This is a genomic window from Pedobacter sp. W3I1 (assembly GCF_030816015.1).
GTDB lineage: Bacteria > Bacteroidota > Bacteroidia > Sphingobacteriales > Sphingobacteriaceae > Pedobacter.
This window is the reverse complement of record NZ_JAUSXN010000001.1, coordinates 6,227,057-6,404,843: the sequence shown is the minus strand read 5'-3', so window position 1 is coordinate 6,404,843 and position 177,787 is coordinate 6,227,057. Positions and strand designations below refer to the sequence as shown.

Annotated in this window: 145 protein-coding genes, 4 tRNA genes, 3 pseudogenes and 2 riboswitches (1 of these 154 only partly in view); of the genes and pseudogenes, 77 read left to right on the top strand and 75 right to left on the bottom strand. The window is 38.0% G+C overall.

Features of this window, described 5'->3' with window-relative positions; all coding sequences use genetic code 11:
* Positions 1 to 57: 57 nt before the first annotated feature.
* From QF042_RS26295 to QF042_RS26285, 3 genes are all read left to right on the top strand, one after another.
* Positions 58 to 1,020, top strand: a complete 963-nt coding sequence (locus QF042_RS26295) for an NAD-dependent epimerase/dehydratase family protein (protein ID WP_307533224.1) — start codon at positions 58 to 60, stop codon at positions 1,018 to 1,020.
* Positions 1,020 to 2,321, top strand: a complete 1,302-nt coding sequence (locus tag QF042_RS26290) for an HAD-IB family phosphatase (RefSeq protein ID WP_307533222.1) — start codon at positions 1,020 to 1,022, stop codon at positions 2,319 to 2,321. Before QF042_RS26295 ends, QF042_RS26290 begins: the two co-directional genes overlap by 1 nt.
* Before the next feature lie 115 nt (positions 2,322 to 2,436).
* Positions 2,437 to 3,036, top strand: a complete 600-nt coding sequence (locus QF042_RS26285; protein ID WP_307533220.1) for a hypothetical protein — start codon at positions 2,437 to 2,439, stop codon at positions 3,034 to 3,036.
* A 37-nt stretch (positions 3,037 to 3,073) separates the two neighbouring features.
* Here QF042_RS26285 and QF042_RS26280 read toward each other — a convergent pair whose 3' ends face one another.
* Positions 3,074 to 4,363, bottom strand: a complete 1,290-nt coding sequence (locus QF042_RS26280) for a voltage-gated chloride channel family protein (RefSeq protein WP_307533217.1) — start codon at positions 4,361 to 4,363, stop codon at positions 3,074 to 3,076.
* A gap of 19 nt (positions 4,364 to 4,382) precedes the next feature.
* Positions 4,383 to 4,445, bottom strand: a riboswitch (Fluoride riboswitch).
* A gap of 64 nt (positions 4,446 to 4,509) precedes the next feature.
* On the opposite strand from QF042_RS26280, the gene QF042_RS26275 reads away from it, so the two are divergent.
* Both QF042_RS26275 and QF042_RS26270 read left to right on the top strand, forming a co-directional pair.
* Positions 4,510 to 5,475: a tryptophan 2,3-dioxygenase family protein gene (locus QF042_RS26275; protein WP_307533215.1), complete on the top strand. Its 966-nt coding sequence runs from the start codon at positions 4,510 to 4,512 to the stop codon at positions 5,473 to 5,475.
* Positions 5,476 to 5,619: 144 nt separating this feature from the next.
* Positions 5,620 to 6,684, top strand: a complete 1,065-nt coding sequence (locus tag QF042_RS26270) for a branched-chain amino acid aminotransferase (RefSeq protein WP_307533213.1) — start codon at positions 5,620 to 5,622, stop codon at positions 6,682 to 6,684.
* Positions 6,685 to 6,848: 164 nt separating this feature from the next.
* Here the strand turns inward: QF042_RS26270 and QF042_RS26265 are convergent, their stop codons facing one another.
* The 5 genes from QF042_RS26265 to QF042_RS26245 all read right to left on the bottom strand — a co-directional run bounded on the left by QF042_RS26265 (position 6,849) and on the right by QF042_RS26245 (position 12,540).
* The gene (locus QF042_RS26265) at positions 6,849 to 7,313 is read right to left on the bottom strand and encodes a DUF4920 domain-containing protein (protein ID WP_307533211.1); all 465 of its coding nucleotides are present in this window, start codon (positions 7,311 to 7,313) and stop codon (positions 6,849 to 6,851) included.
* Positions 7,314 to 7,637: 324 nt separating this feature from the next.
* Positions 7,638 to 9,014, bottom strand: a complete 1,377-nt coding sequence (gene radA / locus QF042_RS26260) for a DNA repair protein RadA (RefSeq protein WP_307533209.1) — start codon at positions 9,012 to 9,014, stop codon at positions 7,638 to 7,640.
* A 503-nt stretch (positions 9,015 to 9,517) separates the two neighbouring features.
* On the bottom strand, positions 9,518 to 11,068 hold the full coding sequence (locus QF042_RS26255) for an Rne/Rng family ribonuclease (protein ID WP_029274483.1): 1,551 nt from the start codon (positions 11,066 to 11,068) through the stop codon (positions 9,518 to 9,520).
* Between the two features lie 281 nt (positions 11,069 to 11,349).
* A complete protein-coding gene (locus QF042_RS26250) occupies positions 11,350 to 12,228 on the bottom strand; it encodes a M48 family metallopeptidase (protein ID WP_307533208.1) in 879 nt (292 codons plus the stop codon).
* A gap of 9 nt (positions 12,229 to 12,237) precedes the next feature.
* A complete protein-coding gene (locus QF042_RS26245; RefSeq protein WP_025143406.1) occupies positions 12,238 to 12,540 on the bottom strand; it encodes an HU family DNA-binding protein in 303 nt (100 codons plus the stop codon).
* A 170-nt stretch (positions 12,541 to 12,710) separates the two neighbouring features.
* On the opposite strand from QF042_RS26245, the gene mutY reads away from it, so the two are divergent.
* Both mutY and QF042_RS26235 read left to right on the top strand, forming a co-directional pair.
* Entirely contained in the window at positions 12,711 to 13,772 is a 1,062-nt protein-coding gene (mutY, locus tag QF042_RS26240) for an A/G-specific adenine glycosylase (protein ID WP_307533206.1), read from the top strand.
* Between the two features lie 56 nt (positions 13,773 to 13,828).
* Positions 13,829 to 14,266, top strand: coding sequence for a single-stranded DNA-binding protein (locus QF042_RS26235; RefSeq protein WP_307533204.1), 438 nt, complete (start codon positions 13,829 to 13,831; stop codon positions 14,264 to 14,266).
* A gap of 155 nt (positions 14,267 to 14,421) precedes the next feature.
* On the opposite strand, the gene QF042_RS26230 is transcribed toward QF042_RS26235, so the two are convergent.
* Positions 14,422 to 15,861, bottom strand: a complete 1,440-nt coding sequence (locus tag QF042_RS26230) for a DUF4270 domain-containing protein (protein WP_307533202.1) — start codon at positions 15,859 to 15,861, stop codon at positions 14,422 to 14,424.
* 21 nt (positions 15,862 to 15,882) lie between these two features.
* Positions 15,883 to 16,707, bottom strand: coding sequence for a glycogen/starch synthase (locus tag QF042_RS26225; protein ID WP_307533199.1), 825 nt, complete (start codon positions 16,705 to 16,707; stop codon positions 15,883 to 15,885).
* A gap of 149 nt (positions 16,708 to 16,856) precedes the next feature.
* On the opposite strand from QF042_RS26225, the gene panC reads away from it, so the two are divergent.
* The 3 genes from panC to QF042_RS26210 all read left to right on the top strand — a co-directional run bounded on the left by panC (position 16,857) and on the right by QF042_RS26210 (position 19,206).
* The gene (gene panC, locus QF042_RS26220) at positions 16,857 to 17,702 is read left to right on the top strand and encodes a pantoate--beta-alanine ligase (protein ID WP_307533197.1); all 846 of its coding nucleotides are present in this window, start codon (positions 16,857 to 16,859) and stop codon (positions 17,700 to 17,702) included.
* Positions 17,703 to 17,870: 168 nt separating this feature from the next.
* Complete coding sequence (gene panD / locus QF042_RS26215; RefSeq protein ID WP_029274491.1) at positions 17,871 to 18,221, top strand: aspartate 1-decarboxylase; 351 nt, start codon at positions 17,871 to 17,873, stop codon at positions 18,219 to 18,221.
* A 4-nt stretch (positions 18,222 to 18,225) separates the two neighbouring features.
* Positions 18,226 to 19,206 carry a lysylphosphatidylglycerol synthase transmembrane domain-containing protein gene (locus tag QF042_RS26210; RefSeq protein ID WP_307533194.1) on the top strand — a complete coding sequence of 327 codons (981 nt, stop codon included), beginning with the start codon at positions 18,226 to 18,228 and terminating at the stop codon, positions 19,204 to 19,206.
* Between the two features lie 10 nt (positions 19,207 to 19,216).
* Here the strand turns inward: QF042_RS26210 and QF042_RS26205 are convergent, their stop codons facing one another.
* Both QF042_RS26205 and QF042_RS26200 read right to left on the bottom strand, forming a co-directional pair.
* Positions 19,217 to 21,595 carry an outer membrane beta-barrel protein gene (locus tag QF042_RS26205; protein ID WP_307533191.1) on the bottom strand — a complete coding sequence of 793 codons (2,379 nt, stop codon included), beginning with the start codon at positions 21,593 to 21,595 and terminating at the stop codon, positions 19,217 to 19,219.
* An 89-nt stretch (positions 21,596 to 21,684) separates the two neighbouring features.
* A complete protein-coding gene (locus QF042_RS26200; protein WP_307533189.1) occupies positions 21,685 to 22,779 on the bottom strand; it encodes an AraC family transcriptional regulator in 1,095 nt (364 codons plus the stop codon).
* Between the two features lie 124 nt (positions 22,780 to 22,903).
* Here QF042_RS26200 and QF042_RS26195 point away from each other — a divergent pair, with 124 nt between their 5' ends.
* The gene (locus QF042_RS26195) at positions 22,904 to 24,043 is read left to right on the top strand and encodes an acyl-CoA dehydrogenase (RefSeq protein WP_307533187.1); all 1,140 of its coding nucleotides are present in this window, start codon (positions 22,904 to 22,906) and stop codon (positions 24,041 to 24,043) included.
* Between the two features lie 60 nt (positions 24,044 to 24,103).
* Here QF042_RS26195 and QF042_RS26190 read toward each other — a convergent pair whose 3' ends face one another.
* The gene (locus QF042_RS26190; protein WP_307533185.1) at positions 24,104 to 24,448 is read right to left on the bottom strand and encodes a phage holin family protein; all 345 of its coding nucleotides are present in this window, start codon (positions 24,446 to 24,448) and stop codon (positions 24,104 to 24,106) included.
* A gap of 18 nt (positions 24,449 to 24,466) precedes the next feature.
* Here QF042_RS26190 and QF042_RS26185 point away from each other — a divergent pair, with 18 nt between their 5' ends.
* The 5 genes from QF042_RS26185 to QF042_RS26165 all read left to right on the top strand — a co-directional run bounded on the left by QF042_RS26185 (position 24,467) and on the right by QF042_RS26165 (position 31,365).
* On the top strand, positions 24,467 to 24,898 hold the full coding sequence (locus QF042_RS26185) for a hypothetical protein (RefSeq protein WP_307533183.1): 432 nt from the start codon (positions 24,467 to 24,469) through the stop codon (positions 24,896 to 24,898).
* Between the two features lie 121 nt (positions 24,899 to 25,019).
* A complete protein-coding gene (rimP, locus tag QF042_RS26180; protein ID WP_307533181.1) occupies positions 25,020 to 25,484 on the top strand; it encodes a ribosome assembly cofactor RimP in 465 nt (154 codons plus the stop codon).
* Between the two features lie 66 nt (positions 25,485 to 25,550).
* On the top strand, positions 25,551 to 26,795 hold the full coding sequence (gene nusA, locus QF042_RS26175) for a transcription termination factor NusA (RefSeq protein WP_025143392.1): 1,245 nt from the start codon (positions 25,551 to 25,553) through the stop codon (positions 26,793 to 26,795).
* Between the two features lie 62 nt (positions 26,796 to 26,857).
* Positions 26,858 to 29,962, top strand: coding sequence for a translation initiation factor IF-2 (gene infB / locus QF042_RS26170; protein WP_307533177.1), 3,105 nt, complete (start codon positions 26,858 to 26,860; stop codon positions 29,960 to 29,962).
* 170 nt (positions 29,963 to 30,132) lie between these two features.
* Positions 30,133 to 31,365, top strand: coding sequence for an ATP-binding protein (locus tag QF042_RS26165; protein WP_307533176.1), 1,233 nt, complete (start codon positions 30,133 to 30,135; stop codon positions 31,363 to 31,365).
* 144 nt (positions 31,366 to 31,509) lie between these two features.
* Here QF042_RS26165 and QF042_RS26160 read toward each other — a convergent pair whose 3' ends face one another.
* Entirely contained in the window at positions 31,510 to 31,761 is a 252-nt protein-coding gene (locus QF042_RS26160; protein WP_307533172.1) for a helix-turn-helix transcriptional regulator, read from the bottom strand.
* A gap of 186 nt (positions 31,762 to 31,947) precedes the next feature.
* Between QF042_RS26160 and QF042_RS26155 the strand changes: the two genes are divergently transcribed.
* From QF042_RS26155 to QF042_RS26130, 6 genes are all read left to right on the top strand, one after another.
* Positions 31,948 to 33,243, top strand: a complete 1,296-nt coding sequence (locus tag QF042_RS26155) for a S41 family peptidase (RefSeq protein ID WP_307533170.1) — start codon at positions 31,948 to 31,950, stop codon at positions 33,241 to 33,243.
* Between the two features lie 157 nt (positions 33,244 to 33,400).
* Entirely contained in the window at positions 33,401 to 34,834 is a 1,434-nt protein-coding gene (locus tag QF042_RS26150; protein WP_307533168.1) for an MAC/perforin domain-containing protein, read from the top strand.
* 158 nt (positions 34,835 to 34,992) lie between these two features.
* Positions 34,993 to 36,084 (top strand): acyltransferase, encoded by a 1,092-nt coding sequence (locus QF042_RS26145; protein WP_307533166.1) that lies wholly within the window; start codon positions 34,993 to 34,995, stop codon positions 36,082 to 36,084.
* A 4-nt stretch (positions 36,085 to 36,088) separates the two neighbouring features.
* Positions 36,089 to 37,066 carry a hypothetical protein gene (locus tag QF042_RS26140; protein ID WP_307533164.1) on the top strand — a complete coding sequence of 326 codons (978 nt, stop codon included), beginning with the start codon at positions 36,089 to 36,091 and terminating at the stop codon, positions 37,064 to 37,066.
* Between the two features lie 8 nt (positions 37,067 to 37,074).
* A complete protein-coding gene (locus tag QF042_RS26135; RefSeq protein WP_307533162.1) occupies positions 37,075 to 38,028 on the top strand; it encodes a glycosyltransferase family 2 protein in 954 nt (317 codons plus the stop codon).
* 4 nt (positions 38,029 to 38,032) lie between these two features.
* On the top strand, positions 38,033 to 38,902 hold the full coding sequence (locus QF042_RS26130) for a glycosyltransferase (protein WP_307533160.1): 870 nt from the start codon (positions 38,033 to 38,035) through the stop codon (positions 38,900 to 38,902).
* Here QF042_RS26130 and QF042_RS26125 read toward each other — a convergent pair.
* From QF042_RS26125 to QF042_RS26100, 6 genes are all read right to left on the bottom strand, one after another.
* The gene (locus tag QF042_RS26125) at positions 38,899 to 39,705 is read right to left on the bottom strand and encodes a DUF5672 family protein (RefSeq protein WP_307533158.1); all 807 of its coding nucleotides are present in this window, start codon (positions 39,703 to 39,705) and stop codon (positions 38,899 to 38,901) included. The genes QF042_RS26130 and QF042_RS26125 overlap by 4 nt on opposite strands.
* Before the next feature lies 1 nt (position 39,706).
* On the bottom strand, positions 39,707 to 40,531 hold the full coding sequence (locus QF042_RS26120) for a glycosyltransferase family 2 protein (RefSeq protein ID WP_307533156.1): 825 nt from the start codon (positions 40,529 to 40,531) through the stop codon (positions 39,707 to 39,709).
* 143 nt (positions 40,532 to 40,674) lie between these two features.
* The gene (locus tag QF042_RS26115) at positions 40,675 to 41,838 is read right to left on the bottom strand and encodes a glycosyltransferase family 4 protein (RefSeq protein ID WP_307533154.1); all 1,164 of its coding nucleotides are present in this window, start codon (positions 41,836 to 41,838) and stop codon (positions 40,675 to 40,677) included.
* Positions 41,839 to 41,846: 8 nt separating this feature from the next.
* A complete protein-coding gene (locus tag QF042_RS26110) occupies positions 41,847 to 43,667 on the bottom strand; it encodes an ABC transporter ATP-binding protein (RefSeq protein WP_307533151.1) in 1,821 nt (606 codons plus the stop codon).
* Between the two features lie 165 nt (positions 43,668 to 43,832).
* Positions 43,833 to 44,738, bottom strand: coding sequence for a glycosyltransferase family 1 protein (locus tag QF042_RS26105; RefSeq protein ID WP_307533149.1), 906 nt, complete (start codon positions 44,736 to 44,738; stop codon positions 43,833 to 43,835).
* A gap of 214 nt (positions 44,739 to 44,952) precedes the next feature.
* Entirely contained in the window at positions 44,953 to 45,828 is an 876-nt protein-coding gene (locus tag QF042_RS26100) for a glycosyltransferase family 2 protein (protein ID WP_307533145.1), read from the bottom strand.
* Between the two features lie 58 nt (positions 45,829 to 45,886).
* Between QF042_RS26100 and meaB the strand changes: the two genes are divergently transcribed.
* Positions 45,887 to 46,783, top strand: coding sequence for a methylmalonyl Co-A mutase-associated GTPase MeaB (gene meaB, locus QF042_RS26095; protein WP_307533143.1), 897 nt, complete (start codon positions 45,887 to 45,889; stop codon positions 46,781 to 46,783).
* A 47-nt stretch (positions 46,784 to 46,830) separates the two neighbouring features.
* On the opposite strand, the gene QF042_RS26090 is transcribed toward meaB, so the two are convergent.
* Positions 46,831 to 48,120: an aminopeptidase P family protein gene (locus QF042_RS26090; RefSeq protein ID WP_307533141.1), complete on the bottom strand. Its 1,290-nt coding sequence runs from the start codon at positions 48,118 to 48,120 to the stop codon at positions 46,831 to 46,833.
* A gap of 171 nt (positions 48,121 to 48,291) precedes the next feature.
* Here QF042_RS26090 and QF042_RS26085 point away from each other — a divergent pair, with 171 nt between their 5' ends.
* The 8 genes from QF042_RS26085 (at position 48,292) to QF042_RS26050 (ending at position 61,649) form a co-directional block, all read left to right on the top strand.
* Entirely contained in the window at positions 48,292 to 49,638 is a 1,347-nt protein-coding gene (locus tag QF042_RS26085) for an OmpA family protein (RefSeq protein WP_307533140.1), read from the top strand.
* Positions 49,639 to 49,735: 97 nt separating this feature from the next.
* Complete coding sequence (locus QF042_RS26080; protein WP_307533138.1) at positions 49,736 to 49,873, top strand: DUF6728 family protein; 138 nt, start codon at positions 49,736 to 49,738, stop codon at positions 49,871 to 49,873.
* An 11-nt stretch (positions 49,874 to 49,884) separates the two neighbouring features.
* Positions 49,885 to 50,265, top strand: a complete 381-nt coding sequence (locus tag QF042_RS26075; protein WP_307533136.1) for a RidA family protein — start codon at positions 49,885 to 49,887, stop codon at positions 50,263 to 50,265.
* A gap of 651 nt (positions 50,266 to 50,916) precedes the next feature.
* Positions 50,917 to 53,022 (top strand): ATP-dependent DNA helicase RecG, encoded by a 2,106-nt coding sequence (gene recG, locus QF042_RS26070; protein ID WP_307533134.1) that lies wholly within the window; start codon positions 50,917 to 50,919, stop codon positions 53,020 to 53,022.
* A 468-nt stretch (positions 53,023 to 53,490) separates the two neighbouring features.
* Complete coding sequence (locus QF042_RS26065; protein WP_307533132.1) at positions 53,491 to 56,763, top strand: TonB-dependent receptor; 3,273 nt, start codon at positions 53,491 to 53,493, stop codon at positions 56,761 to 56,763.
* Between the two features lie 71 nt (positions 56,764 to 56,834).
* Complete coding sequence (locus QF042_RS26060) at positions 56,835 to 58,673, top strand: RagB/SusD family nutrient uptake outer membrane protein (protein WP_307533130.1); 1,839 nt, start codon at positions 56,835 to 56,837, stop codon at positions 58,671 to 58,673.
* 179 nt (positions 58,674 to 58,852) lie between these two features.
* Entirely contained in the window at positions 58,853 to 60,139 is a 1,287-nt protein-coding gene (locus QF042_RS26055; RefSeq protein WP_307533128.1) for an MFS transporter, read from the top strand.
* Between the two features lie 1,315 nt (positions 60,140 to 61,454).
* Positions 61,455 to 61,649, top strand: coding sequence for a hypothetical protein (locus tag QF042_RS26050; RefSeq protein ID WP_307533127.1), 195 nt, complete (start codon positions 61,455 to 61,457; stop codon positions 61,647 to 61,649).
* A 116-nt stretch (positions 61,650 to 61,765) separates the two neighbouring features.
* Here the strand turns inward: QF042_RS26050 and QF042_RS26045 are convergent, their stop codons facing one another.
* From QF042_RS26045 to QF042_RS26035, 3 genes are all read right to left on the bottom strand, one after another.
* Positions 61,766 to 61,981: a PLD nuclease N-terminal domain-containing protein gene (locus QF042_RS26045; protein WP_307533125.1), complete on the bottom strand. Its 216-nt coding sequence runs from the start codon at positions 61,979 to 61,981 to the stop codon at positions 61,766 to 61,768.
* Between the two features lie 18 nt (positions 61,982 to 61,999).
* Positions 62,000 to 63,751: an ABC transporter ATP-binding protein gene (locus QF042_RS26040; protein WP_307533123.1), complete on the bottom strand. Its 1,752-nt coding sequence runs from the start codon at positions 63,749 to 63,751 to the stop codon at positions 62,000 to 62,002.
* Between the two features lie 103 nt (positions 63,752 to 63,854).
* Positions 63,855 to 67,055 carry a TonB-dependent receptor gene (locus QF042_RS26035; RefSeq protein WP_307533121.1) on the bottom strand — a complete coding sequence of 1,067 codons (3,201 nt, stop codon included), beginning with the start codon at positions 67,053 to 67,055 and terminating at the stop codon, positions 63,855 to 63,857.
* A 336-nt stretch (positions 67,056 to 67,391) separates the two neighbouring features.
* On the opposite strand from QF042_RS26035, the gene QF042_RS26030 reads away from it, so the two are divergent.
* Positions 67,392 to 68,834: a hypothetical protein gene (locus QF042_RS26030; RefSeq protein WP_307533119.1), complete on the top strand. Its 1,443-nt coding sequence runs from the start codon at positions 67,392 to 67,394 to the stop codon at positions 68,832 to 68,834.
* Between the two features lie 159 nt (positions 68,835 to 68,993).
* Here QF042_RS26030 and QF042_RS26025 read toward each other — a convergent pair whose 3' ends face one another.
* The gene (locus QF042_RS26025) at positions 68,994 to 70,304 is read right to left on the bottom strand and encodes an amidohydrolase family protein (RefSeq protein WP_307533117.1); all 1,311 of its coding nucleotides are present in this window, start codon (positions 70,302 to 70,304) and stop codon (positions 68,994 to 68,996) included.
* Positions 70,305 to 70,381: 77 nt separating this feature from the next.
* On the bottom strand, positions 70,382 to 73,402 hold the full coding sequence (locus QF042_RS26020) for an amidohydrolase family protein (protein WP_307533115.1): 3,021 nt from the start codon (positions 73,400 to 73,402) through the stop codon (positions 70,382 to 70,384).
* Positions 73,403 to 73,515: 113 nt separating this feature from the next.
* Between QF042_RS26020 and QF042_RS26015 the strand changes: the two genes are divergently transcribed.
* The 10 genes from QF042_RS26015 (at position 73,516) to QF042_RS25970 (ending at position 82,122) form a co-directional block, all read left to right on the top strand.
* Positions 73,516 to 73,959, top strand: coding sequence for a cytochrome B (locus tag QF042_RS26015; RefSeq protein ID WP_307533113.1), 444 nt, complete (start codon positions 73,516 to 73,518; stop codon positions 73,957 to 73,959).
* Between the two features lie 360 nt (positions 73,960 to 74,319).
* Positions 74,320 to 75,717 carry an anthranilate synthase component I family protein gene (locus QF042_RS26010; RefSeq protein ID WP_307533111.1) on the top strand — a complete coding sequence of 466 codons (1,398 nt, stop codon included), beginning with the start codon at positions 74,320 to 74,322 and terminating at the stop codon, positions 75,715 to 75,717.
* A 51-nt stretch (positions 75,718 to 75,768) separates the two neighbouring features.
* Positions 75,769 to 76,356: an aminodeoxychorismate/anthranilate synthase component II gene (locus QF042_RS26005; protein ID WP_307533109.1), complete on the top strand. Its 588-nt coding sequence runs from the start codon at positions 75,769 to 75,771 to the stop codon at positions 76,354 to 76,356.
* A 102-nt stretch (positions 76,357 to 76,458) separates the two neighbouring features.
* Complete coding sequence (gene trpC / locus QF042_RS26000) at positions 76,459 to 77,241, top strand: indole-3-glycerol phosphate synthase TrpC (protein WP_307533107.1); 783 nt, start codon at positions 76,459 to 76,461, stop codon at positions 77,239 to 77,241.
* A 322-nt stretch (positions 77,242 to 77,563) separates the two neighbouring features.
* Positions 77,564 to 78,754 (top strand): GTPase HflX, encoded by a 1,191-nt coding sequence (gene hflX, locus QF042_RS25995; RefSeq protein ID WP_307533105.1) that lies wholly within the window; start codon positions 77,564 to 77,566, stop codon positions 78,752 to 78,754.
* 395 nt (positions 78,755 to 79,149) lie between these two features.
* Positions 79,150 to 79,527 (top strand): 30S ribosome-binding factor RbfA, encoded by a 378-nt coding sequence (rbfA, locus tag QF042_RS25990; protein ID WP_029274533.1) that lies wholly within the window; start codon positions 79,150 to 79,152, stop codon positions 79,525 to 79,527.
* A gap of 5 nt (positions 79,528 to 79,532) precedes the next feature.
* Positions 79,533 to 80,162, top strand: coding sequence for a hemolysin III family protein (locus tag QF042_RS25985; protein WP_307533101.1), 630 nt, complete (start codon positions 79,533 to 79,535; stop codon positions 80,160 to 80,162).
* A gap of 5 nt (positions 80,163 to 80,167) precedes the next feature.
* A complete protein-coding gene (locus QF042_RS25980; RefSeq protein WP_307533099.1) occupies positions 80,168 to 80,854 on the top strand; it encodes a peptidoglycan DD-metalloendopeptidase family protein in 687 nt (228 codons plus the stop codon).
* Positions 80,855 to 81,078: 224 nt separating this feature from the next.
* On the top strand, positions 81,079 to 81,732 hold the full coding sequence (locus QF042_RS25975; RefSeq protein ID WP_307533097.1) for a TonB family protein: 654 nt from the start codon (positions 81,079 to 81,081) through the stop codon (positions 81,730 to 81,732).
* Positions 81,733 to 82,122 (top strand): hypothetical protein, encoded by a 390-nt coding sequence (locus QF042_RS25970; protein WP_307533095.1) that lies wholly within the window; start codon positions 81,733 to 81,735, stop codon positions 82,120 to 82,122.
* Here the strand turns inward: QF042_RS25970 and QF042_RS25965 are convergent.
* The gene (locus QF042_RS25965) at positions 82,111 to 82,983 is read right to left on the bottom strand and encodes a diacylglycerol kinase family protein (RefSeq protein ID WP_307533093.1); all 873 of its coding nucleotides are present in this window, start codon (positions 82,981 to 82,983) and stop codon (positions 82,111 to 82,113) included. The genes QF042_RS25970 and QF042_RS25965 overlap by 12 nt on opposite strands.
* A 59-nt stretch (positions 82,984 to 83,042) precedes the next feature.
* On the opposite strand from QF042_RS25965, the gene QF042_RS25960 reads away from it, so the two are divergent.
* Entirely contained in the window at positions 83,043 to 84,017 is a 975-nt protein-coding gene (locus tag QF042_RS25960) for an App1 family protein (RefSeq protein WP_307533092.1), read from the top strand.
* A gap of 421 nt (positions 84,018 to 84,438) precedes the next feature.
* Here QF042_RS25960 and QF042_RS25955 read toward each other — a convergent pair whose 3' ends face one another.
* Positions 84,439 to 84,807 carry a YccF domain-containing protein gene (locus QF042_RS25955; RefSeq protein ID WP_029274540.1) on the bottom strand — a complete coding sequence of 123 codons (369 nt, stop codon included), beginning with the start codon at positions 84,805 to 84,807 and terminating at the stop codon, positions 84,439 to 84,441.
* Between the two features lie 107 nt (positions 84,808 to 84,914).
* On the opposite strand from QF042_RS25955, the gene QF042_RS25950 reads away from it, so the two are divergent.
* A complete protein-coding gene (locus tag QF042_RS25950; protein WP_307533088.1) occupies positions 84,915 to 85,268 on the top strand; it encodes a hypothetical protein in 354 nt (117 codons plus the stop codon).
* Between the two features lie 164 nt (positions 85,269 to 85,432).
* Here the strand turns inward: QF042_RS25950 and QF042_RS25945 are convergent, their stop codons facing one another.
* Both QF042_RS25945 and QF042_RS25940 read right to left on the bottom strand, forming a co-directional pair.
* On the bottom strand, positions 85,433 to 86,632 hold the full coding sequence (locus QF042_RS25945; RefSeq protein WP_307533086.1) for a DUF1501 domain-containing protein: 1,200 nt from the start codon (positions 86,630 to 86,632) through the stop codon (positions 85,433 to 85,435).
* Positions 86,633 to 86,748: 116 nt separating this feature from the next.
* A complete protein-coding gene (locus QF042_RS25940; protein WP_307533084.1) occupies positions 86,749 to 88,191 on the bottom strand; it encodes a DUF1800 family protein in 1,443 nt (480 codons plus the stop codon).
* 73 nt (positions 88,192 to 88,264) lie between these two features.
* Here QF042_RS25940 and aat point away from each other — a divergent pair, with 73 nt between their 5' ends.
* A complete protein-coding gene (gene aat, locus QF042_RS25935; protein WP_307533081.1) occupies positions 88,265 to 88,897 on the top strand; it encodes a leucyl/phenylalanyl-tRNA--protein transferase in 633 nt (210 codons plus the stop codon).
* A 243-nt stretch (positions 88,898 to 89,140) separates the two neighbouring features.
* Here the strand turns inward: aat and QF042_RS25930 are convergent, their stop codons facing one another.
* From QF042_RS25930 to dapF, 9 genes are all read right to left on the bottom strand, one after another.
* Positions 89,141 to 89,689, bottom strand: coding sequence for a TMEM175 family protein (locus tag QF042_RS25930; protein ID WP_307533079.1), 549 nt, complete (start codon positions 89,687 to 89,689; stop codon positions 89,141 to 89,143).
* Positions 89,689 to 90,270 (bottom strand): hypothetical protein, encoded by a 582-nt coding sequence (locus tag QF042_RS25925; RefSeq protein ID WP_307533078.1) that lies wholly within the window; start codon positions 90,268 to 90,270, stop codon positions 89,689 to 89,691. The genes QF042_RS25930 and QF042_RS25925 overlap by 1 nt, the downstream gene beginning before the upstream one ends.
* A 115-nt stretch (positions 90,271 to 90,385) precedes the next feature.
* Positions 90,386 to 91,168: a DUF1080 domain-containing protein gene (locus tag QF042_RS25920; RefSeq protein ID WP_307533076.1), complete on the bottom strand. Its 783-nt coding sequence runs from the start codon at positions 91,166 to 91,168 to the stop codon at positions 90,386 to 90,388.
* A 65-nt stretch (positions 91,169 to 91,233) separates the two neighbouring features.
* Positions 91,234 to 91,551, bottom strand: coding sequence for a DUF2892 domain-containing protein (locus QF042_RS25915; protein ID WP_307533073.1), 318 nt, complete (start codon positions 91,549 to 91,551; stop codon positions 91,234 to 91,236).
* Positions 91,552 to 91,897: 346 nt separating this feature from the next.
* Entirely contained in the window at positions 91,898 to 94,789 is a 2,892-nt protein-coding gene (locus tag QF042_RS25910; RefSeq protein WP_307533071.1) for a DEAD/DEAH box helicase, read from the bottom strand.
* 235 nt (positions 94,790 to 95,024) lie between these two features.
* On the bottom strand, positions 95,025 to 96,425 hold the full coding sequence (locus tag QF042_RS25905) for an efflux transporter outer membrane subunit (protein ID WP_307533069.1): 1,401 nt from the start codon (positions 96,423 to 96,425) through the stop codon (positions 95,025 to 95,027).
* 10 nt (positions 96,426 to 96,435) lie between these two features.
* Positions 96,436 to 99,612, bottom strand: a complete 3,177-nt coding sequence (locus QF042_RS25900; protein WP_307533067.1) for an efflux RND transporter permease subunit — start codon at positions 99,610 to 99,612, stop codon at positions 96,436 to 96,438.
* A 48-nt stretch (positions 99,613 to 99,660) separates the two neighbouring features.
* The gene (locus QF042_RS25895) at positions 99,661 to 100,830 is read right to left on the bottom strand and encodes an efflux RND transporter periplasmic adaptor subunit (protein ID WP_307533065.1); all 1,170 of its coding nucleotides are present in this window, start codon (positions 100,828 to 100,830) and stop codon (positions 99,661 to 99,663) included.
* A gap of 803 nt (positions 100,831 to 101,633) precedes the next feature.
* Positions 101,634 to 102,416 (bottom strand): diaminopimelate epimerase, encoded by a 783-nt coding sequence (dapF, locus tag QF042_RS25890; RefSeq protein WP_307533062.1) that lies wholly within the window; start codon positions 102,414 to 102,416, stop codon positions 101,634 to 101,636.
* 316 nt (positions 102,417 to 102,732) lie between these two features.
* Between dapF and QF042_RS25885 the strand changes: the two genes are divergently transcribed.
* The gene (locus QF042_RS25885; RefSeq protein ID WP_307533060.1) at positions 102,733 to 104,283 is read left to right on the top strand and encodes a trypsin-like peptidase domain-containing protein; all 1,551 of its coding nucleotides are present in this window, start codon (positions 102,733 to 102,735) and stop codon (positions 104,281 to 104,283) included.
* Positions 104,284 to 104,339: 56 nt separating this feature from the next.
* Here the strand turns inward: QF042_RS25885 and QF042_RS25880 are convergent, their stop codons facing one another.
* On the bottom strand, positions 104,340 to 104,684 hold the full coding sequence (locus tag QF042_RS25880; RefSeq protein WP_307533058.1) for a four-helix bundle copper-binding protein: 345 nt from the start codon (positions 104,682 to 104,684) through the stop codon (positions 104,340 to 104,342).
* A 1,137-nt stretch (positions 104,685 to 105,821) separates the two neighbouring features.
* On the opposite strand from QF042_RS25880, the gene QF042_RS25875 reads away from it, so the two are divergent.
* A complete protein-coding gene (locus QF042_RS25875) occupies positions 105,822 to 106,325 on the top strand; it encodes a hypothetical protein (protein ID WP_307533056.1) in 504 nt (167 codons plus the stop codon).
* Positions 106,326 to 106,653: 328 nt separating this feature from the next.
* Positions 106,654 to 106,845: a cold-shock protein gene (locus tag QF042_RS25870; RefSeq protein WP_307533054.1), complete on the top strand. Its 192-nt coding sequence runs from the start codon at positions 106,654 to 106,656 to the stop codon at positions 106,843 to 106,845.
* Positions 106,846 to 106,933: 88 nt separating this feature from the next.
* Here the strand turns inward: QF042_RS25870 and QF042_RS25865 are convergent, their stop codons facing one another.
* Positions 106,934 to 108,055 (bottom strand): thioredoxin family protein, encoded by a 1,122-nt coding sequence (locus QF042_RS25865; protein WP_307533052.1) that lies wholly within the window; start codon positions 108,053 to 108,055, stop codon positions 106,934 to 106,936.
* 510 nt (positions 108,056 to 108,565) lie between these two features.
* On the opposite strand from QF042_RS25865, the gene QF042_RS25860 reads away from it, so the two are divergent.
* The 3 genes and pseudogenes from QF042_RS25860 to QF042_RS25850 all read left to right on the top strand — a co-directional run bounded on the left by QF042_RS25860 (position 108,566) and on the right by QF042_RS25850 (position 112,127).
* Positions 108,566 to 109,246, top strand: a complete 681-nt coding sequence (locus QF042_RS25860; protein WP_307533049.1) for a succinate dehydrogenase cytochrome b subunit — start codon at positions 108,566 to 108,568, stop codon at positions 109,244 to 109,246.
* A gap of 17 nt (positions 109,247 to 109,263) precedes the next feature.
* Positions 109,264 to 111,245 (top strand): annotated as a pseudogene (locus QF042_RS25855) (fumarate reductase/succinate dehydrogenase flavoprotein subunit).
* Positions 111,246 to 111,356: 111 nt separating this feature from the next.
* Positions 111,357 to 112,127, top strand: coding sequence for a succinate dehydrogenase/fumarate reductase iron-sulfur subunit (locus QF042_RS25850; RefSeq protein ID WP_307533047.1), 771 nt, complete (start codon positions 111,357 to 111,359; stop codon positions 112,125 to 112,127).
* 939 nt (positions 112,128 to 113,066) lie between these two features.
* Here the strand turns inward: QF042_RS25850 and QF042_RS26450 are convergent.
* The 7 genes from QF042_RS26450 to QF042_RS25820 all read right to left on the bottom strand — a co-directional run bounded on the left by QF042_RS26450 (position 113,067) and on the right by QF042_RS25820 (position 119,136).
* A complete protein-coding gene (locus QF042_RS26450) occupies positions 113,067 to 113,195 on the bottom strand; it encodes a hypothetical protein (protein WP_373459111.1) in 129 nt (42 codons plus the stop codon).
* Positions 113,196 to 113,471: 276 nt separating this feature from the next.
* Entirely contained in the window at positions 113,472 to 114,104 is a 633-nt protein-coding gene (locus tag QF042_RS25845; RefSeq protein WP_307533045.1) for a TonB-dependent receptor plug domain-containing protein, read from the bottom strand.
* A gap of 31 nt (positions 114,105 to 114,135) precedes the next feature.
* Complete coding sequence (locus tag QF042_RS25840) at positions 114,136 to 116,118, bottom strand: M56 family metallopeptidase (protein ID WP_307533043.1); 1,983 nt, start codon at positions 116,116 to 116,118, stop codon at positions 114,136 to 114,138.
* Positions 116,115 to 116,492 (bottom strand): BlaI/MecI/CopY family transcriptional regulator, encoded by a 378-nt coding sequence (locus QF042_RS25835; protein ID WP_025143307.1) that lies wholly within the window; start codon positions 116,490 to 116,492, stop codon positions 116,115 to 116,117. Before QF042_RS25835 ends, QF042_RS25840 begins: the two co-directional genes overlap by 4 nt.
* A 212-nt stretch (positions 116,493 to 116,704) precedes the next feature.
* Positions 116,705 to 117,343 carry a response regulator transcription factor gene (locus QF042_RS25830; protein WP_307533040.1) on the bottom strand — a complete coding sequence of 213 codons (639 nt, stop codon included), beginning with the start codon at positions 117,341 to 117,343 and terminating at the stop codon, positions 116,705 to 116,707.
* A 4-nt stretch (positions 117,344 to 117,347) separates the two neighbouring features.
* Complete coding sequence (locus QF042_RS25825; protein WP_307533038.1) at positions 117,348 to 118,001, bottom strand: sensor histidine kinase; 654 nt, start codon at positions 117,999 to 118,001, stop codon at positions 117,348 to 117,350.
* Between the two features lie 763 nt (positions 118,002 to 118,764).
* On the bottom strand, positions 118,765 to 119,136 hold the full coding sequence (locus QF042_RS25820) for a hypothetical protein (RefSeq protein ID WP_307533036.1): 372 nt from the start codon (positions 119,134 to 119,136) through the stop codon (positions 118,765 to 118,767).
* A 289-nt stretch (positions 119,137 to 119,425) separates the two neighbouring features.
* Here QF042_RS25820 and QF042_RS25815 point away from each other — a divergent pair, with 289 nt between their 5' ends.
* Complete coding sequence (locus tag QF042_RS25815; RefSeq protein WP_307533034.1) at positions 119,426 to 119,656, top strand: response regulator transcription factor; 231 nt, start codon at positions 119,426 to 119,428, stop codon at positions 119,654 to 119,656.
* A gap of 147 nt (positions 119,657 to 119,803) precedes the next feature.
* On the opposite strand, the gene QF042_RS25810 is transcribed toward QF042_RS25815, so the two are convergent.
* The 3 genes from QF042_RS25810 to QF042_RS25800 are packed head-to-tail and all read right to left on the bottom strand — an operon-like array spanning position 119,804 to position 121,687.
* Positions 119,804 to 120,601: an ABC transporter permease gene (locus tag QF042_RS25810; protein ID WP_307533032.1), complete on the bottom strand. Its 798-nt coding sequence runs from the start codon at positions 120,599 to 120,601 to the stop codon at positions 119,804 to 119,806.
* A 1-nt stretch (position 120,602) separates the two neighbouring features.
* Positions 120,603 to 121,511 (bottom strand): ABC transporter ATP-binding protein, encoded by a 909-nt coding sequence (locus tag QF042_RS25805; protein ID WP_307533030.1) that lies wholly within the window; start codon positions 121,509 to 121,511, stop codon positions 120,603 to 120,605.
* Positions 121,512 to 121,516: 5 nt separating this feature from the next.
* On the bottom strand, positions 121,517 to 121,687 hold the full coding sequence (locus tag QF042_RS25800) for a hypothetical protein (RefSeq protein WP_307533028.1): 171 nt from the start codon (positions 121,685 to 121,687) through the stop codon (positions 121,517 to 121,519).
* Positions 121,688 to 122,035: 348 nt separating this feature from the next.
* On the opposite strand from QF042_RS25800, the gene QF042_RS25795 reads away from it, so the two are divergent.
* The gene (locus QF042_RS25795; protein WP_307533026.1) at positions 122,036 to 123,070 is read left to right on the top strand and encodes a sensor histidine kinase; all 1,035 of its coding nucleotides are present in this window, start codon (positions 122,036 to 122,038) and stop codon (positions 123,068 to 123,070) included.
* A gap of 56 nt (positions 123,071 to 123,126) precedes the next feature.
* Positions 123,127 to 123,876, top strand: a complete 750-nt coding sequence (locus QF042_RS25790) for a LytTR family DNA-binding domain-containing protein (protein WP_131534258.1) — start codon at positions 123,127 to 123,129, stop codon at positions 123,874 to 123,876.
* Positions 123,877 to 124,101: 225 nt separating this feature from the next.
* On the opposite strand, the gene QF042_RS25785 is transcribed toward QF042_RS25790, so the two are convergent.
* The 4 genes from QF042_RS25785 to QF042_RS25770 all read right to left on the bottom strand — a co-directional run bounded on the left by QF042_RS25785 (position 124,102) and on the right by QF042_RS25770 (position 129,875).
* Positions 124,102 to 124,857 carry a 1-acyl-sn-glycerol-3-phosphate acyltransferase gene (locus QF042_RS25785; RefSeq protein WP_307533022.1) on the bottom strand — a complete coding sequence of 252 codons (756 nt, stop codon included), beginning with the start codon at positions 124,855 to 124,857 and terminating at the stop codon, positions 124,102 to 124,104.
* A 36-nt stretch (positions 124,858 to 124,893) separates the two neighbouring features.
* On the bottom strand, positions 124,894 to 125,355 hold the full coding sequence (gene tnpA / locus QF042_RS25780) for an IS200/IS605 family transposase (protein ID WP_307533020.1): 462 nt from the start codon (positions 125,353 to 125,355) through the stop codon (positions 124,894 to 124,896).
* A 1,371-nt stretch (positions 125,356 to 126,726) separates the two neighbouring features.
* The gene (locus tag QF042_RS25775; protein WP_307533018.1) at positions 126,727 to 127,281 is read right to left on the bottom strand and encodes an NUDIX hydrolase; all 555 of its coding nucleotides are present in this window, start codon (positions 127,279 to 127,281) and stop codon (positions 126,727 to 126,729) included.
* A gap of 107 nt (positions 127,282 to 127,388) precedes the next feature.
* A complete protein-coding gene (locus QF042_RS25770; RefSeq protein WP_307533016.1) occupies positions 127,389 to 129,875 on the bottom strand; it encodes a TonB-dependent receptor domain-containing protein in 2,487 nt (828 codons plus the stop codon).
* Positions 129,876 to 130,092: 217 nt separating this feature from the next.
* Between QF042_RS25770 and QF042_RS25765 the strand changes: the two genes are divergently transcribed.
* Together QF042_RS25765 and QF042_RS25760 are read left to right on the top strand one after the other, a co-directional pair.
* Positions 130,093 to 131,019, top strand: a complete 927-nt coding sequence (locus tag QF042_RS25765) for an NAD(P)-dependent oxidoreductase (protein WP_307533014.1) — start codon at positions 130,093 to 130,095, stop codon at positions 131,017 to 131,019.
* 428 nt (positions 131,020 to 131,447) lie between these two features.
* Positions 131,448 to 131,915: an OsmC family protein gene (locus tag QF042_RS25760; RefSeq protein ID WP_307533012.1), complete on the top strand. Its 468-nt coding sequence runs from the start codon at positions 131,448 to 131,450 to the stop codon at positions 131,913 to 131,915.
* A 73-nt stretch (positions 131,916 to 131,988) separates the two neighbouring features.
* Here the strand turns inward: QF042_RS25760 and QF042_RS25755 are convergent, their stop codons facing one another.
* Positions 131,989 to 133,869, bottom strand: coding sequence for a M1 family metallopeptidase (locus tag QF042_RS25755; protein WP_307533010.1), 1,881 nt, complete (start codon positions 133,867 to 133,869; stop codon positions 131,989 to 131,991).
* A gap of 337 nt (positions 133,870 to 134,206) precedes the next feature.
* Here QF042_RS25755 and greA point away from each other — a divergent pair, with 337 nt between their 5' ends.
* Positions 134,207 to 134,680, top strand: a complete 474-nt coding sequence (greA, locus tag QF042_RS25750) for a transcription elongation factor GreA (RefSeq protein ID WP_307533008.1) — start codon at positions 134,207 to 134,209, stop codon at positions 134,678 to 134,680.
* 83 nt (positions 134,681 to 134,763) lie between these two features.
* On the top strand, positions 134,764 to 135,162 hold the full coding sequence (locus QF042_RS25745; protein WP_307533006.1) for an HIT family protein: 399 nt from the start codon (positions 134,764 to 134,766) through the stop codon (positions 135,160 to 135,162).
* 56 nt (positions 135,163 to 135,218) lie between these two features.
* On the opposite strand, the gene QF042_RS25740 is transcribed toward QF042_RS25745, so the two are convergent.
* Complete coding sequence (locus QF042_RS25740) at positions 135,219 to 136,082, bottom strand: hypothetical protein (protein WP_307533004.1); 864 nt, start codon at positions 136,080 to 136,082, stop codon at positions 135,219 to 135,221.
* 174 nt (positions 136,083 to 136,256) lie between these two features.
* On the opposite strand from QF042_RS25740, the gene QF042_RS25735 reads away from it, so the two are divergent.
* Together QF042_RS25735 and QF042_RS25730 are read left to right on the top strand one after the other, a co-directional pair.
* Complete coding sequence (locus QF042_RS25735; protein ID WP_307533002.1) at positions 136,257 to 136,898, top strand: RNA polymerase sigma factor; 642 nt, start codon at positions 136,257 to 136,259, stop codon at positions 136,896 to 136,898.
* Entirely contained in the window at positions 136,895 to 138,088 is a 1,194-nt protein-coding gene (locus tag QF042_RS25730; protein WP_307533000.1) for a hypothetical protein, read from the top strand. The genes QF042_RS25735 and QF042_RS25730 overlap by 4 nt, the downstream gene beginning before the upstream one ends.
* On the opposite strand, the gene QF042_RS25725 is transcribed toward QF042_RS25730, so the two are convergent.
* The 5 genes and pseudogenes from QF042_RS25725 to QF042_RS25705 form a co-directional block, all read right to left on the bottom strand.
* The gene (locus tag QF042_RS25725) at positions 138,085 to 138,975 is read right to left on the bottom strand and encodes a pirin family protein (protein ID WP_307532998.1); all 891 of its coding nucleotides are present in this window, start codon (positions 138,973 to 138,975) and stop codon (positions 138,085 to 138,087) included. The two genes, QF042_RS25730 and QF042_RS25725, sit on opposite strands and share 4 nt — an antisense overlap.
* A gap of 761 nt (positions 138,976 to 139,736) precedes the next feature.
* Positions 139,737 to 140,838 (bottom strand): annotated as a pseudogene (locus QF042_RS25720) (NADH:flavin oxidoreductase).
* A gap of 11 nt (positions 140,839 to 140,849) precedes the next feature.
* On the bottom strand, positions 140,850 to 141,152 hold the full coding sequence (locus tag QF042_RS25715) for a helix-turn-helix transcriptional regulator (RefSeq protein WP_307532996.1): 303 nt from the start codon (positions 141,150 to 141,152) through the stop codon (positions 140,850 to 140,852).
* Between the two features lie 463 nt (positions 141,153 to 141,615).
* Positions 141,616 to 142,149, bottom strand: coding sequence for a hypothetical protein (locus QF042_RS25710; RefSeq protein WP_307532994.1), 534 nt, complete (start codon positions 142,147 to 142,149; stop codon positions 141,616 to 141,618).
* Positions 142,150 to 142,246: 97 nt separating this feature from the next.
* Entirely contained in the window at positions 142,247 to 142,645 is a 399-nt protein-coding gene (locus QF042_RS25705; protein ID WP_307532992.1) for a helix-turn-helix domain-containing protein, read from the bottom strand.
* Positions 142,646 to 142,745: 100 nt separating this feature from the next.
* Between QF042_RS25705 and QF042_RS25700 the strand changes: the two genes are divergently transcribed.
* The gene (locus tag QF042_RS25700) at positions 142,746 to 143,120 is read left to right on the top strand and encodes a DoxX family protein (protein WP_307532990.1); all 375 of its coding nucleotides are present in this window, start codon (positions 142,746 to 142,748) and stop codon (positions 143,118 to 143,120) included.
* A 108-nt stretch (positions 143,121 to 143,228) separates the two neighbouring features.
* On the top strand, positions 143,229 to 144,917 hold the full coding sequence (locus QF042_RS25695; RefSeq protein WP_307532988.1) for an arylsulfatase: 1,689 nt from the start codon (positions 143,229 to 143,231) through the stop codon (positions 144,915 to 144,917).
* A 78-nt stretch (positions 144,918 to 144,995) separates the two neighbouring features.
* On the opposite strand, the gene QF042_RS25690 is transcribed toward QF042_RS25695, so the two are convergent.
* Positions 144,996 to 145,193: a hypothetical protein gene (locus QF042_RS25690; RefSeq protein ID WP_307532986.1), complete on the bottom strand. Its 198-nt coding sequence runs from the start codon at positions 145,191 to 145,193 to the stop codon at positions 144,996 to 144,998.
* 146 nt (positions 145,194 to 145,339) lie between these two features.
* On the opposite strand from QF042_RS25690, the gene QF042_RS25685 reads away from it, so the two are divergent.
* On the top strand, positions 145,340 to 146,218 hold the full coding sequence (locus QF042_RS25685; RefSeq protein WP_307532985.1) for an oxidoreductase: 879 nt from the start codon (positions 145,340 to 145,342) through the stop codon (positions 146,216 to 146,218).
* Between the two features lie 280 nt (positions 146,219 to 146,498).
* Complete coding sequence (locus QF042_RS25680) at positions 146,499 to 147,302, top strand: AraC family transcriptional regulator (protein ID WP_307532983.1); 804 nt, start codon at positions 146,499 to 146,501, stop codon at positions 147,300 to 147,302.
* A gap of 176 nt (positions 147,303 to 147,478) precedes the next feature.
* Here the strand turns inward: QF042_RS25680 and QF042_RS25675 are convergent, their stop codons facing one another.
* The 4 genes from QF042_RS25675 to QF042_RS25660 all read right to left on the bottom strand — a co-directional run bounded on the left by QF042_RS25675 (position 147,479) and on the right by QF042_RS25660 (position 150,684).
* Positions 147,479 to 147,703, bottom strand: a complete 225-nt coding sequence (locus QF042_RS25675; RefSeq protein WP_307532981.1) for a CDGSH iron-sulfur domain-containing protein — start codon at positions 147,701 to 147,703, stop codon at positions 147,479 to 147,481.
* Positions 147,704 to 147,787: 84 nt separating this feature from the next.
* A complete protein-coding gene (locus QF042_RS25670) occupies positions 147,788 to 148,471 on the bottom strand; it encodes a GNAT family N-acetyltransferase (protein WP_307532980.1) in 684 nt (227 codons plus the stop codon).
* Positions 148,472 to 148,547: 76 nt separating this feature from the next.
* Positions 148,548 to 149,330, bottom strand: a complete 783-nt coding sequence (locus QF042_RS25665; protein ID WP_307532979.1) for an alpha/beta fold hydrolase — start codon at positions 149,328 to 149,330, stop codon at positions 148,548 to 148,550.
* Between the two features lie 100 nt (positions 149,331 to 149,430).
* The gene (locus QF042_RS25660; RefSeq protein WP_307532978.1) at positions 149,431 to 150,684 is read right to left on the bottom strand and encodes an ROK family protein; all 1,254 of its coding nucleotides are present in this window, start codon (positions 150,682 to 150,684) and stop codon (positions 149,431 to 149,433) included.
* Between the two features lie 226 nt (positions 150,685 to 150,910).
* Between QF042_RS25660 and QF042_RS25655 the strand changes: the two genes are divergently transcribed.
* The 5 genes from QF042_RS25655 (at position 150,911) to QF042_RS25635 (ending at position 162,792) form a co-directional block, all read left to right on the top strand.
* A complete protein-coding gene (locus tag QF042_RS25655) occupies positions 150,911 to 152,197 on the top strand; it encodes a Gfo/Idh/MocA family oxidoreductase (protein WP_307532977.1) in 1,287 nt (428 codons plus the stop codon).
* 21 nt (positions 152,198 to 152,218) lie between these two features.
* Positions 152,219 to 155,692, top strand: coding sequence for a DUF1080 domain-containing protein (locus QF042_RS25650; protein ID WP_307532976.1), 3,474 nt, complete (start codon positions 152,219 to 152,221; stop codon positions 155,690 to 155,692).
* A gap of 29 nt (positions 155,693 to 155,721) precedes the next feature.
* Complete coding sequence (locus QF042_RS25645; protein WP_373459110.1) at positions 155,722 to 157,176, top strand: Gfo/Idh/MocA family protein; 1,455 nt, start codon at positions 155,722 to 155,724, stop codon at positions 157,174 to 157,176.
* A 397-nt stretch (positions 157,177 to 157,573) separates the two neighbouring features.
* Complete coding sequence (locus QF042_RS25640; protein WP_307532974.1) at positions 157,574 to 158,656, top strand: Gfo/Idh/MocA family protein; 1,083 nt, start codon at positions 157,574 to 157,576, stop codon at positions 158,654 to 158,656.
* Positions 158,657 to 159,063: 407 nt separating this feature from the next.
* On the top strand, positions 159,064 to 162,792 hold the full coding sequence (locus QF042_RS25635; RefSeq protein WP_307532973.1) for a tetratricopeptide repeat protein: 3,729 nt from the start codon (positions 159,064 to 159,066) through the stop codon (positions 162,790 to 162,792).
* A gap of 385 nt (positions 162,793 to 163,177) precedes the next feature.
* Here the strand turns inward: QF042_RS25635 and QF042_RS25630 are convergent, their stop codons facing one another.
* The 6 genes from QF042_RS25630 to QF042_RS25605 all read right to left on the bottom strand — a co-directional run bounded on the left by QF042_RS25630 (position 163,178) and on the right by QF042_RS25605 (position 165,521).
* On the bottom strand, positions 163,178 to 163,921 hold the full coding sequence (locus tag QF042_RS25630; RefSeq protein ID WP_307532972.1) for an SDR family oxidoreductase: 744 nt from the start codon (positions 163,919 to 163,921) through the stop codon (positions 163,178 to 163,180).
* A 51-nt stretch (positions 163,922 to 163,972) separates the two neighbouring features.
* Entirely contained in the window at positions 163,973 to 164,863 is an 891-nt protein-coding gene (locus QF042_RS25625) for an AraC family transcriptional regulator (RefSeq protein ID WP_307532971.1), read from the bottom strand.
* Positions 164,864 to 164,996: 133 nt separating this feature from the next.
* A tRNA-Glu gene (locus QF042_RS25620) sits at positions 164,997 to 165,068 on the bottom strand.
* A gap of 70 nt (positions 165,069 to 165,138) precedes the next feature.
* Positions 165,139 to 165,214: transfer RNA gene (locus QF042_RS25615), tRNA-Met, on the bottom strand.
* Positions 165,215 to 165,303: 89 nt separating this feature from the next.
* Positions 165,304 to 165,375 (bottom strand) — tRNA-Glu (locus tag QF042_RS25610).
* A gap of 70 nt (positions 165,376 to 165,445) precedes the next feature.
* Positions 165,446 to 165,521, bottom strand: a tRNA-Met gene (locus tag QF042_RS25605).
* A 113-nt stretch (positions 165,522 to 165,634) separates the two neighbouring features.
* Between QF042_RS25605 and era the strand changes: the two are divergent.
* The 4 genes and pseudogenes from era (at position 165,635) to QF042_RS25585 (ending at position 169,305) form a co-directional block, all read left to right on the top strand.
* Positions 165,635 to 166,532, top strand: a pseudogene (gene era / locus QF042_RS25600) (GTPase Era).
* Positions 166,533 to 166,568: 36 nt separating this feature from the next.
* Positions 166,569 to 167,075 (top strand): TlpA disulfide reductase family protein, encoded by a 507-nt coding sequence (locus tag QF042_RS25595; RefSeq protein ID WP_307532970.1) that lies wholly within the window; start codon positions 166,569 to 166,571, stop codon positions 167,073 to 167,075.
* 155 nt (positions 167,076 to 167,230) lie between these two features.
* Positions 167,231 to 168,532 (top strand): ribosome biogenesis GTPase Der, encoded by a 1,302-nt coding sequence (gene der / locus QF042_RS25590; protein ID WP_307532969.1) that lies wholly within the window; start codon positions 167,231 to 167,233, stop codon positions 168,530 to 168,532.
* 263 nt (positions 168,533 to 168,795) lie between these two features.
* Positions 168,796 to 169,305: an N-acetyltransferase gene (locus QF042_RS25585; protein WP_307532968.1), complete on the top strand. Its 510-nt coding sequence runs from the start codon at positions 168,796 to 168,798 to the stop codon at positions 169,303 to 169,305.
* Positions 169,306 to 169,551: 246 nt separating this feature from the next.
* On the opposite strand, the gene blaB1PEDO is transcribed toward QF042_RS25585, so the two are convergent.
* From blaB1PEDO to QF042_RS25565, 4 genes are all read right to left on the bottom strand, one after another.
* Entirely contained in the window at positions 169,552 to 170,262 is a 711-nt protein-coding gene (gene blaB1PEDO / locus QF042_RS25580; RefSeq protein WP_307532967.1) for a PEDO-3 family subclass B1 metallo-beta-lactamase, read from the bottom strand.
* A gap of 69 nt (positions 170,263 to 170,331) precedes the next feature.
* Positions 170,332 to 170,838, bottom strand: a complete 507-nt coding sequence (locus QF042_RS25575; RefSeq protein ID WP_307532966.1) for a GNAT family N-acetyltransferase — start codon at positions 170,836 to 170,838, stop codon at positions 170,332 to 170,334.
* Between the two features lie 114 nt (positions 170,839 to 170,952).
* Complete coding sequence (locus tag QF042_RS25570) at positions 170,953 to 171,549, bottom strand: short chain dehydrogenase (RefSeq protein WP_307532965.1); 597 nt, start codon at positions 171,547 to 171,549, stop codon at positions 170,953 to 170,955.
* Between the two features lie 267 nt (positions 171,550 to 171,816).
* Positions 171,817 to 173,424 (bottom strand): S41 family peptidase, encoded by a 1,608-nt coding sequence (locus QF042_RS25565; protein WP_307532964.1) that lies wholly within the window; start codon positions 173,422 to 173,424, stop codon positions 171,817 to 171,819.
* 190 nt (positions 173,425 to 173,614) lie between these two features.
* Here QF042_RS25565 and murQ point away from each other — a divergent pair, with 190 nt between their 5' ends.
* The 4 genes from murQ to metH form a co-directional block, all read left to right on the top strand.
* On the top strand, positions 173,615 to 174,418 hold the full coding sequence (murQ, locus tag QF042_RS25560; protein WP_307532963.1) for an N-acetylmuramic acid 6-phosphate etherase: 804 nt from the start codon (positions 173,615 to 173,617) through the stop codon (positions 174,416 to 174,418).
* A 124-nt stretch (positions 174,419 to 174,542) separates the two neighbouring features.
* Positions 174,543 to 175,109, top strand: coding sequence for a hypothetical protein (locus QF042_RS25555; protein ID WP_307532962.1), 567 nt, complete (start codon positions 174,543 to 174,545; stop codon positions 175,107 to 175,109).
* A 38-nt stretch (positions 175,110 to 175,147) separates the two neighbouring features.
* Positions 175,148 to 175,903 carry a Bax inhibitor-1/YccA family protein gene (locus QF042_RS25550; protein ID WP_307532961.1) on the top strand — a complete coding sequence of 252 codons (756 nt, stop codon included), beginning with the start codon at positions 175,148 to 175,150 and terminating at the stop codon, positions 175,901 to 175,903.
* Between the two features lie 116 nt (positions 175,904 to 176,019).
* Positions 176,020 to 176,124, top strand: a riboswitch (SAM riboswitch).
* A gap of 135 nt (positions 176,125 to 176,259) precedes the next feature.
* On the top strand, positions 176,260 to 177,787 hold the beginning of the coding sequence (gene metH / locus QF042_RS25545) for a methionine synthase (protein WP_307532960.1). 2,189 nt of this gene lie beyond the right edge of the window; only the first 1,528 of its 3,717 coding nucleotides appear in the window; the start codon lies at positions 176,260 to 176,262; its stop codon lies beyond the right edge, outside the window.

The window sequence follows — 177,787 nt, the reverse complement described above, 5'->3', positions numbered from 1 at the left end:
CGGCTCAAATATCTATTTTTGAATGCGTATTTCCACATATAGCTCGAAAAAAATAAAATGATACTGGTAACCGGAGGAACTGGATTTTTAGGATCTGAATTAATTAAGCAGTTAACCGATAGGGGTATAGCTGTTCGGGCCTTGAGGCGGGAGAAATCTAAAATCCCTTCACAAATCCAGAATATCCCACTCATTGAATGGTTTGAGGCTGATATTAATGAGCCTTCTGCATTGGAAGATGCCTTTATCGGGATTACCAAAGTTTACCATTGCGCAGCTTTTGTGTCCTTCAACCCAAAAGATAAAAAGCAACTTTTTCATGTAAACATAGATGGAACCTCGAACATTGTAAATCTTTGTGCCGAAAATAATTGTCGTTTATTGCATGTAAGCTCAGTTGCTGCGTTAGGAAATGCTAAAAAGGGCAATAAAATTACTGAAAAAGACTTTTGGGAATATGATGCCAGAGCACACGCCTATGGTTTATCGAAATATGAGGGTGAGATGGAGGTTTGGCGGGGCATTACTGAAGGTTTAAACGCCATCATTGTCAACCCATCGGTAATTATTGGTAAAAATGCAGGTTTTGAGGGGAGCGGAGCAATTTTTAAACTGGTAAAAGATGGTTTTCCATTTTATACAGATGGTGCTTCGGGTTTTGTTGATGTGGAAGATGTGGCCAAAGCGATGATTCGGTTAATGGATACCGAAGTTTCGGGAGAGCGGTATATCATTTCTGCCGATGATTATCATTATAAAGATCTGTTCAGTGAAATTGCGCTGGGTTTTGGTGTTAAAGCACCAACAAAAGAAGCAAAACCGTGGATGCTAGGAATAGCCTGGAGGGCCTTAAAATTTGCATCCATATTTACGGGTAAACAGCCCTCCATCACTAAAGATGCTGCAAAAAGCAGCTTAACCTTAAGTTATTACAATAACAATAAAGTAAAAAAGGCAACAGGCATTACCTTTAAGCCAGTTGCCGACAGCATAAAAGAAATTACCCAACATTTAAAATAATGCCCAAACAGAAAGCCTATTACATCATCGATTTTGATAGTACCTTTACACAGGTAGAAGCACTTGATGAACTTGCCCGAATTTCGCTAAAGAGCCACCCAGATAAAGAGGCGATTTTCCAAAAAATTGAAGATTACACCAATTTTGCCATGGAAGGAAAACTTTCCTTCTCCGAAAGTTTAGCACAACGTGTTAAGCTTCTGGAAGCAAATGAAGATCATTTAAAACAACTCATAAAACATTTAAAAAAGAAAGTATCTACTTCTTTTTCGCGTAATGCAGAGTTTTTTAAGAAGCATGCCGATGAGGTGCTGATTGTTTCAGGCGGGTTTAAGGAATTTATTACCCCAGTAGTGAGCCAGTACCACATTAAAAAGGAAAATATTTATGCCAATACCTTTGTAACCACTGGCGATGGTAAAATTATAGATTACGATCATACCAATCCCTTAAGTGAAGAAGGTGGTAAAGTAAAATTACTTCAGCATTTAAAACTCGAAGGCGAGTTATTTGGCATAGGTGACGGTTATTCTGATTTCCAATTACGCGAAAGTGGTATCATCAATAAATTTTTTGCATTTACAGAGAATATTGCCCGTGAAAGCATTGTTTCGAAAGCAGACCATGTAACACCAAGTTTCGATGAGTTTTTGTACGTAAACGATCTGCCACGTGCCATTTCTTATCCTAAAAATAGAATCCTTTGCCTGGTAATTGGTGAGGTTGACCCCTTAACGATTTCTATCCTTAAAAATGATGGTTTATCGATCAGACATAAAACTTCTTTTGAAGATAAATACGTAAAAGATGTGGGAATTATCCTTTTAGCTGACGGCGAAAAAATAAGCAAGGAACAGTTAAAGAATGCAGCTAAGCTAAAAACTATTGGATATTTAGGTAATGCAAAAAATAAAATAGACCTTAGTTTATGTACTAAACAAGGCATTGTTGTTTTTGATGACCCGAAAAATAATCCACGTAATATCGATTTTATCCCGAAACGGGTTGCCGATTTTATGAACACCGGGGCAACTTATTTAAGTAGTAATTTTCCAAATTTGCAATTGCCAAAAATTGAGAAATCGCACCGCTTAATTCACATTCACAAAAACGTTCCGGGTATTATGGCAAAAATCAATACTGTTTTTGCTAAACACGATATCAATATTGTGAGCCAGTTTTTAATGACCAATCCTGATATTGGCTATGCCATTACCGATATCAATGCACAGTATGATAAACAGTTGTTTAAATCACTTAAAAAGATCGAGCACACGATAAAGTTTAGGGTGCTGTACTGATAAAACACAGTGCGGATCAGCTTTGACAACTTTACTAATAAAGTAGAAAGGAAGTTGTCAAAGCTATTTTAAAAGAATGCTGTTTTTTTGGTATATTGGTTTATGCGACATTCTTATGGCAAAGACCGAACATTACTATACTAAATTTGAACAAGGAAAATTCTATCATATTTATAACCGATCTATAGATAGGCAACCACTTTTTAAATCAGATGCTAATTATAGATTTTTCCTAAAAAAATTCGATCTGTACCTTTCCAATGTTTTAGACGTATATGCATATTGTTTATTAGGGAATCATTTTCATCTGCTAATCCGGGTTAAAGAAAGTTTAAAGGCTAATGACCCAATTAGTGAATTTTCAGTGCATGATATTGTAAGCAAGCAATTCAGAATATTTTTTCAATCCTATGCGCTAGCATTTAATATTCAGCATAAAAGAATTGGCACATTGTTTCAGACACCATTCAAACGTGCCGAGATAAATGATGAATTCTATTTAAGCGGACTCATTTATTATATTCATGCAAACCCCCAGAAACACAAACTCATAGCAGATTTTAGAGATTGGAAATGGAGTTCTTACAATCGGATTTTACTGGATACTGATACCAAACTAAAAAAGCAAGAAGTATTAGATTGGTTTGGTGGAAAAGCAGGGTATCTAAAATTTCACTCTGACATTCAGGATAGTATCATGTTTGATGAGCTTTGACAACCTTACAGGCCGCTTGTTGAGAAGGTTGTCAAAGCTACCTCAAAAATTGATGCCGCTTTAATAACAAATGTTTGGGTGCGCCTATCGTTTGTGACCGATAAATCCCCGTATGGCCTGAAAACAGATAAGCAGTAATGCAGGCTATGGCAATATAAATTCCAGATGATGTGCCAAATAACTCTACGCCCATAAATATACAAGCCAAAGGTGTATTCGCTGCCCCTGCAAAAACAGCCACAAAGCCCATTCCTGCCAGCAGGCCAAGAGGTAAGGGAATAAAGAAACTCAAAAAGCTACCTAGTGTAGCGCCAATAAAGAAAAGTGGGGTAACCTCACCTCCCTTAAACCCCGTACTCAAGGTAAATGCAGTCAAAAATAATTTGATGGCAAATGTATAATAAGCTTCTTGTTGTGTAAATGCTTCTGAAATAACCGGAATACCTAAACCGATGTATCGTGTATTCCCGATCAGGTAAATAGTGCCGATTAAAACTATTCCACCAATAAATGGCCGTAATGGTGGATATTTAATTTTGCTGAAAAGATTTGATAAACCATGGTTTAAGGCCGAGAAAGATCTTGCAACAAGTCCAAATAATATTCCTGCACCTAATGATAACAATAAATTGATCGAATTCATTTCCGGTATTAGGGATATGGAATAATGGGTATGACCAACACCCCAAGCCTTGCAGATATAATCGGCAATAATTGCAGTAATAAATGAAGGAAGAATGGAACTATAGGTTAAACTTCCGATAACAAAAACCTCTAATCCAAATACTGCCCCCGCCAATGGTGTTCCGAAAACAGACGCAAAACCAGCGCTAATTCCGCAAATGAGGATTACTTTTCTATCTCTGGCTTTAAGTTTAAACAGTTTAGTGAATTGGTCGGCGAAAGCGCCTCCAATTTGAACCGCCGTACCTTCTCTTCCGGCCGATCCGCCAAATAAATGGGTAATAATAGTGCCTGCAAAAATGAGTGGTGCCATAACCAATGGAATCACATTTTTAGGCGATTGCAATTCCTCAATTAAGAGGTTGTTGCCCTTTACAACGGCTGCACCCCAGTAATGGTAAGCCAGGCCAATGAGTATACCCGCGATTGGTAAAAAGGCAATAATCCAAAGGTGTTGCTCTCGGTAATGGGTTGCCCAGTTTAAAGTTTCTAAAAACAGGGCAGAGGCCGAGCCAATAATCCCACCCAATATAGCAGAGATAAACAGCCATTTTAAAGTGCTGATTAAAAGTAATCCGAAGTCGAGTTTAATAAAGTGTTTGATCGACAGAAGAAAACCTTCTGTTAGTTTTTTAACAGGCATTTGAATTCAATTTTAAATAAAAATCGTAGGAGTCATCAGCCTGTTTGGGCGGTTTTGGCGGTACTCCATCGCCATCGTTCCAAATGTATAAAATTTAGTTATTTGTTGCAAAATCTTTATCACCTTTGTGCAGCTAACTTTAAACCATGGATTTCACACCCGAAATAAAAGACAAACTACATCAGCTACAGGAAAAGTATACGGCAATGGGGCAAGATATGGCATCGTACCTGGACGGACTTTTATATGCAGATTTTTTAACCTATTGGGACTACATCCATTTGGATACTTTGCTGAGCTTGCAGAATCCTAAAACGCCGATTCCTGATGAAGAGATTTTCATCATGTACCACCAAATTACCGAACTTTATTTTAAGCTTGCACTGCACGAATGCAGGCAGATTGCGGAGCATGAAGATCTAACTGCCGACTTTTTTACTGCACGAGTAAAACGCATCAATGCTTATTTCAACGCCTTAACTACTTCTTTTGAGGTAATGGTTGATGGTATGGAGAAAGAACAGTTCCTGAAATTCCGGATGTCGTTATTGCCTGCCAGTGGATTCCAATCGGGCCAGTACCGGATGATTGAGATCTGTGCTACGGATTTTATCCGGTTAGTAGACAAATCCAAACGCGTAGAATTAAGCACTGCAACAATAGAAGAACAATTCGAATTTATTTACTGGAAATTCGGTGCAACCGAACTGGCTTCCGGTAAGCAAACTTTAACCTTAAAGCAATTTATTAAAAAGTATGCGGCTCAGTTTCTACAACTGGCAAAAGACCGTACTTTAACCAATTTCTCAGCTTTATACCATCAATTACAAGCCAATGGAGCAGATGTTTCTGCACTTGCAGAAGAATTACGTAAGCTGGATTTGTATGTAAATGTGGAATGGCCTTTATCGCATTACAAATCGGCCGTGCGTTATTTAGAGAAAGATCCCGTTGATATTGCTGCAACAGGTGGAACCAACTGGCAAAAGTATCTGCCTCCGCGTTTTCAGAAAAGAATCTTTTATCCTTTCTTATGGACCGACGAGCAAATGGAAGAATGGGGTAAAGGCTGGGTGCTTAGTGTACTTAAAACACTCAAAAACAAAGATTAATATTATAAAAAGCTATTAAAAAAGGCTGTTTTTTCTTAATTTGCGCGAAATAATTAATGACAGAATGAGTGAATTATTGAATTAGAGAATGAGCGGGTAAACACTCAATCATTCGATCATTCACTCATTCAAAATTCAAATACAATGACCGAGACATTAGATATAAAAATCACTAAAGCAAACGAAACACGTTTGACTGTTACTGATTTTTCGCAATTACCGTTCGGTAAGGTTTTTACCGATCACATGTTTACTGCCGATTACGAAGATGGCGAATGGAAAAATTTACAGATTCTTCCTTATGGTCCAATTCCGATGAGCCCGGCAATTTCTGCGCTTCATTACGGACAGGCAATTTTCGAAGGGTTAAAGGCTTATCGCCAACCAGATGGAAGGATTAGTGTGTTCCGTGCTGATAAAAACTTCGAACGTTTTAACAAATCAGCCGCCAGAATGTCGATGCCGGGTATTCCAGAAGAAATTTTTATGCAAGGTTTAGCCGCACTGATCAATGTTGATGAGAAGTGGGTGCCTGATCAAGAAGATTATGCTTTATATATCCGCCCGGTAATGTTCGCAATGGATCCTTATTTGGGCGTTAAGGCATCTGATACCTATAAATTTGCTTTGTTAACCACTCCGACTGGTCCATATTACAGTAGTGCATTAAAGGTTAAAATTGAAACTGAATTTACGCGTGCAGATGAAGGTGGTGTGGGCTTTGCCAAAACTGCTGGAAATTATGCACGTTCGTTATATCCTTTCGAACAAGCTAAAAAAGAAGGTTATGATCAATTGATCTGGACAGATTCAGTAACCCATGAGTTTATTGAAGAAGCTGGAACAGCCAACTTGCTTTTTGTCATTAATGGTAAACTGGTTACGCCATCAGTACGCAGTACCGTTTTAGATGGTGTAACGCGTGATACCATTATTAAACTGGCTAAAGATGCCGGAATAGAAGTTGAAGAACGCAGGGTTTCTGTTAAAGAAGTAATTGAAGGAATCGAAAAAGGAAGCTTAACCGAAGCTTTTGCCGCAGGAACTGCTGCTACAGTAACGCATGTAGGCGAAATGGGCTATAACGGTCAGATCTATAAATTGACCGACCCATCAACCAGACATATTTCTAATGGTATTGCTAAAAAACTGAACGATATCCGTTACGGTTTAGCACCTGATGAATTTGGTTGGAACTGGGTTTTATAATTCCGAAGAGTCATATAAATAATAAACCCCGATGCAGAATATGCATTGGGGTTTATTATTTATAGTATCGTCATGCTGAATTTATTTCAGCATCTTTCTTTGCCGCCATTAAGACCCTAAAATAAATTCAGGGTGACCAATATTGCCATATTCAATTCTGGGAATTATTTATCCAAAATCACCACGCCTTTAGCTTCGAATGCCAGTTCCTTTTTAGGATCGGTAATTTTGGCTACTTCTTCAGGAGATTTTTTCGCGTCTTCGGCATAGTGACGTAAAGTTTCAACGGAGATGGTTTGTTTCTTTGCTAAGCCATCTAAAACTACTTTTTTGCCAACAATATCCATCGGCATAAAGAAAGCATAATCTTTAAAAGTTACCCGCATTGGATCACCATTAGGCATTTCTAATGTCATCCAGCATCCCTTTTTCTTACATACATCAACCACCTTACCTTCGATTTTCATATCGACAGTTTTTTTATCCCCCATAGCAACCTCCATCTTTGCAGCTGGTTTTACATCGCCTGGTTTAACTTCTTCTCCAAATTTCTGACCAGTATATGCGGTTTGAGCAAATGAAAGTGCCGTAAATAGACAAAAACCCAAGCTTAGAATGATTTTTTTCATGATTTTATAATTATCCGGTTATGATCTAATCAAAGTTATTTAAAATTTTTCTAAATCGTGAAACAAAAAAGCCTCGTTAACATCCGTTAACGAGGAAAATCATCCCTATAATCGTGTAGATCACATTCTATGATATACAGCTGATTTTTTATAGGCAAACCAGAATCCAAAACTTTAATCTTTGTTTTGGTTATGATTAATGTTCTTGTATTCAGTGAGTTATTTTTTTTATGATAATTTTGTTAGTAATCAATGATGTTGTAGAAATGTAGAATATTATCTTCTTTGTGTGGAATGTTGTTGAATTATTTCCCCACTCTTATTTTATCCAAAAACAAGACTGAACACTTCTTCTATTTTACTTACTGCTTTAATCTCAAGATTGTATTTTTCTAAAGCAATGCCTTTTAAATTGTATTTAGAGATGTAAATGGTTTCGAAACCCAATTTATCTGCTTCAGCAATGCGATGTTCGATTCTGTTTACTGCTCTTATTTCTCCTGACAGACCTACCTCTGCAGCGAAACAATTTTTTGAAGACACAGCGATATCCTGATGCGATGATATAATGGCAATTAATACAGCCAGGTCAATGGCCGGATCTTCCACTCTAATTCCGCCGGCGATATTTAAGAAAACATCTTGTGTACTTAACCTAAAGCCACAGCGTTTTTCTAAAACAGCTAAGAGCATATTCATTCTTTTAGTATCAAAGCCTGTTGCAGAGCGTTGAGGGGTTCCATATGCTGCCGAACTCACCAAAGCCTGCGTTTCAATCAACATTGGTCTGGCGCCTTCTAAGGTTGCGGCTATGGCGATTCCGCTCAGCTCTTCGTCGCGTTGTGACAACAAAATCTCCGAAGGATTGGAAACTTCTCTTAAACCACTGCCTTGCATTTCGTAGATACCCAATTCTGCTGCCGCACCAAATCGGTTTTTGATAGATCTTAGAATGCGATAAACGTGATGCCTGTCGCCTTCAAATTGCAAAACCGTGTCAACCATATGTTCTAGTATTTTAGGCCCTGCAATGGCGCCATCTTTAGTGATGTGGCCAATAAGGAAAACAGGTACACCGGTTTCTTTTGCAAAACGCAATAGTTCGGACGTACATTCCCTTACCTGCGACACGCTGCCCGGGGTAGAATCGATATGAGCGGAGTGCAAAGTCTGGATAGAATCTACCACTAAGATTTCGGGCTCCAGAATTTCGATCTGTTTAAATATATTCTGTGTAGAAGTTTCTGTTAAAATGTAACAGTTGGATGATGGAGTTTCCTGAATCCTTTCTGCCCGCATTTTAATCTGCTGTTCGCTTTCTTCGCCAGAGATATAGAGGAGTTTTTTGCCCTTTAAATTTAAGGCCAATTGCAGCATCAGGGTCGATTTTCCAATACCGGGTTCACCACCGATGAGCACCAGCGATCCTTCTACCAATCCACCACCTAATACGCGGTCTAATTCTTTATCGCCGGTTAATATTCTGCGTTCTGTTGATGATTGTATTTCATCAACCTTGCTGGGTTTGCTTACTTTACGGCTAGCGCCATCACTTTTCCAGGTTGGAACAGAAGCAGAGCTTTTTTCTACAATTTCTTCTACAAAGGTATTCCATTGGTTACATGATGGGCATTTACCCAACCATTTTGCCGATTCGTAGCCACAGCTCTGACAGAAAAATGCACTTTTTGATTTTGCCAATTGATTAAAATTTTAGATTACGAATTTAACCTTTCAGGATTGAAAGTGTTTTTATTTTTTTGAACAATTAATCGTTTGCCGACTCGCGTTTTGTGCTAAACCCCGCAGGCTCTTAAAACTTACGCAGGCTGAAATTGCTTAGGTGGACGATTCGGTTCTAAACCCGACAGACGTGGCAGCCCCCCGATTCTTTATCGGGGCTAGAACAAATGGCGGGACTGCTGTAACCCAATAGCTTCTGTATTTGCTTTTCTAATAAAAGAGATGATTTTTAGACAATACAATTATTGTTTTTTGGAAAGCAGGTTGCTGTGTATTTCGGTTCCGAAAGCCCTGCCATTCGCTTTAATCTTTTTGAGGTCCTGTCATATATTAAGAGTTGCTACAAGCAAAAAGTATTTTCGCTGCTGTCAGGTTTAAATTACTTAGGTTAATCTTCCTTTTTTTTAAACAAAAAAGCCCGGATTTAAAAAATCCAGGCTTTCTGTTAAATGTGTTTTGAGTTATAATTTAATCTCTTCATCTTTTGCGGAGATGAAGTGAAACTCAGTTAAGTGATACGATGACTGCGCTTTAACTTTAATCCATTGGCCGTATTTAAAGAACCAGCGGCGTTGAAGATTGAAAATGCCTTTTGTAATATAAGCTTCGATATATGGGTGTACGCAAAGTGTTACACCTTTTTCATTTTGCTCTCTTAAAATATAATTAAGGTTGTTCTCAATATCATCCATTAAAACGATACTCGCTTTAATTTCTCCTGTCCCATCGCAGGCCGGGCATTTTTCTACCGTAACAATATTCATTTCCGGACGAACACGTTGTCTGGTAATTTGTACCAAACCAAATTTGCTTGGAGGCAAAATAGTGTGTTTGGCTCTATCCAATAACATCAGCTCACGCAAATAATCGAATAGCATTTTACGGTTTGTTGGTTTGTGCATATCGATAAAATCGATTACCACAATACCGCCCATATCGCGCAAGCGCAATTGACGGGCAATTTCTTTAGCCGCCTCTTTGTTTACCTGTAAAGCATTCTCTTCTTGATTTTCTTTACTGGCAGTACGGTTTCCACTGTTCACGTCTATCACGTGGAGTGCTTCAGTGTGCTCTACAACAAGGTAAGCACCACCTGGTAAGTTTACTGTTTTTCCGAAAGCATTTTTAATCTGCTTTTCTACACCGAAATGATCGAAGATAGGTTCTTTCTGTTTGTACAGTTTAACGATTTTTTCCATTTCAGGAGAAATATCGTGAACATAAGAACGGATGTCATCGTACAGCTCTGGTGTACTTACGTAAACGTTTGTAAAATCAGGGTTCAGAATATCACGGATTAACGTTGATGATCTGTCCATTTCTCCCCAAACTCTTTTTGAAGGTTCGGTAGATGGCATTTTTTTAATGAAGTTTTCCCATTTAGCAATTAAATCTAAAAGATCCTTTTGCATTTCGGCAACCCCCCTGCCTTCAGAAACGGTTCTGATAATAACCCCAAAATTTTGAGGTTTAATACTTTCGATAATCTTTTTTAAACGATTACGCTCGGTATTACTTTTAATTTTTTTTGATACAGATATGGTATTGGAGAATGGCACCAGTACCACATACCTGCCGGCAATCGAAATGTCGGAACTTAAACGTGGCCCTTTTGTAGAAATTGGCTCTTTGGCAATTTGTACAGGTAGGAGCATGTTTTTACTGAGCACATCAGAAATTTTGCCTGCCTTATTAATATCGGCTTCTAGCTTTAAATTATCTAATAATGTGCCTGTAACCGAGCCATTACGCTTGATCTTCGTTAGCTTAATTAAAGATTGCACCTGAGGGCCTAAATCAAAGTAATGCAAAAAAGCATCTTTTTCATAACCAACATCCACGAAAGCAGCATTCAGACCAGGCATAATTTTTTTAATGCGGCCTAAATAAATATCGCCTACAGCGTAGTTAATATTGATTTGTTCTTTGTGAAGCTCAACAAGTTGTTTGTCTTCAATCAACGCTATGGTAACTCCGGCAGGAGTCGAATTGATAATTAATTCTTTTACCAACAGCTACAGATTTAAGGCTTTCGCCTATTAACAAATGGATAGTAAATAAAAACAGTGATGTAGCCAAGAATATATACAATAAAAAAATCATATAAATTGTTTAAACCTCATAGTGTTTACTATGAGGTTTAACTGGCTTTTATCAAAATAAGAAACTATTTTTTCTTATGTCTGTTTTTTCTTAAACGTTTTTTACGTTTGTGGGTAGCCATTTTATGTCTCTTTCTTTTTTTACCGCTTGGCATAGTTTTAAGTTTTAAATGTTTTTATTAATCTGTTAATTAATTTTTATTCTTTAGTTCAGCCACCTTCTTATCAATGAATGAAGATAAGGTTGGGTTAGCTGCTAATTTTTTGCTTGATAGGTAAGCATTTACTGCTTCTTTATTTCTGCCTAAATTTTCTAAAGCTGTTCCTAAATAAAAATAGGCTTCAGGGGTTGGAGCAGTGGCAATTACGTTGTTAAAACGAGGAATTGCTTTATCAAACTGACCTGATTTTATCGAGAACAATCCTAAATTCATATTTGCCTTTACATTTTTAGGTTCTTTAGCAACAACTTCTAACAACATGGCAATACCTTGCATTGGTGCGCCTAAGCCGTTTACTATAGTTACACCTAAGCCTGTTTTAGCTTCAATGTTTGTAGAGTCTTTCTCTAATGCATTTTTGTAAGATACATTGGCTTTCTGCAATAAAGCAGGTTGTGCTATGCTATCTTGTGTACTTTCAAAAGCTTTTATAAATTGATTCCCGGCAGCTAACCATGATTTTGCTGATGGTTCGCCTTCGGCAACAACTTCTAAATATAAGGCAGATGGAGTAATTTGTTCAACATCATCCCATTTCTGAGCCAGTTGTTTAGCAAGTTCAATCTTTTCTGCGCCATTTGCGCCTTTGTAACTATTTTCTAAAGCTGTAATATCTGTAGCCAAATTTTTGTTGATTACGTTCTTGGCAGCAGTAGACGAAGTTTCGAGGTTTAGTACCGATGTTGTTGATGGAGAAGCTGCTCCGGCCATTGGGCCACTTGAAGGCATTTTTCCATTTTCTTCCGTTGGTTTAACCAAACCCTTAATGTCTCTTGTAAATAAGAATGCAACAAGCAATACAATCGCTCCAATAACGATGGTTTGTTTAGATCTGATGTTGCTATTCATATATAAGACTTAGGCTTCTACGTTAATTTTTTTTGAATTACTTTTCACTTTATCAACAAATACTTTTGCTGGTTTAAAGCTAGGAACGAAGTGTTCTGGGATAATTATTGCAGTGTTTTTTGAGATATTTCTCGCAGTTTTTTGCGCTCTCTTTTTAACAACAAAGCTTCCGAAGCCTCTAACGTATACATTTTCACCGCCAATCATGCTGGTTTTGATAACCTTGAAAAATGCCTCCACTGTTTCCTGTACATCAACCTTCTCAATTCCGGTTTTTGTTGATATTTCTGAAATAATATCTGCCTTAGTCATATTTTATTATTTATTATATTATTATGTTTTAATATTACTACTGTTTTGGGGTTGCAAAAGTATTGCTTTTTAATGAGATAGGGAAATAAAAGATGATTTTTTTATCACCAGACTTATCAGGCAATTGCAAGTTTTTTTTTAATCGGATAAATAGACCGTAATTTGCAGTAATGACATTTCAAAATGAACTCATCAATTGGTACTTAATAAACAAGAGAGATTTGCCCTGGAGGCACACCAATGATGCTTATACCATCTGGTTATCAGAGGTTATATTACAACAAACACGGGTGGAACAAGGACTTCCGTACTTTAACAGGTTTTTAGAAAATTTCCCTACAGTTGCTGATTTTGCCAGTGCTACCGAAGCCAAAGTTTTAAAGCTTTGGCAAGGTTTGGGTTACTACTCAAGAGGGAGGAATATGCATGCGACTGCTCAAATTGTGGTGAAAGATTACCATGGAATTTTCCCAAATCTGCATGATGAGCTTATAAAATTGAAAGGAATTGGTGAATATACCGCTGCTGCCATATCTTCATTTTCATCGGGAGAAGCACGGGCTGTGGTTGACGGGAATGTTTTTCGGGTGCTCTCCAGATTTTATGGTTTAGCCACACCAATAAATAGTCCAGCCGGCAAAAAAGAGTTTTATGCGCTAGCAAATGATTTGCTATACAAAGAAGACCCTGCCTTATATAATCAGGCTATTATGGAGTTCGGGGCCATACAATGTAAACCAAAATCGCCTAATTGCGGTATTTGCCCGCTTAACCAGAGCTGTTATGCCTTTAACCATGGCCAGGTAAATGTGCTGCCTGTTAAAATCCGCAAAGCCGAACAAAAACATCGGTATATTAATTATTTTATTTGTTTTGAAAATGAACAAGTATTAATCAGGCAGAGACAAGCTGGAGATATATGGCAGCATTTATATGATTTCCCTGGTGTGGAAACGACTGAAGTATACGAATGGAGCGATTCATTATTCATCGATCAGGTAAAATCTGTATTCGGAAATAAGGCCGATTTTACATTTATAAGCGCCAAAAAGCATACATTAACTCACCAAATAATCCATATACAATTTTTTGCATTAAAAAATTATATATTTAACTTTAGTAAACAAAAGGAACTAAATTGGGTTTCTTTAAGTAAATTAGATGAGTTACCGCAACCAAAAGTAATCCATGATTTTGTCCTGGAATATTTTTATAAGGACAAAATGGAGTAACTAACCATCTTATTCGGCGGGCATTTAGAAAACAAAACAACTAACCAAAAATATTTATGTCTGGGATTAACAAAGTTATTTTAGTAGGCCACTTAGGCAAAGACCCTGAAGTGCGACATTTAGACGGTGGCGTAACAGTAGCCAGTTTTCCATTAGCTACATCAGAAACATACAACAAAGACGGTAAGAGAGTAGAACAAACAGAGTGGCACAATATTGTGTTATGGCGTGGCTTAGCAGAAGTAGCTTCTAAATACCTGCAGAAAGGCAAACTGGTTTATATAGAGGGCAAACTAAGAACAAGATCCTTTGAAGATAAAGAAAAGGTTAAAAAATATGTAACAGAAATTGTGGCCGAAAACTTTACGATGTTGGGCAGGAAAAGTGATTTTGAGCAAAGTCCAACAACGCCAACGCACCAAAGCACTGAAGCTAAAATTGAAGATGAATTTACAATTGGCCCATCGGATGAAAACGGAGATCTTCCGTTTTAATTAAGGGTTTTGAATAAATAAAAAAAAAGCTACCTGATGAGCGGTAGCTTTTTTTATGCACTTTTATTTCTTTGATCTTAAAGTAATGATACAAAAAAACTCCTGCCAGTTTCGCTAGCAGGAGTTTCTTATGTTTTATGTTAACATTAAAATCGTTAATTAATTTTAGTGTAGTAAATATTTAGCTTTATCTTATTTGCCGTTGCGTTGCTGGCGCCTATGATCGATCTTTCAGCAGATGTAGCACTAGGTGCTCTCTGGAAATCGGTATAAGATGTAGGGGCCAGGAATGTGCCATAATCTTCTACGTTTTTATCAATTAAGCTTTGAACATAACTGGTTACAATAAAGATGTAACGTTTCTTTAACGAATCAAAATAACCACCAAAAAGTGCTGCACCACCAGAAGCGCTACTGGAGAATGTTGCATAATCAGGTATATCGGCAGCTTGTTGTGCAATGTCCCAACGATATAAAGAAAGACGTTGGGCGGCATTAAAAGGGTATGCTGGCGCACTCTCGCCAAGCTCTACAACTAGCTCTGCCTTATTAATAATCGCTTTTCCGTAAGTATTGGTAAAACTTGTCAATGCCGGGAAAGTTAGCTTGGTTTTTACACCGGCTAAACCTTGTAAATAAGTTACATTATATTGTTGAGTTGGATCTGTTGGAGTCGGAACATCAATTTGCGTTTGCACTGGTGTCCCTGAGTAATCGTGTTTAATGTTAGCTGCTACTCCCGAAATTACATTTGCAGTTTGTGCTGCATTCAAAACCATCTTTCCAACAGGGAAATTTACACTGGTTGTATCTACGCCACTTGACGAATTCGTTTTTTTCCAAACCAGCTGTAAATAAGAGTCAGTTCCCGAAAAGTTAAGGAATGCAATTCCTCCAACACCTGTAGAAGATGTTTTATTGATCTGTGCATATAAACCTTTAAACGATTCTATAAACTTAGCTTCTGTTGCTGTTCCTGCTGTACCTAGGTTTAATATGGCATTTTGTATAAATGCCTTGTTTAAAGGAATCCTGATCTGCGCAGGTACAGTTTTTAAAGTATCAGCTTTGCCTGGAACAATAACAGATATTTTCCTTTTAGTATTTGGTGCCAGTTTACCTGTAAAGTTGCCTAAAAGCGTGTTATTAATAGCCTGTACATCAGAACTTTTATAAGTCGTAACCTTATTAGCTAGCTGATAAACATCAATACTGTATTTAGAATTGATGGTATCGCCGTAAAATTTGGTTAATGTAGAGGTTGTATCAATTTTTAATACCAAAACTGCAGAATCTAATACAGGAGAAGTACCGAAGTCGTAACTTGTACTCACCGGGTAAACCGTTAATGCCAAAGCGGCCTCAGTTTTTCCAAAAACAGGATCTACCATGTATCCTAAAGGGTAGCGGTTTAATCCATTGGTATTGGCAGCGTCTTCTTTTACAAGTTGAGACTTCACCGGAGATACCACCAACGTTCCGGTAATGGCTGTAGCTGGATCAACATCTAAACCCACACCGTCAGGGTTTTTGCATGATGCAAAAAGAAAAAGACCTATCAACAGGGTTAATAAGTCTTGTTTTGTAAATTTCATATTTAAAATAATAATACCTAATTAAGCAAGTGAAACCAATTCGTCATTCGAAATTTCTTCATAAAAAGTATAGAAGTTTTCAAAATTCTCGGTTAAGTTAAAAGCTAATGTTGGCTTATTGGAATCTTTAACAAATTTTAACACAGCTGCATTTAGGTTTTCATCCGCTAAAACTACTGCATCTGAGTGTGTTATGGCGCCAATGTGCATGCTGTCGCAATCAGATGGCAAGAATGCTTTCGTATCATCGTCAGTCATATTGGCCATCACCGCTTTCTTAGAAAAATTAGCGTTTAATTTCTCCGTAAAGCCATCCTCATAAATAGAATATACTACTTTAGAATTTTTAAAAGTAGGATCGTTTTTATAAGTCGTTTTAATATAAACAGGTACTAGTGCGCTCATCCAACCATGACAGTGAACGATATCTGGCGCCCAGCCTAATTTTTTAACCGTTTCCAATGCACCTTTACAGAAGAAAACTGTACGTTCATCATTGTCATCGAAGAATTTTCCGCTTGCATCTCTAAATACTTGTTTGCGTTGGAAATATTCTTCATTGTCTAAGAAGTAAACTTGCATGCGCGCAGCTGGGATGGAGGCTACTTTAATGATTAAAGGGTTATCGTTGTCATCGATAATGATGTTCATTCCTGATAATCGGATTACTTCGTGTAAACGATTTCTTCTTTCGTTGATGTTACCAAATTTAGGCATCAAGATACGGATTTCGAATCCTTTTTCTTGCATTGCTTGTGGTAATTGGCGTGTGATTTCAGAAATTTTAGTAAGCTCGAGGAAAGGCGACATCTCGTGTGTAACAATCAGCAGCTTCGTTTTTGCCATCTCCATATTCTAAGAAAATATTAAGTTAAATAAAAGATAATGAGCTGCAAAGGTAAGCATAATAATACTATTTATCAATATAGCAAGCATTTGTTTGGTTTCGTTTAGATTAATTTACACCTTTACGGCTTTAATTTAGTTTGTCCAAATTGGAAATATTTAAAACCAAAGCAGCACTTAAGGCTTTTTTGAAACCCTTAAAAGCATCAGGTAAAAAAATAGCACTTGTGCCTACCATGGGTGCCTTGCATAATGGCCATATATCATTGATAAAACTGGCACAGCAGAATGCCGATATCATTATCTGTAGCATTTTCGTAAATCCAACGCAGTTTACTGATCCTAAAGATTTAGAGAAATACCCGCGCCCTATCGAACACGATTTGGCCATGTTAGCAGATGCCGGTTGTAACGGTGTGTTTATGCCTAATGTAGAGGAGATGTACCCTGCCGGAGCCGACGAAGCCTGGCACATTGATTTGGGCAATGCCGAATTTCTCTTGGAAGGCGAATTTAGGAAGGGTCACTATCAAGGCGTAACGCAGATTGTAAAAAAACTGTTTGATGCCGTTGAACCCGATGTGGCCATGTTCGGACAAAAAGATTTTCAGCAGGTATTAATGATTAAGAATATGCTGGCCTACTTTAAGCTACCTATCACTATTATTACTTGCCCCATTATCCGCGAAGACGATGGTTTAGCCATGAGTAGCAGGAATATTCATTTGTCAGCCAATGACCGTAAACATTCGCTCGTACTGAGTAAATCGTTGCAGTTCGTTATCGATCATTTTAATGAATATTCATTAACAGAGTTGGTCGATAAAGCAAAAGCATTCTATCAGAATATTGAAGGTGTTGAACTCGATTATTTTACCATTGCCAATGGCGATACACTGGAGCCAGCCAAATCAAAAGACGAAAATGACTTAGTTGCCCTGGTTGCTGCGAAAGTAGGGCCGACCAGGCTGATTGATAATATGATCATTAAATGATGAATAAGTTAACGTGAGTGATGAAGTCGGTTAATGGTTTATAGTCTTATGTTGATAGCCTGGGCCACTAAGCTATCAGCTATGAACTATCAACCTTTAACATTCTGCTGCTTTGCGAAACTCCAAACTGATGACTGAAAACTCCAAACTGATTACTAACTTTGCCAAATGGTTATTACAATATTAAAATCGAAAATACACCGTGTTAGGGTAACACAAGCCGAATTGAATTATGTAGGCAGTATTACGATAGATGAAGATTTGATGGATGCAGCTAACATTATCGCTAATGAAAAGGTGCAGATTGTAAATAATAATAACGGTGCACGTTTCGAAACCTACGTAATTAAAGGCGAGCGTGGAACCGGAACCATTTGTTTAAATGGTGCTACCGCCCGTTTGGCACAACTAGGCGATATTCTCATCATTATGTCTTACGGCTCATTACCGATAGAAGAAGCCAAAAAATACAATCCAATACTGGTTTTTCCTGATGATAACAACCACTTGCTAAAATAATCTTGTGACATTCGACCTCAAAACAGCGCTAAAGTATATCATCCTGTTTTTAATAGGGATGGGGGTTTTATATTTAGCTTTTAGAGGTCAGGATTTAGAAAAGATTTGGCAGGAAATTAAAACGGCCAATTACTTTTGGGTAATTACTTCTGCATTTGCTGTATGGATTGCACATGTGTTAAGGGCTTTACGCTGGCAGATGCTGTATCAGTCTATCCACTACAATGTAAGTTTCTGGAATACCTACCACGCCGTAATGATCGGTTATCTGGCTAATCTTGCATTGCCACGCTTTGGTGAAATTGGCCGCTGCTCTGTTATTCATAAAGCAGAAAAGGTACCCATGTTTGCTTCTATTGGCACCGTAATTACGGAACGGCTTTTTGATGTGCTGGTGCTTTTTCTCACCTGTGTTGCCATGGTGGTCTTTCAATACGATATCGTTTCCGATTTTTTGTACAATGTAATTTATCTTCACCTCGTTAAAAAAATAGAGGCCATTAATTATTTATGGCTGGTTGGTATTGGCGTGATTATTCTTTCACTCATTATAATCGCAGTCTATTTTCTCCGTCAAAAATTCAGTAAAAAACTCCTCCGCATTTTTGTAAACCTCCGTCAGGGCTTTGGCTCCTACAGTAAACTAAAACAAAAAGGCTTGTTCTTAACCTATACCCTGGGTATTTGGGTTTTCTACTCACTTTCCATGTATTTTGCTTTTTCTTCCATTCAAGCTACCTCCGGATTGCATTTTAATGCCGCATTTACGGCAATTGTTTTTTCTGGCTTTGCTATGGCAGCACCCGTTCAGGGTGGTATTGGTGTTTTTCATTGGATGGTTGCTCAGTCATTAGTGTTGTATGGTATATCTTTTAAAGATGGGTTAGCATATTCAACCATTATTCACTCTTCGCAGGTTTTGCTTATATTGATATTAGGCTGCCTAAGTCTCATGCTAATTTTATTTAAGAAACAAAATAGATAATCAATTTCTCTTAATTGGCTCTATTCTCCTCGTCACTTTTTTTGTTTTCCCTAACCTTGTAAGTCGAAGTTCCAAAATTAAAGGTTAAACTAAAAACCAGTCTTTGTGAACCGAAATAATGGTAGAAATCGTTATTGATAATACTTTTCTCTCTGAAAATAAGCCTTCTTTTCATGTTATCGAATACATCATAAAGCGTAAGTTTAGTATTAACCCTGTTATTTAACCAGGCTTTTTGCACACCAAAATCAATACCATAAACGGGGGCCATAATATAAAGTCCATTACCACTTTTCGACTCGTAGGTATAACTTACATCCAATATCCAATTTTTTAAAGTAAAAACCTGACTGCCATTAACCGTGTAATTATATATGGGTATTTCGTAGGTGGCTCCAAAGTAAGGTGTTAGCTCTTTAGTGTAATAACCTGTAACGTTGTTGCTCATCTGCCACCATTTGTTTACCGTTATGGGAGCGCTTATCTGTAGATTTGCAAATTTTCTGTAAGGTAGGTTTCTACCCAGAAAAATCAGTTCATTAGTCACTGGATTATATTCGGGATAACGTCCCATGGGATCCGCTTCCTTTCCTGCATTTAGCGCAATATTAAGGCTTTTTCTGCTATAAGATAAAGCGAAAAGACTAGTTGTAGAGGGCTGTAAGTAAGGATTGCCTATCCAATAATGCCGTGGACTGTAATAAAAACGAAAAGGGTTTAACATGGCAAAAGTTGGCCTTGTTAATCGTCTGGTATAACTGAAGCTGAGCTGTTCTCTTTCGTCAAAGGAGTAAGTAATGTTTAAGCTTGGAAGCCATTTTATATACTTTTTTTCTGTAACACCGCCTGTAGTAATAGAATTGGCTATAGTGTGCGTATGCTCCGCTCTTAAACTTAAGCTGTAATTAAGTTTACTCCATTGACCACTATAAGAAAGGTAGCCCGCACCAATATACTCTTGGTAACGGAAATGGTTACTCCGCTTAGGATCTAAATTAAAAACATCATTGGCTAATGTATCATATCGGAGGTCGTTCTGGGTGCTTGTATATGCAAATTTTCCTCCAAATTCTAGTTTTCCTTTGCCTATTTTTTGCGTGTAGTCTACTTGTGCAACATGGATCATTATCCTATTTCTAGAGTCTGTTTTCCAGTAATTCAACAATTGATTGTTAAGTACGTTAAGATTTTGAATATCTTCGGTTTGGCGATTATCGATTTGGGTTAAAGAGGTAATTACATGAAGTTCGCTATTCTTAAATTGAGCATCGTAATTGATGCCGCCTGAATAATTATATTGCTTAGGCAGGGCATTATTGTCGCTTTTAACAAGCGCAATGGTACGATCTAAATTAGCGGTTTGAGTAAGCAGCTGATTGCCAGATACCGCATTTCTATCTATTTGGTAGGTGCGTATAAAAGCCTCTAGATTTTGCCCTTTTTGTACTTCATAAGTTACCCTTGCCTGCGCGTTAAAGTTCTGGTTAGAGGTAATGGTTCTAGTATCAGTAGTCATGGCGTTTGTATTGGCTAAATATTGCAGGGAATAATACTTATAAAAAGTGCTGCCGCTGGTATGGCCTAACTTTAAGTCGTACACCAACCGGTTTGTTTTAAGAACCAAGGATAAATTATTATCCAATACACTGTAGTTGTTTCGCTGAAAACGAGCATTATACGTGCCTCGTAAACCTAAAGACTGATTTCTCTTCAGTTTTACATCAATAATTCCCTGATATTCTCCATCATATTTAGATGAAGGTTGATTAATCATTTCAATCGATTCGACCATATCAGGTGACAAACTGCTCAGGTAGGATATGATTTCATCATTGTTCATGTTTATGGGCTTGCCGTCAACAAATAAGGTTGGAGTTGCCCTGCTTGCCATTAATATTGTTCCATCCTGGTTAACCTGCAGGCCAGGTAGTTTCTTAAATACATCTAACAAATTAGAAGCAGATTTGAAAAATGCATTATTGGCAATGCCGATTTTAATCCGACCGTTTTGTGTGCTAAAATTTGGTACTCCTCCTGTTATGGTTACTTCTTGGAGTAGGTTAACATCTTCAGCCATTAAAATATGGCCTATATCGATTGTTTCTGAATTATTCCCACTTATCAATAACTCTTTTTGTGCTTTTTGATAACCGATTAAGGTAATGGATAAAAGGTATTTTCCCTTAGGCAGATCTCTAAATTCGAAGAAACCGGTGGTGTCGCTATTAGCATATTTAATTACTGATGGGTGATCTTTATTGGCCAAAGCCAAATTGGCTAAAGGTATAGCTTGGCTGGTCTTACGATCAATCAGTTTTCCCTTAATCACTTGCGCACTTAAAAATAGAGATGTAAATAAGAATAGGCACAATAACAATGTCGACTTCATCTTCGTGTATTTGGTTTTTATAGAATAAACCAAAACTAGAATAGATGAGCAGAGAATGGGTTTTGAATCTCAGATTTGGGCGTTCGGAATTATAAAACGAGACCAGTTTTAGTTTGATGAAGCAAAAATATTTGTTCCTTATAATGCATCGGGGTTGTTTGTTTATGCTTTTTAAAAGTAGTGTAAAAGGTAGATTTAGAATTAAAACCTACTTCATATCCAATGGCTTCAAGCTTAATGCCTTTATCGTTGGCAATCAGTTCGCAAGCTTCGTTTATCCTAAACTCGTTAATGTAAGCGGCAAAACTTTTGCCTAAATTATCATTAAGCAACTGCGAAAGCTGATGGCCAGAAATATTGATTTTTTTTGCAAGTTCGTTTAATTTAAGGTCTGGATTTTTATAAAGTTCCTCCTCCAAAATAATCTTCTGCAGTCTTTCTGTCAAAGTTATTGCCTGTTCTTTGGCAATCTTTTTATTGGCATAGCGAACCAAATCCTGGCCGTCTGAAAAAAGATTGTTGGTTTTCCTTCTGCTAATGAACAAAAAAGTATTTAGGTAAAGAACAAATGAGAAAGACAATGCTCCACTAATGCAAGGGCCATTAAAAAACGAGAAGATAGATAACTTAAATGCTGCTGGAACGATTATGTTACCAATAAAAACAGATAGCAACAGCTTCTCTGTTGTTGAAATTTTAACCCTTTTACTTAAAAATTTAGCAAAAACAGTTCTAAGCAACCAGGCAGATAATACAATATAGACTGTAAATTGTATAGAAATTATTCTTCCGATATAACTTTCCCATACATCAGGGCTGCTGTCATAAGGTGCAATGATGCTGGCAATTATAATTGCAAAAATCCAAAAGAGATAAGTCCCTTTCTGTAGGGCTTTAAGCTTTGAATCCTGTCCCAAAGCCGATTGAATAAAATAAAAAAGAGATGGGCCTGCCAATGAGCTTCCTAAAATGCCAATTTGAATATAAATACCAGGTAGGTCTGGATAGAAATAAAAAATGAAAGATTTACTGATCTTTAAACAAACCGACAAGAGCAAAAGGCCCAAAAAATAGGAGGGTGCAGACTTCGGTTTTTTGAAGAATAAAAGATATGCGCTAATGATAAAACCATTAAATACGCCTAAGGCACTAAAGAAAAATAATGTTTGTTGGCCTGGGTTCATTTAACAAAAATAATAATCTTACGTTAACACCAAGATTATCTTGCAAAATAAATTACTATGCAGCCATAGTAATTTCAATATGAAATGCTACATTTGATTAACTAACCTTTTATACATAAATGTTATGCATTTTGAATTAAGTGAAGAGCAATTAATGATCCAGCAGGCTGCCTGCGATTTTGCGCAGCAAGAATTAAAGCCTGGGGTAATCGAAAGAGACGAACATCAGAAATTTCCGGCTGAGCAGGTAAAAAAACTAGGAGAACTTGGTTTTTTGGGGATGATGGTGAGCGAAAAATATAATGGAAGCGGCCTTGACGCCATCTCTTACGTTCTCGTAATGGAAGAGCTTTCTAAAATAGATGCTTCTGCATCTGTAGTGGTTTCAGTAAATAACTCGTTGGTTTGTTATGGACTAGAAGCCTATGGCAGTGAAGCCCAAAAAGAAAAATATTTAAAGCCGCTTGCAGCTGGAGAAAAAATAGGTGCTTTTTGTTTGTCGGAGCCCGAAGCCGGATCTGATGCTACCTCGCAACGTACAACCGCAGAGGATAAAGGCGATTATTATCTGCTGAATGGTACAAAAAACTGGATCACCAACGGAAGTACCGCATCAACTTACCTGGTCATTGCACAAACCCATCCAGAGTTAAGGCATAAAGGTATAAACGCTTTTATTGTAGAGAAGGGAATGGAAGGGTTTACCGTGGGGCCAAAAGAGAATAAATTGGGCATCCGTGGCTCTGATACGCATTCATTGATGTTTAATGATGTTAAAGTGCCAAAAGAAAATAGAATTGGCGAAGATGGTTTTGGTTTCAAATTTGCCATGAAAACATTAGAAGGCGGGAGGATAGGCATTGCGGCCCAGGCTTTAGGTATAGCACAAGGCGCTTTCGAGTTAGCCACACGGTATGCTAAAGAACGTAAGTCATTCGGGAAACCAATTGCTGAACATCAGGCCATTGCTTTTAAACTGGCCGATATGGCCACGCAGATCGAAGCCGCCAGGTTATTGGTTTATAAAGCTGCCTGGTTAAAAGATCAGGGTTTACCTTACACACAGGCCGGTTCTATGGCAAAATTGTTTGCTTCTAAAGTGGCGATGGATGTAACCATTGAAGCGGTACAGGTGCATGGTGGTTATGGTTTTGTAAAAGAATACCACGTAGAACGCTTAATGCGCGATGCTAAAATCACCCAGATATATGAAGGAACTTCTGAGATTCAGAAAATGGTGATTTCGAGAGAAGTGATTCGTTAGTTTCCAGTTATCAATTTTCAGTTGGCAGTTCGGATTGAAAACCGCCAACTGAAAACTGAACTATTCTTTCTCCCCAACTACAGCGCTAAACACTGCTTTAATTAAGGCTACAACTATAGCCAGTAATGCAGCAGCAATAAAGCCCGAAGTGTTAAACGAGGGCATTATGTTATCAACCAATAAAATCATTAAAACGGTAATGATAAATGATACCAATCCAAGTGTAAGGAAATTAACCGGGAATGTTAATAGCCTTAAAATGAACCCGATGGTTGAGTTTGCAAGTGCTACCAGTACGGCAGCAATAATGGATGTTGCATAACCATCTACATGTACACCGGGCACTATTCTTGCACCGATAAAAAAGGCTAATCCCATCAAAAGGATTTCGATAATAAATCTCATAATTGTTTATTTTTGTAAATGTTTAAATGCTTTTTTAAATACCAGGCCGCAATTGCTGTTGCCCTATTTGCACTTTCATGTTCGAATGCAAACAACAGGCCAATAATTAAGTTTTCAGGGGATAGTTCATCAATAATAATTAAAAATATTGATGAGGCAAGTCTCTTACAGGTTAAAAATGCCTATAAGGCTAACGGGGATGCAATTAATATGGTTTCTGTTTTGATAAAACCGGGCGATCTGGACAGTATCCAGGATGAGCTCGAAGTGCCCGGTAAGGTTAAGATACTTGGCGATTCACTTGTATTTAATCCCGATCAGCCTTTTCTTAAGGGTAAAGAATATCTGGTTGAGAGTTACATTGGAATAAAATTTGCAACCATGGGCGATCTGATTACAGGTAATGGTAAGCAGAATTTAAAAGCACAGCGACAAATACTTAAACGGTAATAATCAGCATAATAATTAGTGCAAGTGTTTGATTTTTTCTAAAAAATTACTACATTTGCATCGTAATCGAAGAAAAGAGAAGGGGACAATGTCCCCTTTTTCTATGAAATCAGGTTAAAATATGCAGGTAGAAAAGAGAGTTGCAGCCCTCGTTGAGGAAAAAATAGCAGATCGGCCAGAACTGTTTTTGGTTGAAGTGAAAATGTTGCCAAACAATAAATTAATTATCCATGTTGATGGCGACGAAGGTATTAGCATACAGGATTGTGTGGCCATAAGCAGGCATGTTGGTTTTCATCTCGAAGAAGAAAACACAATAGAACAGGCTTATAATTTAGAAGTTTCTTCGCCGGGTGTTGGCGAGCCTTTAAAATTAATCCGTCAGTACAATAAAAATATTGGCCGTACGGTAAGCGTTAAGTTAAAAGAGGGTTTGAAAAAAGAAGGGAAACTGCTGGCGGTTACAGAAAATAATCTGCTGATTGAAGAATCGATTAAAGAAAAAGGGAAAAAGGCGGTAGCAATTGAAACAGTTGTTCCGTTTAATGATATATTAGAAACAACAGTTTTAGTAAGTTTTAAATAGTAGGATTGGCTTGTTGCATAGATAATCTGTGTAATCTTAACAATCAATTTAATCATAATTAAAAAAATGAGTACTACAACAATTAATTTGATCGACTCTTTTCAAGAGTTTAAGGATTTCAAAAATATAGATCGCCCAACGGTGATCAGTGTGCTGGAAGAAGTTTTTCGTAGCATGTTGCGTAAAAAATACGGAACAGACGAAAACTGTGATGTTATCGTGAATCCGGATAATGGGGATTTGGAGATCTGGAGAACGAGAAAAGTAATGGAAGACGGTTTTTCTGAGGATGATGATTTAGAGATCGAGCTTGCTGAAGTTTCTAAATTAGACAGTACTTTAGAAGTTGGCGATGATTATATCGAACAGATTACTTTAGAGAGCTTTGGCCGTAGAGCAATTTTAGCTGCCCGTCAAACGCTGGTATCTAAAGTATTGGAATTAGAGAAAGACGAAATCTTCAAAAAATATAAAGATAGAGTAGGCGAAATCGTAACGGGTGAAGTTTATCAGGTTTGGAAGAAAGAAACGTTGGTTTTAGATGATGAAGGTAACGAACTTTTAATGCCTAAAACGGAGCAGATCCCAGCAGATTATTTCAAAAAAGGCGATTCTGTGAGAGCAGTAATCTCTAAAGTAGAAATGATCAACGCGAACCCGAAAATTATCATTTCGAGAACAGCACCAGAATTTTTGCAACGCCTGTTCGAACAGGAAGTTCCGGAAATTTTCGATGGTTTAATTACCGTTAAGAAAATTGTTCGTGAGCCAGGAGAACGTGCTAAAGTTGCTGTTGAATCGTACGACGATCGTATCGATCCGGTTGGCGCATGTGTGGGTATGAAAGGATCACGTATTCACGGTATCGTTCGCGAGTTGAAAAACGAAAACATTGATGTGATTAATTTCACCAATAATATTTCATTATACATTACCCGTGCTTTAAGCCCGGCAAAAATCACCTCCATTAAATTGGATGATGAAACTAAACATGCATCGGTTTACTTAAAACCAGATCAGGTTTCATTAGCAATCGGACGAGGTGGACACAACATTAAACTAGCTGGTAAATTAACTGGTTATGAAATTGATGTGTATCGCGAAGCTGGAGAAGAAAGTGATGAGGATGTAGATTTAGAAGAATTCTCAGATGAGATTGATAGCTGGATCATTGATGAATTAAAGGCTATCGGTTGCGATACTGCTAAGAGTGTATTAGCACTTACAGTAGAAGATTTGGTAAAACGCACCGACCTTGAAGAGGAAACCATTAAAGAAGTGGTTCAAATTTTGAAGTCAGAATTTGAATAAGTGGTGTAATTGCCAAATAAACACTACTTTTGTATTAAATAAAAAACAATAACAGGAGCTAAATGTCAGACGACAAACCAATCATTTTAATTAAAGCTATTAAAGAACTTAATATAGGCATGGGTACAGCCGTTGAGTTTTTAAACAAAAAGGGATTCTCTGCCGAGAAAAGCCCTATGTTTAAACTTACGGGAGACATGTATAACGCCTTATTGAAAGAGTATCAGGGAGATAAGATCGTAAGAGAAGAAGCCAAACAAATAGTGATTGGTAAAATACGTCGTGACGAGCCTGAGACTGAAAAGCCAGTAGAAGCGCCGAAGAAGAATACCGATTTTGAGAAAAATGAAGAGATTTTAATTAAAAATGCTCAATCATTTACCCCTCCGGTAGAGAAACCAAAGGTTGTAGAAACACCTAAGGTAGAAACGCCAACACCAGCACCTGCGGCAGCAGTAGAGCCAGTAAAAGAAACTAAGGCAGAAGATAAGGTTGAAGAAACCGGATTGCCAGGAGTTAAAATTGTAGGAAAGATCGATTTAAACGATCTTAACTCAAAAACACGCCCGGCTAAGAAAGAAGAAACACCTGCTGCACCAGCACCTGTTGTAGAACCACCAGTGGTTAAAGCACCAGAAGCTGTAAAGCCAGTTGAACAACCTAAAGTGGAAGAAAAACCAGTTGAGGTTAAAAAGGAAGAAACTCCTGCTGCGCCAGCACCAGTTGCAGAAACACCAGTGGTTAAAGCAACTGAGCCTGTAAAGCCAGTTGAACAACCCAAAGTGGAAGAAAAACCAGCTGAAGCAAAACCGGTAAGCAACGAGCCTGAGGTAATTAAAGCACGTACCGTTAAATTAACTGGTCCGAATATTGTTGGTAAAATTGTTTTACCAACAACACCGGATAGAAGAAACGGGCCAGTAGCGTCATCTAGCGATAGTGAGGCCGCTAAACGTAAGCGTAAACGTAAAAAAACTCCAGGGGCACCGGGTCAACCAGGCCAACACGGGGGGCAAGGCCAGCAAGGACAGAATAATCCTACAGGCCAAGGACAGGGACAAGGTCAAACTGGTACACCAGGGCAACCTCGTACGCCTTATCAAGGTAACAGACCAGGTGGTGGTACGCCATACCAAGGTAACAGACCAGCTGGGCAAGGTGGAACTCCTTACCAGGGAAATAGAAATAACAACACTAACAGACCGGGTTTCCAAAATAGAAATGCTACACCAAGCGGACCTAAAGAAGAGCCTACTGAGAAAGAAATTCAAGATCAGATCAAAGCAACACTTGCCCGTTTAAGTGGTGCTGGTAAATCTGGTAAATTTGCACAACGTGCTAAATTACGTCGTCAGAAACGTGATGATGTGGCATATAATGCAGAAGAGGCAGCAAATGAGCTTGAATCGCAATCGAAAATATTAAAGGTAACAGAATTTGTTACCGCTAATGAGTTGGCGAGCATGATGGATGTACCGGTTACCAAAATTATTGGTACTTGTATGAGCCTTGGTATGTTCGTTTCCATTAACCAGCGTTTAGATGCTGAAACCTTAACTATCGTTGCTGATGAGTTTGGTTATGAAATTCAATTCGTAAAACCAGATGAGGATGAAGAAAACGTAATTGAAGAGGAAGACAAAGAAGAAGATTTAATCGAAAGAGCTCCGGTTGTTACGATTATGGGTCACGTCGATCACGGTAAAACCTCATTGCTGGATTATATCCGTAAAGCAAATGTGGTAGCTGGTGAGGCGGGTGGTATTACCCAGCACATTGGTGCATACATGGTAACTACGCCAACCGGTAAAAAAGTAACATTCTTAGATACTCCAGGTCACGAAGCCTTTACAGCGATGCGTGCCCGTGGTGCTAAGGCAGCCGATATTGCCATTATCGTAATTGCTGCGGATGATGCGGTGATGCCTCAAACAAAAGAGGCAATTAATCATGCACAAGCAGCAGGCGTACCATTGGTGTTTGCTTTCACGAAAATTGATAAACCAGGTGCCAATTCAGATAAAGTGCGAGAGCAATTATCGGTAATGAATATTTTGGTTGAAGATTGGGGTGGTAAATATCAATCACAGGAAATCTCAAGCAAAAGCGGCTTAAACGTTGATTTACTTTTAGATAAAGTATTATTAGAAGCTGAATTATTAGAACTGAAAGCGAATCCGAACAAGAGAGCTACAGGTACTGTAATTGAATCGGCTTTAGATAAAGGACGTGGTATTGTAACTACGGTATTGGTTCAGGCCGGTACATTAAGAGTTGGAGATCCAATCTTAGCGGGTAGTTACAGCGGACGTGTAAAAGCATTAACTAACGAGCGTGGTGCTAAAGTAGATTCTGCAGGTCCATCACAACCCGTACAGGTTTTGGGTATGCAAGGTGCGCCTACAGCAGGTGATAGATTTAATGCTTTAGAAAGTGAAACCGAAGCACGTGATATTGCAAACAAACGTATGCAGTTACAACGTGAGCAGGGATTACGTACACAGAAACACATTACATTGGATGAGATTGGTCGTCGTTTGGCCATCGGTAACTTTAAAGAGCTTAATATTATCGTTAAAGGTGATGTGGATGGTTCAATCGAGGCTTTAGCCGATTCATTGTTGAAACTATCAACTGAGCAGATCCAGATTAATATCATCAGTAAAGGTGTTGGTCAGATTTCAGAATCTGATGTATTGTTAGCTTCAGCTTCAGATGCGATTATTATCGGTTTCCAGGTTCGTCCATCAACAGGTGCACGTAAACTTGCGGAGGCTGAGCAGATCGATATCCGTTTATATTCTATCATTTACGATGCAATAAATGAGATTAAATCAGCAATGGAAGGTATGTTGGATCCAGAATTTGAAGAGAAAATTGTGGCTAACGTGGAGATCCGCGAAACTTTCAAAATTACTAAAGTGGGTACCATTGCAGGTTGTATGGTATTAGATGGTAAGATTACCCGTAACAGCAAGATCCGGATCGTTAGAGATGGTGTTGTAGTGTACACTGGTGAACTGGCATCGTTAAAACGCTTTAAGGATGATGTGAAAGAGGTTAATAAAGGTTACGAGTGTGGTTTAAACATTCAGAACTTTAACAACATCGAAGTTGGCGATATCGTAGAAGCTTACGAACAAGTAGAAGTAGCTAGAAAACTGTAATTATTTTAAAAATATATAATTTAAAGTGGCCTCAAAAGGGTCACTTTTTTTGTTAACGTTAATTGCTTATCTTAAAATTATCGGATAATATTGGGTTTGTATCTTAAAATTATCGGATAATATTGAATTTGTATCTTAAAAATATCGATATTTGTATTAGGTATTTTATTATGGAAAGATCAGCAGCATTAAAATCTTTAAAAGCACACTTAAATAAGCCTCAACATACTATTGTCATCGGACCAAGGCAGATCGGGAAAACCACGCTGGTAAAACAACTGGCAGAAGAGTTAAACCGAGAGCATGAATTGGTTTATTTTCTGACCTTTGAAGATCCTGCTATTTTAGAAGCTGTAAATCATCATGCTGAAAATATCTTTAATTATACATTATTACCAGCTGATGTTCCTACAGATAAAAGATTATATATTATTATTGATGAAGTTCAATACGCAAAAGATCCCAGTAACTTTTTAAAGCTTTTGTACGATAAGTACTCCCCAAAATTAAAAATTATTGCAACAGGGAGTAGTGCATTTTATATTGATAAAAGCTTTAAAGATAGTTTAGCTGGCAGGAAAAAGGTATTTGAATTTTTCCCATTGGCCTTTGATGAGTTCCTGCACTTTAAGGGTGAGGATAATTTAATTGCAGAGTGGGAACAGATGCAAAAAAGGGCTACTTATCAAGGCCTCCAGCGTAACCGTATAAGTGCGCTGTTTGATGAATATTTGGTTTATGGTGGTTATCCGGCAATAGTTTTAGCAGATACTGAACAAGAAAAGCAGGAAATGCTTAAAGAACTTGTAAACAGTTATATGAAGAAGGATGCTTTAGAAGCAGGTATTAAGGAAGAGCTTAAATTTTTTCAGCTGGCAAGATTATTGGCCGATCAAACTGGCAATCTGGTGAATAATCATGAGCTGGGAAATACTTTACAGATGGCCAGCTCTACGGTAGAAAATTATATTTATTTAATGCAAAAAACTTTTATTGTACAATTGCTTTCTCCTTTTTATGGCAATGTGCGGAAAGAATTAACCAGAATGCCGAAGATATATTTTAATGATAACGGTTTACGCAATGCATTGTTAAATAATTTTTCTAAGCTGAATGATAGGTCAGATAAAGGAGAACTATTAGAAAATTATGTGTATTGCAGACTGAGGCAGTTATACGATACTGATAACCTGCGCTTTTGGCGTACTGCCGATGGTAATGAAGTAGATTTTATCATAGAAAAACACTTAAAGCAAGGAATTGCTTACGAGGTGAAGTATAATGATATTCAGTTTAAGCCAACCAAGTATAAAAAATTTGTAGAGGCATATGCTGATTTCGATTTGCAATGCGTTTGTAAGGTAATTACAAAAGATCATTCGATTGAAGCCATTCGGTTATAGTTTTTCCCAGGGGCTTACTGGAAAAATATAAAAGAGGCTGTATCAAAAATTAAATTCGATCTGCATTGTCACGTTGAGCTTGTCGAAACGCTCAGTCAAGGCTATTTAATCTAGTCCTTCGACAGGCTCAGGATGACATCTATATTATGAGACAGCCTCCTTTTGTTGGAGAGAAATTATTTTGTTCTTTTTAAAATTCGATTGGATGATGATCTCGTGAATAGGAATTTCATATAGTTCGGCAATTTTGATCAATTGCGACATAGCAAAATCTACCTCATTATTTTCCCATTTTCTGTAAGCAACCCTGCTGATTCCCACTACATCCGCAACATATTGCTGTGTATAATTGTATTTATCCCTGTACTTTCTTAAGGTAATCCCTATATCTAACATAATGAGAAGCGTTAATGACTATGTATTTTATTATTCACAGATGTATCTATAATAAGTGAATAATGATAATAAAGGATTGTCAAAATTAGTAAATAAAAGCAGATATTTGCAATGATTTTAAATTGTTATAAAAAATAAATCAAGTTAGAGAGATCATTATATTTTAGTTAAATTAAGCTCAGAAAATTGAAATTTTATAATATTAACGGTATATCAGATTATAAATTAATAAAAAGCCTTATTTTTTTATTTATCGCATTAGCTTATTTCAGCTGTAAAAAAGATAAGCCAATCATAAATGATGAAGAGATTGTTTCTCCAACTACAGGTACAAGAACTGAATTTACGCTTGATTCTATTTTTCTCTATGCAAAACAGATTTACCTATGGAATGATGTTTTACCTGGTTATAGCAATTTTAGTCCTAGGGAAAAATACAGCAATATCAAACCAGAATTAAGTGCGTTTAAGAACGAACTTTTTGATATCTCTCAAATTAAACTAAATCCGGTAACAGGCAAACCATTTGAAATCTCAAATAATAGCGTGCCGAAATATTCTTATCTACAGATAGGAAGATCTAACAGTGGGGGAGCTCGTGCCGGAGTTAATAACGGTGAAGCTGTATTGGCCAGGCGTATCATTGAGTCAGATGATAAGATAGTTGCTTATGTAGCCTTAGGCTCATTCCCCTCCTTAATTAGTACTCAATCGAAATTAGATCGGGTTTTTAATGAAATGGCAGCTGCTAAACCTAAATATCTTATTTTAGATTTACGCTCAAATGGTGGTGGCTATGTTGAAACAGCTGAGTATGTTGCTAATCTAATTGCTCCAAGCACATTAAATGGCAAAGTAATGTATTCAGAACATTTCAATCAAACACTTCAGAGCGGTAAGGCAACAATTCTGCGTCATCAGCCGTATTTAGATGAGCAAGGAAAAACTGTAATTTATAACGAACGTTTGGCTACACTGGCCGATGTTGATTATACAGAAAACGGCAATACTTATAAATTCAATAAAAAGGGAACTTTAGAATCAATACAGGATGTGTATATTATAGTATCTGGTCAGACGGCTTCAGCGAGCGAATTATTGATTAGCTGCCTGAAACCTTATTTTAATGTCAAATTAGTCGGAGAAAGGACTTACGGAAAACCTGTCGGTTTTTTTGGAATAAATATCGATCAATACGCAGTTTATCTTAGCAGTTTTCTAATCAAAAACGCTCAAGGATGGTCCGATTACTTTAATGGTATGGAACCCGATTTAAATGCTATAGGATCTGCCAACGCAATACTAGGTGATACTGAAGAAACGTGTTTAAAATCTACACTTTCGTTAATTAGCGGTAAAATACAGCTAGTACCAAAAAAAACTGCCAGTATTTTAAAAGGAAATGCAGTTGCACAATCTTCAGTGTCTAGTACCCAGGATAATGTTGGTATGATCGAAAATAGGTTGAGGTTAAAACATTAATTGATTTTATATTTATCAAGCGACATGTATATAGGATTAACTCTTTAATTTGGTCTTTACTAATTTATTAGTAAGTAGTATTAATAATTAGATTGATAACTACACATTATCATAATTGTTTTTTCTTGTCGGTAGTTTTGTGAAAATAAAAATACTAATGAAAAACAATTACAAATTAAAAATTCTTTGCTTGCTGTGTGTCGTTACGACCTTGTTCAGCAATTGTAAAAAAAGCGACCTTAAAGAAGAAAAAGGTTTAATCAATAATCACAATGCTTTAGCGATTCACGGCGATGGGAAGTGGGATTTATTGGGATATGGCTATGATATGACTGGCGAATTATTTGCCTCATCAAATGCATCTGATGCAGCCATTATAGATGTAGATAGATTCAATACTGATTATCCTAATAGAATTAATACGCCAACAGATACCTATGGTTATTATGCTGTGTATAGTGGGGCAACAGCACTTGATTATATAAGAGATGTTAATAAAAAGGAAACATATGGTTTAACGGTTAATGCTGGAGAAAAAGAGGTAAATACATATGGTTCAGCCAATTTTTCTAAAACGAATGAAAATCAAAGTACCTATACTTACAATAGTAAATATTCTTACGCTTCTTTTGAATCCAGGGTCAGGATTAAAAGTATTACTTTTACAGGTGACGCTACCCTTGATATATTAAGAAACTATTTAACACCATTGTTTATAGCAAATCTATCTAATTATAGTGCAGATGAGTTGGTAGAAAGATATGGTACCCACGTTTTATTAGGAGTTAGCATAGGAGGACGTTTAAAATACGATTATAAAGGAGCTATTGTTAAAGAAACAACTTTTGAGCGGAAAGTACGTGCAATAAAAGCTGGCTTTTCTATTGGCGTGGATAAAATATTTGGAGTTAATATAAGTTCAGATGTTAGTAACGAAGAAAAGGTAACAATTACAAATGAAACAACTGATAAAGCATTCATAGGTACTTACTATGGTGGTACAAATTCGGGAACTTCTTTTTCAACCGATGCAGCAGGAAACACCTCTCAAAATGTAAATCTTGCTGGTTGGCAGTCAAGTATTACTGTTAATAATGCAACATTAATTGATATCACTAAATCTGTCCCTTTATATGAACTTATAACTGATCCAGTTAAGAAACAGCAAGTAAAAGAGGCGGTTGAAAAATATATTACTGATAGACAGATTAGCTTAGTCTTTGAAGCATTCCCTTTATATCGTTTTTATAATTGGACAGAGCACTATTATACCACAACTAATGGTAATTATCCTGGTTATCACTTTGAAGGAATTGAAGGTTACTTATATAAAGAAGAAGTAAATGGTACTGTTCCGTTATATAGTTTTTATAATGGCACAGATCATTATTATACAACTACTAATGGTGGTTATCTGGGCTATCAGTTTGAAGGAGTTGTAGGATATATATATATAAATCAATTCCCGGGTACAGTGCCATTGTATAGATACTATAACTATACAGATCACTATTATGCAACAGCTTCTGGCAATTATCCTGGCTATCACTATGAAGGAATTGCAGGTTATCTTTATAAAACAAAACCGTAAATTGTTTAGCCTGTGGCACTAGGCTAAAATATCTTGTGTTTTTATTATTATTATCGATACTGTAATATTTTACATACATAAATGTTAAAAGAGTCCTGAATTAATTCAGGACTCTTTTTTTTGCGGATATTTGTAAATTCAACTACCAAAGCCAATTAATGAATACTGAACTAACGCAGAAAGCAGTGCCCGAAAAAAAGAATTTTGATTTTGTTGATACGATAAGATGTATCTCTATGGTTGGAATTGTATTTGAACATGCATCAGTGTTTTATGGATTTAGTTATATCAGTAAATTGGATACTTTCGTTGAAGTTTCCGTTATGCAATTCTTTAAATTTGGAACTATCTCTTTTTTTCTAATCGGAGGATTTTTAATCAATTATAAATTTCAAGAATACACCCCTGGTCAATATATTAAAAACCGGTTTAAAAATACAATAAAGCCTTGGCTATTTTGGATTTTAGTATTTGTGTTACTTGATTTTTTAGACCGCTACGTTGCATATAGTAAAGGAAGCGATGATCGAATGGTGACGCATTTTTTTGCCTATGCTGGCGATAGAATTGTAAGTACTTTATTTTTTACAAGCTATTGGTTTATATTAAATTTTCTGATTTGTATTAGCCTGCTCCTTATTTTTAAACGTTATTTATATAACATATGGTTTGGTGTGATTTTGGGTCTTATATCTATATTTTATAGTTTAAATTTGTACCATCATTGGATAATTACACAACATTCTACTGCATTATTCGGCTTTGTTTTTTATCTCTGGTTAGGTGTTTATATGAATAGATTCTATGATCAGTTAAAGAAATGGATTGAAAAAACTTCTTTATTGAGTCTTGTTGTAGCTGTGGTTATTACCTTTCTGCTTGCTGATTGGGAAGCTGCTTATCTATTAAAATCAGGTAATCCTGATCCCTACAATACCTTGAGGATAAGTAATATAATCTACTCAATAGTTGCTTTTGTGCTAATGCTAAAGATTGGCAATATTCCTTCACTTCAGAGAAGGCTAGATCCCAGAAATACCACTTTTGGCATCTATCTTATTCACGCTGTTGTAATAGAAAGAGTTTTTCCCCTTATATTTGTTCCTTTTCATTTAGATCCAAAGAATTTTTCTGTTTGGACAAACATAGGTTATTCCATATTGAAATTTTCAATTGCATATTTCGTAACTTTATTTCTAGTTAAATTAATTTTGAAAACTAAAATGCGATGGTCTGTTGGTGGTAAATAATAACATGGATAATATAAATTTTAAAGCTACCTATGGTGTTTTTAACATTAATATGGACGCTATTGAAGTTATTGATGTAACTGAATTGGTTTTGCAAAAATTCCAAATTGGCAGTAAAATCCACATTCCAGCGAAGCAAAACTTTAATGAGGTGTTTTCTGACCCTAAATTTGGAAAAGTGAAGTTTTTACAACTCGACTATAATGGCAGGAAACATAACATTATAGAAGACAACTATGATGCGGATATCGAAATTGATCTCAAAGAGAGATCAAAAAAAATAAAGATAGTTTATTATATTTATGTTAATCGAAATTCTAACTGGCGTGGAATAATTTCAGGGCAACTATTTCAACTCAAAAGTTATGGCATTTTAGATGAAGCTGATTTATACATTCATATTACAGATACTAAGGATGATACCCTTTCCATTATCGAACTAATTAAGGACTTAGCACCAGATGCTATAATCAGTATATCAAAGGAGAATAATTTTGAATATCCTGGAATTAAATTAGTTTATGATTTGGCCCATCAAGATCCTGATAGTTATTTAATATACTTTCATTCAAAAGGAATGAGTTATAATGTTCACTCCCGTAAAAATGAAGAAATAATATTGCTTAAGCTTACATTTGAGAATTGGAGGAAAAAACTGCAAATCTTCAATAACAAAAAAATAAACAAAATCGGTTTACTACCTGCTATTGGCGACAATCGCGATTCAGAAAAACAAGGTACTAGGGGTGGGTGGATATGGTTTAATTTTTGGTATGCCCGGGCAAGTTATATTATTAATTGTGATGAACCTTTTATAACTGAGGACCGTTATTATTTCGAACATTGGCTGGGATTGCAGAACGGTAAATTAATAATCACAGACGATTGTTTCAATTTACATAAAGTAAGAAAACAATCTTATTTTACACCTAGTCAGGCTTCCTTAGAATTAGAGAATCTAACAAAAAAAACCATTCTTTAATTTTCAGTATGGAAAATCCTCTAATCTCAGTTGTGATGTGTACTTATAATGGAGAGAAGTATCTAAAAGCACAGATAGAGAGTGTTTTAGCCCAAACGTACACAAATTTCGAAATCATCATTGTAGACGATTTTTCCTCTGATAATACTGTTAATATTATTGAAGAGTACGCTAACCAATATCAATTTATTCAGTTTAGTAAAAATGAAAGGAATTTAGGATTCAATAAGAATTTTGAAAGGGCAATCGGATTAGGTACAGGAGATTTTATTGCGATCTGTGATCAAGATGATATCTGGTATAGTAATAAATTGGAAAGGTTACAGCTTGAGATTGGCAGTAAAGGAGTAATATTTTCTAATTCGAGATTAATAGATGAAAACGGTGAGCCTTTAGGACAGTTGCTATTAGAAAATCCGAAATTTGAAAAATTTGATTACAGGTCTATTTTAATAAACAATTATGTAACTGGGCATACCATCTTAGCTAAAAGAATGTTTTTGCTAAAAACATTCCCATTCCCAGAACATGGCTATTATGATTGGTGGATTGGATTTTTGTCAAGTTATTATAATGAACTTGGGTATCTTAACGAAGTTACAACGGATTACAGGGTTCATCGAAATTCAGTTGTTCATCAAGAAATTTTTTTGTCTGATTCCGATTTATCTGCCTTAGCAATAGTCGACTATAAATCGACTAAGAACCAGCTGCGTTATTTTTATAATTTTCTTAAACAAAAGGGAGAGGAATCATTTATTAATCATCTAATGGATTTGTATTTAGGTGATAAAGGTTTTTTTGATAGTGCTTTAAATTTTATTTTCTTTTTTAATCACTATAATATACTCTTCCCGTTACAAAAACGGAGGAAATTTTTGAGCAAAGGCAAATTCTTGTTTATAAGAGAATATTGGAATAACATTAATAAATGTAAACAAAAAACAGCTAGCATTAATTAGGTCTATGATATCAATAATTATAGCCTCCGTAAATAAAGATCAGCTTTCTGATATTAAGGAGAACATTGCTGCAACCATAGGAGTTGAACATGAAATTATCTGTTTCGATAATGCTGATGGAAAACGTGGATTATGCGAAATTTACAATGAAGGGGCAAAGCAGGCCAAATATCAGCTACTTTGCTATATGCACGAGGATATCAGTATTAAAACGAAAGACTGGGGTATTATTGTTGCGGATATTTTTAATGAAGACCAGAAAATAGGATTGATTGGTATAGCCGGGAATAGTTATAAAACTAAAGTCCCGTCTGGATGGTTTTGTAGCGCCGGTGAAAAAAAAATCAATTATGTTAATATTCTTCAACGCTATAAATTTAGTGAAGATAAAACAAAACACATTTCTCAAAACGTAAAAAATGAAAAGTATTCAAGCGTAGTTGTTGTAGATGGCGTTTGGTTCTGTACCAAAAAAGAAATAGTTGAAGCCAATAATTTTGATGAGGAAACATTTAAGAAGTTTCATTGTTATGATCTGGATTTTTCACTTCAGGTACATAAAACACATCGTGCGGTTGTAACTTTTCAAGTATTATTAGAACATTTCTCAGAAGGAAATTATTGTAAAACTTGGATAGAGGAAACACTAAAATTACATGAAAAATGGGCCGCTGATTTACCGATAGATGTAGAAGGGTTATCAAAAAAAGAAAGTTTCTTTGCTGAAAAACATGCATTCAAATTCTTTCTAAAGCAGATGAAAATATCTGGATATAAAAAGATAGAAATATTTAAAATATTTTGGCGAAGTAAACTAAGAAAAAACAACTTTAGTCTATTTTTAATGCTAAATAAAGAAATTTGGCGCAGTTAAATCTGATAACCTGCTTCTTTAAAGTAAGGTTCCCAAAAACGGATATTTTTATCCCATGCATGGCAACCAAAAGGCATGTTTCCTTTAATTAAAGTCATTGCCCTTTGTGGAGCTGTTTCAATGGAAAATTTCAATGCCACTTTGTAAGTAGGGATCTTTATTCTCTTCTTCTTTCGATTCACTTCTATGGTCCAAAACATGTCTTCATGATAATCGCTGCTGTTCCGGCCAACGAAGTTTTCTACGAGTTCTTTTTCTTGAATACAGATATTATAAAAAGATTTAACTTTTCTCAATGAAAAGCCTCCATTGCCGACATGATTGTATAATTGTCGCTCTATGTCAGGCCGACCTTGTTTATCAAGTAGATTATATCTTCTGTGCAGGTAGGATCTAATCTTCTCTTTAGTCTTTTTAAATAAAGTTGGGAATTCTTTTTCTCTCAACCATGGAGCACCTATATAATCATAACCTAAGCTGCACCAATATTTTAATTCATTTTTAAATACGAAAGCATCCAATTGATAGAGGAGTAGATAGGTATAATTCAAGAATTTCTCATAAAAGAGCTCCGAAAGCATTAAATCGTTGTAACTAAATACGCTCTTAAAATAAAAACTTGGGAAAGACACCTCACTATAAGAGAATCCTATCTGCATATTCGATATGTCTAAATCATCTGGTTTGAGTATTACAATATCATAATCAGACAATAACTTTCCACATTGGGTCAAAGCTATCTTTTCATAAAATGAAAGCTCGGACTTGTAAACTGGTATTACAATTACGCAAGAACTATTCATTTTAGTTTCTATTAAATTTTGGCAAAAATAAAAGTATAATATTCATAAAGCCTTTCAAAATTTTATAGGCTATTGGATACTTTTTTATATACATAAATTGTTCTGCCTTTTTAAACTTTATCTCTTTCAAATATTCATAGTCCTTAACAAATTCAGGGAAATATCTATTCAAAGAAGCATCTCTTTCTTTGTTGATTTCTGGATGATTCTTTGAATTTGCGGATATTCCGGTTCCATCATAAGTTACAATTACACAATCTAAGTGTTTATATGAAGCCTCGCGTTTACAAATGGCATAAGTGAAGAATTCCCAATCAGATACAAATTTGAGATTTTCATTATATAAAAAAATATCCTTAAACAGCTTTGCCTTAATAAAACTTGCTTGATGAGAGATATTTTGTTCATAAAAAAAAGCGAAATTTAACTTTTTAGGAAAAGTGCGAATCTCTTTTTTTATTCCATCAATTTGTAGGATATCTCCATAGTAAATATCATATTGACCATTTAATTCAGCATTCAATTTCTCTAAAATGGTATTATCAATTAAAGAATCTCCACTATTTAAAAACATTAAATAATCACCTGTTGAAATCTTAATGCCCTTATTCATTGCGTTATATATACCACTATCTGCTTCAGATACAGAATAGCTAAAAAACGAAGAATATGTAATAAGGAGATCTTTACTTCCATCCGAACTATTTCCATCAATAATGATAAACTCAAAATCTTGCCAAGTTTGGCTTACTACGCTTTGAATTGTTTTTTGTAACCCTGCCTTATTGTTGTAATTGATAGTTATAATTGATAATTTTTTACTCATACTCGATCTAGGTTATACTTTAATTATTCACAAATCGATTTCTTTAATTCATATCTCTATTAATTATCTTGAAAATAGCCTTTCCCTTACACTTCCTTACAAAAGGTTATTAAATGCCCTCAACTTTATTTTAAGTGATTTAACTACTTCAAAAATAGTTTATCAAGATTTTTATAGCAGTGTTCTCTTTCGTAATTGATGCTAAAAGCAGCCAATGCACTTTCTGCCTGTTTTTTATATTCAGATTCGTCGGTTAATAGTTTCATGATATTATTTGCAAATTCAACGGGGTCATCACTAACCAAGCAGCCATTATTGGTTTTGTTGATCAGCCCGTCAATGCCCCTGGTATTACAAACTATTGGTAAACCATAAGATAGTGCTTCTACCACTTTTATCTTGGTTCCTGTGCCTGTTAGCATGGGGCATAGTGCTATTTTGGCATTTTGGTAATAGGTTGATAAATCTTCGGCAAAGTTTATAGTAATTAGATTTGGACCTTTAATAGAAAGGTGCTCGTTAATCTGCCCAATTACACAGATCTGTATACCGGTTGGCAATAGCGGATATACATTGTTAAAAAACCAATTGGCAGCTTTTTGATTATGTATATTATCGCTCGCCACATAAATCAGATCAAACGATTTTTCTTTAACAGCATGAAAATTTTCTGGTCTATCCAGCATCATTGGCGCTAATACAACCCTGTTTTTACAGAATTGGCTAAAAACATACTGTTCTTCTACAGAAATGGCCAAAGCAATATCAAATAAAGAAATTCTTCTGATCTCTTCATTAAAAGATTGGCCGATATTCACCTTTTTTTGAAGTTGAGCGGTTATAAAATCGTGCATATCAATTACTTTCACCGATTTTTTTGTTAGCGGATTATTCTCTATAACCGACGCCCAACTGGCATAATTGATAAAAATATAATCATAGTGGTTATTTTTTAAAATTCTATTGAAAGCCCTCTTAAATCGTAAAGTAACCAGTTCGGGGAATTGTAGCGGAAAGAACCATAGTCTATTTTGATAGAAAAAATTTGGCAGCTTATAAAAAAGCAGATAGTAGAGTATATTTTTCTTAGATGGTTTTTTTTTAATTACGTAAGTATTATTTGCCAGGTCAGCTTGTTTAAAGGTCTTAATGTCTGTTTCGTTCCAGCGACCGGTGAAATATTCGCTTACAAAATCAATTTCAAAGTTTCTTGATTTAAAATAGCTTAACATACTTAAAGCCCTGGTTCTGTTACCCGCATTTTTTTTCAGCGGATTATCAGGCATAAAAAAGAGTATTCTCCTCATCTAAATATTTAGTCGTTAAAGGTCTGCATATCAATTAAACGCCTATATAATCCGTTTTTATTCATTAACTCATTGTGGCTTCCGGTTTCTACTACGCTACCTTTATCTATAACAATAATTTTATCGGCATGTTGGATCGTACTTAAACGGTGAGCAATTACAATTGAGGTCCGGTTTTTCATCAGGTTATTTAAAGCATCTTGCACTAATTTTTCTGATTCAGTATCCAGCGCAGATGTTGCCTCATCTAAAAGCATGATTGGCGGATTAGCCAATACAGCCCTTGCAATACAAACACGTTGTTTCTGTCCACCAGAGAGTTTATTCCCTCTATCTCCAACAAAAGACTGGTAGCCGTTCTCTGTATTCTCTATAAAATCATGTGCATTTGCAATTTTTGCTGCCGCAACAACTTCTTCTATGGTTGCATCTGGTTTGGCAAATGCAATGTTATTAAAAATAGTATCGTTAAATAAAAAAGACTCTTGATTAACGGTTCCCATTTGCGCCCTAATGCTTTCTACAGTTAGCGCTCTGTAATCATGTCCATCTATTTTGATCGTTCCTGATTTTGGATCATGGAAACGTGGAAGCAAATCCATCAATGTACTTTTTCCCCCACCTGATGGACCAACCAAGGCTACAGTTTTTCCTTTTTCAATGTCGAAGGTTATTGAGTTCAAGATTTGTTTTTCTCCATAACTGAATGATACATTTTGAAGGCTGATTGTACTGTTAAAACCATCTAGAACTTTTGCATCGGGTTGATTAACGAGCGATGGTTTAGTATCGATTAAGTCTAAAACACGTTCTCCAGCAGAAATTCCCGAATGTATTCCGCTAAACGAATCGGTTAAAGCTTTAATAGGCTGCATCACCTGAGAGAATGTTGCGAGGTAAACCACAAAATCTGCAGCTTCAAGATCTCCCTTTCCGCTTAAAATCAAGGTGCCACCATATAATAGGATAAATACAACAACCAAAACCCCGAGTGTTTGCGAAACTGGTGAAGCAAGCTGTTGCCTTCTTGCCATCTTTCGGTTCAAGTAAGAATAAAACTTGTTTTCGTCATCGAACTTTTGCTTCATTCTTTCTGTAGAATTAAAGGCTTTGATAATCTTTATTCCACTGAGCGATTCATCTAAAAATCCAATCATTTTTGCAAACGATTCGTGCGATTGCGTTGCCTGCTGCTTTAATCTTTTTACTATTTTGCTGATAATAAAACCAGATATTGGGATAACCAACAGTGAAAATAACGTTAATTTCAATGATATAGAGATTAAAACCCCTACAAAAAACATAAGCTGGAGCGGTTCTTTAAAGACCACTTGTAGGGTATTGGTTACGGTAAACTGAACCACCTGTACATCTGATGCTACCTTTGAAATGATATCGCCCTTGCGCTCATTGTTAAAGTAGCCTACGTGTAAATTCATTACATTATTAAAAACTGTTTTTCTTAAATTTAATAAGGTATGTACTCGTAAATCTTCCATGAAACGCTGAGAGAAATAGCGAAATAAGTTGGATAAAAATACGGTTACAATAATTACAACGCAAATAATTTGCAATGCGTGTATTTTATCGTGTGCAATTATGGCATCCATGTAATCATTAAACTTACCAAGAAAATTTAATGAGCCTGAAGCTTTATCCGGTTTAATGTCTGTAACAGTTTTGCCAAGAAACAAAGCTTGCATAAGCGGGCCAAGCAGTGTGAATAAAAAAGTATTAAAAATAATAGCGAATAATGTTGCAATGACGTAAGGTATGGCAAACTTTTCTATAGGCTTGGCAAATGATAATAAACGAAAATATGTTTTCATTATGTATTGTATATATAACGGAACTTAGGGAAGTCTTGCCGTAAAAAAATATAATAAAATTCAGGCAAATGTACGGTTTTTCATACAGATCAATAAGGTGATGGTAATCTTACATAATTACAATTACATTCTTGGTTTTAAGTGGATTGATTTTTAGCATAAAACTTATTTTTCATTGCTGTTTTCTAAACATTCATGATATAAATTCAAATACTGATTCGCTGCTCTTTCCCATGAAAATTTTTCAGCTTGGGCAATCATTTCACATGAACGATTGCGATCAGTAAAATCTTTCATCCCGTTTGTAAATACCTCCTGCATATGTTCAGGCTCAAAATGATCAAAGTAATATGCAGCATCGCCACCAACCTCAGGAAGCGAGGTGAATTTTGATAAAAAAACAGGTTTTCCAAAGTGCATGGCTTCAATTACAGGAAGACCGAAACCTTCGGCAACCGAAGGGAATAAAAAGGCCTCGCAATTTTTGTAATACCAGGCTTTATCTTCGTCAGAGATTGGCCCTGTAATATGTACCCTATCTAAACAGTTGTATTTTTCAGCTTCTTCTAAAATTCTTTGTTTATGTGGAGTTTCTCTGCCCGAAATAACAAGATGAAAGTCATTTCCTTTTAATAAAGCCGGCAGCAGGTGAAATCCTTTCTGTACCGATAATAACCCTATCGTAAATAAGAAAGGTTTCGGAGGAACGAAGCTTGGGCTGTGCTTTTCGTCTGAAATTAGTTTATCTGCACCATTATAAATCACACTAACTTTTTCTTTGGCCTCAGGGAAATAGTTAACTACGTCATTCGCAACAAACTGCGATATGCATACAATTTTATCACACCGTGATATAAGCTTGCCAAGTTTTTTTAGATAAACCTGAATTCTGTGCGGCTTGCTAAATTTTAAATGAACCTTGTTCATGTCATGAACAGTCATTATTTTTTTTGCGTTTACTTTGCTTGGTCGTAATCTGCAGGTCTGATCAGATAGATGGACAACATCAAAATCATTCCTGCCCTTAAAAAATAACCGATCTAATCTCGATAGATAAATGATATTAACCAAGCCGTTAAAAAGATATTGAGTGTGTTTAAAGAGATAAAATTTTAATTCAAATTTTCCTTTGTTTTCCTGGATCAATGCATCGCCCAATCCTTTTCCAAACGAAAAATAACCGCAATTGGCATCTTTCATCGAATCAAAAGTTACTAAGACTTTAGGCTTTTTCATTAAACAATATTATTAAATGAAGTAAATATAGATAGATTTAAATTGTAGCTTATTTTACAATTTTATAATTCCTGTATTCAAACAGCCGAATGCCTGTTAAATCTTCAATTTTTTGCAAAACGCTCCTGCGGAAATTCATTTTTGGCGTTTCTTTAGTTAAATCTTTATCAAATTTCCAGTTTGCTGTGGCAATTCTTGCCTGCATAACTTTTGGATGGGTACCTTTAAAATGAACCAAACGATCGGCATTGTGCATATCAAAGGATTCTTGTACGGGATAATTTTCTTCAATCCATTCTTCTGTTTGATAAAACTGATTAAAGTTCCGCACTTTACCTTGTAATCCTTTTGGAGGTTTAACCCAGCCATAATGATAAATATAAGCATCGATTAACTTAACCTGAAGTTTTCTGTCGTTAATTCTGAAGCCTTGTGCATCGCGGTAAGATTTTACTCCTGGTAAATTTTTTATAACCCGAACTTCTCTTCTATACCAGCGTCTGGATTCAGCCAGATAGTCATAAGAAGCATAAAAATGCTTGTATTTTAAAAGAAGTGCTTCAACATTGTTGTTGTTGAGCTCTTCTTCCATTTCTTTTCTAATCAGCGGAAGATAATCTTCATGTATGGCCTCATCACCTTGAATGTAGATCATCCAATCGGTATCTTTACTTATTTCTGCCAGAGCCTTATTGGTTTCATCGGCAAAAACTCGTCCGCCTTCTCTTATGCTTTCATCCCAAACGGTATCAATGGTTCTGATTTTAGGATCGATGCTTTTAACCATTTCAGAAGTTTCGTCTGAGGAATTTCCCAATGCAACGATAAAATCATCACACAAAGGTAATACCGAAAGTATGGCTTCTTTTGCTGGATAATCGTTTACAATTGCATTTCTTAAAAAGGTAAAACCGGTAACTTTCATTCTAGGGGCGCTTTGTAGCTGATAATTTTTGTTTATTTGTACAAAGATAGTTTTATTGATGAATACGCATCTATCCATTTTAAGCGAAGTAAGGGCGGGGAATTACAAGGTTTTGGCAAGAACATTAACCCTTGTCGAAAATAACATTACACCAGCTGATTCGATTTTAAGAGATCTGGATAGTCGGGTTAATGTTCCGGTTTTAGGGATTACTGGCCCTCCTGGTGCAGGTAAAAGTACCTTGGTAAATGCAATAGCCAGTCATTTTGTTGTGAAGGGAATGCGTATTGCGATATTGGCAATAGATCCTACATCCCCATTTAATTTTGGTTCTTTGTTGGGCGATCGTATCCGTATGGCGAGTCAGTTTAACAATCCAAATGTTTTTATCCGTTCGTTGGCTACACGTGGCGCTTTGGGTGGTATTTCGGCAAAAACTATCGAAATGGTTGATGTTTTAAAAGCAGCTAATTTTGATCTGATTATTGTCGAAACTGTCGGTGTTGGGCAATCGGAAGTAGAAATTGCAGGACTGGCTGACAAAACTGTCGTTGTTTTGGTTCCCGAATCTGGAGATGAGGTACAGAATATCAAATCTGGTTTGATGGAGATTGCCGATTGTTTCGTGATAAACAAGGCTGATAGAGAAGGGGCAGACGTTTTTGTCAATAATTTAAAGAAAATTGTTCATCAGGGCACGAGGACTATCCCAATATTAAAAACGGTGGCCGATAAAAATACAGGTATTGATGAACTATGTAGATGGATAATCAAGCCTCTTACTTCTGATCATAACAGAAAGGCTTTTCTTTTTGCAGAGAAAGCCTGGAGGCTCATTCAACACGAAAAAATGAGGGTTATAGATAAAAAAAGGCTGCTAGAAAAAGTTCAGGCAGCCTTGAAAGAAGAAGATTTTAATATTTACCGTTTAGCTGATGAGTTTAATAATGGTTAAATAAAACTGCTAACTGCTAACTGCGAATTGTCAATTGAGAACTGTAATTAACTGTTCATGATATCCTCAATTTCTTCAGCTTCTAATGGGATATCGGCCATTAGATCTACATTTCCATTTGCGGTGATCAGAATATTATTTTCTAAACGGATGCCTAAGCCTTCCTCCGGAATATAAATGCCTGGTTCAACCGTAAGGATGTTTCCGTTAGCAAATGGCGTATATCTTCCTGCAAAGTCGTGTACATCTATACCTAAGTGATGCGAATTGCCGTGCATAAAATATTTTTTGTAAGCCGGCCACGTTGCGGTCTGATTCTTCACGTCAGTTGTAGAAATAAGTCCGAGATTAATCAGTTGTTCAGTCATAATTTCGCCAACTTGTTCGTGGTAGGTATTCCATATGGTTCCTTCGCCAATTAATTTAATCGACGCTTTCATTACGTACAGTACTGCATTGTATACATCTTTTTGTCTTTTGGTGAACCGACCGTTGACAGGGATGGAGCGGCTCATATCTGCGTTGTAATTGGCATATTCTGCACCAAAATCGAAAAGGATTACGTCTCCATCTTTACATACCTGGTTATTATCGTTGTAGTGTAAGATGTTTGCGTTATGGCCGGAAGCAATAATAGGAGTGTAAGCATGGCCTGTTCCGCCTTGGCGGATAAATTCATGTATAATCTCCGCCTCAATTTCATATTCTTTAACACCAGGCTTGGTAAATTTTAATACCCTAATAAAAGCATCGCGGGTTATTGCCGACGCCTTTTTGGTCAGTTCGATTTCAACATCTGATTTAACTGCACGTAAATTACGCATAATTGGTGCCGAGCGTTCATAATGATGCAATGGATATTTCGCCCTCATTTTCTCAATGAAACGAATATCACGATAAGGAACTTCGTGGGCATACCTATCATTTTCATTTGTGTTTAAATAAATATGTTCGGCATAGTTCACAATGCTATGCAGTATGTTGTCAAAATCCTCTAACCAGTATACAGCTTGAATACCTGAAGCCGCTTTAGCTTGCTCTTTAGTATACTTGTATCCTTCCCAAACTTTAATGTAATCGTTAGTCTGTCTTAAAAACAGGACTTCTCTGTACAATGGATTAGGACAATCAGGAAATAATAATAATATTGTTTGTTCTTGATCAATTCCAGATAAATAAAATAAATCGGGATTTTGCTTAAAAACAAAGTTCTGATCACCACTTCTGGGAAATTCATCACTTGAATTAAATATAGCTAATGAATTGGTTTTTAGTTTGTTAGTAAAGTTATTTCTATTTAAAATAAATAATGACTGATTGATGGTAGGATATTTCATGAAAATGGTATTTTTATATGGGCAATGGCCAAATGTAATAAAATGATTAATTACTGTGAAGTTTGGAACGGAGTTTGTATAAAAGTTTGAAAATTTAAAATTTTGTTTAATTTTGCGATTACTAAAAAATTAATCAATTAAATTGTTTAACCCTTAAAAAAGAAAAAGATTATGAATTATTCTACTTTAAAGAAAAGTGTTGCGCTTTCTTTAGTGGCATTAACAGGAGTTGCTTCTCTTGCTGTCGCTCAGGATGCACCTGCAACAACTTCTGCTGCCAAGGTATTTGGTGGTAGAGGACAGTACAGAACTTGGTCTATCGGTGTACATGGTGGTGTTTTAATGCCAGTTGTTGCTATCGGCGGTTCAAATGACTTTAACAAATGGGATGCTAACTTAGGTTACGGTTTAAACATCCGTAAACAATTAGGTCACTCATTCGGTTTAGAATTAAACGGAACTCGTGGTAAACTTTCAGGTACTAACGAAGGTATTTCTAACCCAGCTGTAAAAGACTTCGAAACTGAATTACAATATGCTGTAGATTTACGTGGTGTTGTAAATGTAGGTTCTATCGATTTCTTACGTCGTGAGAACTCAGTAGGTTTCTTCTTAACTGCTGGTGCTGGTTATATGGCTTATGCTCCAAAAATTACTTTAGCTAATGGTTCACAAATCGACTGGAAAGGTAAAGCTACTGGTCCTGCTGATGACAAACATGATGCTAAAGATTACGTAAAAGGTTTCTACATTCCAGTTGGTGCTGGTGTTAAATTCAAAGTTTCTGAGCGTGTTAACTTTAACTTAGGTTACACTATGAACTTTGTTGATGCTGATAACTTAGACGGAGTTTATGCAAAAGGTCAAACTAAAGATAAATTCTCTTACGGTTATGCTGGTTTAGAATTCTCTTTAGGTTCTTCTGCTAAACCAAGTTTAGAGTGGACTAACCCATTAGCTACTATGTACGATGAGTTAAAAGATCCAACTTTACGTCAAGAAGTTGAAGCATTGAAAAACCGTGTTTCTGCTGTTGAAAAATCTGTTGAAGATTTGAAAAAAGATACTGATGGTGATGGTGTTGCTGATCAATTCGATAAATGCCCAGGAACTCCTGCTGGTACTGCTGTTGATGGTTCAGGTTGTCCTCTTCCAAAAGCTGCTCCAGTTGATTCAGTAGCTTCAAATGTAACTGGTTTCGAAAAAATCGGTTTCGATTTCAACTCTTCAGTTTTAAAAACTGAGTCTTACCCTACTTTAGATAAATTATCTTCAGTGTTACGTGAAAACGGTGGTAAAGTAACTGTAAACGGTTACGCTTCAAGCGAAGGTACTGCTGCATATAACTTGAAATTATCTAAAGACAGAGCTAACTCTGTTAAAACTTACTTAGTAAACTCTGGCGTTAACGCTAGTCAAGTTGCTACTAAAGGTAATGGCGAAGCTAATCCAATTGCTTCTAACGATACTGAAGAAGGTCGTATCCAAAACCGTCGTGTTGAAACTGCTAGAAACTAGTATTTCAATATAAGATTTAAAAAAGTCCTGATGAAAGTCAGGACTTTTTTTATGCCTTTTAATTTTCTGTGTTAAGCTTTTTAGCTAAGTTTGTATTATGTACTTCTTTAGAAAAAAGGATCCCAGCAGGCCAAATAATATCAATCTGAGAATTATGCATTTTATCAATGCATTGGCCATCTTAATTTTTCTTGCAGGTATCATCTACAAGCTTATTCAGTGGCTTGCTAAATAACCCCAAATTGTATGAAACAAATTATTAAAACAACTAATGCTCCAGCTCCGATTGGACCATATAGCCAGGCTGTACAAGCTGGAAACTTTTTATTCGTATCAGGCCAGGTAGCCATCAATCCTGAAAATGGAGAATTAAACATTGGTAATATTGAAGAAGAGACGCATCAGGTAATGCGTAACCTTAAAGCAGTTTTGCTTGAGGCAGGTTTAACTTTCGATAACGTAGTAAAGTCTACTATCTTTTTAAGCGATATGGGTACCTTTGCTCAGGTAAACGAAGTTTACGGACAATACTTTACTGCTGATTTTCCAGCTCGCGAAACAGTTCAGGTTTCGGTATTGCCTAAAAATGTTAATGTAGAGATTTCAGTAATTGCCATTGCAGGCTAATTTTGGCAAACAGTAAAGCAAATATTTTATAGCGGGCATTGTTCCCTACATTATCTGGGGAACAATGTCTATACCTTTGCGTAATATAAAAGGTTTTCCAACACACGAAATTTATACTACAGAATATTTGTTTCCATTATTGTTGTTTGGGCAACCATTCTTTTATTCAGAAGAGAAGCATTAAAAAATGATTGGAATTTCTAAAATCATTAAGCACCCGCAAGAAGACCAGACTATTGTTACTTACCGTGGTGGCGTCATTTCTGATTACAGGAAACTGGTTCACCTATATTTATGCTGTAAATAGTGTGAGTTTAAAGGCCGCCGCCTTTGCTTATATGGTGTGCCCGCTGTTTAACTGCACTTTGTGGTTTTATCATCTTAAAAGAGCAGCTAAAGAGGGATAAATTGTGGCACTTGTAATTGCATTTATTAGCATCTTTCTATTGGCAACGGGTTCATTACTCAAAGTAATTTGGGCTGTTATATAATCTATCTAATCCTATAGTTGCTTTTGCCGTTGCATTTTTCTACTTTAAGGAGAAAATAGATCTGCACCAACTTTTCGCCTATTTGCTTTTGCTGCTATCGATCGTTATTTTTAATGCGGCTTTGCTAAAGAGTGTTGTTTACAAGAAACAGTAAAATATTTTGTTTAATTCGGTATTAGATACACCTGTTGAGTTTTTGAAAGGCGTTGGACCAAGTCGTGCCGATGTTTTGAAAAAGGATCTCGGCCTGTTCACTTATCAGGATATGCTGGCGCACTATCCGTTCAGGTATATCGACCGTACAAAATATTTTAAGATTAACCAAATCAATCCTGACTCACAGTATATCCAGATTATCGGGCGTGTGATCAGCAAAAGGGTAATCGGCGATAAAAGAGCAAAACGTATTGTCGCGGTTTTTAAAGATGAAACCGGAATCATGGAATTGGTTTGGTTCCAGAGCTTAAAGTGGGTTGACGATCATATCACCGTTGGCACCGCTTATGTGGCCTTTGGGAAACCAAGCATCTTTAACGGAACATTCAGTATCTCACATCCGGAAATGGAACTGTATCAGCGCCAGCAGGTGGGGCGAGGTAATTTAACCTTGCAGCCGGTTTATAACTCAACAGAAAAGCTTAAAAAATTTAATCTCGATTCAAAGGGTCTTCAGCGTTTAATTGCAGGCCTGTTAGATCAGATTATCCCTCAGGTTCCAGAAAATTTACCACAATATATCATTGATAAATATCAGCTGCCAGATAAAAGATTGGCCTTACTGAATATCCATTTTCCTAAAAATCAGAAGGATTTAAGCGCTGCAGAAAGACGCCTTAAATTTGAGGAGTTATTCTTCATCCAGTTACAGCTTCTACACAATAAACACTTACGCCAGTTAAAATTTAAAGGTGTAACTTTTGAAAAGGTTGGTGAAAAAGTGAACCGCTTTTATAACGAATTTTTGCCCTTCGAATTAACTAATGCACAAAAGCGTGTAGTTAAGGAAATCAGAATTGATACACAACGAGGTGTGCAAATGAACCGGCTTGTTCAAGGCGACGTAGGGAGTGGTAAAACCGCTGTTGCATTGATGAGTATGCTTTTGGCAAATGATAACGGCTACCAGGCTTGTATGATGGCTCCTACAGAAATTTTGGCCCGTCAGCACTATGCCTCTATTACAGAACTTGTAACCAACGACCTGGTGCGCGTTGCTATTCTTACTGGAAATACCAAAAAGAAGGAGCGTACTGTTTTGCATGAGCAATTGGAGAATGGAGAAATCGATATTTTAATTGGAACGCATGCCCTGATTGAAGATAAAGTTCAGTTTAAGAATTTGGGGCTGGTTGTGATTGATGAACAGCATCGTTTTGGTGTGGAGCAACGTGCTAAACTTTGGCGGAAAAATATCATTCCACCACATATTCTCGTGATGACCGCTACACCAATTCCGCGTACTTTGGCCATGACCTTATATGGCGATCTGGATGTTTCTGTAATTGATGAATTACCTGCGGGCAGAAAACCCATAGAAACCAAACACCTTTTTGAAGGTCAGCGCCTCAGGATGTTTGGCTTTATGAAGCAGGAAATTGCCAAGGGCAGGCAGGTTTATATCGTTTATCCTCTAATTAAGGAAAGCGAGAAATTGGATCTTTTACATCTCGAAGCCGGAATTGAACAGCTGAGCTATCAGTTTCCGAGGCCCGATTACCAAATGAGTATTGTGCATGGACAAATGCCAAATGCGGATAAACAGTTCGAAATGCAACAGTTTATTGATGGTAAAAGCCAGATTATGGTCGCTACTACCGTAATTGAGGTAGGTGTAAACGTGCCCAATGCTTCGGTAATGGTAATTGAAAATGCCGAACGGTTTGGGCTTTCACAACTGCACCAATTGCGCGGTAGAGTAGGCCGTGGTGCAGAGCAGTCTTTCTGTATATTAATGAGCGGGAATAAACTGAGTAAGGAAGGTAAAATCCGGTTAGAAACCATGGTGAGAACCAATAATGGCTTCGAAATCTCTGAAATTGATTTACAGCTCCGCGGGCCAGGAGATATTACCGGCACACAACAAAGCGGCGTTTTAGATCTAAAGCTTGCAGACCTGGCTAAAGACCAGATTATTTTGTCTGAAGCACGTAATACCGTAATTGCACTTTTCGAAGATGACCCACAATTAAGTAAGCCCGAAAATGCCATACTAAAAGCATACCTGCAAAAATTGGAAAGAGGCATTTCTTTCGATAAAATAAGTTAATTCAGCAATCCTACCAGATTCTTTTCACCCAGTCAAACTCTTTCTCTCATATTTGCAATAATATCTGATGCTGTATAATTAGTGCTACTTTGTGTAATTTGTAATTGTTTTTTTACGAGTCAACCCCTCATAATTATTATTTTACCCCCTTCTTTAAATCCCTAATATTCCTATCTTGCAGTTAACCAAATATGAACTGTGTAGTCGGTAAGTCCAAAATCGGGTAGGTCGTACCCAGTGGTTTTCAGTCGCCGAAAATGGTTTTTAAGCCAATGGGTAGGGGATTTCATATGGTTAATAATAAGTTATTGATATAATTCGGAGGGGCCTTAATTTTTTTGATGGTAATGTGTGTAAGCGATTATGTCGATAACTCATATTTAAAATGATTTGTATAATGACAGTTCATATTACTTATGAGTATTAAATTATAATACAACTAATACTAAACAAAATAAATTAAAACCTATGAAAAAAAATCTATGGAAGACTTTTGCCAGAAGTAGCATGTTTCTTGCCTGCGGTAGCTGTCTCATTTTTTCACCATTTGCCGGCTCATCAGCTGAAGCAGTGTTACATGAAAAAGAGCGCCTCGATTTTTATCAGCCTCCGCTTCAGGATATTATTGTGAAGGGGCAGGTAACTGATGCCAAAGGACCGATTCCTGGAGTAAGTGTTAAATTAAAAGGTGGAGCTGCAACTGCGGTAACAGATGCTTCCGGAAAATTTAGCATCAAAGTACCCGAAGACGCAACTTTGGTGTTTACCTATGTAGGCTATGTAGATCAAGAAGTTCAGGTAAAAAACCAAACCAATATTAATGTCCGCTTATTAGAAAACAATCAAAATTTATCAGAAGTAGTGGTAGTGGGTTACGGAACCCAAAAGAAAGCAGTTGTATCTGGTGCTGTTGCTTCCGTTAAAGGTACAGAATTAGCCAAATCTTCTTCTGTAAACTTAACCAATTCATTGGCAGGACGTTTACCTGGCGTGACTGCATTGCAAGGAAGTGGTGAGCCTGGTTACGATGGTTCTACTATCCGGATCAGGGGTATAAATTCACTTGGAAATAACAACGCTTTAATCGTAATTGATGGGATTCCTAATCGTGCCGGTGGAATTGAAAGGTTAAATCCGAATGATATCGAAAGTGTATCCGTGTTAAAGGATGCATCAGCAGCTATTTATGGCTCGCAAGCTGCAAATGGAGTAATCCTCATCACTACTAAATTAGGAAAAACCGGGAAACCACAATTTTCTTACGATTTTAGTTATGGCCTACAACAGCCTACACGCATACCTAAAATGGCCAATTCTACTCAATATGCTGAGATTTTAAATGAACTGAACATTTTCGGCTCTGATCTTAATCCGAATGAATGGTCGGCAGCATGGAATAGTTTCAAAACAACGGGTACTTATTTATCTACCGGCGGTAAAACGATTAATGCAGCTTACAAACCAGATGAAATCCGGAAATTTGGCGACGGCTCAGATCCTTTAAGGTATCCCAATACTGATTGGTTTAAAACTACTTTCCAAAATTGGTCACCTCAGCAAAGACATAATGTTCAGATTAATGGAGGTAGCGAAAATGTGAAATATTTGCTTTCACTAGGCTACCTAAATCAGGATGGCTATTATAAAAATTCTGCCACAGGTTATCAGCAGTATGATATGCGTTTTAACCTGGAAGCAAAATTAAGTAAGTATATTACTACAACATTGGGGGTAAGTGCGAGAGAGGAAGATCGTAATTTTCCAACGGTTTCAGCAGGTGATATCTTTAGATTCTTAATGCGGGGAAGACCTAACGAGATAGCCATATGGCCTAACGGGTTGCCTGGTAGGGATATTGAATATGGTTATAATCCGGTGGTTTCTACTACAGACTTAACGGGAACTAATAAAGATGTTCGGGATTACTTTCAAACTACCGGTAAAGTAGAAATTAAAATTCCTGGTGTTGATGGATTAAAGGTAACCGGTACAGCTGCAATAGATAAATATTCTGGCAGGCAAAAAAACTGGCAATTGCCCTGGACACTTTACGATTGGGACAAGAAAACGTTTGCAGCAGATGGTGTAACACCAGTGCTTGCAGGTACGGTGCGCTCTCAATACACCGATCCAAGGCTTAGGGAAACCGCAGGCGGACAATTGGCCATAAACTTAACCGGAATGGTTAACTATGATAAAAAGATTAGCGATCATACTATTGGTTTAATGGCCGGTGTAACACGCGAAACAGTTAACAATGACGGTTTTACTGCGTTTAGGAGATACTTTATTTCTTCATCAGTTCAAGAGTTACTTGCAGGTGATGAAAGGGAGCAATCATTAGGCAATAATCCTGGTGATCCAAATAATTTATTTAAAAGAGCACGGTTAAGCTATTTTGGTAGGGCGGGCTATAATTATAAAGAAAAATACCTTGCCGAATTTTTGTGGCGGGTAGATGGATCTTACATTTTCCCAACAGATAGACGTTTCGGTTTCTTCCCAGGTGTATCAGTAGGGTGGAGATTATCTGAAGAACCCTTTTTTAAAGAGAATGTTAAATTCGTCAACAATTTGAAATTAAGGGCTTCATGGGGGCAAATGGGAGCTGAAGCCTATTTCGGAGATGTTTTGCAAGAATATCAATACCTCAGTTTGATGAACTTTGGTACTTATACCTTTAATGATTTGGTAACCAAAACCTTAACTGAAGGCAAAGTGCCTAATTTTGATTTCGGATGGGAAGTGGCAAATAATACCAACATTGGTTTAGACGCATCCTTTTTAAATAATAAATTGTCGTTAGAGTTCGATTACTTCTATAACAAGCGTACAAATATTCTGATTAGCAGAGGTAGCTCAGTGCCTGAAAGCTCGGGTATTACCGATCGTTTACCTCCTGTTAACTTAGGAAAGGTAAACAACAAAGGTTTCGAATTTAAATTAAGTTATAACGATCAGGTTGGCGATTTAAATTTTGGAGTGAGTGTAAACGGTGGCTATGCCAAAAATAAAATCATATTCTGGGATGAAACGCCTGGAGCCCCTGAATGGCAGCGTTCTACAGGTAGAGTAACAAGTTCATGGTTAGTTTACGATTATGATGGTGTTTTTAAAGATCAAGCGGAAATTAGTGCCAATAAATTAAATTATAGTGCGCTAACAGGTAATCTTCGCCCTGGCGACATGAAATTTAAAGACATTAACGGTGATGGTAAAATCAATGCAGACGATAAAATCCGCTTAGATAAAAACGGTACACCAACTTTTACTGGCGGGGTAAACTTTAACGTTCAGTACAAAGGATTTGACTTATCGGTACTTATTCAAGGGGCAACCGGCGGAATGCAGATTGTTGGTCTAACAGAATCGGGAGATATTGGTAACTTCCTGGAGTGGTCGTACCTGAACCGCTGGAGTATCGATAATCCAAGTTCGGTAAACCCGCGCTTATCAAATAGGGGTGCTACCTATTATACCGATAGCAATAATGCATTAAACAATACCTATTGGTTAAGGAGCAATAACTACATCAGACTTAAGAATGTAGAGCTGGGTTATACATTACCAACTACCTGGGTTGAAAAAGTTGGGTTAAATAGTGTAAGGGTTTATGCAAATGGCCTCAACCTGGCAACGCTTGATAAAATCAAGATATGGGACCCTGAATCTACCAATACAAGTGGTCAATACTATCCACAAGCCAGGGTAATTAATATGGGTATTAAAGCCACTTTTTAAGATGTATAGCTATTTATCAATTACAATGAAAAATATGAAAGCAATAATTCAAAATAAAAATCTATTATCTATTGGTTCTTATTACCTTTTTTGCATTTGGATGTAAAAAGGATTTTTTAGACGTAGAATCACCTGGCCAGGTGCCTGCCGAATCGGTATGGAAAGATCCTGCAACTGCGCAGGCATTTGTGAACGATATCTATAACGGATTGGGTAATGGCGGTTTTTCTGAACAGATGTTAGCATCAGTTTCTGACGAAGCCTTGTTTACGCACCCTACCCGTGGAATAGATCTGGTCAATAATGCTACCATTAACCCTTCAACACTCGGTTGGGTAGACGATACCTGGGCGTACAAACAAATGTATAACCGCATCCGGGCCTGTAACATTACCATTGAGAAAATAACCAGCGGTGATAATGCATTGACTAGCCAAACGCTAAAAGATCAGTTATTAGGCGAAGCCTATTTTTTACGTGCTTACTTTTATCAGCAATTATTGCGTTACTATGGAGCCATTCCGATTGTAACAAAAATTTATGTGCTCGATGATAACTATAGCGTAAAGCGAAACACCTATGAGGAGTGTGTAAACTTTATTGTAAAAGATTGCGATGAATCCAATAGATTATTAACCGGCAAAAACATGGAGAAGGGTCGTACAACTGCATTAGCAGCATTGGCATTAAAATCTAGAGTGTTAATCTATGCAGCAAGCGATTTGCATGACAGGGCTAAACTAAATGCTAAAATTAGCGGAATAACTCCTCAAAAATTAGATTTCCTGAGTTACGCGGGCGGCAATCAGGCAGATCGCTACAGGTTAGCTCAAACTGCTGCAAAAGCGGTTATTGATTTGGCTACAGGTTATAAATTAAATCTTTCTGCGCCAGCAACTTCTGACGAGGGAAGGCTAAATTATAAAAGTATCGCAATGGGCGGCGCCAGTAAAGCCCCTGGTGTTGATGCTACTGCGGCTTCAGAATTAATTTTTGCACGTTATTTTATTATTCAAAACAACATCAAACATGCACAACAGAATGGTCCAAACGGTTACCACAACTGGGCGGGCAATACGCCAATAGGCTTATTGGTTGATGATTATGAAATGTTAGATGGCACAAAGTTTAGTTGGACAAATCCAGCTCAAAAGGCCAGCCCTTACCAAAATAGGGATCCACGCTTTTACGCTACTGTTTTATATGATGGTGCTGGTTGGAAACCCCGCGATAAAGCTTCAGGTAACGTTGATCCAGCCAGTCAAATCCAAACTGGTGTATACGATTTAATGGATAACACTACGAGAATTGACTTTAAAGGTTTAGATACACGTGCAAGTTCTATCGAAAACTGGAACGGCAGCTGGACAGGTTATTACTATCATAAATTTATCGATCCAGATCCAAGTATTGTAGACGCCTCTATGTCGCAAAATGTGCCTTGGCCTTTCTTTAGGTATACCGAAGCGGTATTTAATTATATCGAAGCGAGTATTGAGCTTGGTGAACTGGGCAATGCTACAAACTGGTTAAATAAAATCCGTTTCAGGGCAGGTATGCCTGCGGTTACAGCAACAGATCAGGCTGGCCTTAGAGAAGCGTACCGTCACGAACGCCGCATAGAAATGGCTTACGAAGAACAACGTTATCATGATACCCGCAGGTGGTTAATCGCTGGTGAAACATTGGGCAGAAAGACCACTTATATTAAGGTTACCGGTAAATTTAAACCGGGCAAAACGATGTCTGCCCCTTATCATTACGACAATACCATTTACGATTATACCTATAGTCCGGTAGAGGAAAATGCGCAAGAGAACAGAAGTTGGAACGATAAACTTTATTTCAGACCATTTAGCCGAGATGAAGTAAACAAGAATAATTTGCTCGAGCAAAACCCAGGTTACTAAAAACTGCGCTTAATAACCCGATGGATGTGTACAGTCATATTCATCGGGTTTTTTATGTAATAACATTTTGAATTCTGATCTCAAATTTTACTTTTTAATAGAAAAATAAATAATCTTAAACCTTCGTCCATTCCTGTATTTAATTTTCAAAGCTTAGTTTTGCATATAAATTTTTTCCTGTGACAGATTCAGACCCCAACTCCGTTATTGCAAAACCAGATCCATTCGCAGCCCTGCGATATAAAGAATTTAGATCATTCTTGGGCATGCGGTTCTTTTTTACGCTTGCTTACCAAATGCAGGCCGTTGTTATTGGTTACCATATTTACGATTTAACTCACGATCCGTTAAAATTAGGTTTAGTTGGTTTATGTGAAGCCATTCCAGCTATTGGAATTGCATTATACGGTGGTTACATTGCCGATAAAAGCGAAAAACGTGGATTGTTAATCAAGATATTTTCAGGTGTTTGGCTGGCTTCGGTTTTAATGCTGATTATTACCAGTAAATACCTTCACCTTAAAGAAGACCTCATTGTACTCATTATGTATGGTTTGGTTTTTTGCATTGGCTTAGCCAGAGGCTTTTTTGGTCCGGCAACTTTTTCTTTAATGGCTAAAATTGTACCCAAAGAGTTGTATCCAAACTCGAGTACATGGAATAGTAGCAGCTGGCAATTGGCTACCATTATTGGCCCATTAGTTGGGGGGCTGGTAAATTGGCTATGGGGCATTACAGCAGCATATAGTGTAATTGTAGGGTTGGTTTCCATATCATTGATCTGCATATTTACTTTCAAAAAACACCCCGCCACTTACGTGCCTACACAAAATATATTCCACAGCTTAAAAGAAGGAATCCAGTTTGTTTTTAAAACCAAAATGATGGTATGGGCCATGAGTTTAGACCTGTTTTCTGTATTTTTTGGTGGAGCTGTAGCTTTGCTGCCCATGTTTGCCAAAGATGTTTTTCACTTAGGGTCATTTGGATTGGGCATGATGCGTGGTGCAGCATCTTCAGGCGCTGTAATTACCATGTTGGCCATGACCCGCTTTTCGCCAATGGGAAAACCCTGGCGCAACTTGTTAATCGCGGTAACTGGATTTGGCCTTAGCATTATTTGCTATGGTTTATCTAAAAATTTCTATTTAACATTATTCTTTTTGTTCCTGGAGGGATCATTTGATAGCGTAAGTGTAATCATCAGACAAACAATTATGCAATTACTTACTCCTGATGATATGCGGGGGCGGGTTTCGGCAGTAAACAGTATGTTTATTGGTTCATCAAACGAGATCGGTGAATTCGAGTCGGGTTTAACTGCTAAGCTCATGAACCTTGTTCCGGCGGTTGTATTTGGAGGAAGTATGACGATAGCGATAGCAGGTATTACCTGGTTTAAAACACGATCATTAACCAGGTTGAGTTTGCAGGATATTAATGAACAGACTACGAAAATTACTTAACCATTCCGTCATGCTGAATTTAGTTCAGTATCTATCATGCTATAAAAAGGGGGTTCTAAGATAGAGCTCTTTACCACCAATAAATTTCATTTATCGTAAATAATTTGGGCATGCCCCAATCCCGTGAAATACGGGAAAGGGTAGGGCTATCCGTTACAATCTTTTTTGAAGAAAAATCAAAAAAGGATTTCCACTGCTATCCCTCATGCAAAACCCATCGCAGTAAAAAAAATCGTCAGTTATACGTTTGCCCTGGCCACCTAAACCCGATGGCACGGATGCCGATAATGCATCATTGTTTTTATAAACAGCTATCGCAGGAGGAACAGCGGGACAGAACCAAACCGAAGAACTATTGGTATTGCTTTCCAAAAAAAACTATTCAGCTAAGGGCATTTTAGCTTTTTTGAGAATGAAAATGGTCCGTGAGGACACGGACCTTGGCGATAAAGAGAATTATTTTGTTTCAAATAATTTGGGCATGCCCCAATCCCGTGAAATACGGGAAAGGGTCGGGCTATGCGTTACAATCTTTTTTGAAGAAAAATCAAAAAAGGATTTCCACTGCTATCCCTCATGCAAAAACCCATAGCAGTTTAAAAAATAGGCAGTTGTATTTCTGCCCTAGCCACCTAAACCCGATGGCACGGATGCCGATAAAGCATCATTTTTCTTTTTATCGATATTATCGGCAGGAGGAACAGCGGGGCAGAATCAAACCGAAGAACTACAAACATTGCTTTCAAAAAAAATAGACTTATTCTACTAACAGAATTTATTTTTTGAGGAGGAATGGAAATGGTCCGTGAGGACACAGACCATGGCGATAAAGTTTTGTTTCAAATAATTTGGGCATGCCCCCAATCCCGTGAAATACGGGAAAGGGTAGGGCTATCCGTTACAATCTTTTTTGAAGAAAAATCAAAAAAGGATTTCCACTGCTATCCCTCATGCAAAATCCATCGCAGTAAAAAAATCGTCAGTTATACGTTTGCCCTGGCCACTTAAACCCGATGGCACGGATGCCGATAACACATCATTGTTTTTATAAACAGCTATCGGCAGGAGGAACAGCGGGACAGAACCATACCGAAGAACTACAAACATTGCTTTCTAAAAAAACAGACTTATTCTACTAACAGAATTTATTTTTTGAAGAGGAATGGAAATGGTCCGTGAGGACACAGACCATGGCGATAAAGAGAATATTTTGTTTCAAATAATTTGGGCATGCCCCAAGCTACGCAAGGGTCGGGCTATCCGTTACAATCTTTTTTGAAAAAAAATCAAAAAAGGATCTCCACTGCTATCCCTCATGCAAAACCCATCTCAATTTAAAAAATCGTTAGTTACACATTCGCTCTGGCCACCTAAACCCGATGGCACGGATGCCGATAAAGCATTATTTTTCTTTTTATCGATATTATCGGCAGGAGGAACAGCGGGACAGAACCATACCGACGAACTATTGGCATTGCTTTCCAAAAAAATAAAACGGATACAGTTATAATTATTTTAAATGGGAGTAGAAATACTTCGTAAAGATAAGAACCATGCGATAAATTTATTCTAGGCTTGATAGATCCTGAAATAAATTCAGGATGACGATACGACTGAATTCAATCATTAAAATTTCTTATTCTTGCCCCAGATTAAATAAATAATGGAACCTAAAAAGGGGGCCAGGAGGATAATGATAAACCAAAGTACTTTTACCGAGAAACCGATACTGTTGTTTCTCGATATATGGTACAATGCGGTTAATATTAAGGCCAGCCATAATATGGCTGCTATAATAATGATAATTGCGATCTGATTGCTTTCTACTTGTGCCAGTAACATAATTAAAAATATTGTTCCTTAAGCTTCAACAACTCTCTCGCCAATTTGTTGGCGCCACATGGCCTGATATAAACCGTTTTGTGCAATTAATTCTTCATGCCTTCCTTCTTCAATGATGTTGCCTTTCTCCAGAACATAAATTTTATCAGCATGTTTTATGGTAGATAAACGGTGGGCAATCAAAATGGTAATGTGATCGGTTAAATCTGATACCGAACGGATGGTTTTGGTAATTTCTTCTTCTGTAATCGAATCCAGCGAGGACGTAGCCTCATCAAAAACCAAAATATCTGGCTGACGGAGCAGTGCTCTAGCAATTGATAAACGTTGTTTCTCACCACCAGAAACCTTAACCCCACCTTCGCCAATTAATGAATCTAAACCTTTATCGGCACGGGCCAAAAGTGTTTGACAAGCAGCCTGGTTCAATACTTTATAACACTCTTCGTCAGTTGCATTAGGATTAACAAATAAAAGGTTTTCTCTTATTGTACCCGAGAATAACTGGGTGTCTTGCGTTACGAAGCCAATTTTCTCGCGTAAGGCATCAAGATCAATATCGTTGCTTGGAATGCCATTGTATAAAATCTCACCATCTTTTGCCGGATATAAACCCACCAATAGTTTCACCAGTGTGCTTTTTCCAGAACCCGATGGACCAACAAATGCAATGGTTTGCCCGTGATGGGTTTTAAACGAAATATTTTCTAAAGCATTTTTATTGGCTGTTAGGTGTTTGAAACCCACATTGCTAAAGGTTAAATCCTTAATTTTTGCTATAGAAGTTGGATTATCAGGTTTTTTATCAACCGGTGTACTTAAAATCTTTTTAAAGTTACCCAACGAAACTTCGGCCTCACGCCAGGTTAAAATCACATTGCCCAGCTCCTGGAGCGGTCCGAAAAGGAAGAATGAGTAAAAAAGGAATGAAAAATACTGTCCGGCAGTAATGGAATTATCGAAAATAAGCAATAGTAAAACCAACACCATTGTGCTGCGCACCAGGTTTACTGTAGTGCCCTGAACAAAACTCATACTGCGCACATATTTCACTTTTTTAAGTTCTAAGCCGAGAATTTTGTATGTGGTTTTATTCAGCCGGTCAATTTCCTGATCGGCCAAACCTAAACTCTTAACCAGTTCGATGTTTCTTAACGATTCGGTGGTAGAACCTGCCAAAGCAGTAGTTTCGCCAACGATAGAGCGTTGGATGGTTTTAATTTTGCGACTTAAAAACCAGCTTACGAAACTGATGATCGGGATAGCCGAAAAATAAACTAAGGTAACTTTGTAGCTTACCGAAACCGAATACACGATAACGAAAATCATTCCAATTAAACTTACAAAAAGGATACTGATAAAGGCGGTGATAAACTTCTCTGAATCTAAACGTACTTTTTGTAAAATACCCAGGGTTTCTCCACTACGTTGATCTTCGAAAACCTGGTAAGGCAGTTTTAGAGAATGTTGCAAACCATCAGCATACATTTTTGCGCCAACTTTTTGAACAATTACACTGGTGAAATAATCCTGAAAGTTTTTAGCGATACGCGAAACCATGGCTGCGCCAATAGCCAGCCCGATTAAACCAAGAGAGCCCCAAAGGTATTGGTTATAGGTTAACGAATCTTTTTTATTGATAAAACGGTCCAAAATACGACCGGTGATATATGGATCTAAAAGTGAAAAACCAATATTTATGCCTGCCAGCAATAGCGCTAAGGCCACAATCCACTTGTGGTGTTTCAGGTAGTTAAGTAATAATCCCATTAAGTTTTGCTGTTTGTTAATGCAAACATAAAAAAAGGGAACGGATAAAAATCCATTCCCCTTTTTTATGACTTTAAGCTAAGAAAGTTAGCTAAGCTAAAGGTTAAAAACCGTAACGTAAGCCAATTTGTATCTGCCAGGGGTTACCTGATGGCGTAACAATGCCGGTGTTATTTACACGGTATGTATAAGCTTTATTTGTAGGATCGAATGCGCTAACAGCATATAAAGCCTGGTTGCCCAAAGTTTCATTTACACCCCATTTTTTGTTAAGCAGGTTTGCAAAATTGAACACATCTCCGGAGAATTCAATACTATGCTTTTTATTTAATTGTAGTTGATAGCTTAATTTTAAATCAACAATACCAAAAAAGTCATTCACGCCACCATTTCGCTCTGCTATCTGACCAGAATATTTATTAATATAATCTTTTAAACTTTGGCTTGCATCTGGATTATCCAATAATGTCTGTAAGCCTGTTCGAATATTTGCAGGAATATTTTGATTGTTTCTATCGAATACAAAAGCTAAATCATTTGTAGCCACAAAATCTCCATTAATATTGCCGCCAGCCAATAAGCTATATCGTGTTCCACCAATACCAGAGTAACGAACGCCTAATCTAAAGCCATAAAAACTTGGCGAAGTTCCATAAATAACAACCTTATTACGGAATTGATTATCTGAATAAGACATTTTGCTCAAATCTCTTGGATCATCTTTAACAGGCAGAGATAAAGTAGCAGAGTTTGCCACGTTACCATTATACGATGTATTATCTTTTGTGTCGTTATAAGTATAACTTGCAGAGATTTCTCCATCTCTAAAATAATTCCAGGTTGCATCTAACACGACAGCGAATTGATTTACTTTACCTTTACTATTTAATTCTAACACACGGCCAAACTGATCAGTTAAACGACCGCCTTTCCAATCGGCAACACCATTACTTGCTGCGATGCTTATAGTTGGTACAAATACGCCACGGTTACCTTCATTAGCTAGGGTAAAGAATGGATTTGCTGCCATATTTCTGTCAACATACATGTAGTTATTACGGCCTAATGTTACGTAACCCGTAATCCCAACCTTAAATTTATCGGTAATTAATTTACTGTATGATAAGTTGGCTTTATAAACCACTGGGATTTTTGCATCTTCTGCATAAGTATTGATAGTTGGTACCTGTAAAGCACTTAATGAAGGTGTAGCAACAGTACCATTTCTATAACCTATAAAGTTTGGTGTTGGTACATTTGCGCCAAAAACATCAACTGTTGCTAAATGTTTACCATCAAAGGTTAAGTTATTAATGGTTACATAATTGTTCACATCCGAGCCGAAAATCCCTGCTCCGAAACGAACAAAGTCTGTCCGGTTTTCATTAATATCCCAATTAAATTGAATTCTTGGCTGAATTAAAAATTGTTTTAACTCATGGTCTGTTCTCACGCCAATAGCATCAAATAGTTGTTGATTAAGTGGCGATTTTGGATAAGTACTGTAATCAATACGTAAACCACCTATAAAATCTAAGCCTTTTGCTAATTTAGTCTGCATTTGGCCGTAAATAGCGGCGTTCCAAATGCCGGCTTTAACAGTTGGGTCTGCAACCAAAGGCACTTCACGATAAAATCTGTTTGGAGCAAGGTTATTAAAGTTTGTAATCGCCGGAACTTCGATCTTTTTTGTAGGATCATTTGGAAAAGCAGGATCTTGAATCTGAGAAGTTGAATATTCGAAACGGCCATTAACTTCACTACCATAAAGAGATTTTGCATTGGTATACATCACGTCAACACCAAACGTATATTTAACTTTATCCGTATTATAATAAAAATTATCTACCAATTGAAAAACATTATTGGTAAAACCTTCTTGTCCGAAACGGTGGCCACCAATTTGTATTGCAGTAGAGATACCCTTTGTACCATCAGCAAGGTCAGATTTTATATTTCCTACAATTGCTCTTGGAATGGCACCTGTTAATTCATCATTTTGCGTACTCGCCTGGAAAGTATATAAATGTTGTATTTTTAATTCGTTAGTGATTTTGCTGCTTATAGTTGAACGTAAAGTTGCCAATAAATTATTGTCAACATTTTTATCGTTACCATAACTTTCGTAGAAATTTATCGCTGTATTATCAGCTAAACCCAGCGGATTTCTATCATTGGTATAGTTATCACGAACAGTTAATAAATTTCTATCATTAATTTGCCAATCTATACGGGCAAATGCAGCATCCGAACCACGCTTTTTGTCGAAAGAACCATATTGAGGCGTATTTGCTACACCATATTTAGTACGGGCAACATCCAAAAACTGTGCTAAAGTACTATTCGTGATTCTGAAACGTGCTTCATCAGCGGGGCCGTTAACATCGGCAATAATTAATGGACGAGCATCTTTCTGATGATCTAAACCAACGAAATAATGTAATTTATCTTTAATAATTGGACCACCTAAAGTAAAACCATATTGATAAGTAGAGAAATCATTGTCACGCTTTACCCCTCTAATATCGTAACGGCTGGCTAACCAATCTGCACGGCCATAACCAAAGGCGCTTCCACTTACTGTGTTTGTACCTGACTTTGTTACAGCGGTTACTGTACCGCCTCCGGCTCTGCCTAAAGTAACATCATATTGATTGGTTACCACTTTAAACTCGCGAACAGCCTCAATAGAAATTGAATATGGTGCACCACTACGACTCGTTGTACTACCAGCTGATGTTGGGTTTTTAGCATTCATTCCATCAATGGTATAATTTGTAGAAGAACCTAACTGTCCCGAAATGTTTCCGCCACGGCTTAAAGGAGATAAATCCATTAAGTTAGAAAAATTACGCCCGTTTACAGGTAATTGGTTCATTGTTTTTGCTGAAATCTCTGTAGAAGCGCCAAAGTTTTGAACTTTGTTCCTTAAACCCGAAGCCACAACCTGTACCGCGTCTAAATCCTGCGAAGCTTCCTGCATGGCAACGTTTACCCTAACCACATCGCCAAGGTTTAACATATAACCATTTCTGGTTTGCTCGCCAAAGCCTACATAAAGGGCTTTGACCGAATAAGGGCCACCCAATGGAAGTTCTTTAAAGGTATACTCGCCTTGGGCATTGGTAGATGTTTTAGTAGTGAAACCTGTTGAATTGTTTCTGATCTGCACCGAAACCCCAGGAATAGGTTTCTTTTGTTGATCGGTGATTACACCCGAAATTGATGCCTGGGTTGTTTGTGCAAATGCCTGGTTCTGGACAAGGCAAAACAGCAGTAACATTGCAATAAGTAAATTTTTCATCATCATTTGTTTTTTTAGGGATTATGAAGCTTGCCAGAGCGTGTCATTTTTTGCTGCTCAGGCAGTTTTCATCATGATTAGTTTTCTAATTTTTATGATGGCAAAGATGTTAATGTATTGTTAAGTTGAATTGGATTTTATATTATGAAATGGTTTACAAAATTGGTCAATGTTAAGAAAATGGTATCAGTCGTATTTGGATGGTTTGTCTGTATGTTTTTCCAGATTTATCGCTGTCTCCTAATGTGTTAAATTTACGTATAAATTTTACATAAAAGTAATTTTAGTATTACGTGTAGTTAATTTTAAAACTGTCTTTTTAAGAAAAAAACAGATATGAAAAAAATTAACACTCTATTAGTTTTATTGGTACTAATTGTCTCATCTTGTAAGAAAGAACAGCAGATCCCAAAAGAAACAGCCTTGTTTTCGAGATCTAATTCCAAGTTAACCAGTTCACGTCCGTTAAATCCGGGAGATCCTAATTTGGATGCAACCTGGGACTGGACCCAGCACAGTTGGACTGCTTATTTTAACAATGCCAATGGATCGGTTGGTAGTGTTACTACTTTGAATCCTTTTATTGATGGCGCTCAAAAAGTTTATGGTAACGTTGATGTTTCAAAAGCAGATATGTATCCTGCCAATGGGTGGATGCTGGTATCGCGCGATTTTGGAACGCCAACGGAAGCCAATGCCTATCCGTTTTTATTACTTTATAATAAACATAGGGGCATTTTGAGGGTGTGTGTATTGAGAACTTACGATGTTCAATCTTCTTATCAACAAATCACCCTTGGTTATGCTACAAATACGACGTATCCAAAATTCTTTTTATACAGTAGCACAAAGCCACCTTATGCGTGGACTGTTGAATATCCGGCTAATCCGGTTAATACTCAAAGCAGTGAATACAAGCAAACTGCAGTTACTTTTGCAGGAGTGCAACAATGGATGATTGCAGATTTTGATGTCAACGGATATAGCGCAACTTTTGATGAAAATACCTCATTTAATATTGGTGTCTCAGAAGTGACACAATCTGATGTTGTTTTAAATGGAAATATACAATTAGATGGTACTGCCCAACCACAAGCAGCTGGTGGCCCTAGTGCATTAGGTATAATTAAAAACGCGGAAAGCTTTTATGCTAAAACTGCAGAAGGCGTAGCAAAGGTTTTAAAAATACCTGAAACAGATGCTGCAGGAAGGATTGCTGGAGGTGGCGCGCTATTTTTAAAGAGTATATTGGGATTAATAACAGGTTTTTCGGGAGGGGAATCGGCAGTGCCCTATAATATTAAACTGAAAGGAACAATCAACCAAACCGGATCGATTAAGTTAACATCGCCAAAAACATCTTTTAGCGTGTATTTAAAACCATTAACAGGTAGTGTGGCCTACCGTGCTGTACAAAATATACCCTGGGGAGTTTTTTATCTGGAAACTGCAAATGCGGTTGTTGAGGAGGTTACACATTACACTTGGGTGACGGATGAATATGGTTATCCAGGAGAGGTTTATGATGGCTTTAGTAGATCAGTAAAATTCAATCCAAACTTCTTTGCTAATTCGCTAGTGATTAACCCGGCGATTGCTAATGATGTAGCCAGTGTAGAAGCATGGGGCGCCAATACGGGGGTTGATTTTGTGCCAGTATCTGTATTTGACCAAGCTGAAAGGTCGATATGGGCTGCTAAAAATGAATATCCATTACAACTTGGAGTAAAAATTACATTTAATAATGGAAATATTGTTTACAAGCTTTTTTCATTTTAATTCTAACAAGGGTAGTTATAAATGTATAAAATGGATTCACCTCTTATTTATAATTCCCCAGTTACCTAAAACAAACGGCCGATAAATCAATATCGGCCGTTCTCATTTTAGGCTTTAACAATTAACCAGTTCGAATAATTAACCAGTGACCATAAAAAACTATTTTTTCTCAGTTGTATACTTATCGCTGAATTTTTTATCCAATTGTTTATGCAGATTATCCAGGTTGATATCTCTTCCCTGAATAAAAGCCTGCTCCACTTTGTTGGTGCGCATATCCAAAGCATCGCCCGCAGAAATAAAGAAGGTGGCATCTTTGCCCGTCTCAATACTGCCCGTGGTTTTATCAATACCCATTGCTTTGGCCGCATTTAAGGTAATGGTTGATAATGCCTTTTCTTTGTCTAAGCCCCAGGCGGTAACCGTACCCGCCATAAAAGGCAAGTTGCGTTGTTGCCAGTAACCATCAATACTCAACACTACATTTAAACCGGCGTTAGCCAGTACTGCGGCATTTTTGTAAGGCATATTTACGTCATCATCATTGTTGTTGGGTAAAGCATGCGGCTGTTTTACCACTAAAGTAACATTGTTTTCTTTTAAGAAATCGATAATCAGGTAGGCTTCATCAGCGCCTGTAATTACCGGAGTAATCCCGAATTTCCTGGCGAAATTAACGGCAGCAACAATGTCCTTCTGACTTTCGGCTGCGATGAACAATTTTTCGTTGCCAGCGAATACTTTCTTCATCGCTTCGAAACGGGTATTAATTACTTCTGGTTTGCCCATTTCCGAATAAGCTTTGGCTTCGGCAAAGAAAGACGTCAACTGTGCAATGGCTGCCTGTGTTCTTTCGGCTAAGCTTTCGGGCGATTGTTGTGGACGGCCAAAACCACCAAAGCCACCCCTGAAGCGTGGGGTAACCGGCCAGGTCATGTGCATGGCATCGTCGGTTTTAAGGGCTGCATCTTCCCAGTTCCATGCATCGAGCTGAACAACGGACGAACTGCCGGAAACCGTGCCGCCTTGTGGGGTTGGCTGTGCCATTAACACACCATTGCTGCGTAATGTGGCCGGAACTTTTGAGTCGGTATTGTAAGCCACGATAGAACGGATATGCGAATTAAAATCGCCAATTTCCTGAAAATCCAATGTAGCTTTTACGGCTTCAATTTCAGTTAAACCCAGATTGGTGGTTGCAGCGATAAAGCCAGGGTAAATGTGTTTGCCTGTTGCTACAATGAGCATTACATCATCCTGTGGTACCTGCCCGTTGGCGGTAACCGAGATAATTTTTCCGTTGCCAAAAAGGATGGTGCCGTTTTCGATCACTGTGCCATTACCAACATGTACAGTTGCACCCGTAATGGCGATGGTTTTGCTTTGCTTTTTAGCTGGCGAAATGTTTGCCTGTGCAAAACACATTAGGCTTGTTGCCGATAAAGCCAGGCTGAGTATATATCTTTTCATAGCGTTTTTATATTTTCAAATGCATTCAAGCTATCGTGAGCTTGTAAATCATTATAATTGGGCGGCTCACGATGGTTTTAGTGTGCATGTTCTTTCTCGGTTAATTCTGCTGAATAGTTTTCTAAAGTTTCGCAATTGTAAAGGCGTGGTGCATCACCCGTTGGGCGTTGTGTACGGCTTCCTTTGCTTTTACTTTCTAACATCTTTTGGATCAGGCGTGCTTTTTCTGCTTGTTGCGTTTTAATTACCTGTGCATCTTTATCAATATCCCAATAAGCAATACCATCTACAAAAGTTTTCTCTGCCCTGGCATAAATAGAAAGTGGATTGGCTGTCCAGATCACCACATCGGCATCTTTACCCGCTTTTAAACTGCCTACTTTATCATCAATGTGAAGCATTTTTGCCGGATTTAAGGTTACAAACTTAAAAGCATCTTCTTCAGGAACGTTACCGTATAATACCGATTTACCAGCTTCCTGGTTTAAGTGACGGGCCATTTCGGCATCGTCAGAGTTGAAAGCCGTAGTTACACCAACGTTATGCATAATTTTTCCATTGTAAGGGATGGCTTCGGCCACTTCGTTTTTATAGGCCCACCAATCGGAGAAGGTAGAACCTGCAATGCCGTGCGCTTTCATTTTATCGGCCACTTTATAGCCTTCTAAAATGTGCGTAAAGGTATTGATCTTGAATCCTAAGCTATCAGCCACATGAATTAACATATTGATTTCGCTCTGCACATAAGAGTGGCAGGTAATGAAACGTTTGTTGTTCAAAATCTCAACAATAGCATCTAATTCTAGATCTTTACGTACGCTGTTACCTTTCACTGATAAAGCTTTTTCATATTCTTTTGCACGGGTAAATTCATCCACAAAAGTTTGCTCAACACCCATACGTGTAACCGGGAAACGGGCACCTGTACCGAAATTACTTTGTTTCACGTTTTCGCCCAAAGCGAATTTAATGAAGCCATCAGCACCTGCAAATTTCAGTTCCTCTGGCGATTTGCCCCAGCGTAGTTTGATTAGTTGCGACTGACCACCGATCGGATTGGCCGACCCGTGCAGGATGTGTGAAGTGGTTACACCACCGGCCAGCTGGCGGTAAATGTTTACGTCTTCGGAGTTGAGAATGTCGGCAACGCGTACCTCGGCAGAAACCGATTGTGCACCTTCGTTAATGCCGCCTGCACCTGCAATGTGTGAGTGCTCATCAATAATGCCTGCGGTTACGTGTTTACCAGTAGCATCGATCACTTTTGCGCCGCTTGCTGAAAGGTTTTTGCCAACCGCTTTAATTTTTCCGTTTTCTAAAAGTACATCGGTATTTTGGAGGATTCCATCTTTTTCATTCGTCCAAACCGTACCATTTTTAATTAAAACTGTTTCTTGTTTTGGAAGTTCAGTGCTACCAAAGGCAGAGAAAGGATAAATCACAGGTCCCATGGCCAAAGTAGTTTTTGGCTCTTCTTTTTTAGGTGTTTCTTTTGCAGCTTCTTTATAGGTTGCCGTAAACTTGCCGGTAGTACCATCAGCCAGAGCCGATTCGCCTTTTATGGTAACCGGGTTTGCCGAAGTAATGTAACCGCTTAAACGGACATCACCTTTAGGGTTTTTCTTTAAGTTAAAATTGATACTTACCCAATCGCCGTTTCTGGTAAAAGTGGCCGTCGTTTTTAGACTATCTACACCAGTTCTTTCAATTGCAGCTATTGAACCGCCACCTGTACCTGTAATTTTTAGGATCAAAGCACCAACACCGTCTACATTTAAGTTATAAGTGCCGCGGACATCGCCCACATCCATTTTGTTTACAATGAAACGTTTGCCTTGTACCCAGTTTTCGAAAATAATATTTCCGTTTTTAAACAGGTTATCAGAGGAGATTAAGAAGTTGGCTACTTTTCCTTTTTCCAAAGAGCCTACTTTATCGCCGATGCCCAAAAGCGAAGCAGGGATTTCGGTAACTGATTGTAAGGCTTGTTTTTCAGTTAAGCCATTTTCTATGGCCGTGCGGATGTTTGCCCAAAAATCGCGACTGTTTTCCAAGCCAAATGCCGTTAGCGCAAACTTAATTCCTGCTTTTTCTAAACTTGCCGGGTTGGTTGGCGCCAGTTCCCAGCCCTTCATTTGTGATAAAGTTACATTTCTGGCCTCTGCCGGATCCTCCACATCATAAGCTTTAGGGAAAGTTAACGGAATAATTAAACTTGCACCTGTAGCCTTAACCTCATTTATTCGCTGGTATTCATCGCCGGTAGATTTAATGATGTATTTCTTGCCAAATTCTTTTCCGATTTTATCCGCACGGAGGATATTCTGCCAACCGTCTACCTCAAATAGCTGTGGCATGGCCTGTTGCTTGCTAAATTCATCGAGCGAGATGTTGTATTCGTCTTTTTGTTTGCCATACCATTGTGCATCGTAATAGGTTTGACGCAATAAAGCAATCGAACCCATTAACGAAGTAGGGTAGTCGTTTGATGAAGTTCCTTTGTTAAACGAATAATTCGCTGCGGTCTGGTCCTTTAAAAATACACTGTTATCTGCGCCTTCGTTTAAAGTTACAGCAGCAGAAACACCACGCGCTATACCATCGCGGTTAATTACGTTTACGCTACCAAAGCCTACTTTACGTAGCTCATCTGCTTTTTTACTGTCGGTAGAAAAGATGCTTTTTACATAAGTTTCTGGCCGGATTGATTCGTTCCAACCGTAAGCACCTTTTTTGGTCGATACGAAAATAGATTGGCGCTGACCTCCGAAACCACGCTGTTGTACAGGTGCTTCAGTAAGACCATAACTGCTAAAGGCATCAACTAAAGATGGATAAACAAATTTTCCTTTAAGGTCTATCACAACATAACCTTTCGGTACGGCTAAGCCAGCACCAACAGCCTGGATAGTTTGTCCTTTGATTAAAAGTGTGGCATTTGTTAGGGTTTGGTTGGCATTAACTACTATAGTTGCATTGGTAAAAGCAAACATTCCGGGTCTGGTATCAAAAGAACCGTTAACAGGAAAGGAGGTTTGCTGTGCAAACAAAAATGTAGTAGAAAATACCAGCCCAATGGCGAGTAAAATTTTCTTCATAATAAGTTTAGTGTTTAATTTGTTTAAAACTAATATAAATAAGCGTTCAATCTGTTGAATATCCTATTTTTTACAATTAATGTCTATTTTTGACTAAACATATTTGATAAAAAATGTATAATATCTTAAAATCTGCGCATTCCGGATGGCGCTACATCGTATTAATTTTATTGGTTATTGCAGTAATCAATGCTTTATCGGGCTGGTTGGGCAATAAAACTTACACAGAAGGTAACCGCAAGCTGAATGTGTTTACACTAATTAGTGCACATATTCAATTCCTGATTGGTTTGGTGCTGTTTTTCTTAAGTCCGCTAACAAAATTGCCGATGAGCGATGCCATAGGCCGTTACTTTAAGGCTGAGCATACTTCAATGATGCTTATTGCGATTATTTTAATTACCGTTGGTAATGCAAAATCGAAGAAAGTTAAAGATGCCGTTGCAAAACACCGTACCATTGCCATTTTCTTTGGCCTGGCTCTGGTTTTAATCATCGTTGCTATTTTATTGATGACGAAAAGCGTTCCGGGAAGATCGTTTTTTGGGGTATCATAATAGTAAAGCAAAGGGTTTGGCGCATGGCGAAAAGCGTAGACAATCAAGATTAATCTTGTGCTGCAATCGACTTCGGACTCCCGACTAATGACTTTGGACTAAATTTATTTTCAGAATTATTTCCATTTTTCAAAATTCTTTATATTTTTGTTGCTCATGATCAACAATATACATACATGGCTTTGGCAAAGTAATTCGAACGAATTGCGCTGGCTGCGTATGAATAAAATATAGTTTATCAACCTAAACCTTATTAAAGAACCATTAAAGCCCGGCGTAGAACCACACGCCGGGCTTTTTATTGTTAAAAAATACGAAAACAAACCTTAAGCCTTTTAGCTTACACCATTTACCTTTATCATGTATAAAATTAATACGACTTACAAAAAAATGCTTGCCGATACTACAACACCAGTGAGCATTTATTTGCGCTTACGTGATGTGTATCCAAACAGCATCCTGTTAGAAAGTTCTGATTACCACAGCAGAGAAAACTCGATGAGTTTTGTTTGTGCTGATCCTGTTGCCGGAATTATCTTAAAGGGATCGCGATTAGAGAGCTATTTCCCCGATGGCGCTGTGGAGATTACCGAAAGTAAAAACCTGATTGAAGAAATTACCGATTTTAAAGATAAGTTCAGAGAAACGGAACTGCCTGAGATCAAATTTATTTCGAGCGGTTTGTTTGGCTATTTTACCTGGAATGCAGTACAACATTTTGAAGATATAAAGTTTACTTCTGAAACACCAGAGGGTGAAGAAATTCCAGAAATGCAGTATCACCTCTATCGTTATATCATCGCCATCGATCACTTCAAAAATGAAATTACCCTTTTCAAAAATACTTTCGAAGGAGAAGAAGAGGGGGGGCTTGAAAAAATGGAATACCTGATCCAGAATAAAAATTACCCTGAATATAAGTTTCAACTTCGTGGTGAGGAAAGTTCGAACCTAACCGATCAGGGTTTTATGGATTTGGTAGAGAAACTACAAAAGCATATTTATCGCGGTGATGTTTTTCAGATTGTGCCTTCAAGAGCATTTAAGCAAGCATTTTCTGGTGATGAATTTAATGTATACCGTTGCCTGCGTTCGATAAACCCATCACCTTACCTGTTTTATTTTGATTACGGGAATTTTAAATTGTTCGGTTCTTCGCCAGAGGCACAGATTACCATCAAAAATAATTTAGCTAATATTTTTCCAATCGCAGGGACTTTTAAGCGCAGCGGAAACGACATTGAAGATGCTGAACAGGCCCGTAAATTAGAACAGGATCCTAAAGAAAGTGCAGAACATGTAATGCTGGTAGATTTGGCCAGAAATGATTTAAGCAGGCACTGTAACCGCGTTGAAGTAAAATCTTTTAAAGAAGTGCAGTACTATTCGCACCTGATCCACCTGGTGAGTAAGGTGAGCGGTCATTTGCAGGAAAACGTGAGCGCTTTTAAAGTAGTTGCCGACACCTATCCGGCAGGTACCTTAAGTGGTGCACCCAAATACAAAGCCATGCAGCTGATTGACGAAAACGAAAAGCTGGGCAGGAATTTTTATGCCGGTGCAATTGGTTTTATGGGTTTTAACGAAGATTTTAACCATGCCATTATGATCAGGACTTTTATGAGCAAGAACAACGAACTGCATTACCGTGCTGGTGCAGGCATTGTGGCCGATTCTGTTCCAGAAACTGAAATGCAAGAGGTGAACAATAAAATTGCAGCATTGCGTAAAGCGGTGCAGATGGCAGAGGGAATATAGTTGGGAATGAGGAGTTTTTAGTTTGAGTAAAATCCGTTAACAGGAAATAAAATGGAAAATATAGATAAAAAAACCGTCTTAGTAATCGATAACTACGATAGTTTTACCTACAACCTGGTGCATTTAATTAACGAAGTTGGTTATGAAGCGGAAGTTTGGAGAAATGATAAATTCGATCTGGCCGATGTGGAAAAGTATGATAAAATATTACTTTCTCCAGGGCCGGGCATCCCGGAAGAGGCTGGTTTGTTATTGGATGTAATTAGAACATATGCGCCAACAAAGAGTATTTTTGGAGTATGCTTAGGTCAACAGGCCATTGCTGAAGTTTTTGGAGGCACTTTATTGAATTTAGGCAGACCCATGCACGGAATAGCTACACCAGTAACCGTTGTGGATGGCGATGAACCTTTGTTTTGGGAATGTCCACAAACTATAAATGTTGGCCGCTACCACAGTTGGGTAGTGAGTAAAGATAATTTCCCTTCGTGTTTAAAAATTACGGCAAGAGATCATAAGAATGAGATCATGGCGTTAAGACATGAAACGTTGGATGTGCGAGGTGTACAGTTTCATCCTGAAAGTGTGCTAACGGAGTATGGGAAGCAGATGATGGAGAATTGGTTAACTACCCCTTAACTCTTATTCATCCAGTCGTCATCCTGAACTTGATTCAGGATCTTACTGGGATTAGTTAATTATTAGATGTTGAAACAAGTTCAGCATGACGGATTTATAAAAATGAACATATTAGATAAAATCGTATTACGTAAAAAGGAAGAAATCGCTGCTGCTAAAGCTTTGATCTCTGTTCAGGATTTAGAAAATTCGGTGCATTTTAAGCGGACACCTTATTCTTTTAAAGAGTTTGTGCTGGCAGCAGACCGCACAGGGATTATTGCTGAGTTTAAGCGCCGCTCACCATCAAAAGGGTTAATTAATGGTGTTGCTGATGTTGCTGAAGTAACAAGGGCTTATAACGCAGCAGGTGCATCTGCACTTTCGGTATTAACTGATGTAGATTTCTTTGGGGGTAAAACCGACGATATTCTGGCAGCAAGGGCCGCAAACAATATTCCGATCTTAAGAAAGGATTTTATGATCGATGAATATCAGATCCTGGAAGCAAAAGCCTGGGGTGCTGATATTATTCTGTTAATTGCCTCGATATTAACCCCTCAACAGATTAACAATTTCGGGAAGTTTGCAAAAGATTTAGGATTAAATGTGTTGTTAGAGGTACATAACCTGGAAGAACTGGAGCGAAGCATCTGCCCGAACCTGGATGCCATTGGGGTAAACAACAGAAACCTGGCCGATTTTACCGTAGATATCCAAACCTCGTTTGATCTGGTGAATAAAATCCCGAATGAATTTCTGAAAATCTCAGAAAGTGCGATCAGTAATCCTGAAACCATCAGGGAATTAAAAGCCGCAGGTTTTAATGGCTTTTTAATTGGTGAGAATTTTATGAAAACAGATCATCCGGGTGTTGCGATAAAGGAATTTGTAGCGCAGATATAGTACTTTGCCTTTAAACTAAGGACTTCAGCTTTCTGTTAAATAAACCTGATAAAGCGGAAAACCCACAGCGAGGTACGAGCGAGGATTTGAAGCGATAGCAGGACTTTCGTAACCGAAGTGCACAGACCCCTGTTTTCCAAAAAAAAATAATATTTTGACCACCTCAATCGCCTGAGCATATCTAAGTGTTATGGTTTTGTCGTATTGCCATAGAAGCGATGAAAATCGCTTTTCTCCAAAGGGAACTAAAAACTTTTATTGCATCTCTATGGTTTGTTAATGGATTTACACGTTGGCAAATTCGTATATTTGCCTTAATTACATGGGAAAACAAAAATTATATGATACTGCCATTGTGCAGGAGCGGGCAATTTTAGTTGGAGTGGTTACACCTGGCGAAAAAGAAGCCCAAACAAAAGAATATTTAGATGAGCTGGCCTTTTTGGTAGATACAGCAGGAGGGAAGGTAGAGAAGGTTTTTACACAGAAAATGCTAAAACCAGAGCGTGCTACTTTTGTGGGTACGGGAAAACTGGAAGAGATAAAGGCGTATGTGAAATCGGAAGAAATTGATGTGGTGGTTTTCGACGATGAGTTATCGCCGTCGCAACTGCGTAACATCGATCGTGAACTTGGAGTTAAGGTTTTGGACAGAAGTAATCTGATTCTGGATATTTTTGCCAACAGGGCCCAAACGGCACAGGCAAAAACACAGGTTGAGCTGGCACAATTGCAATATGTTCTACCACGTTTAACGGGTATGTGGACTCACTTGGAACGCCAGAAAGGTGGTATTGGGATGCGTGGTCCTGGTGAAACACAGATTGAAAGTGATAGACGGATTATTTTAAATAAAATCTCTTTGTTAAAGGAGCGTTTAAGAAATATAGACCGGCAGAATGAAACGCAGCGTAAAAACCGTGGACAGTTGATTCGGGTAGCTTTGGTGGGTTATACCAACGTGGGTAAATCGACCATCATGAATATGCTGTCGAAATCGGAAGTATTTGCAGAAAATAAATTGTTTGCAACTTTAGATACGACAGTTCGTAAAGTGGTGATCGAGAATTTGCCCTTTTTGCTTTCCGATACCGTCGGCTTTATCCGCAAGCTGCCTCACCATTTGGTAGAATGTTTTAAATCTACTTTAGATGAAGTACGTGAAGCTGATTTGTTGATCCATGTGGTTGATGTTTCGCACCCTAATTTTGAAGATCAGATCAATACGGTTAATGAAACCTTGAAAGATATTGGCGCAATTGATAAGGACATGATTTTGGTTTTTAATAAAATTGATGCTTATGTTTCGCCAGAGCTTGATGACGAAGAGGATGATGGCAAGCTTACTTTAGAAGACTTTAAGAAAAGCTGGATGAGCCATGATAAAGTGCCGGTTTTGTTTATATCCGCTACAGAAAAAGAAAACTTAGAAGAGTTTAAAACATTATTGTACGATAAGGTTAAAGCTGCTCATGTGGCGAGATACCCGTATGATAGTAATTTGTTATATTAGATTAAATTCCGTCAACATATTGGGGAAATAAGTCTTACAGCTTTTAAACGTGAGCCTCAGTTTGATTATAACAGTCCAATTTTGATGTTTCTAGGTATTTTTAACTTAGAATCGTCACCCTGAATTTATTTCAGGGTCTATTTGTAGTAGAGATGCTGAAATGAATTCAGCATGACGATCGCCTTGGAATGGTATTAATCGAGCTCAGGTTGTGAAGTTTCAAAAGTTTTTACATTTTTAGAATATTTATTATTGATATCATTTAATATTAGCAGACTAGTTATGGTCTGATAATTGATTATTTGATATTGATGATTTTAAAACCTTATCAATTTAATTTTATAGGCCAGGCATGGTCTGATAATTGATTATTGGTAATTGATAATTATAACATTATGGAAAGTAAACGTCAGCAGAAATTTGCAGGAGTATTACAAGAGGAGTTAGCACAGGTTTTTCAGCGGGAAGGTGCTGCGTTTTTGCCCAATACATTGGTAACCATTACCCGCGTTCGGGTTTCGCCGGATTTGGCAGTGGCTAAAGTTTACCTGAGCTTTTTTAATACCAATAATACCACGCTTTCTATCAATACCGTTAACGCACATTCGGGCGAAATCAGATATAAACTGGGAAGCAGAATCCGCCATCAGGTTAGGGTAGTGCCAGAGCTTACTTTCTTTGTAGATGATACCAATGAATACGTAGAACGTATGGACCATCTTTTCGATAAGATTGCTAAAGAACCCAGACAAAAGGACGAAGACAGCGAATAATCTTTGTGAGGAAGCTAAGGGAACCCGTTAATTTCTTCACTCATTTTATACCGGCATTAATTGCGATTCCGGCAGGTTATATATTGCTCCAAAAATGCAATACATCCATTGAATATACTGCAGCCTGGATTTATAGCATAGGTACTTTTATCCTATTTGGCGTAAGTGCCATGTACCATGGCTATCCGGCGACCGATTATGGTGTACGTTTCTGGCAAAAATTCGATCATTGCTGCATTTATCTGATGATAGCAGGCTCTTACACGCCAACTGCTTTGCTGGTTTTCGATGGCTGGTTAAGGTGGAGTTTATTTGCCATTGTATGGATTATTGCCATCGTTGGTTGCCTGCTTAAAATCTTTAACCGCTTAAAAAGCACGGCTATCTCATTGTCTATTTATATTTTAATGGGCTGCTTAATTGTGCCTTTGCTACAGAAAATGCTTGGCACACTACCAATTGGTGCAATTTTCTGGTTATTGTTTGGTGGCGTTTTTTACATTGCCGGAACCTATTATTATGCAAAGGATAAACAGTTGTTTAGGTGGATGCACAGTCACGAACTTTGGCACCTGTTTGTAATTGGAGGAGCCTTGTCTCATTATATTTATAACCTCGTTTATATTTTTAAGTAGATTAAATGCAAACTTTTGAGCAGCTTATTCAAACGAATGCTTCATTGATTCACAAGGTGGTTGATTTTGATGTAAATCATGACCAGCTTTTACCTTTAGATTTTACTGCAGCGAATACCGAGTTAACAGATGAAATTTTGGAAAATACCGATTTGTTTTCTGCCTGGGTAAATGAAAAATTAGCCCGTAATAATGCTCGTTATGGAATTGGCGGTTATGATGAACACCGTACCATATATTCACGAAGTGCTCATTTTGATGCCGGGGATGAAGCCCGCAGGTTACATTTAGGTGTAGATATCTGGGGGGCAGCTGGAACACCGATATACAATTTTTATGATGCCACTGTGCAAAGTTTTGCCAATAACAATAACTTTGGCGATTATGGCGCAACAATTATCTTGGCTTATGAAATAGGTGGACTTAAATTTAATGCCTTATATGGGCATTTAAGTTTGGCTTCGTTAAATGGGCTTAAGGAAGGTGAGTTTATTCCTGCCGGAGCTAAAATTGCAACGTTAGGCGCAAAAGAGGAGAACGGTTACTGGCCACCACACCTTCATTTCCAGCTGATCAAAAACATGGAAGGATTAAAAGGTGATTATCCAGGCGTTTGTAAGTTTAGCGAGCGAGAAAAATACCTGGCAAACTGCCCCGACCCGAATTTGATTTTGAAAGCTACTTTTTATTAATTTTTAACCACTGAATACGCAGAGAAAAAGCACAAGGGTACCGGAGCGGTTCTTAGTCTAGTGTCGTCACCCTGAATTCATTTCAGGGTCTTATTGCAGGAAAGATGCTGAAATAAATTCAGCACGACGGCCGGGTTAGTTTCGTGGCAAAAGAACTCCTCTTTCCTCTGCGAAAAACTTTGCGTTCTTTGCGGTTAAACCTGAATAAACCGTAAATTAGTATCATGAAAAACCTGCTTACCCTTTGTTTGCTTTTCTGCTGTTCATTGGCCATTGGTCAGGTTCAGTTTAAATCGGGTAAAAGTGGTTTTACAAATTTCTTAAGGGAAAATACGATTTATCCTCAGTTTTCGAAAGATAATTGTATCCAGGGAACAGTGAGCGTAAGTTTTAAACTCAATGGCCAGGGTAGGGTTTATTTTTCAAAAATTAGCAAAGGAATATTGTCTGACCTGGATGAAGAAGCCTTGCGATTGGTGCGTTTAAGCAGTGGTAAATGGCAGGTTCCGGCGGGTTACGATACAACAGTTTCGATTGTTGCTCCGGTTAATTTTAAACTTTCGGGCTATAATTGCGAAGGGAAATCAAGTGAAGCCATTCAAGAGGCTATCCGCAGTTATCAGACAGAAGAAGCCTTAACCAACTCGGTCATTAATTTTTATAAAAACATCAGCCAGGCAAAACCCGGACAGGAGGTTCAGATAATTGCCATTAAAAACCAGCTGGGTATTGATGATGAATATTTGGGCGACAGGATAAAAATGGCCTTAAAAAAAATAAAACAGGGCGATAAACAAGGTGCTTGTGAGGATTTTTTATTTGTTAAATATATGGGAAGTAAAAAGGCTGATGATTATTTAGCAAAGTATTGTAAGTAGATGAAGAGCACCAGCAGATTTTTTGCCTTATTGGATATCATCAGCATTCTATTGCTTGCTAAGCAGTTTTGGCAGATTTTAACACACCTGAACGAAATTCCCGATCAGATACTTTCGCAGGCCAAGGTTATTTTACTATTGCCCTTATTTGTATCGCTTTTTATTTCGGCAACGGGTTTAATCTTATTTAAGAAATTCGGCTTTATTACCTATTACATTCAGTTTCCATTCCGTTTGGTGGTATGGATATTTTCTATCGGCTTTATTACTTATCTACCAGAAGTGTTAAATCTCGGCGAACGGTGGTTTGATATTTTATTCCGTATCTGTTTTATTGCCGAATTCTTCAGATTGTATTTTACGATTAAAATTCACCGTTCATCCTTCTGATACCTTAGGTAAAACCACCGTTATGGCAGCAGGAAGAATTTTTGCTTCAACCGTATTCACCTTGCCAATGTATTCTCCATCAACCTGGAAGTGTGCTTTATGTTTCGAAGAAATCTTAACCTCAGCAGTTTGAAATACTTCTATTTTTTTAGGGTTGAAAGGTAATTTGGTGATCCATATTTTTAAGATTTCAAGGTAGGAGTAATCTTTTACCAAAACCACTTCGAAAAGTTCATCGTCTAATTTTCCATCAGGGTTTATCATTAATCCAGAGCCATACCTGGTTGCATTGGCAATGGCCACCATGGCTGCCTTAGAGGTAATGGTTTCATTTTTAAGTTTCAGCTGCACTTCCATTCTGCTATGGTTCCATAAGGCATGCCAGGTGGCTTTTGCATAACCCCACATACCACGCTGAGGCAGGGTATCAAATTTTTTAACCAGATAGGCATTAAAACCTAAATCGGATAAATGGATGCAGATCTCATCGTTAAGTTTAACCACATGAATTTTTTGTAAACGTCCTTCATCCAAAATGGCTAAAGCCAGTTCAATATCAGTTGGTATGCCTAATTCTTTCGCCATCCCATTGGCCGAGCCGGCAGGGATAATCCCGATAGGGATTTCGGTATGCAACATACATTCGGCAACCAGTTTTAAGGTTCCGTCGCCACCAACTGCTACCACGCGATCTGCTTTCGCACTTTTAATCCTCTCTTTTATCTTCTCTAAAGAACAATCTTTAGGTAATTCGAAAAGATCGATCTCTGTATTTTTAGCATCGAAATGGGTAGAAATTACTTCCTTCAAGTTAATGTCATGACTGCCTGAGCCTGGGTTGATGATGAATAATAATTTCATGGGTTACCTTTATGGTTTATATCAACAAACAACTTTTAGTAAACTCTGTTTTAATACAGATGAATAAATCTGTTAGTGTTAAAGTATATCACGGCTATGGCCACACAAACAATTTGGTTGTTTATGGCCATGTTTTTAAACGCAAGGCGAAAACACAGCAGGTATATAGTAATAATCTGTTTGTTAACATCGTACATCTTCTAAAGCTCTTTATCCTAAAACCTTATGCTTTTGTTGAGGTGCGTTTGCAATTTTTCGATCAGACTATTTACAATAAAACCGAAGGAGATGGCTTTTTTAAATTCGAATGGAAGGCCCGACACGATGTGCCTGCGGGCTGGCATTTTGTTAAAGTGGAAGCTGTTGATAAAAACGGAAAAGTTTTAAGTGCTGGAGAAGGCAGGGTATATGTGCCACACATTACGCAATATGCTTTTATTTCTGATGTGGATGATACCGTGATGATTTCTCATTCGGCAACTATTCGAAGGAGGTTGAGAGAGCTGTTTATCAAAAACCCGCATACACGTAAAACTTTTACTGATGCAGCCAGTCACTATCAGCAATTGGCCCTGTCGCATACCGAAGCAAATCGGCCCAATCCTTTTTTTTATGTAAGTAGCAGCGAATGGAACCTGTATGATTATTTGGTCGAGACTTTCAGGTATAATAAACTGCCTGATGGCGCTTTTCTTTTAAATACATTAAAACGATGGAAAGATTTAGTCAGAACAGGTAAAACAGGGCACGAAGGTAAATTATTGAGGGTAATGCGGATTTTAGACGCTTTCCCCAATCAGAAGTTTGTTTTCTTTGGCGATAATTCACAGCACGACCCTGAAATTTATTCGACAATAGTGGAGAAATATCCGGAAAACATTGAGGCAGTGTATATCCGTAATATTCGTCCTGAAAAAGAAGCAGAATCGAAGAAATTTCTCAAAAAAGTAGAGGATAAAAATGTAAAAGCTTGCTTATTTAATGAAAGTAAGGAGGCAATTGAACATTCTAAATCAATAGGTTTGATTCAATAGTTTCAAAGGGCGTCATTTCCGCGCAGGCGGGAATCTTAATGCAACTTAAAATCCTACCAGGGCATTACGATTATTCATAAGTTTTCATGTTTTCAAAGGCATTCATGAGCACTTCGTGGTTTCCAATCAAGTTGGAAATGGCGCTACAATATATAGATGTCCTTCCTGCCCCGATGAAGTATCGTGGGCATCCATTTAATCGGGGCTAAGTACAGGGCTTTTTGCTAATGGGAACAAGCCAAGTTCAATAAACCCGACAGTAGCGACAGCCCCGTCCCGATTTTTCATCGGGATCATGAGGGCTACAGCGAATGGCGGGACTTTCGAATCCGATAAGTGCAGAACCCTGCTTTTCGAAAAAAATGTTTACAGATTTCTCCACTGCGGTCGAAATGACGGAACTATATTAAATTTATTCAAATCAAGAAATCGACTTTCCGAAAGGCGTAAAGGCTAAATTCATCAACTTAAAATGCTGGCGGCCGAATGGAATGCCTACAATGGTAATGCAAAGCAGGATACCGAAAAACAAATGTGTTAACGCAATCCAGAAACCACCACATAAAATCCAGATCAGGTTCATGATGGTAGACAGGCAGCCTGTATTTGAAGAGGTATCAGTGATTTTAACCCCGAAAGGAGCAAGGCCTACAATGGCAAATTTAAAACACTGAATGCCAAAAGGAATGCCTACAATAGTTAGGCAAAGGATTAATCCTCCAATAATATATTCGAAGAAAATAAAGATACCGCCAAAAATAATCCAGATAATATTGCCTAAAAAGTTCATTATGTTTTTTAATTTAAGATTTAATAATGGGTATTTTGTTACAGTTGGTTAATGCATTCTAATTGGATTCTTCGTAATTTAGAATCACACACAAAAGGAAACATAACATGAAAAAATTAATTCTTGCAGCGGCGTTCGTCGCATGCTTTGGGCTGTCGCGTGCCAAAGCGCAAAATGTAAATGGCGTGAAGCTGACTGATATTCACGCGGATTATATCCAGATTCGTGCCGTAAAAAGTTTTTTAGCAGATAAACAATGGGTTGCGCTCGAATATGGACAAAAGGTAGGCGATTATAGCGAACTGTACATCAGAGATGACAACGATAAAAAACTCGAGTTTAATTCAGCAATTGATGCCGTGAACAAAATGAAAGCCTATGGCTATGAGTTGTTTAGTGTTTACACTGAGCAGGTGGATCAATCTTCAAACCGACCGGTATATGTATTAAAAAGGAAGTAAAGATTTATTTTTGGTGCAAAATAAGAAGAGGCTATATCATTAATATCAATTTGTCATCCTGAGCCTGTCGAAGGACTCACTAAAAATGTATAGCAAGGCGTTTCGACTAGCTCAACGTGACAGATTTATATCTTTTAATATGGCTTCTTCCTTTGGCGCTCAACTTATATAAAATCAAGCGTATTAAATTTTTTGTTCAAAATATCTGCATTGTTTACATCTAACCATTTATCTAAAATGGTACCATAAACCTGCCTGAAATCCAACTGATATTTTAAATCGCCGGTATCTAAATCACTTAGGTTAGGGGCTGCATTAAAGATTCCTTGTTTCTTCAATTTCCCGCCAAAAACAAACATATTATTTGCCGTTCCATGGTCGGTACCGTTACTGGCGTTTTGTTCTACCCTACGGCCAAATTCAGAGAAGGTAATCACCAGGGTATCCTCAAGCTTATTGTTCGATTTTAAATCTTTCAAAAAAGCAGCCATGCCCTCGCTATATTGTTTAAGCAGATTGCCTTGCTGACCAATTTGATTCACGTGTGTATCGAAACCACTTAACGATACGTAATAAACCCTGGTTTTTAATCCCGAAGAAATAAATTTAGAAACCGTTTTCAACTGGTTTGCAAAACCCGATGTTGGGTAAGTAGATTTAGACTGATAAATTTTGGAGGTATTCTGAATATAACTGGCAGAAGATGAAGTTTCGATCATGGTTTTATACAAATAGCCTAAATTATCTTCATCTAAATGTTCCTTGTCATTCTGCAACATCGCCTTAAAAAACGGATCGTTCGTATTGCGGAACAAAGCTGCAGGATCTTTTAATGCAATTCCTTTTTTGGTTTGCCCTTTCATCGCCAGAGAGAGTGAGTCGTCAACTTCTATTGCGGTATAAGGGAATTTGCAGGTTTGGCAATTGCTATCTAAATAACGGCCAATCCATCCGGTTGATAAAAATTGATTGCTATCGCTACCCGTTTGCCAGATATCCATCGAACGGAAATGCGAGCGGTCTGGGTTGGGGTAGCCAACATCATTGATAATAGTCATCCATCCTTGATCATAAATTTCTTGCAAGGCGGCCATGTTGGGGTTTAAGCCCTGCATATCGTTAAGTTTAATTACCTCTTCAGGTTTAATGGCAATACTTTTTCTTTTTTGATAATAAATGTCGTTTCCAAAGGGAACAACCGTGTTTAAGCCGTCATTTCCGCCAGAAAGTTGTACTACAACCAGGTTTTTGTAAAGGCTCAATTCATCAAGTGCCATGGCCTCAAGTGGTTTCATAAAAGCCGGAACGAATAGCGAACCTGCTGCTACAAACCCTGTATTTCTTAAAAAATTTCTTCTGTTCATGGTGTAATTTTTTTTGTTGATGGTCTTTAGTCAATGGTTCATGGTTTAATGGTTAATTGCTTGGGCGCTTAGCTAATTGGCTATTTGACCATCAACCATCGACTATTAACTGTTCTCTAGCACAACTGATACTCGGGCATACTGGTAATTTCGACTGCAGTACTTCTCAATCCTTTATTATCGCTTACCATGGTTGTTATTTTAGCATTTAATTTCGGTTGCAATAAAAACTCGGTTAGTTCCAATGGCGTTAATCCTTTTGGCAAGGTGTTTAAAAATTTAGGCCAGTCTGCATTTGCGTTTACGTACGATTTTGGTTTCATATTGGCATTTGCATTGGTGGTCGCTGTGCGGCTTAAGGCAATTACCGCTTCATCTTCAGGATCGGCTTTACCGCTAAAATCGATTTCGCCATCATTTAAAACCAGCGAAGGAATGCGCATCCTTAACATTAATGATGAACTATCAATCCAGCTTTGCCCGCCAGGCCAGCCTGCAACATTTGGCGGATTAAATAAATATTGCCCCAGACTGCTTTGTAGCTGTATTAAAACCTGTGGTTTGTTATAAGTAACATAAAACTCACGACTTAAGCCCACCAAAAATTCGGCAGGCGACTTAATTTTTGTGCCTACATTTTCAGGGCTATAGAACCAATCAGAGGTAAACATTTTTTTCATCATCGAGGCGATGTCGTATTTCGAGTTATAAAAATGAGCGGCAAGTTCTTTAACGTGGGTCTCATTCGGATTATCATTTACGAAGAATTTATATACTTTCCGGGCGATAAACTGCGAGGTTTCAGGTTTCTCGAGAATAATATCGATGATGTTTTCACCTTCAAAATTCCCGATTTTACCGAAAAAGGTTTTTGTTCCGGAATCATGCAGGTTTTGTCTGAAAATAAACGAGCCATCTTTGTCATACATCCATCCGGTAAAAGAGCGGGCAGATTCTTTAATGTCCTGCTCGGTATAATTTCCTCTACCTAAGGTGAAAAGTTCCATGAGCTCGCGCGCGAAGTTCTCATTTGGTTTACCTTTTCTGTTCTGCTGGTTATTCAGGTATTGCAACATCGCGGGCGACTTAGAAACCTCAATCAATAAGGTTTTAAAGCTGCCCAGTGCATTTGTTCTTTGGATGTTATTTAGTTGTTGTGCAAAAAATGGATTGTTGCTGCGGCAGGCAAAGTGACCATGCCAAAAAAGTGTCATCTTTTCCCTTAACGGGGCATCGGTATTGATCATTTTGTTAATGAACGCAATATTCAGGTCGCGGCTTACTTCGTTTTGCTCACGCACAATCTGCTGACGCATTTTCTTTTCTTCATCATTCAGGTCTTTTTTTGAGTATAAACCCGCCTGAACCAGAAGCTGCCGTTTCGATTCGTAATCATTCACTAAATTAATGGGATCGTTTTTTTGGGAATCTTTAAGCAGATTATCTACCACCTTAGCGAGGTTTTTCTTGCTTAATTTTTGTAAGTCTGCATAAGAAATGCCGAAGCCGGCACGGTGATAAAGATGTTTTACTTTTAAGAAATTATCTTTTGCGCTCATAATGAACTGTTTTACAGTATGACATATTTAAAACGCCAGGGTTTAATCTTTGTTTTCTTTCTTATTTTTGTTTATGTTTTTTCAGTTACCAGATGATCACCCAGGCTTTCCAGATCCGGCTTTGGCAGAAGAGGATGGTTTATTGGCCATTGGGGGTGATTTGAGTATGGAGCGATTGTTAGTTGCCTATTCGAATGGTATATTTCCATGGTTTAGCGAAGGGGAACCAATCCTCTGGTATTCGCCACACCAACGTTGTGTGATTTATCCTGATAAGATCAAGATCAGTAAAAGCATGCGGAAAATTTTAAATCAGGAAGTTTTCAAGATCACCTTTAATCAGGATTTTACAGAAGTGATCCGCAATTGTGCAACTACTGAAAGGAAAGGTCAGGATGGTACCTGGATTACGAACGAAATGCAAGAGGCTTACATCAATCTTCATCAACAAGGTTATGCGCACAGTGTAGAGGTTTGGTTAGCTGATCAACTGGTTGGAGGCTTATATGGTTTAAAAGTAAACCGTGTTTTTTGCGGCGAAAGTATGTTTAGCCATGTCAGCAATGCCTCAAAAGCAGCATTGATTTTTTTAAGTAAAATGAATATCGATTTAATCGATTGCCAGTTGCCCAACGATCATTTAATGAGTTTGGGTGCAGAGATGATTAATCGTGAATTGTACATGGAGACGCTTCAGAAGGCATGATGTCAACAGGCATTTTGAGTTTTATCTGGAGCGCAGCTGGCTACAGTTATTGGGGTTTCTTCCCGCTTTACGTTTTACTTCAATCGGGGCTAGATGGCCAGGGCTGGCATTACAATTATTGGTGAAGTATTTATGCCAAAGAGGTTAATTTTGGTGGCTTTTGTAAATCTAAGTCTGCATTAATGTTATTACCCGTTATTCCCGTCAATTAAGCCTTGTTCTCGCATTGCATTTTCTATCCGTTTATCCGGAATAAACCAGATACAGGCTACAATGAAATAAAGTGCAACACCAATCCATGGGTTTATAAAACTTAATGCAATGCCCGATATAAAAAAGTAATGAGAATTTCCCTTTTGCATCGTTCCCAATGGCATGCACCACAAGCGAATGCTGTCCTTCTGTTCTTTTGATTACGATTACCAACAGGGTGTAAGAAACGGCGGCAAGCAGGAGCACAGCGCCGTAAACCGCAACCGGCCATAAGGCAAAATGATGTTCACCCATCCACCCGGCAGCCACCGGAAATAAAGAAAGCCAGAACAGAAAATTAAGGTTGGCCCAAAGCATTGATCCATTTACTTTTTTAACGGCATGCATTAAATGGTGGTGATTATTCCAGTAAATACCTACGTAGATAAAACTTAAAACATAGCTGATGAATTTTGGAATAAGTGGTTTTAAGCTTGCTAAAGTTTCACCATGCTCCGGAACCTTAATCTCTAAAACCATAATGGTGATGATAATTGCAATTACCCCATCACTAAATGCTTCTAATCTGCCTTTGTTCATTATTGTTTTTTTGTTAGGTAATCTATTATGCCTTGTCTGTATTCCTGATCCTTTTCGTTTAAAGCTATAAGCTGATTGGTGAAGTCGAAATTTATAAAAAGTTCAGGAACGTCTGTATCTGTTTGTAGAAATGCTTTAAATCGATATTGCCCAGAATTATAATCTACATCTGTTTCATTTAAGTTTGCTACCTCAAAAATCATCTTATCAGTACGCATCCCACTTTTTGATTTAAAATTATATAGAGATGCAAGTGAAGTTAAAAATCTGTCACTCTCCTTACCTAAGGACCGCAATGAAATTCCATTTGATAAAAATGTGTTTTTCATATCTCCATTCACGATACCAGCCTTGATATTTTTTTTCAATGAAATTTCGAGGCCAACCGTATCAGTGTTATGTAGCCCTTGGACTTTGAAAATTATTGTAGAATCTGTTTCTTTTTTGCCTACAATGTTTAATGCCAGGTCAATAAATCCATCGCCTGCTTTTTTTACTACAATTTGTGGTAAATCTTTTTCCGGAGGTTTGCAAGAAAACAGAAACAATAAAGTAATCACACAAAGCAAATTTCTTTTCATTTTTTGAAGGCGTTAGATCGTATTTAGTTTGACTACAATTATCTGTTAATTTATTTATAAAAACAAAACCTGCAAACTTTTGGCCTGCAGGTTCCTTATTGTTGTTTTGTTGAAATTATAATTCTCTTACCCAGATGTTCCTGTAACTGATAGCAGGACTTGGATCACCGTGATCTTGTAATTTAATTGAAGCAGGGCCATGTTTTTTATATTCAGGGGCACCAATATACCTGGTTTCACCTTTTAACACAAATCCGTTCTGTAAAAGTACCCCATTTAAAAATACGGTAACACTTGCTGGTTTTTGTACTATTCCATCTTCGTTAAAACGTGGCGCGTTCCAAATGATGTCGTAATATTGCCATTCGCCTGGTTTCTTGTTGGCATTGGCTAAAGGAATTGCTTGCTTGTAAACACTTCCAGTTTGTCCGTTAACATAGGTTTTGTTGTTATAAGCATCCATAATCTGGATTTCGTAACCGTCATCACCACCGCCTGTTGAGGCTAAAAATACACCGCTGTTTCCGCGTGCCTGGCCTTCACCAGAAATATTTTCAGGAATTTTCCATTCCATATGTAGCTGGTAATCGGTAAACTTCTTATTGGTTTCGATATTGCCTGTGCCTTTTTTTACTGTAAAAAATCCATCGTCTATAGTCCATGCTGCTGGTTTAGAAGGATCTTTAACGGAATGCCATGCATCCAGATTTCTTCCATTGAAAAGGATAATCGCATCAGATGGCGCATCCTGAGGGAATTTACCTGGCGTAACAATTTTAGGAACGGGTTCCCAAACTTCGGTAGTTTTGGGGTCTTTGGCAGGATCTGGTTTTTTATCTTGTGCCATAGCTTGTCCTGCAAAAAGTGCGGGAATAAATAATAGTGTGTACTTGTTCATGATAATGGGTTAACTTTTTAAAGTTAACCAGTTTATTAAGAAATAGAAATTTAGTATTTAAAATTTTACCCTAAATCGTCAACAACATAAGTTTCGCTTATAATCACCTCATCAGGGGTTAGGTCTTCTTTTTGTTGCTCGGCCAAATCGCGCATTGGGCAATAACCTGTTATGCCACGGTATAATAAGCCTGCACCAATTGCTGCACCGGTTAGGCCTATTACCGGATGTGAAAAAATACTGGTGATACCTTTAAAAAGTAAATATGTCCCTGCAGCGCCAGATAACCAACGCTCAGATTTTGAAACGTTTTGGAATAACTCTGGGTACTTCCAAGCTTCCTTAACATTGTTTACAGCCGTATTAAAATCTTGATTTGTCATGATGATAGAATTTATATTCTATGGTATAACAAATAAGGTAGGAATGAGTTTTGAAAGAATTTTAATTGGGGAGGGTACTTTGTATTAATTTAACCACCTAAGACACTTTAGATCATTTAAGGGATTTGTTAGGTTGTAGAGTCGGTAAATTTAACCTGATCTCCTGTGTTCGTCATCCTGAACTTGTTTCAGGATCTTAATGGCCAGATGGATGCTGAAATAAATTCAGCATGACGATAGCTCTAGGGATGACGAATGCGTGAGGTTTAACTCAAAAATTCAATACGTATGGGCATTATACTAACCAATGAACCAATGACTAATGAACCAATCGCCTGTGGCGATTTTAATTCAATATATCCCGTATATCTTCCTTGCTTAACGATTTAAAGAAACTTTCTTCAGTTGTAATTAAGGAATTTGCCAGCGATTTTTTACGGTTCTGTAAAGCGAGGATTTTCTCTTCAACGGTATCTTTTGCGATGAATTTGTAGATGAATACCTTTTTATCCTGTCCAATACGGTGCGTTCTATCAATGGCTTGTTGTTCTACTGCAGGGTTCCACCATGGATCGAGGATAAAAACATAGTCGGCCTGAGTTAGATTTAAACCCACGCCACCAGCTTTTATAGAGATTAAGAAGACCTTTAGCTCGGTATTCTGCTGAAATTCGGAAACGATCTCGCCACGATTACGGGTTGAGCCATCCAAATAAGCAAATGGAATATGCTCCGCTTCAAAATGTTTTTTGAAGATATCCAGATGTTTTACAAACTGAGAAAAAACCAAAACTTTGTGTCCGCCTTTAAGTACGTTATCCAGCGTATGGATTACGTTTTCAAACTTTCCCGAATCTGAAACATAAGCGCTATCAATCATTATGGGATGGTTGGCCAGCTGACGTAAGGCTGTTAATCCTTGTAATAGCTGCACCTGTTTCTGTGCGAAAGTTCCATCGTCCATGCTCTGCAACAAATCGTTGCGGTAGGCCGATTTTGTTTTTTCATAATAAGCGGCCTGATCTTCGCTCATGTCGCAATAAATTACCTGTTCCGTTTTAGGTGGTAATTCTGCCGCCACTTGCTCTTTTGTTCTACGGAGTACAAAAGGCTTGATAATCGATTGGAGTTTACGCGCTTTTTCTTCGTCCTTTTTCTTTTCTATCGCCTGCACATATTCTTCGTAGAAAAATGCTTGCGTACCTAATAAACCAGGATTTAAAAAAGTTAATTGCGACCATAAATCACTCACTGAATTTTCAACAGGTGTACCGCTCAGAATCAATTTATGTTTCGATTTTAAGCTTCTAACGGCTTTGAACGATTTTGATGCCGGGTTTTTAATATTCTGACTCTCATCGAGAATAATGTAATTGAAATAAAAGTTTTTCAATTCATCAACATCCACTCTGGTTACCCCGTAAGTGGTAATGATAATATCGTAATTGGCAAAATTGGCAACATCTTTATTTCGGTTGGTGCCTGTATGTGCCAGTATTTTAAGTTTTGGCGTGAATTTTTTAGCCTCTGTTAACCAGTTGTAAATTAAAGAGGTAGGCATGATGATGAGGGAGGTCGTTTGTGTTTCAAGCAATTGATCATCTTCCTTCACCTTTTGCAGCATGGCCAACGTTTGGATGGTTTTACCCAAACCCATGTCGTCTGCTAAACAACCACCGAAATTGTATTCGCGTAAAAAGCTGAACCAGTTATAACCGGCTTTCTGGTAATCGCGTAAACTGCCTTTAAAATGAACAGGCATTTGCGTATCGGCAATATCTTCAAAGTCTGACAGGCGTTGGAGTTTGCGCTCGAGGGTTACGTTAGCTAAACTATCTTCGGCCAAATCGTTAATTAAACCAATATGATGTTTCTTTAATTTTAGCGTTTTTCCGGCTTCTGCCAAACTGAACAAACTACCGTATTGCGTAAACCATTTATCGGGAATAATGGCCACTTCGCCATCGGGCAATAAAAACTCACGCTTTTTATGTAGAATATGCTGTTTTAAAGAGAGGAAAGGGATCTGGTATTTTCCAAACCATACTACGGCATGGATATCGAACCAATCGTTTCCCTCTTTAACTTCAAGATCTATTTTGCTGGCGCCGAGTACGAATTTTTTCTGCCCTGTGGCCTGTTCAATTTCGAAACCCGATGCTTCTAAGATCTCAATGTGTTCGTTTACCCAATTAATAGCGCCATAGCTCGGATTTTCTTCGGCAGAGGCTACTTCCAGATTACTGAATAAGGAACTCGTTTTTTTAAGCCCTAAGGAGAGCAGTAGGTTAAACTGTTTTTTCTCCCATTCTGCCGAACGTTTGATGCGGTGAAAAATATAGTTATCGGCTGTTTTTTCTAAACGTACGGTTACTTTATGTGCATTCTCCACAGGGAAAGTATATTCGCCATATTTAAAGTACAACTGAATCTGAGAAAGTCCGCCATCCACATACAAAACTTTAATTACTGGTATAGCTTCAAATTGTTCAGTCCTGATTTCGAAACCTTCGGCATACACATGGTGTTTCTCGATTAAAGGGGCAACAAATTTTTCGAAATAAGTGGCTTCAGTTGTTTTAGGTATGGCAATAAAGCGCTTATTTAAAAAAGGTTGCAGTTTTTTTCCTTCAATATCCTGATCAAAAAAGTACAATACATCGTTAAGCAATAACCACGCAGGTTTGTTGCTGATGATCTGTGCTTCTTTAAACATAAATTCGATGCGGAGATTCTGATATTTGATGGTGGGAAAATAACGTGTTTCAGTTTCATTCCTGCGGAAATGAAAAAGAATAGATGCGGGCTCATCAGCCAGTTCGATTTTACGTTCTACCGGCCAGCCATCTTTGTCCATTACATAAAGCTCGTTTTTAACCTTTAAAAGCTCTAAAGCTTCAGCAAGTTTCTTCTCGATTTTAGGGCGAACATTTTCGTAAAATTTATTGTCGAAAATTTTAGTGAAAAACTCAGTTGGCCTGATTAATTTTTTATAATATTTTTTAATTAGCGAATCTTGTTCAATGTCATCTAAAATTTTGATCAGTTTATAATCAATATCGCTTAAACAGGCATTAAATTCTTCTGCTGTATGTGTAAAAACCCGTTGATAAGTAAAAGAAAAATCCCCCTGTGGGTTGAGTTGAACCACGTGAGGTTCAATTAAATAGCCCAAGTACTCATGTTTGCACAAAGAGTACACCACTTTACAGGCTTTAGAACTATCGACACGTAACATTGATGGAGATAAAATTTTTTTCTAAGCTAAGCGCTTAAAAAACTTTAAACTTACAATATTTTGAGGTTACATCAAAAAGAATGTAGCGGTTTTGAGATAAAAATTATCAGTTTTTTATCGAAGTTTAAAAAAACGGTTAATTGATTGGATTCGTTGGAAACGAGCATGAGCGAATCAGACTATAAAAAAAGGCACCCTGAAAATCAGAATGCCTTAAAAACTTGTTAATTATTTCTTACTTCCAGCCACCGCCTAATGCACGGTATAGATTTACTACCGACTGTAGTTTTTGTAATCGATCATTAATTCCACTTAATTGAGCGGTTAACAAACTTTGTTCTGAAGTTAACACATCAGTGTAGTTTGTTGCTGAACTGTAACGCAACAATTCTTTGGTGAAATCTACCGCTTTGGTTAAAGAGGCAATTTGTTTTGCCCTTGTTTCTTCTTTTTCTGAAGCCGTTTGATAAGCGTACAAAGCATTCGATACTTCCTGTCCGCCGGTTAACAGTGTTTGTTGAAAGTTGTAGAAAGCAATTTGCTGATTCGCTTCAGCTGTTTTTAAACGAGCCTTGTTTGCTCCTTTTGCAAAAATGGGCTGCGTTAAACCACCCACCAGATTATAGAAGATAGATTTGCTGAAAAAATCCTGTAATTGTAAGCTTGATAAGCCCCCTGCTGCGGTAATGGTTAAAGCAGGATAAAAGTAAGCTTTAGCCACGTTTGTGTTTTCGAAAGCTGATCTGAAACCAAATTCAGCAGCTATCACATCCGGACGGTTTTTTAACAATTGTGCAGAAACGCCGGTTTGTAAATTAGCATAAGGGGTCTGCTGATCTAATGTAGTGCGGTTAATCGCATTTGGCGCTTTAGCAACCAAGACACTTAGCGCATTTTCAGCTTCTTTAATGCTTCTTTTTAAATCGGGCAGGGTTACCTGAGCTGCGTATAAATTAGCTTCACTCTGTACAACCGCCGCGCCATTAACTACAGCGCCTTGTTTTAAGGCTTTCATGGTTTCTACATCCTGCGTTCTTACTTTAATGGTTTGCTCGGTAATCGCCAATTGTTTGTCAAGTGCCAATAAAGTGTAATAATTGTTGGCAATAGTGGCAATTAACTGCGTTTGAACAGCTCGTTTTGCTGCATCACTTTGTAGTAAAGTAGCATAAGCGCCACGTTTTGCACTGCTTAATTTCCCCCAAATGTCAGCCTCCCAACTGGTGCTCAATTGTGCTTTATAGGTTTGGGTTTCCAGGTTGATGTTAATGCCTGCCGGAAAATTCTGCGCTGCTGCAGAAGCTTTATTGTCGGTTACATTTACATCGGCCTGTAAGCTTGGCAATAATGCCCCACGGCTTTGAATTAAAGTGGCTTCTGCAATTTTAATGCGCTCAATCGCTTGTTTCAAGTCTAAATTTTCATTTATCCCCTGTTGGATCAGCGACTGTAAAGTGGTATCTGAGAACAACGTTTTCCATTGCAGGTCCGCAATAGTGGTTGTGTCTGTTGTATTATGATCACGGTATAAACCTTCGCTCTTTAGCTGTGGGCGCTCGTATTTTTTAGTTACGCAGGCGCTTAAGCTGAGGATGGCTAAACCGATTAAAATGGAATGCTTATATCTAAATTTCATGATTTTAAAATTAATGTGGACGGTTAACCGCTAGCTCATACTCTTCTTCTGTTTGTTCGCGATCAATGCCTTCCTCAAAAGGAGAATTGTTACTTATTTTTTCCTGTAAGGTTTGGAAAACAATGAACAAGGCTGGGATTACAAACACGCCAAATATAGTACCGATTAACATACCGCCTACAGCTCCTGTACCAATTGAGGTATTACCTGCTGCACCAACACCTGATGACAACATTAAAGGCAATAAACCCAGAATAAAAGCAAAAGAGGTCATCAAAATCGGGCGTAAACGGGCTGTTGCACCATCAATAGCCGCGTTAACAATACTCATTCCCTTTCGTCGCCTGTCTACCGCATACTCTACAATTAAAATGGCATTCTTTGCAAGTAGTCCCACAAGCATGATCAGAGTGATTTGCGTATAAATGTTATTGTCTACGCCAAATATCTTATCAAAAATAAATACACCGGCCAAACCGATTGGCAATGAAAATAAAACCGCCAATGGCAAGATATAACTTTCGTACTGCGCCGAAAGGAGGAAGTACACAAATATTACGCAAAGCAGGAAGATAAAAATTGTCTGGCTGCCGCTGCTTACTTCTTCACGCGATAAACCCGAGAACTCATATCCATAACCTGCTGGAAGATGGATTGCCGCTTCTTCCTGAATGGCCTTAATGGCATCACCTGAACTAAAGCCTGCATTAGGGTTACCTGTAACGGCAATCGAGGTATATAAGTTAAAGCGTGAAATAGCCTGTGGTCCGTAAACTTTTTCTAAAGTGATAAACTCAGAAATAGGAGCCATTGTACCGCTCGAATTACGTACGTAAATGCTGGTTAAACTTTGTTGGTTGGCCCGGTACTTAGCATCTGCCTGGTACATTACCCGGTACTGTTTACCAAATTTATTAAAGTTTGAGGCATAAACACCACCATAATAACCCTGTAAAACACCCAATACATCGCTAACCGTTAAGCCTGCTTGTTTAACTTTTGCCACATTTACATCAATCTGATATTGTGGGAAATTCGGATTAAACGAGGTTGACGCATATTGAATTTCCGGACGTTTACTCAAGGCTCCTAAAAATGCATTACCTACTTCGTTGAATTTTTTGATATCGCCGCCGGTTTTATCCTGTAACTGGAATTCGAAACCACCACCGGTACCAAAACCCTGAATGGTTGGTGGAGCAAAGAAAATTACTTTTGCCCCCTTTATACCGGCTGCTTTAGCAAATAATTCGCCAATAATGGCTTTAACATCGCGTTTGCGTTGATCCCATGGTTTAAGCCTTGCGATAACCATACCATAAGAACTACCTGAACCACTGATTAAGCTTCGGCCAACAACCCTGAATGTAGCCTCTACTTCTGGTACCTTACTTACAATATCATTAATTTTTACAATAATTTTATCGGTTTCTTCCTGTGAGGTTGAAGGAGGCAATGAAATATCAGAGAAAACTGTTCCTAAATCCTCGTTTGGTACGAAACCTTTAGGCGTAGTATTCATAATCCATACCAGCACCACTGCGAAAATAGCAATTCCTAAACCTGCAAGCCATCTTTTTTTACCCAGGAAGCCTACAGAACGTTTATATTTTTGCGTAAAGGCATCAAATGAAGTATTGAAAGCGGTATAAAAACGTTGTAAGAAATTTTTGCTTTTTTCGTGATCTTCTGCGTGTGGTTTTAAGAACATCGCACACAATGCCGGACTTAAGGTTAAGGCGTTGATGGCCGATAAAATAATCGCAATAGCAAGTGTTAAACCAAATTGTTTATAAAATACACCCGACGAACCCTGGATAAAACTTACCGGGATAAATACCGCCGCCATTACCAGTGTAATTGAAATAATCGCACCACTAATATCATCCATTGCATCTTTCGTCGCCTTTTTAGGGTCTTTGTAACCGGCATCGAGCTTCGCATGCACCGCCTCAACCACTACAATGGCATCATCTACCACGATACCGATGGCCAGTACCAATGCAAATAAGGTTAACAGGTTAATGGTAAAGCCGAACAAACTCAGGAAGAAGAAGGTACCTATAATAGCTACAGGAACACTGATTGCAGGGATTAAAGTTGAACGGAAATCCTGCAAGAAGATAAATACCACCAGGAACACTAAAATGAATGCTTCTATTAAGGTGTGAATTACCTTTTCGATTGAGGCATCCAGGAAGTTATTTACGTTAACAACCGTTTCGTAATGAACACCTTTAGGGAAAGAAGTTGCCGCTTTATCTAAAGTTTTGATTGAGTTTTCAATTACTTCTTTCGCATTCGAGCCCGCTGTTTGACTAATGGCGATACCTAAGGCGGGTTTACCATTAAACTTTACATAACTGGCATAACTTTGTGCGCCAAGTTCTATCCTGGCCACATCTTTTAAACGAAGGATCTGCCCGTTTGCATCCGCTTTAATAATGATGTTGCTAAACTCGGTTTCCGTTTTTAAGCGGCCACTGTATTTTAACGTGTATTGAAAAGCCTGATTTCCCTGTTCACCGAACTGCCCTGGGGCAGCTTCGATGTTTTGCTCAGCAAGGGCTATGCTTACATCGTTTGGTACTAACCCATAAACGGCCATTACTTCTGGCTTAAGCCAGATCCGCATGGTATAATCTAAGGTACCAAATGCACTTGCATCACCCACACCGCTAATCCTTTTAATTTCGGGGATGATGTTAATGTTGGCATAATTCTGTAAAAACTTCTGGTCGTATGATGGATCATCACTGTAAATGGCGAAAATAAGCAAATTACTCGCTTGTCTTTTTGCGGTGATTACACCCGATCTGGTTACCTCTGCTGGCAATAAACTGGTTGCCCTGGCTACACGGTTCTGCACATTAACTGCTGCTAAATCGGCATTTGTACCTAATTTAAAGTTGACTGTAATGGTTGCACTACCATCATTACTGGCACTAGAAGTCATGTAGGTCATGTCTTCTACACCATTTATCTGCTCTTCCAGCGGTACAACAACACTACTCATTACCACATCGGCATTTGCCCCCTGGTACGAAGCCGATACCTGAACGGTTGGCGGTGCAATTTCGGGATATTGCGAGATGGGTAAAGTTACGAGGCCTAATACACCTAATATTACAATTATAATGGATATAACTGTTGATAAAACGGGCCTGTCTATAAATTTCTTAAACATAATTAATATGGATTACACTGCTATAGTGTGATTGCACTGACTATATTGTTATTTTTTTATTTCAGCATAAACTGAATCGGTATTTTTTACCTCAGGTTTAATTTTAGTCCCGTCTTTTAAAGATTGAAAGCCTTCTAAAATAACTTTATCACCTGCTTTAAGCCCTTTGGTAACCACGTAAAAATTATCCTTGGCCAATTCCATCACCTCAATTTGAGTATTAATCACCTTAGCCGAATCGCCTAAAATGTAAACAAACTTCTTGCCCTGTAAATCAATCGTCGATTTTTGAGGGACTAGAATTGCATTCTCAACGTGCTGAGGAATTCTAACGGATGCACTTGCACCATTTTTTAATAAGAAAGTCGGATTTGGAAATGTTGCCCTTAAACTTGCCGAACCAGTGCTGGTGTTAATTTGTCCGTTGATTGATTCGATCTTACCGTTCTGCGCATAGATTGTTCCATCGGCAAGAACCAAACTCACCGCAGGAATGTTTTTCATTTGTTGCGCAAGCGTATTCCCTTTATACGTATTAGAAAAATCTAAAAGCTGTTTCTCGTTTAACGAAAAGTATGCATAAACTTTAGAGGTGTTAGAAACAGTAGTTAATGGCTGTGTGCTGCTGCTGCTCACCAAACTTCCATTTCTGAAAGGGATACTGCCAACTACACCATCAACAGGGCTGGTAATCGAAGTATAACCTAAATTAACCTGTGCATTTGCCAGTTCTGCTTTTGCTTGTGCCAATGCAGCTTTTCTGCTTTGAAGTGTTAGCAATGCTGCATCCAGATCATATTTGCTAATAATATCTTTCTCTACCAAAGGTTTGGTTTTGTTTACCGTTAGCTGAGCAGCGTTTACATCAGCTTCTGCACTGCTAATTGCGGCTCTTGCTGTTCTAACTTGTTGCTGGTACTGTGGTGCATTAATGGTGAAAAGTAACTGACCTTTCTTAACTACCGCACCTTCATCTACCAATATTTTTTCGATAAAGCCATCAACTTTCGGACGGATATCGATGTTTTGAATCCCTTCAATTGTTGCCGGATAATCAGAATTTAAGGTTGTATTTTGTGTGGTTACTGTAAAAACAGGGTAAGCTTGTGGACCAGCTGCTGCTGCAGCGGCAGCTTTTTTAGCTGCATCGTTATTTCCGCAGGATGCCAAAAGCATACCAATGCTCATGCTAAAAAAGAGAGTTGTTACTTTTCTCATGGGTATTTTTGTGTATTTAAATTTAAATTCCGGAATTAAGGGCGTTATCGAAATATAGGACTTCGATTTTCGCCGATCAGTGCCCAAAAATAGAGCCTAAAAAAAAATAATTCTGTCCAAATTCTGTCATTTAATCAATCGATTGATTTATTTTTTAATTGAAAACGTATCGGACTTGCTTTAAACTACTCTTATAGATGGTGTTGTCGTATTTTTTTTCATAAAAAACAGTGTGTAAATATCTTGCGACAGATGTTAAAAGCTGTTAATTTAAAGGAAATATACGATTTTTTCAAAATAAATGTTGAGTATTTTGGCCAATAAAATGCATTGATGGTGTCTGTTTTACGCCATTCTTTATCCAGTTGCGTATACCGTCAATAAGACCACCAGATTTCACTATTGAATTGTAAAGAGTCAACAGATTTGGGCGCTACCCAATCCCCGGAAATGGGGAAAGGGTCAGGCTTTTCAGGGCTACGCTTCGCTCCGGTACCGATGAAGGATCGGTACTAAACCCTTACAATCCCTAGCGCAAAACACACCGCTTTAAAGACCTTCGCAGGTTCGAGAAGCCTTTGAGGTCTGGATACCCGTCGTGCTACTGCCAATTTTAAATAAACCCGATCGGAGGCGGTATTCCGATTTTTCATCGGAATTTAGCAAAGAGCGGGACTGAAAGCCCCGATGAAAAACTGTTTCTTGTTTTCTAAAAGAATAGAAATTTCAAAAAAAATCCGAACTCCATAACTGAATTCGTGATTTATACTTTTTTAAAAATCGAGGTGGTTTGAAAAAGAAGGTTATCCCACTTCCCCCTCAAAAACCAATTTGGCCGGGCCACATAAAAATACATTGGTAAATGCTTTACCATCGTAATCGAATTCTATTTTAATATCGCCACCCAAAACTTTAATGGCTGTTTTAATATGGCCGGTTTGTTCTTTGTGTTTTGCCATGGCCATGGCTACGGCTGTAACCCCGGTGCCACAGGCATAAGTTTCATCTTCAACACCACGCTCGTAGGTGCGTACAAATAAATGGTCGCCTTTATCTTCTACAAAATTTACATTTATCCCTTTTTCTGCATAAGTTGCATTGTAGCGAATATTTTTTCCTGCAGTAAAAACATCAAAGTCTTTTAAATCGTTTTTTAAAGCAACATAATGCGGCGAACCAGTATTCAATACATAAGCTTCACCGTCTTTGGTTATGGTCTCTACATCAATCATTTGCAAATCAACCCATTCTCCATTTTCTGAAATTCTGGCATAATGCGGACCATCTACTGCCAAAAAGTTTGTTTCGCGGTCGATAATTCCGAGCTGTTTGGCAAAGGCAACAATGCATCTGCCGCCATTTCCGCACATGCTGCCTAACTTGCCATCAGCGTTAAAATAATGCATCTCAAAATCATAATCCTCATGTTTGGTAATAAACATTAATCCATCGGCACCAATGCCAAATCTTCTATGGCACAGTTGTTCAACGAGTTGATTATCAATATTTTTTAACGGACTCATGGTGTGGTCTATTAAAATAAAATCATTGCCTGCGCCCTGGTATTTAAAGAAATTAATTTTCATGAAAGCTTCATTTTTTAATGCAATATTTGAGTTGCAAAAGGTAATCAGCAGTTTGTGTTTTTTAATTTAACATTTTTTAACACAAACTAAGTGCTTTGAGGATACAAATATCGTTTATATGGTATTAAATTTGAATAAACTTACAAAAGAAAATTTGAGCAGATAAAAATTGCCTGAGCATTCTGCTTAAATCAAAGTGAAAAATGCTCTTGCAAATAATAACATTTAACAAATGAATATTATAAGCTAACCAAACAATTAGCTAGCAAATCAGCTTATAATAAATCATGGCATTAAAAAAATAATATATAAACACATGAAAAAAATATTAGGAATTACCGTGTTGGCTGCTTTTATAGGTGGGGCAGCAGCAATTGGAGGTTACAAACTATTTGAACATAACCAAACAGGCAGTACAATTACTGAAAAACAGAACTTATACTTCGCCAATAATCCGCTTAAAGTATCATCAGCTGGGACAACAGATTTTACGCAGGCAGCAGCAGCAGTTGCACCTGGTGTTGTGCACATTAAAACTACATATGCGGCACAAAGTGGCGGTGGTAGAAGTTCTTCTCCGTTTGATATGATGGAAGATTTCTTCGGTGGCGGTGGCCGTCAAATGCAACGTCAGCCTAGAGCGGCATCCGGTTCTGGTGTCATTATCAGTCAGGATGGTTATATCGTAACCAATAACCACGTGGTAGAAAATGCAGAGAAAGTTGAGGTGGTTTTAACAGACAGACGTAAAGTTGAGGCAAAAGTAATTGGCCGCGATCCGAATACCGATTTAGCATTAATTAAAGTAAATGCAACTGGTTTACCTGTAGTGAAAATGGGTAACTCTGATAATGTGCAGGTTGGAGAATGGGTTTTAGCGGTTGGTTTCCCATTAGATTTAAATACTACAGTAACAGCTGGTATTGTAAGTGCAAAAAATCGTAGCATTGGTATTATTGGTCGCGAGCAACAAGGCAGTGAAATTACAGAAGAGGAATATCGCGAATACCAACGTACCGGTAAAAGACCAGATCGCCCGGCAAATACCAGTATTGAATCATTTATCCAAACCGATGCTGCCATTAACCCGGGTAATAGCGGTGGTGCTCTTGTAAACGCAAATGGCGAATTGGTAGGTATCAACTCGGCAATCGCATCGCAAAGCGGATATAATCAAGGTTATGGATTTGCAATTCCAGTTAACCTGGCCCGTAAAATTGTGGATGATTTTATGAAATATGGCTCAGTTAAACGTGGTTACATTGGTGTTAACTTTGTGCCGTTAAGTGGCGAAGATAAACCTGAAGGCATTAAAACCAATGAAATAAGTGGTTTATATGTGAATGATGTGGTTGCTGGTGGTGGTGCTGCTGCGGCAGGCATTAAATCGGGCGACGTAATCAAAAAAGTTGATGGAGTGGTGATCAACGATTCACCTGATCTTCAGGAAAGAGTTGGTCGTTTAAACCCAGGTGATAAAGTTAAGTTAACCGTGTTGAGAGATGGTGCACTTAAAGATTACACCGTAACGTTAAAAGGAGAAGCTAGTGTTGGTTTAACTGCGAAAAATGCAGCGAGCAAAGGTGCTGAGGTTTCGAAATTAGGTGCAACTTTTGCCCCTGCTACCCAGGCTCAGAAATCAAAATATGGCATTAATAGTGGTGTAGTGGTAACATCAGTTACTACTGGTAAGGCTTTTGATAATATTGGTGTTGAAAAAGGTTTAATCATTACTAAAGTGAATGGACAACCTGTAAATTCTGTAGCTGATGTACAAAAAGCATTGCCTTTAGGCAGAAACAACATGGTGAGTATTTCTGGTGTTGGCGAGCAAGGTTCATATAACTATAGCTTCCCTGCGCAGTAATTGATCTGATAAAAAATAGTTAAAGGTGTCCCGATGTAAAATCAGGACACCTTTTTTTAATCCTGATGAATTGGTTCATGACTGGCATGGCAAGCGTCAGCACATTCTTCGCAGGCAACAGCACATTGTCTGCAGTGTTCATGATCATGTTTGCTACATTCAGCAGCACAAAGCCTGCATATTTCTTCGCAAAGCAGTAAATATTGGTGGCCGATAATTGAATCTCTTTGCAACAATCTGGCCGCCTGAGTACAGATATCTGCACAATCCCTATCGAGTTTAATACAATCGATCATCATGTTGATGTCTTCTTCTTTTAAACAGGACGATGCACAATGCTCGCAAGCTAGCGCGCAATCTAGTAAAACCTGGATTAAATTATGGTTATTTCTTGTTTCCATATCGTTAAAGATTTTAGTTATAAATGTTTTGTTTATTAACAACCTGCTGGAATTTAAACTGTTTTAAAAAAATCGAATTGGTGACTGGTTGCATCGTCCGCAGCTAATTCAATGGTGTACGCCCCATAAACTATTAGGTTATATTTTTTAGCCACGAAGGACAAGGTCATTAAGTTAAGCGTCGCGGTTGTCAGTCTGAGCGCAGTCGAAGACTTCTTGAGATTGATTAAACGCAAATAAATGCCCTTCGACAGGCTATCATTGACAGAATCCGTTAGTGTGGTCGTCATTCTCGCGCAGGCGGGAATCTTAAAGCCTAAGATCCCCAATCATTTACCAATGACAGATTCCAAAATTGGCGTCATCTCGACCGAAGCAAATGCGGAGCGGAGAGATCTTTGGACTATGTTAAAAGATCTCTCCACTGCGGTCGAGATGACGATTTATCTTACCTGTCACCCAACTCCTTTGTTTTTTGCTAAAAACTGATCGATACCATTGATGTAATTTTGTAATCATTTAAATATGAATGGTTATACCGACTATGTGTTTCCGTCCAGCTAGGCCATACCACCGTATTCCCGTTTTACTTAAATCTGGCCTAACAATTTTTTTCGGGCTCCACTGACCCAGCCAACCCACTGGCTTCGAAAGAAAAATTTTCAGCCGGCATTTTATGCCAAAAAGAAAGAGCCCATCGGCGGCGGTGAGCCGAGGAAAGCATGAGCTGTAGGGTAAAAAATAATCAATTATATACGTCATTCATATTGATTTTATACCATAAATTAACCCTCAGGGTGGCATCTTTTTGCGATGTATCCCTTAACGTAAAGACATTGCTGAAGCACAAAAAGTACAGAATGTCAATTAGAGCTTGTTTCTGTTGAATTCGTAATGCAATGTGTTTTAGATTGGATTCACTGAGTGGCTTTCGCAGGAAATAAAATCTAGAATGTTAAAATATCTTAAATAACGGCCTGTTCAGTCAAATCCCCGTACTCAAAACAATATTCATCCGTTTTTCATAATCAGGATTTAGTTTTGCTATTTACCGATTGATAATCAGCCTTTACCGATACTCTATAAATTATTTTTTTTATTGTTCCCATATTTGAATCAGCAACAAAACCGAATATTATGGCTTTAGCTAGCATTAACCTCAGCGTAAAACAATATTTTAATTTCATGTGCAGAACGGATTTTGAAAGACGGATCTTTCATGATACTTACAAAGAATTTCAAAAAAGATCAAAAATATACAGTTTAGATCAACATCTGCATACCTTTTCTCAGATGCAACAAGCCAACGAAAGGGCAGGAACGCTAAATCAAAAACTTCAGTATTCAGTAATGAACAGCATTGCTGCTTTAGAACATAAAATGCCTGTTTTAAACGATCTCGAAGATCGTCCGATCCTTTTCGATTGGGCCGAATTACATATTTATGCTTCTGATTTGTTAAATAAAGCAGCACATGTGGTTTCCATCACCTATACCAGTCCGAAATTAATTTTACACGAAATTGTTGGTGATTTGCTAATCTTAAGCTATAATGCAAAAGCGTACGAAACATTAGTTGTAAAAATTACCGAAAACCTGACGGTAAATTATGAGCAGCAAGAAAGCCTCGTTTATAGCTAAATTTAACCTCAATTTGCAGCAGGCTGGCTTTGTTTCTAACTTTTCGCTGTCATGTTATTCATCATAATGAACAGTCGGGGCAATGCAGTTTTTCGTTACCGGTCTTGCTTTTATAGGACAGAAAAGCGGAGGGGAGAGCCAGTTTTGACCGTTTTTTATTGATAAAACCAAGTGGTACCTCAACTAATTAGGAATTAAATTGAGCCACGAAATAGGGCTTAAAAGGGCAAATAGTCGATATATTTAGCATTTATATATAATAAAAAAAATAAAAAATTGATTTATAGGTATTTAACGCTATCTTTGGTACAAATTAAAATACAATATAATGCAACAAGGAACAGTAAAATTTTTTAATGAAACTAAAGGTTTCGGATTTATCACTCCATCTAATGGCGACGCCGAAATTTTTGTTCATGCTTCAGGCTTAATTGATAACATTCGCGAGAATGATACCGTAGACTACGATGTAGAAGAAGGTAGAAAAGGCCTAAACGCGGTAAATGTTAAAGTAGCTTAAGAAAACTCGAACACATAAATCGTAAAAAGTCCCGATGCAAATCGGGACTTTTTTTGTGGGATCAACTTTGGATTGTCGATCCTTAACGCTATCTACCGGCCAAATTTTTGCTGATTTCGCTATCAACAAAATCTAAAGAAAGATCATTGTTGCTTAATACAGTACCACTTTTATCTACTAAAAAGAAGTAAGTAATGTTGTAATTGCTTAAGTTTTTTGCATTTGGCGATTTCGCGCCCTGAAGATCTGAATATTGTGGCCAGGTAAGGTGGTCATCCTTGATCACATTTACCCACCAGTCTCTTTTCTTATCTAACGATACGCCTATGAATTCTACATCTTTATTTTTATACTTCTCGTAAAGCTTAACCAATACCTGATTGTTTTTTCTGCTTTTCCCACTATAAGAAGTCCAGCATATAACCAGGTTTACTTTTTTAAGTATACTTGAGTTAAACTTTTTTCCCTCCGGATTTTCCCCTTCGATATTTGGCATTTTACTTCCCGCCATCATCTGGCTGGCTTGTTTAATCTCTTCTAAAAGGCTTTTGCCCTTTTTGCTTTCCTGAATATCTTTATCCAAACTGTTAAAGATGGATAAATAATGCTTGGCTTCCGAATCTGCTCTGCCCAATTGTTCCAATAAAAAGAGGGTGTGTGTAGAACCAGGATACTTTTTGGCAAAGGCCTTTATGATATCCAATTGGAGCAAGATTTTTTTCTCTCTCCAAACGTCTGCTTTTTTCGCCCGTTCCATAATGTTGGCTTTTGTGGCTTGGTCTAATTCCAATTCAACAATATCTAAACTGTCGAGCAGGCTTTTACTCATATAGTCTTTCAGCCCATAGTAGTTTATAAATTGTTCACCCTCTTCGGTTGGAACGCTTTTTAAAGGATATGAATTGATATTTTTTCCGTCGAGAACACCTTTGAAGGTGCCTTTATCCAGATAGAAGTAATATTCTCCTTTGCGTGAGCCGTCTTCCGCTCTGATAATCGCATAACCTTTTACAGGCATATTGATTTTAAAAGTCTGGTTGGTGTTGGTAATGTTTTCAACTTTCAATGTTTTGCCGTTTTCTGCACTTTGAATAGTAATTACCGCATTTGGGCCAAAGTTTTTGGTTTCTAGATTAAATGTAGCAGGAGCTGGATCGCAAGCAGAGAAGAGGCTGGCTAATAGAATAAGCAAATAGAGCTGTTTTTTCATATTAATAATTTGACAGAGCAATATAACGAAAAGATTAGTTGTTTTTTTAGGATTGAACTTAGAATAATATTTCTAATCATGTATCAATTACTTGCGTAGCGTAACAATCTTAATGTTTTAAACTTACTGAGATAAAATCGAAAGCATTATCTCCAAGCGAGCGTCACCCTGACCTGTAGCGAAGCGAAAAGCTACGCAGTAAATTTATTTCAGGGTCTTTATAGCATGATAGATGCTGAAATAAATTCAGCATGACGATATTAACGATAGTTACTTATATATGATGAGAAATACCTATTGAAAGAGTGCTTTTGATTAGTAAACTGATTTAGTTTAATATCTAATCTTCATATCGAAACCACAAACAATCCAATAATCTTTCAATTATTTTCGAATATGCTTTAGAATGTTTCTAAATAAATGTTTTATCGTTGTTTTGTCATAATCGTTTATAAATTAAACTCATAATTAGATACTTTTGCAAGAAATTTAGATATAAATCCTAATCAAATGAGTGGTTTCGGAAATGCACTTTCTTCATCAATCGGAAGAAAATACGTTATGGGTATTACAGGGATATTCCTGATACTCTTTTTAATTGTACATGCTGGTATTAATTCGTTAATATTTCTTGACGATAATGGTTTGAAATTTAATATTGGAGCACACTTTATGGCTACCAATTGGATCATTAGAGCAGGTGAGTACATATTGTTTTTAGGTTTGCTTGTGCACATTTATCAGGCAGTTAACCTGACTATTCAGAATAGAAAAGCCAGGCCTGAAGGTTACGCAGTTTATAATGGTAATGCTAATAGTAAGTGGTATAGCCGTTCAATGGGCTTGTTAGGAACTTTACTGCTGATTTTCCTTGTTATCCACCTGAAGGATTTTTGGGTAGTTTCTCGTTTTACAGGTATTCCAACTGTTGATGCAAACGGCCATGAAGATTTATATGCAGTAATGAAAGAGAAGTTTCAGGATCCGGTTAGGGTTGTTGCTTACGTTTTATTAATGATTTCTCTTTGTTACCATTTATTACATGGTTTCGCTTCGGCATTCCAAACTATGGGATGGAACCATTCAAAATATAATGGAATTATTAAACGTGTTAGTGTATGGTATGCGATAATTATTTCGATTGTATTCGCATTAATGCCGATTGCAGTTTACACACATTTAATTGATTAAGTTTTAGCACAAAAGATATGTCAGATATTAATTCAAATATTCCAGAAGGCGAATTAACCAGCAAATGGACAAAATATAAGTCTTCTGTGCCTTTGGTTAACCCATCGAACAAAAGAACTATTGAAGTAATCATTGTAGGTTCGGGTTTAGCAGGTGCTTCAGCAGCGGCTACTTTGGCTGAGATGGGTTACAAAGTAAAATGTTTTTGTTTTCAGGATTCACCACGTAGAGCGCACTCAATTGCTGCTCAGGGTGGTATCAATGCAGCAAAAAACTATCAGAATGATGGTGATAGCGTTTATCGCCTTTTCTACGATACGATTAAAGGTGGCGATTACCGCGCCCGCGAAGCCAATGTGCATCGTTTAGCCGAAGTAAGTGCCAACATTATAGATCAGTGTGTAGCACAAGGTGTGCCTTTAGCCCGCGAGTATGGTGGTTTGTTAGATAATCGTTCGTTTGGTGGTACACAGGTACAACGTACTTTTTATGCTGCAGGTCAAACTGGTCAACAGTTATTATTAGGTGCTTACTCTGCTTTAGAGCGCCAGATTGGTATGGGTAAAGTAGAAATGTATACCCGCGCCACGAAATGCTTGAGGTTGTTAAAATCGATGGCAAAGCCCGTGGTATTATAGCCCGTAACTTAATTACAGGAGAAATCGAGCGTCACTTTGGTCATGCGGTGGTATTAGGAACAGGTGGTTACGGTAACGTATTCTATCTTTCTACCAATGCTATGGGAAGTAACGTTACAGCGGCCTGGAAAGCGCACAAGCAAGGCGCTTATTTTGCAAACCCTTGTTATACACAGATCCACCCAACTTGTATCCCGGTTTCTGGCGATCACCAATCTAAATTAACCCTGATGTCTGAGTCGTTGCGTAACGATGGACGTATTTGGGTTCCTAAAAAGAAAGATGATAACCGTAAAGCTTCAGAAATTCCTGAAGATGAAAGAGATTATTATTTAGAACGCCGTTATCCTGCTTTTGGTAACCTGGTTCCACGCGATGTGGCCTCTCGTGCTGCGAAAGAGCGTTGTGATGCAGGTTATGGAGTAGGTGCTTCTAAATTAGCAGTATATTTAGATTTTAAAGCCAATACCGAACGTTACGGAAAAATCGAAGCTTCTAAAGCAGGTAACCACAATCCTGACAAAGAAACCTGTATGCGATTAGGTACTGAGGTAATTAAAGCTAAGTATGGTAACCTGTTCGATATGTATGCACAGATTACTGGCGAAAATCCTTACGAAACGCCAATGCGTATTTATCCGGCGGTTCACTATACCATGGGTGGTTTATGGGTTGATTATAACCTAATGACATCGGTACCTGGTTTATATTGTACTGGTGAGGCTAACTTCTCAGATCACGGTGCTAACCGTTTAGGTGCGTCTGCTTTAATGCAAGGTTTAGCTGATGGTTATTTCGTTCTGCCTTACACCATTGGAGCCTACTTATCAAAAGAGATTTCGGTAAAAGCAATCCCTACTGATCATCCTGCCTTTGTAGAGGCTGAAGAAAGAGCAGTGGGTATTTTAAATAAACTGATCAATATTAAAGGAACTAAGTCGGTAGATCATTTCCACAAACGTTTAGGTCATATTATGTGGGAGAAATGTGGCATGGCTCGTAACGCAAAAGGTTTAAACGAAGCAATTCAGGAAATCAGAGCATTACGTGCTGAATTCTGGAGCGATGTTCGTGTACCTGGAACAGTTGATGAATTAAACACCGAATTGGAAAAAGCTGGCCGTGTTGCTGATTTTATCGAACTGGGCGAGTTGATGTGTATTGATGCTTTAAACCGTAACGAAAGTTGTGGTGGACACTTCCGTGAAGAGTATCAGACAGAAGAAGGTGAAGCACTACGTGATGATGAGAACTATGCTTACGTAGCCGCATGGGAATTTAAAGAAGGTGTAAACTTCGAACTTCATAAAGAAGAATTGAAGTTTGAAAATATTAAAGTAGCACAAAGAAGTTATAAATAGTAGCAAGATGTGAGTATCGAGATTTAAGTATCAAGTATCAAGACAGTTTGCAATCTTGATACTTGATACCCACTACTTGATACTTATACTTGATACCTAAATCTCAATATCATGAGTACAGGAAATATGAACTTAACGCTAAAAGTTTGGCGTCAAAAAAATAACAATGCCAAAGGTGCTTTGGTAGATTATAAGTTGGCCGATATTTCACCGGATATGTCTTTCTTAGAGATGTTCGATGTATTAAACGAACAATTAATTAACAAAGGTGAAGAGCCAGTTGTATTCGACCACGATTGCCGCGAAGGGATTTGCGGAATGTGCTCGATGTTTATCAACGGTCGTCCACACGGACCAAAAGACTTGGTTACTACCTGCCAGTTGCACATGCGTTCTTTCAAAGATGGCGATACCATTGTTGTTGAGCCTTGGAGAGCAGCTGCTTTTCCGGTTATAAAAGATTTAACGGTAGATCGTTCTGCATTTGATAGAGTTATTGCTGCTGGTGGTTTTATTTCGATAAATACAGGTAATGCGCAAGATGCTAACAACTTGCCAATTCCTAAAATGCAGGCAGATGCGGCTTTCGAAGCGGCTGCTTGTATTGGTTGTGGTGCTTGCGTGGCAACTTGTAAAAATGCTTCAGCAATGTTATTTGTTTCTGCTAAGATCTCTCAATTGGCATTGCTGCCACAAGGTCAGCCAGAGCGTTACCGCAGGGTACAGAGCATGGTTGCGCAAATGGACGCTGAAGGTTTTGGTAACTGTACCAATACTGGTGCCTGCGAAGCTGAATGCCCAAAAGGAATCTCTTTAGAAAACATTGCTCGTATGAACCGCGATTTTGCATCTGCAAAATTTATTTCAGAAGAAACCGTTTAAAAAATATACTGTGTACTCAGTTTAACCGCTGGGTTTTGAGCCTCCACGTTGTGGGGGCTTTTTAGTTTTAATGGGTACTCTCTAGAGGCTATCTATCCATAACCTATTCAAGATCGCCGTGCTAAGAGGATGTATAATAAATGTAAATTGTCATCCTGAGGGTTAATTTATTTCATAAAAATCAATACGAATGACAGGGGATTTTAATGAATTAATATATTGCGCGGAATCGTCATTCCCAACTTGATTGGGAACCACGAAGTGCTCATCGCAGATAATCGTAATGCAATAAGTTTTAAGATTCCCACCTGCGCGGGAATGACGACCTTTCTATAGGAATCTGTCAATGGTAGCTTGTCGAAGGACTTAATTAATACACTTGTATAGTTTGCTGAGAAATTGTCTTTATAATACAATCTCTTTATTACAAGTGCTTAGTTTTTTTCAAATCCCTTGTAGCTACATTATGCTCAGCATCTTTTTTCTACTATAAAATCCTGTCCTTGACTGAATCTGAATAGGGCAACAACGCTAATTATAAAATATATAAAGAATTATCTGTTGAAGACATATTATTAATCAAACTCCTGTTAATAGACAAAAATAATAATGAATTAAATTCTATGATTTATTAGCAAACTGACGATTAAAACTAATACACATTTAACATTTGTCAGCTGTTGTGAAAACATATGAAACTTTAGATTTTAAAATCGAAACCTTGCACAACAAAGTAGCTCCAAAATAAAAGTTTGCGAAAGTTGTAATAATCTTATGTTTGCATATTAAAATTTTGCATAATTAGAAATTTTATTCTGTAATATTTGCATATACATTAAAGTTTTTCTAAATTTATTCCTCCGAGACAGGAGAGAAAACATAAAACCCCGGTAATTTTGCTGGGGTTTTGTGTTTTTGATGAGTTTAAAAACTTTTGCCTTACTTCAATGCGAAATTAACATTGATATTATATTTTACCCTCACCGGAACCCCAAACTGTATTCCCGGGCTCCAGTTTGGAGAAGCTGATACTACTTCAGTATTTGTTTCAGGGCTTAATCCCCTTATAACCTTTATGTTTGTTAAACTGCCGTCTTTTTATACAATAAAAGAAAGAAATACCTTTCCTTGAATGTTTCCAGGCTTCTTTAGGGTTTAACGTTTTGGCTTAAGTATTTATAAAATGCTTTTACACCCCCTGGAAACCCCGGTTGTTTTTCAGCCAATACAAAATCTTAAACTTTATCCGGGTTATTCTGCACTTAACGGAATTATAATACATGGCAATGCCGATTAGGGCTAAAGATTAGCTTTCTCCTGGTTTTTTATTAAAATGTTGATTATTTAGTTTTTCTTGGGAGTTGCTTTTGGCTTTTTGGTGGTAATAATCACTACTCCATTTTTGCCCTTATCTCCATGTAAGGTTATTGCAGATGAATCTTTAAGCACTTCTATCGATTGGATAGAGTCCTGGTCCAAATTTTTTATTTCTGCGATTTCTTTCCCATCAATAATATAAAGTGGTTCCGCCTTCTGGTCAAAATCTCTGTTCAATAGATTTCTTAAGGTTACCGGCTTATTAGGGTTAGGTACATTTGGTCGAACGCTAAATCCTGATACTTTTCCTTTTAAATTGGATCCGGCAGTTTTTATTGGAGCGGCTTTAAGTCCATAATTATTGCTCAGAGAACCATTTTTGGTTTTAACTTCTATTACTCCCGCAAAACCATCAGCGCCATATTTGGCCGTTGCTAAACTATCTTTTAAGATGCTTACCGATTCGATGTTATTAGGGTCAACTTCGCTAAGTGATGATGCCCCTCTTATATACTGTTTATTGCCATCTACTACAATTAAGGGTTCAGTGTCAGGTACTCCTCTAAGTGTAATTTTTGTCGTTTTTGTACTATCTGCTTTTTGAGCAAAACCCACTAAACTTAAACCCATCATCATGGTAAATGCGATTATATTTTTCATAGTATATCAATTAGGTTTCATTGAATATTGGTTAGAATTTCTTTTTAAGATCGAAAAAATTAGTGTTTTTGTCTATTGCCAGCTCTTTTTCATCAAGATTGCGGAAAACGTTGTTTTTTGTTTTGCTTGTAATTACAATTGCACCCGCTTTAGCTCTTGGGCCATACAAATCTGTTGCCGCCTGATCTTTTAAAACAGAAATTGACGCTATATTATTTGGATTTATAGTGCTCAGTTGGCTATTGTTTGGTAACCTCACACCATCTAAAATAATCAATGCTTCCTGATTTATACCATCTTTAAAAGTGCTCCGGTTTGTTGATATACCGCTTGTTTTAATCTCTTTTGTGGGATCACTGAGGGTGAAATTAACGTTGATGTTATATTTTACCCTTACGGCTAAGCCATTCTGGATGCCAGGATTCCATTTTGGCGATTCCTTTATAACCCTCATCGCTTCTTCATCGGTACCACTTCCTAAACCCCGTGTAATTTGCACATCTGTTAATGAGCCATCTTTTTCAACCACAAAACTCAGAAAAACTTTACCTTGTACATTGTTCTCCTGTGCAAGCTTTGGATACTTAATGCTGCCACTCAGGTATTTATAAAACCTGGTTATGCCGCCTGGAAATTCCGGCTGTTTCTCGATCGAAATGAAATCATATACTTTATCCGTATTTTCAGATTTAATGGAGCTGGTTTCTGCTTCGGCAGTTTTAGGTAGGTAAGATATGATATTAATCTTGTTCAGATTTACATATTCGCTCGATTTAGGTATTAATTTATTCTTAAACTCTTCCGACGATTCTGGAATTTTAAAACTTACCGTTAAAGCGTATTTGCCATCAGCTATAGTTTTAAATCCTTTATAAGATAAAATTGCTTTCATCACTTCTTCGTCGCAGCCTGCCCCTAGTTCTACATTCGATGTAATATTGGTAACCCTGCCGCCTTTTAGATTAAATTTGATCTGGGCATTACCTTGTACCTCATCACTGCTGGCCGCGCCTGGGTATTTAATATTTCTTAATAAAAACTGATAAAATCCTTTCCAGTTAGCATCTGTTTTACCATCAACCGAAATTTTAGGTGCTATAATTATCTTCCCGGGGTCAGTAACCATGTTTTCAACGATCTCAATCGGCTTCTCTAAAGGGATTTGATCGGTAATGGATAGCAGCTTCTCATTTTTACGAACAGTAGCCGACGAAAACACAATTAAAAGGGCAAACAGAGGAATAGAAATCCCATACTTCATAACAGCGATCTTTTTAGACCGCTCTTTATGAAGCATGAAAATTCTTTTTTTGATCAATGATTTTTCTAAAAATCCATTGGTTAAGGCATTTGGTGAAATACCAAACGACTTACTTAGTAATAGCATGGCATATTCAGCTTTATCGCCCTGAAATTCGGCGGCAAGTTCATCAGCCAAAAACTCGTGGATATTTTTAATGGCTTTTTTATAAAGATAAATAACCGGGTTTAACCAGGTAATAATCCCTATAATTTCGAAAAATAAAATATCTACAGTATGCCATTGTTTGATGTGTGCTTCTTCATGAATATCAATCACATCCATTTGTGGTAATTCCTGATCAATTACTTTTTTGCCAAAAAAAGAGAAAGCCGAGCCAGCCTTACTTACCGTGATGAGTTTTTTAACTGCAAATAAGTTAAATACCAATCTACCTAAGAAGAACAAAGTACCTGCACAATAGATATAAACGAATGCATTTCCCCAGTTAAAACCAGTGTTACGCTCCGTAACAATTGTTGCTTGTGCTAATACGGCTTCCCAATTAACTGAAGTGTAAACCTGTTGCGCCGCTCTCTGTTCCGTTAGCCATTCTAAACGGATAAATGGTATACATAGGGACAAAACGCCCGCAGATACTAAATAAATGCGGTTTAAAGTGAAGTAGGTCTCCTTATCTAACAGTAATTTATAAAAACCGAAAAAAACAATTAAGTATAAGTTCACCTGTAATAGGTAGTGGGCAAAACTCATTTTGGCTTATGTTTAATTTTATTAATCATTTTTAAAATTTCATCAACATCACTTAAATCCAGTTTTTCTTCTTTAACGAAGAAAGAGAACATGCTCTCTACCGAATTTTCGAAGTAATTGCCTAATAGTTTTTCTGTCGCATGGCGTTTATATTCTTCTCTGCTGACTAAAGGATGATACTGATGTGCTTTTCCGAAGGCTTCGTGACCAATAAAACCCTTGGTTTCTAGAATTCTAATAATGGTTGATACGGTATTGTAGGCAGGTTTAGGGAGGGGTAGCTCATCAATAACTTCTTTGACGAATGCTTTTTCCAATTGCCATAAAACCTGCATAATCTGTTCTTCGGCTTTGGTTAAATCTTTAATTTCCATAATAGTTAATAATAATAAGGATGATGGCAAATTACTTTGCCTTAACTAAAGTTAAAACTAATTAGTTAGTTATCCAAATTTTATTTAATAAATTATCAGGAAAAATTAATGAGCTGAAACTTTTATTCTACTTTAGGATTTTTATTTGCGAATAAGTAGTGGAATATAAATATTTATTTTGCTGTAAATCAATGCCTTATGCGCCTTATAGACTAGATGGTGATCAGGTTATTTTTGATTCCATATACCACTAATCCTGTACGCGATTTAATATTTAGTTTGGCAAAAAGAGATTCCCTATAGTTGTCTACTGTGCGTGGACTAACAAACATGAGATCTGCAATTTCCTTATAAGTAAGTTCGGTACTGCAATATTGTAAAAATGTGAGTTCTCTTGCAGAGAATACTGGCTTTTGATCGTCTTTCAATGCCACTAAAAGTCTGCCAGATACCAATTCGTTTACATAAAAACCCTTGTCTACTATTACTTTAATTGCAGTTAGCAAATCTGATGGCGTTGATTCTTTAAGCATGTACCCTCCGGCACCAGCTTTAAGCATTCCAATAATCGCTTTTTCATCCTCTAGCATGCTTAATGCAAGCACATGTACATCCGGATGATTCGTTTTAACCCATTTTGTTGCCGCAAAACCGTCCATTACAGGCATATTAATGTCCATTAATACGAGTTGAACCTGCTGGTTATTGTTCATTTTGGCCTGGAGATCTAATCCGTTTACCGCCTCAAACGTTATATTTATTTCATCAAATTCTTCCAATAGGCTTGCCAATCCGGAACGGAAAAGCGTGTGATCATCAACAATAGCGATAGAAATACTTTGGTCTTGCATACAATTAAGGGTATGGAACTTCTATTGAAATGGAGGTGCCCTCGCATGGAGCCGAATTTAATATTATTTTTCCATTGATCATCTCAATTCTTTTATAAATAGAATTTAGCCCCATCCCCGATTTTTTTGATTTAGTTTCTTCCGGGTTAAAACCAACTCCATTTTCTGTAACCCTTAAATGTAAAATATTGTCTGTCAGGTACGAATCGATTTGGATATGGGTTGCCTGTGCATGTTTTATAATATTATTAAGGATTTCTTGCAATAAACGAAGAATAATCAAATCCTTATTGGGTGATGCAACTTGCAGGTCAATTAAGTGGTTGTTGATTTTTAATTCGTAAGTGCCAGCCTTATTAAGCCAGTTAATTTCCTGATCTATTGCATGGCCAATGCCATTTTCTACCAGTTGCTCTCCATGTAACAGCTTGGCCAACTCCCTTAATTCTTTAATGGATTTGTTAACAAGCGCTAATGAATTATCTATTTTCTTTTTGGCCTTTTCTCCATCATCTAAATTTACAGAGTTTAAGGTTAGGGTAGTAAGGCTGAGCAACTGGCCAACGTTATCATGTAATTCTGTAGCAATACTTTGCATGGTTTGATCCTGTACTTCTACACGTGTTTGAAGCATTTCGGATTCAAATTTTTGTTTCATAGCTGCCTTTTCGAGAATATGATTTTTTCTATATTTAATACTAATCTTAATATAAAATATCAAAAACACGGGCATCAATAAAAAAATTAAAGTAGATATTCCTACTAAGATTGCAATTTGCGTTGTTTGGCTCTGCATATAAAAGAGTAAGCCCAAAGGCCATATAAAATCCAGTTTAATAGTATGTAGATAGCGTATGTTAGTGGATAAGGGCCAATTTTGATAGATTTAAATAAGCCAAAGAACAAATTACTGGTGGTACTGCCAAAATAGTAGAACAGAACAGCGGTTAGCCACCAAAATTCAGAGTGATATGTGATATCTAAAAGGTGCTCATCCCTAAGCAGTAAATAATAATAGTAAAGACAATACAGTACAAAAATAACCGACATTACACTTACAGTAATCGAATTGAAAGCAAAAACCCCATTTCTTATAAAGACAACAAAATATATGGTGTAGATAATAATGCTGCTAAATAAAAAAAGGGGCTTAGGGTTAATGTATCTTTTAAAACAATTATACAATCCGTAAGAAATAAAAGCTGCCTCAAAAAAAACAAATACATTATATACCCAAAGATTGTTTTTGTATTTAGCACCAATATACTTACCAAAATACTCTGTGCAACATACAAATACCAGGTACGCTAAGGTTATAGTCCAAAAATTTTGTTTGTCCTTGCCTAGAAAAAATATAGCAATAGTTAAACATAAAAGTTCAATTGAGGTTACAGGATCTATAATCTTGATCATTCTTTATATTATAGTCCAGTTCCATTACATACTTCAGGACACATTTCTCCTCTGTTTTCGATATCATCCAGATCATCTTTGTGTTCATCGTCATCATTGCTTATGCTTGGTAATGTAGGTACCAATAGTAAGGTGTTTCTACCTTCGTATGCTTTTGGTAAACCTTCAAGTGAGTCTGGGGTGTATTGACCAAAATAAATTCTCAATCCATCATATTTTCCTTCGCTCATAGATTTTGCAATTTCTAATACCTGTTCTGCCGGAAACCATACTGCTTTGGTGAAAGATTGTGGGAATTTTCTTGCCTCTACGGCGTAGGCATCAACCATGGCCTGCGCAACCTTCTTATCGATAGGTTCCGAGTTTAATTTTTGACTCATAAAATTTATTGTTTGATTTTCTTTAAAAATCGATAATAATAAGGGTTCCGCCAAGAAATATCGCAATTAAAATACCGTAAAAATACCCTTCTATTTAAGGCGTTTTGCACTAGCACCGAATTACGGGGTACTACTACTTTTGGTATACAATAACAGCTCAATAATTTGTGATTAGAACGTATTATGCTATTTATCCTCTGAAAACAAATATTTTGAACTTATTCGAAAATAAGTCTATTTAAGGAAAAGATTGATTATAAAAAACATTCACCACTTAATTCTTTCAAAAATGATAAACAATATCCTACTACAGGAAAATCACGGTTCGATTAGCGAAAGGGAAGTTGAAATTGTACACCTGTTATCAATGGGTTACAACAGTAAAGAAATTGGCGAAATGCTTTTCATCAGCGAACATACAGTTAATACGCACCGAAGAAATATGGTAAGAAAACTTAATCTAAAAAACTCTTATCAATTAATTGTTTGGGCGTTCAAGGAAAGAATACTATCTCTTTAGAGATTAAAATACACCATAACCTCTCATTTTAAGCAATATAGCCTGCTATTTGATACTAAAGTCGAATCAGCAGGCTTTTGTTTATGGGTATGTTTAATTCGGCTAATAACTTTTACTCTCAAATTCTGTCAGCGATTTAAGCGCCAATTACTTGATGCTCTTTTTGGTTACGATAAAATAGCCAATGATGAAAAGAATAGCAGCATAGATCAGACTTATCCATATTTCCTGCGTAAAAATCGGAAAATCCAGCGGATTACCTCCTTTTTTTACCCTCGTCATCTTTAAAGACAAAGCAGGTAATGAATAAGGGATCAGGTAAGCGTATTTCCAACCTACATTTGCCGTAATGATGCCCATTATCGTTCCAACAAAGCCAATTCCCATCGGTTTTAGGAAATCGCTCCAGAGTAAACTTAGTATAAACTGTAGCGATAAAATGCCTAGAGAAGATAAAAATAATTTAGCGTAAGAGTTGATTAGAATATTTAAAGGGTTGTATTGATTAAAATTAAACTTTGGGACTAATGCCTGTAACAAATAACCGAATGCGTAGGTAAGTGTAGCAAATAAGAATAGGCAGATCAATATTAACAATACCGCATACAGGTATTTTGCAGCATAAATCGAAAATTTATTTAAGGGCTGGGCAAATAACATTTTCCAGGTATCGTTTTTATGTTCGATATTATTGACTGAGAAAGCCATGAATATGACATAGAAGGGCATGATCAAAAATCCCATTACGCCGAGTGCTGCACCACTGTAATGTGCCCATAATATCATTGGAGGATAATGGTTGGCGATGATTTTCTCAGCGTCGGAATAAAAACCAAAGCTGATTAACCCACAAATAATAACTGGTAATAATATGGCTGCCCAGAAAGCTAAGGTTTTTCTGGATTTGTAAAATTCTGATACTAAAGAAATATAAAGAGCGTGCATGTTAGTTTGTTTTGGTTATATCCAGGAATAAATTTTCGAGATCTTTTCGTTGCTGATAAAGGCTGCTCACCGTAAAACCATTTTGGATAAGTAATGTATTGAGTTCTCCACTTTGTTGCGGTGAAGTAAAGGGTAGAGTAATTACCTTATCTGTTTTTGCCGCAACTTCATAACCCGACTTTGTTAAAAAGGAACTTGCACTTTCAATCTTGTCGACTTCGATTTCGAGCATAGGTTTGCTCAGTAAATGAAGTTCGTTAATCGTGCCCTGAAATAATAATTGACCTTTGTTTATAATGCCAACATGGGTTGCTGTTCTTTCTATTTCTGCCAATAAGTGGCTTGAAACCAATATTGTTTTTTGGTGATTTGTAGCTAAATCAATCATCAGGTTCCGGACCTCGATGATACCATTTGGATCTAAACCATTTGTAGGCTCATCCAGTAATAATAATTCTGGATCTGAAATTAGTGCCTGTGCAATGCCTAGCCTTTGTTTCATGCCTAATGAATATTTACTGGCTTTTTTATTTGCTGCTTCTGCCAAACCCACCAGCGACAGCATTTCATCAGCTTTTGTTTTTTTTATGCCTAATAAAATACAGCGGTTAATGAGGTTTTCTTTGCCTGTTAAATGACCATAAATAGCAGGTTGTTCTACTAAAGCGCCTATGCGCTTAAGGGTCGCTATGCGATTACTGTTTATTTCTTTACCAAATATAAAAACCTGGTCAGATGGTGACTTTAGCAGGTTCAGCAGGATTTTTATGGTGGTTGTTTTTCCAGCTCCATTGGGGCCTAAGAAACCGTATATACTGCCTTTTGGTACTTGTAAGGACAGATCTTTTACAATAACCTGGTTGCCGAAGTTAAAGTTTAAACCTATAGTTTCGATAGCGTAATTACCCATTGTTTCTATTTGAAAATAGCAGTTGCTTGTTTCACGATAGAACCAGATGTTTTTGTAGGTTTTACAACTATTTCCGCATCATTCTGATTGGTATTAACCGTAAGTGTTAAAATGATCATCATAAATACAGGTAATAATAAAAGTAAAAATGGCGATGTGTTTGCTAACTTTTTCATGATCGATAGTTTTATTTGAGAGGTTGTGAAAATACCATCAGTAATTACTGTTTGATTTTTTAAGTTGATTGCTGATGATGTTTTCATTTTGTTTTCGTTTTGATGATTCAAAGAAACTCAAGAAAAACAACCTGCTAAAATCTATTATACCAAGTGTTCAAGATTCTAGATCAACAGGCATTTTTGGCGTTTGTCGATAAAATTTGCCTATTGGGCCGTTGGTAGAAAAAAAATGCCCGTTGGTAGATTGTATAGGTAAATCGATAAAACTTTATTTATTTTGGATGCATGAAAGAATATGTGTTTGTTAAACGGATATCAACTTCATGATTATTTAATATAGATCTAATGAAACAAAGTAAGGGGCCTTTAATATTACATGCTATTTTTTGGACAATTATCTTAATGCTCATAGTTGGCGGCAACATATTCGACACTACAAAGCATACGATGAAAGACTATTTTATCAGCTACGTTGTGTATGGCGTAATAAATATTTCTATTTTCTATATTAATTATATCTTCTTAATTCCTGAGTTAATAAAAAAGAGAAAAAAATACCTCATATATGTTTTAGCATTCTTATTATTAATTGCCGTATCTGTTGTTGCTAAAACAGCTATAGCGGTATTGTATCCGGACGATGTATTAACTTCGGTTAGTGCGAAGGGAAAGCGAATGGAAATACCTGTTCATAATTTTGTGATCATGGTTACGTTCTTATCGGGTTTTTTCTTAATCTGTAGTTGCATTATTAAATTCACTATCGATTGGTTTGCAAGTGAAAGGATTCAGCGTAATTTAGAAAGTGAACGCCGCGAAATGGAACTTCAATTTTTAAAATCGCAGTTAAACCCCCATTTTCTTTTTAATTCACTTAACAATATCTATTCGCTGGCTTATCAGAAATCAGACAAAACCGCCGATGCCATTATGAAGCTTTCGGAGATTATGCGTTACATGATTTACGAGAGCAATACACCAACCGTAGCGTTAAGTAAGGAGGTAGATTATTTAACCAGTTATATTGAGCTGCAAAAAATAAGGTTTAAAGATGGCGCCTATATCGAGCTTACCTTAAACGGCGAAATTGACGATCAAAAAATTGTTCCGCTAATGTTGATTTCGTTTGTAGAAAATGCATTTAAACATGGCGTGGTAACCGATCCGGCCGAACCTGTAAAAATTAATATCATTGCCAACCAGAAAATTTTGCATTTTAGTGTAGTTAATAAAAAGAACCAACAGAATAAAGATGCACAAGGAGGTGTTGGTTTAACCAATGTGGAACGACGCTTACAATTGGTTTATCCTGATAGATATAAATTAAATGTTGTAAATTCGGCTACCCATTATACCTGTGAACTGATGATTGACATATAATCCGATAACCAAACATATACCGGATATAAAATCATTAATTAAAATAATAACCTAAAATGAACTTAAACTGTATTGTTGTTGATGATGAGCCTTTAGCGCTTGATATTTTACAGGATTATATTTCGAAAGTACCTTTTTTAACCATGGTTAAAAGGTGCGAAAACCCTATTGAAGCCTTGCAGATTGTTCAGGGTGGAGGGATTGATCTTGTGTTTTTAGATATTCAAATGCCAGAGCTAACCGGAATCCAGTTTTTGAAAATTGCTGGCAATAAATGCCACTACATATTAACTACCGCTTATCCACAATACGCTTTAGAAAGTTACGACCTGAATGTTTCGGATTACCTATTAAAGCCAATTGCATTCGACCGTTTTTATAAAGCGGTAGAAAAAGTACATAATCAGGTAAAACCAGTCGAAGCTCCTGCAAGTGTAGCACAACCTATCGTTACACCTGCGCCATTTTCTGGCTCGTCAAATCCGGTTCAGGATTATATTTTTGTAAAAACTGAGCATAAGATTCAAAAAATCTATTTGCACAATATTTTATTCATTGAAGGTTTAAAAGATTACATTTCTATTTTTACGAAAGATGAGCGTGTAATTACGCTGCAAAGCATGAAGAAGATGGAAGAAGCTTTACCCCAAAGTCAGTTTATCAGGGTACACAAATCTTATATTGTGGCTGTTGATAAAATTGAAAGTATCGAACGTAGCCGCATTACCATTAACCAAAAAATCATCCCGGTTGGCGATACTTACCGTGATGAGTTTTTCAGGGTAATTGGAAATAAGAACATTTAGGGAAATATGTGAGATGTAAGACGGGAAAGGCATGGTCTCCAAGTATCGTCATTTCGACCGTAGTGGAGAAATCTTAAATCATCTCAATAATTTGCGTTCAAAGATCTCTCCACTCCGTTGCACTCCAGTCGAGATGACGACCTTTCTATAGGGATCTGTCAATGGTAGCGGAGTCGAAGGATCTTTAAAGAGGGGGTTGAATAATGTTGTACAGCTTAATGGAGACTACACAGCAGCCTGCGCCGTTGGTTGACCTAAAACTTTCCGGATTTCGTCTTCTACTTCTAGCGTGATATCATTCGGCGTTTTTATACCCGGTTCTATAGGTTTTAAAACGGTCCATTTTAGGGCATTACCGGTTGTTAATGGAAACATACCAAAGCGAACAATTTTCCATGAATTTTCTATGGCCACCGGAACTACCAAAGCATTAGGTACTACTTTTAGTATGGTAGCAATACCTCCAAACTGGAATGTTTTCAACTGACCATCTTTCGCCCGGGTTCCTTCTGGGAAAATTACAGTACTCCAATTATTCTCTTTCATTCTACGGCCAAGTTTGATGATTTCGGAAATGGCCTGCTTGTTGTCTTTCCTGTTGATGTTTGCCCCACCACCTAAGCGTAAGTTAATGGATATGGACGGAATGCCTTTGGTAAGCTCAATTTTGGAGATAAATTTTGCACTGTGTTTTCTTAAGAACCAAATTAATGAGGGGATATCGTACATACTTTGATGGTTCGCTGCAAAAATAATAGGTCTATCTGTCGGTAAATCGTATTCATTCTTAAAGCTGATCGAATTGAATAAAAAGATCTGGCAATAGGTTAGGAAAAAATTAAGGATATCTACCGAAACTTTATGCGCTTTATAGCCAAAAAGCTTAAAGCAAACCCATTGGATAGGATGAAAGATGCAAAGTGTTAATCCAAAGAAAATATAAAAAATGGGTGTTAAAATGTATCCGAAAAGCTTGCTCATCTGGGTGATTTAATAGGTAGCAAAGATAATAATAAATTACTCTGGTTCTTTGAAGATGTACTTTTCTTCGTATTCAATCTCAAACGTTTTTAAGAAACTGGCGTACTCCTGTAAAAAGCTCTCCTTTTTATGGTGCTGTTCCTGGTTTTTAATGTATTGAATGACCTGTTGAACATGGCTTTTCGAATATGAAAATGCACCATAACCTTCTTGCCAGGCAAATTTTGTTTTACACAATCGCTGATCATTAATCCATTTAGAACTTTCTGTCTTTACATTCTGGATCAGGCTAGAAATAGACTGATGTGGCCGCATACCAATAAAAATGTGAATGTGATCGGGCATACAATTAATCTGTATCATTTTATGGTTATTTGCCTGAAATATTCCTGTGAGATATTTTAATAGCCTTTCTTTCCACTCCGGATGAATTAATGAAGCACGAAATTTAACAGCAAAAACAAACTGAATGTGTAATTGGGTATAGGTATTCGACATAGCGTTCTAAATTTAAATCAAAATCAAACGTTCCTACGGAACGAAAATTGCCATCTGCAATTTCTACCGAGGAAATGTCCATACTGGACATTAATAATTTTTAGGATGATTTAATATTTAGGGATTGCATTAGCAATTTAAAACAAATAGCTCTATTGAACAAGTGCTGATGCAATATTTTTTTGGTATTAGGTTGATTTTATAACAACTCACAATTAAAAGAACTAATAAGCCGATATTTCTCTGACATCAATAATTTTAGGATGATTTAAACATTTAGGGATTGCATTAGCAATTTAAAACAAATGACTCTATAGAACAAGTGCTGATGCAATGTTTTTTAGGTATTAGGTGAATTTTATAATAACCCGCTTTTAAAAGAACCAATAAGCCGATGTCTCCCTGGGACATCAATAATTTTTAGGATGATTTAACATTTAGGGATTGTACTAGCAATTTAACAAATGGTCCTATCGAACAAGTACTGATACAATATTTTTAGGTATTAAGTGAATTTTATAACAACCCGCGGTTAAAAGAACTGATAAGCGATATTCATCTGGGACATCAATAATTTTTGCGATGATTTAACATTTAGGGATTGCACTAGCAATTTAAAACAAATAGCTCTATTGAACAAGTGCTGATGCAATATTTTTTTGGTATTAGGTAAATTTTATAACAACCCACTATTAAAAGAACTAATAAGCCGATATTCCTCTGACATCAATAATTTTAGGATGATTTAATATTTAGGGATTGCATTAGCAATTTAAAACAAATAGCTCTATTGAACAAGTGCTGATGCAATATTTTTTTGGTATTAGGTAAATTTTATAACAACCCACTATTAAAAGAACTAATAAGCCGATACTCCTCTGGGACATCAATAATTTTTAGGGTGATTTAACATTTAGGGATTGCACTAGCAATTTAAAACAAATGGCTCTATCGAACAAGTGCTGATGCAATGTTTTTAGGCATTAGGTTAATTTTATAACAGCTCACAATTAAAAGAACTAATAAGCCGATACTCCTCTGGGACATCAATAATTTTTAGGGTGATTTAACATTTAGGGATTGCACTAGCAATTTAAAACAAATGGCTCTATCGAACAAGCGCTGATACAATACTTTTTGGTATTAGGTTAATTTTATAACAGCTCACAATTAAAAGAACTAATAAGCCGATATTCTCTGGGGACATCAATAATTTTTGGGATGATTTAATATTCAGGGATTGTTTCAACAATTTAATACAAATAATTTTAATATTTAATCATGCAATGTCCCATCGGGACATGTGCCCGGTAGAAAAAAATATATAATATTTTTTTATGTTCCGTTAGGAACATTTGGTGATTACCACGGTTACAATTCACCATTTAGCATCATTAATTTAGCTTTTAAGATTGCAGCTACGCTCATCGAATCAGTAATCTCTCCGTTCATAACCATTTGATAGGCTTCATCGAAAGGTAATTTTTTGATCACAAGTTCTTCGGTTTCTTCGGGCATGGCGATACCTTGTATCAAATCGGTAGCAATATAGATGATACTCAACTCGTCGCTTACGGAATTAGAAAGATGCATCCTTTGGATCTCTTTCCAGTTTCTGGCGCTCATGCCCGTTTCTTCTAACAATTCCCTTCGGGCACTTTCTAATGGTGCTTCGTGAAATGGCCCACCGCCTTCTGGAATTTCCCAGCTGTAAGCGTTAATTGGATACCGGTATTGACCAACCAACCAGGTATTGTAATCTTCATCTAAAGGGAGGATTCCGATGGCGAGATTTTTAAAATGAACAGTGCCGTAAATCCCTTGTCCACCAGAGGGATTAATGACCTGGTGTTCGGTTAAACGAATCCAGTTGTTGTCGTATTTTACATCACTCTCTAAGGTTTTCCAGGGGTTGATCTCTTCCATGCTGCAAGATAACAACTTGTTATAGTTTTTAAGAAGAAAGGAATTTTATCGAAGAAATTTAGTGCAAAAAAAAGTGCTTAGATTTTTCTAAGCACCCTTGGTTAAAATTAGAATGATCCTTCATCAGGACGATTGTCCTGCTCTTCTTTCTTCTTTTTATTCGTACCGGTAAATGTAGTTTTTCCAAAGCGGTAAGAGAAAGTTAAATTTCCCATTGTTCCCTGAAACTGGCGTTCAAAATCAACTATTGTGGCTCTATCTTCAGTGGTCATGCTCCATCTTCTGGTATTAAAGACATCTCTAACATTGAAACTTAAAGATGCTTTCTTGTTCGGGAAATCGTATTTGGCTCCACCGTCAACCCCATACATAGCATTACGTTTTCCCTGTGCCATCACTTCTGGCGCCCTATAATCGCCACGCACCTGCAACGATAAATTTTTAACTACTGTTAAATTTCCGGTAAGGTTGGCGTTCCAGCTAAAGCCACTGCTTGATGGAATGTCAAATCGTGCATCACCAGCAAACTTAGCCTGATATAAGTTTACGTTAGTGGTGAAGTTTAGGGCTTTAATCAGATCAAAACGGCCAATTAATTCTAAACCGCTATTAATTTGATTCGTTAAATTTTGAGGGGTTGAAGTAATAATTCCGTTAACAGGCGTACTTCTTACCCGTTGAATGACATCATTGGTTTGGCGGAAATACAAACTCGATGTTAAGGTTACTTTTTTCCAGTATTTACTATAGCCCAATTCAAAAGAGTGTACATCCTCGGGTAATAAATTTGGGTTACCACCTCTATAGTTTAAAGGATCCGAAACATCTAAAAACGGGTTGGTATCCCAGGGGCGGGGGCGGTTTACGCGACGGGTATAACTCAATTGAAGCTGATTATCACCCTTTAGTTTTTGTGTTAAGAAAACACTTGGATATATTCTTTTGTAGTGGATATTCCCTTCTGCAGTAGTTAATACATTGTTTGTATAGCCTTCTAAATGGGTATCTAAACGTGCATCTTCTCCTCTTAATCCAATTTGGTAACCAAAATCTTTAATCTGATTCTGGTAATTGAAATAAAGTGCGTGTACCTGATCCTTACTATCGAAACCGTTAATTAACTTATTATTACTGATATAAGTATTCGTATTTGTAGGAATCGAATCTGCATATTGATCGTTGTTTCCTAAGCGAATCTGGCTACGGTAACCAACTTCAATTTTACCCGCTTTACCAACAGGTAATGCATAATCAGTCTGGATGTTGTAATTGGTGTTATTGCCCGTATTAAAAACTCGCTGTAAACTTAAGGTTTCATCAATCGGCACACCGTTCCGGTTTGTGGTATTGGTGCTGTAAGTCTGGTCGTTGTTGTTTGTACCGTACGAGTATCCAAAGTTGAAGGTTAACTCTTCTTTTGGTTTTTTAAACTTCTGCACATAATCTAAATTCAGGTCATAGCTTTTTCCATAACCATCATTATTATTGGTTCTGTTGCTCAATAAAACTGGTGACTGGTTTGAACTTAATTGTCTGATATCCAGCAGCTCGTTTCGCTCATTTTCTCTTGAGTTAAAACCACCCGACAAGCTGATTACGCTTTTTGGTGCCAAATAATAATCTAAACCAGCTTTAGCATTGTGTCCCTTGTCTAAAGAGGTTGAAACCGTATTTTGATTTGCGAAAGCTGTTGAGCTGCTTGGTATTTTGTAGGTAATGTCCTGAAAACCACCTCCCAAACGGTTACCGTAACGATAGCCATAGTTTCCATAAATATTTACCTTGCTGTTCTGGAAGCTTAAGTTGGTGTTGGCATTATAGTTATCTCGGTTACCTGCAGTTAGTGCAACAGAACCGTTAAAACCAAGTTTTGTATTTTTCTTAAGTACAATGTTAATAATCCCCGATTGACCTTCTGCATCGTATTTTGCAGATGGATTGGTAATTACCTCAACACTTTCGATAGAGCTGGCTGGGATTGATTGAAGAATCTGGGCTACATTACCGCCAGCAATTAAAGATGGCTTTCCATCAATTAATACTTTAACACCTGTTGAGCCACGTAAACTCACATTGCCATCCATATCGGTAGAGACCGATGGTACATTCTGCAATAAATCGCCTGCTGAGCCACCTTCGCTAATTACGCTCTGATCTACAGCGAAAATCTTTTTATCGATACCCATTTGCATGCCTTGTTTTTGGCCCGTTACAGTAATTTCGCTCAGCACATTGCCTTTTGCAGGGTTCATTTTAATCTCGCCAAAGTTTAACGTGCCAGTGGCAGCGGTAATGGCTACGTTATCTCTAACCATGGTTTGGTAACCCACAAAACTTATTTTAAAGGTAAAAGTTCCGGCAGGAATATCAGTCATTACAAAAGCACCGTTTACATCGGTTTGCACAATTTTCGCATTTTTGGCCGTAGCCTTATCAATTAAAATCGCTGTAGCAAATGGAATGGTTTCTTGTGTTTTTGCATCTTTAAGTATTCCGGTAATTTTTGCTTTTCCGCTTGTTTGTGCGAAAAGACTAAATGATAAGCTTAAAAGTAAAAGGGTGATCTGTATTGTTCTCGATTGTAAAAGTCTCATTAAAAAATAAAATTTCGTGTGTTTTTATAAAGGGAGACAAAGTAACGTCAACTAAGTTTAATTAAGGAGCCGTAACTATTTTATTACAGCCATTTTATAGTAATATTTTTGTGGGTAATCTGCAGTTCACAGTTAATAATTGGCAGTTGTCGGTTTTACCAAAACTATAAACGAATATTACAATCGAACAATTTGCAAAATGTTACTTTTGTTCATTATGAATAAGATATTAATTGTTGATGATTTACACCCTGCGTTTAAAGAGCAGGCTATTGCCATGGGCTACGAGGTTGATGATGAACCACAGATTACCCGTCAACAAACACTAGATAAAATAAAAGATTATACAGGCATAGCTGTTCGGACGAAATTTAGGATCGATGCCGAGATCTTTGCTGCTGCCCCAAATTTAAAATTTGTAGCCAGGGCAGGGGCAGGGTTAGATAATATTGATGATAAGATCGCTTTTGAAAGAAATATCGAATTGATTAATGCTCCCGAAGGGAATTGTGATGCCGTTGGTGAGCATGCTACGGGTTTGCTGTTATCATTGATGAACAATTTCCGAAGGGCCGATATGGAAATCAGGAATGGCGTGTGGGATAGGGAAGGTAACCGTGGTTACGAATTAAAAGGCAAGAAGGTAGGGATTATTGGCTATGGTTTTATGGGACAAAGCTTTGCAAAGAAACTGGCGGGTTTCGAAGTTGATGTAATGGCTTATGATAAATACAAAACCGGTTTTTCGGATGCTTTTGCCCGCGAGGTAAGCATGGAAGAAATTGTGAAGCACAGCGATGTGCTGAGTCTTCATATTCCCTTAACGGCTGAAACCAGACAAATGATTGATGATGAGTATTTCTATCATTTTAAAAAGCCAATTTTCTTTATCAATACGGCCAGGGGCGAAATTGTAAATACAACAGCAGTGTTGAATGCCATTAAAACAGGAAAGATTTTAGGTGCAGGACTGGATGTGCTGCAAACAGAAAAATTCCCGGCTCTGGGTGAGCAGACTTGGTACAGTGAACTTAAAAGTAACGGCAGAGTGATTTTAACCCCTCACGTGGGTGGCTGGACATTTGATTCGTACCGTAAAATTTCGGAGGTTTTGGCCGAGAAGTTAAGCGCGCTCAGTTTCTAGGAAGCTATCTTTATTTTGGTTTTGGAAAGCAAAGGTACTGCCAGTAGGCAAGGTTCTGCCCTGCTTTCCATTGCAAGTCCTCGCTACGCTGTGGGCTTTTCATTTCAATCAGGTTTATGTTGTGCGGTTGCGGCCTGCAAAACCTAAAATAAACTACTGTTTCTGGCGTTTAGCCCTGGGTGAAGTGCTACTCCAATGTCATTAAGTTAAGGAGAAAACAAAAAAAGATTGTCATCCTGAACCTGTCGAAGGACAAATGTTTTTTTGTTTTCAATTACTTAAAAGGTCTTCGATAAGCTCAGACTGTCAGCAATAGGACTTAACTTAATAGCTATTTAAACTTAATGTTTTACAGTCTTAAGTCTAAAAAAGGTATAAATCTCAGTTTTATTTGCTTAAATTGGCTATACAATCTAACCAATTTTATCATGCCGAAAGATCACTTATATTCAACTACAGTTACCTGGACGGGCAATAAAGGCTCGGGTACAATGGATTACCGTTCGTACGATCGCGATTATGTAATTTCAGTAAAAGGCAAAGCCGATATTTCCGGATCGTCTGATTCTGCTTTTCTGGGCGATAAATCTAAATATAATCCCGAAGACCTGTTGTTGGCCTCTATATCCAGTTGCCATATGCTCTGGTATTTACATTTATGCTCTAAAAACGAAATTGTAGTAATTGATTATAAGGATGAGGCTGTAGGTACCATGGAAGAATCGGCCGATGGTAGTGGTAGGTTTAAAGAAGTTACCCTACACCCGCAGGTTTTAATTGCCGATAAAGCACATTACGAACTGGCAGCATCGCTGCATCACGAAGCCAATAAAATGTGTTTTATTGCTAACTCGTTAAATTTTCCGGTTAAACACGAGCCGGTTCTCAGTTATTAGTTTGCAGTTCTCAGTCAACAGTTTTCAGTTGGCAGTTTGATATAGTTGCCAACTGAAAATTGCGAACTGTCAACTATTTAGCTGACCAAACATTATCCCCTGGCGTAGCATCTACATAAATTCCATTCTCTAAACCAATTGATTTTATTTTTTTAGTTGTATTAACGGTTATATTCGCCTCTTTCTGGTTTGCTTTCCAAATCGCTGGCGTTTTATGAATGGTTTCAGTTTTTCCATCGGTATAAGTAACCACAACATCGAATGGAATGGCAAAACCACCTACATTTTTAATGGTGACAGCAGATTTTCCTTTTGCAGAAGTTACTTTAGCAATAGCTAGATCAAGGTAATTGTTGGTAAAGAACCAATTTTGGAAAAACCAGTTTAAATTCTGTCCAGAACCTGCATTCATTGAGTTAAAATAATCCCATGGAATAGGGTGTTTGCCATTCCAGTTGCTCATATAGGTATGAAGTGCTTTTTTGAATAAGTCATCTCCTAACAGATCTTTAAGTGCCAAATAAGATAATGAAGCTTTCCCGTAAGAGTTATTGCCATAGCCTGAACCCGAAACCTGGTCAGACATCGAAATTACAGGTTGATCTTCTTCTGCAGATTTATCGTTAATGTATTTATTTACCCTGAAGTTTTTGTAAAAGCTGTCTGCAGCTTCTTTACCATGTTCTGCAATACCGATTAAATATTCGAATGTTGTGGCCCATCCTTCGTCCATATAGGCGTAACGGGTTTCGTTAATGCCCATGTAGAAAGGAAAGTAAGTATGCGCCACTTCATGGTCTTGAACCAGTTGTGCAAATACAGGATCACCAAATTGCGAATCGTTCACCATCATCGGATACTCCATATCGGCAAAGCCTTGAAAAGCAATGGTTTTTACATAAGGATAGGGAATTCCCGGCCAATTGTTCGAGAACCAATCTAAGGCATTAAGGTTGTACTTAACCGAGTTGATAAAATCTGTTCCCGTAGTTGGGTTGTAAGCAGCCTGAGCGCTTGCGCGGCGGTTGGTCTTTTTATCTACAATTACACTTGCACCATCCCAAACATAGTGGTTGCTCAGGGCAAAAGTAACATCGGTAATGTGGTTTACGGCAAATTTCCAGGTGTTCCAGTCTTTTTGCTGGGTTACTTTACCATCTTTCATTTCCTGACCGGTAGCAATATGGATTACTTCATCACCATTATACGATTTTTTTAAACGAGCCGCAATTTCAGGCTGTAATACTTCATCCGGATTCAGGAAATCGCCGGTTGCATAAACCACATAATTTTTAGGGGCTTTAATAGCAAATTCGTAATCGTTAAAGTCGTTATAAAACTCAGCCCTATCGGTGTGTGGAATACGGTCCCAGCCATTATAATCATCATATACCGATATGCGCGGATAGCTATAAGCCACAAAGAAAGAGTTTGGATCAATCTGCCCCTCGCGACCACTTTCTTTTGATAATGGGTAATCCCACGCTATTTTAACCGTAATTTTCGATTTTGGCAACAATGGTTTGTTCAGCTTAACGTTTCCTACTGTTCCCCAAGCTTTACTATCAACCTGATAAGTTTCGCCATCAACGGAAAAGGAGATGATGTTTAAACCCGTACTTAAAAAATCTTCACTTACTGCACCACCTCTAGGGGAAGTTGGTTTATGTAAATTGTTTACAAAACGGATAGCAAGCGTTTTTAAAGTATCAGGACTGTTGTTGCTGTATAAAATTTCTTCTTTGCCGCTAACCACTTTGGTTTCGGCATCTACCTTAATATCCATGTTGTATTTACCATGGTTTTGCCAATAATTTGGGCCAGGTTTTCCATTCATAGCACGTGTGCCCTTAGCAAATGCTGCTTTAATATTTCGGGGCATATAAAGTTCCTGGGCAGAAACAGTATAACCACTCAAACAAACGAGCAGGGCAATAGAGAATAACTTTTTCATTTTTACGAATAATTTTAGCTAAAAGTAAAACTAATGATTGAATTAGAAAATGATTGAATGAGAGAATGATAGATTTTTGAATGCGTTAGAATTGAATGTTGTATTTTTAATGTTAAATATGAGAATTTTTAGGGTGGGTATGGATGTACCTGTTTTCATTCTTCCTATTTAGTGAATATTAAACCCTATTAATCCTTAAATCATAAAAATCATGCGTATTTATTTGCTTTTGTAATTTTCACATTTTATCTTCGTTATAATTGAAGCAAGACTATGTAGCAAACCAACTATATAGTCTTGTTTGTTTTTTATAGCGTTTGAATAAATTAATAGAGCAATGACAGAGGTAACATACTACACCCAAGAGGGGTTAGATAAATTAAAAGAGGAAGTTCATTATTTAACAACCACCGGTCGTCAGCTAATATCTAAAGCAATTGCAGAAGCGAGGGATAAAGGTGATTTATCGGAGAATGCAGAATACGATGCTGCTAAAGAGGCGCAAGGTTTGCATGAGGCAAAAATTTCAAAATTAAAGAATACGTTGGCTAACGCACGTTTAATTGATGAGTCTAAACTAGATTTATCGAAAGTACTCGCCTTATCGATTGTTAAAATAAAAAATGTTAAAAACGGTGCTATCATGACTTACCAGTTGGTAGCCGAAACAGAAGCCGATTTAAAAACAGGAAAAATTTCTGTTAAATCGCCAATTGCACAGGGTTTGCTGGGTAAATCGGTAGGCGAATTTGCTGAAATTGAAGTGCCGGCAGGTAAAATGCAGTTCGAAGTGCTCGAGATATCGAGATAAAGGTAGAAGGCGGAGGGTTTAAGGCTTAAGGTCTGTTCTCCGCTATAAAAACCTAAACCTTACACCTTTAACCCTACACCTTAATGACTATCTTTTCAAAAATTGTTGCAGGCGAAATCAGCGCACATGTTGTTGCTGAAACTGTAGAATATTTAGCATTTTTAGATGTTCAGCCTTTAACGGCGGGGCATGTTTTGGTGATCCCGAAAATTGAGACCGATTATATCTTCGATATGGATGAGGATCTGTACGTTGGTTTGTGGATGTTTGCTAAAATTGTAGCGAAAGGTGTAAAAATAGCTTTCCCATGCAAAAAAGTGGGCGTTTCAGTAATTGGGCTAGAAGTGCCGCATGCACATATTCATTTGATCCCGATGAATAATGTGAGCGACATGAATTTCAGTAAAGAAAAATTGAAGCCAACCGACGAAGAATTGGCAGAGGCTGCCGAAAAAATTAAGCAGGCCTTATTAGAAGTATAAAAAAGGCCGGCTGTGAAAACACAAGCCGACCATTCTACCCGCCTAACCCAAATTATTTATGGCGCTGGAGCAACTGTTGCATTTAGTTGCAATACCGGCCAGGTTAAACCTGGCCCTTTTCCGATTACTATGCCATTGTTATCGCCTCTTTTTAGATCTGATATCCAGTAGTATAATGGCCATCCCTTATAGGTTAACTGTTTTTTGTTAATTGTAGCTACTGTAATTATGCCAATATCAGTTTTAGCTATAGCCGAAGGCACGTTTAGGATTTCAGATTCGTAAACGGGCCAAATCCCTTCTTGTATTACACTTTTTGTATAAGTGTTTACACCATTTTTATCTGGTGCAAAAGCATATAAAGTACGGCCTTTATTATCGGTAAGGTAAATGGTTTTTCCATCACCAACAGCATAGGTACTGGTGTAATTGATATTGTTCCCCGTCAGTTGCGCATTAGCCAACATTAACGAATAATCAGGCTTGGCTACAAACCAGATTCCACTAACACCATCACCTTTAATTTGTCCGGCAGCGGCATCACCTGCATAATAATACAATGGATAACCACGGTAAGTGCTTTGTTTACGGCCATCAGCTCTTGTAACTTCGCCAACTTCGGCTTTGTTTAATTTAAGATCTGTGCTTGCATCAGCAGAATAATAAAGTGGCCAAATCGCTTCACATCCCCCTGTACAGGTTGGTGTACCTGCAGCATCAGATGAAAAAAAGTATAAGGTTTTGCCGTCTTTATCCGTTAATACTGATCCAAATTTTGCATCAGTTGCCAATTGGATTCCCTTATTGTTGTTGGTAACCGGCGGAGTTGTAGGTTCGTCGGAACTGTTTTTTTTACAGGCAGTAAATACCATGGCTATACACAATACAACCAATAGATTTTTTTTTAAGTAGATTAGCATACGATTTTTGTTTTTAGTTTTAACTTTAATAAAATGATATGCCGCTATTACGCCGCCAGGTTGTAAATGGTTGCTTGTAAAAACAAGATTTTTAGCCAAACCGAACAAATAACAGTTATTTTAAAAAGAATATTTTTTGAGGCAACCTTTTGTAAATCTTTATCGTAATGTGTTTTGAAAGGAGAACTTGTGACCGCTAACCGCGACAGAGAAGATAGTACTATACAAAAGCATATTCAGGGCTGCATTAGAAATGAAAGGGATAGTCAAAAAGCGCTATACAAACATTTCTATGGCTTTGCTATGGGTATTTGTTTGCGTTATGCAAACGATCGGTTAGATGCTGCGGGAATACTGAACGATGGCTTTTTCAAAGCTTTTAAGAATATTAATAAATATGAACCTACTAAGGCTTTTTTACCCTGGCTTGGACGTATCATAACCAATACAGCTATCGACTATTATCGTGCGAATCTAAAATTTGCTGATCACGTAGATATCATGGATCATGAAAATATTGCGCAGGTAAGTTCTGTATATGATAAGTTAGCTTACCACGATTTATTGGCATTGGTGCAAAAGTTGAGCCCGGGTTACCGTACCGTTTTTAACCTTTTTGCCATAGATGGATATACGCATGAAGAAATTGCCGAAATGCTTGGGATATCGGTAGGTACATCGAAGTCGAACCTGTTTAAGGCAAGGCAAAAGTTACAGGAAATGTTAAAGGCTACCGAAGCGAAAACTTACCAGGTGAGGAGTTCGGATGTAGATAGAAACCTTTTAGGGGTTAGGTTAAATACAAACATGCAATGAAAGAGGGAAGAGATATAGATAAATTATTTAAGGATGGATTGGAGAATCCCGATCTTCCTTTTAATGATTTAGATTGGGATAATCTGGAGGAGAGATTGCATCCAACACCAAAAAGGAGGGTAGTGCCGCTAATTTGGTTAACTGCTGTGGCTGGGATAGCCGCAATGTTACTGGTGGTGTTTTTATTGGTTAAGCCGAATGGTAATCAACCCAAAAACAATCCACTGGTGAAAACAGATACAAATGCTAAGGAAAAAGAGAACAATAAACCTTTAGATAATAAAGGGGATTTAATCGAAAAACCAACACAAAACAATACTTCAACCGAGAAAGGTGGTGAGGGGAATTTATTGGCTGAAAATAAAGAAAATAGGAAACCTACAAATGATCATAAGGCGGCCAAAACAAACTCGGCCAATAAAGATTTTTCCAAAGTTTTGGCGACCGATGATATGAACCACAACCTTTTAGCTAATGTGCTGTCTAATCCGCAAATAAGTGCTAAAACTAAACCTGTTGAATTTGAACAACAGGATCTTGTTGTTACCCTTCCGCAAAGAAAATCGGAGAAAATGCAACCTCCGGTTTTTAAGAAAAAACCAAGGTTTGTTTTAAGTATTCTGGCGGCTCCTGATTTAACCAGTGTGCAGAAATCGGGTAAAAGCAGTTTAAGTGGCGGTTTTGGTGTAGAAGCTACACTTTTCTTAACCAGGAAACTAAGTGTTACTACCGGGGCAGTTTACGCCAAGAAAATTTACGATTCAGATTTTAGCCAATACAATCCCAATAGCAATTACGTTTTTAAGGTAAATCCAGCAAATATTCATGCCAATTGCGATGTAATCGATATACCGATTAATGTGAATTATAAGGTTTTTGATGGACGTAGAAATTCTATTTCAGTAAGTACGGGCTTATCCAGTTATTTAATGTTAAAAGAGAAATACAGCTATTCTTATGATGGCGCTTATCAAGGTCCTCAAAACTTCGAAGTAAGGAACCAGAACCAGCATTATTTAGGTATAGCCAATGTTGGTGTGGAGTTTCAGCATAAAATAAATAATAATTTAAGCATTAGTGCTAAACCTTTTATGAAAATTCCGTTAACGGATATAGGTTATGGAAAGTCTAAGCTATCATCAACAGGCGTGGCCGTATCGGTAAATATGAACCTGTTTAAAAAGAATTAATGTTTAATATTGCGGATGGGGTCGGGCAAAGGCACAAAACCTGTTTCACCAGGAACCGGTTTAAAGCTTTGTTCCAGCCATTTAGTCTTGGCTTTTTCGATTAATTCTTTGTCTGATGCAACAAAGTTCCAGTAAATAAAACGTTCTTCAGGAAAAGGTTCACCTCCGAAAATGTAAACCGTGGTGTTTTCGTGCATGGTAAATTCGCACAGTTTGGCATCGTTGGCAACTAAAATTAAGCGCGGTTTAAAAATATTCCCTTCACTTTCAATTGCACCCTCTAAAATATAAAGTGCACTTTCGCCAAACAGGTAATCGCCAATGTTTAGCTTTTGCTGTTTAGTGCTTTTTAACTCTAAAAAATATAAGGGACTGTACACCGGAACCGGAGATTTATAACCAAAAGCTTCGCCTGCAATTAATTTAAAATTAACGCCATCCTGTGTCCATCCTGGAATGTCTGCCCCTTCTACATGGCAAAATTCAGGGTCCATTTGTTCCAGATCTTTAGGTAAGGCCACCCAGATCTGTAGGCCATGGAGCATTTTATCGGTATGGCGAAGGTATTCAGGGGTTCTTTCTGAATGTACAATACCGCTGCCCGAGGTCATCCAGTTTACCTGCCCGGGTTTAATCACAATATCTGATCCTAAACTGTCTTTGTGTGTAATCTCGCCCTCGAACAAAAAGGTTAAGGTAGATAAGCCGATGTGTGGATGGGGTGGAACATCAAGATTTTCATGATCGCTCATGGCAGCAGGACCCATGTGGTCGATAAAAGAAAAGGGACCAACCATACGTTTCTCTCTGAAAGGCAGGAGTCTGCCAACCATAAAATTGCCAATATTTGCGGGCCTTTCTTCGATAATGAGCTTAATGTTCGACATGGGATGATCAATTTTTTAATGAGGTGAATTTAAGAAAAAAATCATCATTGTGAGGTATGAAGCAATCTTACAAAGATCGCTAATAGCTAAATTGATAAAGATCTCTTCATTCCGTAGATGTGCAGTCAGATGTTACCATCTGACTGATTTCATTAGAATTAAATGGATTGAAGATTAGGTCTTGTGTCAGATAAAAATATCTGGCACCACGGGAAAAAGGTTAAGATTTTTTTGGAAAGCAATGGTAGAAGCTTTTAGGTTGTTGTAGTCCCGCTCCCGCTTCTGCACCCGATGAAACCTGTGAAACAATCAAGCACACCATAAAACAACAAAAATAAGTGCTTAAATCGGGTGCATCCCGCTTTGATCGGGTTTAGGTGGCTAATGTAATGCTACTATCAGAGGTAAAATAAACCCGACCGGCAGCGTTATCCCGACTTTTTCAGTCGGATTAAGCAAAGGGCGGGGCTGTCGTAACCGAAGTGCCACAGGCATTGTTTTTCTAATTATCAAGAAAAATTCCGAGCCTTCAGTGCTTCTGTGGCAGAAAAATTATTTCTAAACTCAATGCCATGGTAACATCTGGCGTGGCGAGAAAGCTGTTTGAAACGCAGTCCCGAACTTTCGGAAAGGGAGATTTTTAACACCTTACTTAGATTTCTCGGCTGCGTTTTACTTCGCTCGAAATGACGGAATTGTTGTAACAAAAAAGCATCCCTTTCGGGATGCCTTTCTAAACTTAAAAAGAAAAAATATGGTTTTTATACCAATTCCATTAAAGCTTCTTTGCTAAAGCCTTTCAATTCTGCTGTACGGTTATATTTAATTTTTTCTACCCAGTTAGGATCTGCTAAAAGCGGACGGCCAACGGCTACTAAATCGAAGTCGCCACGGTCCATTCTGCGTACCAATTCGTCTAGTGAGCTAGGTTGTGAACTTTGACCAGCAAATGCACCAAAGAAATCGCCATCCAAACCAACCGAGCCCACCGAGATCGTAGCTTTTCCGGTTACTTTTTTAGCCCAGCCTGCAAAATTTAAGTCAGAGCCTTCAAATTCAGGTTCCCAGAAACGGCGTTGCGAACAGTGGAAAATATCAATTCCGGCATCGGCCAATGGCGTTAACCATTGTTCCATTTCCTGCTCATTTTTAGCCAGTTTAAAATCGTAGGCAGCAGGTTTAAATTGTGATAAGCGGATAATTAGAGCGAAATCTTCACCAACTCTTTTACGGACCTCTTTAATTACTTCAACGCCAAAATGGGTACGCTCAGCTAAGGTTTTACCACCATAAATATCGGTACGGTTATTTGTACCGTCCCAAAAAAACTGATCAATCAAATATTGGTGTGCGCCCATGTATTTCAACAGTATCGAAACCTAAAGCTTTGGCATCAGCAGCAGCCTGGCCAAAAGCAGCAATCGTATCTGCAATAGCAGCATCGGTCATCGGCACCCCATTTTCAAAACCCGGTTTGTTTAAGCCTGATGGACCTTCGAAAGGTGTGCTTGGTAACCAACCCGATGCGTGGTTATCCATAATGCCCTGGTGCCAGATTTGCGGTCCCATTTTACCGCCAGCCTGGTGCACGCTTTTAATCACATTCTCCCAGCCTGCCAAAGCCTCAGTACCGTAAAAGTGTGGGATATTTGGATCGGCCGAAGATGATGGGCGGTTAATTACGGTTCCTTCCGATAAAATTAAACCCACTTCACCAGCTGCTCTCTTTGCGTAATATGCTGCAACTTCTGGCGTCGGAACTCCGCCAGGAGAAAACGAACGCGTCATCGGCGCCATTACGATTCTATTTTTGATATTTAATGTTTTAAGGCTAAAAGGCCTGAATAAACTATCTGTGTTCATATGTTTCTAAATTATAATTCGGTATTGATGATTTCGCTTAATTTTTCTAAGCCTTCTTTATTGCGTTTGTAATAAGTCCATTGACCTACGCGAGTGGAACTGATTAAATCAGCGCGCTGTAAAATAGACAGGTATTCGGAAATGGTACTTTGTGATAAGCCACTTTTAAGTTGAATCTGCCCAACACAAACACCAACATTTTCAAAATCGGCATTTGGCTGTTCTGGAAAATGCAGCTCGGGCTCTTTTAGCCAGCCTAAAATCTGTAAACGTGTTTTGTTGGAAAGGGCTTTGAATATTTCTACTTGATCCATGGCACAAATGTATATCGACTTTTCCCGATATGCCAATTAAAAGAATAAAGTTTACAATTGTGTGTAGAACTGGGAGTCGCTAAAAACGAATTATAGTATGGCAGAAAGATTCTTCGCCTTGTTACCCATTTACAGATTACAATAGTTGCGTCGTCATCTCGATTGGAGTGCAACGGAATGGAGAGATCTTTGAAGCAAATTATTTAAATGAATTTAAAAGATTTCCACTGCGGTCGAAATGACGATACTCGCTACCATTTATGTCCATTTAAAGTCTCTGTTATTCATATTGATTTTTATAAAAAAAAACAATCCCCAAAATAATAAAGATATATAAAAGGAAAAAATGGCCAAAAAAGAACGGGGATAAATCATACCGACCTATCCCCGTCATCTAAATTAACGCTCTCATATATATAAACAACCAAAAAGGTGATTTATTATATATGATGTAAAATATTTTTTATTTTTTTGCTGCCGGCTTTTTTGCTGCTGCTTTTGCTTTCTTTTCAACTACTGGAGTTTCTTCAATCGCTTCAACTTTTTTCTTGGCTGGCGCTTTTGCTTTTTTAACTTCTGCTGCTGGTTCTTCAATTGCTTCTACTTTCTTTTTAGCAGGTGCTTTTGCTTTTTTTACCTCAGTAGGTACTTCTTTCGCTATAACTTCCTTCTTCTTAGCTGGGGCCTTCGCTTTTTTTACTTCAGTAACAGGGGCTTCAACAACAGGTTCTTCTTTAACCTCTACTGCTTTCGGAGCATGATCTTGTTGTAGATAGTTTGCCAGGATCTGTCGTAAATATACCTCTGGTTTAGGCATATTGATGATGGTTCCAGGTTCTTTATCCTGAGATTGTTTAATATAAGCTGATTTTATTTTGCCCCAATCTTTAGAGTAAAGTCTGATAAACATCTCTACAAATTGTTCGTCTGTATATTTTTTAGGCAACCTACCCAGCACTGCCTGAATTTTTTCTTCTTTTTTATGTAATACCGCCATCGATTTTATTTTGTACAAAGATAGCCGAATTTTATCATTATCGGTTTTTTGCTTTTTTTGGTAAATACGAATGGTATATGCGATTAAATTTGGTGGGCTAAAGAGGAGTACTCATTTCTGCCGCAACCGATTCGGTTCTTCTATTTTTAACCAACCGTTCGCGATGTTTTAGCCCCCAATCTCTTAATTCATCAATTACTCTTTCAAGCGATTCGCTGTAGGGGGTAAGTTCGTAAGTTACAGTAACCGGAGTGGTAGAAAATACTCTTCGGATTACAAATTCATTTAATTCCAGATCTTTAAGTTCTTTTGATAAAATTTTGGGCGTAATTTCTCCAAGCGATTTTTGGATTTCATTAAAACGCTGCGGTCCTTCCTGCAAAGAAATAATGAGTGGAAGCTTCCATTTACCATTTAACACATAGAGTGCGTCTTTTACCGCATTTAAACTTGAGATACAGGTTTCCTTATTACGGTGTTCTTTTCTTGGTACCATGCTACAAAGGTATAAGCTTTCATAAAGGATAGCACTATCCTTTTGGATACTAGTATCTTTTAGATAGTAAAACTACATAAGTTTGCACAAAAAAAATAATATGAAAACAAAAACAATCAAAATTATCTATTGGATATCCACTGCTTTAGTTTCGTTAATGATGACTTTCTCGGCCTATTCTTATCTTACCAACGAAACCATTAAACAGGCTTTTCATCACTTAGGCTTTCCTGATTATTTCAGGGTTGAATTAGCCGTTGCCAAAATTTTAGGCGCTGTTTTATTGCTGTTACCGATAAAAGGGCAATGGAAAGAATGGGCATACGCCGGTTTTGCATTTACATTTGTCTCGGCATTTATTGCACATACGGCTTCGGGCGATCCGATCAATAACCGTGTTGGTCCGGTTGTATTTTTAATTGTGTTATTGCTATCCTATTTTACCTATCACAAAACGAAGACCGAGTATGTTTAATGAAGCGCTGAGATTTTTATCAGTGCTTATAAAACGATTTAGCTGTGTTTGCAACAAATTAATTGATGAAATCAGATCTTTCGAGTTTTTATCTTAATTTAGGTTACTATGCGCACATTTACCAAATATTCCGGCCTGTTTTTAATTTTTCTCTTAGCTGTTTTGACTGCTTTTATTAATAAGCCTAAACCAAAAAAAGTGATTGATAAAAGACCTAATATCATTGTCATCCTGGCTGATGATCTCGGTTTTTCTGATATCGGCTGTTATGGTGGAGAAATTAAAACACCAAATATTGATTATCTGGCTAGCCAGGGTGTTCGCTTCAAAAGCTTTTATAATACCTCTCGCTGCTGTCCAACACGAGCTGCTTTATTAACCGGGCTTTACAACCACAATGCTGGTATAGGCGAAATGACTACCGATCGTGGCCTAGAAGGATATCGTGGAGCAATTACTAAAAATACAGTAACGCTGGCAGAAGTTTTAAAAGATGCAGGATACAGAACGGCAATGTCGGGTAAGTGGCATGTTTCGAACACCATAGAACAGCCTACACCGCAAGCGCAGTTAGATTGGCTGAACCATAAAACATCTTTTCCTTTGTTTTCTCCGATTGATCAATACCCAACCAGCAGAGGCTTTGAGAAATTCTTCGGAACACTCTGGGGGGTGGTCGATTTTTTTGATCCTTTTAGCCTGGTAAGTGGCACAACGCCGATTAAAGATGTACCTAAAAATTATTACCATACCGATGCCATTAATGATACTGCTGCAACTTACATTCGTGAATTTAGCAAAGGCGATAAACCCTTTTTCCTGTATGTAGCTGAAAATGCCCCGCATTGGCCATTACAGGCAAAACCAGAAGATATCGCGAAGTATAAAGATACCTATAAAGTGGGCTGGGATGCCATTCGTGAAGCGAGATACAAACGGATGGTGGCGATGGGTTTGATCGATCCTAAAACAGCCCCGCTTTCTCCACGACAATCAACTGTGAAATGGGAAGACAATCCCACAAAGGCTTTTGATGAAATGGCTATGGCCGTACATGCAGCAATGATTGACAGGATGGACCAGGGTATTGGCCGGATTATTAAAGCCTTAAAAGAAACTGATCAATTGGATAATACATTGATTGTCTTTTTGAGCGATAATGGCGCAAGTCCTGAAGATGCGATGCGTTATGGGCCAGGTTTCGACCGGCCAAGTGAAACACGGGCAGGTGAAAAAATTGTCTATCCCATTTATAAAAAGGTAATGCCGGGCCCACAAACCAGTTATACCTCAATCGGGCCAATTTGGGCAAATGTAGCCAATACGCCCTATCAACTGGCAAAAGCACAATCGTACGAAGGTGGTGTGCATACACCTATGATCGCTTTCTGGCCAAAAGGTATTGCCGCTAAAAAAGGCAGTTATACCGATCAGGTGGGGCATGTAATGGATTTTATGGCCACATTTGTTGAACTTGCCCATGCGAAGTATCCGGGCAGTTATAAAGGCAATACCATTAAACCCCTGCAGGGTTTAAGTTTAGTACCGGCTTTAAAAGGAAAAATATCAAACGGACACGAAATTTTGTTTAACGAACATTTTAACGCAGGTTTTGTACGCGCTGGCGATTGGAAAATGGTTAACCTATCCGGCGATTCAACACAACACCTCTATAATATCAAAAATGATCAGACAGAATTGAATGACGTTGCAGCACAGCATCCGGATAAGGTAAAAGAACTGAATGCTAAATGGCAGGCCTGGGCGAAGGAAAACCATGTGCTGCCTAAGCGGTAATTAAAGTTGATCATGATTGCCTGAAGGCTTTTTAGCTAACTGCCTGCACCGGAAATCTGGTCAGGCAAACATCAATGGCTATTTTTTCCAGCCTTTTTGCATTTTTTTGTAGGCCTTTTTACTTATTTTAGATTTTTTCTTCGATCTTGATTTCCCTTTTTTCCGCCGGGCATTGATGTTGTTGACCAACGAATTTTTAACGCCTAATTTATTTTTTTTCTTGCCTTTCTTTTTATCCTTTTTCTTTTTGCCTTTTTTCTTTTCTTTCGCCATCATGTTTATGATTATCTATTCAATCAACATCAAATTGTGAGAAAAGTTCTGATAAAGCAGTGTGAGCTTTTTAACAAAGTAAATTGAGCTTTTAAGCAAAACTTCTACTCGCCAATCCATCTACCTTTGATTTATAAAATATAGAAAAAATGAAAAAAGTTTGGTTTATAACCGGTAGCTCCCGCGGATTGGGACGTGACCTAACAGCACAAGTATTGGCAAAAGGCGACTTAGTTGCGGCAACAGCAAGAAATACAGCCGCTTTAAAAGATTTTGTAGAAGAATATCCGGATCAGATTTTTCCGCTCACTTTAGATGTTACCGATTACGATCAGGTACACCTGGCGGTAGAATCGGCTGTAGCCCATTTTGGTAAAATAGATGTTTTGGTTAACAATGCTGGTTTTGGTATTGTTGGTGCAGCCGAGGCTTTTACTGAAGAGCAGGTGCGCAGTCAGTTGGAAACAAATTTATATGCACCGATCGAAATTACAAGAGCTGTATTGCCATTTATGCGCAAGCAACGTTCCGGTAGAATCCTTCAAATCAGCTCGATAGGCGGGCGCGTAGGTAATGCCGGAGTAAGCATTTACCAGGCTGCAAAGTTTGGACTGAGCGGCTTTAGTGAAGCGCTGGCAAAAGAAGTAGTAGATTTAGGTATTTATGTAACCAGTGTAGAGCCTGGCGGTTTTCGTACCGATTGGGCTGGTGCCTCAATGTCATATGCACCTTCTGTTGAAGGGTATGAATCTACCGTAGAAAAACGCTCAGATTTTTTCCAAAGTGGTAACTTTGTACCGATGGGCGATCCGCAAAAAGCAGCGAAAGCCATGCTGGCACTGGTAGAAAACCCTGAACCGCCAATACACCTGGTATTTGGAAGTGAAGCTATTGGAATGTTAAAGCATGCAGATGCTGCGCGAACAGCAGAAATGGAGAAATGGATGGAGGTGAGTCTATCAACAGATCATGATGATGCTGAGAATTTTTTAGCGACTGATCTTGGTAAATCTTTTACCAAAAAATAATTTTGGTACATCATTCCCAGAGGTCAGTTTTAGAAAAAACAAAGGATTTGGGTGACAGGTAAGATAAATCGTGATCTCGACCACAGTGGAGAGATCTTTTAACATAGTCCAAAGATCTTTCCACTCCGCATTTGCTTCGGTCGGGATGACGCCAATTTTAGAATCTGTCATTGGTAACTCGATTGGGAAACTTAATAAGTAGCTAACTGTATGTGGCATTAAGATTCCCGTTTGCACGGGAATGACGACCTTTCGCCATAAATCCATAAATTTGATTAAGATGTCAAATCAAGAGAAACGTCCCAAGATCCTGTATTCCTGTTATGCCCGGAAAAGCAGCGAGGGTGAACAATTTATTCCCAATCATTCGCTGGGGTTGGTTATTGCCGGTACATCAGAAATTTTTATCGGAGGAGAGAAGTTCGTGTTTTCAGATGGAGATTTTCGTTTTTTCAGACGGAATCAATTAGCCCGGTATACCAAGTACCCACCAGCAGGCAGGGAGTTTAAATCCATTAGCATTAACATTGATCAGGATATTTTGCACAGCATCAGCAACGAATATGATCTGCACATGCAAAAAGCCAATCATGATCTTAAAGGTTTAGCACTCGAAGCAAACAGCCTGCTGAAGAATTATATCGATTCGATATGGCCGTATCTGGATGGAAATAATGGATCGAACCAGGCTTTGATCGATTTAAAAGTTAAAGAGGCGGTAATGATTTTATTGCAGACCAACCCGGTATTAAAAGATGTGCTTTTTGATTTTTCTGAACCTGGAAAAATTGATCTGGAAGCATATATGAATGCCAATTATAAGTTCAATGTAGATATTAATCGTTTTGCTTATTTAACAGGAAGAAGTTTGGCTACGTTTAAAAGAGATTTTGAGAAGATTTTTAACCTTTCGCCTAACCGCTGGTTGCAGAAAAAACGGTTGAATGATGCCTATTATCTCTTAACGGAAAAAGGCTGGAAATCTTCCGATGTGTATCTGGAAGTTGGTTTTAAAGATCTGTCACATTTCTCTTTTGCCTTTAAAAAAGCTTATGGCATGGCACCATCAAGGGTAGGGGTTTAATTTGTGCTGCTTTCAAAATATAAAAGAGGTTGTATCATAAAGGTGATTTTACCTCAGATGCTGTCATGTTTAGCTTGTCGAAACACCTTATGGAGTAATTTAAAAGGTCCTTCGACAAGCTCAGGATGACAAATCTATATTTATGATACAACCTCTTTAAAATTTTAACCTCGTTATTAAACCTTTTTTGGAGGAAGATCGAAAGCTATTGCCTCATGTTCAAAATGGCCGTTATGTGAACCATCGCAAAAAGGCTTGTTTTTTGATAAACCACAACGGCAGATCGAAAGTACTTCTCTGCCCTGTAAGCCATAAGTGTTTCCGTTTCTATCTACAATTTCGAAATCGCCCTCAATTTTAACTGAGCCGTTATTGTTAATGGTAAGTTTTGTTTTAGACATGTATGTGTTAGTTTAGCGCAAAACTAAAGCATTGAAGTGGTAATTTTTAAACGGTTTTCTATTTAGAAACATTCTCTTCTTGGCCTAAGCCTCTTTTTTAATGACGTAGGCAATCATATCCGTCCTGATCTTGAAACCCAATTTATGGTAAAGTTTGATGGCCCCTTCATTATCATTTCTAACATGTAAAAACGGTATTTCCGAACGGAGCAATATGCGTTTAATCTGTTCCTGTAAAATTTTAAAGGCATAACCTTTGCCTAAGTGATCAGGATGCGTACAAACCGCACTTACTTCACGGTAAGGGCTGGGATGAAATCGGTGGCCAGCCATAGCTGCCAATTTCCCATCAACAAATATGCCTGTATAATTACTAAGCTCGATGGTTTTGGCCAGAAATGGTCCTGGTTTAGTTAGTTCTACTAAGTCGATCATTTCTGTAACATGCTCCAGGTCAAGGTCTGTTATTCCCGTTGCATCTGCTGTTGGCGCTTCTTTGCCGCGGAAAATAAATTGAAACATATCGATATGGGTTAGCAATTTCCATTCCTTAGGTATTTCGACCGGTGTTTTTGAGAAAAACACGAAAAGGCTATTCGCAGGGCTGATTTGATAAAGGGTGTTTAAATTCTCCTGCGAATTGTCTTTTAAACCGGCAAATGCGGTGATATCTTCAGTATAATATTTTACCTCATCAAGGCCTTTTGCAATATGGCCATGTCCGGATGTTAAGGCATAATAAATTGGATTATCCAATACGTGTTCCATCCGGCAAAGATATTAAATGCTAAATCAGACAAGGGTAAATTTTAAGTGGATTAACCCAATACCCTCATAACCATAACTATTTATTTAAAAAAGTTTCCACCAGATGTGCCGTAATCTCAATCGTTTTGTTGCTTACATCCGGATTAAGGTTTTCGCCGATCATAGCGCCATGCACACCTGGCAAAATAACCAGCTGCGCATTTGCAATCAATCTCGACATTTTAACCACATGTTCAGGTTTGATTACATCCCGATCGGCCACCATTAAAAGCGTGTCTGAGGTAATTCCCCTCAAATCATCATCACTCAGGTCGGTAAAATCAAGCATACGCTGTTTGTCTTTTTCGAACATCGTCTGTAGTGCATTTTGATCAGGATTTACGGCTAAAAAAGCTGTTTTAAGCGGCTCGGGCATGTGGTCGATGGTGGCATCGGCGAAGCCATTATAAAAGCCTTCAATTAAACCCTCACGCTGGTAATTGGCCGAAATGACAATGATTTTATTTACCACAGCGGGATGGTGTGCGGCGAGGTGCAAAGTTGTTGTTCCTCCATTACTAAAGCCCAGGAAATTGGCTTTTGTTATTTTTAACTGATTTAATAAAGTACGCACATCCTTTGCATCCTGCTCAAAAGATTCTGCCTCGTCACGGTCGCTGGTACGACCGTGGGCTTGAAGCTCAAGAGCTATAACCCGACCAGATTTTGCCAAAAACGGAATAAGTCTGCCGAATGAAGATTGAATAGTAGAACCACCACCATGGATTAGTACAAGTGGGATTTCTCCCTCACCGTAAATTTCATAATACATGTTAATGCCATTTACCTTTTCATGTCCTGCTTTTTTATAGGCTTCCATCAGTTTGATTTAAATTTCTGCTATACAAATCTAAATAAGCTATCTGAAAATCAGATGCCAATAACAGACAAATTTAGGGGTGTTTGAGCCATTCGGAATATTACTTTTTAAGCTTTTTTACTTTTTTGGTGTACGCTCCTAAAAACTGATCAATGCCTGTTGCCGCATATCCCAATAACCTGGAGTTTTCGCCCAACTCCGAAGAAACTATCGTTGTTTTTTCTCTAATTTGGGTCATACAATAAGTATTTATTGCTTGTTGCATGGGTAAGGTGATGTATTGCTTGGCCCCGGCAATTTTGCCGCTTAAAATAATCAGTTCCGGATTAAATAATTGGATAAGAACGGCTATTCCTTTACCCATGTGTGTGCCGACATTGGAGAGCAGCTGAATGGCGTATTGATCACCTTTATTGGCTGCTTTAATGATCAATGCGGGTTCGATTCTTTCCAGTTCTTCGTTTGAAAGATTACTGAGCATCGAGTTTTTTCCTGATAAGATACCTTCTCTGGCCATTTCTGATAAGGCGTTTCCCGATGCAATAGTTTCGAGGCAGCCGTGTTTTCCGCAGTAACAAAGTGCACCATTTTCAACAAAAGGCATGTGACCCAATTCTCCTGAAAAGCCACAGGTGCCCTGCCTTAGCTTACCATCCATTATAATGCCTAAACCCACGCCCCAATCCATTAACAATACCAGTACGTTTTTTTTGCCCTTGGCCATTCCGTGGGTAAACTCTGCCATTGATGAGCCATTCACATCATTTTGGATCACTACAGGCATATTTAGCATTTTTTCAAATGCGGCCGTTAAAGGAATATTTTCACCATCGCTTAAGAAATAACTGTAATTTTCTCCCTTTTCAGCATCAATTAAGCCTGGCATACCAACACTACAGCCAATAAACTGCTTACGCTGAATGCCTGCCGATTTTAAGATATCCTGAAGGTGAGTGTCTAAAATATTGAAAAAATCGGTCCTGCTTTTTGAAATGGGGACCAAAACAGTTTTAACATCGAGCACAAAATTATAGTTGTTATCAATAATGGCTATTTTAGTGTGAAATAATTCAATATCAATACAAAGAATCAGAATCTTTTTATCCTTTAAACGATAAAGATCCGGTTTTCGCCCGCCTATAGATACACCATAGCCTTTCTTTTCTACCCAGTCCTTACCAATCAAGCTAATCAGAAGCTTCAGAATACTTGGCGTACTCATTTCCATGATTTCGCATAAAGTAGAAACTGAAGAAGCGCCTAAATTGAAAAGGTGTTTGATGAGCTTGTGTTTTTGAATCGATTGCTTATCCTTGGTATCTGGTATTAGGTTATTTAATAGATTAAGATTCATACCGTTAATTGTACTATTTTGATAAATATAGATAACTTCTATTAAAAATTTAGTAAAGTTTTTTTAATACGTAAAGAAATCAACGATGTTTTGTCTTTACAAGAATTTCTTATTAACATTAACTTGTAATTTTAATCTAACCAAATCGATAAACCATACGTTCCGGCACCCCAATGCTTTTGGAACCAAACTATCGTATAAGTTTTTTTACAACACCGATAAACAAATGAAAACTAAAGAAGAACCACAAAAAGAACAGAACCCCAGACGCGATTTTATCAAAAAAACTGCAATTGGCCTGGCCGCATTTACTATTGTGCCCAGGTATGTATTGGGCGGGCAAGGATATCTTGCACCAAGTGATAAATTAACTAAAGCCGTAATCGGTGTTGGGGGGATGGGCAGAGGCCATTTTGGCTACGAGGGTACCCAGGTAGTAGCCATATGTGATGTGGATCAGAACCACCTGAAACAAGCTGCGGCAATGTTAGATAAAGGTGTAAAAACATTTAGTGATTATAGAGAACTTATACAATTACCTGAAGTAGATATTGTACACATTGCCACCCCGCCACACTGGCATGGTATCATGGCTGTAGATGCCGCGAATGCAGGAAAAGATATTTGGTGCGAAAAACCAATGACCCACACCATAGGCGAAGGAAAACGAGTGGTAGAGGCGGTAAAGCAACATGGTAGAATGTTCAGACTCAATACCTGGTTTAGGTTTAAAGATACTTTTTACGGGATGGGAACAACTGTAAAACCGATTAAAAAATTGGTAGATAGCGGCATGCTGGGTTGGCCATTAAAAGTAACCGTAAGTAAACATACCGGCTACGACTGGAAATTTTACTGGGTGGGCAAAGATCACTTAGAACCACAGCCTGTACCACCAGAATTAGATTACAATGCATGGTTAGGCCCTGCACCATACAAACCTTATAATGCACACCGTGTACACCAAACTTTTAGGGGTTATTGGGATTATGATGGTGGCGGATTAAGTGATATGGGACAACACTATATCGACCCGATACAGTATTTCCTTGGTAAGGATGATACCAACCCCATTTCGGTAGAGGTTGATGCACCACAACAACATACCGATGCTGTAGGCATTTGGCGCAGGATTACTTATACCTATGCCGATGGCTGCCAAATTATTTTGGATGGTGAAGGAAAAGATACCAATGTACCTTATATAGAAGGTCCAAAAGGTAAATTGTACCCAGGGTTTAAATCTGATATTCCTGATCTGGAGCGTAAACTGTCACAATTCCCTGATCCCGATCCGGAGATTGTAGAATTTTCAGAATCGGTAAGAACACGGAAAAAATTCGCTTTAAATGAAGAGAACGGACACCGTTCGTGCAACATTGTAAATATTGGTTTGGCTGCCTTAAGATTGGGAAGATCGTTGAAATTCGACCCGGTTAAGCAAGAATTCGTAGATGATGAGGCTGCTAACAGATTAATTAATCCCGTAATGCGTGCACCATATTCTATTTAAAACATCCCAAAAACAATCATCATGAATAAAAAAATATTATTGGTGTGGTTAGCGATTGTAATGCTTACAAATGCATTATTTACGGTAACGGCGCTAGCCCAGGATAAAAAAGACGAGAGAACTACCACCACACGTATTGCCGATTTATTGGCACAATTACCAGCAAGAGATGCAGCGCAGCTAGAACGTAACATGAAAGAAGTTGCCGATTTAGGCGAAGAAGGATACGTAACCTTAATCAGTGGTTTAACGGCTTCTGCAAAAGGAAATAACGCCCTTATTGAGTATGCAGTAGGTGGTTTTACTGCCTATGCGACCAAAACCGGCCAACAGAACTTAAGGAATATGGCTGTCAGTGCCTATTGCAAATCATTGGCTAAACTATCGGATAAACAGAATAAAGCATTTATCATCAGTCAGTTCGATTTAGTAGGAAATGATGCTGCAGTATCTTGTTTAACAGAATACCTTACTGACGAACAATTGGCTGACGAAGCATCGAGAGCACTGGCTAAAATTGGCACCACCTCTGCTACAAATGCATTGCTTAGTGGCTTGAGTAAAGCAAACGGCAAAGCAAAAATTGCCATTGTAGAAGTATTGGGGCATACTCAAGCTAAGGCGGCAGCCGCTGCTATAGCGCCATTGGCTACCGGAACAGACAAAGCATTAACCAAGGTAAGTTTGTATGCCCTGGCGAATATTGGCGATGCATCTGCTAAAGAAATTTTAATAAAAGCTGCTGAACAAGCGGGTTATAAATACGACCAAACCAATGCGGTTGCAGCTTTATTGGTGTATGCACAAAAAACCGTAGCAATCGATAAAACCGGAGTAGAAACCATAGCGAAAACAATTTTAGAAAAAGCAACAGCTGATGATCAGGTAAACGAACGTATTGCGGCCTTAAAATTACTTTCAGCAACCCAAAGCGATCAACAGGCCTTGTTAGCTGCAATGACCGATAAACAGTTCGAATTCCGTGCAGCTGCGGTTAAGTTTGCGGCTGATGGGGTAAATGATGCCAATAGCGCAGCCTGGGTAAGCCAGTTAAAAAAGCTTGATGCCCAAACCCAGGTTTCTATTTTAGATATGCTGGGGAATAGCAAAGCAAAATCTGCATTGCCAGCCGTACTCAAATTAATCAAAAGCGACGATCAGCAGGTAAAACGGGCTGCAATTAATACAGCTGTTAAACTCGGACAGGAAGAAGTTATAGACGATTTGTTGAAGTTAATGGGCAAAGGAGATACAGCAGATATTGCGGACATCTCTAGTGGCATTTTAAGAATAAAAGGTGAAAGTGTAGCCGCCAAAGTTGGTGCTTATATACCAAAAGCTAAACCAGAAGTACAGGTTGCCTTGATTAATATTCTAGCCGCCCGCGCAGCAACAAGCCAAATGGAAGTTATTTATACTGCACTAAACAGTCAAAAGCCTGAAGTGAGAAAAGCAGCATTCCTTTCCTTACAATATGTTGCTGTAGCAGAAAATAAAGCGCAATTGTTCGACCTTTTAAATAAAACCACATATCCTGGCGAACTTACTGCCATACAAGATGCCATTATTGCTTCGGTAAAAGGAACAGCAGATAAAGCGGCACAAACCAATGCTATCCTTCAGCAAATGGCTAATACACCGGCCGATAAGAAATTGCTGTTTTATAAGGTGCTGGGCAGTTTAGGTGGTCAGCAATCGTTAAAATCAGTGTCAGAAGCGTATGCCACAGGCGACGATGTGACCAAGAAAGCGGCAATTGAAGCGCTCTCCTCATGGTCGGATGCAGGTTCAACCGATGCATTGATCGGTATTGCCCGTACAACTACCAATCCAGACTTTCTGAACCAGGCCATTGTGGGATACTTAACTTTAGTAAGAAACACAAAGTATCCTGCCGAGCAGCGTTTATTACTCTTGCGCAATGCGATGGCAGTGGCCAAAACCCCGGCACAACAACAGCAGATCCTTAAAGATACCGAACAGGCCAAATGTTTTAATGCGATAGTATTTGCCGGTCAGTATTTAGATAATACAACTTTGCAACAAGCTGCGGCAAACGCGGTGATGAATATTACCATGGCCGGAACTTACAATGGCGACATTGTAAAAGGCTTGTTAAATAAAACCATTTCGGTAATTACAGGAGGCGACGCCGGCTATCAGAAAGAGGGGATGCGTAAGTATATTTCTGAAATGAAAGCAGGAGAGGGCTACGTACAAGTGTTTAACGGCAAAGATTTATCTGGTTGGAAAGGGCTTGTAGCCGATCCGATCAAAAGATCAAAAATGGATGAAAAAACCCTAGCCGAAGCACAGGCAAAAGCTGATGCCGAAGCGAAGGAAAGCTGGAAAGTGATTAATGGCGAACTACAGTTTCAAAGTCATGGTAATAACCTTGCTACCGTTAAAAAATATGGCGATTTTGAAATGTTGGTAGACTGGAAAATTATCGACGATAAAAAAGGAGAAGGCGATGCAGGTATTTACTTACGCGGTACACCGCAGGTACAGATCTGGGATCTTTCCCGCACAAAAGTTGGTGCTCAGGTAGGTTCCGGTGGTTTATACAACAATCAAACCAACGAAAGTAAGCCGCTTAAAGTAGCCGATAATAAGTTAGATGAGTGGAATACATTCAGAATCTTAATGAAAGGCGACCGTGTTACCGTTTATCTGAACGGACAATTGGTTACTGATAATGTAATCTTAGAAAATTATTGGGACAGAAGCCTGCCGATTTTCGCAGAAGAACAGATCGAACTACAGGCACATGGATCGCCAGTGGCCTACCGCGATATCTACATCAAAGAAATTCCCCGTCCAAAACCTTTTGAGCTGAGTGCACAAGAGAAAAAAGAAGGATACAAAATATTGTTCGATGGAACCAATATGCATAGCTGGACGGGTAATACCACCGATTACGTAATTGAAGATGGAAACATCGCCATCCGGCCAAAACCAGGTAAAGGATCAGGCGGTAACTTATTCACTAAAGAAGAATTCAGCGATTTTATTTACCGTTTCGAATTTCAGTTAACCCCTGGTGCAAACAATGGTTTAGGTATCAGAGCCCCGCTAGAAGGAGACGCAGCTTATGCCGGAATGGAATTACAGATACTGGACAATGACGCCCCAATTTATAAAGATCTGAAAGTGTACCAGTACCATGGTTCGGTTTACGGTACTATCCCTGCCAAAAGAGGATTTTTGAAACCTACCGGCGAGTGGAACTACGAAGAGGTAATTGCAAAAGGATCTAAAATTAAAGTGATTTTAAATGGCACCGTCATTTTAGATGGCGATATCGAACCATTTAAGAAAAATGGAACACCAGATCATCAAGAACACCCAGGTTTATTACGCGAAAGCGGACATATCGGCTTCCTGGGTCATGGTTCTCCTGTACAGTTCCGTAACATCAGGATTAAAGACGTAAGCAAGAAAGCGTCAGCTCAAAAAGAAACAGATGCAAAAGCTGCTGGTAAAAAGAAATAAGTTAAATTTAGCATGATAACAAGTTAATGATGATAGAAGATAAGGCAAATTCGAAAACCGGAAATTCGAGAAGAAACTTTATTAAAACCACGGCACTTGCCGCGGCAGGATTTATGATCGTACCCCGCCATGTATTGGGTGGGCCAGGTTTTCTGGCGCCAAGCGATCGTTTACAATTGGCTGGAATAGGTGCCGGTGGAAAAGGAGAAAGCGATATTGCCAGTATTGTTAGGGGAGGTAAAACTGATGTGGCATTTTTATGCGATGTAGACGATAGAAGGGCGGCAAATTCTTTAAAAAACTTTCCAAAGGCAAAATATTATAAAGACTACCGTGAGTTATTGGATAAAGAAGGGAAAAATATTGACGCCGTAACGGTATCAACACCTGATCATACCCACGCGCAAATTGCCATGGCCGCCATGCAATTGGGCAAACACGTATATGTGCAAAAACCTTTAACACACGATATTTACGAAGCCAGGATGTTAACTGAGGCTGCAAACCGCTATAAAGTGGTTACACAGATGGGTAATCAAGGCGCTTCTGGCGATGGCGTAAGAAGACTTCAGGAATGGTACGATGCAGGCAGGATAGGTAAAGTCCATACCGTTTACTGTTGGACCAACCGACCAGTATGGCCACAGGGAATTTCGTGGCCAACCGGAACAGCCGAAATACCGAAAGAACTCGATTGGGATTTATGGTTAGGTAGTGCTCCATACAAAGAATATGTAAATAAACTAGTTCCCTTTAACTGGAGGGGATGGTGGGATTATGGAACTGGTGCCATTGGCGATATGGGTTGCCACTTAGTAGAACCTCCTTTTAGGGTATTAGGCTTAGATACGCCTATTAGTGTAGAATGCAGTGTAGGCAGCGTGTATGTAGATGAATTTAAGCGCGCCTATTTACCAGAAAGTTGTCCGCCATCAAGTCACGTCATTTTAACTTTTGCCAAAACGCCAAAAACCAGGCACGAGGTTCAGGTGCATTGGATGGATGGAGGCATTAAGCCAGAGCGTCCGGAAGAATTGGGACCTAATGAAAGTTTTGGTGATAATGGTGTGCTTTTTATTGGCACAAGAGGTAAGATGATCTGTGAAACTTATGGTAAAAACCCTAGGTTATTGCCTTTATCGCGCAACGAATCGGATAAAACCAAAATCACCATTCCACGTATCGCAAATCAGGAAGAAGGCCATTATACTCAATTTGCCGAAGCTGCCATTGCCGGTTATGGGAAAATGCAACTCAGCTCTCCATTTGAAATCGCCGGACCGCTTACTGAAACTTTATTGATTGCCAACCTGGCCATTAGAGGAACAGATGTACAGCGCAAAGATGCAGCAGGTAAGATCAGTTATCCAGGCAGAGATATCAAAATGCTTTGGGATAAAGTAAACATGAAGGTGACCAATTTTGATGAAGTAAACCAATTTGTGAAACGCGAATACCGCAAAGGCTGGACTTTGGGCGTTTAATAATTAAGGTAGGAGGTTGAAATTATATCAAAATGAGTGAAAAGGTTTTTTGGAAAGCAACCTACTATTTTCATTTTATTGTTAGTCCTGTGTTGTGCTGTAGCTCCGTGAAAAACGGAGGCTGCCGCTTCACCCAGGTTTAAAAACTTTTGGTGGTTCTTCTATTAACGTGAGTTCTGGGGTTTAATTTCGTCATTGCGAACTGAAGAAAGGCTTTGCGTTGGAGTGAAGCAATCTTTTTTGATAATAAGCACATGATAGATTGCTTCGGCTCGCTCATATCCAGCCTCGCAATGACGGAATATTTCGCAACAATTTGATATCAGATATAAACACCCAAAACTTACGTTCTATTAACGTTATTGTTTTTAACCTTAGAACATTACAACTTTAATAAATGACAGAAAATAAGAATTTAAAGGTACTGGTAGTAGGCTGTGGTAATATGGGTGCTTCTCATGCCACAGCTTATCACACCTTAGCCGGTTTTGAAATATGCGGATTGGTTTCGACCGGTAAAAGCAAAGAAAAACTTAATGAAATATTGGGTGGGCAATATGACTTATATACTGATTTTTACCAGGCACTTGAAATAACTAAACCTGATGCCGTTTGTATCTCTACCTATCCCGATACACACGAAGCTTACGCTATAAAATCTTTCGAAAGTTGCTGCCATGTGTTTATTGAAAAGCCATTGGCCGATAGTGTAGCAGGTGCAATAAAAGTAGCCGAAGCAGCAAAAAAGGCAAATAAAAAATTGTTGGTGGGTTATATCCTCCGCTATCATCCCTCATGGGAAAAATTTACGGCACTGGCTCAGGAAATGGGAAAACCTTTGGTGATGCGCATGAACCTGAATCAACAGAGCCATGGTCCTAAATGGACGGTGCATCGCAACCTGATGAAAAGTTTAAGCCCTATTGTAGACTGTGCCGTACATTACATCGATATTATGTGCCAAATGACACGGTCGAAACCTGTACAGGTGAGTGCCATTGGTGCCCGGCTTACTGACGATATCCCGGAGTGGAATTACAATTATGGGCAGCTGCAGATCCGTTTCGAAGATGGTTCTATCGGGTGGTACGAAGCTGGCTGGGGGCCGATGGTAAGCGATAATGCTTTTTTTATTAAAGATGTTTTTGGTCCGAAGGGATCAGTATCCATTATGGCTAAAAAAACAGGGGCCGCTGGAAACTCTGATAATATTGATGCGCATACCAAAACCGAATCGATTAAAATACATCATGCCGATTTAGATGCTAATGATGAATTCAGTAAAGCCGATGAGTGGGTAGACCTTACCGACGAACCCGATCATCAGGAACTATGTAACCGTGAACAAAGGTATTTCTTAAAAGCCATTACAGAAGATATAGATTTAACCAATGCTACCGATGATGCTGTAAACAGCTTGAGGATTGCTTTTGCCTGCGATGAATCAGTGAAAACTGGTGGAATGATCCGGTTGGATTAAAATTCTTTCGTCATTTCAGCTTCTGCGATCGTTCTGAGCCTGTATCATAAATATCGAATTGTCATCCTGAGCTTGTCGAAGGACCTGCTTTAAATGTCTTACAAGGCGTTTCGACAGGCTCAACGTGACAAATTTGAAGTGAATTACAAATATGATACAGCCTCATCTATCTAGCTCGCGAATTCAGAAATAGGAATGTATTATGAAGAAGCTTCGTTAGTCTGTAACGAATACCTAACCTAATTGGTTAAGAGTTTCAAAAGATAATCTCCGGGGTTTTCCATATTTTCCTTTTGAATTCCCTCAGCTTTATGCATATTAAACGCTCTAAATGAGTGGCGTTTTTCTTGCTTATTTTTAATCTGAATTGCTTTGATTCAGATTTGTTTTTTTTATATCATTACAAAATGAAATTTAAACTATTAATTCTCTCAATTCTTGTTTCTTCGTCTATTCAGGCACAAACAAATTTGAACCCAGGCTGGGAATATTTTTTTAAAAACAACCGAACAGCGGCACGTGATTTTTTTACCAAGGCGGCACTTAAACCAGCATTTTCAGACGAAGCAAATGTTGCGCTGTCTATGATGACAGAAATGGATCGGCCAGCCCAAGAAGGTTTTAACTACTTAAATAAATTATCCAATACTTCTAAAAACCCTCAACCTTACCTTGTTGCGCTTTGGAGCGATTTGCCCAATAATGCTTCGAAGATAAAAACGGCCGACCAATTGGAGTTTTATAAAAAACTGGCTTTAAGAAAAGATGTTGACGGCACTATTAATGCATTGGCCTACGCATCGTTAGGTTCGCACTTCGAAGAAAAAAAACAATACACCGAAGCTGATCAATATTTTAATAAGATTGGCGAAATCGAAAATTGGTTAATCACAGGAGAGTATGAAAATATCTCCACCAGCGGTTTCGATAAACAGTACGATGATGTTTTAGCCCATCCGGAACTTAATTATGTTTTTACGGGTAAAAAGAACCGAAAATTTAGCTGGAGAACGGTGCCTTATGTACGGCACGATAAATGGTTCGATTTTACTTATTATAATACTTACGAAAATGCATTGCAGTTTGCCCAAACATTTGTTAATGCGCCTGCAAGTACAACAGCGCAATTAAGAATCGGCGTATCCGGATCGGTAAAGGTTTGGGTAAACGATCAGCTTTTAATCAGCGAATCTGAAGAAAGAAACAACGACCTTGATGCATACATTGTGCCAGTTAAGTTGAATCAAGGCTACAACCGCGTTTTGGTTCAGATAGGAGAGAGTTATGCAGGTAGATCGAATTTCATGTTGAGGTTAACAGATGCCAACGGAACACCAATAAACAACCTTTCTGCAACGAGTACACCACAGGCATATTTAAAAGAAACAAACCCGGCTCCAACTCAGCTAAAACCTGTTGGCTTTAAATATTTCGAAGATGCCTTGAAAGCAAAACCGCAGAGCTATTTAAATCAGTTAATGATGGCTAAGCTTTATTTGCGTTTAGGAAATGTATTCGATGCAAGGTTAATCCTGGAGAAACTTAAAAAGCGTTTTCCTGAAAGCACCTATCTCAACCTGATGATGATAGAACTGTTTGTTAAAGCCGATAATAGAACCGGTATTGAAACCCTTAGAGAAGAAATTAAAACACACGATCCGGAGTGTTCGCTAGCCCTGGAGCTCGTGTATACAGAGCATTTTCAACAGAATGATTACGTGCGCGCAAAGGAAGTTATTGCTAAACTGGAAAAAATTTATGGCGAGGATGAGGCGGTGCTAATGAAAAAGCTAAATATACTCGGCCAGGAGAAAAAACAACCTGAAATTATAGCGTTGGTAGAGAAAATTTACCCTCAATATTTAAATTCGGTAGATATTGTTAACTTAAAATATCTTATTGAAGTACAAATTAGAAAGAACCCTAAGGCGATTGATATTTTGCAGAAATACATTGATGAGAATAACGATTATAAGGCCGCTAAGTATGTGGCAAAGCTACATTTGGATAAAGGAGAAACCGATGCAGGTATTGATATTTACAAAAAAGAATTAGCAAACGATCCGATCGGATTTTCTATCTATACCGACCTTGCAGGTATTTATTATCAGTTGCAACAATACGATGAGGCAGAAAAATTATATTCAAAAGTACTCGAGATCGATCCTAATAATGCATTTGTATATTCTCAGTTGGGTACGCTATACAATGCAAATAAACAGAAAGAGAAAAGTGTTAAGGCATACGAAAAGAGTTTACAAATCGACCCGAATAATTACACGGTTATCCAGCTTTTAAGGACGCTTCAGGACAAAAAAGCGGTATTCGATTATTTCGAAAAACCCGATGTCAAAGCCATGGTGAGCAAAGCGCCATCTAAAACCGAATATCCCGATGGGCAGGTTGTGGTTTTAAATAATGAAGTGCAGAAAGTGGTGTATGAAAACGGTGGATCAGAAGAGAAACACTTTTTTACTGCAAAAATACTAACCCAAAAGGGCCTTGAAAGCATGAAGGAATATGCTATTTCATATAACAACGATCAGAATTATGCTGTAGAAATAGCTGAGGTAATAAAAGCAAATGGAACAAAAGTACCTGCCGAAACCAATAACAATGAGCTGGTATTTACAAACCTTGAAATTGGTGATGTGATTAATATGCGCTATAAAATCGAAAATTTCCATGTTGGGGCTATGTCTACCCACTTCTGGGACTCTTTCTATTTTAGTGATGGTTTGGATAATCTCAATATTAAATATTCACTGTTAATTCACCGCGATAAAGCCTTTAAATACGTCTTCTCACAACAGGACATTGCGCCAGTCAAAACGGCTAAGGATGAATTTGATCTGTATGTATGGGAAAAGAATAAACAGGAGGCCTTGAGGTATGAGGATAAAATGCCTCCAATGGATGATGTAACCAATATGCTTTATTTATCATCTATTCCCGACTGGAAATTTATTGCCGATTGGTATGACAATATCGCATCGGCTAAAGCACGGAGCAGTTATGAAATAAAAACAGTTGTAAACGATTTGTTTGCAGGTAAAAGTAATTTGGATGATTTAACCAAAATCAAGATGATTTATAATTACATCATTACCAACATTGCATACAGCTCCGTATCGTTCAGGCAAAGTGGTATTATTCCTCAAAACCCATCAACAGTTATTAATACAAGAATTGGCGATTGTAAGGATGTATCTACACTTTTTGTGAGTATGTGCAAAGAAGCTGGCATTACAGCAACACTAGCTTTGGCAAACACCAGAGACCGTGGGCAGAATACATTATTGTTACCCAGTATAGAATTTAATCACTGCATTGCCAAATCTACAATAGGAGGGAAAGATTACTGGGTAGAACTTACTTCTGGAACATTGCCTTTTAATACTTTCAGCAATACTTTCCTGGGGTCCAATGTTCTCGAAATTAATAAAACAAGCACAGCGCTAACCAAGTTTAACCCCGGCATAAGAGGAAGAAATATGATGGGCTACAAAACCGAGGTTAAATTGGAAAATGCTGATATGATGGTTAAGGAAACGAATTGGAATACCGGATCAATGTCTAGCTATATCAGGAGTGTTTTTAACGATTTGAGCAGTGCAGATCAAATCAAGAAAATGAAAGAAGATCTAACGGGTATCTATCCGGAAAACGAGATTTATAACCTTAGTTTTACGAACCTCAATACCTCAAAATCTACCTCCGATACTGTAGGAACAGCCTGTTCATATAAATTGCTTAACGTGAGCAAAAGTGTAGCGGGCATGTCGATATTTTCTATTCCATGGTCAAATAAATCATATGCAACAGCCTTACAGGTGGTTTCGCCGAGGAAATTTGGTATCGATCTTACGCAGTTATTTGGTGTTGATGAGTCTAATCAGGAATTATCATTAGAACTTCCAACCGGAAGAGCTATGGTTCAGCCTTTTAAAGCCGTTCAACTGAGTAATGATTTTGTTGATTTCAAACTAGAAAGCGTACAACAGGGTAATAAACTCGTTTTAAAACGGAGTTTTGCATTAAAGAAAGATTATGTTCCTTTAGATAAGATCGATCAGTTTAAGGCTTTTTATAAAGAAATGGCAGAAGCCGATGATCAGCAACTGGCCATGAAATAAGAACAACTTAGAGAGATTGTATCATAAACGCAATTTATCCTTCGGTTTTTGTCATGTTGAGCTTCCCGAAGAATCGGGATAAGTAGTCGAAACACATAAAAGCATATTAACTAATTCCCTAAGAAAGGGTCGTCATTGCGAGGAGGAACGACGAAGCAATCTTTCCTGCTAGTAATCCTGCCATAAAGATTGCTTCGCCGGCTGAAAAAGCCTTCTCGCAATGACGATAATCTGAGGAGATTTATCTCCTTAAAATCCCTGTTATTTATATATTGATTTTTATACAATAAATTAACGCTCAGGATGACAAATCTATTATGATAAACCCTTTAAGTTATATAGAAAGTTGCCAAAAATTAGCTACATCTCCATAGCAAATTCGTGCTTACCACGGACTAATGCCAGTCTCTGGGGCATTATCGTCACTAAAAAATTGTCCTGTTGGTCCATCTGGGCCTAACGTAGCTGCTTTAACTATTCTTGCTGCTGCATCTGGCACTGTCCCAGGACCTGAGTGATGGTTAAAGTCCGTTGCTGTATAACCCGGGTCGACTGCATTTACCTTAAATGGAGTACCTTGTAAGTTGTTGGCCAATACAATAGTATAGGCATTAAGGGCGGCTTTCGAAGAAACGTAATCCACCGGTTTTACACTATAGTATTTCCACGTAGGATCGTTATGTAAGGCAAGTGAACCTAAACCTGATGTAACATTAACGATTCTTGGTTCTGATGATTGTTTCAACAGGTTTATAAAAGTTTGTGTTACTGCAATTACACCAAAAAAGTTGGTTTCAAATACTTGTTTAAATACACTAATGTCGGTTTCCAGTGCATTTTGCATGGCACCACTAATACCTGCGTTGTTAATCAACACATCGAGGGCTGTAATTTTCTGACCAAGCAATTCTCCTGCAGCTTTAATTGATTCAACGTTATCTACATCAATTTCAATCGGTTCTACCTCGGTTAAACCCTCTGATTTTAGTTGATTTATGGCTTGTTCACCTTTTTGGATATCCCTGCAGCCTAGAAATACGTAATATCCTTGCTGTAATAATTGTCTGGCTGTTTCAAAGCCAATGCTTTTGTTTGCTCCTGTAATCAGTACTGTTTTCATATTTTTCATAGTACAAATGTATAATGGGTGCACGATCTGGCTAGCACACATCCAACGGTATTAATGGTACATTTCGCGGATATTGGCCCTGTACACTGCGGGCGTTACACCAGTTTCGCGTTTAAAAAAGCGGTTAAAATAAGAGGTGTCAGAAAAACCTAAGTCAAAGGCAATTTCTTTTAAAGAATGCCCGGTGTGAAAGAGCAACCGTTGCGCCTCCAGCACCAATCGCTCATGGATATGTTTAATGGCCGGTTTGCCACTTTGTATTTTCACCACCTCGCTTAAATGTCCTGATGAAATGTTCAATAGTGAAGCATAATCGCCTACTTCCCGTAGTTCGCGATAACACTCATTAATCTTTGTCAGAAAACCTTTCAATAGCAATTTCTCTGCTGAGTGATTACGCTCCTTATACTGTTCCGAATACAACCGGCTTAAATAGGTAAGCAACACGGTTAGGTGGGCGGTAAGCATACGTTGCTGCCACTCGCCAGGTTTTTGATATTCGGCATTGATTTTGACGAGTATGTCCTCAACAAAGTTAAGATCGGCTTCGGTTAGGGCTAACTCATGTCCATCGTGCGGGTTTTCGATAATGGGTAGTTTGCTTAGCGAAGCATTTTCCTGAAGGGAGAGAAACTCATTGGTAAAAGCAATGCCGGTGCTCCATAGCTGCTTAAAACCTTCTTTTACAATGATGTGGCCTGGGCCAGAAAAATAAACGGTATTGTTTTTTAGCGTATAGGGTGTCATATCAATCCATTGACGGCTATCGGCCTGTCTGATCAAAACAATCAGGTAATGATCTTTCCGGTGAGGGATAAGCAGTTCCGACTTGTTTGGTAAAGTACCTTCAAAATGATAAACCCTAAAATTTTTATTCCCTGCTATTTCGTCGGGTTCTAAGGTATAAACAGGTAGCTGTTGATTGGGATGGAGTGTTTGCATCGCTTAAAACAAATTGAAAGAAAAGGAATTGCCCTGGTTGTGACTGAATAGCGTCCAATATACAATTATAGGCATAAGCCTCCGTATTGGATATAAAAAAAGCATCAACCTTTATCAGATTGATGCTTTTTCGTAGCCCGTAGGGGAATCGAACCCCTGTTTCCAGAATGAAAATCTGGCGTCCTCACCCCTAGACGAACGGGCCATTTTTCAGTTTTAAATTTCCAGTTTTCAGTAGGCAATTAAAATTGCTAACTGAGAACTACCAACTGACTTGGTAGCGGGGACACGACTCGAACGTGCGACCTTCGGGTTATGAGCCCGACGAGCTACCAACTGCTCCACCCCGCACTCTATTGTATTTTTAAGGGAAATACCAACCTTCAATTTTACAGTATTGAAACTGATAAAAAAAACCGCTCAGCTCTGTAGCGGTTTCGTAGCCCGTAGGGGAATCGAACCCCTGTTTCCAGAATGAAAATCTGGCGTCCTCACCCCTAGACGAACGGGCCATTTTTCAGTTTTAAATTTCCAATTTTCAGTAGGCAATTAAAATTGCTAACTGAGAACTACCAACTGACTTGGTAGCGGGGACACGACTCGAACGTGCGACCTTCGGGTTATGAGCCCGACGAGCTACCAACTGCTCCACCCCGCACTCTATACAACTCGTTTTTTCTTTGAATTAAATCCTTAACTCTGTTTCCGAATTGGAATGCAAAGATATAATTCGTTTCTTTGTGCTGCAAATTTTTTTTAAAAAATATTTTAATGGCGCATAAAGCAGGTTTTGTTAGTATAATAGGTAAACCAAATGTAGGTAAATCCACCCTCATGAATGTGCTTGTAGGCGAGCGACTTAGCATTATAACTCCTAAGGCACAAACCACAAGACACCGCATTTTAGGGATCGTAAATGAAGAAGAATATCAGATCGTTTTCTCTGATACACCGGGTATAATTAAACCCAAAATACAGTTTACAAGAGAGTATGATGAGCTTTGTTAACGGATCTTTGACCGATGCCGACGTGCTTTTGTTCGTAACCGACATCAACGAAGCGCATGATGAGGAAGACGTTTTAGAGAAAATTCTGAACCGTAATATCCCAACAATTGTACTCATCAATAAAATAGATAAAGCATTACAAGAACAGGTTGATGAGAAGATTGCGTACTGGCAGGAGAAGCTAAATCCGGTTGCTATTTATGCAATTTCTGCTTTACATAAGCACAATGTCGACGGATTATTGGACCGCGTGCTGGAAATGTTGCCAGAACATCCACCATATTATGATAAAGAAGATTTGACCGATCGCTCAGAACGTTTCTTCGTTTCGGAGATCATCCGCGAAAAAATCTTCCTTAATTATCAGAAAGAAATTCCTTACAGCACCGAGGTAATTGTAAAGAGTTTTAAAGAAGAAGAACTGAAAAACGGTAAAGGTGCAATGATTCGCATTACTGCAGAAATTGTGGTAGAACGCGATTCGCAAAAGAACATTTTAATCGGTACTGCGGGTAGCATGCTGAAAAAAGTGGGTACAGAAGCACGTTTAGAAATCGAGAAGTTTTTAGACAGCAAAGTTTTCTTAGAAATGTTTGTTAAAGTGATCCCGGATTGGAGAAGTAAAAAGAATTACCTGAAAAGCTTTGGTTACGATAATTAATTTCGATTTTTATTAGATAAAATCAAAATTATAACCATGAAAACAAGTTTAACGTTTCTCTTACTGTTTATGAGTACTGTGATTTTTGCGCAGGAATCGAACAATGGTAAAAAATTGTGGGCAAAATCTATCCTTAACGAAAAGGCGCCAGAATTAGTAGTCGAAAAATGGATTTCAAAACAACCCGATACCAAAGGGAAGTTTGTGCTAATCGATTTTTGGGCAACCTGGTGTGGGCCATGCCGGGCATATATCCCTACATTAAACGATATTCAAAAGAAATATGCCGATAAAATTGTAATTATTGGTGTTTCTGATGAAGCAGCAGAAAAAGTAGAAGCTTTTAGTAATCCTAAAATCAACTATTTTGAAGCCATTGACACGAAAGGGACGATTAAAGATTCGCTTCAGGTTAAAGGCATTCCGCATGCTATTCTGATTGATCCGAAAGGAATGGTAAGATGGGAGGGTTTTCCGTTGTTGCAGGGAAATCAGTTAACCGAAGAAGTAATAAAAGGACTTTTAGATAAGTATAAAAATTAATATTAATGAAGGTTACGAAAATTAACCTTACCTTTGCAGCCCGAAATAAGTCGGTTAGTAGTTGATAGTCAATGGCTGATAGCCAAATAGTTTGGGCAGCTTGCTTAAACATCACGACCGTTAACTATAAGCCATTAACTATCAATAGAACACCCATGAGTAATATTATAGCCATCGTAGGCAGGCCAAACGTAGGCAAGAGTACCCTTTTTAACAGATTAACCGAAAGCCGTAAGGCGATCGTAGATGATATAAGCGGCGTAACCCGCGACAGGCACTATGGTGTGGGCGAATGGACAGACAGGCAATTTACCGTAATCGATACCGGTGGTTATGTAGCCAATTCAGAAGATGTTTACGAAGCTGCCATCCGCGAGCAGGTAATGATCGCCATCGAAGAAGCCAGTGTTTTGATCTTTATGGTTGATGTAACTACAGGCATTACTGATTTGGATGATGACATTGCCCAGGTATTGCGCAGAAGTAATAAGCCTGTTTATGTTTGTGCAAATAAAGTAGACAATACCGCATTATATAACGAAATCCATACTTTTTATGGTTTTGGATTAGGCGAAGTATATGCATTATCATCAATGACGGGTTCTGGAACAGGAGAGTTATTGGATGAGGTTGTTAAAAACTTCGAAGATATTCCTGAAGAAGAAAACCAGTTGCCTAAAATTACCATCGCAGGTCGCCCTAATGTGGGTAAATCTTCTTTAGTAAATGCATTAATTGGTAAAGAACGTAATATTGTTACCGCAAATGCAGGTACAACCCGCGATTCAATCAAAATCCATTATAATCAATTTGGTCATGAGTTTATGCTGATCGATACTGCCGGATTACGTAAAAAAACCAAGGTTAAAGAAAATTTAGAGTTTTATTCGGTAATGCGTACCATTAAAGCTTTAGAAGAGGCTGATGTTGTGGTATTAATGATTGATGCCGTAGAAGGAATCGAAAGTCAGGATATCAATATTTTCCACCTGGCCGAGAAGAACAAAAAAGGTATCGTAATTTTGGTCAACAAATGGGATTTGATCGAGAAGAATACCCAAACGATGAAAGCTTTCGAAGAGCAGATCCATGAGCGTATCCGCCCGTTTACTGATGTGCCAATTGTATTTACTTCAGTTTTAAATAAACAACGTATTTTCAAAGCAATTGAAGTGGCTTTAGAGGTTTATAAAAACCGTAGCAAGAAAATTCCTACATCTAAATTAAATGATGTAATGTTGCCGCTGATCGAGAAATTCCCGCCACCAGCATTAAAAGGAAAACACATTAAGATAAAATACATTACCCAGATTAATGCCACTTCGCCAATGTTTGCCTTTTTCTGCAACTTGCCACAGTACATTAAAGATCCGTATAAACGTTTCATCGAGAATAAATTAAGAGAAAACTTCGATTTTTCGGGTGCACCGATTCAGATTTATTTCAGACAGAAATAGGTTTGAGGTTGAAGGTTTAAAGGTGGAAGGCGTAGGGCCAATATGCCTAGAAACCAATGTTATTTAAAACAGGGCTGCATCCATAGCGAAAGCAGCCCTGTTTTTGTTTTTGCTCGATCGTCATTTCGACCGTAGTGGAGAAATCTTTGAACTATTCAATAAATATAGTTTAAAGATTTCTCTCCGGAAAGTTCGGGACTGCGCTCCAGTCGAAATGACGATCCTCCTTATCTGTGGTCAGAAAATACCCTTACCTTTGCTCCATGCAATTACAAGTACAAAACAGCCTGTCTGCTGATATCGATACCATTTTTGAATTTTATGATATGGCTATTGCCCATCAAAAGAAAGTGTTCAATAAACACTGGCAAGGCTTTAGCAGAGAAATGGTGCAGACTGAAATCGATGAAAACCGCCAATATAAAATTCTTGTAGACAATGTAGTAGCTTGTGTATTTGCCGTTACGTTTAACGATAGGTTGATTTGGGGAGAGCGAGATCAGGATGCGATTTATATCCACAGGATTGTAACCCATCCCGAATTTAGGGGTTATTATTTTGTGAAGGAAATTATCAAATGGGCTAAGGATTACGCCGCAAAGAACAACATTAAATTTATCAGAATGGACACCTGGGCAGATAATGAAAAACTACTTGAATATTATACAGGTTGTGGTTTTGATTATGTTGGGGTAGTAACCATGGAAAAAACCGACAGACTGCCAAAACATTATGAAGGAATTAGTTTAAGTCTGTTTGAAATTGTGCTATAGTAATTAAAATTATGATAAAACGATCGTCATGCTGAACTTGTTTCAGCATCTTTGAGTTGATAATTTTTGCGCTGTAACTTTAGTTTAATGAATACTGGGACAAGTTATCCAATAACAGTTCCTAAAATCAGTCGTCATTGCGAGGAGGAACGACGAAGCAATCTTTCTAACTTGCGATAAAGATTGCTTCGGCTCGCTCAAACCCAGCCTCGCAATGACGACTGTCGTGAACTAAGCCTTTGCATTTTATTTCTCCTTCAATAGCTTCTGCGTATGATCTAAAGATTCCCTGTTCCCCCAGGCATCATGTCCGGTAATCACAAATTTGGTGTCAGGATATTTCTGCTTTAACTTTTCAATGCTTTTTGGCCATGCGGCTAAATCAGCCTCTCCAATATAACCCAAATCATTTGCTTTGGCGCTTTTAACCAGGCAACCGCCGAACAAGACTTTGTCTTTTGGAAACCAAATCACCAGATTGTCCTTTGTATGCCCCTTACCGCCGTAATAGGTGTTTATTTTATACTGTCCCACTGTAAAAGTAGTGTCGTTGGTAAAAGTATATGCCGCGCGTGGCTCTTTGTTGGTTTTCAGAATGTCATCGGTTAATTTACTGGTATAGGTTTTTATGCCCTTACTTTTAAAAAATGCTAAACCACCTGCACGGTCGCCATGCGAATGTGTGGCAACGGCTAGCACTACTTTTTGGTGGTGTTTAGCCTGAATAGAATCTAAAAAAGGCTGGAATTGCGTGGCATCCCAGGGCGCATCGATTACGACTACACCTTTATTGGTAACCAGGTAAACTGCATTTGCATCTGTTACGGCACCTTTGTAGGTATTGTAGGTGGTATAAACATACAGATCGCCTGATAAATGTTTGATTTTTAACTTTGGATTTTGCGCGAGAGCGATAAAAGCGGATAAAGAAAATAAAAAGGAAAAAAGATAACGCATAGATAAGTTTAAGGATTGATTTTAAAATAGAGGATTGCTTTCAATGCAAACGAACACAATTGATTTAAATTATTTCAATTCAATTTTCCAGCTTAACATATCATCAACTTCCCCAACATGAATAAAGTTGTTTTTCTCTAAAATAGAATAAGAGGCCACATTATCTTTTGCAGTAGCGGCAAAAACCGATTTCACTTTTGGCTGTTCCCTGGCCCATTCTATTAACCGGCCAACAGCTTCGGTCATAAAACCCCGGCCTCTAAATTCCTCATAGGTACCATAACCTATTTCAATTTCGCCATTCGGATCAGGCTCGCCAACAAAACAGATATCGCCTACCATTCTATGATCGGGTTTAGATATGATTGTCCATAAAGTATGGTACAGATAATCTTTATCCTTATCAAAGACATTAGGCAAAATGGTTTGTTCAAGTGCATCGTGCAGCGAAGGCGAAATGTTTTTCTTTGTTGGCAAAAGGCCAAACTCCTGTTCAAGTGAATGATCATCTTTAATGTATTTTAAAAGTTGATCATGTGTTAATGGTCTTAAAATGAGGCGTTCAGTTTCGATCATGCTTGAGGTTGTTAGATAGACCAATATAAAGCTTTGGATTTTGAATAACCAAAATTATAGAATAAGCTTTTGTTAAAAAACGAGGTCCCGGATTTCTTCAAATGCCGGACCTAATTAATAAACTTTTATTACCTGGCCTGTTACAATGCCCAACACACTTTTCTCGTAAGCTTTAACTACTTTCTCCATGGTAACGGGAATTTCTCCGGGAAACGAATCGAAATAGGCAGGCGAATCTTCAACCACGTTAGGACTGATGGCGTTTATACGAACCTCATTTTTGAGTTCCGGAGCAGCTGCCAAAACAAAAGAGTTTAGTGCTCCATTTATTGCGCTCAATGCTGCACCGGCTGCAACCGGATGTTCGGCCAATATGCCCGAAGTTAGGGTAAATGAACCACCTTTGTTAATATAGTGCTGACCGATAAGCACCAGGTTAACCTGACCCATTAACTTATCCAGCAGCCCACTCTTAAACACTTCACCAGTCATTTGACTTACAGGCGTAAAAGGGCCTTTCCCACTGGTACTAATCAGGGCATCGAAAGCACCAATCTGTTCGAACAAGGCTTTAATCGATGCTTCATTGGTAATATCTACCTGAAAATCTCCTTTGGTATTTCCTACACGAATGATCTCGTGTTTTTGGGCGAAAGCTTCGGCTACTTTTTTACCCAGTGTGCCCGTTGCGCCTACAATTATTATTTTCATCTGAAGCTGTTTAGGTGTAAATACTCATTTAGTACCGTTATTAAACACCTGGGCTTATTGAAATGTTTGTACAGCGTCAATCCTGCAACACCATTTCAGCTTTAAGGTCGGTAATCAAAAGATCGATATGTCATTGCATTACGTTTGGCATGCAGATGATGTGCGAATTTCCCTGTTCTGCCGCCAGTTGCCGTTTTTTACAGATCGTTACAGATGGTGTAGGGAAATTTAGTTATCGATTTATAGTCAGGAAAGTATAAAATATGGCTACTGAAGGTTTAGTAGCGCCTGTCTTACCGCATTATCGTTTTGATTTGCCGCTTTATAGTAGCCCACATCACCCAGATAATAGCGACAAAGCAAAGCTTTTAAATCGTTTAAGATCACAGTTTTAGAATTGTACAATTGGAAACGATCTATCGCCACATTTTTGCGTTGAAGATACCCGATGAAGTCTTTAAAGTCATTATCATTTATAGTAAAGATATTGATATTCTGTTCTACAAAACTGGCGCTATACTTATTAGTAAGTACATTAAATACATAATCAGAAAGTACTTTTTTGCTCACTAAATTACTGTAAAACTTATTGTAGCCACTGGTATCTAATTTCACGAATACGTCTGGTTGTATACCGCCAATCGGTTTAACTTTTTTGTTCGGTTGAATATTTACACCTTCAGTTTTCTCAATAGAATCTTGAAAAGAGGTACGGTCTCCTGTAAGCTCCCCATCCATCAAGCGTTCATCTAATTCATGTTTGTAGGCATTGTAACCTTTCTTATATGATTTTTGAATGCTACGTCCCGATGGTGTATAATATCTTGCGATGGTTAAGTTCAATGCAGAGCCGTCGCCAAAAGCAAATTGCTCTTGTACCAAACCTTTTCCAAAAGAACGGCGGCCAACAATAATCCCACGCCCTAAATCCTGGATGGCTCCAGCTACAATTTCGCTGGCAGAAGCCGTATTTTCATTAATCAGGATAGCCAGTTTGCCATTTTGAAAAGCGCCGGTACCTGTGGAAAAATAATCGGTACGCGGCTCATGCTTGCCCTGTGTATATACAATAAGTTTGTTCTCTGCCAAAAACTGATCAGCTAAACCCGTAGCTGCGGTAAAATAACCACCTCCATTATCGCGCAAATCAAGAATAAGTTTTTTCATACCCCTTGCCTTCAGGTTGTTGACTGCAGCAGAGAAATCGTTATCCGTATTGGCACCAAATTTACTAATCCGCACATAACCTGTTTCGTTGTTAATCATGTAGGCAGCATCAATACTACTGATGTTGACTTTACCACGGGTAACCATAATGCGGTTACTTTGCGGAGCGCCCGGGTGTAAAAGCACTACGCTCACACCAGTCCCGGATCTACCTTTAAAACGACCGGTAAGTTGATCTTTCGGTAGGTTTCGGCCACTTACTACTGCAGTATCGATACTCAGGATCTTGTCGCCCAATTTAATTCCCGCCTGATAAGCCGGTCCGTCTTTAACCACACCGGTAACCATCATGGTATCGTTAAGCATATAATATTCTATGCCTACGCCTTCAAAATTTCCTTCCAGGTTATCAGTCATATCTTGCGCATCAGTTGGTGGCAAGTAAACACTATGTGGATCGAGTTGGTGTAAAACGCTATCTATAGGTAAGTTTTGAAGCGAATCGGTATTGATGTCATCAACATAATTGCCATTGATGATATGTAAGATTTCGTTTAATTTTTCGTCGCTATTGTTGGCTAGCTGAGGGCTTTTTTTAACGCCAAAGCCTTGATCTTTAATGAATTTTATACCCAAAAACATACCCACTATTAAAATTACAGAATAGCTTAGTGCAATCAGTACGTTATTTCGGGTATTTTTTTTCATCGGCGTTAATGCAAATTTATGAAAATTAGCGAGTTGATATATTTTTTAACTGCATTTTCATGTCTTTTGTTTATAATATTTAACATTAATTAACGCAAGGAAGACCTCACTCGAAATTTATGACAGATATTTTTGAGTTTTTAGCGCAGTTTTTAAAAAGAATTTACCGAATTTTATCAAAATTAAATTTATGAATAGAGTTACCGAGCAAGAATCTAACTATGACCACATCGATCAGATGTCGGTATTAGAAGTTTTGCAGGGCATTAATAACGAAGATAAAACTGTAGCGTTTGCAGTTGAAAAATGTTTGCCTCAGATCGAAAAATTAACATCGGCAGTTGCCGAGCGAATGAAAAAAGGTGGTCGTCTCTTTTATATAGGTGCAGGTACAAGTGGTCGTTTAGGCGTAGTAGATGCATCTGAATGTCCGCCTACTTACGGTGTTCCTTTTGATTGGGTTGTAGGAATTATTGCTGGCGGAGATACTGCCATTAGAAGAGCGGTAGAATTTGCTGAAGATGATGCCGAACAAGCCTGGAAAGATCTACAGGAATTTGAGATTAATGAAAAAGATTGTTTGGTTGGCCTGGCAGCATCGGGTACCACTCCATATGTAATCGGCGGATTAAACACAGCACGCAAACATGGCATTTTAACAGGTTGCATTGTTTGTAATACCGGCGGACCTATTGCTGCTGAATCGGATTTTCCGGTTGAAGTGGTGGTTGGCCCTGAATTTATTACCGGATCTACCCGCATGAAATCGGGTACGGCACAAAAAATGGTGTTAAACATGTTAAGTACTACGGTGATGGTTCAGTTGGGGCGCGTAGTTGGCAATAAAATGGTCGATATGCAGTTAACCAATCATAAACTGGTAGATCGTGGTACACAAATGGTTGCCGATGAACTGAATATTGGTTATGATGAAGCTGCTGAATTATTAACCCGTTATGGAAGCGTGCGTAAGGCAGTTGCAGCAGGACACTGAGAAATGTTAGAATGAGAGAAGGAGGGATGGAGTGAATGAAAGAATTAGTGAATGATAGCATGTAAGAGTAGCATTAATCATTCTCTCATTCAAAATTCAATCCTTCAATAATTAAGAAAAAAGCATGCACGAAATTGAGCCTTACTATCAGTGGAGAGATGATTATATTTCGGCAGAAGATGAGCGTTCGCCATTTTACAATACCGAATATTCTGAACTTTATTTCGATAAACAGATTTATAACTTTTTATTGCACCCCCAATGGGACGAGTTTGGCTCGAATACGCTGTACATGAAGGTATTGTACGCCGATTACGACCGCAGTTATGCCGTTATAGAATTTATAGGGGAGTGGAACGATGCCATTAATAATGATATTATGCTGCTAAAGCGTGATATTTTAGAGCTGATGATGGATGAAGGCATTAATAAATTTATTCTGATCGGAGAAAATGTGCTGAATTTCCATGCTTCTGATGATAGTTATTATGAAGAGTGGTTTCAGGAAGTAGAAGATGGCTGGATTGTTGGCGTAAATTTTCAGGAACACGTAATCACTGAGTTTCGCGATAATAACATCGATTATTACATTAACTTTGGCGGTGCATTCGACAATCTGCCATGGCGCACACTAAAACCACTACAGGTCTTTAAAAAAGTTGAAGAATTGCTGACAAAAAGATTAAACTAAATATTTATTTTTATATAGTTAAATACACAAAATTTAAAATGGAACAACAAAATTATCAATATCAAGACAACAGTGTTTTTGTACAGGAAAGATCTGCATCTAAACGTTTCTTTGGGAATGTTTTCTTATGGATGTTTGTAGCACTAGCTGTTTCTACAGTTGCAGCTTATTTTATTGCCAGTACGCCAGCAGTATTGGATTATCTTTTATCTTATAACCCACAAACAGGTAAAGGTGGGTTTACTGTTTTAGGTTACATTGCAATATTTGCTCCGCTAGGATTAGTATTCTTGATGGGCGCTGGTATGCAACGGATGTCTTATCAGGCATTAATTGGCGTATTTTTGCTTTATTCTATATTAACTGGAGTAATGCTTAGCTTTATCCTGTTAACCTATTCTTTGCCATCTGTTGTAATTAGTTTTGCAGCGGCTGCCGCGATATTTGCCGTAATGGCGATAATGGGCTACACTACAAATACAGATTTGAGTAAGTTTGGACCTATATTATTTGCAGGCGTAATCGGTTTGGTGATCATCAGTATTATCAATATGTTTTTAGGCAGCTCTACATTGGGGTACATTATGGGATTTATTGGAGTGGCTATTTTTACTGCCTTAACTGCCTACAAGGTGCAAGAGCTTAAAAGAATTGGCGAAGGTTTGGATGAAAATGGAAATACTTTAGGTGTAAATGAAAGCAAAAAATTAGCGATCATGGGCGCCTTATCGCTTTATATCACCTTCATCAACTTATTTTTGTCGCTATTGCGTATTTTCGGTAGTAGAAGATAGATCTCAAAAACAGAACAATATTCTTAAGGCTGCGCAGTTTTGCGTGGCCTTTGTAATTTTATTTGGTAGCAAGGCGATAATTTTTGGAATTGATGTTGCTTTGTTGCATTTTTGTATGCTTATTAAGAAAGACGGAGGGATTAGACCCAACGAAGTCTTAGCAACCTGTAACCATACAAGGTGCTAAATTCTATTCTGCAAATAGCGGAAACAGATAAGTTTAGGATTACGATTCTCGTACCAACTTTTTAAATAAGCTTTTTTTTGAGATTTGAGACTATAGATTTGAGATTTGAGACAATGTGTCTTATCTACTCTCATATCGCATATCTCAATTCTCATATCTAACAACAAGAATGAGCATAAGAGAAGAATTAGAAAAACGTATTTTGGTGATTGATGGTGCAATGGGTACCATGATTCAGCGATATACCTTAACCGAAGAAGATTTTAGGGGGGAGCGATTTAAAAACCATCCCTGTGATGTAAAAGGCAATAACGATTTGCTCAACATCACACGTCCGGATATTATAAAAACGATACACCTGGAGTATCTGGCGGCTGGTGCCGATATTATCGAAACCAATACGTTCAGTACACAGCGCATTTCCATGGCCGATTACCAGATGGAAGACCTTTCTTACGAAATGAGTTTTGAAGGTGCACGTGTGGCAAAAGAAGCTGTAAATGAGTTCATGGCAGCAAATCCAGACCGTAAATGTTTTGTTGCTGGTGCCATTGGCCCAACCAACCGTACCCTTTCCATGTCGCCAAATGTAAACGATCCTGGTTTTAGGGCTGTTTATTTCGATGAGCTGGAAGCAGCTTATTACGAGCAGGTACGCGGTTTGGTAGATGGTGGTTCGGATGTATTATTAATCGAAACCATTTTCGATACTTTAAATGCTAAAGTGGCTATTGTAGCCATTAAAAAATATGAAGAGGTAATAGGCCGTAAACTGGAGATCATGATTTCCGGTACCATTACCGATGCCTCTGGCAGAACACTTTCAGGTCAAACTGCTGAAGCTTTCTTAAATTCTGTAATGCATGCAAAACCATTAAGCATCGGTTTTAACTGTGCTTTGGGTGCTAAAGAAATGCGACCACATATTGAGGAGCTTGCTGCAAAAGCGGGCTGTTATGTTTCGGCCTATCCAAATGCTGGTTTACCAAACGAGTTTGGTGCTTACGATGAGCAGCCGCATGAAACGGCACATTTGGTTGACGATTTTATTGCCTCTGGTTTTGTGAACATTGTGGGTGGCTGTTGTGGCACCACGCCAGAGCACATTGGCTGTATTGCTAAAAATGCAAGGAAAGCTGAGCCTAGGAAAATCCCTGTGCTAGAACCTTATATGCGTTTAAGCGGGTTGGAGCCAGTAACCATCACCCCAGAGAGCATTTTTGTGAATATTGGTGAAAGAACAAATATTACCGGATCTCCAAAATTCTCTAAATTGATCTTAAGCGGCGATTACGAGGCTGCATTGGCCGTTGCCCTACAACAGGTTGAAGGCGGTGCACAGATCATCGATGTGAACATGGATGAAGGGATGTTGGATTCGGAAGCAGCAATGACCAAATTCTTAAACCTCATTGCCTCTGAACCTGATATAGCCAAATTGCCCATCATGGTCGATTCATCTAAGTGGTCGGTTATTGAAAATGGTTTAAAATGTTTGCAGGGAAAAGGAATTGTAAACTCCATTTCACTAAAAGAAGGGGAAGAGAAATTCCGCGAAAGCGCCCGCAAAATTATGCAATATGGTGCCGCCGTGGTGGTAATGGCTTTTGATGAGCAGGGGCAGGCCGATAATTACGAGCGTAGAAAAGAAATCTGTAAACGGAGTTATGATATTTTGGTAAATGAAATTGGCTTCC

Excerpts from the sequence above, each read along its gene's own strand:
- QF042_RS26295 (WP_307533224.1), top strand. The coding sequence starts at position 58 with ATGATACTGGTAACCGGAGGAACTGGATTTTTAGGATCTGAATTAATT.
- QF042_RS26290 (WP_307533222.1), top strand. The coding sequence starts at position 1,020 with ATGCCCAAACAGAAAGCCTATTACATCATCGATTTTGATAGTACCTTT.
- QF042_RS26285 (WP_307533220.1), top strand. The coding sequence starts at position 2,437 with ATGGCAAAGACCGAACATTACTATACTAAATTTGAACAAGGAAAATTC.
- QF042_RS26280 (WP_307533217.1), bottom strand. The coding sequence starts at position 4,363 with ATGCCTGTTAAAAAACTAACAGAAGGTTTTCTTCTGTCGATCAAACAC.
- QF042_RS26275 (WP_307533215.1), top strand. The coding sequence starts at position 4,510 with ATGGATTTCACACCCGAAATAAAAGACAAACTACATCAGCTACAGGAA.
- QF042_RS26270 (WP_307533213.1), top strand. The coding sequence starts at position 5,620 with ATGACCGAGACATTAGATATAAAAATCACTAAAGCAAACGAAACACGT.
- QF042_RS26265 (WP_307533211.1), bottom strand. The coding sequence starts at position 7,313 with ATGAAAAAAATCATTCTAAGCTTGGGTTTTTGTCTATTTACGGCACTT.
- QF042_RS26250 (WP_307533208.1), bottom strand. The coding sequence starts at position 12,228 with ATGAATAGCAACATCAGATCTAAACAAACCATCGTTATTGGAGCGATT.
- QF042_RS26245 (WP_025143406.1), bottom strand. The coding sequence starts at position 12,540 with ATGACTAAGGCAGATATTATTTCAGAAATATCAACAAAAACCGGAATT.
- mutY (WP_307533206.1), top strand. The coding sequence starts at position 12,711 with ATGACATTTCAAAATGAACTCATCAATTGGTACTTAATAAACAAGAGA.
- QF042_RS26235 (WP_307533204.1), top strand. The coding sequence starts at position 13,829 with ATGTCTGGGATTAACAAAGTTATTTTAGTAGGCCACTTAGGCAAAGAC.
- QF042_RS26230 (WP_307533202.1), bottom strand. The coding sequence starts at position 15,861 with ATGAAATTTACAAAACAAGACTTATTAACCCTGTTGATAGGTCTTTTT.
- QF042_RS26225 (WP_307533199.1), bottom strand. The coding sequence starts at position 16,707 with ATGGCAAAAACGAAGCTGCTGATTGTTACACACGAGATGTCGCCTTTC.
- panD (WP_029274491.1), top strand. The coding sequence starts at position 17,871 with ATGGTTATTACAATATTAAAATCGAAAATACACCGTGTTAGGGTAACA.
- QF042_RS26205 (WP_307533191.1), bottom strand. The coding sequence starts at position 21,595 with ATGAAGTCGACATTGTTATTGTGCCTATTCTTATTTACATCTCTATTT.
- QF042_RS26200 (WP_307533189.1), bottom strand. The coding sequence starts at position 22,779 with ATGAACCCAGGCCAACAAACATTATTTTTCTTTAGTGCCTTAGGCGTA.
- QF042_RS26195 (WP_307533187.1), top strand. The coding sequence starts at position 22,904 with ATGCATTTTGAATTAAGTGAAGAGCAATTAATGATCCAGCAGGCTGCC.
- QF042_RS26190 (WP_307533185.1), bottom strand. The coding sequence starts at position 24,448 with ATGAGATTTATTATCGAAATCCTTTTGATGGGATTAGCCTTTTTTATC.
- QF042_RS26185 (WP_307533183.1), top strand. The coding sequence starts at position 24,467 with ATGTTTAAATGCTTTTTTAAATACCAGGCCGCAATTGCTGTTGCCCTA.
- rimP (WP_307533181.1), top strand. The coding sequence starts at position 25,020 with ATGCAGGTAGAAAAGAGAGTTGCAGCCCTCGTTGAGGAAAAAATAGCA.
- nusA (WP_025143392.1), top strand. The coding sequence starts at position 25,551 with ATGAGTACTACAACAATTAATTTGATCGACTCTTTTCAAGAGTTTAAG.
- infB (WP_307533177.1), top strand. The coding sequence starts at position 26,858 with ATGTCAGACGACAAACCAATCATTTTAATTAAAGCTATTAAAGAACTT.
- QF042_RS26165 (WP_307533176.1), top strand. The coding sequence starts at position 30,133 with ATGGAAAGATCAGCAGCATTAAAATCTTTAAAAGCACACTTAAATAAG.
- QF042_RS26160 (WP_307533172.1), bottom strand. The coding sequence starts at position 31,761 with ATGTTAGATATAGGGATTACCTTAAGAAAGTACAGGGATAAATACAAT.
- QF042_RS26150 (WP_307533168.1), top strand. The coding sequence starts at position 33,401 with ATGAAAAACAATTACAAATTAAAAATTCTTTGCTTGCTGTGTGTCGTT.
- QF042_RS26145 (WP_307533166.1), top strand. The coding sequence starts at position 34,993 with ATGAATACTGAACTAACGCAGAAAGCAGTGCCCGAAAAAAAGAATTTT.
- QF042_RS26140 (WP_307533164.1), top strand. The coding sequence starts at position 36,089 with ATGGATAATATAAATTTTAAAGCTACCTATGGTGTTTTTAACATTAAT.
- QF042_RS26135 (WP_307533162.1), top strand. The coding sequence starts at position 37,075 with ATGGAAAATCCTCTAATCTCAGTTGTGATGTGTACTTATAATGGAGAG.
- QF042_RS26130 (WP_307533160.1), top strand. The coding sequence starts at position 38,033 with ATGATATCAATAATTATAGCCTCCGTAAATAAAGATCAGCTTTCTGAT.
- QF042_RS26125 (WP_307533158.1), bottom strand. The coding sequence starts at position 39,705 with ATGAATAGTTCTTGCGTAATTGTAATACCAGTTTACAAGTCCGAGCTT.
- QF042_RS26120 (WP_307533156.1), bottom strand. The coding sequence starts at position 40,531 with ATGAGTAAAAAATTATCAATTATAACTATCAATTACAACAATAAGGCA.
- QF042_RS26115 (WP_307533154.1), bottom strand. The coding sequence starts at position 41,838 with ATGAGGAGAATACTCTTTTTTATGCCTGATAATCCGCTGAAAAAAAAT.
- QF042_RS26110 (WP_307533151.1), bottom strand. The coding sequence starts at position 43,667 with ATGAAAACATATTTTCGTTTATTATCATTTGCCAAGCCTATAGAAAAG.
- QF042_RS26100 (WP_307533145.1), bottom strand. The coding sequence starts at position 45,828 with ATGAAAGTTACCGGTTTTACCTTTTTAAGAAATGCAATTGTAAACGAT.
- meaB (WP_307533143.1), top strand. The coding sequence starts at position 45,887 with ATGAATACGCATCTATCCATTTTAAGCGAAGTAAGGGCGGGGAATTAC.
- QF042_RS26090 (WP_307533141.1), bottom strand. The coding sequence starts at position 48,120 with ATGAAATATCCTACCATCAATCAGTCATTATTTATTTTAAATAGAAAT.
- QF042_RS26085 (WP_307533140.1), top strand. The coding sequence starts at position 48,292 with ATGAATTATTCTACTTTAAAGAAAAGTGTTGCGCTTTCTTTAGTGGCA.
- QF042_RS26080 (WP_307533138.1), top strand. The coding sequence starts at position 49,736 with ATGTACTTCTTTAGAAAAAAGGATCCCAGCAGGCCAAATAATATCAAT.
- QF042_RS26075 (WP_307533136.1), top strand. The coding sequence starts at position 49,885 with ATGAAACAAATTATTAAAACAACTAATGCTCCAGCTCCGATTGGACCA.
- QF042_RS26065 (WP_307533132.1), top strand. The coding sequence starts at position 53,491 with ATGAAAAAAAATCTATGGAAGACTTTTGCCAGAAGTAGCATGTTTCTT.
- QF042_RS26050 (WP_307533127.1), top strand. The coding sequence starts at position 61,455 with ATGCAAAACCCATCTCAATTTAAAAAATCGTTAGTTACACATTCGCTC.
- QF042_RS26045 (WP_307533125.1), bottom strand. The coding sequence starts at position 61,981 with ATGTTACTGGCACAAGTAGAAAGCAATCAGATCGCAATTATCATTATT.
- QF042_RS26040 (WP_307533123.1), bottom strand. The coding sequence starts at position 63,751 with ATGGGATTATTACTTAACTACCTGAAACACCACAAGTGGATTGTGGCC.
- QF042_RS26035 (WP_307533121.1), bottom strand. The coding sequence starts at position 67,055 with ATGAAAAATTTACTTATTGCAATGTTACTGCTGTTTTGCCTTGTCCAG.
- QF042_RS26030 (WP_307533119.1), top strand. The coding sequence starts at position 67,392 with ATGAAAAAAATTAACACTCTATTAGTTTTATTGGTACTAATTGTCTCA.
- QF042_RS26025 (WP_307533117.1), bottom strand. The coding sequence starts at position 70,304 with ATGAAAAGATATATACTCAGCCTGGCTTTATCGGCAACAAGCCTAATG.
- QF042_RS26020 (WP_307533115.1), bottom strand. The coding sequence starts at position 73,402 with ATGAAGAAAATTTTACTCGCCATTGGGCTGGTATTTTCTACTACATTT.
- QF042_RS26015 (WP_307533113.1), top strand. The coding sequence starts at position 73,516 with ATGTATAATATCTTAAAATCTGCGCATTCCGGATGGCGCTACATCGTA.
- QF042_RS26010 (WP_307533111.1), top strand. The coding sequence starts at position 74,320 with ATGTATAAAATTAATACGACTTACAAAAAAATGCTTGCCGATACTACA.
- QF042_RS26005 (WP_307533109.1), top strand. The coding sequence starts at position 75,769 with ATGGAAAATATAGATAAAAAAACCGTCTTAGTAATCGATAACTACGAT.
- trpC (WP_307533107.1), top strand. The coding sequence starts at position 76,459 with ATGAACATATTAGATAAAATCGTATTACGTAAAAAGGAAGAAATCGCT.
- hflX (WP_307533105.1), top strand. The coding sequence starts at position 77,564 with ATGGGAAAACAAAAATTATATGATACTGCCATTGTGCAGGAGCGGGCA.
- rbfA (WP_029274533.1), top strand. The coding sequence starts at position 79,150 with ATGGAAAGTAAACGTCAGCAGAAATTTGCAGGAGTATTACAAGAGGAG.
- QF042_RS25980 (WP_307533099.1), top strand. The coding sequence starts at position 80,168 with ATGCAAACTTTTGAGCAGCTTATTCAAACGAATGCTTCATTGATTCAC.
- QF042_RS25975 (WP_307533097.1), top strand. The coding sequence starts at position 81,079 with ATGAAAAACCTGCTTACCCTTTGTTTGCTTTTCTGCTGTTCATTGGCC.
- QF042_RS25970 (WP_307533095.1), top strand. The coding sequence starts at position 81,733 with ATGAAGAGCACCAGCAGATTTTTTGCCTTATTGGATATCATCAGCATT.
- QF042_RS25965 (WP_307533093.1), bottom strand. The coding sequence starts at position 82,983 with ATGAAATTATTATTCATCATCAACCCAGGCTCAGGCAGTCATGACATT.
- QF042_RS25960 (WP_307533092.1), top strand. The coding sequence starts at position 83,043 with ATGAATAAATCTGTTAGTGTTAAAGTATATCACGGCTATGGCCACACA.
- QF042_RS25955 (WP_029274540.1), bottom strand. The coding sequence starts at position 84,807 with ATGAACTTTTTAGGCAATATTATCTGGATTATTTTTGGCGGTATCTTT.
- QF042_RS25950 (WP_307533088.1), top strand. The coding sequence starts at position 84,915 with ATGAAAAAATTAATTCTTGCAGCGGCGTTCGTCGCATGCTTTGGGCTG.
- QF042_RS25945 (WP_307533086.1), bottom strand. The coding sequence starts at position 86,632 with ATGAACAGAAGAAATTTTTTAAGAAATACAGGGTTTGTAGCAGCAGGT.
- QF042_RS25940 (WP_307533084.1), bottom strand. The coding sequence starts at position 88,191 with ATGAGCGCAAAAGATAATTTCTTAAAAGTAAAACATCTTTATCACCGT.
- aat (WP_307533081.1), top strand. The coding sequence starts at position 88,265 with ATGTTTTTTCAGTTACCAGATGATCACCCAGGCTTTCCAGATCCGGCT.
- QF042_RS25930 (WP_307533079.1), bottom strand. The coding sequence starts at position 89,689 with ATGAACAAAGGCAGATTAGAAGCATTTAGTGATGGGGTAATTGCAATT.
- QF042_RS25925 (WP_307533078.1), bottom strand. The coding sequence starts at position 90,270 with ATGAAAAGAAATTTGCTTTGTGTGATTACTTTATTGTTTCTGTTTTCT.
- QF042_RS25920 (WP_307533076.1), bottom strand. The coding sequence starts at position 91,168 with ATGAACAAGTACACACTATTATTTATTCCCGCACTTTTTGCAGGACAA.
- QF042_RS25915 (WP_307533073.1), bottom strand. The coding sequence starts at position 91,551 with ATGACAAATCAAGATTTTAATACGGCTGTAAACAATGTTAAGGAAGCT.
- QF042_RS25910 (WP_307533071.1), bottom strand. The coding sequence starts at position 94,789 with ATGTTACGTGTCGATAGTTCTAAAGCCTGTAAAGTGGTGTACTCTTTG.
- QF042_RS25905 (WP_307533069.1), bottom strand. The coding sequence starts at position 96,425 with ATGAAATTTAGATATAAGCATTCCATTTTAATCGGTTTAGCCATCCTC.
- QF042_RS25900 (WP_307533067.1), bottom strand. The coding sequence starts at position 99,612 with ATGTTTAAGAAATTTATAGACAGGCCCGTTTTATCAACAGTTATATCC.
- QF042_RS25895 (WP_307533065.1), bottom strand. The coding sequence starts at position 100,830 with ATGAGAAAAGTAACAACTCTCTTTTTTAGCATGAGCATTGGTATGCTT.
- dapF (WP_307533062.1), bottom strand. The coding sequence starts at position 102,416 with ATGAAAATTAATTTCTTTAAATACCAGGGCGCAGGCAATGATTTTATT.
- QF042_RS25885 (WP_307533060.1), top strand. The coding sequence starts at position 102,733 with ATGAAAAAAATATTAGGAATTACCGTGTTGGCTGCTTTTATAGGTGGG.
- QF042_RS25880 (WP_307533058.1), bottom strand. The coding sequence starts at position 104,684 with ATGGAAACAAGAAATAACCATAATTTAATCCAGGTTTTACTAGATTGC.
- QF042_RS25875 (WP_307533056.1), top strand. The coding sequence starts at position 105,822 with ATGGCTTTAGCTAGCATTAACCTCAGCGTAAAACAATATTTTAATTTC.
- QF042_RS25870 (WP_307533054.1), top strand. The coding sequence starts at position 106,654 with ATGCAACAAGGAACAGTAAAATTTTTTAATGAAACTAAAGGTTTCGGA.
- QF042_RS25865 (WP_307533052.1), bottom strand. The coding sequence starts at position 108,055 with ATGAAAAAACAGCTCTATTTGCTTATTCTATTAGCCAGCCTCTTCTCT.
- QF042_RS25860 (WP_307533049.1), top strand. The coding sequence starts at position 108,566 with ATGAGTGGTTTCGGAAATGCACTTTCTTCATCAATCGGAAGAAAATAC.
- QF042_RS25850 (WP_307533047.1), top strand. The coding sequence starts at position 111,357 with ATGAGTACAGGAAATATGAACTTAACGCTAAAAGTTTGGCGTCAAAAA.
- QF042_RS25845 (WP_307533045.1), bottom strand. The coding sequence starts at position 114,104 with ATGAAAAATATAATCGCATTTACCATGATGATGGGTTTAAGTTTAGTG.
- QF042_RS25840 (WP_307533043.1), bottom strand. The coding sequence starts at position 116,118 with ATGAGTTTTGCCCACTACCTATTACAGGTGAACTTATACTTAATTGTT.
- QF042_RS25835 (WP_025143307.1), bottom strand. The coding sequence starts at position 116,492 with ATGGAAATTAAAGATTTAACCAAAGCCGAAGAACAGATTATGCAGGTT.
- QF042_RS25830 (WP_307533040.1), bottom strand. The coding sequence starts at position 117,343 with ATGCAAGACCAAAGTATTTCTATCGCTATTGTTGATGATCACACGCTT.
- QF042_RS25825 (WP_307533038.1), bottom strand. The coding sequence starts at position 118,001 with ATGAAACAAAAATTTGAATCCGAAATGCTTCAAACACGTGTAGAAGTA.
- QF042_RS25820 (WP_307533036.1), bottom strand. The coding sequence starts at position 119,136 with ATGAGTCAAAAATTAAACTCGGAACCTATCGATAAGAAGGTTGCGCAG.
- QF042_RS25815 (WP_307533034.1), top strand. The coding sequence starts at position 119,426 with ATGATAAACAATATCCTACTACAGGAAAATCACGGTTCGATTAGCGAA.
- QF042_RS25810 (WP_307533032.1), bottom strand. The coding sequence starts at position 120,601 with ATGCACGCTCTTTATATTTCTTTAGTATCAGAATTTTACAAATCCAGA.
- QF042_RS25805 (WP_307533030.1), bottom strand. The coding sequence starts at position 121,511 with ATGGGTAATTACGCTATCGAAACTATAGGTTTAAACTTTAACTTCGGC.
- QF042_RS25800 (WP_307533028.1), bottom strand. The coding sequence starts at position 121,687 with ATGAAAAAGTTAGCAAACACATCGCCATTTTTACTTTTATTATTACCT.
- QF042_RS25795 (WP_307533026.1), top strand. The coding sequence starts at position 122,036 with ATGAAACAAAGTAAGGGGCCTTTAATATTACATGCTATTTTTTGGACA.
- QF042_RS25790 (WP_131534258.1), top strand. The coding sequence starts at position 123,127 with ATGAACTTAAACTGTATTGTTGTTGATGATGAGCCTTTAGCGCTTGAT.
- QF042_RS25785 (WP_307533022.1), bottom strand. The coding sequence starts at position 124,857 with ATGAGCAAGCTTTTCGGATACATTTTAACACCCATTTTTTATATTTTC.
- tnpA (WP_307533020.1), bottom strand. The coding sequence starts at position 125,355 with ATGTCGAATACCTATACCCAATTACACATTCAGTTTGTTTTTGCTGTT.
- QF042_RS25775 (WP_307533018.1), bottom strand. The coding sequence starts at position 127,281 with ATGGAAGAGATCAACCCCTGGAAAACCTTAGAGAGTGATGTAAAATAC.
- QF042_RS25770 (WP_307533016.1), bottom strand. The coding sequence starts at position 129,875 with ATGAGACTTTTACAATCGAGAACAATACAGATCACCCTTTTACTTTTA.
- QF042_RS25765 (WP_307533014.1), top strand. The coding sequence starts at position 130,093 with ATGAATAAGATATTAATTGTTGATGATTTACACCCTGCGTTTAAAGAG.
- QF042_RS25760 (WP_307533012.1), top strand. The coding sequence starts at position 131,448 with ATGCCGAAAGATCACTTATATTCAACTACAGTTACCTGGACGGGCAAT.
- QF042_RS25755 (WP_307533010.1), bottom strand. The coding sequence starts at position 133,869 with ATGAAAAAGTTATTCTCTATTGCCCTGCTCGTTTGTTTGAGTGGTTAT.
- greA (WP_307533008.1), top strand. The coding sequence starts at position 134,207 with ATGACAGAGGTAACATACTACACCCAAGAGGGGTTAGATAAATTAAAA.
- QF042_RS25745 (WP_307533006.1), top strand. The coding sequence starts at position 134,764 with ATGACTATCTTTTCAAAAATTGTTGCAGGCGAAATCAGCGCACATGTT.
- QF042_RS25740 (WP_307533004.1), bottom strand. The coding sequence starts at position 136,082 with ATGCTAATCTACTTAAAAAAAAATCTATTGGTTGTATTGTGTATAGCC.
- QF042_RS25730 (WP_307533000.1), top strand. The coding sequence starts at position 136,895 with ATGAAAGAGGGAAGAGATATAGATAAATTATTTAAGGATGGATTGGAG.
- QF042_RS25725 (WP_307532998.1), bottom strand. The coding sequence starts at position 138,975 with ATGTCGAACATTAAGCTCATTATCGAAGAAAGGCCCGCAAATATTGGC.
- QF042_RS25715 (WP_307532996.1), bottom strand. The coding sequence starts at position 141,152 with ATGGATCAAGTAGAAATATTCAAAGCCCTTTCCAACAAAACACGTTTA.
- QF042_RS25710 (WP_307532994.1), bottom strand. The coding sequence starts at position 142,149 with ATGGCGGTATTACATAAAAAAGAAGAAAAAATTCAGGCAGTGCTGGGT.
- QF042_RS25705 (WP_307532992.1), bottom strand. The coding sequence starts at position 142,645 with ATGGTACCAAGAAAAGAACACCGTAATAAGGAAACCTGTATCTCAAGT.
- QF042_RS25700 (WP_307532990.1), top strand. The coding sequence starts at position 142,746 with ATGAAAACAAAAACAATCAAAATTATCTATTGGATATCCACTGCTTTA.
- QF042_RS25695 (WP_307532988.1), top strand. The coding sequence starts at position 143,229 with ATGCGCACATTTACCAAATATTCCGGCCTGTTTTTAATTTTTCTCTTA.
- QF042_RS25690 (WP_307532986.1), bottom strand. The coding sequence starts at position 145,193 with ATGATGGCGAAAGAAAAGAAAAAAGGCAAAAAGAAAAAGGATAAAAAG.
- QF042_RS25685 (WP_307532985.1), top strand. The coding sequence starts at position 145,340 with ATGAAAAAAGTTTGGTTTATAACCGGTAGCTCCCGCGGATTGGGACGT.
- QF042_RS25680 (WP_307532983.1), top strand. The coding sequence starts at position 146,499 with ATGTCAAATCAAGAGAAACGTCCCAAGATCCTGTATTCCTGTTATGCC.
- QF042_RS25675 (WP_307532981.1), bottom strand. The coding sequence starts at position 147,703 with ATGTCTAAAACAAAACTTACCATTAACAATAACGGCTCAGTTAAAATT.
- QF042_RS25670 (WP_307532980.1), bottom strand. The coding sequence starts at position 148,471 with ATGGAACACGTATTGGATAATCCAATTTATTATGCCTTAACATCCGGA.
- QF042_RS25665 (WP_307532979.1), bottom strand. The coding sequence starts at position 149,330 with ATGGAAGCCTATAAAAAAGCAGGACATGAAAAGGTAAATGGCATTAAC.
- QF042_RS25660 (WP_307532978.1), bottom strand. The coding sequence starts at position 150,684 with ATGAATCTTAATCTATTAAATAACCTAATACCAGATACCAAGGATAAG.
- QF042_RS25655 (WP_307532977.1), top strand. The coding sequence starts at position 150,911 with ATGAAAACTAAAGAAGAACCACAAAAAGAACAGAACCCCAGACGCGAT.
- QF042_RS25650 (WP_307532976.1), top strand. The coding sequence starts at position 152,219 with ATGAATAAAAAAATATTATTGGTGTGGTTAGCGATTGTAATGCTTACA.
- QF042_RS25645 (WP_373459110.1), top strand. The coding sequence starts at position 155,722 with ATGATAGAAGATAAGGCAAATTCGAAAACCGGAAATTCGAGAAGAAAC.
- QF042_RS25640 (WP_307532974.1), top strand. The coding sequence starts at position 157,574 with ATGACAGAAAATAAGAATTTAAAGGTACTGGTAGTAGGCTGTGGTAAT.
- QF042_RS25635 (WP_307532973.1), top strand. The coding sequence starts at position 159,064 with ATGAAATTTAAACTATTAATTCTCTCAATTCTTGTTTCTTCGTCTATT.
- QF042_RS25630 (WP_307532972.1), bottom strand. The coding sequence starts at position 163,921 with ATGAAAAATATGAAAACAGTACTGATTACAGGAGCAAACAAAAGCATT.
- QF042_RS25625 (WP_307532971.1), bottom strand. The coding sequence starts at position 164,863 with ATGCAAACACTCCATCCCAATCAACAGCTACCTGTTTATACCTTAGAA.
- QF042_RS25595 (WP_307532970.1), top strand. The coding sequence starts at position 166,569 with ATGAAAACAAGTTTAACGTTTCTCTTACTGTTTATGAGTACTGTGATT.
- der (WP_307532969.1), top strand. The coding sequence starts at position 167,231 with ATGAGTAATATTATAGCCATCGTAGGCAGGCCAAACGTAGGCAAGAGT.
- QF042_RS25585 (WP_307532968.1), top strand. The coding sequence starts at position 168,796 with ATGCAATTACAAGTACAAAACAGCCTGTCTGCTGATATCGATACCATT.
- blaB1PEDO (WP_307532967.1), bottom strand. The coding sequence starts at position 170,262 with ATGCGTTATCTTTTTTCCTTTTTATTTTCTTTATCCGCTTTTATCGCT.
- QF042_RS25575 (WP_307532966.1), bottom strand. The coding sequence starts at position 170,838 with ATGATCGAAACTGAACGCCTCATTTTAAGACCATTAACACATGATCAA.
- QF042_RS25570 (WP_307532965.1), bottom strand. The coding sequence starts at position 171,549 with ATGAAAATAATAATTGTAGGCGCAACGGGCACACTGGGTAAAAAAGTA.
- QF042_RS25565 (WP_307532964.1), bottom strand. The coding sequence starts at position 173,424 with ATGAAAAAAAATACCCGAAATAACGTACTGATTGCACTAAGCTATTCT.
- murQ (WP_307532963.1), top strand. The coding sequence starts at position 173,615 with ATGAATAGAGTTACCGAGCAAGAATCTAACTATGACCACATCGATCAG.
- QF042_RS25555 (WP_307532962.1), top strand. The coding sequence starts at position 174,543 with ATGCACGAAATTGAGCCTTACTATCAGTGGAGAGATGATTATATTTCG.
- QF042_RS25550 (WP_307532961.1), top strand. The coding sequence starts at position 175,148 with ATGGAACAACAAAATTATCAATATCAAGACAACAGTGTTTTTGTACAG.